This window comes from Anaerotruncus colihominis (assembly GCF_010206195.1).
Taxonomy (GTDB): Bacteria; Bacillota; Clostridia; order Oscillospirales; family Ruminococcaceae; genus Anaerotruncus; species Anaerotruncus colihominis_A.
The window spans coordinates 57,672-235,770 of sequence record NZ_VIQT01000003.1; the positions used below are offsets into that span (position 1 = coordinate 57,672).

The following is a 178,099-nucleotide window of genomic DNA, read 5'->3' on the forward strand; positions in this document are numbered from 1 at the left end:
AAACCTCCTCCAGCGTGGTCAGCTCGGGATGCTCGTAATACACCCACATGGCCTTGGCCGCGTCCATGGGGCTGCCGCCGCCCAGGGCAACGATCAGATCGGGGCCAAACTGCTCCATCGCCCGCGCCCCGCGCATCACTGTGTCAAAGGAAGGGTCCGGTTCCACGCCCTCGAAAAAGGCGACCCTGGCGCCGCTCTCCCGCAGGTAATCCGCCGCCTGATCAAGAATTCCACAGCGTTTCATGCTGTCCCCACCGGTGACAATCATCGCGCGCTTGGCGCCCACATCTCTGAGAAAGGCAAGACAGCCGTCGCCAAACAGCAATTGGCTGCCCGCCAGCTTCATCGGTCTCATCATCATTTTCCGCTCCTTATCGTTTGCATTGAATGTTCGCGCCGGCAGACGGGTTACGCATCGCGCCCACCGGCAAAAAATATGAACGCTTTAGCGGTTCAGCCCCGCCAGCACCTCTTTGACCAGCCGGCCGGAGATGGGATTGGACACAACGCCGCCCTCCTTCAGGCTGGAGCCGATGATTGCCCCGTCGGCGATCTTTAGCTGTTCGCCGATATTCGCGGCATTCACGCCGCTGCCGGCGATCACGGGGACCGGCGCCACTTTTTTCACCTTTTCGATTATTTCAATAGGCGTCTCCATACCGATCGCAGACCCGGTAACAATGATCCCGTCCGCGCCGCAGGCGGCGGCATTCTTGGCCGACTGCTCGACCGGCACATGCGGCAGCAGCATATTCGTATGCTTGACCTGGATATCGGCCAGCACCATAATATGATCCATGCCCATCAGATGGCGGTAGCGCATACACTCCTTTGCGCAGGGCGTGATCAGCCCGCCGTAAAATTCCACAGTGTCGACAAACACCGGGATACGCACAAACTGACAGCCTGTGCTGTAGGCGATGGAGAGCGACGCCTCCCAGTCACAGAAAGCCGCGTCCACACCCGCCGGGATCTGTACGGCGTCGCGCACCTTTTGGGCGGCGACGGCCAGCGTCGTGCGCTGTATGAGGTCCAGTGTGACGCCAAACGGATCGTCCCCCATATTCTCGACGATTACCGCGTCGACGCCGCTCTCCTCAAGGGTGCGCGCATCCTGCACAGCCTGTCTGTAAATTTCCTCCACGCTGCCGCGGTAGCCCGTGGTCCCAGGCAGCGGCAGACAGTGTACCATACCGATTACAAATTGCCGGTCAACCGCCAGCAGCTCTCTGATTTCCATTGTATCCGTCCTTTCTCGGTTTGCCGTTTTCGTTCCGGCAGATATCCCGTTTACGCCCGGTGCGCCTGCGCATACCGCCAGACGCCCTCCAGCGCGACACGGCATAAGAGCGCCTCCGCATCGGCGCGCTCCTGTCCTTTCAGCGACTCCTTCAGGTTCTCCAGAACCGTGACCATGGTGACGACGGCGGTCTTCACCCCCATCAGGCGGCCTACAGTCAGCATACAGGCCGATTCCATATCGATTCCGCAGACATGCAGGGCGCGCAGCTCGTCAAACACATGCGACAGGTCCCTGCCGCACTCCTTGCTGAACCGGCTGTCGTGCATCTGGGTATAAAACCCGTCCATCGTGCAGGAAACGCCGTTGAGACTTCGTTTTCCAAAGTCGGCCGCCGTCTCGTTGAGAAGATTGACCAGCTCCAGATCAGCCACCGCCGGATAGCTTTCCTCCACATACGTTTTACTTGTGGATTCCCGGCGCATCGAAGCGATCGGGATGATGAAGTGTCCGAGCATATCGTCCTGCATGGACATCACAGTACCCATGCGCACAGCCACCTCCATGCCGCAGGCGTACATCTCCTCCATAGCGATGGCGGCGCTCGGCGCGCCGATGCCGGTGGAGGTGACGGTGATCCGTTCCCCCTTATAGGTCCCGGTGCAGGTGTTAAACTCCCGCAGAAAAGCGACCTCCTGCGGATCGTCCAAAAACTGCTTGATTATATTGACACGCCACGGGTCCCCCGAAAACAGCACATATTTTCCAACGGTTTCGGGCGTCCCGCCCATATACAGCGTGGCCATATCATCTGCCTCCTTTCAGCATCCGTTCAAATTGTCCCAAGCGTTCCAAAAGCTGTTCCTCCGTGGGCGCGCCGGCACAGCAGCCCTCCTGCTCAATCACAAAGGAGGAAAGCACCGTGCCCAGCATGGCGCATGTCCGCGGGTCCTTCCCGCGCAGGAAGCCGTACAAAAACCCAGCCACGAACGCGTCGCCTGAGCCGGTGGCGTCGACCACCGGGCCGCCGCAGGTGCAGATGGGCACATGCGTTTTTTCCCCTGCGCCGTCCGCCTTATACCAGCAGTCGCTCCCCTGCCGGCCGAGCGTGGTAATCAGCAGGGAGCAGCGTCCCCGATCCAGCATGGCGCGCAGATCGACGCCTAAAATCTGTTCGATGGCCTGCCGCTCCACCTCGTTTGTAAAAATAATGCTGCTGTAAGAGAGCAGCTCCTCCAGAAAGTCCCGCGGGAAAGCGTCCATATCCCCTTTCATGGAGAATACAAGCGGCAGGCTATGCTTTTTGCACATCGCAAAGAACGCCTCATTGTCCGGCCGCGAACCTACCGTCATCACCCCGAGCCGCGCCCCTGTAAAAATGCTGTCGGGCAGCGGCCGCGCGAACCGGGCGTCCATCGCGCCGGGGTAAAACAGGGTGATGTGCTGGCCCTCGTTGTCCTGGAGCAGATAGCACACGGAGGTACGCTCCCCTGGCACCACCTCGGTGGCGGTAAGTGAAATTTTGCCCTGCTCCAAAAACCCTTTAAAGCCAATCTGTTCGTAGTCGTCCCCCACCCGCATGACCGGCAGGCTGCGCACGCCGAGCCGGCACAGGTCATAGGAAATATTGACCGAGCAGCCGCCATAACGGATATCTGCGCTTGTCCGGTTTTCCACCAAAGAGGTAAAGCCCACGCGCGCGGGCGTTTTCAGCTTGATAATGCGGTCCATGCTTACATAGCCGCTGGTGATCACATCATACTGCGGATTGTTTTGCATCAGCCATCCTCCTTTAACCGGTCGGAAAACTGCCCGGCAGTCATCACCGTGCCGAAATATTTGTCCATATCCTCCAGATGTACCCGGTTGACCTCCTCGGAATTGGTGCCCACGCAATCGCTGATCACAATGGGCAGATAGTCGTTGAAATAGGCGTCGTGTACGGTGGCCCGGATGCAGCAGTTGGTTTTCGTCCCGACGACGGCCACATTTTTGATACCGTGCTCCCGCAGCACAAGGTCCAAATCTGTGCCGTAAAAGGCGCTGTAACGGCGCTTTGGGATGATATAATCGCGATGCTTATCCACGGGGAGCGCGGGGTCGAGCGCCTCGCCGCCGCTGCCTTCGATACAACTGGGCCGCATCGTCTCAAGATTGCGGTCAAATTTACCGCTGCGGTAGCGGTGCTGCATAAAGATGACCAGGGTGCCGGTCTGATGGCACAGCTCGACCAGCCGGACAATCGCGGGCAGAATTTGCCGGTTCATCGGGTAGAACACAAGCCCGTCCGGTTCGGTAAAGTCCCGGACCATATCGACAACCACCAAAGCTGTCTGCGACGGCCTGATTATCGCAGGATCAATTCTCATATGAAACGCTCTCTCCTTTTCAATTCTCCGCGAACGCGCCGCGCACGCGCACCCCGCGCCGGTTGACGATGGACGCGGCCGTGAGTACGGCAACCATGACCACATAGGGCACCACCTTTAAAAGCAGCGACGCGGATACGCGCAGGGAAAAGTATTCCGCCAAGGCGTTGGCCAGGCTGAACAGCACCGCATACAGCGTGCAGGCAAGCGGACGGCCGCGTCCGCAGTAGATGGCGGCGATGGCAATAAAGCCGCGGCCCGCGGTCATATTGTTGGTGTACAAAGACAGCCGCTCCAGCGCCAGATCGACCCCTGCCAGGGCGCAGCAGCCGGCGCCGATCAGAATGGCCGCAATCTTGTACAGGTCGGTTTTCAGCCCCAGGCTGACAGCGGTATCCTCACTTTCGCCTACCATGCGCACATGAATGCCGAAGCGGGTGCGGTACATCAGCACGGACATGACGGCGATCATGAGATACGCCACGTATGTAATCGGCGGGTGGCCGCTGAGGATCGGTCCAAGAACCGGGATATGCTCCACAACCGGAATGTTCAGCACGATGCTGTTGGTGGAAAAGCCCTGCAAGGTGATACTCGGCACGGACATGATCTTCATAATAAAGCCGGCTGCGGCAGGCACCAGCATATTGATGGCCAGTCCGATGACAATAACGTTGCCTTTCAATGTCACCCCCATCAGGGAGAACACCAGGCCCAACAGCAGGCAGGCTACAAACGCGGACAGATAACCGGCGGGAACGCTCCCGGTGAGGTTTGCGATCAGCATCGATACGAACGCCCCGGCCATCATCATGCCCTCCAGCGCGATATTGAGCACATTGGCCTTGTAGGCGAAGATGCCGCCCAATACGCACAGCAGAACAGGGGCCAGATAGACGACGGACTGATAAATGATATTGTTGACGGCGCTCATGCCTTCCCCTCCTCTCCAAGCGCCCTGCGGGCGGCCAGCTTTTCGCGCAGGCGTTCCGCCAGGCCGTACTTTTCATTCAAGAACTGGACCGCTAAAAACAGGATGATCAGGCTCTGGATGACCGCCACAATTTCATTCGGCACATTGGCGTACAGGCCGATGGCCTCCGAACCTGTTTTCAGGGCGCTGTAAAACAGGGCCGCCGCCAGGATACCGCCCGGCGAATGGCGCCCGAGCAGGGCGATCAGCATACCGTCCCACCCAAGGCCCGGCGAACCGGAAAAATCCAACGTGTAAAAGGTCTTTTCCGACAGCATATGCCCCGCTCCGGCAATACCTGCCAGCGCGCCCGAAATCAGCATCAAAAGGATGACAGCGCGGCGGGAACGCAGGCCCGTCGCCTCCGCGAACGAGGGGTTTTTCCCCAGGGCAGTGATGGTATAGCCGAGCTTTGTCTTGGTCATGACAAACGCCATCGCCAGGAAAACGCCGATGGCGATAAACAGAAACGGCGTCACCCTGCTGCCGCCGATCAAAAAAAACCGGGCGCTGTCCTGTATTGGGGGCGTCGCCACATATCCGGCCCCCGCGTCGCGAAACACGACCGAGGCCAGATATTCCAGCACACGGGCCATCGCGTAGTTGAGCACCAGCGTCACCACCATCTCGTCCACGTGGAAGTAACCGCGCAGAAGGGCGGGGAGCAGAGCAAATGCAACGCCGCACAAAATACCCACGCCAAAGCAGATCAACTTGTGCGCCGCAGGGTTCATATTCGTCAGATAATGCCCCGCAATTCCGGCCATGAAACCGCCAAAGACAAGCTGGCCCTCAATACCCATGTTAAAGATATTAGCCTTAAAGCAGATAGAGATCGCCATGCCGGATAAAAGCAGCGGCGCGGCAAGCTGCAAAGTGCGCGTGACTCCCCGCAGGCTGAACAGGGAACGCTCCACCATAACCCTGTAGGTGGTCAGGGGATTTTCTCCAATAGCCAAAATGATGATTCCGCCGATCACAAAAGCGAGCAGCACAGGCAGAACCGAGTTGAGCGCCTTGACTCCAAAATGACAGGACTGTTTTGTTTTCACGCCTTCACCTTCAATCCTTCAGGTATGGTACCCGCCATCAATAAACCGATATCGGCTGTGGCCGTTGTTTTCGGGTCGACCTCTCCAATGATGCCGCCCTTGTACATCACGCCCACACGGTCGGACAGGCTCATGATTTCGGACAGCTCGCTGGAAATAAGCAGCACGGAATACCCCGCGTTGCGGAAATTGAGCAGGCTTTGATGGATATACTCGATAGAGCCTACATCGACGCCCCGCGTCGGCTGACAGGCGATCATCAGGCGCGGATGGCTTTCAAATTCCCTGGCCACGATAATTTTCTGCGCGTTGCCGCCGGAAAGCTGCGAGACGTTGCCATACTCGTCCGCAATGCGTATATCGTACTTTTCAATGTACTTTCTGCACCGCTTTTGCATCTCCTTCTTTTTGAGCACGCCGCAGGCGCACAGCTCCCGGTCTCCCAGATAGCCCGCCGCGCAGTTGTCCGCCAGGCTCATATCCCGGCAGAGGCCATGCTTATAGCGGTCCTCCGGGATGATGCCGATCTTTTTCCCGCGCAGCTTGTCCGGCCACACGTTGGTGATATCCTCGCCGCCAATCGTAACGCTGCCGCCGGTAGCCAGCATCATCCCGGTCAGGATTTTGACCAGCTCGCTCTGGCCGTTGCCCTCCACGCCGGCAATCCCATAGATCTCATTTTCACACACATCGAAGCTGACCCCGTGAAGCGCCTGCTGCCCCGCCTCGTTTACAGTGGTCAGGTCGCGCACACTGTAGACCGGAGTGGAACCGCAGGGGCAGCCGCCCTCATTGCTGACAGTGAGCACCACATCGCGCCCCACCATCATCTGTGCCAATTCCTTTTCACTGGTATCGCTTGTTTTTGCCTCTCCCACGACCCGGCCGTGGCGAATGACCGTGACGGAATCGCTCAAAGCCATGATTTCCCGCAGCTTGTGTGTGATGACGATGACCGTCTTTCCGCTTTTGCTCAAATTTTTCAGGTTTTCAATCAGCCAGTCCACCTCTTGGGGCGTGAGCACGGAGGTTGGCTCATCCAGAATCAGGATATCCACATTGCGGTACAGCATCTTCAATATCTCAAGCTGCTGGCACTGGCCAACCGACAGATTGGACACCCGCTCCGACGGATCAAGCTGAAAATGATACTGGTCAATCAGCTCGCGTACCCGCCTGCGTTCCGTTTCATTATCAATAAACGGGGTTTGCAGCGCACCCCACTTTTTCCGGATCTCCACACCCAACATGATGTTTTCATACACTGTCAGGCTCGGCGCCAGCTTGAAGTGCTGGTGCACCATACCGATACCGTGGGCGATCGCGTCCAGCGGGCTGCGAAAGCGGACCTCCTCTCCGTTGATAAGGATCTTGCCAAAGGTAGGCTGAAGCACGCCATAGAGCATGTTCATCAGCGTCGTTTTGCCCGCGCCGTTTTCACCCACAATGCATTTGATCTCGTTCTTTTCCACCGCCAGATTGATGCGGTCATTGGCGACAAATTTGTCAAACTTTTTGGTCAGGTCAATGGTTTGTATTGCATTCATTCGCTTCATCCCCTGTCTTGTGGAATCGCCCGCCGTCGTATGACGCCCCAAAAATAACAGCGCCCGCCGGTTTCCCGGCGGGCGCTGTCGGCAGCGATCCGAAACGCGGGCTGTACGGCTTTTTTGCAGCACAGCCCTTCTATCATTATAAAATGATGTCAGGCTGTCTGAATTATAACACGAGGACACATGGACGGATCAAGCTCCTCGCCGACCTGCGCATTGACCACATCGATCTCACCTGATTTGATCTTCTCCGCCTGGTCATTGACCTTGGTCTTGATCTGTTCAAACAGTCCCTTGTCCGCTACAGCCTCCGTCATCACTGACAGATCGGTGACGCCGGTCGCTCCGGAGGCCAGATCAAAGTTGAGCAGGTTGTCCATCCCCTCCAGTTCACCGCTGATCTTTGCGTCGATCAGCGCGCGTGTGGGGACGCCGGTGATCTTCAGAACGCTGGTGATAACATGCCCCGGATGAGTGCTGTCCAGATCAGCGTCTGTCTGGATAGCCAGACGGCCGTCGGAGTCGGCGCGTTCCGTAATGCCGTCGCCCACATTGCCGCAGTCCGCAAAGACGACGTTTACACCGTTTTGGTACATGTTCCCGGTGGTCGTGTTGCCGGCTGCGGAATCTGTAAAGCCGGCGTCATACACAGGATAATAATCATATTGCACATCATATTCCTCGGCGGCGGCCTGGATGCCCATCATATAGCCGTAGGAATACACCCGAATTCCAGCGGAGTCGGTGCCGCCGATAAAGCCGATGCCCCGGCTCTCGGACAAGGGAGCCAGATTGTAGCCCTCTGGAAACAGCGCCTCCTGGTTTTCATTCATCTGCACCGCCAGATATCCGGCCAGGTACGACGCCTCGTTGACGTTAAACATACAGGCATAAACATTATTATACTTGACAGAGCCATCCTCGTTGACATTGGGATTGTCGTTGTAAATTACAAAGGTGGTATCTGGGTACTGCTGCGCGATTGGAACATTTCCGGCTGCGCCAGTACCATCGATCAGCGCCGCAAAGTCATATTCCAAATTGAAAATGAGTCCATACCCTTCCTCAGCCAGCGCCTCAATAGCCTGCCCCACGGTCAGAGAGCTTGACGGTTCCACCACGCGATACTCGAAGCCATATTCACCGGCCGCTGTTTTGATCGCCTCCACCGCCGAACGGTTATACCCATTGTCGTTCTGGCCGGAGGCGCTTGTCACAAACCCAACCTTCAAATCCGTTTTCCCTCCGGCGGACGCGCTGCCGGTTCCACCCGCAGCGGACGCGGCGTTTTCTCCGGCGCCGCCTGAGCAGGCGGACGCCATAATGAGCACCGCGGCGCTCAGGCACAGGCTCAAGGCTTTTACGAACAATCTTTTCATTCTTTGTCGCTCCTTTTCCAAAGGCATAATTTAGTAACGTATGCGCAAAACGTCTACTTTTCAAATTGGTCCTTCCGTACCTGATCGATATAAAACTTGAACCGGTCGCTTCGATAGTAACATTTAAAATTTTCAATCGGATATTCCCGGCCCTTGATTTCTCCATATGTCACACAATTAAACAGGATCAGCGGAACACCAGCGTTGACGTTTAAATACCGGCAGATATCCTCATAGGCAAGCACCGCCTCCAACGTCCGTTCCGCCCGTGTGATCTTTACGCCGTAATCCTCCTCGAGCACACCATAGAGGGAGCACTGTGAAAAATCATACGCTTCGATGCCGGCAAAGAGTTTATACGGCAAATAGACCGTCGTGTGGTTGATCGGCTCTCCATCGGCATAATAGATACGCGCCATATGAAAGACCTTGTCCCCTTCGATCAGCTGCAAACGGCTCTGACGCTTTCTATCTGCATCGATAACATGGTTAAACAGCACCTTTCGAGTCGCCGTCATTCCCTGCCGTTTGACATCCTCAGTGCAGCTTGTGATTGAAATCAGATTCTGCCGCTTCTGATCGCCTTTGACGAAAGTCCCTTTACCTTGTATTTTATAAACATATCCCTCCTGTTCAAGCTCCTCGATCGCCTTGCGGATCGTAATCCGGCTGACAGCATGCTCAAGCATCAGCTCCCGTTCACTTGGCAGAGGGGCGTTCGTCTCCAGCTCGCCTGAATCGAGTAGCTTTAAAATGGAGTTCTTAACTGCGAAATATTTAGGCGGATTGTATCCTGTCGCCATTCTTCATCACTCTCCATCAAACCATACATATTATGATGTCATGTTGTCATAACCAGTTTATAAATTTATTATATGCTTGTCGATATACAGAGTCAATTATGGGAAATACAGAAACTTGAAGGCCCTTTATCGTTAATATGCATAATTTTTACCCATGTTGTATTGTAAAAATAGTTCATTCTGTCCTTAAAATGTAATACCACTTCACTTGCACCGTCTGCTTAACTTATGACGACTTAACAGTTGCCACAGTTTGGATGGAGAGAAGCATAAAGGAAAATAAGCCGTGCGCCAGACTGATACAATTCAGCCGCCAGTATATGAAAAAGCCTGTCGATTACTGCACCATGATGGCCCGTATGCGCTGCAATTCGGCGGCGAACGAGGCTTCGCAATTAGACCCAGGCCAGATGCTTTTGTGCTGGGTGAAAAGATCTACAACATCGATGACAACATGGTCGCAACCGAAACCGCCTATGTTCATCCGACCAATATGGATTTGCCTGTTATGATCCGCTTTGCAATCTGAGTCTGATTGATTATAGGAAACAGCATAATAAGAAAGGCCGAATCAGCAGCTTAAAAACCATGCTGATTCGGCCTTTCGCCTTTCTTATTTTTTATAGATTGCGGAGCGCAATCTATAAAAAATTGGCCATCCGCGCCGTCCCCGGCGCGGGGCCATTTGATTAAAATGCGCCTGCCCGCAGAGCGGGCAGATGCTCAAAAAATAGTTGCTTCGCAACTATTTTTTATTGCCTGATACCGGAATAACCTAGCAAAAGGTGCCGGGACTTCTCATAAAAAAGCCCCGCAAACCCGTATGAAATGGGCGTTTTCTCAAAATCCCACAATATCGTGTCAAGGCTCCTGATAACGTGTTTTTGTAAGGTTGGGCACCATTTGGGTACCACAACGCATTCTTCTCCAGTTGGTAAATCCGGTACACTGTCACACATTAGAAGCGTGTTTTTGAGAGTATGGGTAGAAGCATCGTCTGCCTACATTTAGGTATCGCACGAGGGATATACACTCCATACCAGGTGGTCTAAATGCCGGTGGAAAGACTAGGGCTAGACTGCTATTTGTTGTAACTCCGTAAGGAGTATAGCCGCCCCCAAAAAGGGCGTTCAAAGGGGCTTGGGATTGGTTATCCCAACAAGCAAAATGAGCAGTACGCCTTTTTCCAATAAGGCGTACTTAAATCAGACCGATAAACTGAAAAGTATCAGGCTTAACGTTTCTGTCGCTATGAAGCCGACTTACGCACCGCAACCTCTGCACAGACCAGCCGGGCTATATGCTCTGCTGTGTCATTTGTCAACAGAAAGAACATTCCGTCATTACGGCATTTTTTATGTGTATCGCCATTCAAGGCATAAACAAAACCTTTCACACAGGTATCGCTACAAGCATTAGGGTCAATCAGTCTCTTGCAGTCACGAGAAGCTGTCATTTTTTCTTGCATATCAACAGGCAGAGAAGCGATTATATCCTCATACTTGCCAGCATTGTCACCGTAAATACGTGCCAAAATACCTGACTTGCGAAATACCCAATTCATTATTGTTTTCTTCTCTAGCTGGTATGAAGCCGCATAACCGCTTTTTGCTTCCTTGATTACAAGGTCGCAGCCCTGTTCAATAAGTTTGTTATTTAGTTCCTCGACAAACGCTTGGTGTTCTGGCGCAACTGCCGATAGAAACTCTTTAAATGAACCCTTTTCTTTTGCCATTAGCTTTTCCTCTCTCAAATTTCGATTTGTCGTACTGCGCTTTATCCGCTTAAGGCGCACAGACACTCTACTAGCTTTCTTCATTCTAATATTAGCGCATAAAAATGTCAAACACCTCATTTTGTTTCATTACTTTATGCTGCTGTTCATAACCCTGTTTGTTTGCGTGAGCACCATTCTGGCACCATTTTACCCTTTGCAGGACTGTGTTGCACACGGTAGGAATGCTGAATTTATGGGCTTTCCCGGCTGGAAAAAGTATTTTATGGCCACTGAATATTTACTATTTTTTATAGATTGCGCTCCGCAATCTATAAAAAATTGGCCATCTGCGCCGTCCCTGGCGCGGATGGCCGTTTGATTAAAATGCGCCTTAATCCGCCCCAGCGCCGGACAGGCGGCTGTTGTAAGGATTTGTACTGCCCAATGATCTTCTTCTGTAAGCGCCATTCAATGCCTAACGCATTCCCCCTTACAACAGGTTGGAGCCACTGTCCGGATCAAACAGATGGATCAGATCATCACGGAAGGTAAACAAAATCTCTGTTCCATAGCTTATACCGCCGCGATACTCCTCTGCTAAATCCGTAGTTGGGATACGCAGTACAACATCTTTGCCGTTGGCGTCCACATGAAGATGGATCTCGCTGCCCATCATTTCAGATACGTCAACCTTGGAGGAAATTGCGTGCGCACCGGCCGTTTCCTCCAAGCGGATATGCTCGGGACGAATCCCAAGCTTGACAGGTTGGGATGATACATTTTTAGCCGCCAAGGCGCCCTGTATTTTCTTGGACAAGGGCATGACTGCCCCCTGAACTTCGACCTGATAGCCGCTTTCAGTCTTAATAAGCTTTGCGTCAAAGAGGTTCATCTGAGGAGACCCAATGAAGCCGGCCACAAAAATGTTGATAGGATGTTCAAAGACCTCCTGCGGCGTGCCAATCTGTTGGATAAATCCATCCTTCATAATGACAATACGGTCGCCCAGGGTCATGGCTTCGGTTTGATCGTGAGTAACATAAATGAAGGTGGTATCGATACGCTGGCGCAGCTTGATAATCTCAGCGCGCATCTGATTGCGCAGCTTGGCGTCTAGGTTTGACAGCGGTTCATCCATTAAAAACACCTGCGGATTTCGCACAATGGCGCGGCCGATGGCAACGCGCTGGCGCTGTCCGCCGGAAAGAGCTTTGGGTTTGCGCTCCAAATAGCTGGTGATATCAAGGATTTCGGCGGCCTCCCGCACCTTGCTGTCAATCTCATCCTTGGGAGTCTTACGAAGCTGGAGGGAAAAAGCCATATTTTCGTATACAGTCATATGCGGATAAAGGGCATAATTCTGGAAAACCATGGCGATATCGCGATCTTTTGGTTCAACATCATTCATTCGCTTGTCGCCAATCATGAGGTCCCCCTCGCTGATCTCCTCCAATCCGGCAATCATGCGCAAGGTGGTGGATTTTCCACAACCGGACGGCCCGACCAGTACAATAAACTCCTTATCCGCGATTTCCAGATTAAAATCGTGGACGGCGGTCACCTTGCTGTCATAAATTTTCTTTACATTTTTAAGAGTCACAGTTGCCATGTATACAAGCCGTGAGACCGCCTGCCTCCGCAAGCGTCCCTTGTCCGCACAGAGCGAACCTGCGTGGACATTACGACAGGTCTCCACACTGCCGCACCGCCGGCCCGGCGGGATTTGCTTCCTCCTTTTTTATGGCTTTCACATCCCTATAAAGTAGGAGTAGAGACGTGCAGCCTGTTTTGAGATGTACAGGGACTTATGCAGATGGCCAACTACAAAAACGTTTAGCAATACTTGGAAATTGCGGCTTCAATCATAGCGTTCGCAGCCTCAACGATAGCGGTATCCTCTTGGTTCATGGAAGGCAGTGGTTTGCGGACATCCCCACATTCTACGCCGTGCTTTCTCAGGATAGCCTTCATCACGGCATACAGGTTGCCGTGGGCCGCGCACATTTTATAGATAATACGGCAGATATCGTTTTGTATCGCGAAAGCCCCGACAGGATCCCCAGCACAGAAAAGCTCCCGCGCCTTGATGAACAGCTCCGGCATAACGGCATAGGTACCGCCAATACCGCCGGCAGCACCCATGGCCAGGCCGGAAATAAACTGTTCATCCGGACCATTCATGACTACGAAATCTTCTCCGCCCTGATCCTTCCACATCTGGATGTCCTGGGTGGACACCGAGGAATTTTTCACACCGATTACGCGGGGATTTTTCTGCATTTCAGCCAACAGCGAAGATGTCAGGGCCACGCCTGCCAACTGCGGGATATTATAAATGATGAAATCGGTGTTTGGGGCTGCATTGGAAATATCGTTCCAATACTGCGCGATGCCATAAGGGGGCAGGTGGAAGTAGATCGGCGGAATGGCCGCGATCGCGTCCACGCCCAGGCTTTCGGCATGTTTGGCCAGCTCCTGGGAATCAGCGGTGTTGTTGCAGGCCACATGGGCAATGATTGTAAGCTTGCCGCCCACCTCGGCCATAACGTTCTCCAGCACAGCCTTTCGCTCGCAAACGCTTTGATAAATGCATTCCCCGGAGGAACCGCCTACGTAAAGGCCCTTGACGTTCTTTTCAAGCAGATGACGGGCCAGCGCCCGGACCCGCTCGGGAGAGATATTTCCCGCATCGTCGTAACAGGCGTAAAAGGCAGGGATAACCCCTTGGAATTTTTCAATTTTTGACATTGCATTTCGCTCCTTATGGCGGCAAAGCGGCTGCGCCAAGCAGCCGCGCCGCGTTAGATTCAACCTTTGACGGCGCCCATGGTGATCCCTTGGGTAAAATATTTTTGAAACACCAGAAAGACAACGATAATCGGAATTGCGGCCAAGGCTGCGCCAGCCATAAGCATTCCCATATCTATCGTGGTTTCAGCCTGGAGCGTGGCAATGCCTAATGAAATAGTAAAATTGCTGCCGCTGCTCAACATGATGAGCTGCATAAAATAATCATTCCAGGAATTGATAAAAGTAAAAATAGCCAATGCGCCGATACCTGGTTTTATCATGGGAACGACAATCGTGGCAAAGGTGCGCAGCTCGCTGGAACCGTCCACACGGGCCGCCTCCAGAATCTCGCCGGGGATACTCTCAGAAAACTGCTTCATCAAAAACACGCCGAAGGGCCAGCCCACTGTAGGAAAGATAACGGCCCACAGAGTATCATACAGGTGCAAATCTGACATCTCACGCAGCAGCGGAATCAGAATGACCTGCTTTGGCAAAGCCATGGCGCAGACAATCAGACCAAAGAGGATGGCTCTGCCGCGAAACCGTTTTTTAGCCAAAGCATAACCGGCCATAGCTGCGGTAATACATGTAAGGATCATGGCCACCACCGCCATAAACACGGTGTTGATGAGCCATCTGAAAGCCGCCGGCACGGTGGGACCCTGTAGCCCAAATATCTCAAAGAGAGGCGCAGAACGCCTGTTGAACAGGTTTTCAAAGTTGGTGCTCACCCATTCCGAAGGCGTCCAAACGGGCTTGGTTGCGTAAATATCGGTGGCCGGCTTGAACGCGCCGGTGACGATCCAGTAGAGAGGAAAAAGGAACAAGATCGCCAGAACCACTAAAATGACAATAGAAAGGACCTTATAAGCCTTATTTTGTCCGCTGATAGTCTTCATTCTCTCCACCTCCTACTTTTCTTTCGCCAGTCGGAACTGTACAGCAGACAGTATGGCGATAAATACGGCCAGCATGACCCCCATGGCGTTGGCATATCCAAAGTGACCGGACTGTTCAGTCAGCTTAAACGCGGTATAATAAATGTAATACATGACCGTGTTCGTGCCGGAGCCGCCCTGTGTCAGCAATTGGATAAGCGCAAAGCACTGGAAGGAGTTAATTGTGGTGATAACGAGTATATACAGGGTGGTTGGCATCATCTGCGGCCACTTGATCCGCCAGAACACCTGCAAGCCGGTGGCTCCGTCCACCCGGGACGCTTCCACCAGGGATTGATCCACATTGCCCAGGGCGGAAACATAGAGGACGATCGGCTGACCTACAGAGGTGGTGAACAGGATGAGGATGATACACCACAACGCAAAGCGGGAATCACCCAAAAAGTTGATATTTTTATCAATCAGCCCTGCGCCCTTGAGGACAGCGTTGAATATACCGGTGTAGTTGTCGTACATCCATTTCCAGACCACCGTAACAGCTACCGAACCAGTGACAACAGGCAGATAGAAGATACACCGGAAAGTGGAGAGCACAGGACCCTTAAGCTTATAAATGGCCGAAGCCACCCACAGGGAGAAAGCGCATACAGTCGGGACGCTGACTACAACAATGATGAAGGTATTTTTCAGCGCCTCAAGGAAGGTTTTATCCTGCCAAAGGTTTACAAAGTTGTTCAGACCGATGAAGTGGACTGCGCTGTCACGCATATTGGCGTCGGTGAGACTATTAAAGATGCAGATAAACATGGGGATGATAACAAAGCCCACAAAGAAAACGAGGCTGGGCAGCATAAACAGGTAGCCATTGATATTCTCCCGCCGCTGCAACGCCCGTCCCATAGCGGGCTGGTTTTGTTTTGCCAAACCTGAGCACCCCTCTCTTATCATTGAATTCTCTGAATATGGAGGCGCCCCTTCCCCGCTGTGCACGGGAAAGGGGCACACAAATTCCCCCTCACACGTCAGTGTTTTACGGGGTGATCATTTTGCGGCTGCATTCGCCTCTGCTGCATAGCTGGCGACTGTGGAGGCAATGTCAGCGCCCTCTCCAACCTTTTGGAGCATGTTCCACCAGGAGGTGCGCGCCTGCGCCCATCCGCTGGTGACCTGATAATAGTCTCCCAGGTAAGGCATCAGAACCTGATACTCATCCATGATCTCGTTGTCGGCCCAGATCGTGGACAGATCGGCGCCGCCGGCAGCGGAACGGACAGGGAAGTAGTTTGCAGTCTTCACAGCATCCACAGTATGCTCGGAATTGGCCATGTAGTTGATGAAGGTCTTGGCGGCCTCGACGCGGGCGGGATCGCCGTTATCGAAAATGCCAAAGCCCCAGATACCGCCCTGAAGGGCAGGTTCGCCGCTCTCGGAGGGGAAGCCCATAAAGGCGATCTGCTCACCGGTGATCGTCTTCTCAGCGCCGGTGCCGGCTGTGTTGGGATCGAGCTGCTGCGCGATATTCCAGCAGAAAGCCATCTTCAGCACGCCCTGATAGAACTTGGTGATCTCGTCGCCGCCCGCCAAGGAAGCGTCGAAAGCGATGCCTTCCATGCCCTTAAGCTGTTCAAGGGCCTTGATATTCAAAGGATCGTCCCAGGTGTACTGGGTGTGCTCGGCATTGGTGAACGTACCGCCGTAAAGGTTGTTGACAAGTGCGCGCGTACCCTGGTCGCCGCCCTGACCGGCACAGTAGACGGCCCCTACCGTCTCACCGTAGTGGGCATATAAAGCCTGGACCGCGTTGATAAAGTCCTCAGTGGTCCAGGTGTGCGTCTCCAGATCCAGATACTGGTCGGCTCCGGCCGCTTTGAACGCGTCCAGGTTGACAGCCATGCAGTGGGCGGTCATAACCAGCGGATATTCATACACAGCGCCATCGGGAGCGGTGCAGGCGGTCAGAACGGACTGCTGAATTTCCGCGCGATCCTGATCGGTCAGCATATCGGACAGGTCCACCATGTACCCGCTGGCTCCCCAGTTGGCAACAAGGCGTTCGGGGCCTTCCATGATGAGGTCGGGCGCATCGTTTGCGGTGATGGCGGAATTGACCTTGTCATCGCCGTCGGCATACGCCAGATACTCCACCTGGACCGAGATCCCGGTGTCGGCCTTGAACGCATCGGTAAGCGCCTTGACGGCGTCCTCCTTGCCCCAGTTACCAATAGGATAGGTCCAAAGAGTGATTTCCTGAGCTGCGCCCGCGGTATCGCCTTGAGCCGGCGGCTGGGCTTGAGAGGATTGTGTTCCCGCAGGCTGGGACGCAGTGGCCTGCGGTTCTCCATTCCCGCCGCCGGAACAAGCAGCCAACGAAAACACCATAGCGGCACTTAACCCAAATGCCAGGACTTTTTTCATCTTCATATGACGGTTCCTCCTCAATTTTTATAAATCTAAGAGTATGCTTTCTGGATTAACTGGTTAAATTGTATAATCGTTTCCCAATTTTGTCAATACATGTTTGGAAAATTTTTTTTATTTTGTGAGAACTGAAAAAATTTCTTCCTAAAATTTGTTGCAAGCGTCTCTTTTCCACATGGAGACGGCCAGATTTCAGTAAAGCTTATCGAGTACGGAAGCGGCTGTTTTCTCGTTGTTCGGCCCGCAGCGGCTCATATTGCGTCGATAATATTCGGTATACAGCAGATCCACCAAGAAAGCCTGGCTGATATCGGCGCTGGTTGAACCGCTTTGTAACGGGCCCTCATTTGCACCGCACAACAGGATTACATCGGTGAACTCTGTCAAGGGCGATTTTTGGAAACGGGTGATAGCTATAACTTTCGCTCCACTTCTTTTGGCCAGCTCGGCCACCGCATTGGTATCTTTGGTGGAACCGGAGTATGAAAACACCACCGCTACATCCTCCGCAGACATGGTGGCGGCCAGCATTGCCTGGGTATGAGCGTCGTTTACACAGTTCACCTTCGGTTCAATGCGCAAAAATTTATGGGAGGTCTTTAAAGCGGCGGTAAAGGAGGCGCCCACGCCAAAAAAGATAATACGCCGCGCCTGGCTGAGATAATCGACAGCCCGGTCCAGCTCTCTTACATCCAGAAGGGCCGCCGTTTCACTGAGAGCGCGCTGTTCGGTCTGAAGCACCTTTTGCACCAATGCATTCAGATCATCCCGCGGAGTAATGGCGCCTGTAAGAACGTCCTCTTTCCCCACATCGGTCTGCATGCTCAGGCTGAACCGCATCTTAAACTCCTGGTAGCCGCCCATCCCCATCGTGCGGCAGAAGCGGAACACGCTGGTTTCTCCCACGCCGCAGGCGTCGGAAAGTTCGGTGATGGACATAAAGACGACCTCACATGGATGCTCTATGATGTAATCGGCCACCTTTTTTTCCACACGGGTAAATTGGTTGTAGATGGAGCGTATTCTTGCCAGAAAATCTCCCGACTCGCTGCTGGCAATCACGGCGCCACCCCCCTTTCCTCCTGTTTTGTTAAAGACGTTCAGCCAAGCTGTAGGCCCCGTAAAGCCCTGCCATATTGCCGAGCTTCGCTCCAACGACCTTTACCCCCCGGAATCCCGGAATGAGACGCTCATAAACCCGCCGGGCCGTCCCTTCGATGGCGTAAGGCTGTTCCATGACGCCGCCGCCCAGCACCACGCACGGCACATTGTAGGCATGGATCAGCGCGCAAAGCCCCGCGGCCACCTGGTCCAGCCAAGCATCCACCGCCGCCTTTACGACAGGTTCCTCCAATCTTTGAAAGATACCCCGGCCTGTGAGGCCAGGGACCACCTGCTCCATAGCAGCGCGCAGGGCGGTGGTGGAAGCGCACCGCTCATAGGTCCCGGCAAATGGATCGGCCGGATCGAACAGCTCCGGATGAAGGACGATACCGCCCAGCATAACCCCGGCGGATGCGCCCGCGCCGTAATAAAGTTTTCCGTTCAGAACCACCCCGCCGCCAATACCGGTACCATAGGTAAGGCAGAGATAATCCCGTTCTCCCTGGGCCGCTCCATTGCGTCCCTCCCCCAAAGCGGCGGCATACACATCATTGATCACCGCCGCGGGTACATCGAAACGGCCCTCAAAAAATCCCTTCACATCCGTTCCTGTATATCCGGGGACGTTGTCGTTTGCGTAGCGGATGGTTCCATTGTTGGGATCCACCTGCCCCGCAGTGCTGATACCGACAGCGTCGAAAGGCAGAAAGCTTTCCAGAAGTGCAGACGCCTGTTCCAGCAGATGTAAAGCTCCCTGCTTTGCCTCAGAATCGGTTTCCCCCTTCTGTCCGGGCTTTCCATCTACAAAAACGCATCCTTTTATTTTTGTGCCGCCAATATCCAGGACGGCTATGCGCCGCCCGCTCATGGCTCCAGGGCGGCCACGAACCGCTTGGTAATTTCCATGGGCCGGGTGATTGCGGAGCCGACCACCACTGTAAGTACACCGATATCCATGGCATGGCGCAGGTGCTCAGGCGTGATGATATTACCTTCGGCAACAACGGGCTTGCCGCACTCATGAACCAGCGTTTTGATCATATCGAAAGGCGGCAGACGGCGGCCAGCGGTATAGGGAGTGTAACCAGCCATTGTCGTCCCGATCAGATCAAAGCCCATGCCGGCCGCAGCCATCCCCTCCTCTACGCTTGAACAGTCGGCCATGAAAAGCTGGTCGGGATACCTCTCCCGCACCTCACGGAAAAAGTCCGCCAAAGCACGGCTGCCCGGACGGGTCCGTTTGGTGGCGTCCAGGGCGATCACTTCCACCCCGCACGCTGCCAAGGCGTCCACCTCCGTCATGGTGGGAGTAATATATACGTCGGGGTGATCATCGTAAACCTTTTTGATAATGCCGATAATAGGCAGATCCACATTCCTCCGGATCTCTTTGATATCCTCCACCGTATTGGCACGGATACCGGCCGCGCCACCCCAGGCAGCCGCCAGCGCCATGCGTCCCATGATGAAGGAGCTGTGGAGTGGTTCCTCGGGCAGCGCCTGACAGGATACGATCAATTTCCCTCTTACCTGCTCAAAAAATGTCTTGTTATCCATTACTCCCATTACAGACACCTCGCGACAATCATTTTTTGTAACTTTTTACCTATCATAAGCATACCACTGAAAAAAATATTTTTCAAGGTTTATTTTGATAAAAATCTCTTTTTTATCTTGTTCCCACCCCTTTACTGTGCTATATTGGATACACATTATGAAAAGGATGTGGAGCCAATGAAGCCTCATATCATCTGCCTGGGTGACTCAAATACCCATGGCTACTGTGCAGATCCCACTGACTGTGCGGACAGCGATCTCCTGCGCTTCAATGAGGATGAGCGTTGGACCCAACTGCTCCAGAAGGCGCTTGGAGCTGACGTCCTGGTGGTTGAGGAGGGCCTCTCCGGGCGCACCACTGTCTTTTCAGATCCCCTCTATGAGGGATTGTCCGCCTTGGATTATCTCTATCCCTGCCTCAAAAGCCACGAACCAGTGGCATTGCTCATCATTATGCTGGGAACCAACGACACCAAGGAGCGTTTCGGCGCGAGTGCAGCCTGCATCGATCTGGGGATGCAGCGGCTGGTTCGCAAAGCTATGACAGTGGATTGCTGGGAATCCTGCAAAAAACCCAACATCCTGGTGGTGGCGCCTCCCCCCATCAACGACCGAATGGAAGATTCCAGCGTAGGATTCACCATGGGCCGCGGCTGCGTCCAAAAGTCCCGGCAGCTCTCCTCCCTCTATGCCGCCTCAGCTAAATTGCTGGGGGTTCACTTTCTGGATGCGGCAGGCTGCGAATTCAATCAGATAGACTATATGCATCTCACCCGCCAGGGTCATGCCCAATTGGCCCATCGCCTGGCGAAATTGATTCCACATCTTTTATAGCCTCAGATATCCATTGCAGGGTGGGACCATTGGAAAAAAGCCGCAAACAAAAGAATTTCTGTTTGCGGCTTCAGCCACGCTTTCAAACTATTTGAGATGCCGGGGCTTATCCTCGTCTTCTCTGAAAGTATGCGCGCTGGTGTATTTTTTCAAAATCCACAAAAAAAATCACATTTCAACCCTATGAACAAGGCTGAAATGTAATTTCCAACTTAGCAAGCCTGCCCAGTTTAGAACCACTCCGGACGCAGGCATTTGCTTTGGATATAAGAAAAAGCCCGGAGCGCGAAATGGCTCCAGGCCCTTGCCTGGTGGTCGAGGTGACAGGACTTGAACCTGCGGCCTCTGCGTCCCGAACGCAGCGCTCTACCAAACTGAGCCACACCTCGAAGTGGCTGCCCGACTAGGATTCGAACCCAGACAAACAGAGTCAGAGTCTGTCGTGCTACCATTACACAATCGGGCAATCTTTTTTGGGGTTCTGTTTTGTCACGAATTATATTATACCGCTAAAACAGTAAAAGTCAATAGCTTTCCCGCATATTTTCGCCAAATATTCCATATTTTTTTCTGATGCCTCCTGTACTTTTTCGATTCGCCTGGTTTGTCCGGCGGCGCTGCCGTTTCAATATATCGTGCTTTTATGATTTTATTTTTTGCTGCAACGGCACGGATACACCCTTTGCATCCCGGCCAAACTAATGACATATTTCATAATGTATCGGCTTTACGGCTTTGAGGGTAAAAATTTGCAGAAAGGACTTGATCGTACACTTTTTTAGTGTATAATAAAGATAATCATCAGATATATAACATAAGGAGGCAATGATATGTCTGTCAAACATTTTTCAAACGATACATTTCAATCAGAGGTTCTTTCGGGCAGCGGTCCAATCCTTGTTGATTTCTGGGCGCCATGGTGCGGCCCATGCAAAATGCTCGGCCCTGTGATTGACGGTTTGGCCGATGAACTGTCCGGCAAAGCGGTTGTCGGCAAAGTCAATATCGACGACGAACCGGATCTCGCCGCCAAATATGGCGTCGTCAGCATCCCCACCATCATTTTGTTCAAGGATGGCGAGGAGGTCAACCGCCTTGTTGGGCTTCAGTCCAAGCTGACGCTGACGCAGATGGTTGAGCAGGCCTGAGCATTCCAGTTTTTAAAACAGCGGGCTTTCCTTGCAAGGAAAGCCCGCTGTTTTCATAAGCTGTGTAAAATCAAAGATCGTTGCGGTTTAATCCCTCTTTATGGGAAAGAATAAAGAAGCAGGTTTGTTCGCCCTTTTGCAAAAACATACAAACCAGAATCATTCATCGCGTGAATCAGCCGCAATGATAACGCTTCATTGGGCCGATTCAAAAAATTGTTTCATTTTCAATAACAGCCTGTGTATGCAAAACATTCCCTATTAAAAATGTTTGAGGCGGGTGTCAAAATGATTGTTATTGCCGCGGGCGGTGAAAACCGGCGCCTGCGCGAATTGCTGCGCAGCGCAGGCGCGCTTTCAATGCTGTGCACGGACGCCGCGCAGGCGTCTTTTTGTGGAGACGGGCCAGACTTGATTTTTCTTTCAGCGCGCACGCCGCTGCGTATCTCCTGTGAAAACGCGGCGCTCATCGCACGGCGCGGCGCCGGCTTGCCCACAGGAATCGATTGTGAAAAACAGGTAGCCGTCGTCGACAGCGCCGACGCCGCTGTACGGGAGCATTTGGCGCGCAGGCGTCTGCCTGCAATCACCTGTGGGCTGTCTGGAGTTGATACGCTCACATTATCCTCTCTGACAGCGGACAGCGCAATGATTGCTTTGCAGCGGCAAATTACGGCTTTTGACGGCACAGAAACAGACCCATTCGAATTACCTGTTTTATTTTCGCAACATATAGAACCGTTCGACCTGCTTGCCGCCGCGGCCATCTTTTGCCTGATGGGGCGGCGCAGCCCACTTTCCGGATTGTCCGTTTGGCGGATCGCTTCGGGCAACGGTTGATTTTGGTTATGCGCGCAGGAATTAACAATCATAATCCTGTAGAGCAAAACCATACTATTACTGCAAACGCAAACAACAAATTTCGATTTGAAAAGAAAATTAAGGAGTGTATCTAACATGACCAGTTCCAATAATCCTGTTGTCCCGCAGGCCCGCGAGGCTCTTGATAAGTTCAAAATGGAAGCCGCCCGTGAAGTCGGCGTTAACCTCAAGCAGGGCTACAACGGCGATCTGACCTCTCGTGAAGCCGGTTCTGTCGGCGGCCAGATGGTCAAGAAGATGATCGAGGCGTACGAGAACTCCATGAAGTAAATTCCCCTTTATGAAAGGGAATGATAAAGAACGCGCGGGCAATCGCCCGCGCGTTCTTTTTTTAGCCTTCCCGCAGTACCAGCACATCCTCCGGTAAAACCGCCAGATGATCCGGCACGCCTGCGTATGCGTGTTTCCCGATCTTCCACCAGATTTTTTCAGACGCCGCACCAGCTGCGCGAAAGAGCACGTTCCATTCAAACGGTCCCTCCGACGCGCCGCAATTTTCAATTGCAATCAGGTTTGGCGCATACGCGTCAGAAGGAGGGAAAAACGAATGCGCGCGCACGCCGACATGGCTTACATCATCCGGAACCGGATCGGCCGTATCGAGCGAAATTCTCCAGTCAAGCGCCTCCACGCGGTGCGCGCCTTCTTTTTTTGCACGCGAAATATTTTTGCATCCGGTCAGGCGCGCCACCTGCACAAGCCCTGGCGCACGGAACAGCTCCTTTGTGCCGCCATGCGCGATTGGGCGGCCGGCGTCCATCACAATCAGCTCGCCGCACAGGCGGTACGCCTCGTCGCGGCTGTGTGTGACCAGCACGGCGTCCTTTCCATAGCTTTCCAAAAGCTCGAGAACCTGCATCTGCATTTGTTCCCTCAGGTGCGCATCCAGCGCGGAAAACGGTTCGTCAAACAAGAGCACGTCCGGTTCGCTTGCCAGCATACGCGCAAGCGCCGCACGCTGTTGCTGCCCGCCGGAAAGTTGGCCCGGATACCGCCCGCCAAGTCCTTTCAGGTGAAAGCGTGCGAGAAGCTCCTCAACCGCCTGCTCCCGGCCCTTCTTTTCGCCATGCATACCGCAGACAATATTTTCGGTCACGGTCATGTGTGGAAACAGCGCATAATTTTGGAACAGGTAGCCCACGCGCCGTTTCTGCGGGGGAAGGTTCAACCGCACGGACGAATCGTACAGCACACGGCCGTTGACCACAACGCGTCCCGCGTCCGGGCGCTCAATTCCCGCAATACACCGCAGCGTCATGCTCTTGCCGCATCCCGACGCCCCCAAAATTCCAAGGCAGCCGCCATGTGTTGTGAACCCGGTTTCCAGCGAAAAGCCGCGGAACCGTTTTTGTATGGCGGCTTCAATCATGGCTTCTCCTTCCTTCCGTGACGATTTTCCCGCATGGTAAAATAGTTCATCGCCACGACGACAGCGAACGATATCGCCACGATAATCGCCACATAACCATATGCCGATTCCATGTCCCCCGCGGCCACCGCTGAATAGACGGCCAGCGGCAATGTGCGTGTTTTTCCGGCGATGTTTCCAGCGATCATGGCAGTGGCGCCAAATTCCCCCAGCCCGCGTGCAAACGACAGCACGCCGCCCGACGCGACGCCCGGCAGCGCCATCGGCATGACAACACGCCAGAAAATGCGGCCCTCCGGCATTCCAAGCGTGCGCGCCGCGTCGACCATATTGCGGTCCACCTGTTCAAACGCGCCGCGCGCCGACCGGTACATCAGAGGAAAAGAGATTACAACAGCCGCGATCACGGTCGCGCTCCATGAAAAAGCGATTTTCACCCCGAAATAATCAAGAAAGAACTGGCCGACCGGCCGTTTGACGCCGAAGATATACAACAGAAAAAAGCCGGCCACCGTCGGGGGCAACACAAGCGGCAGCGTCAAAACGCCGTCGAGCACCATGCGGAGCCGGGCGCTGCGCAACCCGACAACGAGCCGCGCGCAGAATACCCCAAGAAAAAACGTCGCCAGGATTGACACGGCGGCAGTTTTCATCGAAATGAGAATCGGTGATACGTCCATATGGCCGCCCCCTTTTGTTTCATATCCTTATACGTTCGGCGAGAAGCCGTATTCCTCAAAGACAGCGAGCGCCTCGTCGGACGCAAGAAAATCGGCAAACAGCTTCGCCTCCTCGGGATGCGCCGAATTGGCGGCGACGCCGACCGGATAGATGACCTTTTCGGCCAGGCTGCCGTCGGGCGCTTGGGCCACAACACGCACCTTGTCGGTGGTTGCAGCGTCCGTCGCATAGACGACGCCGGCGTCCGCGCTGCCCTCGGCAATCCAGTTAAGCACCTCGGTCACGTTTGTGCCAAGGCTCATTTTCGCCGAAACAGCATCCCACAGCTCCAGGTTTGTCAGCGCCTCTTTTGCATACTGGCCGGCGGGGACGCTCTCAGGATCGCCGATCGCGACCATGTCAGCGCTTGCGATGTCCTCAAACGCGGAGAACTTCTCAGAGCCGGCCGGTTCGATCAGGACAATCTTGTTTTCCAAAAGCTCGACGATCGAATCGGAAGCCATCAGCCCCTCGTCGTTGAGCGCGTTCATCTGCTTCATAGCCGCGGACATAAACACATCGGCCTCAAGCCCCTCCTCAATCTGGGTCTGGAGCTTGCCGGAGCTGTCATATGTTCCCTCAACCGTGATCCATGGGTACTGATCCTGGAACATCGGGATCAGCTGTTCCGTATAGGAATATTCCAGGCTGGCCGCCGCTGCGACAAGGATCGTCACAGGCTCCTTGTCCGTTTGGGCCTGTGAGGAGGACGCTGTCGATGAGGCCGCCGCGGGCGCCTGCGAAGAAGTGCCGGACGCCTGCTTCATCCCGCACCCGCCGAGCGCAGCCGCTGTGACCAGCGCCATAAAGCCTGCCAATACTGCTTTTTTCATCATCCGTTCCCTCCTGTTTGCTTTTTATGATTCCTGTGCCGCAAACAATTCCTCGAATACCTCTTGGACCAATGCCCGGCTGCGGCTCTCCAGCAGCCTGAATTTTTCCAGCAGCGCGCGGCCATCCGGCGTCAGCTGCGCTGCGCCGCCATTTTTGCCGCCCTGCTGCCGCGCGACCATCACCCGCGCCGTCTCCTCCTCCAGCACGGACAGCATCTTCCAGCCCTTGCTGTAGGAAACGCCCATCCGGCCGCACGCCAGCCTTACGGAACCTGTTTCATCGATCAGTGTCAAAAGCTGCGCCACACCCGGCCCGAAAAATGCCTGCTCGCGCATCAGACGCACCTTGATATCTGGATACAGCCGCGCGCGGTTATGACGTTCAAGCTGCTGCGCAACGTCTGCTTCACGCGCTAAATTAAACAGTACGCCGCTGTCGTCCACTGGCAAAAAAACGCGTCTGTCCGCTAACCGCCGCAGCGCCCCGCGCAGCCCACCGCCGCCCTCATAGGCCAGAATGCGCGGCGCCAGCCTGGATGCAAGCAGCAGCGGATGGCCCGGACGCCCTTCATAAAGCGGGTTGACGACCTGTCCATCCGACGCCATCAACGCGCGCACCGTCTTTACGGTGAACAGCGGCACATCGACCGGCGCGATGAAGATACGCTCACATTTATCTGCAAGATATGAAAGCCCCGTCCGCACAAGCGAGAACATCTGCTCTGGTCCGCCGTCGGGCGGGCTTAGACAGATCGCGCCCATGCGCGCGGTATTTTTTTCAAGCGCCTGTCTGTTTTCCTGCTGTGAAACAAGCACAATACGGTCGACGCCCGCATGGCGGAAGGTGTCAACCATACGCTGCGCCACGGAAACCGAACCCAGCTTTTCAAGCGGCCTGGTCAGTTCCCCCTGAGAGGTTGTCCCATCCGCGACGATCATCGCGCCCGTTCCCATCTGCGCTCCTCCTTTCCGCAATGGACTTGTTTTTAAAAATAATTCCATTGAAAGCAGTATATCACACTTTTTCAAGCCCGGCAAGCACTATTTTTTTGTGACCGGTATACAAAAAACAGGAGGCCCCAAAGCCTCCTGTTTTCCTAGCGCCGCTCCAGCATCGCGAGCGCGCGGTCGCGTATCTCCATATCAAAAAAGCCCATCGCCTGCTCCGGCAGCTTGGCTTTAGGCGTTTGGAAAAAGCCGATGGTATACAGCGTATAGTAATGGATCCTGCGCGTATTTCCCGAGCGCGTCGTCGCGGTGCGCTTTTCCTCATCCGGACGGATTTCCCACACATCCGCCAGCCGGACCACGATATACGCCGGGCTTCCGCCCCGCATACAGGCGTAATGCTGCGTACGCGCAAACCAGGCCGGCGTATGATTGGACCCAGGCCCGACCATTTCAAAGCCAAACGACCGGGATGGGTCGCCAGCGGCGGCGATCATCTCCCGCGCAAAGACCTCGCGCTCCGCGTCGTCGGAAATCAGCGTGCCGACGGCTTTTTGAGCCTTACGCACAAAGCGCGCCGGGCTTAATCCCGGCAGCAGGATCGCAAAATAGATCAGCAGCACCACAGCCGCTGCAAACACGCCCCCAAGCGCGCCGTAAAGCGCATCTTCGGCGCCGCCTCCACCGATGGCCGCCAGCCCCGCGAGCAATCCGGCCGAGCCGATCACCGTAAGCGGCACAATCATGCGCAGGCTGCGTGCAAGCACCTTTGCCTTGTAGCTTCGCATCCATTCATATTCACCAGCCAACCATGTCTCAAATGCACTCTGCACAAATGTTCCTCCCCCACTGTGTCTATTGATCCTCAAAGAGTGAAAGCTGGTCCATGCGCTGTGGCTGCAAGGACCGTTTTCGTATTTCGTCCGACTGCAACGGACGGCCGATGAGCAGCGGCGAAAGCGGATCGTGCAGGGCGGCGTTTTTCACAGCCGCACCGGGCATTGTCGCATAACAATATACACATCCGTTTTGACAGGAATCATATGCCCCGACATCAACGCTCTCAAGGCACCGGCAGGCTGGCCGCTGGTTTTGGTCGGCGCGCGCGCCGATCGGACAGCCCGTCGCCCGTTCAATAAGCGCGCGATCGATGCACGCGCCCGGCAAAATACCATATGCGCTGAAATCGCCCTGCTCGGCGCAGGTATACAGCGCGATGCCGCGCGCCTGCGCAAGTTCGGCAAATCCATGTGCAAGCGCCTGCTGATCAGATTTTAATACAGGTTTGACAATGCCGCCGCGCCGTTTATAGATGTCGACAAAGCTGAACACACACCGCTCTGTAAAACCCGCTATCCGCTCGCACATGCGCCCGAACGCCTCGATATGCCATGAAACGGGATGCGCCGGGTCCACGACAACGGGATCGTACCGCCAGACAACACGCGCCGCGCCAAGCGTATCGGACAACCGTAAAAACGCCTCCACAAGCGCCTGCTTCGGCGGGAGGTTTTGTTCCAGCTCCGGGCCGTATGGCGTCAGTGTATACTGTACATAAAACGGGAAGCCCATCGCGCCGATCTGCGGGAACGACGCCTCCATCGGGATCGGATTTTTCGTCCAGAATACGATACAATCGACCACATCAGGCGTAAGCGGCACATGGAAAACACGATGCGCGCTGTAAGTGCTGCGCACAAGGGCATATCCTGCATACAGCCGCTGCATCATCCAAGCGCTGTAGAAAGCCGGAATATCCGTGCGCCGGCTCGCACTGACAATCACAGACACGCCTCCAGGCCGCGCGCTGCATAGCGCGCGGCCTGTTGTTTTCGATTATTCAGATAATTGCAAAACGTCTGTCCCGCATACGACAGGATCATTTCGTCAGGATCTGTTTTTGTCCATATACGGCTGCACGCCAGGTTCTGGCCATCCGCCCGATCAGGCTTCTTTATAGGCGCCGTCGTACAGGCAGCAATCGTCCCAGATGGACACATCGGAACGGTCAAAGTTCTGCATGGAAAGCGACATGTATTTCGGGGAAGCCGGCCCGTTGAGCGTACATGAACCGATCTGCTGCCCGTTGATATAATAAGTGATCGTGCTGCCCCGGCAGGTGATGTTGAGCGTTTTCCAGTTCTCATCCGCGGAGATATTCGCCTGTTACAGCTAAAGCGGCCGAAACACCCGCGGATACGGCCATTGCAGCGGCCATCGCCAAACACACCGCACCGTAGCCCTTTTGCATCCTGATCGTCCTTTCCAATTTTGCATAAACGCACAGTACACTACGTTTCAGTATACCGCTGCCAGACAGAAAAATCAACCATTTTGCACATTGTGGTACGGTTGACTTGTTACCATTCATCCATTAGAATATAATTAGGTATTTTTTCCTGAATCGCCGCATCAATTTCCCCAAAATGCGGCACTGTATCAACAGCGGACAATGTCCGCGCACACAAAAAAAGATCATCCCCATACAGAACAGAGAGAATTAAGGAGAGGGCGTCACAATGAAAGCTTTGATCAAAAAGTGCGTCGCGCTGGCCCTGGCGGCCATCACGGCGCTGTCGTTGGCTGCTGGAATTCAGGCCGCGACCACAATCTATTCCGTCAAAATCCAGAAAAACAGCATCCTTATCCAAAACAAAGGTAAGACCGTTGAGACCTACGACACCAAAAGCACCGACTTAACCCTTTCACAGGAATACGGCAAACTGCTTCTCAGCTACAAAAACGCGCAGAACCTGTCACGCGATATCGCGCTTGGCACGCAGAGCAGCTTGACCATTCAGGGAGCCGCTTCATCGCTGACGCTTGACAGCAGCCTGCCCACAAGCATGCGCCTTGTGCTCGACACCGGTTCCAGTGTTTCCAGTCTGAAAATCGCTTCGCCCGGAAAAATCACCATCCGCGGCAAGGTGGATACGCTGACCGTTTCATCCGCGGCACGCGTCACCGTATCCAAGGGCGGCGTTGTTACAGACGCCACGCTTACTTCCAGCAGCGCCGTATTGATTGCAGGCACGGGTGCGCAGGTGAAAAACGCCACTGTAGTCAAAAAATCGTCCGTCTCCGGCAGCGGTATTGGTACGGTCAAGGTCAAAGGCAGCGACAGCGACGGCAGGGACGACAACACCACGACCGACGGCGGGCTGACCATCAAGACTTCGACCATCTCCGCGCGCAGCGGCGACACGCTGCGCGACCTTGAAAGCGACCTCAACCACTATGTCAAGGTCTACGACAGGGACGGCGACCGCGTCGACGGAAAAGCCGAATGGGTTTCGTCCCCCAGCACCAAGGTCAAAAAAACCGGCTCCTATCAATTCGATTTTTATCCGGACGACGACGATTACGACAATGTACGCGGCACAATCAAAATTTCTGTCAGCGGACGCGGCGATGACGATGACGGCGATACCACAACCGGCGGGCTGACCATCAAGACCTCGACCATCTCCGCGCGCAGCGGCGACACGCTGCGTGACCTTGAAAGCGACCTCAACCACTATGTCAAGGTCTACGACAGGGACGGCGACCGCGTCGACGGAAAAGCCGAATGGGTCTCCTCCTACAGCACCAAGGTGACAAAGTCAGGCTCCTTTAAGTTTGATTTCTATCCGGACGACGACGATTACGACAATGTGCGCGGCACAATCAAAATTTCTGTCAGCGGACGCGGTGATGACGATGACGGCGATACCACAGCCGGCGGTCTGACCATCAAGACCTCGACCATCTCCGCGCGCAGCGGCGACACGCTGCGCGACCTTGAAAGCGACCTCAACCACTATGTCAAGGTCTACGACAGGGACGGCGACCGCGTCGACGGAAAAGCCGAATGGGTCTCCTCCTACAGCACCAAGGTGACAAAGTCAGGCTCCTTTAAATTTGATTTCTATCCGGACGACGACGATTACGACGATGTGCGCGGCACAATCAAAATTTCTGTCAGCGGACGCGGTGATGACGATGACGGCGATACCACAACCGGCGGGCTGACCATCAAAACCTCGACCATCTCCGCGCGCAGCGGCGACACGCTGCGCGACCTTGAAAGCGATCTCAACCACTATGTCAAGGTCTACGACAGGGACGGCGACCGCGTCGACGGAAAAGCCGAATGGGTCTCCTCCTACAGCACCAAGGTGACAAAGTCAGGCTCCTTTAAATTTGATTTCTATCCGGACGACGACGATTACGACGATGTGCGCGGGAGCATCCGGATCGAGGTCAGCGGCAGCAGTTCATCGAGCGGAAAAAAGGTGCGGCTGTATGTCTCCCCCATCACGGTTTCGTCCACTTCAAAGCGCCTGCGCGATCTGGAGGATGCGCTTGAGGACAGCGTCAAGGCCTACTATGACGGCAGTTCGGTGCGGGGCGACGTTTCGTGGGAGGATTCGGCAAGCACGCAAGTCAAAAAAACCGGCACCTATCAATTCGTTTTTAAGCCGGACAGCAGCAGCTATAAGACTGTGACCGGCGAAATCAAAATCATTGTTGACACAGATTCGGATGATGGTAATAACAGCGCATACGGCAACGACGATTACACGCTTGAGATCGAGGATATCCACATTTCATCCTCAACCAAGCGGCTTGGTTCCCTCCTCAGCGACCTTGAGGACGCCGTTGTCGCGCGCAACGACGACGGCGACAAGATTGACGGAGAACCATACTGGGTCGATTCTTCAAATACGCGTGTGCGTGAGACAGGAACCTACCGCTTCACCTTTACGCCCAAGAGCAGCCGCTATGATCCTGTCACGGCGAAAATCAAAATTTATGTCGACTGAACTGAACATAAGAGACAGCCCCGGCCACAGGCCGGGGCTGTCTCTTTATGCGTATGATGATGTATCAACTGTTCTTTTCACCGTCTTTGTTTACAAAGAACGCGCCGGCCACGTCCTCTCCCGCGCAGGGATCATTTTTGAACCGATAGATTGTGGTCTGATCGTAACGGCTGCCTGCGCGCAGGATCGGACTTGTCCAGGTCCATTCCGGATGGTTGACAGCGTCCGGCGCGTACTGTGTCTCCAGGCAGAAACCCGCGTGATTGCCATAATGCGCGCCGCCCTTTCCGCCGGACGCATCAAGCCCATTGGCCGTATAAAGCTGCACACACGGGCAGGTTGTCAGGCACTCCATAAAACGCCCGCTCACCTCGTCATACGCCTGCGCGCAGATAAAAAGTCCGTTGTGTGCGTCGATCACATAGTTGTTATCATAGCCCCCATGGGCCGTTTTTGCTATACGCTCCCCAATTGTATGGAATGTGCGAAAGTCAAGCGGCGTTCCCTCCACCGGCAGAATGCGCCCGGTCGGGATGAGCGCATCGTCCGTTTCCGTGTAGCGGCCGGCGAACAGCCTCAGCTTTTGCCCAAGCATGTCGCCGGTATCGTGGCCGGCAAGGTTGAAAAACGAATGGTTTGTCAGGTTGCAGATCGTATCCGTATCGCAGACTGCCTCATAATGCAGCGACAGGCCGTTGTCCTCTGTCAGCGAAACCGTCAGCATCACATCCAGGCGGCCGGGATACGATTCCTCGCCGTCGGCCATAAAGGTGGTCAGGCGCAGTTCATCGCCGGTTTTTCCCGATACAACCTCTGCGCTCCATAGCTTCTGATCCAATCCGCTGTTGCCGCCGTGCAGGTGGTTGACGCCATGGTCGTTGCAGGCAAGCTGATACTGTTTTCCGTTCAGGGTAAAACGCCCCTTGCCGATACGGTTACAGCAGCGCCCAACCGCCGCTCCAAAGAATGTCACACGCTCCCGGTATCCTTCGTACCCGTCATAGCCGAGCACCACATCCGCCAGTCTTCCGGCGCGGTCCGGTACAAGCAACGTCAGAATCAGCGCGCCGAAATCGCAGATGTCCGTGCGGATGGTTCCGTTATCAAGCGTATAGCGCGTCGCCTGGCCAAAATCGGTCATAAACGCGGGGGCCTTTGTAATTTTTGTCACGGGCTGTACCTCCATTAGAACCTGTATTCACGGCCGGAGGATGCTGAACAAAAGACCCGCCTGGGCGGCGTTTGGCGGCTGTGAATACAGGTTCTTAATTGCTTTGTTCCATTATAACGCCGCCGCGGAGGTTTGTCCATTACACCCGGCGGGATTTTCCGGGTGTTCCCTTGACGCGACGATCAAAAGCGTGCCGCGTTTGACCGATATACGCGCGGCCTCGCCGCAGAACTCATTGCTGACGCCGATCGGAAAGGAGGGCGTTAGGACTGCGTTGCGCAGCGGATACGCAACATGCTCAAGCGTGACGCCTTCGCAGGGACCATCCGCGGCGAATACGGACAGATGCCAGCCGTCCATGCGCTCAATTTCGATGGAACCGTTTCGAACAGCCCACGCCTGGTTGTCGTTTGAAAGGATCGTCCCGCGCGCGCCGTTTTCACACAGAAAGACAAGCGCCTGCAAATTCGCAACCGTGTGATCAAGCCGTCCTCCAAACGCCCCGAGAATCACAAAGTCCCGGTATCCGCGCGCGAGTCCAAGCTTTAACCCGGCCAGCGTGTCGGTGTCGTCCTTTTCAGCCGGCATCCGGCTGACCGGCAGGGAAGGGGCGATCGGCCCGCTGTAGGAATCGAAATCGCCGACAACCAGATCCGGGCGCAGGCCGAGCTGCTCACAGGCCGTATAACCGGCGTCGCATGCGATTACAAAATCGCCGGACGCACGCACCTGATCGCACAGGGAAAGCGGACCGCCCGCCACGACAACGCATCGCTTCTGCGCGCGCGCTCCCTTTCGGCGGCAATACGCTGGATAGACGCTGCGCGCATGGCGTTCCATACAGGCATTACAGTCGCCGTGACGCGGACAGTCGCGCGGACAGGGACAATCATTTCTCTCGTTATGCATGATTCTTTAATTCCCATTCCTTTATCTTCTTCGCGTCCTCATACATCGCGCAGTAGCTCGCATGGCGCGACGGATGAACAGCGCCGGCGCGCACCGCCTCCAGCACGGCGCAGCCCTTTTCGACCGTGTGCGAGCAGCCAGTAAATTTGCAGGCTTTGCTGTACGGCGCGAATTCCGGAAAGCAGCCGGCCAATTCTTCCTTGCGAATCACCTCGTACCGCTCCAGCTCGACAGCGGAAAAACCCGGCGTGTCGGCTATGTAGCCATCTCCAAACGCATACAGCTCGACATGCCGCGTCGTATGCCGCCCGCGCCCCAGTTTGCGGCTGGTTTCACCCGTGGCGATAGAAAGCCGCCCGTCGAGCCGGTTAAGCAGACTCGATTTTCCAACGCCGGAGTTGCCGGAAAACGCGGTGATGCCGCCGGCGGACAGCTTCTTCCGCAGCGCGTCCAACCCGCTGTCGTCCGCTTTGGATACTGTAAACACCGGCACGCCGGCCGTCCGATAGATACCGGCCAGCTCGTCCGGCCTGCCCAGATCGCTCTTTGTAACGACAAGGATTGGAGAAATATTCTTGTGGCACGCGATCGCCATCAGCTTATCGATGACCAGCGTGTTCGGCGAAGGATCAGCCACCGAGGCGACGACCGCGAATGTATCCACATTCGCAAGCGGCGGGCGCACAAGGGCGTTCTTGCGCGGCATAATCGCCGCGACAACGCCCTTGCCTTCGCCCGCCGGTTCCACTGCGGCACGGTCGCCGACAAGCGGGCTGACGCCCTGCTTGCGGAATACGCCGCGTGCGCGGCATTCATACAGGGCGCCGGCGGCGTTTACATAGTAAAAGCCGCCGGTCGCCTTAACAATCAATCCCTCTGTATCATTCATCGCGTTCATTCCGTAAATTCATCCGAATAGTCGTTGAGCAGATAGTAACCCTTTTCGTCAAAATCGAGGTCATAAACCTGGTATAGTTCGCCGTCAAAATAGATTTTCACATCCGCATAGCCTTCCCCATTGAAAAACACAGGCCAGGTTTTCAGCTCTGACGGATTGACCGTTTCGTTGGCGACCTCGACGCCGTCCTGCGTGGCCGTCATTGTGACCATGCGGTTGACCGTCGTGGGCAGCTTGATCAGCAGGCGCAGACGCACGGTCGCGCCCGCCTCGCCGGCAATCACAATGTCAACCTGCGTGTTCGGGGATACCTGCGAATCCTTTGCCGGGCTTTGGCTGACGACAAGCCCCTGCCGCTCCTCGTCGTCGTTGTTTTCATCATAGGTGATCTTGCCGATCTGAAGCTTTGCGTTGCGCAGCAGGCTCTTGGCGTCCTCAATACCGACGCCCTCCAGATCGGGCACCGTGGCCAGCTTCTCCTCACGGCCAAGGCTCTTATAGACCGTGACCGTATCGCCGACCGACACCTCGTCCCCCTCGGCCGGAACCGTGCGCACAACGCTGCCAAGCGGCACGGAATCGCTGAATACGCTCTTTTCCTCCGGAACCAGCCCCCATTCGGTCAGGCGCGCCTTGACCTGGTCAAGGTCCTGTCCCGAAAAATCGGGCAGCGTGATCATCTGCCGGCCCTTGCTGATCTTGACGCGGACAACCGAACCGACCTTGACAGCCGTGCCCGCCTTAGGGCTTTGCTCAAAGATCACACCCTGATCATAATCGGGGTTGTAAACCGGGTCGCCGTCAAGCTCGATCTTAAAGGCGTCATACTTGGACGAAACCTTGACGGCGTCGAATTTTTCACCTACCAGGTTAGGGATTTCCTCCTCCGCCACGGTCGCAAACGGGTTGTTGAGCCAGATCATCCATCCGATAAACGCGCATGTGACGATGACAAACGCCGCCGTCACACCGGCAAGCACCGGGATGATCGGCGCGCGGCGCGGTTTTTGCTTTCGCACCTTCTTCTCCTTCTTTCCACGGCGAGCGTTCCTGATCGCGTCGGAATACTTGCTCTCATCGTGCGCGCGCGGCGCGCTCAGATATTTGTATTCAAACGAGATGGACGGGTCGCGCTTAAATTCATCGATATCGCGCAGCATCTGCGCCGCGCTCTGATAACGCTTTTTCACATCCTTTTCCATGGCGTGCATGGTGATCTCCTGGAGGCCCTCGGGAATCGAGGGGTTCAGCTCGCGCGGGAGCACCGCCTTCGACTGGATCTGCTTGAGCGCCACGGAAACAGGCGTGTCCGCTTCAAACGGGACGCGTCCCGTCAGCATTTCATAGAGCATCACACCGGCCGAATAAAGGTCTGTACGCGCGTCGATTGTGTCGCCGGCCGCTTGTTCGGGGGAGATATAATGCACCGAGCCGATCGCCTTATCGGTGATCGTGTGCGTCTCGCTGCGTGCAAAACGCGCGATCCCAAAATCCGTGATCTTGATTGTCCCATCCGACAGCAGCATGATATTCTGCGGCTTGATATCCCGGTGCACAATCCCCTTATCATGCGCGTGCTGGAGCGCCCGCAGGATCTGCACAGTAAAATGCAGAGCGTCCTTCCATTTCAACACGCCTTCCTGCTCGATGTATTCCTTGAGCGTGATGCCGTCGATATATTCCATCACGATCGACTGCATCCTGTCGGAAAAGCTCACGTCATAAACGCGCATGACATTCGGATGGTCAAGCACCGCCATAGCTTTGCTTTCATTTTTAAAGCGGCGGCGCATATCGTCGTTGACCATATATTCCTCGCGCAGAATTTTGACCGCCACAACACGGTCCTCTATCACATCGTAGGCCTTATAGACATTGGCCATACCGCCGATGCCGATCAGCTCGGTGATCTCATAGCGACCGTCGAGCTTTTTGCCCATATATTTATCCATTTAAATATCCTCCTGCTTACATCGCGGCAATGACGGCGGTGATGTTGTCAGGCCCGCCGGCCTTGTTCGCTTCATCGATCAACAGGAAAATATCCTGCTCGTTTTCACAAGTCATAATCAAATCGACATGTTCCTCTGGAGGCGCGTAATTATAAAGCCCGTCGGTGCACAGCAGCAGCCTGCCAGATGCGTATGCGTACTCCGCATACTCCATCTCAACAGCGGCTTCCACGCCGAGCGCACGCGTGATATAGTTGCGTTTCGGATGCTGGCGCGCCTCCTCTTCACTGATCTCCCCGCTTTCGACAAGCATCTGCACAACGCTGTGGTCGCGCGTCAGCCGTCGCGGCGGCACGCCGTTTTCGCAAAGATAGGCGCGGCTGTCGCCCACATGCGCGATGCAGAGCACCCCATCCATCAGGACAGCCGCTACAACCGTTGTTCCCATGCCGCGCAGCTCCTCGTCGGCCGCGCCCATGTCATGAATCACAGCGTTGGCTGCCGAAACGGCCGAAACGAGCATCGGCTTGACCGACACGGGCGGCATACGCGCCTCAAGCCCGCGCGCAATAGCGCGCCCAATGATCTCGACAGCCTTGGCGCTGGCAATATGCCCGCCGTTCTCGCTGCCCATCCCGTCGCACAGCACAATATACGCCGTATCCTCGGAAACCACCTCATAAACAAAGGCGTCCTGGTTTGTCGCGCGCACGCGTCCCTGATCGGTCCCGCCAAAAATTCGAATCAAAGCTGCCTTCCCCCTTTGGTCACGGGCATCCGCCCGCTGGTTGACGCGCCCGCGTCTTGCCGCCGAAGCTGCCCGCACGCGGCGCTGATATCAGCGCCCAGCTCACGCCGGATTGTCGCATTGACGCCGCGCAGGCGCAGTTCGTTCTGAAAACGTTCGATCGCCGCCCGGTCGCCGCGCCGGTACCCTGTTTCCGCAACCGGGTTGACCGGGATCAAATTGACGTGCGCGCCCATTCCGCGCAGACGCGCGGCCAATTCAGCGGCATGTTCCGGCGCGTCGTTTTCCCCGGCGATCAGCGCGTATTCAAACGAAATGCGCCGCCCGGTCGCAGCGAAATAATCGCGGCACGCACGCAGCAGCGTATCAACATCGTAGCGCGCATTCACCGGCATGGAGCGCGAACGGATGGCGTCGTTTGGCGCGTGCAGCGAAACGGAAAGCGTGAGCTGGAGCCTGCGCTCGGCCAGCGCATAAATCCTGTCGGCCAGCCCGCAGGTTGAGAGCGACACATGGCGCAGGCCAAGGTTCAGCCCGCGCGGGTCCGAAAGGATTTGAAGAAACGCCATCACGTTGTCGAAATTGTCGAGCGGTTCGCCGATGCCCATCATCACAACGCCGTCGACGCGTTCACCGCTGTCAGCCTGCGCCGTATAAACCTCGTCGAGCATCTCTGATGCGGTCAGATCGCGCACGCGTCCCCCGATGGTCGACGCACAGAAGCGGCAGCCCATACGACACCCCACCTGTGAGGAGATGCACAGCGTGTTTCCATGATGGTAACGCATCAACACCGATTCGACACAATTGCCGTCGCGCAGCTCATACAGGTATTTTACCGTACCGTCAATGCTGGAAACAAGCCTTTTTTTGACGCGTATGGCATTTATGTAGAACTTTTCGGCAAGCTGACTGCGCAGCGCCGCCGGAAGGTTCGTCATTTCATCAAAATCAGATACCCGTTTTTCGTGCAGCCATCCAAAAATCTGCCCCGCGCGAAAGCGCGGCAGCTCCATTTGGGCAGCCAATTCCTCCATCTGCTGATAAGTGTATGATTTCAGATCAATTTGTTCCATCTTTTTCACCGCTTTTTCAGTACGGATACGAAAAATCCGTCGGTATCCTCGCCCGTATAGGTGCGCTGCTCCACAATGTCAAACGCGCCGTCCATCTCGTCCAAAAGCCGCCGCACAACCTGCTCGTTTTCCGCCGGCAGCAGCGTGCAGGTTGAATAGACGAGCGTCCCGCCGCTCTTTAAATAGTGTGTGGAAGTTTTTAGAATTTTATACTGGATTTCCGGCAGGCCCTCCACCGACTTTTTCGATTTATATTTAATTTCAGGCTTGCGGCGGATGACTCCAAAGCCGGAGCACGGCACGTCGCACAGCACGCGGTCAAAGCTGCCAAGCGACGCGTCGTAAACGGCCGCGTCGCCCGCGGACGCCTGTATGATCGACAGTCCCAGCTGTTTCGCGCCATTTTGTACCATGCGCGCGCGCTTTTCATGCAGATCCCGCGCGACCAGCACGCCGCGGTTTTGCATATGCTGGGCGATCGTGAATGATTTTCCGCCCGGTGCGGCGCAGACATCCAGCACATGCTCGCCGGGCAGCGCGCCGAGCGCCGCCGCGCATAGCTGCGATGCACGGTCCTGCACATGAAACAGCCCCTCGCCGAACGAAGCGAGCGCCTCCGGCTCAACACGCCCCTTTGCCAGCAGGCAGCCAGCGGGCGGCTCGGCGGGCAATGCGTCAACCCCTTCCGCAGCCAAGCGTTCGGAAAGCTGCCGCGCGGACACGCGCAGCGTGTTCGCGCGCAGGTAGAGCGGCGGCCGCCCAAGCGAAGCGCGCAAAACGCGCAGCGCGGCCGCCTCACCATAGGCGGATAGCCACGCTTCTACCAACCAAACCGGACAGGAATATTCCACACTGAGCCGCTCGGCCGCGCCGCCTTTCACTGGCGGGACGGCCTTATCCGCGCGTAAAAATGCGCGCAAAACACCGTTTACAAATCCCGACGCCTTGGCGCAGCCGAGCGCACGCGTCAGGTTGACGCTTTCAGATACGGCCGCATAATCGTCCACACCGTCCATCCAGACAAGCTGACATACGCCGAGCCGCAGAGCCTGGAGCACCGGCTTCGACAGCGAAGCAAGTCCGCGCGCGCAGTATGCGGCGAGCACATGGTCGATTGTCAGGCGGCGTTCCAGCACTGTATAGAACAATGCGGCTGCAAACGCGCCCTCACGCGCGTCAAGGCCGTTTTTGGGGATCAGTGAATCGATTGTCAGATTTGAATAGGCGCCGGCAGCTTCCATACGCAGCAATGCCTGCGCCGCCGTATAGCGAGCGTCTTTTTTCATGCAGTCATCCTTTTATACAGTCTTCCATCGATGTTTTTTCTCGCGGGCGGGCCATCTGACTTCTCCTTCACGCAGCGCCCGCCCCGCTGTTCGCGGTGCAGCCTGTTTTTGCTCGGTATCTGCCCCGCTGTTCGCGGCGCAGCCTGTTTTTACGCAACGCCCGCCCCACTATTCGCGGCGCAGCCGGCTAAAGTTTTTTGCCAAGCTTTTTTTCAAAAAAGCGGGAACTAATCGCGGCGGCGGTTGCCAAACAGGAGCACAAGCCTTAAAAGCTGCGCGAGCGCCACAATCAGCGCCGCCACATACGTCAGGGCGGCGGCCCGCAGCACGGCCCGCGCGCCGCCAAGCTCATTGGGCGCAAGATATCCCGTATTTTCCAGCGTCGCAAGCGCGCGCGATGAAGCGTTGAATTCGACCGGCAGCGTAATCAGTTGAAACACGGCCGCCAGTGAAAACAGCAAAAGCCCCAGATTGATCAGTACCCCGGATGTAAACAAGCCAATGAGAATCAGAGGAATGGACAGCTTGGAACCGATATTTGTAATCGGGATGATCGCATTCCGCAGCATCAGCGGCGAATAATGGCGCGCATGCTGGACCGCATGGCCGCATTCATGGGCGGCTACCCCAAGCGACGCGATTGAATCGCCCGCATAAACGCTGTCGGACAGGCGCACCACCTGCGCGCCCGGGTCGTAATGGTCTGTCAGTTTGCCGCCGATATGCTCTACCCGGACATTTTGCAGCCCGTTATCATCCAAAATACGGCGCGCGGCCTGCGCGCCGGTCATCCCGCGCATATTCCGCACGCGCGAATAGCGGCTGAACGCCGACGAGACGGACATCTGCGCCCACCCCGCAAACAGCAACGCCGGGATCACCAGTATCAAATAATAGCGGTCGAACGGTATAAACATCTTTCAAGCCTCCCTTGATCGCCGTCAGCCAAGCGTCTTGCCGGCGGCATCCGGATGACCGCGCAGATAATCGGCGGCGGCCATCCGTTTTTTCCCCGCCTCCTGGATTTCCAAAAGCTCGACGGCCCCCTGCCCGCAGGCAACCACAAAACCGCCGCTTTTGGTCAGCGTGCCGGGCGCGCCCGCGCCGTTGGGCACAAGCCGCGAGCGGTAGATTTTGAGCGAACGCCCGTCAAGCGACGTATGCGCGACAGGCCACGGATTCATGCCGCGGATCAGGTTGTGGACTTCGGCCGCCGGCTTCGTCCAATCGATGCGCGCCAGTTCCTTAGTCAGCATCGGCGCATGAGTTGCCAGCGCGTCGTCCTGCGGGACGCGCGGCGCGCACCCCTCGCCGATCAAACGCACCGTCTCCGACAATGCCTGCGCTCCAAGCTCCGCCAGCCGCTCATACAGCGCGCCTGTGGTTTCATCCGGTCCGAGCGGCGTCTCGCGCGTCAGAATCATATCGCCCGTGTCAAGCCCCTCGGCCATATACATCGTTGTGACGCCTGCCGTCCGGTCGCCGTTTAAAACGCTCCATTGAATCGGCGCGGCGCCCCTGTATTTTGGCAGCAGCGACCCATGCACGTTGACGCAGCCAAGCGGCGGCAGGTTTAAAATATCGGGCGGCAGAATTTTTCCATACGCGACCACAACGATCAGCTCGGGCGAAAGCTCCTTTAAAATTGCAAGCGCCTGGCCATCGCGCATCTTTGCCGGCTGGTAAACCGGCAGCCCGTTTTCAAGCGCGCAAACCTTGACCGGCGGCGGCATGAGCTTGTAACCGCGCCCCTGCGGTTTATCCGGCTGTGTAAAAACGCCCGCGACCGCGTGCCCGTCGCTAATGAGGCGCGAAAGGCACGGCACGGCAAATTCGGGCGTCCCCATAAATACAATGCGCATCCACGTTTCCTCCCTGAGCTATTCCTCGCCGATCTCCTCCGGATCGAGCATGCGTTCAACCTTATCAATGAACAAAATACCGTCGAGATGATCGACCTCATGACAGACAGCTACGGCAAAATAACCCTCGGCCTCCAGTTCAAAGGGTTTGCCATAACGATCCTGCGCCTTGATCCGAAGCTGCGCGGGACGGTGCACAAGCCCATATTGGCCGGGAATGGAAAGACAGCCCTCGCCGCCGCACTGATCGCCCGACTGTTCAACAATCACGGGATTGACAAACTCGTGCTTGCCCTCGCCCACGTCGATGACGACGGCGCGGCGCAGAACGCCCACCTGCGGCGCGGCGATGCCCACGCCTCCGTCTTTCATCGTCTCATACATATCGTCCAATAGCGTCCAAAGGCGCTCGTTAAAATCGGTGACAGGCCGGCTTTTTTTGCGCAGGCGCTCGTCGCCCTCCTTGAGAATGTTGCGTAACGCCATGAAAAATCCTCCTTCATATTATTTGCCCTGGGGCCTATCCAAATTCTCAAAGTATATGGATAGGTTCTTACAGCGCGCTTTCAAACCGCGGATCGATCGAAAGCGCGACAGAATGATGTTCCCGCACAGCAAGATACTTCTGTACAGCCCGCCAGAGCAGCTCGCGCGTACGTGCATTCCAGCGGCATTTGACCGCCATACGCCAGCGGTACCTCCCGGCGATCTTTAAAATCTGGCTTTCGCACGGGCCGAGCACGCGCAGCGGCAAATCGGTATATTCATTCTGCGCGAGCGTTGTCAATTCCTGCAAAAAGCAACGCGCAGCAGCGCGCGTCTCGTCGCCCCGCAGTCCCGAAAAGCCGATGCCCGCCATATCGCAGAACGGCGGATACAGATGCAGGCGGCGGCTTTCGATCTCCTCCTCATAAAACGAATCGTAATCCTGCGCAGCGGCAAGCGCAATCACAGGATTTTCCGGCGTGAAGGTCTGGATAAACGCGCGGCCCGCCTTTTGCGCACGGCCGCTGCGGCCGACCACCTGTGTAAACAACGAAAATGCCCGCTCAAAGCTGCGGTAATCCTGCGCGTACAGAGCCGAATCAGCCGACAGCACGCCGACCAGCGTCACATTTGGAAAGTCAAGCCCTTTTGCGACCATCTGCGTCCCGATTATTATATCATATTTTCCGGCTGAAAAGTCGGCAAAATGCTTTTCATGCGAAAATCTTGCCATAGTCGTATCCATATCCATGCGCAACACGCGCGCGTCCGGGAACAGCTCGCTCAATTCCTGCTCCACCTTCTGCGTGCCCGCGCCCGAAAAGCGCCGGAACCGGCTGCCACACGATGGGCAGACCGCATCGGCGCGCGCTGTATAGCCGCAGTAATGGCACATCAAATGGCCATTGGCGCTGTGATACGTCAGCGCGACAGAGCAGTTCGGGCATTCCGCCACGGTCTGGCAGACGGCGCACTTGACAAGCGTGTTATAACCACGCCGGTTGAGCAGCAGGATGCTCTGCTCGCCGCGCGCAAGATTTTCCCCAAGCTCGCCGATGAGCTGCGGGGAAATCGACGCGCTGTGCGCGTCCGGCTCCTGAAGGTTCATATCCACGACCGTCACGTCCGGCAGGCGCGCCGCGCCGTAGCGCGCGCGCAGCGTCAACAGCGTATAGTCGCCGCGCCTGGCGCGCCAGAAGCTTTCCGTACACGGCGTGGCCGATGCGAGCAGCAGCAGGCACTTATGCCACGCGGCGCGCCGGCGCGCCACATCGCGCGCATGATAGCGCGGCGACTGCTCCGATTTATATGTCGATTCCTGTTCCTCGTCCATCACAATCAACCCGAGATCGCGCACCGGCGCGAACACGGCGCTGCGCGTGCCGACAACAATCTGCGCGCCGCCGTCCCGGATGCGTTTCCATTCGTCGAGGCGTTCCGTCATGGAAAGGCCGCTGTGCAGCACCGCAACACGGCTGCCGAAATGCCGCCGGAAACGCTCAACCGTCTGCGGCGTCAGCGAAATTTCCGGCACCATCACGATCACGCCGCGCCCGCGCGCAAGCACGTGGCGGATGGCGCGCAAAAAAACCTCCGTCTTTCCGGAACCGGTCACACCGTAGAGCAGCGCCGTCTGCGGTTTTCCGCTGTCAGCCAGGCCGCAGAGCGTATCGCAGGCCGCCCGCTGCTCCTCCGACAGCTCGATTTCAGCGGCCGTATCGCGCGCCGGCCCGGCGGCGTATGGGCTGCGGTAAACCTCGCGCGTGTAATACTGCACGACGCCCGCCGCCTCCAACCGGTCGACGACCGATTTCCCGGCCGCGGCGAAGTAACAGACCTCTTTCAGCGACGCCTGCCCGGCCAAAAGCAGCAGCTCGACGACCGCTTTCTGTTTGGCGGTGATCTTTACCTCCACATCGGAAAGCGTTTCGATCCCGTCGGCCAGGCGCACCATCACCAGCTTGCCGTCCAGCACGCGCTGGCGCACAAGCTGCGACTTGATCAAAAGCCCCTCCCCACACAGATCGCGCAGCACAGGCGCGTCTGGCGCAAGCGCCAGCGCCGCGCAGAGCGTCTCCTCACGCACCGGCCGGCCGCGCCCTTTCAGATATTCAAACACGCGCCGCCAGTCGCCATGCGCGCCACCTGGCAGCGCCGCGCCGTGCGGCAGCAGGTATTGATATTGCAGCCGAACGCCCGCGCCCGGCGGCAGCAGCGCACGCACCGCGTCAAAATAGGTGCAGAACGTCGTTTCATGCAGCCAGCGCGCCAGCGCGAGCATCTCCGCGTCGAGCAGCGGCTTTTCGTCGACAAGCGATGCGAGCGTTTTTGCCCGCTGCGGCGCCGGCTCGTCGGCCATCTCCATCACAATGCCGAAGCGCGTGCGGTTTCCGGCGCCGAACGGAGCCGTCACGCGGCAGCCGGGGCGCGCGTCCATACCGTCCGGAATCAGATATGTATAAATTTTATCAAACGACAGCGCAGCGTTTTCAACCGCTACACGCGCTACACGCGCCATCCAAAACGCCCTCCTTGCAACGCAAACCGCCTGTTAAAAAGCATCCAGCTTTTTTTGCAGCGCGTCAATAAACTGCCCGAGATGCACGCCGTCGACAAGCGCGTGATGCGCCTGCACGGAAAACGGCAGTAGCAGGCGTTCCCCAAGCCAAAACCAGCGCCCCCACGAGATCCTGGGGATTGCGTCGTCCCGATCCAGGTTTTCGGCGTGCGTCAGCCCGGTAAAGCAGAGCCATGGAATCGCCGAGAGGTACAGGCAGTCGTCACGCGCCTCCTCGTCGGGCAGGAAAAACCGCCCCCCCTGCCGCGCGATCGCCTCGCCGGTACGCTGTAAAAACACATCGAGCACGCCGCACAGCGGCACGCTGACATATTTATGCAGCGCACCGCCGGCGCGCGGCTCGGTAAACGAGGGGTGCAGCTCATCGTACAGAACAACCTGATCGCCCTTGATACGCATACGCAGCTCCGGAACCTCGTTGGCCGCGTGCGTCACAAAAAAGCCGAACGTATGGCTGAATGAAATCCCCCGTTTTTTGACGCGCGTGTGAAAATGCGTTACGTCAAGCTGGACGCATACGCTGTACTGCGGGCGGTCGAGCGAGCGGTAAAATTCGAACTGCTCCTTGCGCGGCCAGCAGGCCGGATCGATGTACGCCGTCATGTCCGTTCCCTCCGCATTGCCAGCAGCCGGTCTAGGAGTTTGTCGGCAAGCGCGTCCTTGCCCATCAGCGGCAATTTCTCGGCGCCCTCCTTTGTCAGCAGCGTGACGGCGTTTGTCGGCACCGCAAAGCCCGCGCCCGGTTCATTCAGATTGTTTGCTACGATCATATCGACATGTTTCTTTTCCAGCTTCTCCTGCGAATGCGCGACAAGGTCGCGCGTCTCCATCGAAAACCCGCAGAGCACCTGCTCTGGCGCGCGCGTCTGTCCAAGATACGCCAGGATATCGCGCGTGCGTTCCAATTCCAGCGTCATCCCCTCGGACGCGCCCTTTTTGATCTTGTCGGCCGCGGCGGTTTTGGGCCTGAAATCAGCGACAGCCGCGCATTTGACGATGATATCCTGCGCAGAGGCGCGCGACGCGACCGCCTCGAACATCTCCTGCGCCGATTCGACCGGTACAGCTTCGACGCCCTGCGGAACAGCGAGCGCCACCGGCCCGGTCACGAGCGTGACGGCCGCCCCGCGGCGGCTGGCGGCGGCGGCCACCTCGTAGCCCATGCGCCCAGTGGAACGATTGCTCAAAAAACGCACCGGATCGACTGCCTCGCGCGTCGGACCTGCTGTAACCAGCACGCGCAGCCCGGCCAAATCCTGCGGCGCCAGCGCACGGCGTACCGCCTCGAACAGCACCGCTGGCGCGGGCAGGCGCCCGCGCCCTGTGTCGCCGCAGGCGAGCGGGCCGCTGTCTGGTTCGAGCACCGTCACGCCGAAGCGGCGCAGCGTCTCCAGATTGCGCTGCGTGGCGGGGTTGTCGTACATCCCGGTGTTCATCGCCGGCGCAACCAGCTTGGGACAGCGCGCCGCAAGCAGTGTCGTTGTGAGCATATCGTCGGCAATCCCGGCCGCCATTTTCGCAATCACATTCGCCGTGGCGGGCGCGACGATAAATACATCCGCTTTTTTCGCCAGCGACACGTGTTCGACATTGTACTCAAAATTGCGGTCAAACGTATCGATCGCAACGCGGTTGTTGACGAGCGTCTCAAAGGTCAGCGGCGTCACAAACTGCGCAGCATTCCTTGTCATAATGACGTGCACATCGGCCGCCGTCTTGCCAAGATCGCTGGCAAGCTGCGCGGCTTTATAGGCGGCGATGCCTCCGCTTACGCCCAAAACGATCGTTTTGCCTTCAAACATGGTTATCCTCCCACCGCCCGGCTGTGCCGCCGGGCCTGTTAAAACAAAAAAGCCCTGTACACGACAGGGCCTCTGTATCCGTTATTCCGAAATTTGAGAAACATGGCCCACCCTGATCTTGCCGCCGGCAAATTCCTCGACAGCCTTCTGGACCGGCTTTTCCTCATTCAGAGAGTGTTCCTCCTCCTGCTCCTGCGCGATCTCACGCGCACGCTTTGCAACCGCGACGACAAACGAATAATAATTGTCGCCCGGCTTGATAATTGAATTGATGGAGGGTCTAAGCATACTCATGAAATTCACACACCTTATCAATCATAGTTCGCATATAGTTCGTCCGGCATTTCGAAGCGCGGATAATCGCATCCAGCTTGGCGCGCGCCTTTTCCGCGTCGTCGTTGACAATTACATAATCATACTGAGCCGCATGGGAAAGCTCCAGCCGGGCGGCGGCCAGCCGCCGCTCGACCACCTCTGCCGTCTCCGTATTGCGCCCAGTCAGGCGCTCCCGCAACGTTTCATACGACGGCGGCAGGACAAAAATGAATACAGCCTCCGGAAATGTCCGGCGGACCTTCATCGCCCCCTGCACCTCGATCTCCAAGAGGACATTGCGGCCCGCGGCGATCTGTGTCTCGACAGCAGCTCTCGGCGTGCCGTAGCAATTTCCGCTATATTCGGCATACTCGAGCAGTCCGCCGCCGGCAGCCAGCTCGTCAAACCGCTCGCGCGTTATAAACGAATAGTCAATCCCGTCGCGTTCACCGGGGCGCGGCGCGCGCGTCGTCACGGAGACGGAGAGCACGGTCTCCGGATGCGCCGCCAGATACGGCGCAAGAATCGTTCCCTTGCCAACGCCCGACGGGCCGGAATAAACAATCAAGAGCCCCGGCTGTATGGTTTCACTCATCGTCATCAACCTCGTCGTCCTCGTCGACCAAACGGTTCGCAACCGTCTCCGGCTGTACCGCGGACAGGATCACATGATCCGAATCCGTGATGATAACCGCACGGGTCCTACGTCCATAGGTCGCGTCAACCAGCGTCCCACGGTCGCGCGCGTCCTGAATAATCCGCTTGATCGGCGCCGATTCCGGGCTGACGATCGCCACCAAACGGTTTGCACACACCATATTGCCAAATCCGATGTTGATCAGTTTCATACAAATGCTCCCCTCCGCCGTTCCGCACCGGGATACTCAAAATGTCTGGCGCAGCGGTCCGGTTTTTTGTCTGCTAATAGATCGCGGCTGCGTTATTCAATATTCTGAATCTGTTCACGGATTTTCTCGATATCGCTCTTGATTTCCACTACGACCTGTGCGGTTGCCGCATCCTGCGCCTTAGAACCGATTGTATTGGCCTCGCGGTTCATTTCCTGCACCAGAAAATCGAGTTTGCGCCCGATAGGCCCGTTGAACATCCTCAGAATATCACGAAACGACGCAATGTGACTGCGCAGGCGCACCGTTTCCTCATCGACGGCAATCCTGTCTGCAAAGATGGCCGCTTCGGTGACGATACGCGTTTCATCAATCTGGCGGTCCTCCAAAACCTCCCGGATTTTTGCCGTCAGGCGTTCGCGGTAAGCGGCTTCGGTACGCGGAGACTGCTCCTCCACGGCCGCGACCCGTGATTCGATACTTTCAAGCCGTTCCAAAATATCTGCTTTCAGACGTTCGCCTTCCGCTGCACGCATGGCAATAAACCGTTCGATCGCCCCGTCAGCAACCAGCCGGACCTCTGCCCAGATCGTCTCCTCATCCTCCTGCACACGGTGCACAGAAAACAAATCGGAAAACCGCATCAGCGAAGAAACCGTCAAGTCATCCTGGAGATCCAGCTTCTCCCCTGCCGCGCGCATCGCATTGATATAGGAAGCGGCCAGATCATGGTTGATATCAACAGCCGTATGGGCGGCGTCTGTATCAACGACTGTCACACCAGCCTCAACTTTTCCTCTTGAGATTTTACCCTGCAAATATCCTTTAAGTTTTTCTTCCAGATATCCAAACGCACGCGGCACGCGTGCGGAAAATTCAAAGTATCGGTGATTGACCGACTTGATCTCAACTGTGATATCACGACCATCTACAGACTGCTGCGACCGACCATAGCCTGTCATGCTTGTAACCATGGTCCCAACCTCTCCTTTGCGAGCGGGCCCCGTTTGGCCTCACATCTTAATATTCCTATTTTACTTGTATTTTATTAATTTGTCAACGCAAGGCTGTGTGAAGCGCAAAAGCTCCTCAAATCGGACAGATTCCCACATTTTATGCCTTGCACCTGCACATTCTTTTTCCTAGCAAACCCCGAGGGGCGCATCCCGAAGGACGCGCCCCTCTTATACCTTAATCAAACGGGATGCACTTTGCTTGCCTTGTCGCCGTGCTTACCGTCCACACCATACTTTTTGTTCTTGCGCGACTCAAAGAACTTGGGAGCTACCTGCGGGAACATTGCCATCGTGAGGATATCCTCCTCCTGCTCGAGATATTCGGGCGGGAACTCGGCGCGCAGCTTCTCCATCTCCGGTTCGATCAGATCAGCCGGACGGCATTCGATCGGCTGCTCGTCACCAAGGATTTTCTTACGGAATGCAGCGTCAATCGGCGCCGGCGTCCTGCCGTATTCGCCCTTGACCAGTCCTTTGAATTCCTTTGTAACCATCTTGTAACGCTCGCCCATGATCACGTTGAACACAGCCTGTGTACCCACGATCTGGGAAGTCGGTGTGACAAGCGGCGGATAACCGGCGTCCTTGCGCACATTTGGAACCTCGCGCAGAACGTCCTCGAATTTGTCCTCCTTACCGGCCTGCTTGAGCTGCGAAACCAGGTTCGACAACATGCCGCCCGGCACCTGGTAAATAAGCGTATTCGCGTCAACGCCCATAACCTTCGGATTGAGCAGCCCGTCCGCCAGATATTTTTCACGCAGCTTGGCAAAATGCGCCCGCACCACATCAAGCTTTTTCAAATCCAGCCCTGTGTCATACGGCGTTCCCTCAAGCGCCGCAACCATCGATTCGGTCGCCGCGTGCGACGTGCCCATCGCGAGCGGCGACATGGCCGTGTCGATGATGTCGCAGCCAGCCTCGATGCTCTTGAGCAGCGACATTGAGGCGAGCCCGGATGTATAATGCGTATGCAGGTTGACCGGGATCTTAACCGCCTTTTTCAGTGCCGCCGTCAGCTCATAGGCCACCGACGGCGTAATCAGCGCCGCCATATCCTTGATGCAGATCGAATCCGCGCCCGCGTCCTCAAGCTGTTTTGCATACTGGACAAAATATTCCACATTGTGCACCGGCGACAGCGTATAAGAGATCGCCGCCTGCATATGCGCGCTTGTCTTTTTTGTCGCCTTGATCGAAGCCTCCAGATTGCGGATGTCGTTGAGCGCATCGAAAATGCGGATGATATCGATGCCGTTGTCGACCGATTTCTTTACAAAATATTCAACCGCATCATCGGCATAGTGGCGGTAACCGAGCATATTCTGTCCGCGGAACAGCATTTGCAGCTTTGTGTTCGGCATATTTTTGCGGATCACACGCAGCCGCTCCCACGGATCTTCGTCAAGAAAACGGATGCATGCGTCAAACGTGGCGCCGCCCCAGCATTCGCACGAATAAAAGCCGACCTCATCCATCGCGGGCAGGATCGGAAGCATCTCGTCGAGACGCATACGCGTCGCAATCAGGGATTGATGCGCGTCACGTAGGATGGTTTCACAGATTTTTACCTTCTGAGCCATTGATGTTTCGCCCCCTTAACCGATGGAGATCAGCAGATCATCGGAGTTGACGGCATCGCCTTTCTTGACATGAACGCCGACGACCGTACCGGAGACCGGGCTGAAGATTTCGTTTTCCATCTTCATCGCTTCCAGCATGAGCAGCAGATCGTTCGCCCCGACATGGTCGCCCTCCTTGACCTTGATATCAAGAATATTGCCGGGCATTGGGGCCGTGACCTTTGTTGCGCCGGCCGCAGCGGCGGCCGGCGCCGGGGCGGGGGCCGCAGGAGCGGCCGCGGGCGCGGCGGCAGGAGCCGGCGCGGGGGCAGCCGGAGCCGGCGCGACAGGGGCCGGGGCCGGAGCAGCATATCCAACCGGCGACGGAACCGGCGACGGGATCGCGGACGGCATCGCGGCAGGGGCGGGCGCCGGCATCGGCGCGCCGGGAGCCATTTCATCGACCTGAACATCATACGCCCTGCCGTTGACAACTATATTAAACCGTTTCATAACAATTTGCCTCCTTATAATAATCGGGGTCCGCCGCATCGGCCGGCAGCCCATATGTTGGGCGGGCAAACCCGCCGCTGCTGATACAGGATCGCGCGCCGCGCGGGCGCTGTTACATCGGGATATTGGCGTGCTTTTTCGGCAGCCTGCTCACACGTTTGCCGATCAGCATATCAATGGCGGAAACAACAGCCGCACGGGTATCGGCCGGATCGACCACATCATCAATATGACCCTTCGCGGCAGCCGCCACAGCGCCTGCCTCATTGGCTGCATACTCGGCCTCCACCTGGGCGCGTGTCTTATCCTTTGTGATCTTGTCGCCTTCCATAAAGGCAACGGCCGTCGCCGGGGAAAGCGCGCTGATCACAGCATCCGGCCACGCGACCGCATAATCGGCGTTGGCGCCGCGGCCTGCCAGGGCGACATAGGCGGAACCGTACGCCGCGCCGCAGATCACAGCAATTTTTGGCGTGGTCGCCTCAGCGTAAACATGCGCCAGCTTTGCGACCTCGCGCACACCGCCGCGGAATGCATGGCCGTTTGTCGCGGCAAACCCTGCGCAGTTGACAAATGTAACAACCGGGATCTGGAACGAATCACAGATCGCAACAAAACGCGCAATCTTGCTGCTGCCGTTCGAGCAGACTTTGCCTGAATCGGAAGCCGCCACAAATCCAACCGTCGAGCCGGCCACTGTACCCAGCGCGACATGCACGCCGCACTTTGTGAAATCCTTCTGAAGCTCGATCACGCTGCCCGCATCGGCAACGCTGTCGATGATCTTCATCATATCCGCCTTGTCCATCGCCTTGGCAGCGGCTTCCAAAGCGGCGGCCGCTTTGTCCGCTTCCCTAAATTCGCACAGCGGCAGAGCGGAAAGATTGTTGGAGGGCAAAAGCGCGATCAGTCTGCGCGCCGCCGCAACAGCGGCAGCCTCATCCTTCTCGACAAGGTGCGCCACACCCGACAGCGCGGCGTTCTTCGCGTCGCACGCCTCGTCGCCAGGCGCTAAAAACAGTTCCGCCTGCTCGCTGGCCACTACGAAATCCGCCGAAGCCGCAATCATCGCCGCACAACCGGCGCAGGGTCCGAGCACCACGGAAACCTGCGGAACAACGCCGGAAAGGTTGTTGGTCCAGCAGAGCATATCGCCGTAAGCGGCCATCGCGTCAAGCCCTTCATCGATCGCCGCGCCGTTGGAATCGTAGATTCCGACCACCGGCGCGCCGCTCTTGAGCGCCAGCTCATAAATCTTTTTAATTTTGGAACCGTGTGCAGCGCCGACCGCGCCGTTGCGTACAGAAGTATCCTGCGCGAACGTGTAAACCGGACTGCCGTCCACAAGTCCGTAGCCTGTGATGACGCCCGCGCCGTCACAGCCGTTTTTGACCAGAGCGCCAACCTCGACAAAGGTGTCGGGGTCAAAGAGGGCCGCTATCCGCCTGCGGGCCGCCGTGTCCTTGAGCGCGTCCTTGCGGGCGTCGGCCAGTGGCATCGCCTTGTCACTCATGTTTTTATCCTCCTATCTGATTCGTCATCCGCACAAATGGGATTTTGCACGGACGCCCGCCCAGCCGGGCGGGGAAAAATACAACGAACTTTGGAATTATTTTGTGGACTTTCCACATTCCCAGTCTTGAAAACATCAAAACCTAACCATTTTAAAGTATACACGCTTCAAACTCAAATAACAAGCATTATTTGCGTTTTTTTGATGATTTTTTAACGAAGATATTCCACCTCTAACCTTCCGGCCCGCGGCCGCCGGACATGCAGTTTTTACGCGCGAAAAACGCGTCGAGTGAAAATGGCGCGTCCGCCTCATATCCAAGCTTCGTCAACGCCAACCGCAGCTTTGGCGCAAGATCCGCGCCAAGCCTGGCTGTCTTTGCTCCTGTCCGCAATGCAGCCGCGAAGGCAGCCCGTGCCATCCCGTCGACAAGCCCCGCATCCATGCGCCGCCCTGTGTCGGCGCCGCAGAGCGTCACACAGCCGCCGGCCGTTGAAAAAGCCGCTGTTGCGAGCACATCGCCATTCTGAAACGCCCCGTAAGCGAACGCTCCCTGCCCCGCCGCTCCAAGGCTGTCGCAGACGCGCGCGGCCAGGCGCGCGTCTGCGATCCGTTTGATTGTCAGCACGAAAAAAACCTCCTCTGCGCAGCGTACGCCGTATACGGCAAACGCACGCCCTATAAGAACGACCGGAAAACGGGCGCGCGGCCCGCCTTCCGGCCGGTACGTTACTCGGACAGCCTGTCCGCCTGTTTTTTCGACGCCGCATTGCGCAGCGCGGCCACCTCCGCCGGACGCAGCTCGCGCCACTGTCCGGGCTGCAACATACCGAGCTTGAGCGGGCCGACCGACGTGCGCTTGAGACGCGCGACCTCAAGCCCAACCGCCTCGCACATGCGGCGTACCTGCCGGTTGCGCCCCTCCTGAATTGTGATCTGCAAAACAACGCGCCCATCCCGCTTCTCCAACACAAGCACCGTCGCCGGCAGCGTCATGCGCCCGTCGAGCATCACACCGGCAGACATCTTCGCAGCCTGCTCGTCCGAAACATCCGGGCGCGCCGTCACACGGTACGTCTTGGAGATATGGTTCGACGGATGCATCACAAGATTGGCAAACGTGCCGTCGTTCGTAAGTAAAAGCAGCCCCTCGCTGTTGCGGTCGAGACGCCCCACAGGGTAGACGCGCGCCGGCGCGTCCTTTACAAGATCAGTCACACACCTGCGCCCAAGCTCATCCGACGTGGTCGTGACAAAGCCGCGCGGCTTATGAAGCATGATATACACATTCTGTTTCTTTTTGCGAAGCTGCACACGCACGCCGTCAATCGCGATCACGTCGCGCGACGGATCAACCGGATTGCCCGGCTGCGCCGGATGGCCGTTGACCGTGACGCGCCCCTGTGCGATCGCCTCCTCGGCCTTGCGGCGTGACATGACGCCGTTTTCAGAAAGCACCTTTTGGATGCGGATACCGTTTGCCTTTGCCATTGCCGTCCTCCGTTTTCATTCATTCCAGTCCGCCGCCCGTCACCCGCCAATCAGGCGTGTGAAAAACGACGGTTTTCCTTTTACCGCTGCGACATCATTTGCCGCCGTCAGTGTTACATCCGCCACAGGCTGACCGTCAACATAAAACAGCGCGTGACCAACCACGTCGCCCGTTTTCACCGGCGCGTATAAAAACGGCTTGGCTGTAACCGTCACATCCAGCCGCTCGCCGGGCATCAGCGCGACAGGCTCCGGCTCGTCAAACGTTACGGCGGCATATGCCTGCACGCCGCCCGTTACAGGCAGATCGGCCGCCGGGATCAGCTCGCCGGGCGCGGCCTGCGTCAGCGCCCCGAAGTAGTGTTCATAAAGCTTCATATGCTCGTTCCAGTCATCAGGACAATTAAGCGTCACAACGATCAGGCGCACGCCGTCACGCTGGGCATACGACACCAGGCAGCGGCCGGCCGCATCCGTAAACCCAGTCTTGACGCCCGCCGCATCAGGATAAAGCTTTAAAAGCCTGTTGTGGTTGGAAAGCCAGCGGTCGGCCGGCGGATTGCCAAAGCACACCTTCGCGCTTTTCTGGGAGCAGATTTCGGCAAACCGCGGATTTGAAAGCGCCTCGCGCGTCAATAGCGCCATATCATAGGCGCTTGAGTAATGCGCGTCGTCGTCCAGCCCGCTCGGCGTGACAAAATGAGAATCCTCCATCCCCAGCTCGGCGGCGCGCTCGTTCATCATCTGCGCAAACGCCTCCTTGCTGCCCGCGATTCGCACGGCAGCCGCGTTGGCAGCGTCGTTACCTGACGGCAGCATCATCCCATAGGCGAGCGCCGAGAGCGTCACGCGGTCGCCGGCGCGCAATCCCATCGACGAACCTTCGACGCGGATTGCATCCGGGTCCACAATAAACCATTCGTCCTGGCTGTCCTGCTCCAGCGCGAGCAGCGTGCTCATGATCTTTGTCGTGGAGGCCATCGGCAATCGCGCGTTGGCGTTTTTGGCAAACAACACGCGCCCGGTCGCGGCATCGAGCACGACGGCCGCTTTGGCCTTTGTATCAAGGCCAATCGTGTCGGGAATCGATTGTGCGGCCGCCGGCGCGGCCTCAAGGGCGTGCGCATCCGTCAAGCGCACGCATATAAACAGCGCCGCAAAGGCCGCCAACAAAAGGATCGCCCGTTTCAGCATCACATCACCCGCACCTGGAAACTGCCGCACCATCCACAGCGGATGTTTCAAACAGTTTCCGAATTTCGATACAGGTCATTTTATGCCGCGCGCGCGCCCGAAATTACCCTTTGCTTTCCCCGCCAGCCTCTTCGCTGTGTGAACGGCGCTCCTTTTTATCCCGCTTGGCGAACAGATCCGCGAACTTATCTACCATCTCAGGCGCCATAGTGACAATGCGGTCGGCGGTCGTTTTGCTGTCGTTCATCTGTAAAAGCTCCACATGGCCGTCCTTGATGACAAGGAACGCGATCGGCTGCACCGAAACGCCGCCGCCGGCGCCGCCGCCGAACTGGCCGGCCTGCTTGATGGTCGGGATGTCCGACCCGCCGGAAGCAAAACCAAAGCTCACCTTGGAAACCGGAATGATTACGGTCCCATCGGGCGTTGTGATCGCCTCACCGACAACGGTGTCCGCGTCGACAAGCGTGCGCAGGTTTTGAAGCGAGCTGTCCATCAGTTCGCTGATTGGATGCTTTTCATTGCTCATGGAAAAGAACCTCCTTTTACAGTTCACCGGCCGCGCGCGCCTGTCCCGGCCTTTGGCTGGAACACCTGTTCGCGCCGTGCTTTCACTTTTTCACGGACGGCCTGCCTTTTTACAGTCTTGACAAGAAACGCCGCGCCAATCCGCACGGCGGCGGCGACAGCGGCAATCGGCAGCAGCCGGCCGCGCGCCTCAAACTGCCAGGAACCCTCCTGCGCCATAAAATCCGGCGTGATGAGAATATCCGGCTTTTTCAGATTAAACAGCCCGCGTGCCGCTGTATACGCCGTATAGACAAGCGCGTTCATACGGCCGAAGGCAATCGCGGTCTGAGCCGCGTCGTCCTCCGCTACGACGACGCGCAGATGCACATGGTAGATACACACACGCCGTAAAAGCATCTTCGCGCCACTGCCCAGCGACGCAATGAAATCCATCGCTGTGCCGATGGCGGCCGAAAGGTCCTTCTTTTCCTTCCCCGCGGGTGCGACCGGCGCCTGTTTTGGCGGCTGTTCCTGTTTTTTCTTTGGACGCGGGGGCTTTTTCCGCCCCAATAGCCACCGCCGGTAAAACAGCCATTGCACATACGCCTCGCCCGGCGCGTCCGAGTCAAACCGCGCCGATCCAACGATCGGGATGCACAACAAGAGCAGCAAAAGCGCCAGAATCGCCAGCAGTACAAAGCCGACCGCCGCCATTGCGATCCCTCCCATCCGTTATTCCGGCCTGGCCTCCTCCAACTCGCCGAAAGCGACCTGCCCTTCCAGCACATCGTCCGGCGGCGCGTCCTCATCGGCGGATGGAAGCGCCGGCAGCTTGTCAAGGCTTTCCAGACCGAAGCAGCGCAGAAAATCCGGCGTCGTGCGGTAAGCGATCGGCCGCCCGGGCAGGTCGAGCCGTCCCGCTTCCTCGATCAGCGACTTTTCGATCAGGGAATTGACGACACCGGAGCTGTCGACGCCGCGTACCTGTTCAATAAACGCGCGCGTCACAGGCTGGTTGTAGGCGATGACGGCCAACACCTCCAGCGCCGCCTGCGAAAGCGGCGCGCTGCGGCGCAATTCCAGCGCCGCGCGGATGACCGCCGCATAGTCGGACGACGTGCACAGCTGGAGCCGGTCGCCCAGGCGCAGCACCTCGAACGGCATCCCCGCGTCGGCGAGTGCGTCGCGCAGATGCGGCACATAGCGCAGGACGGTTTCCTCATCCGCGCCGATGGCCTGCGCCACACGCGACGCCTCGACCGCCTCGCCGCCCGCGAACAGGATAGCGAGAATCTGTTTCTGCGGTAAATCGATCATGTCAGCGCCTCCTGTTTTGGCCTTGCCCGCCCGCCGCGTTCAAACGAAACCTGACCGCCGTCAACCGTGATGCGGCGCGCCTTGACAAGCTCAAGCACCGCCAGAAACGTCGCGACAAGCTCGCTGCGGTCCGTACTTGTCAAAAACAGGCTCTCATACGACGCGCTGCCTGTCCGGTAAAGCCCGCGCAGGATATGCAGAATCCGGCTGCCGACCGATACGACGCGGCGCGCCACAATCCCCGAAAAGGCGCGCGCCGGCGGCGGCAGACGCCGCGCGCCGCGCCCGGCCGCGTCACGGTACGCATTATAAAGGACCTGCGGGGAATGCGTCAGCTTGTAGGAGTGGTCAGCGGGCAGCTTCATCGGCTGCCGCGCAAAATTCAGATACAACCGGCTGAGCGCGCCAAGCTGCGCGGCCACCCGTTGGCAGACCTGATACTCCAAAAGCTGCCCCTGCAATTCGGCCTTGAGCTTGACGCCCTCCTCCTCGTGGCGAGGCAGCAGCATTGCTGTTTTAATATATACAAGCCGCGCGGCCATCTCCAGAAATTCGCTGGCGATTTCCAGATCGTCCTGTCCCATCGCGTCGATATAGGCCAGATACTGCTCGAGCAGCGCTGAAATCTCTATATCGCAGATATCAAGCTTATGCTTTTGGATCAGATACAAAAGAAGGTCGAGCGGACCTTCAAACCCGCCCGTCTTGAACTGAGGCTTTTCCATGCTCACAGGATCATCTCCGCGATCACATTGACAAAGCCGGTCAAAAAATTCAGCCCTTTGAACAGCAGATTGCTCAGGAACACCAGCGGTATATTGAGCGCACCGCTCACGACGAGCACAAGCAGAACGATGTAAATGACCTGCTGGTACTGGCGCACCTTGTACTCCCACTTTGCCGGCACAAAAAAGCTGAGGATGGAAAAACCGTCGAGCGGCGGCACCGGCAGAAGATTGAACACCGCAAGAGACACATTAATAGACGCCATTGTGATGAAAACCCATTCCAAAATCGCCAGCGCCCCGCCTATATTCGTCATCAGGATAATAACCATTAAAATTTTGGCAATCAGCAGCGAAAGCAGCGCCAGGAGCAAATTAGCAGCCGGGCCAGCCAGCGATGTGAGCGCCATGCCCGCGCGCATGGAAATACGCCGGTCAAAACGCCGCGGGTCCACCGGCACAGGCTTTGCCCACCCAAACCTCTGGGTTAAAATCAGCATCAGAGCGCCAATCGGGTCAAGATGACGCAAAGGATTCAGATCAAGCCTTCCCTGGCGCGCGGCCGTATCGTCCCCAAGCTTATACGCCATCCAGGCATGGGCGAATTCATGTACCGGCAGCGATGTAACCAGTACGATCAATGTCACAAAAAATGTCTGCATGTTAAAAATCCCCATATCCGTGCCTTTCCGGGCAGGGCTATGCCCCTCTCCCCATTGTTCATAATGGTAATGATCATGGATTATTATACCGATTCCCAACGTAAAATACAAGCGGATTCGCCCGAAATCAGCTCGCTGCGCCGTCAAAATGAAAATTTTGCAAAAAAGCCCTTGCATTTGTCCGGTAAATCTGATAGAATACCAATGTTGACTTTAAAAACAGAATGGATAAAACAGAGGAGGTGCAGAACATGGCAAAATGCGATATCTGCGGTAAAGGCGTAACGTTCGGAATCAGGGTTTCTCACTCGCACAGGCGCTCCAACAGGGCATGGAAACCCAACGTACAGCGCGTCAAGGCGCTTGTAGACGGGACCCCCCGCCACATCTATGCCTGCACCCGCTGCCTGCGTTCCGATAAGGTTCAGCGCGCGCTGTAAGCCAACTGCAATTTGAGAGGACGCCGCTTCACGGCGTCCTTTTTGTATCTGTGGCTACTGTGCCTTTTCTCCCCATTGCGACAGCGCGATATGCTATCATATGTCTGGATATCCGGTCGCTCCTGCTTTCAAGACAAGCCCCGGGCGGCCGGTAAAAAAGAGAGGTAATTGGCATGCGAAAAGCATTGATCACCGGAGCCAGCTCCGGTCTTGGGCGTGATCTGGCGCGTGTCCTCAGCGGACGCGGCTATGATCTGATTCTTGTCGCGCGCCGCCGCGACCGGCTCGAGGCGCTCGCGCGCACCTTGCCGACCAGGACGCGCATCATCTGTGCGGACCTGTCCGACGCCGGCCGCTGCAAATCTCTGTACGACGAAACGCGCAGCGAGCAGATCGACCTGCTTATCAACAACGCCGGGTTTGGCCAGTTCGGCGCTTTCTGCGAAACACAGCTCGACACGGAGCTGCGGATGATCGATACAAACATCCGCGCCGTGCATATCCTGACCAAGCTGTTCCTGCGTGATTTGGTCGCGCGGGACAGCGGCTATATTCTCAACGTGGCATCGATGGCCGGTTTTATGCCGGGGCCCGGCATGGCCTGCTACTACGCGACAAAGGCGTATGTGCTGCGTCTGACGCAGTCGATCGGCGAGGAGCTGCGCCGCCGCAAAAGCGCCGTTTATATCGGCATGCTCTGCCCCGGTCCAGTCGACACGGAGTTTGGCGCGACGGCCGATGTGCGTTTTTGTATGCCGTCGCTGCCAAGTGTCGAGGTCGCTTCCTATGCGGTCGACCAGATGTTCCGCCGTAAGCGCCTGATCATCCCCGGCAAAACAATGAAGGTTATGAAGTTCGCCGCCCGCCTCGCTCCGGAATCGCTGCTTGCGCGCGTCTGCGGATTCGTAAACCGCCCCCCGCTTTTCCCGCTTTTTTGAAAAAAAGCTCGGCAAAAAACTTCATACCTTTTTTGAAAAAAAGGTATGCCAAAAAACTTTAGTCGGCTGCGCTCCAGCCTTTTTGAAAAAAGGCTTCGGCGAAAAACTTTAATCGGCTACGCCGCGAATAGTGGGGCAGGTTCCAGTATTTTTACAGGCTGCGCCGCGAACAGCGGGGGCGGGTGTGGATTTTGCAAGCTCCGCCTTTCTGGCAACAGTGCAGCCACCGCATTCCTCTTTCTAAGATAAAGCATCCGCCGCGGTTTTGGCCGCGGCGGATGCTTTATCTTTTAAAACGGCTCTTTCTTTGCCTTAGCGGCTGAGAAGCCAGATAACCTCGGATTCATGCCGCTTGGGCCGGCCCATCAGATCACGGATCGCAGCGTCGGGACGCTTACCCTCATACAGCACGGCGTAGACTTCACGGATAATGGGCATCTCCACACCAGCGCGCCGCGCCAGTTCCCAGGCGCATTTTGCCGCCGTGTAGCCCTCGACGGTCATACCCACCTCGTCAATGGCTTCCTGCGCCGTTTTGCCCTGCCCGATCAGGATGCCTGTGCGCCGGTTGCGCGAATGCATCGACGTGCACGTCACGATCAAATCGCCGATGCCTGAAAGCCCCGCGAACGTCTCCATCGATGCGCCCATCGCCACGCCAAGCCGCGCAATCTCGGTGATGCCGCGCGTCATCAGCGCCGCTTTCGAATTGTCACCCAACCCAAGCCCGTCAGCCGTGCCGGCCGCAAGCGCAATAACATTTTTAAGCGCGCCGCCAAGCTCAACGCCCGTCACATCGTCGTTGACATAGATGCGCAACGTCGGGTTCATCAGCGTGTCCTGTACAAATTCCGCAGCCGCGCGGCTGCGCGACGCGGCGACGACCGTCGTCGGGACGCCGCGCGCAACCTCCTCGGCGTGGGAAGGTCCAGACAGGATAACGACGCTGTTTTCCAGCAGCTCCTCTGAGATCACCTGCGAGAGCGTTTTAAGCGTCCCTGTTTCGAAGCCCTTTGCCACGCATGTCACAACCGCATCCCGGCCGACGCGCCCCTTGATGGACGCGCAGACGCCGCGCACGGCAAACGACGGCGCCGCCACAATCACCAGCGGCGCGCTGACCGCCTGTGGAAGCTCCCAAACCATTTTGACCGTCTCCGGAATTTTCACGCCCGGCAAAAGCTTCTTATGCTCCCGCGCGGCGGACAGCGTCTCGATCTCCTCCTGAAACGGTGAATACAACGTTGTTTCGTGTCCATTCTGCGCGCACATGACGGCCAGAGCCGTGCCGAAGCCGCCCGCGCCGAGAATCAAAATTTCTGCCATGCAGATTCCTCCTGTCGTCAGCCTTCCTTTTTCTGCCCGAACCGGTATTCTGTCCCGGCAAGCAGGCGTTTGATATTTTCGCGGTGCATAAAAGCGCCCAGGCAGCTTAACAGCAACGCGAAAGCAAAATTAAACAGAAGCGGCCGCCCCTCGATATAATTGACCAGCAGTGTAAAAAATGGGAACAGGATATACCCGATGATCACAGTGAGCGAAACAATTTTTACAATAAATACCACTGGCAGGAGCAGCACGACCAGCAGCGCAAACACAACCCAATTGAGCATCAGCACGACGCCCAGGCTTGTGAGCACGCCCTTGCCGCCTTTGAAGCCGAAATACAATGGAAACAGGTGGCCAAGCACCACAAAAAAGCCCGCGATATAGCCGCCGTCAAGCACTGTAATCCCCGCCAGTGTAAAGATCATACGCCCGACCGCCACAGCGACAATTCCCTTGCCGAAATCACCAAGCGCCGTAAAGGCCGCCATTTTTTTACCGTAATTGCGCAGGATATTTGTCATGCCGGCGTTGCCGCTGCCGTGGCGGCGTACATCGTCCTGCGCGCCAACGCGCGAGACGATCACCGCAAAGCTCACGCTTCCGATCAGATAGGCCGCCAGCGCGACAACTGCCGCAAAAGACCAGAACTTCACGCTCAATGATATCACACCCCTTGTCATCATTCCGTCGGTTTATGGGCGTTACCGTTTTTTATCGCCGCGTTCGCGCACCACAATGCGGATCGGCGTCCCGGACAGGCCGAATGTTTCACGGATCTGATTTTCCAGGTAACGCTGATAGGAAAAGTGGAACAGCTCGCTGTTGTTGCAGAAAAACACAAACGTTGGCGGGCGCGTTGCCGCCTGCGTACAGAAATAGATACGCAGACGTTTTCCCTTATCTGTTGGCGGCTGTACGCGCGCCGTGGCCACGGACAGCATATCGTTGAGCCGTCCTGTGGAGATACGCATCGCGTTCTGGCTGTTAACATATTGTATCTGCTCAAACAGCTTGTCGATGCGTTGTCCCGTCATCGCCGAGATAAACAGGATCGGCGCGTAGGACATGAAGGAAAAATCCATCTCCAGCTTTTTACGGAACGTCTGCATCGTTTTGCCGTCCTTTTCAATCGCGTCCCACTTGTTGACAGCGACAATGCAGCCCTTGCCGCGTTCATGCGCATAACCGGCAATCTTGCTGTCCTGCTCCGTGAAGCCGACCGTCGCGTCGATCATGATAACGCACACGTCGCTGCGGTCGACCGCCATATATGCGCGCAGCACGCTGTACCGCTCGATCTGCTCCTCAACGCGCGACTTGCGCCGGATACCGGCTGTATCAATGAACACAAAATGGCCATATCCGTTTTCGACAACCGTGTCGACCGCGTCGCGCGTCGTACCCGCTATGTCGGAGACAATCGACCGTTCCTCGCCCGCCACACGGTTGACAAGCGACGATTTCCCGACGTTCGGCTTACCGATAACGGCGACCTTTACATAATCCTCGCCATACTCGTCGGCGCGGTCGAAATCAATATGTTCATAACATGCGTCGAGCAGGTCGCCGGTGCCGTGCCCATGCACAGACGACACGGCGATCGGGTCGCCGAGGCCGAGGTTGTAAAACTCATAAAAATCAGGCGGTACATCGCCGAGGCGGTCGCATTTGTTGACCGCCAACACCACCGGCTTTCCGCTTTTTTGCAGCATGACGGCGACATCCTGGTCGGTCGCCGTCACGCCCGATTGGATATCCGTCACCAGGATAATCACATCGGCGCTGTCAATGGCAAGCTGTGCCTGGCGGCGCATCTGCGAAAGGATTTTGTCGGTTGAATACGGCTCGATGCCGCCTGTATCGACAAGCATGACCGTCTTGGCACGCCACTCGCATTCGTAATAGACGCGGTCGCGCGTCACGCCGGGCGTATCCTCCACAATGGATATGCGCGCGCCTGCCAGCTTATTAAAAAGGGTCGATTTTCCCACATTGGGCCGCCCTACAATTGCAATCAATGGTTTACTCATCCGTCTGTTCCTTTCCGACGCCCGCCCCGCGGGCCGTCAAAGGGCCTGTTGACCGGCAAAACGCCTCAGCTTCGCCCGGTCATCGCGTCATAGAGCGCATAGCCGTCGTTGTCGACAGCGCAAAGCTTGACGCCAAGCGTTCTTTCCACCTCATCGGCCGTCACATCGTCCAGAAAGCAGTCGCGTTCATGGCGCAGCATGACCGATGGGATCAGCAGCCGCCCGCCAAGCGGCGCGCCGCCGAGCTGCTCGATCAGATCGCGCCCGGTGACAAGCCCCGCCACAGTGATCGTCTCGCCGAAAAAGCGGTTGGCAATCGGACGTACATCGACCGTCACGCCCGGATGACGCTGCATCACACGCGCAGCCAGCCTTTTTAACATCGGCGCGGCAGCGGCGCCGGTCGCCAGCGTGGCACTGGCGGCCGCGCCGTCCTCGCCGTCGAGCGCGAGCGCCGCGGAAAATTCACTTTCCAAAAGCGTCAGCAACCCGACGCCGTTGTCAAGCTGGTCGAAGTCGCCGTAATATTCGACATCCGGAAGCGGCCGGCTGGCCGCGAGGAAAAATTCATCCGACGGATACACCGTGCGCGCCGCGCCGCGCGCGGTCTGACGCGCGGCGAACCGCTCGATGATATCGATCGTGCGCGCCGCACCCTCGCTTGTAAAGGGCTTGAGCGGCGTCAGCCCGTCGCGGTACTTTGTCAGCCCGACCGGCACGCACGCGATGCTCTGAAGGTTCGGCCCCAGCGCGTCGAGATCCAGAAGCGTCCGCTCGAGCGCCGCGCCGTCGTTCAGCCCCGGGCACAGCACAAGCTGCGCGTTGACGCGGATGCCTGCCCCGGTCAGGCGGCCGATATAGCGCAGGCTGTCGGCCGCCTGAGGATTTTTCATAAGCTGTACGCGCAGCGCCGGGTCGGTTGTATGGACGGAAATATTCACTGGGGATATACGCATCTTTATAATACGGTCTATATCCGCGTCCGTCAAGTTGGTCAGGGTGATATAATTGCCGAACAAAAACGACATGCGGCTGTCGTCATCCTTAAAATAAAGCGAATCGCGCATACCGGGCGGCATCTGATCTACAAAGCAAAACACGCATTTGTTTTTGCAGGTATGCTGCTTGTCCATCAGATACGTTTCAAACTCCAGCCCGATATCGTCGTATTCGCCCTTTGAAATATGCGCAGTAAACGGCTTGCCTGCGCGCAGCAGCTCAAGCGTGACGCGGCGGCTCGTCACATAAAAGCGGTAATCGAGCACATCGGCAATCGGGTGCCCGTCGACGGCCAACAGCGTATCGCCCGGGCGGATATCCGCGCGGGCGGCGTATGAAGCAGACTCGACACTTTGAATCAGGACTGGCATATTTTTACACTCCTATAATACGGCCCGCATCCAGATTACATGACAGCGGTCCGGCTACAGCGCGCTGCTAATCCGCGAAGCGTCTGTATAACAAAAAGAGGCGGAATTCCTTCCGCCTCCATCGTCACCGGCGCGTTTACGCCTCGACCTTGATCACTTCACGATCCTTGTAGTAACCGCAGCTCGGGCAAACCCTGTGGGGCGTTTTCAGTTCGCCGCAGTGAGTGCACTTCGAGAACGCGGGGGCCTCCAGCTTCCAGACGTTGGAGCGTCTTTTGTTTTTACGTGCTTTCGAGCTTTTCCTCTTTGGTACTGCCATCTTTGGGCACCTCCTTTTTGTGGTCGTATGTCAGGACATACCGCGCCCGCAGGGCGCGGGCATTCTTTTTTTCACTTATTCGCCAAGCAGCTCCCGCAGCTTATCAAGCCGTGGGTCGCGCTGGGAGCGGTCGCAGCCGCAATCCCCTTCATTGAGGTTCGCGCCGCAGACAGGACAAAGCCCCTTGCAGCCTTCGACGCACAAAACCGAGGTGGGGAGTTCGAGGAGAATATCGGCAGTGGCCAGCTCTGCCAAATCAAGCTGCCCGTCCGATACTACTATATACTCATCGTTGTCCTCACGGTTCAGGGATAAAACCGCCGTGTGCGTGAATTCCAGATGCTGCGGGCGCGACAGCGGCGTAAGACACCGATCGCATACCGCGCCGAGCACGAAATCCGCCTGATAGCCAATGCCGACGATCCCCGCACGGTTCTGCGCACGTCCGGCGATCCTGACAGGGCCTTCAAACAGCCTGTCCCCGTGCCGCTTCACGTCCGAAAGGTCCACTTCGCCGGAAAAATCCTGCGCGCGGCCTGGATTGTCAAACAGCTCGGAAAGATCAACCTTCATACTGCATACTCCGTTCAGGGTTCAATACCCAGGGGCTGCATTTGCGGATTTGGACCCACTTCCCCCGCAAATGTCACGAAATTTATTATACCCATTTTTGCATTGCCTGTCAAGATCTTCCCTGCAAAACTTCATGCGATGAACAGTTTGTCAGCGCTGCATATAAAATACCTGCGCATGAAGTTTTCTGGCTCATGGCCGCCCGCCCCGGCGACCGGACGGTGCGCCGTTTCTGCTGTGCTTTTGCACAGCAGAAAAAAAGCCGCCGCACCGCATTTTCATGCGGCGCGGCGGCGGAGCGTCCCGCTGTATTCCGCGGCTCAGATAAGATACTGATGCACGCGCTCAGGCAGATCGGATTTATCACAGGAGACGGTAAATGTCATCGTCGCGCCGTTTTCGCCGAGCAGCTTGGCCAGACGGTCGATCATGACGGCGAACGCCTCAAAATCCTTACCGCCGATCTTGAACGTGGCGTCGACAAACACCTCGGTAATATCATAGTTGCCTGCAAACAGGCCGCTGAAAAAGCCATAGAACATTTCAAAGCCGGAGACGGCATAATCCTCAATATCAATCAGGCGCGCCTGATGACTCACGTCAAATTTGAGCGTGTTGCCCTTTTCAACGCAGACCACGTTTCCTTTCGAGGTTTTAACGGCGTCGTTGACCATGTCGATCAGCCTTTTGGTTTTGCCGGAACCCTTGTTGCCGACGATCAGCTTAATCATATGAAATTCCTCCCAATATATAAATTTTGGAATCCTGCTGCTTTTCTGCGTCAGCCAAGCTGCGCCTCCAGCGCTGCCCGCTCGCTCTCATAGCCCGGCTTGCCGAGCAGTGCGAACATATTTTTCTTATAGCTCTCAACGCCCGGCTGGTTAAACGGATTGACGCCGAGCAGATAGCCGCTGATTGCGCACGCCTTTTCAAAGAAATAGACCATGTAGCCAAATTCGCGCTCATTGATTTCAGGCACCTCAAGGATCATATTCGGAACGCCGCCCTGCGTGTGCGCCAGCACCGTGCCCTGCATCGCCTTGCGGTTGACAACCGACATATCCTGGTTGGACAGGAAATTCAGGCCGTCCAGATTTTCCGGATCGTCCTTCACAAAGAACTCCTTCGACGGCTTCTGGATATCGACAACCGTCTCAAAAAGCATCCGGCTGCCCTCCTGGATATACTGGCCCATCGAATGCAGATCTGTCGAAAAAACCACGGACGCCGGGAAAATCCCCTTCTGGTCTTTGCCCTCGCTCTCGCCAAAGAGCTGCTTGTACCATTCGTTCATCATCGTAAACGCAGGCTCATAGCTGACAAGCAGCTCGACCGCCTTGCCCTTGCGGTAAAGGATGTTGCGGTAGGCGGCGTATTTGTAACAGTCGTTTGTGCACAAATCGTCGTTGTCGAGCGCTTTCATCGCGTCAGCCGCGCCGGCCATGACCGCGTCGATATCGATGCCCGCAACGGCCATCGGCAGAAGGCCCACGGCCGTGAGCACGGAGTACCGGCCGCCGACATCGTCGGCGATCACAAACGTCTCGTACCCTTCGCGGTCGGACAGCTCTTTAAGCGTACCGCGCGCCTTGTCGGTCGTCGCGTAGATGCGGCTTTTCGCGCCGTCGCGGCCGTACTGCCGCTCCAGCAGCTCGCGGAACACGCGGAACGCGAGCGCCGGCTCGGTTGTGGTGCCGGACTTGGAGATGATGTTCACCGAAACGCGCTTGCCTTCGCACAGCGCGAGGATTGTGTTCAGATAGTCGGGGCTGATGCTGTTGCCGACAAAATAGATGTCGGGCGTGTCCTTTTTCAGATTGTTATAGTAGGGGCTGCGCAACAATTCAAGCGCCGCGCGCGCGCCCAGATAAGAGCCTCCGATCCCGATGACGAGCAGGACATCGCTGTCCTCCCGGATGCGCGCCGCCGCCGCCTTGATCCGCGCGAATTCGTCACGGTCATAATCGGCGGGCAGCGTGGTCCAGCCGAGAAAATCGTTTCCAATGCCCGTTTTCTCGGACAGGACCCGATGCGCCGCTTTTACCTGCGGCTCGATTGCCCGCAGCTCGTGTTCATTTACAAAGCCCTTGAGATATTTGCTGTTCAGCTTGATTGCCATGTCTAGGACTTCCTTCCCATTTTAACGTTGTACAAATCGCACAATTCGACACGCGATGTACCCGGTCTTTCTTACACATATTGTACCTGATTTGCACTTCTTTTTCAAGCCTTTTCCTGTCATTCGGCGCAAAAAGCTTTCAGAGCTGCACAAGCGCACGCAGAAGCATGCACAGCGCGCGCGGCGCCGTCATCCGTTCGACTGCATCGGCCGCGACCAGATCGTATTCGCACAGCTTGCTTCCCCCGATATGGACAACGACCCGCCCAAGCAATTGCCCTGTCTCAACAGGCGCCTGTACATCCGGCAGAAGCGTAACGTCCTGTTCGACCGCGTCCTTGTCGGCGGTGCGCACAATCACAGCGCCCGGCGTCTCGGACAAAACCCCGACCTGGGGCGCGACGCCGCCGCGCACCGGCACAGGCGCAAGTTCCTCAAGCGGCGGCAGCTCGACACGCGTATAGTTTGCAAAACCGTAGTCGAGCAGCCCGCGCGCCGCGGAAAAGCGCTCCGCCGATGTGGGGCTGCCGAGCGTTACGGCGATGAGCGACAACCCGCCACGCTCCGCACTCGCGCTCAGGCAGCTGCCAGCGCCGTCTGTCGTCCCGGTTTTAAGCCCCGTACAGCCGTCGTAAAAACGCACCAGCTTATTTGTATTGACAAGCTGCGTGGCTCCGCCGCGCAGCTCAGACATCCATGTGCCCGAATACTCTGTGATCTTCGGATAAGCAAGCAGCGCGCGGCTCATCGCCGCGATGTCGCGTGCCGTCGTCAGATGCCCGTCGGCGTCAAGCCCCGTCGCATTGACAAAGCGCGTGTTCGTCATACCCAGTTGCGCCGCTTTTTCGTTCATCAGGGCAACGAACGCCTCCTCGCTGCCTGCCACATGCTCGGCCAGCGCAACGGACGCATCGTTCGCGCTCGAAATCGCAGCCGCCTTGAGCAGATCGTCGACCGAAAGCTGTTCGCCTGTTTTAAACCAGATCTGCGAGCCGCCCATCGACTGCGCGTGCTCGGAACACGTCACCATATCGCCAAGCGTGATCTGGCCGCTGTCGAGCGCCTCCATCACAAGCAGAAGCGTCATCACCTTCGTGATCGAAGCGGGCGGCAGCTGCTCGTCGGCATTTTTTTCAAAAAGCACCCGGCCCGTGTTCTGTTCAATAAGGATCGCCGAACGTGCCGGCAGCGAATCGTCGGCCGCCGCGGCCGTCTCCAGCGCCGTCAAATCAGCTTCATCCTCCGCAAAGACCGGCGCCGCCGCCGCAAACATCATGACTGCCGCCAGGAAAACAGCGGCGAGCTTTTTGGCCATAGTCGCACACCTCTCGCATTCGTCGTTCGAAGCCTGTTCGCAGGCCCCGCATGGTATCATATGTATGCGCGGCGCGGGCTGAACATGTTTACAGGCGAAGCCGTGGGACTCAAAAAACGCATTCAGTCGTGTTCCAGCCTGGCGAATACCGGCCTTGAATACAGCGCGATGGCCAGAGCGGCGGCAGCCGCGCCGAGCAGTACGGCCCAGGCCGACCCCGCCGCCAGATCGAACAGCAGGCCGTATAGCGCCTGCCCCACCGGAGAGGCGCAGTTGGAAACAGCCAGGATAAACGCCATGATCTTGCCGACAAGCTGTGGCGGCGTCTGCCGCTGGATGACGGCACAGATCTGTACAACGAACAGCGTGGAAGCAACCATGGCGGCAAAACTTATGGAGGCTGTGGTCAGATAGCCCACAATCCGCGGAACGCCCGGCAGCAGGGCCGCTCCCATCAGCGCCGCCGCGGCCGCGCAGACAGCCAGCAGCAGATAGCCGTGCCGCAGCCGCAGCCGTCCGCCCAAAGCGCCTGCCAGCATGCCGCCGGCCAGGCCGCCCAGACCGAGCGCGCCCTGCGCGGCTCCGAGCGCCTCGTCGCCCATGCCGAGCACATTCACCACCACAACGGGGATGCCCACGATCACCACAGACGACAGCACCAGGTTAAACAGCGCCAGGACGGCGGCTGTCTGGAGAAAAACCGGCCTCTCCAGGGTGATATACCGCCAGCTCTCCCCCAGATCGTTTCGGAGCGTGGACAGGACGCCCGCGCCTGCCGGCTGTTTTTGAAAGGGGATTCTGATAAAAATCTCCATTACGGCTGAACACGCAAAGCATATGGCGCTGATGATCAGGATCGGAACGACGCCCCATGCGCCGAACCAAACGCCGCCGATCACCGGACCAAGCAGTCCAGCCAGCGTATTTACCATATTGATAACTGCGTTCGCCTGCGTAATGCGTTCCGGCTCCACCAGAGCCGGAATGCTTGCCTGTACCGCCGGCTGATAAGCGCCCGAAACGGCGTACAGCAGCATCAGCGCGGCGATGATGAGCGGGACGGTGGGAAGCTGTCCCTGCAAGCTGTAAAATGCGGTGATCAGGCCGGCGGTCAAAAAATCAAGCCCCACCATGATGTTGCGCTTGTTGACCCGGTCGGCCAGCACGCCGCCCATCAATGAAAGCGCGATCATCGGTATAAAGGATACGGCAGTGACCATGCCGAACAGCGCGGGGGAACCTGTTTCGCGCAGCAGCCAGAGCGGCAGCGCAAAACGCAGCACCGCATTGCCGAACAACGAAACGACCTGCCCGATCACCACAAGCGTAAAATCGCGTCTCCACATCGTTTTCTCAGCTTTTTTCATCTGGATTCCTCCCAAATTTTAATACCGGCCGTCTATTATTAATAAATGAAAGAAAACCGCCCTCCAAAGGACGGCGTCATTCAGCAAAAGCCCTATCGTCCTCTTATCTGGCGCGCGACAGTCCGTCAACTGTCCGCGCACAACGGCCGCAGACTTATTTTTGTCCCTCTGTTTTCTCTTTTTGCAGGCATTTGCTATAATGGACAAACGCCTCGATCAGATCATCGTCCAGCAGATGCAGTCCAAAGGCGCCTGTCATTTCATTATAGAGCCTGCACCGCGCGCGCACCGCCTCGGGCGCAGCCGGCTGGAACGCCGGATGCATCCAGATATTGCACAGCAGCATCAGCGCCTCCGCAAGCTGCGCGGGGTGCTCCGTCCTGATGGAACCGTCGGCGATTCCCTGCTCCAGGATGGGCTTTATATAGCAGGGGACGATATCATCATAAATGTCGCGGATGAGCATAACAAGAAAACGCGGGCTGTCCACCAGGTACGGCATCATGCCGAGCATTCGCTCCTGACCGCCGGCAAGGACCGCTATGCGGAAAATTTCCCGCAGTTTTTCATGGCCATTGAGCGATTTGTTGTCGCGCACCGCTTTGAACAGCCGTTCGTTTTTGCGGCTGATCCGTTCACAGATCTGTACGAAAATATCCTCTTTGGAGGCAAAATGATGGTAAATCGCCCCCTTCGACAATTTCGTTTCATTGATGATGTCCTGAACCGAGGTCGCCTCATAGCCCTTTTCCCAAAAGAGCCTCTCGGCGGCGTCCAAAATCAGGACGACGGTCCTTTCCGGGTATTTATTTCGCGCCATGTTATCCTCCATACAGACCAACGGTTTGTATGGAGGATAACATGAATTCCCTGTATTGTCAATCCCAACGGTACATCATACAAAAGGGCGCGGCATTGCCGCGCCCTTTCCGCTGCTTTTTCGCACCGGACCCATGCAGATTGTGCCGCGGACCCCTCGTGCAGTCTGTGTGGGAAACAAGAAGCTGACATCTCTTACAAGGCCCACGACATTCACTATTTTATCCCTGTTTTGTACTAAAATCAAGATGCAAACTTATGATTTTCATATGATAGGGGATAACATCATGAGCGTCCGGTTACGGGCGCACCAGCGACACCGGGGGTGAACTATGTATCGCTATCGCAGGCTGCGCGACCTGCGCGACGATCACGATATGGTGCAAAAGCAGGTCGCAGCCGTCCTTGGCACGTCCCAAAAGCAGTACAGCCGGTGGGAAACCGGCACCAGCGAAATTCCTGCGCACCATCTGATCGCGCTGGCGCGTTTTTACGGCGTAACAACCGATTATCTGCTTGGGCTTTCCGACAAGACGGAGCCTTAAAAGGCCCTGAAGCTCAAAAAAGCGGCCGCCCGCGGGCGGCCGCTTTTTTCCATGCGGGGAGCGCCCCGCGGTCTGCGCTTTGCGTGCAGCGCTCATTCAGTGATGAACGGCTTTACCTCGCCCAGAAACTCGGGGCAGTTATCGGCGTAGATTTCCATCTTGATCGGTTTGGACAGGTCGAGCGAGAAAATGCCCATGATCGACTTTGCGTCGACGGCATAGCGTCCGGAAATAAGGTCAACGTCGAAGTCGTACTTCGAGACAGTGTTGACAAAGCTTTTCACATCGTTGATGGTATCGAGTCTGATAATCACTGATTGCATTCGTTATGTCCTCCTTCTTCTGAACATATGACTTATTTCTGTTTTTCCTACAATTCCACTATATCAGCGCCTATTCTTTAAGTCAACTGCTTATTGTATTTGTTTTGGAAATTCATTATAATATGTGTATCCTGCCGCATCGCGCGGCTTGTTTGTTGTGCAACATGCACATGCAAATTCAGTCGAATTTGGACGGAGTGTATAAATGAAAGCTGCTTTTTACACCCTGGGCTGCAAGGTGAACCAGTACGAGGCGCAGATCCTTGCGCAGCAGTTCGCCGACGCCGGCTACGAAATTGTGCCGCCGGAAATGCCCGCCGACGTCTATGTCGTCAATTCCTGCACTGTCACTGCCTCCGGCGACCAGAAAACACGCCGCGTGCTGCGCCGTTTCCGTGCGCTCTGCCCGGACGCCACCGTCGTGCTGACAGGCTGTTACCCGCAGGCGTTCCCGGACGACGCCGCGCGCCTGGCCGAAGCCGATGTGATCGCCGGCGCGCGCGACCGCGCCGCCCTCGTCGAGCTTGTGCGCCGCGCGCGCGAAACGCGTGCGCGCGTCGTCGCCGTCGCGCCGCACGAGCGCGGCGAGGCGTTTGAGCCGATGCGTGCGGCCGCCTTCCGCGAGCGCACGCGCGCTTTCGTCAAGATCGAGGACGGCTGCGACCGCTACTGCGCCTACTGCATCATCCCGCAGGCACGCGGCCCCGTGCGCTCCAAGCCGCCCGGTGAGCTGCGCGCCGAGCTGGAAGGGTTGGCGCGCGCCGGTTACCGCGAGGCGGTGCTCGTCGGGATCAACCTGCCGTCCTATGGACGCGAGCTTGGGCTGCGCCTGATTGACGCGGTGGAGCTTGCCTGTGCGGTCGACGGCATTGAGCGCGTGAGGCTCGGCTCGCTCGAGCCGGAGCTGCTCACCGGCGACGATATCGCGCGCATGGCGCGGCAGCCAAAGCTCTGCCCGCAGTTTCATCTATCGCTGCAAAGCGGCTGCGACGCGACGCTTACACGTATGCGCCGCCACTACGATACTGCCGAATACATGCGGATTGTACAGGCGCTGCGCGCGTATTTTGAAAACTGTGCGATCACTACCGACGTGATGGTCGGCTTTCCCGGCGAAACCGACGCGGAATTTAAGCGGTCGCTCTCTTTTGTCGAATCGCTCGGGCTTGCAAAGGCCCATGTGTTCGCCTATTCGCGCCGCCCGGGCACGCGCGCGGCGGACATGCCCGGCCAGCTTCCGGAGGCTGTCAAAGAGGCTCGCAGCGCGCGCATGATCGAAGCGACGAACCGCACGCGCGCCGCATTTCTGGCCGGGCAGGCCGGACGCACGGCCAATGTGCTCTTTGAAACACGCGACGGCGGCGCGCTCGACGGCTATGCTGAAAACTATACGCCTGTACGCGTCTTTACCGACGAGGACCTGCGCGGACAAATCCGCCGCGTTCTGATCACATCCGCCGGCGGCGCCCGGTGTGTGGGCACGCTTGCGCCAGACGCGCGGCATGACTGTATGATGGAGGGGAACACATGAGCGTCTATCGCATCTACGTGGAAAAAAAGCCGCCCTTTGCCGTTGAGGCGGCCGGCGTGCTCGCCGATATCCGCACCGTTTTAGGGCTTGGCTGTGTTGAGCATGTGCGCATTCTCAACCGCTATGATGTCGAGCATATCGACGAAGCCGACTTTCAAAGCGCGCGCAGCACCATTTTTTCCGAGCCGCAGGTCGACGTCACCTGCGACGAGCTGCCCGAGCCGGCCGCAAACGAGCGCGTATTCGCTGTCGAATATCTGCCCGGCCAGTTCGACCAGCGTGCCGATTCATGCGCGCAGTGCATCGCGCTCGCCTTTGCGAAACCGCGGCCGGCCGTGCGCACGGCGCGCGTATACATCCTGTCGGGCCAAATCGGCGGCGAGGCGCTGGAGCAGATCGAACGGTACCTTATCAACCCGGTCGAAAGCCGCCTTGCTTCGCTTGAAAAGCCAAAGACGCTCGATACGCGTTATGATATCCCAACGACGGTCGAAACGCTCGAGGGCTTTACAAAGCTCGACGCGGCGGGTCTGCGCGGGTTTGTTGAACAGTACGGCCTGGCGATGGATGAAAGCGACATCGCTTTCTGTCAGGACTACTTTAAAACCATGGAGCGCCGCGACCCGACGATCACGGAAATCCGCATGATCGACACCTACTGGTCGGACCACTGCCGCCACACGACATTTTTGACGCACATTGAAAACGTGCGCATCGAAACGCCTTACATCCGCGAAAGCTTTGAAAAATACCGAAAGCTGCGCGCAAAGCTCTATGCCGGCAAGGACAAGCCGATGACGCTGATGGACCTGGCCGTGATCGGCGCGAAAGCGCTGCGGGCGCAGGGCCTGCTCGGCGATCTCGACGAAAGTGAGGAAATCAACGCCTGTTCCGTCAAAATCAAGGTCGACGTCGATGGCAAGGAACAGGACTGGCTGCTCATGTTCAAAAATGAAACGCACAACCATCCGACGGAGATTGAGCCGTTCGGCGGCGCGGCGACCTGCCTGGGCGGCGCGATCCGCGACCCGCTTTCCGGGCGCAGCTATGTCTATCAGGCGATGCGCGTGACCGGCGCGGCCGACCCGACCGCACCGTTGTTCGAAACGCTTCCCGGCAAGCTGCCGCAGCGCAAAATCGTCACGACGGCCGCCGCGGGATACAGCTCCTACGGCAACCAGATCGGGCTGGCGACCGGCCATGTCGCGGAGGTCTATCACCCCGGCTACGCCGCCAAGCGCCTTGAAATCGGCGCGGTCATCGGCGCAGCGCCTGCCGCGCATGTTGTGCGCGAGCGCCCCGCGCCGGGCGACATTGTGATTCTGCTCGGCGGGCGCACAGGGCGCGACGGCTGCGGCGGCGCCACCGGCTCGTCGAAATCGCACACGCTTCAATCGCTCGAAAGCTGCGGGGCCGAGGTGCAGAAGGGTAACCCGCCAATTGAACGCAAGCTTCAGCGCCTGTTTCGAAACGGCGAGGCCACGCGCATGATCCGCCGCTGCAATGATTTCGGTGCGGGCGGCGTATCCGTGGCCGTCGGCGAGCTGGCCGACGGGCTGCGCATCAACCTGGACGCCGTACCGAAAAAATACGACGGCCTCGACGGCACGGAGCTCGCCATCTCTGAATCTCAGGAGCGCATGGCCGTCGTCGTCGCGCCGGAGCATGTCGAACCGTTCATCGCGCTTGCGCGCGCGGAAAACCTCGAGGCGACCGTCGTCGCCGAGGTGACGGCCGAGCCGCGTCTCGTGATGGACTGGAACGGCCGGAAAATCGTCGACCTGTCGCGCGATTTCCTCAATTCAAACGGAGCGCCCAAACGCACCGACGTAGAGATTGAGCAGCCGCTCGCCTACGCGCGCCCCCGATCGGAAGCGCCGCTGCGCGAAAAATGGCTTTCCATGATGGGCGATCTCAACGTCTGCTCTCAGAAAGGGCTTGTCGAGCGGTTTGACTCCACAATCGGCGCGGGTACCGTATTGATGCCGTTCGGCGGTGAAGCGCAGCTGACGCCCGCGCAGGCGATGGCCGCGAAAATCCCGGTACTTGGCGGCGAAACGACAGCTGTCTCGCTGATGGGGTGGGGCTTTAATCCCGGCGTCTGCGCGGCCAGCCCCTATCACGGAGCGATGGCCGCCGTGGTGGAATCCGTTGCGAAGATCGTTGCGGCCGGCGGCAGCCGCCGGCGCTGCTGGCTGACGTTTCAGGAATACTTTGAGCGCACAAAAAACGACCCGAAGCGTTGGGGCAAGCCGATGGCCGCGCTGCTCGGCGCGCTTGAGGCCCAGCTTCAGCTTGGGATCGGTTCGATCGGCGGAAAGGACTCCATGTCCGGTACGTTCGAATCGCTCGACGTGCCGCCGACGCTCGTCTCCTTCGCCGTATCCCTCGCCAATCAGGCGAATATCATCTCCCCTGAATTTAAACGCGCAGGCAGCCGCGTCTATCTGCTCGCGCCCGCGTATGACGAGCACCGCCTGCCTGTCTTTGAATCGGTCAAGGCAGTCTTTGACACCGTCGAGCGCCTGATCGCCGAAAAGCGCGTTGTTTCCGCCTGGACGCTCGGCTACGGCGGCGTGTGCGAGGGCATCACAAAGATGTGCTTCGGCAACCGCCTCGGCTTCGACTTTGCGGCGACCTTCGACGACGCCGCCCTGTTCGAGCCGATGTACGGCGCGTTCCTGCTTGAAGCGCCCGAGCCGGTCGAAGGGCTTGCATGCATTGGGACTGTTTCGCCCGCCTACACGATCCGCTACGGGTTCGACCTTCTGTCGCTTGACGATATCCAGGAGGAATGGGAGGAACGTTTGCAGCCGGTGTTCCCATATCTCAAGCCGACCGGCGGCAGCGCGCCCGTATACAGCGCCGCGCCGGCCGAGCTGCGGCGCGCGGCCGTATCCGTGGCGCGCCCGCGCGTGCTGATCCCAGTGTTCCCCGGCACAAATTGCGAATACGATACGGCGCGCGCGTTCGAGCGCGCGGGCGCGCGGGCGGATATCTTTGTGGTGCGCAACCTGACGGCGTCCGATATTGTCGAAAGCGCGGCCGCCTTTGCTGAGGCGGTCGGGCGCGCGCAGATCGTCGCGCTGCCGGGCGGCTTCTCCGGCGGCGACGAGCCGGACGGATCGGCCAAATTCATCACGGCGTTCCTGCGCGGTCCGGCTGTGCGCGACGCGGTCATGGAGCTGCTCAAAAACCGCGACGGCCTGATGTGCGGCATCTGCAACGGGTTTCAGGCGCTTATCAAGCTCGGACTTGTTCCCTATGGCGAGATCCGCGACATGGATGAAAACTGCGCGACGCTCACCTACAATTCGATCGGCCGTCATCAAAGTATGCTGGTGCGCACACGTATCGCATCCAACCGTTCGCCGTGGCTGGCGGAGATGTCCGTCGGCGATATCCACACAGTCGCCATTTCGCACGGCGAAGGCCGCTTCGTCGCGCCGCCGGAGCTGATTGAAACGCTTGCGCAAAACGGCCAGATCGCCACGCAGTATGTCGATCCCGACGGCCATCCCACGCTTGATATCCGCTACAACCCGAATGGTTCAACCGGCGCGGTCGAAGGCATCATCTCGCCCGACGGGCGCGTGTTCGGCAAAATGGGACATTCGGAGCGCAGCGGCAGCGGTCTTTACAAGAATGTGCCGGGCGACAAGTTCCAGAATTTGTTCTCAGGCGCCGTCCGTTATTTCCGTTAAAAATACGGCGCGGCGGTTATGCTAGTGCTGAGAGCCTGTTTAAAGATGCGCCTTTAAACAGGCTCTGTCTAGGGGCTGTTTGAAAAATCAAAATTGGGCAATTCCTCTATTTTCAAACAAGCCCTACAGACGCAGGAAGGGCTATGAATGATGAAGGATAAGAAAAAACGCCTGCTGTGGACGCTCGCCGTCTGCGCGGCGGCAACCCTGCTGGCGGCTGCCGTGTGGCTGATCATCCGATACTATCCGCAGATCAAGGGTCTGATGCAGCCGGAAAATATGGAACGTTTCCGGGCGCTGCTTGATTCGTTCGGCGTCGCCGGCGCGCTCGTTTTGATCGCTATCCAGACCGCGCAGGTGCTTTCCGGCGTCATCCCGGCGTTGCCGATCCAGCTTGCGGCCGGGCTGACATACGGACCATTTGGCGGCCTGGCGATCTGCATGACAGGCATCTTTATCGGAAGCACAATTGTATTTCTGCTCGTCAAGCGGTTTGGGCGGCCGCTGATCGACCGCATCTTTTCCAGGGAGCGCCAGGCCAAGCTCGCCTTTCTTGACAACACGGACCGCTTGGAGCTGATCGTATTTATCCTGTACCTGATCCCCGCGCTGCCGAAGGATGTTTTCACATATCTGGCCGCGCTTACGCCGCTTTCCTTCCGGCGTTTCATCTGCATCTCAATGGCTGCGCGCATTCCGATGATCTTTTGCGACACCTTCGCAAGCGGCGCATTGATCGAAGGCAATTACAAAAGTGCCGTTATGCTGTTTATTGCTGCGGCTGTCCTGGGCGTCTTTGGTATGCTGCTGGCGCCCCGGCTCGCCAAAATTTTTGCAAAGCGTCTGCGCCGCAAACAGTAGGCTGCTGATCATAATGCCCCGGTTTTACAAATATAAATGTTTTTGTACTCTTTTTCCCAGTTATATAATCCGTTCTCTCTCTAAATTTTTTAATATTTTTCTTGCATATCTGTACAAAATTACATGAAACTTTCATTCACGCCTTGCTTTAGTGATCGAAATACTCTATAATAAAGGTAAATCGATATTGGGTGTTTCCACAAATCGATTGCAGATCTGTCATGTTATAAAAATGAGATCTGCAAAATAGGTATTATTGGCAGATACCTTATTAAAAAGTGAGGCGGTATCATGAGCGGCGCAGATAGGCTGGATGAACATGCGCTTGAGGAACTGATCCACCGGACTGTTGTCGACATCACACGGCAGATCGCTAAAATTGATCTGCGGCTGTGCAGTCAGGATCCCAATCCCGCCAATGAATGGTGTACGTTGCACACAACCATTGACGGCGATTACCACACGGAGTTGGTATTGCATGCGGATCGTTCCCTTTTACATAGGCTGACTGAAAATATGATGCAGGCTGAAACAACAGACCCGGAGGATATGGAGGAATATTCCAAGGAATTTTTCAATGTCCTCTGCGGCCACATTGTTTCAGAAATATTCCGGCGGACAAAGCTGCCCGCCAGATTCCATATTCCTTGTTTTGCTTATGGGGATACGGATGAGGAAAAAGACAAGGATAAAATACGCATTCGTTATGCCAGCGACCAGGCGGAACACGCCGAATTGCTGCATGATAAAATCGTTTTTGAATAGCAGTGTTTTATGCTTATGGATATAGCTTTTAAATCAGGAAAGGAGTTTCTTCAACCTTGGGAAAGAGCATTATGGTTGTGGATGATTCCCGTGTCGTCCACACTGAAGTGAAAAAGCTGCTCGCTGACACCGATTTTGAAATCGTCGGATGCTGCCGCAGCGGCGAGGAAGCAATTGCTTTTTACGGCGAGCACAAGCCCGATCTTGTAACTATGGACATCATTATGCCTGGTATGGATGGCTTGGCCGCTGCGCGCGCCATCATCAGCAACTGGCCGGACGCGCGGATCATTATGGTTTCATCGCTCGCCTACGACGATACAATCGATGAATCTGTTAAAATTGGCGCGAAAGGATTCATCTTTAAACCGTTTGACCGTGCACAGCTTCTCCATGCATTGGAGCATGCGCTGACGCTTTAACAAAATCATGGATAAAAAGGAGGGGGCTTGCGCCCCCTCCTTTTTATCCATGATTGCACATTTCACCTTCAGCACATTTCCTTAAGCGGCACGATCTGTTGATAGACGGCGCGGTGTTTTGGCGGGATCGCCTTATCGAAATGGCAGCCGCCAAAAAACCACTGCTTATAGCGCACGATCTTGGACAGCTCATCAAAAAAGGCCAGCATCTGGTTGGTGTGCAGACTGTCCATATTTAGAAAGCCGTTGACAATCGACGACGCCTCATGTGTAATGATGTAATCAACAACATAGCTGCACCGCTCCAGCGTCTCGCGCGCGTGCGCAAGCTCCTGCTGTGTGGGCAGCTCGCCAGGCCACCAGGTTTCCCCCTCTATGCGCGTATCGGCGTCAAAGCTTTCCCCGCCGCCGAACGCAAACACCCGATCGCTTTCAATGGTATAGACTTCGCCGCGCAGCAAATGGTAACAGCGGCCGCTGATCTGCCGGGCGCGCCCGCCGCAGAAATCGACGAGCGGATATGTACCGAGCAGGGAGAGATTGTCGTGCGTGCCTTCAATAAACAATACCTGATAGGGGCGCTTGCCAATCCATTTAAGCACCTGCTGTTCCTTTTTCGAACCGTTCCACACGAATCCAAAATCACCGCAGACAATCAACGTGTCGCCCTTTTTCAGCTTTTTGGCTTCCTTCCCCTTGAAGCGGTCAAGATCAGCGTGTATATCGCCGGTCACATAGATCATACGTTTGCGCTCCCCTTTTGGACAGTTATTTGGCTGCGGCGATCGCCTGCTCCAGGTCCGCGATCAAATCAACCGGATCCTCCAGCCCGACCGACAAGCGCACGGTTTCCGGCCGGATGCCGCTTTCGGCGAGCTGTTCGTCGGAAAGCTGGCTGTGCGTTGTGCTGGCAGGATGGCTGATCAGCGTGCGCGCATCGCCGACATTGGTGACATGCATGATCAGCCCAAGCGAATCAATCAGCTTGGCGCCGCGCTCCCGTCCGCCGTGCAAGCCAAAGGTAAAGACGCCGCCCGCGCCCTTTGGCAGATACTTCTGCACACGGTCGTAATATTGGCTTGACTCCAGCCCTGGATAATTGACAAACGCCACATCAGGATGCGCCTTTAGATGGCGGGCAATTTCCAGCGCGCTGTCGCTGATACGGCGCATACGCAGCGACAGCGTCTCGATACCCTGCATGATCAAAAATGCGTTGAGCGGGGTGCAGCACGCGCCAAGGTCGCGCAGCATCATCGTGCGCAGGCGCGTGATAAAACCTGCGTTGCCGCAGTCCTTCGCAAATACAACGCCGTGATAGCTGACATCCGGCTCATTATAAAGCGGGAACCGTGGATTGCCGCTGAAATCAAAGGTACCCGCGTCGGTCACAATTCCGCACATCGCCGTACCGTGCCCGCCGAGAAACTTAGTCGCAGAATGAATCACAAAATCTGCTCCATACTCGATCGGCCTCTGAAGATACGGCGTTGTGAATGTGGAATCAACAATCATGGGGATACCGTGGCGGTGCGCAATCGCAGCGATCGCACCGATATCCGCGACATTAGCGTTCGGATTTCCAATCCCCTCTACAAAAAATGCCTTTGTGCGCTCGTTAACCGCCGTCTCCCAGGCATCGAGATCGTCCGGATCGACAAAACGCACCTTGATGCCGATGCGGTCAAGCGTAACGCCCATCATATTGATCGCGCCGCCATAGATGCAGATCGACGAAACGATCTCATCGCCTGCGCCCGCCAGATTTAAAAATGTGTTGAATATCACCGCATGTCCCGACGACATTGCCAGCGCGCCGATTCCACCATCGAGCGCTGCGACGCGGCGCTCGAGCGCATCGACTGTCGGATTGCTTATGCGCGAATAGATATTGCCCGCCTCTTTCAGTTCAAACAGGCGCGCCGCATGGTCCACACTGTCAAACGTATAGGCTGTTGTCTGGTAAACCGGCGGAGCAACCGCGTGCGTGTCCGGGTCCGGCTGCGTACCGGCGTGAACCATAAGCGTGTCAAAACCATAATTCTTTCCTTCAAATTCGAGCATCTGCCTACCTCCTTGAAAACACGCAAAATTCATCGAAAATTGTCTTTTCTTTTTGGGCGCGGTTTGGTATACTATGGGTAGTATTTGCCAATCCTATCATGCAATCGTAGTTCAACCGCCGCTGACATAGTGCATGCGGCTTCTTTATATCAGGTAAAATTGGCCATTGGGGCGGCAGCGGGCTGCGCCCGCGTATCGCCCTGGCCATGAAAAGGGTAAAATAAACGCCTTGCGTTTATTTTACCTTGAGCAAAGCGAAAGGTAAAATTGGCCATTGGGGCGGCAGCGGGCTGCGCCCGCGTATCGCCCTGGCCATGAAAGAGGTAAAATAAACGCCTTGCGTTTATTTTACCTTGAGCAAAGCGAAAGGTAAAATTGGCCATTGGGGCGGCAGCGGGCTGCGCCCGCGTATCGCCCTGGCCATGAAAAGGGGTAAAATAAACGCCTTGCGTTTATTTTACCTTGAGCAAAGCGAAAGGTAAAATTGGCCATTGGGGCGGCAGCGGGCTGCGCCCGCGTATCGCCCTGGCCATGAAAGAGGTAAAATAAACGCCTTGCGTTTATTTTACCATATTTTAAGCCTGCCTGCAATGCAGGATTTTCCGATTGACCTCGCGCGCTTGAATCCGGCCGAGAAGCAGCGCGATTCGATACAAAGCCGCTCTTCGGCTTTTTAATCCCGTTTCCGGCGGCGGGAGAATGGAATTTCAACGATGAAAAAAATATTCGCGTTTTTGGCCGCGCTGACGGTCGGCTGCTCTGCTTTAACCGCGCCCGTTTTTGCCGATGGATCAAGCTCCGCCGCGTCGCAGACTTCGTCGGACAGCTCCTCTGCTTCTTCAAGCGGGTCCTCCTCGTCCGCACCGGAGGAGGGGGAAGGCGGCTCCGCCGGCGATAAAAGTACCAATTCAGCGTCGCTTTATACGCCTCCCGATGAGGACCTTTTACAGTCGCGGGGCATTTTCATGCTTAACATCGACTCCGGAGAGCGCGTATATGAACGCAACTCACAGGACAAAATCCATCCCGCGTCCCTGACAAAGATTATGACGGCTGTCGTAGCACTCGAGAGCGGCCACGACCTCAAAGTGGAAACGACCGGCCTGAAGGTGTATATTCAAAATTATATCTACAATCAGCAGGCCGGCGGAGGCGGCATCTATCAGGGCGACCAGTATGTATTGTACGATCTGCTCAACGCCATGCTGATTCAATCGGTCAACGAGGCTTCCATGATGATCGCCGATTACATCGGCAACGGCAGCATTGAGGATTTTGTCGCAATGATGAACCAAAAGGCTAAGGAAATCGGTGCGATGAACACGCATTTCGGCAACCCCTCGGGCCTGTATCTTGAGAGCGAGGAGAGCTATACAACAGCTTATGATATGGCGCTCATCGCACAGTACGCCATGCAGAACAACGATTTCGCTGAAATTGTGTCGCGCACAGCCTATACATCGCAGCCAACGTCCCGTTACCCCGAAGGCATCACCTGGACCACCACCAATAAAATGATGATCCCGAACCAATGGGAGGGCTATTATTACGAGGGCATCAAAGGCATCAAAACTGGTAGCCTGCCCGATCAGGATGTCATCAATTTTGTTTCCACCGCAACGCGTGACGGATATACCTATCTGCTTGTCTGTCTCGGAGCGCCCTACCGCAGTCCCGATACGCAGGAGATCTATCAGTACAACCTTGCTTTTAAAGATACGGAACGCCTGTATAATTGGGCGTTCGATACCTTCTCTGTCAAAACGCTGATGAAGCGCGGCACAAAGGTGGCGGGCGTCAATGTCCGTATGTCATGGGATGAGAATTATGTCGACCTGCTTGCCGATGAAAGCTTTGCGCGCCTTGTCCCCAAAAACGCCACGGAGGACGATATTGAACCGCGTGTTGAAATCTACAACGCGGTCGAAAAGCCGATCCGCGGCCAGAAGGGAAAGACGGAGCAATTTATCGGCGCCCCGATTGAAAAAGGACAGGAGGTCGGCGTCGTCCATCTGTACTTCCAAGGTGAGGAGATCGGCAAGGTGCCGCTGGTTGCCTCCAAAACGATCGAACGCAGCCAGGCGCTCTATTATCTGGAACAGGTCAAAGGCTTTTTCGACACTTTTATCTTTAAATTTGTCCTTACGCTTGTTATTATTCTGATCGTGCTGTATACAGCCCTGATGATTGTGCGCAACCATAACCGCCGCCGTTATCAGAATCGGCGCAGGCGGCCTCCGCAGCAGCGACCAAGGCCGCGCAGGTAATTATGCACAAAAAAGCCCGCTCCCTTTTTGGAGCGGGCTTTTTTGTGCAGGGATTCGCCCTCTTTCGCGCACTGATAAGGCAGAACAGAGATGCCATCCATCACAAATAAAGGAGGATCTGATATGAAAAGGAATTTTCTCCCGCTTTTTGCGGCGGGGCTTTCCCTGGCCGTATTGTTGTCCGGATGCGGCGCAAGCTCCGGGAATTCGTCGCAAGCTATCGCCAGTGTATACCAGGAGATGCCCGCGGCAACGGAGACCGCTGCGGATTACAGCGCCGGCTTTTACGACGCCGCCGCTCCCGCGGAGATAAATTACGATATGGGCGGGGAAAACGACGATGCGGCCAATGAAGTCGCCACGCCAGCCGGTGGACCTTCCGAGGAACAGAGCGCCGGCGCGCAGCGCAAAATCATCCGGCACGCCAATATGACGCTGGAGACAAAGGCCTTCGATGAGGCGCTGCGGGAAATTGAATCACTCGTGACTGGCAGCGGCGGTTATATCGAAAGCCAGAGTATCGATGGGCAAAGCCTGAGCTACCGGGGCGACTATTTTGAACGCAGCGCCTCTATCATGGCGCGTATCCCAGCGGAAAAGCTTGACGAAGTTGCTTCCCAGGTCGGAACGCTTTGCAACGTCGTCTCCCGCAGCGAATCAATGGACGACATTTCCGATACCTATTTCGACGCGCAGGCGCGTTTGGAAACGCTTAATATCCAGGAGGAACGCCTGCTTTCCATTCTGGAAAAAGCGGAAAGCCTGGAGGATGTTATTACGCTCGAAAGCGCCCTGAGCGATGTGCGCTATGAGATTGAATCGATCACCGCCTCCCTGCGGCGTATGGATTCCCAGGTGACGTATTCGTATCTCAATATGGATTTACGCGAAGTTGTTGAATATCAAAAGATCAGCGACCAGCCGCCGACCTTCTCCAAACGGCTTTCCAATGCCTTCACAGAAGGGATCGACTCGATCGTCGTCTCGCTTCAAAACGCGATGCTTATCTGCGCGGCCGCCGGTCCAGTGCTGGTCGTATGGCTGGTCATTCTCGGCCTGCTTGCCTGTGCGATCATCCTGATCGTCCGCCGCATTCAGCGGCGTGCGGATCAAAAGCGTGCCGCCAGGAAAGCCGCCGCACAAAACGCCCGCGCCGACCAGCCGCCTGCCGTCAATATTCCTCCCAAGGAGCCTGGGGACAAGGTGAAATAACCGCTTTGCGGTTATTTCACCGTTTATGGCCAGGGCGATACGCGGGTGCGGCCCGCTGCCGCCCCAATGGCCAATTTTATCATGCCGCCTCGCGGACATGATAAAATAACCGCTTTGCGGTTATTTCACCGTTTATGGCCAGGGCGATACGCGGGTGCGGCCCGCTGCCGCCCCAATGGCCAATTTTATCATGCCGCCTCGCGGACATGATAAAATAACCGCTTTGCGGTTATTTCACCGTTTATGGCCAGGGCGATACGCGGGTGCGGCCCGCTGCCGCCCCAATGGCCAATTTTATCATGCCGCCTCGCGGACATGATAAAATAACCGCTTTGCGGTTATTTCACCGTTTATGGCCAGGGCGATACGCGGGCGCGGACCTTGCCAGCACAGCGCCTTCACACGGGGAAACCTGCGTGAAGGCGCTCTTTTTGCTTTTGCGCAAAATAAAAAGGCGCGCGTCCCAAAGGACACGCGCCTTTTTATTTCAGATAAGCTTACTTCAGCTCGACAGTCGCGCCGGCTTCCTCCAGCTTCGCCTTGATATCCTCGGCGTCAGCCTTGGAGATGCCCTCCTTGACCGGCTTAGGAGCCTCGTCAACGAGCGCCTTAGCCTCTTTCAGACCCAGGCCGGTGATCTCCTTAACCAGCTTGATGACGCCCATCTTGGAAGCGCCAGCGCTGGCCAGGATAACGTCGAACTCGGTCTTTTCAGCCTCGCCGCCGCCAGCAGCCGCAGCCGGGCCAGCAACCATAACCGGAGCTGCAGCGGAAACGCCGAACTCCTCCTCGATGGCCTTGACAAGCTCGTTCAGCTCAAGGACCGTGAGGGTTTTGATATCTTCTACAAACTTCAGAATTTTCTCAGAAGCCATGATCAGTTACCTCCTATAATCGTTTTTACACAGGCGCGCCTTATTCGGCGGCAGCTTCTTCGGCGGGTGCGCCCTCGCCGTTCTTTTCGGCGATCGCGTTGATCGCAACGGCCAGACCCCTGATGTTGCCCTGCAACGCGCTGCACAGCATGGAGAGCAGCGTCTCCCTGTTCGGCAGCTTGCCCAGCTCGGCAACCTTCGCGGCGTCAATCACGCCGCCGTCGACAAAACCGGCTTTCACCGTGAATTTGTCCTTATGGTCCTCGGCATACTTAGTCAGGATTTTGGCGGCGGCCACCGGATCGTCCTTGCTGACGGCAAGGGCGGTCGGCCCTTCCAATACGGAATCAAGCGCCTCATAACCGACTTCCTTGGCCGCGAAACGGAGCATGGTGTTCTTGACGATCGAGTATTCGACGCCAGCCTCTCTCAGTTCCTTGCGCAGCTTCGTGTCATCGGCGACAGTGATGCCTTTGTAGTCGACCAGAACGCCGGCGGTCGCAGCCTTCAGCTTTTCAGTCAGCGCGACAACCTCGTCCTTTTTTTTCTGGAGAATCTTCTCGCTTGGCAAATTCGTTCACCTCCAAGTCGTTCATCAATCGGGCACGCAGGCCCGGCGGCGGATGCCATCCGCCTAAAACCGTCCCGGCGCAAACAAAAATGGCTCTTTCCACAAACGGAAAGAGCCTGTTAACCGCGTGAACACACACGGATATCCGCACCTTTCCTCGGCAGGTAAGACAATCTGTCTTTTCTGTCCTTCCGGACACCTGCTGTCTTAGGACAGCTTTTATAGTATATCATCCCATGGGCGGGATGTCAAGACGCTTTTGCGGGGCATATGCCCCGCAAAAGCGAATCGATCAACAATTAAACGAACCGGCCAGGATTGATCTTGATGCCAGGCCCCATCGTCGTAGCGACGACGCAACTCTTGACATACTGGCCCTTGGCGGCGGCCGGTTTGGCCTTTACGATCGCGCTAAGCAGCGTGTCAAAGTTCTGCTGGAGCTTTTCGACGCCGAAGGAAACCTTACCAATCGGGCAGTGGATGATGTTGGTCTTGTCGAGCCTGTACTCGATTTTACCGGCCTTGGCCTCTGTGACGGCGCGCGCAACATCCGGGGTGACGGTGCCGGCCTTCGGGTTAGGCATCAGGCCGCGCGGTCCGAGAATCTTACCGAGACGGCCGACGACGCCCATCATATCGGGAGAGGCGATGACAACGTCGAATTCCATGAAGTTTTCCTTCTGGATACGCTCCATCAGATCCTCGCCGCCAACAATTTCAGCGCCCGCGTCGACGGCGGCCTGAACCTTGTCGCCCTTGGCGAAAACAGCGACGCGCACCTTTTTGCCGGTGCCGTTGGGCAGCACGACGGCGCCGCGGACCTGCTGATCGGCATGACGGGAGTCAACGCCCAGGCGGACGTGCACCTCGACGGTTTCGTCGAACTTGGCCTTGCCGGTCTTTGTGCAGAGATCAAGCGCCTCCGCCGTATCATACAGCTTGAGGCTGTCAACCAGCTTCGCGCTGTCGGAATATTTCTTACCGTGTTTCATTCTGATATTTCCTCCTTAGAGTGGTCATTAGCGGATTTTTCCTCCCACCCGGGCGTTTCAGTCTGCGACTTCGATGCCCATGCTGCGGCATGTGCCGGCGATCATGCTGATCGCCGCGTCAATGCTCGCGGCATTGAGGTCCGGCATTTTTGTTTCCGCGATCTTCTGGAGCTGGTCCCTGGTGATCTTGCCGACCTTTGTCTTGTTCGGCACGCCGGAACCGCTCTCAAGGTTCAGAGCCTTCTTGATCAGGACGGCCGCGGGCGGCGTCTTGGTGATGAAGCTGAACGAACGGTCGGCATAAACGGTAATGACGACCGGGATAATCATGCCCGCATCGTTCTTGGTGCGCTCGTTGAATTCCTTTGTGAACGCCATGATGTTGACGCCGTGCTGACCGAGCGCCGGGCCGACCGGCGGCGCGGGCGTCGCCTTGCCTGCCGGGATTTGCAGCTTGATAAAGCCGACTACCTTCTGAGCCATAAAAAAGCACCTCCAAAATTAGTGGTTCCTGTCGGAACGGGCGGTCCCGTTCCTCCCACAAGCCGGCTTGCGCCGGCTCATACGCCGGAATTGCACCGGCATCCTCAAAAAGATTAATTCAGGGTTTCGACCTGGTCGAGTTCAAGCTCGACAGGCACATCCTTGCCCATCATCGAAACGGTCACACGTACAAGCGCGTCCTGAAGGTCGATTTCATCGACCGTGCCGATGAAGCCTTCCAGATAGCCGCCGCTCACGCGGACCGAATCGCCAACCGCGAAGTTGACCTCGATATTGCGCTGCTCGACGCCCAGGCGCTGGACTTCCTCCTCGGTCAGTGGGACAGGCTTGCTGCCCGGGCCGACGAATCCGGTCACACCGCGAATGTTGCGCACAACATACCAGCTGTCGTCGGTCATAATCATTTTCACAAGCACATAACCCGGAAAAATCTTGCGCTCGACCTCGCGTTTTTTGTTGTCCTTGATTTCCGTAACCGTTTGGGTGGGCACCTTCACCTCGCCGAACAGGTCGTGGAGTTTGCGGTTTTCAACCGCCTTTTCAATATTCGTGGCGACCTTGTTCTCATAACCGGAATAGGTGTGCACCACGTACCACCGCATTGCGGAATCAGACATGCGAATACCTCCCGCTCAAAGCCGTTATCTTTGTCACAGCAGTTTGACGAACAGGTCGAGCAGTCCTTTTGCAATCAGGTCCAAACAGCCCACGAACACAGCGGCGATTATCACCATGACGATGACGATGCCAGTATTGTTGACAATCTGCTTTTTGTCGGGCCAGACGACCTTTTTGGTTTCGCCCTTGATATCCTTGAAAAACTTCTTGGCGCGTGCGATGAAACCGGGTTTTTTCTGTGCTGCGCTATCTGCCATGGTAAAGCCCGCCTTTCATCATCACTTTGTTTCCCTGTGAAGGGTGTGCTTGCGGCAGAACTTGCAGTATTTGTTCATCTCAAGTCTGTCGGGATCGTTTTTCTTGTTTTTCATCTTGTTGTAGTTGCGCTGTTTGCACTCCGTGCAGGCCAGAGTAATCTTCACTCTCATGTTATCGGCACCTCCTGATTATACCGGATTTTTTTGCCTCCCTCGTAAAGGAAACACATGGTTTTTGGACATAAAAAAATAACCCTTTTAGAGGTGTCCTTATCATAGCACAGCCAGCCTGTCCCGTCAAGGGGCGAAGCGGCATTTTTTACCGATTTTCACACGTTTTTTCATGCGGCCGGCAATTTTACAGGCGCGGGGCATACGTGCCCCGCGCCGCATTTTATTTATGTAGCCGGACAGGCGCCGCTCCAGCAGGGCACCGGCTTACCGTTTATCTTCCCGAGCAGCGCCGCGGGATTCACCAGGCGTCCATAAGAATATTGCCGGCCTTCATGCAGGAGCGAAAGCGGCTGCGCCGTCTCGATAGCCGCGCCTGTGAACTGCTCAAACGTCACATCGGGGTCGACCTGGCAGGCAAGCGCGTACAGTCCTGCTATATACGGGATCGCCCAGCTCATGCCGCCGTTCACATAGTACGCGTATTCGTCCGTTCCGGACGGAGAAGCCGCCGTTCGCCGGTCCATCGGCACGAGCAAGGCCCTTGACGTGGTATACTCCCCGCCAAACAGGGCCGGCTGCCAGAAACGCCCCGGCAGCCGCTGTGCCGGATCGTTCGGATCGCCATAGGGCGCGCGGCCCGCGCCCATATAATTTTTCATCATCCGGTCGCTGTCGCTTACATAGACGACTGCGATCCCCGCGGCGCGCGCCCGTGCGATCGCCGCGTCCATCTCCTGCGCGCCTGGCGTATCCGGCATATATCCAAGCGATATTGAAATTACACGGATCTTTTCATCGGCCGCAAGCGTCTCGTTAAGCGCCACAAACCGGTCTATATCCCGCGCGTAAAAGCGCATATCCTGCGTGTATGTCTCGTCCTTATATGTGCCGGTGTCGTCCGCGATATAATAAAGCAGCGCGTCCGGCGCAACGCCGGCTGTTTCTCCAAGCGCGATCGACGCCACGGCTGCGCCGTGCATCTGCGCCGCCTGCTGCGCAGCCGTGTTGTACTCCTCATAGAAACGAAGCCTGTCTTTATATTCCTGATGGTCCGTCAGCAGCGTCTGGTCAATGATTGCGATACCGACACCCTTCCCCGTGATCCCCTGCTCATGCAGGATGCGCACGCCAAGGCCCGGATCTCGCCCAAGCTCCATCAGCTTTGACAGATCCAGCCCCTCCGGCAGAGTATCCGGCCACTTTGTACGGCCGTCGAACGACGCGTTTTCCAAAAGCGCGCCCGCCTGTGAAAGATCCGCGCCCGACAGGTCGGCCCCCCGCACATCAACGCACCCTGTTCTGTCCGGCTCCAAAAGCTCCTCCGCGCTCATCCCTTCCGTCCACATGGCCGTGTTCGCCTCGGGCCGCCGCGCGATCGTCCCGGCCCGCGGCGCATCGCCCGCGGCAGGCCCCGCACTGTTGGAGGCAATCTGTGAAGCCGCTGTCCCGGATTCCGCCCGCGTCTTTTGCGCGGGCGCGCCGCAGCCGGCCAGAACGGCCAGCGCGCACAGCGCAGCGGCTGTTTTACAAATCTGTTCTTTATTCACCGTCAAAATCCCTTCTTAACTGTTAAGGCTCGTTTAAAATATGTATCCCGCCGCGCCAAGCCCGAAAATCCACAGGAACATTGTCAGCACGGAAAACAAGGAGGTAAACACCACCAGATGCCCCGCCAAATCCGCGTCGGAGTCCATGGACTGCGCCATGTTAAACGACGAAGCGGCCGTCGGCGCGATGAGCATGCTGACAAGGCCGACCAGCTCGACACCGCGAAAGCCCGCCCAGATGCAGACCGGCAGCGCCAGCGCGGGAACGACCACAAGCCGGCACACGACAGCGGCGGCGATCTGGCGCAGGTTGCCGCGCACGGCGCCGAAATTGAACAGGCCGCCCAGCACGATCAGCGTCAGCGGCGTAGCGCAGCGCGTCAAGTCGCGCACCGCCGATTCGACAAATCCGGGCAGGCGCACGCCGAGCAGCAGCGTAACAAGCGCCGCCGCCGCTGCGACGATATAGGGGTTGGCCGCAACGCTGCGCGCCAATGTTAAAGGGCGCACGCGGCCGCCGCGGAATATTTCAAGCGCAATCACCGCCAGAACATTGTAAAACGGCACGACGGCAGCCACCAGAAGCGAGATCGGCCCGATGTTCCCCTCGCCGCACAGCGCCGTACCGATCGCCGTGCCGAAGATGACAAAGTTTGTGCGGCCAATCCCTTGGATCATTGCGCCGCGCCGTTTATTTGACTTTTCAAAGCGCGGGACCGTTAAAAACAGTAGTCCCCAGACCGCTGCCTGAAGCAGAAGCGCAAACCCAAGCAGGCGCGGATTAAAGATATCCGCCACATCCGCCGTATAGATATTATAATAAAGGAGCAGCGACAAAAATACTTTAAAACAGACGTTGTTGAGCCGCTCGAGCGTCTCACGGTCCAGAAGGCCCCCCATGCGCAGCAGGCAGCCGAGCGCCAGCATCAGAAACATTGGCGCCACCACATTGACCGCTGTTTGCAGGCTTTGCACAATCCCCACTCCCCACACATTGTTATCTCCATAGTACCGGGGCGCGCGGACAAAGTCAAGCTGTGCGTTTGTGATTTTCGATCATTTTCACACACCGGGCCGGCGAAATCCATACAGGTTTCCTCATTGCGGACTATCGGCGATTGTGCTAGAATATAATTTGATTACCTATGGAATAAAAAACGCGTCCGCACTGGCGGGCGGCCCGGAAAGCACGCCGGGAAACGAATGCGGAGGGATTTTCTTGGGCAAAAAAACTGTGGCGGTTTTGTTCGGTTCCATTTCAAGCGAATATGAGGTTTCGCTGCGTTCGGCCGCGTCCGTGCTGCGCAATATCCCGCGCGACCGCTACGATGTGGTGATGCTCGGCATTACAAAGGACGGGCGCTGGTTCGAATACGCCGGCTCCATCGACGATATCGAATCGGACCGCTGGCTACAAAACGGCCCAATCACGCCGGCTTTCATCAGCCCGGACCGATCGGCTGGCGGAATTCTGCGCCTTTCGCCCGACGGACCGCAGACCGTCGCCGTCGACGCTGTGTTCCCCGTGCTGCACGGCGAGCACAGCGAGGACGGAACCATCCAGGGGCTGTTTGAGATGGCGGGGCTTGCCTATGTCGGCTGCGGCGTGCTCGCCTCGGCAGCCTGTATGGACAAGGCGGTCACACACACCGTCCTGGAAGCCGCCGGCATTGAAATGACGCCCTATACGGTTTTGACGCGCCGCGCGCTCGCACATTTTGACGAGACGGAGCGTATGCTCGCCGCAAAGCACGGCTATCCGATGTTTATCAAACCGGCCAATACAGGTTCCTCCGTCGGCGTGGGCAAGGCGAAGGACGCTGGCGGGCTGCGCGCGGCGCTTTCGGAGGCGTTTCGCTTTGACCGCAAGGTCATCGCCGAGACGGCTGTCGTTGGCGACGAGCTTGAATGCGCCGTGCTTGGCAACTTCGACCGCGCCGAAGCGTCCTGCGTCGGCGAGATCGTACCGCGCCATGAGTTTTATGACTATAGCGGCAAGTACCTTGATGATTCGACCGACCTGTATATCCCGGCGCGCATCGCCGGCGAAGCGTCCGAGCGCATCCGTCAAGCGGCTGTGCGCGCCTTTGCGGCGATGGGCTGCACGGGCCTTTCGCGCGTCGATTTCTTTTTGACGCGTGATGGGCGCGTTGTGCTCAATGAGATCAACACGCTGCCGGGATTCACATCGATCTCCATGTATCCAAAGCTGTTCGAAGCCGTGGGCGTCCCTTATCCGGAGCTGATCTCCCGGCTGATCGAGCTGGCGTTTGACAAACATGCAGACATCTGATCAGTCAAACCGGCATTGACGCAACGCCGCGCGGCCTGTTTAGAGCCCGTATTCACAACCGGAGGATGCAGGGCAGGCGAGGGGGTGTACCCGGTCAAGGCAAATTTTTGCAGGTTGGCTGTCACGTGGAGCGGGGGCAAAAGGCCCGCCTGGACAGCGCTTGGCGGCTGCGAATACAGTTTTTTAAAAGGAAAGGGGTGCCATCATGGATCAACGCGCCATCGGCGTCTTTGACTCGGGGCTTGGCGGGCTGACAACTGTCCGCGAGCTGCGCCGGCTTTTGCCGGAGGAACGCATCGTCTATTTTGGCGACACCGGCCGCGTGCCGTATGGCAGCCGCGGACGCGAGATCATACGCAAATACGCCGTGCAGGACATCCGCTTCCTGCGCCGGTTCGATGTAAAAATCATCATCGCGGCGTGCGGCACGGTCAGTTCCGTTATCACGCCTGAAATCGTGGAGTCGGCCGGGGTCCCCTTTTCCGGCGTCGTGCTGCCGGCCGCGCAGGCGGCGTGCGCCGCCTCCACCAACGGCCGCATCGGCGTCATCGGCACGGCCGCGACGCTGCGCTCCGGCGCTTACGGACGTGCCATCCGCGGCATCCGTCCGGACGCGCATACCTTCGGCAACGCCTGTCCGCTGTTTGTGCCGCTTGTGGAAAGCGGTTTTATCCAGCCGGACAATGAGATCACCATGAAGGTCGCGCAGACCTATCTTCAGCCGATGATTGAAAACGAAGTCGACACGCTGATCCTCGGCTGTACGCACTATCCGCTGATCCGCCCCGTCATCGACCGCCTGCTCCAGTCGCGCGTCACGCTCATCGATTCCGGCGCGCAGGTGGCGCGGTGGGCGCAAACGCTGCTCACACGCGAGGACATGCTTGGCGCGGGAAACGGCGGCGCGGAATATTATGTCAGCGATTCGCCGGAGATGTTTATCGAAACGGCGGGGATTTTTCTTGGGGAGGATGTTCACGGCAATGTCACGCAGATCGACCTTGACACGCTCTGACCGCTCTTTGGAGCCTGTCCGGACCGTGCGCAGGCGCAGCAGCGCGGCGCGCACGCAGAACGCGCCGACGCGCGGGAAAAGGATGTTATTTATGAAAAAGGACGTTATTATTGAAATCCGGGGCGTCTACCGGCAGGAGGGCGACGAGGACGAAATCGAGCTGTTTACAACCGGCTCCTATTATAAGCGAAACGGCAACTATTTTATCGCTTATGATGAATCGGAGGCGACCGGCTTTGAAGGTACGCGCACGCTTTTAAAGGTGGAAAACAACGACCGCGTGACGCTTTCGCGCAGCGGCGCCTCCAGAAGCCAGCTCATCATTGAGCGCGGCGTGCGCCATCAGTGCCATTACGACACCGGTTACGGCGCCATGACCATCGGCGTTTCAGGCGACCGCATCGTTTCGCACCTTGGCGACAGCGGCGGAAGGCTTGAATTCGCCTATTCCCTTGATGTCAACACGCTGCTCGCGAGCGAAAACGCCGTCTATATCAATGTGCGCGAGCAGCCGCAGTAAGAACCTGTATTCACAGCCGTTGAATACCGCCCAGGCGGGTCTTTTGGCCCCGTCCAGTGTTAAATTTTCTTGCCGGGCGACAGCCCGCCTGCAAAAATTTGCCTTGACCGGGTACAAACCCCCTCGTCTGTCCGGCATCCTTCGGCTGTAAATACAGGTTCCAAGCGTATCCTTGCAGAAAACAGAAATTTCCAGAACAGGATGTGTAATGCATGACCAATCCGGTTTCCCAAGCAAAACAGGACATCGCGATCCTGCTTGACGGCGCGCTTGAGCGCGCCGTCGAATCAGGCGCCCTGCCGGCCGCGTCCGAACTGCCCGATTTTGTCGTCGAGATCCCGGCGGACACGTCGCACGGCGACTTTGCCTCCAACATTGCCATGGCGTGCGCGCGCCCGTTTAAATGCGCGCCGCGCAAAATCGCCGAAGCCATCTGCGCCGCTCTCAATCTGACCGGCACCGTTTTTGAACGCGTTGAGATCGCCGGACCGGGCTTCATCAATTTCTTTTTAAGCCCCCGCTGGTTCGCGGACGTTGTGAAAAGCGTGCTCTCGGCCGGCGCGGATTACGGCCGCACGGATTATGGGCGCGGCGAAAAGGTGCAGGTTGAGTTCGTATCGGCCAACCCGACCGGTCCGATGCATATGGGCAACGCGCGCGGCGGCGCGCTCGGCGATTGCCTGGCCGCCGCGCTTGACTGGTCGGGGCACAATGTAACGCGTGAATTCTACGTCAACGACGCGGGCAATCAGATCGAAAAGTTCGGCTGCTCGCTGGAGGCCCGCTACCTGCAAATTTTTAAGGGCGAGGACGCCGTCGCCTTCCCGGAGGACGGTTATCACGGAGACGATATCCGCGAACGCGCGCAGCAGTTCGCCGATCAGTACGGCGACCGCTTCGTCGGGTCTGAGCCGGACGCGCGCAGGCAAGCGCTTGTCGATTTCGCGCTGCCGCGCAACATTGAAAAGCTCAGGGCGGACCTGGAACGCTACCGCATCCATTACGATGTATGGTTTCGCGAAAGCGAGCTGCACCACGGCGCGATTGACGAGGCGATCCGTGTGCTCACCGCGCGTGGCATGACCTACGAGCAGGACGGCGCGCTTTGGTACCGTGCCACTGAAAACGGCGGCGAAAAGGACGAGGTGCTTGTGCGCGCCAACGGTTTTCCGACGTATTTCGCGGCCGATATCGCCTATCATTATAATAAGTTTGCCGTGCGCGGCTTTGAGCGCGTCATCAACGTCTGGGGCGCCGACCACCACGGCCATGTGGCGCGGCTCAAGGGCGCGATGGACGCCATCGGCCTGAACGGGGACAAGCTCGACATTGTGCTCATGCAGTTTGTGCGCCTGATGCAGGACGGCAAGCCCGTCAAGATGTCCAAACGCACAGGCAAGGCAATTTCCCTCACCGATCTGATCGAGGAAGTGCCCGTCGACGCGGCGCGTTTCCTCTTTAACATGCGCGAACCCAATTCGATGGTCGACTTTGATCTGGACCTTGCGGTTGAGCAGTCGATGCAGAATCCTGTTTACTATGTCCAGTATGCGCATGCGCGCATCTGCTCGCTGCTTAAAAAGCTGGAGGATGAGGGCGTCGCGCCGCGCGCCTGCACCTATGACGAACTGTGCGCCCTGCGCGCGCCCGAGGAGATCGAGCTGATCCGCACGCTGGCTCGTTTCCCGCAGGAGATTATCGATTCCGTGCGCGGCTACGACCCGGCGCGCCTGACAAAATACGCCGCTGATCTGGCGGCCATATTCCATAAATACTATACCGTTCACCGCGTGCGCGGCGAAGCGGAACCGCTGATGCAGGCGCGGCTGAACCTCTATCTGGCAACGCGCACTGTGATCGCAAATGTTCTTGGGATGCTCAGGATCACCGTTCCTGAGAGCATGTAACAACAATGGTCCCCGACTCCCAGGGGCTGTTTTGGAGGATAACTGACTATGACGACGGAGCAAAACGGACGATTACGCCTGCCGCTGCTGCTTGACGGGGCGACGGGCACGGAGTATATGAAAGCGGGGATGCCGTCGGGCGTATGCGTTGAGCAGTGGGCCGCCGAACATCCCGATGTCGTGGCACGTGTGGCGCGCGGCTATGCGGATGCGGGCAGCGGCATTGTTTATGCGCCGACCTTCCTGGCCAATGCAGGGAATCTGAAAGGATATGGACTCAGTGAACAGGTGATCCCGCTCAACACAAAGATTGTGTCCACAGTCAAGCAGGCGCTCGCCGGCCGGGATGTGCTGGTGGCCGGCGACATGTCCACAACCGGTCTGATGTGCGAGCCGTTCGGCGAAACAGAGTTTGTCCATCTGATCGGCATTTACGCCGAACAGGCGTCGGCGCTGGCCGACGCAGGCGCCGACCTGCTTGTGATCGAGACGATGAGCGCGCTCTCCGAGTGCCGCGCGGCGGTCATTGCGGCGCGTCAGACAGGCCTTCCGATCTTTTTGACCATGACTGTCGACGCCGAGGGGCGTACCATGTGGGGCGACGATGTGCTTGCTTCGATGATCGTTTTGCAGGATATGGGCATCAGCGCGTTTGGGTTGAACTGCTCGCAGGGCCCGGACGATATGGTCCCGCTGTTTGAGCGCATCGCGCCATATGCAAAGCTGCCTCTGATCGCAAAGCCAAACGCGGGCGAACCGCCGCTTTCACCGGTGCAGTTCTGTGACAAATGCGCGCGCCTGATGCGGCGTGGGGTCAAAATCATCGGCGGCTGCTGTGGGACAACCTCTGAATATGTCTCTGCGCTGCGCCATATGATTGACAGCTTTGATATTGCCCGTGTAAACATCGCGCCCGCCGACTATGATATCCTGGCCGCGGGACGCAACGTTTACTACCTCGACAACGATCTGGAATATTCCAAGCCGATCACCTGTGAGATCGATATGGCCGACGCGCTGCTCGAGGCTTCACATGAGAGCTGCGACGCGGTGCTGATCCATCTTGACACGCCGGACGACGGCTACCGCTTCTCGCTCAACGCGCATATGGTCGATATGCCGGTCGCGTTTGAATCCGAATCGCTCGAGGCGCTTGACGCCGCGCTGTTGCATTACAACGGCAAGGCGCTTGTTGTCTCCACCTCGTGCGAACTTGAGCGCGAGGAGCTTGAGGAGGTCGCGGCGCGCTACGGCGCGGTCGTGCTGTAAATTTTACCGGCACTGATTAATGAATATAAGGAGGACGACAATATGGATTTGCAAGCGTTTTTTAAGATGTCTTATGGTCTTTATGTTTTAAGCGCCGCGTTTGACGGCAAGCAGAACGGCTGCATTGTCAACACGGTCACACAGGTGACAGCTGAGCCGCCAAAGGCCACCGTCGCCGTTTCAAAGCAGAATTTGACGACCGAACTGATTGAACAATCGGGATTTTTCAACGCCGTGCCGCTGACTGAGAAAGCGACAATGGATTTGATCGGGCGCTTTGGATTTCGCAGCGGCCGCGAGGAGGATAAATACTCCGGCCTGGATCACGGCGTGGACGCGCACGGCGTCTGGTATCCGACCCAGAACGCCGCGGCGATGTTCTCATTTAAGGTGATCGACAAGCTCGATCTCGACACGCACATGCTGTTCGTTGGAAAGGCCGTCGAGGCTGTCAAGCTGTCCGACGACCCGGTCATGACTTACGACTATTACCACCGCGTCAAAAAGGGCGAAACGCCTCCGAACGCGCCGTCCTACAAGAAGCCCGAGCAAAAAACCGGCTGGCGCTGCAAGGTCTGCGGATACGTCTATGAGGGCGAGGAGCTGCCCTCCGATTACATCTGCCCGATCTGCAAAAAGCCCGCTTCCTTCTTCGAAAAGCTTTAGCCGGCTACGCTCCGGCCTTTTTGAAAAAAGGCCTCGGCGAAAAACTTCATACCTTTTTTGAAAAAAAGGTATGCCAAAAAACTTTAGCCGGCTGCGCCGCGAACAGAAAGCTTGGCGCATCGCAATCAAAAGTTTTCGCCCGCCTTTTGGGGGAGGCGGCGGGTGAGAAAAAAGGCAAGGCCCCTCGCGGGTCTTGCCTTTTTTCGAGGGCGGAGCCCTTTACCCCGGGCCGCAGCCCTCATAAAAAGCGCGGCCCGCAGGCCGCAAGATACCTGTTCAGAGGCAGAAATTTTCGCCAGCAGGATGTGTGACAGACGCCGCGCGGCTGGCGCGCATCCTGCCCCCTGCGCCCCCGAAAGAAACACCACACAAAAACCGGCCGGCCATCCGGATGGATGTGCCGGCCTTGTTATCCCCTGCGCGTCCGAAATTTAAAGCGCGGCGCTCTTTTTCGGGACAAACAGGCGCGACAGATCCACGCCTTCAAGCTCGAGGAGCTTTATTTTATTCTTGATTCCCCCGGCGTACCCGGTCAGACTGCCATCCGCCCCGACGACGCGGTGGCACGGGATGATGATGGAAATGGGATTATGCCCAACAGCGCCGCCCACGGCCTGGCCGGACATGCTTTCCCTGCCCAACCGGACGGCCGTGCGTTTAGCCAGCTCGCCATAGGTCGTGTATGTGCCATAGGGGATTTCACACAGCAGCGTCCAGACAATCCGGCGGAATTCGCTGCCTTTTGGCGTAAGCGCGAGGCTTGAGACAGACGGGCCGCAGCCCGCAAAATAGGCGTCCAGCCATTCACACGCGGCGCGCAGCTCCGGGCGGTCAGGTTCCTGCGCCGGTTCTTCTGAAAGACCGGCCGCAAAATACTTCTGCCCCTCCAGCCAAAGCCCTGTCAGCCCGCCGTCCTCACAGGTCAGCAGCAGGCGTCCCACAGGGGACGGATACCACGTCGAATACACCATGACAAAACCCCTCCTTATAAAAGTCTAAAGCGGCCCATCCTGCGACGGGCCGCTTTTTTTTAAATTTTGATCTTTTCTGGCGTGTACCGCTTGAGCGCGGCGTCGTTGTAGGCAACGTCCGTCAGATCGCCAGCCCACTGTGCGACCTGGCTGCTGAACGCTTCGCTGCGCAGCGCACTGACCAAGGAGGAGCGGTATGCGGTAAAATCAGCCACATTCTCGCTGATGTCATAACGGACAAACAGGTACATGGTCGTGTCGGTTTCCATTTTTGTCGGCACACCGTAAGACGCGCTGAATACAGCCTTGGTCATCTCGTCGGTATACGGCGAGCTGTCGCGGCTGAAAATCGTAAACGATTCGCCGGACGCGGGCTTTTCAAGGGATTCATTCCCCGTGATTTCCTTCTTGGCCTCGTAGACGACGCTTTCCATCTCCTCAAGCGTCGTCGCGGCTTTCGCCTGCTCGAGGTACTTGTCGATCAAATCGGACGCTTTCTTCTTGGATTCATCGGCTTTTGCCTGCGCGTCCTCGCCGGATTCGGAGTTTGCCGCCAACGCGCCGCTGTTATAGGTTGCCGGGATCACAAGGATTTTTGCATAGTCGTTATAAAACTTATCCTTCAATTCCTGTTCGGGCACGGCGTCCGTGCCGCCCTCGCCATAGATTGCCTGGAAAATCTGCGAACGTTTCGCGCCGTTGAGGTAACTAAGCACATACGATTCGCGCGATACGCCGTTTGCCTGGTATGTTTCCCCGACATACGCCCAGAACTGATCGACATTCTGTTCGATCGCCGCCGTGTCCGCATCGGAGAGGGTCAGCCCCATTTCCGCAAATTTCCGCTCGAGCGCGATGTATTCGTGAAGCTGCTGCTGCGCATCCTCGGTAATTTTCTGCGACACATTGACGCCGTCGATCTGCTCCTTGAGCGGGTCCTTAACCTCCGCGTCAAGCTGCGACACAATGGTCGTATAGGAACTGATCAGCTTGTCGATATAAACGCCCGCCGGGACAGTCGTTTCGCCATATTTGGCCACCCATTTTGTATCCTCGCCGGTCGAACACGCCGCGAGGCCGCTTACCATAAGCGCAGCCGCGCCAAGCGCCGCCAGTCTTTTCACAACATTCATTTTGATCGTCCTCCTGTTTGGGATTATGCCCCATTACATACCATGATATTATACAACGCCCGGTTTCAAAAGTCCACAATAAAAATGCACGAACCGGCACTCGGCGCGCTTTTTGCGCCTTTTTGCCGCGCTGCGCGCCGCAGCTTATCCGCAAACAGCCGGCAGCCAGGCAGGATGGCCGCTCTATGCCGGCTCCCCGTCCTTCATGGCGGCGAGCGCCTCGCGGATCGTGTCAAGCGGCTGCACGCCCTTTTGCATTTTAACAGTGATGTACGGTTTGCTGCCTGCGCTCACAAGCACGCGCCCGCGTAGCTTGACGGCCAGGCTTCCGGCGCGCGCCATATCCATGACCTCCGGATAAAGCAGCACTGCGTCGCCGCGCTGCGATATCTCCCGGATTCCCATCAGAGACGCTGTGTTGCGCACCAGCGCGACGTCGACAAGCCCTTTGACCGCCTCCGGTGGGTCGCCGAAGCGGTCGATCAGCTCGTCGATCAAATCCATTGCGTCTTCCTCATTTTGAATCGATGCAATCTTTTTATAAATATCAATGCGCTGCGCAAGATTGTCGATATAATCTTCAGGAATATGCGCGCCGACACGCACGTCAACCATGCATTCCGCCGCCGTCTGCGCGGGCGTTTCGCCGCGCTGCTGTGCGACCGCCTCGGAAAGCATCTTCAAATACATATCGTAACCGACGGCCTCCATATGGCCGTGCTGCTGCGCGCCGAGGATATTGCCTGCGCCGCGGATTTCAAGGTCGCGCATGGCGATGCGGAAACCAGAGCCGAACGTTGTAAACTCGCGGATCGCCGCCAGCCGCTTGGAGGCAACGTCGCTTAACTGCTTGTCACGCCGGAAGGTCAGATAGGCGAACGCGCGCCGGTTGGAGCGGCCGACACGACCGCGCAGCTGATAGAGCTGTGAAAGGCCCATGCGGTCGGCGTCCTCGATGATCAGCGTGTTGCAGTTGGGCACATCGACGCCCGTCTCAATGATCGTCGTGCAGACAAGAATATCAACCTCATAGTCGAGAAGCTGCTGCCAGACGCGCGAAAGCTGCTCCTCCGTCATTTTGCCATGCGCCGAAACAATGCGCGCCTGCGGTACAAGCTGCTTGATGCGGTATGCGCACGAATCGATCGACTCGACGCGGTTGTGCAGATAGAATACCTGCCCGCCGCGCCGCAGCTCGCGCTCAATTGCCTGTGCGATCACGCCCCAGTCATGTTCCACCACATATGTCTGCACCGGATGGCGGTCCTGCGGCGCCTCCTCGATAACCGACATATCGCGGATGCCGGACATCGCCATATTGAGCGTGCGCGGAATCGGCGTGGCCGACAGCGTCAACACATCGACCGCCGCGCGGATTTCCTTAAACTTTTCCTTGTGGCGCACGCCGAACCGCTGTTCCTCGTCGATAATGGCCAGCCCAAGATCCTTAAACTTCACATCGTTCTGTACCAGACGGTGCGTACCGATCACGATATCGATTTCCCCGCGCCGCAATTCGTCAAGCGTCTGCTTTTGCTCGCGCGGCGACCGAAAGCGCGACAGCAGATCCACCTTGACCGGAAAGCCCTCCATACGGCGCGTGACCGTCTGGTAATGCTGCCATGCCAGAATGGTCGTCGGCACCAGCAGCGCGCACTGCTTGCCGTCCATCACGCATTTGAAAGCGGCGCGCAGCGCGACCTCCGTCTTTCCGAAGCCGACGTCGCCGCACAGCAGCCGGTCCATCGGTACGGACGACTCCATATCGGCTTTGATCTCGTCGATGCAGCGCAATTGATCGTCTGTCTCATCGTAGGCAAAGCGCCGTTCAAAGTCGTTCTGCCAGTCGGTATCCGGTGAAAACGCATAGCCCTTGACCGCCATACGCTTTGCATACAGCTCCGTCAACTCCTTGGCCATATCCTCAACGGCCTTTTTCACACGCTGACGCGTCTTTTGCCACTCAATCGAATTGAGCTTGCTCAAACGCACGTTTGCATCATCGCGCATACCGATATATTTGCTTACCAGATCAAGCTGCGTCACCGGCACAAACAGCGTATCCGTACCTGCGTAACGAATTTTGATATAATCCTTGACAATGCCCTGTATATCGCGCTTGACAATTCCTTCGAATACACCGATGCCATGCGCTGTGTGCACAACATAATCTCCCGGCGTCAAATCGCTGATGTCGCGCAGCTTTTTGCCCTCTTTTGGCCGCGGCTTGCGCCGGCCCGACTGCGCGACAGTCTTTGCCTGCGAAATGATGGCAAGCCTGACATCGGGGTACTCCATACCAGCGCTCATACTGGCCGGCGCTACGCGCACAGCGCCGGGCTTTAAATCCGTTAGATCGCCGCTCTGCACAGCGGCCAGGCCCGCGCGCGTCAGATCCTCCGCCAGCGAAGCGGCCGCGCGCTCGGTTCCGGCAAATACCGCCACACGATAACCGCGCCCGATATATTCCCGCACATCCTCGCGCAGCAGGGAAAATTCGCCGCTCCACGAGGAAAGCTGGACCGCACGGATGTCGACCATATCCCGCAGCGGGATATCTCCGACCGACCGGGCGAACGTGTCGAGCAGCACTGTATTCGACTGCGCGGCGCGCCGCTGCAAATCGACAAAATCCTCTGCGAAGCGGTCGCAGCCTTTAAAGAGGACGCCCTCCTCCAAAAGGATTTTGACATCCTCATTTTGCTGCCACTGTACGGTTTTAAGCGACTCGCGGCAATTGGCCGTATCGCATAAAAACAGCGCCGCATCCGGCATGTAATCGAACAGCGTGGCAGGCTCCGGGTAGAGCAGCGGCATCCACCGGTCAAGGCTTTGCGGCAGCACGCCGTTTTCGATCTGCTCAATCTCCTGCGCCAGCTTTTCCTTTGCACGCTTGCCCTGCGTGCCGCGCAGCCCTTTCGCCGCGGATTCCAAAAGCCTTACAAGGCGCGCCGGGCTGTCCGCGACCACCTCGGCCGCGGGCGTAATATCGACGCGCCTGACTGTATCCACACGCCGCTGCGTATCAGTTTTAAAAGTGGAAATCGTATCGATTTCATCGCCCCAAAATTCGATGCGGAACGGGTCCGGCATATGCGGCGGTGAAAAGTCCAGGATTCCGCCGCGCTGTGAAAACTGACACACGCCGTCAACCTGGTCGCAACGCGTATAGCCGGCCGCGACGAGAAACGCGATCAGCTCTTTGATATCGTATTGACTGCCGGATTCGATTGCGCGCGTGCGCGCGGCGAGCACAGACGGCGGCATGGTATATTGAAGCGCAGCCTGTGCCGACGCGGCGACAATGTGCGCATCGCCCGCGCGCAGCCGCCCAAGCACCGACAGCCGCGCGTGCTCATATTCGCGCGAAACGCCCTGTACATCGTAAAACGTCGGCTCGCGTGACGGATACTGTACCGCCGTACCGGGCCCCGCCATGATATTGATATCCTCGCAGATGCGCACGGCGGCGGCTTCATCGGGAACAATCACAAGCCCGCCCATTTTGAGCAGGCCCGTGATCGAAACGACCATCTGCGCCTTGTGTACGGCCGAAAGCCCGGTTGCGAGCACCGGCGTCGCGCGGCCGGCGACTGCGCCCTTAATGCGTTCAAACGCGTCCATCCCGCTCAGAAGGCTTTCAAAGCCCTTCATCCGCGCCTTCCCCCCTTAGAGCCTGTTTTAAAGCCACGCTTTATGAATTGTAGCGGTTCATCGCCTCATCAATTTTTCCCTCTATGATCAACTGTGCCGCTTCTGCGGCGCATTCATACGCCTTGTCCATCGTATCGGACAGCTCCTTCGGGAACTTCCCGAGCACCCAGGCCGCCAGATCGTATTCGGGATGCGGCTTTTTTCCCACACCGATTTTTATACGCGGGAAGGTATCCTTCCCAGTTAAATATATCATGTTTTTAATCCCGTTATGACCGCCGTCGCTGCCCCGCCGCCGGACGCGCAGCCGGCCGGGATCCAGGCTCACATCGTCGAAGAGAACCAACACGCGTTCAGCCGGGATTTTATAAAACTGCATCGCTTCACGCACCGCCTCGCCGGAGCAGTTCATAAAGGTCGACGGCTTCATCAAAAGCACGCGCCGCCCGCCAAAGGTTGTATCGGCGCACAGCGATTTGAATTTCAGGCGGTCGATTTTAACACCGCATTTGCCGGCGACGCTCTCCACCGCGCAAAACCCCGCGTTGTGACGCGTATTTTCATAGTCCCGGCCGGGATTTCCCAGCCCAACGACAATCCACTCCACCGGGCCTGCCGGTACGGCGGCCGGTTTTGAAAACCAGTTAAACAATCAAACCCTCCTTTCTCTGGACGCGCCTCACAAGGGGAGGGTCGGTGACCCTCCCCTTGTGTTATCCCCTCCTGTGCCTGACATAAGGGGATCTGGCGCACGCCGGTGCGTTCTGTGGTGAATCGTCAGGCCGCGCCTGCCCCGCTGTCCGCGGCACAGCCTGTAAAAAACCTGGAGCCTGCCCCGCTGTTCGCGGCGCAGCCTGTAAAAAAACCTGGAGCCTGCCCCGCTGTTTGCGGCGCAGCCGACTAAAGTTTTTTGGCATACCTTTTTTTCAAATTTTTCAAAAAAGGTATGAAGTTTTTTGCCGAGGCTTTTTTCAAAAAAGCCGGGAAAAGCGGGATCAACCGAACAGGGGCGAAACGGGCCTATCCTGATAGATGCGTTCGATGGCCTCCGCAAAGACGGGGGCGACGGACAGCATCGTGATTTTATCGAGCATCTTGTCCGGCCCGACCGGAATTGTATCGAGCAGGACAAGCTCTTTGATGCAGCTATCGCGGATACGTTCAATGGCCGGGCCTGACAGCACTCCATGCGTCGCACAGGCGTAAACCTCCGCCGCCCCGCCCTTTTCCAAAATCGCCTGGGCGCCGTTCACAAGCGTACCGGCCGTATCGATCATATCATCGACCAGGATAACGCGTTTGTCCTTTACGTCGCCGATGATGTTCATCACCTCGGATACATTGGCCCTCTGGCGGCGTTTGTCGACAATGGCAAGCGGCGCGTCAAGCCGTTCGGCAAATTTACGCGCGCGTGTGACAGAGCCGAGATCCGGGGAAACAACGACAAGTTCCCGGCGCTCCTGGCTGCCAAAGCGCGAGCCGAAATACGGCGCCAGCAGCGGCACGCCGAGCAGGTGGTCGACCGGGATATCGAAAAAGCCCTGGATCTGCGAGGCGTGCAGATCCATCGTCAAAACGCGGTCGGCGCCGGCTGTAGAGATCAGGTTCGCGCACAGCTTTGCGGAGATCGGCTCGCGCGCCTTGACCTTGCGGTCCTGGCGCGCATAGCCAAAATAGGGAATGACCGCTGTGATGCGCCCGGCGGACGCGCGCCGGAACGCGTCGATCATGATGAGCAGCTCCATCAGATTGTCGTTGACCGGACAGCAGGTCGACTGCACGACGAACACATCCGAGCCGCGCACCGATTCGCCGATATTGACAGAAATTTCTCCGTCGGAAAAATGGCGCACCTCGCTCTTGCCGAGCGGGAGGCCGAGATGCCGCGCCATCTGGGCGGCGACGTTTGGGTTCGCATTTGCCGTAAAAATCTTGATATCTTTACCGTGAATATTCATTAGGCTCTACCTCCCAAGCGCTTTTGGCACAATTATTTTTTTCCGCCCTTGAAATTGATATTCCGGTCCGACCAGCCCTCCTTGATTTCCTGGCGTACACGTCCAATCGCAAGCGCCCCGTCGGGCACGTCGGCGTCGACGGTTGTACCGGCGGCTGTATAAGCGCCGGTGCCCACGCGCACCGGCGGCACCAGATTGGTGTTGCAGCCGATAAAGGCGCGGTCGCCCACAACCGTGCGGAATTTATGATTGCCATCGTAGTTGGCCGTCACGACGCCGCAGCCGAAATTGCAGTCGCTTCCCACGTCGCTGTCGCCGATGTACGTCAGATGCGCCAGGGAGGTGCGGTCGCCGATGGTGGAATTTTTAATCTCCACAAAATCGCCGATCTTTACCCCGTCGCCGATATGGCTGTCTGGCCTTAGCTGTGTAAACGGGCCGATCCGCGTGCCGGCGCCGACTGTGGAATCGGTGATGTAGGAAGCAAGCACCTGCGTGCCGGCGCCGATTGCGGCGTTTTCAATATATGAATTCGGCCCAATCACACAGTGCGCGCCGATTTGCGTATTTCCGCGCAACACCGTGCCCGGTAAAATTCGGGCGTCGTGATCGATCTTCACATCGGGCGCGATCATCACGCCGTCAAGGCACGGGATATCGACGCCGTTATCCATGTGACGCTCCAATACGCGCATCCGCGCGATCTCATTGAGTGTCCGCAGCTGCCTGCGGTCGTTGGCGCCGAGCGTCATGTCCGCATCCGGGCAGACAAACGCGCCAGCGCGCAGGCCCGCCGCATTTGCGGCGGCCACCGCGTCAGTGAGATAATATTCGCCCTGCGCGTTTTTAGGCGTCAGCCCCTCCAGAGCTTTGGTGAGAAACGCGGCGTCAAACCAATAGGCCCCGGAGTTGATCTCGCAAACGGCGCGCTGCGCTTCATCGGCGTCCTTTTCCTCTACAACCGCCGCGGCGCCTCCATCCCCGGCGCGGATGACGCGTCCATAACCGAACGGGTCGTCCAAGCGCGCTGACAAAAGCGTGACGGCGTTTTTCCGCGCGCGGTGCATGGCGAGCGCATCGCATAGCGCCTGCGGCTGTACAAACGGCGCGTCGCCGTTTAACACAAGCACGTCGCCGCCCGCGCGGTACGCCCCGGCGGCCATCATAGCCGCATGGCCCGTCCCGCGCCGCTCTGTCTGGTAGACAAACCGGCAGGACGGCGCGGCCGCCTCGAGCAGTTCGGCGTTCGCGCCGGCGACCACCCAGATTTCATCGATGCCGGCAGCGCGGCAGGCATCCTCCACCCATTTGAGCATCGGCTTGAAAAGCACCTCGCACAACGCTTTGGGGCGGTCGGACTTCATGCGTTTTCCATCGCCCGCCGCCAGGATCACGGCGCAGACGCGCCTGGATTGTTCGTTCAAATTCTCTCCGCCTTTCCGCCGGGCAGCGCCCGGGATTGATGAACTGATTCTATTATGTCAACTTTTCAGACGCTTTTCAAGAGAGACCGCGGGGATTTTGGCGGCTGTCCTAAAATTATTTTGTATAAAAAAGGATGAAGGGGGTGGTAAATCCGGGCAAAGCTTGTTATAATAATAATCGGCCTGCCAGGGCCTGTTTTGAAAAGCGAAAAATTGCGGCTGAAAAAAGGCGGCTTCGATTTTTCAGGCAGGCTCCTTATGTACGTGGACGCCGTCCGCGGATCAGGCATACCCGACGCGCCGCACGTTTTTACGCGGGCCATGGCCGCCGGGTATGGGTCATCTGCGGATGGGTTCAAAAATACGCGGCGTTTTGAGGGGTTCCGCTCCCGTCCACCGGCGGTGCGGCGCGAAAACGGGCCGCCTTTCAAACGCTCAAAAACAATGGAGGTAGATCAATCGTGGGTAAAAAATACGTCTACATGTTCTCCGAGGGCAACAGGGACATGCGCGAGCTGCTCGGAGGCAAGGGCGCGAACCTGGCCGAAATGACAAAGGCCGGTATGCCGGTGCCGCAGGGCTTCACCGTCTCGACCGAGGCGTGCACGCAGTACTATAACGACGGCCGCCAGATCAACGACGATATTCAGCAGCAGATTTATGATGGCCTTGCCAAGATGGAAGAAATCTGCGGCAAAAAGTTCGCCGATCCGTCCAACCCGCTGCTCGTCTCCGTCCGTTCGGGCGCGCGCGCTTCCATGCCCGGCATGATGGACACCATCCTCAATCTGGGTCTTAACGACACCGTTGTCGAGGGCTTTGCCAAATTTACCAACAACCCGCGTTTCGCTTACGACTCCTACCGTCGCTTCATTCAGATGTTCTCCGATGTCGTCATGGAGCTGCCGAAGCCTGAATTTGAAAAGATCATCGACCAGGTCAAGGAGGAGAAGGGCGTCAAGCAGGATACTGAGCTGACTGCTGAGGACATGCAGGAGCTTGTTCGCCGCTTTAAGACGTTTTACCGTGAGAAAAAAGGCGAGGACTTCCCGAGCGACCCAAAGGTTCAGCTCATGGAAGCCGTCAAGGCTGTTTTCCGTTCCTGGGACAACCCGCGCGCCAATGTTTACCGCCGCATGAACGAAATCCCGTATGACTGGGGCACCGCTGTCAATGTCCAGCAGATGGTGTTCGGCAACTCCGGCGAAAGCTCCGGCACGGGCGTTGCGTTCACCCGCAATCCGGCCACCGGCGAAAAGGCTCTGTTCGGCGAATACCTGATCAACGCGCAGGGTGAGGATGTTGTCGCCGGCGTGCGCACCCCCTCCCCGATCAGCCACCTCAAAGAGGACATGCCCGAGGTTTACAACCAGTTCGCTGAGATCGCCGACCGTCTTGAGAAGCATTATAAGGACATGCAGGACATGGAGTTCACCATCGAGTCCGGCAAGCTCTACATGCTCCAGACCCGTAACGGCAAGCGCACCGCCGCCGCCGCTTTGAAGGTCGCCGTCGACCTCGTCGACGAAGGCATGATCGACGAGCGCGAGGCTGTCCTGCGCGTGGAGCCGAAGCAGCTCGACGCCCTGCTGCATCCGCAGTTTGACGCCGCCGCTCTCAAGGCCGCCAAGCTGATCGGCAAGGGCTTGGCCGCTTCCCCGGGCGCCGCCTGCGGCAAGGTTGTGTTCTCCGCCGAGGACGCCAAGGAGTGGGCCGAGCGCGGTGAAAAAGTTGTGCTTGTCCGCCGTGAAACCTCCCCTGAGGACATCGAGGGCATGGCTGTCGCGCAGGGTATCCTGACCGTCCGCGGCGGTATGACCTCCCACGCGGCCGTTGTCGCGCGCGGCATGGGTACCTGCTGTGTCTCCGGCTGCGGCGAAATCGAAGTCGATTACGACGCCAAATTCTTCACCCTCGGCGGCATGACGATCAAAGAGGGCGATTATATCTCCATCGACGGCTCCACCGGCAATATCTACGGCCAGGCCATCCCGACCGTCGAGGCCTCCATTTCCGGCGATTTCGGCCGCTTTATGGAGTGGGCCGACAAGGCGCGCAAGCTGGAGGTTTACACCAACGCCGACACGCCGCGCGACGCCAAGCAGGGCCGTTCCTTCGGCGCGCAGGGCATCGGTCTGTGCCGTACCGAGCACATGTTCTTTGAAGGCGAGCGCATCAAGGCGATGCGTGAAATGATCGTCGCCGACAACACCGAGGACCGCAAGAAGGGCCTTGCGAAGATCCTGCCGTATCAGCAGAGCGACTTTGAGGGCATCTATGAGGCGATGGAGGGCTGCCCGGTCATCATCCGTTTCCTCGATCCGCCGCTGCATGAGTTCCTGCCGACCAAGGAGGAGGACATCAAGGAGATCGCCGGTGAAATGGGCATTTCCGTTGAGAAGCTGCACGCTGTCATTGAAAGCCTGCATGAGTTCAACCCAATGATGGGCCATCGCGGCTGCCGCCTGTGCGTCTCCTATCCGGAGATCGCCGAGATGCAGACGACCGCTGTTATCAACGCAGCCATCAACGTCACCAAGAAGGGTCAGTACAAGATCAGCCCGAACATCATGATCCCGCTGGTTGGCGAGGAGAAGGAACTCAAGTTCGTCAAGGACGTTGTCGTTGCGACGGCCGATAAGATCATCAAGGAGTCCGGCATCGATATGAAGTACGAGGTCGGTACAATGATCGAGATCCCGCGCGCCGCGCTGACTGCCGATGAGATCGCCAAGGAGGCCGAATTCTTCAGCTTCGGCACGAACGACCTGACGCAGATGACCTTCGGCTTCAGCCGTGACGACGCCGGCAAGTTCCTTAACTACTATTACGAGAACAAGATCTATGAATCCGATCCGTTTGCACACCTCGATCAGAAGGGCGTCGGCAAACTGGTTGAAACGGCTGTCAAGCTTGGCCGTCAGACACGCCCCGACATTCATCTGGGCATCTGCGGCGAGCACGGCGGCGACCCGACCTCTGTCGAGTTCTGCCATCGTGTTGGCCTCAACTATGTCTCCTGCTCGCCGTTCCGTGTGCCGATCGCCCGTCTTGCCGCTGCGCAGGCTGCGATCAAATATCCCCGCTGATTTTTAAAGGGCCTCCGTCCTCCGACGGAGGCTCAGCTTTTTCCCGCTTTTTTGAAAAAAAGCTTGGCAAAAAACTTTCCAGCCTTTTTGAAAAAAGGCCTCGGCGAAAAACTTTCCAGCCTTTTTGAAAAAAGGCTTCGGCGAAAAACTTAGTTCGGCTGCGCCGCGAACAGTGGGGCGGGCGCAGTAAATCTGATTTACGCCGCGTCGATCAAAAGTTTTCGCCCGCCTTTTTCAAAAGGCGGCGGGTGAGACGGCGGCCAAGGCCCCTTGCGGGTTTTGGCCGCCATCGAGGGCAGAGCCCTTATCCCCGGGCCGCAGCCCTCATAAAAAGCGCGGCCCGCAGGCCGCAAGACACCCGTTCAGACGCGCCCCACTTCCCCCAGCAAAATCCGTGACAGACGCCGCGCGGCTGGCATGGATTTTGCCAGCGCCCGCTTTCCAGCCTTTTTGAAAAAAGGCTTCGGCGAAAAACTTAGTTCGGCTGCGCCGCGAACAGTGGGGTGGGCGCAGTTTAACAATTCCCCGCCGGACGTACTGGCGTGCGCCTGGTACGATCGCGCCAGGCAGAGGTGGGGATAACATAAGGGGAGGGGTCGCTCGACCCTCCCCTTGTGAGGCGCGCTGAGGGGCGCTGCCGCGGCTTGTCCGCGCCCGGCGGCTATAGCCGCCGGAGAGCCCCGAATAGCCGGCCGGGCAAGCGAAGCACCCGGCGGTGAGCGACCCGCGCACGGGTCGCGCGCGCCCTAGCGCCCGGCGGTGAGCGACCCGCGCACGGGTCGCGCGCGCCAGGCTGCCCCCAGCAAAATCCATGACAGGCGTCGCGCGGCTGGCGTGGATTTTGCTCCGGCCTTTTTGAAAAAAGGCCGGAATCGCGCAAAGGCGAACGGGACAAGTCTTGCAATGACGGGCGCTTTTTAATATAATATAAAGGATAGCCGCGCCCGCAGCGCAGACAACCCAACGCTTTGCATATTCGTCCGCTGAGCGCCCGAAACGACGGGTTGCGGAAATTTAAGACAGGCTCTCGCAGGCTTTGCGCGGAAAGCCGGAAAGATATCCTATGAAAAGCTTATTCCGAGTGATCTCTCATTATATACGTCATACCGACCGTTGGCTCTGGCTGCTCTGCTTGGGGTTGTCCACGTTCAGCGTTGTGTTGCTCTGCGGCATCCATTTTTATGGCTCGCCAATCAACGCCGCTTCCGTAGGGCTGCGTACCATCGCCGTACAGGCGGGCGCCGCTGTTGGCGGTGCGGCATGTGCCGTCTTTTTATCCACCTTTGATTACAAAACCCTCGGCAAGCTATGGAAACTGCATGTGCCGGCCGCATATGGACTGGTGCTGCTCACCTTTGTCATCGGCGTTGGTACGCGGGAGCGCCCTGAGGACCGTTCCTGGCTGCAGATGCCCGGCGGTATGACGCTCCAGCCGACAGAACTGCTCAAAATTTCATTTATTCTTGCGTTCGCCTATCACCTGTATATTTTGCGGGAACAGATCAACCGCCCTCAGAATGTTCTGGCGCTTTGCCTGCATGGCGCTGCCCCTGTCCTGCTGGTGCATTTCCAAGGCGACGATGGCACGGCGCTCGCCATTGCGATGATCTTTGTATTCATGATCTTCGCGGCGGGACTCAACTGGCGCTATATCCTTGCGGCCTTTGCGGCCGCGGCTGCGGCCGCGCCGTTCATATGGATGCGCATCATGAACGACGATCAGCGCGGACGTATTCTTTCGCTGTTTACACCGGACGCCGCCTTGGGCTATCAACAGGATCAGGCTCGTTTGGCCATCGGTTCGGGACTTGTGTGGGGTAAGGGAATCTTTACGGACGGGCATGTATACGTGCCTATCCTTTCAAGTGATTTTATGTTTTCATTCATCGCCGAGTCGCTCGGCTTTGTCGGTAGCCTTGCAACGATCGTGGCAATCATCGCGCTCTGCTGCAAGCTATTACACGACGCGCGGCTGGCCGAGGATACCCTCGGCCGGCAAATCTGTGTAGGCGTATTTGCTATGATCGCTGGGCAGTCCATCGTCAACATCGGCATGAACCTGACCGTTCTTCCAGTCATCGGCATTACCCTGCCTTTTTTGTCCTATGGCGGATCATCGGTGCTCGCAAGCTATCTTGGCATCGGTATCGCGCTTTCGGTCTATATGCACAGCACCAAGAATTTGTTCAGCGGCAATTGAAGGCTGCCAGACAATTATGCTTGCGGCCGCTCCGGGCTTGTTTGATAATAAAGGAATTGCCGGATTTTTCGCAGACAGAAGGAGAATGCAAGGTAAAAGATGTAGGCATTCTTTCGGATTCCCAGGCTTTTTAAGACAGCATTCGCCGCTGTTTGTAGAAAAAGGCGGGGATTTCGATTTTTCAAGCAGTCCCAACGCCTTGAAAGGAAGGATCGCATGAAATCTGATATTGAAATCGCACAGGCAGCTTCCATGCTGCCGATCACAGAGATCGCCGGCCGTCTTGGAATTCTGCCGGAGGAGCTTGAGCCGTATGGGCGTTTTAAAGCTAAGCTGTCGGAATCGATTTTCACACGTCTTGCCGGACGGCCGGACGGAAAACTGGTGCTTGTCACGGCTATCAATCCCACCCCTGCCGGCGAAGGAAAAACGACAACGACCGTCGGGCTTGGGCAGGCGATGAAAAAAATCGGCAAAAACGCCGTCATTGCACTGCGTGAGCCCTCGCTCGGTCCGGTGTTCGGCATCAAGGGCGGAGCCGCCGGCGGCGGATATGCGCAGGTGGTTCCAATGGAGGATATCAACCTACATTTCACCGGCGATATGCATGCGATCACCGCGGCCAACAACCTGCTCTGCGCCCTTCTGGACAATCACCTTCAGCAGGGTAACGCGCTTGGGATCGACCAGCGCCGGATTCTGATCAAACGCTGTATGGATATGAACGACCGTGCGCTGCGCAATGTTGTCGTGGGGCTTGGCGGCCGTGTTAACGGCGTGCCGCGCGAGGACGGCTTTATGATTACGGTCGCGTCCGAGGTGATGGCAATCCTCTGCCTTGCGGCAGACCTGGCCGATCTGAAAAAACGCCTGGGCGATATCCTTGTGGCCTATACCTTCGATCAGAAACCCGTCTATGCCCGCGATTTGCAGGCTCACGGCGCGATGGCTGCGCTCTTAAAGGACGCGCTCAAGCCGAACCTTGTTCAAACGCTTGAAAATACCCCGGCGCTTATGCATGGCGGTCCGTTTGCAAACATCGCGCACGGCTGTAATTCCGTGCGCGCGACAAAACTGGCTCTCAAGCTGGCTGACTATGTGATTACAGAGGCCGGATTCGGTTCGGACCTCGGGGCTGAAAAGTTTATGGATATCAAATGCCGCTGCGCGGGGCTTGCGCCTTCGGCGGTGGTATTGGTCGCGACGGTGCGTGCGCTCAAATATAACGGCGGCGTCCCCAAAGCCGAAACAGCGAGCCCGGACGAGGCGGCTCTGCGGCGCGGGCTTGTCAATCTGGCGGCACATGTTGAAAACATGCAGAAATACGGCGTGCCTGTTGTCGTGGCGATCAACCGCTTTGAAACGGACAGCGACGGCGAGCTGCAAATCCTGTCCGATTTCTGCGCGCATACAGGCTGCCGCTTCGCGCTGTCCGAGGTGTTCGCGCATGGCGGCGACGGAGGCAAGACGCTGGCTGAGGCTGTTGTTGAGGCGTGCGCAGAGCCGTCCGACTTTCGTGTGCTCTACGACGCAGCCCTGCCAGTCAAGGAAAAAATTCTCGCGATCGCAACGCAGATCTACGGCGCGGGTGCTGTTGCCTATACACCGGCCGCTGAAAAGATGGTCGTCGAGATCGAGACTCTCGGTAAATCCGATCTCCCGGTCTGTATCGCAAAGACACAGTATTCCCTTTCGGACGACCCATCCAAGCTTGGGCGTCCCTCGGGCTTCACCCTGAACGTCAAGGAAATCCGCCTATCCGCCGGCGCCGGTTTCATCGTCGCTTTAACAGGCGATATCATGACGATGCCTGGCCTGCCCAAGGCGCCGGCCGCCTGTCAGATCGACGTCGGCGCCGATGGGCGTATCTCCGGGTTGTTCTGATGTATTTTTAGAAGCTGTACCAATTGGGGGAAGTATATGGATTGGCGTAAGAATCTTTTGTCCGGCAAGGACGGAAAGCGCAGGAATCCTAGCGGATTTCAAGCCTTTCTGACGCAGTTCAGGCGGGGAATGTTCCGCCAAGGCGTGTGCGTCTCCTATTGGTACAGCTTCTTAGACCAACAAGGATAGGGAGCGTTTTTGATTGACCGAATTCACCAGTCACAGCGTCCTTGAAACAGAGCAGCTTGCCGCGCAATGCGCGGCGAAGCTGCGCGCGGGCGATACGCTCGCCTGCCGCGGCGGCATGGGGATGGGCAAAACAGCATTTGCACGCGGTCTGGCGCGCGGTCTGGGGCTTGACGATGAAGTCTCCAGCCCGACTTTCGCACTCGTACAGGAGTATACGCGCGGCCCGCTGGCGCTGTTCCACTTTGACCTGTACCGTATCCGGGATGTCTATGATCTTGAATCGACCGGCTTTTACGATTATCTGGACCGCGGCGGCGTCCTGTTTATTGAATGGAGCGAAAATGCTGCCGAGGCGTTGCCCCCAAATACAATACATGTACGCTTTGAGCGGATTGACGACGACACGCGCGTGATCACACTGGAAGGAGGACCCTTTTGATGCGTATCCTCGCTGTTGACACTTCGTCCCAATCGGCCTCGTGCGCGCTCGTCGAAGACGGCTGTCTGCTTGGCGAATGCTTTGCAAATGTCCGTCTGACGCACTCACAAACGCTGATGCCGATGATCGAGGGGCTGTTTGCCCAAACACAAACCTCCATTGAATCCGTCGGCCTCTTCGCTGTCACAGAAGGCCCCGGTTCCTTTACCGGCCTTCGTATTGGATTGTCCGCCGTCAAGGGTATGGCGCATGCGCTCGGCCGCGCCTGCATCGGCATATCTACGCTCGAGGCGCTCGCCTGGAACCTGTGCGGTATCCCCAGCACTGTCGCGCCTGTGCTGGATGCACGCTGCAATCAGGTCTATACAGCGCTGTTTCGCTGGACGGACAGCGGCCTTGAGCGCCTTTTTCCCGATGAGGCCGTTGCGCTTGATACGCTCGCCGAACGGCTTGAAAATTTGGAAACGCCTGTATTTCTTGTTGGAGACGGAGCACAAATGTGCTATAATAAATTGAATGGGCGTTTGCAAAGCCTACGGCTGCCCACGCCTGCGCTGCTTTTCGCACGCGCGTCCTCAGCCGCGCTCGCTGCCGCGGCGTGCGCGGCTGGTGCTGTGCCGCCCGATGCGCTCGCCCCCGTATATCTGCGTCTGCCGCAGGCCGAACGGGAACGTCTGGCCAGGGCCGGCGGCGCTCCATCATCAGGAAGGGAAGGATGTTAACGATGCTCGCACTTGCAGCCGACCACGGTGGTTTTGCCCTCAAAGAGGAGGTCAAAGCCTGGCTTAATGAACGACAGATCTCCTATAAGGATTTCGGTACACACGACGGTGCGTCCTGTGACTACGCCGATATGGCCGCGCCCGCCTGCGACGCGGTTATTTCCGGTGAATGTGACAAGGCGCTTTTATTCTGTGGAACCGGCATTGGTATTTCGATGGCCGCCAATAAGATCAAGGGCATCCGGGCTGCCTGCTGTTCCGATTACTTCAGCGCCAAATATACGCGCCTGCACAACGATGCGAACGTGCTGTGCATGGGCGGTCGTGTGATCGGTCCCGGCGCGGCGATTGAGCTGATCGATGTGTTTTTACACACGGAGTTTGAGGGCGGCCGTCATCAGCGCCGTATTGATAAGATCGCCGCTTTGGAAAACCGCTGAACACGCGTTTCTGACTGTTAAAAATAATGACGCGGGGCGCCGCATGGCCGCCCCGCTTACAGGAGGATAAGCAATATGGCTAAACCGTTTATTATGGATCATCCGCTGATTCAGCACAAAATCACGCTGCTGCGCGACAAGAACACCGGTTCCAAGGAGTTCCGCGAGCTGATTAATGAAATTGCCATGCTCATGTGCTATGAGGCGACACGTGATATGCCGATGAAAACCGTCGAGGTTGAAACGCCGATCTGTGTGGCGAAATCAAAAGTGATTTCCGGACGCAAGGTCGCGTTTGTCCCGATCCTGCGCGCGGGCCTCGGCATGGTCGACGGCCTGCTTTCACTCGTTCCAGCCGCGAAGGTCGGGCATATTGGCATGTATCGCGATCCTGACACGCACCAACCCGTTGAATATTACTGCAAGCTGCCCTCCGACGTACAGGAGCGCGACATTATTGTGCTCGATCCGATGCTTGCAACGGGCGGTTCAGCCATTGATGCAATCAATCAGCTCAAAGAGCACGGCTGTACAAGTATCAAGTTCATGTGCATTATCGCCGCGCCCGAGGGGCTTGCCGCAATGGAAAAGGCGCATCCGGACGTTCAGGTCTATGTCGGCGCGCTTGACGAGCGTCTGAACGACCATATGTATATTGTCCCTGGTCTGGGTGACGCCGGCGACCGCATTTTTGGTACAAAATAAATCTACATATGCAATTTTATTGGGGACGCCGGCTGCTTGAAAAAGGCAGCCGGCGTCCCTGAATCCTGTATCTGCTGTTGAATAAAAAAAGCGCCGCTTGGAAAGCTATTCCCAAGCGGCGCTTTTTGTCAGATCCTTTGCCTGCCGCACAAAACGCCGCCTGCCCAAGCCATATAAATCTGCGCGCGGATCGCCAAATCTCGAACTGCGTTTGAAAAATGGAAAGTCTCTATATTTTCTGCAAACGACAATTTCTTTTATTCAAGCACGTTAAAAACCGCGCCGGAAAGGGGAACCGCATGAAAAAGCTGAAATTCATTGTAACCGGCGCGGCTGCCGGGCTGCTGAACGGGCTGTTTGGCGCCGGCGGCGGTATGGTCGTTGTGCCGATGCTTCAACGCGACGGCCTGCCGGCGCAGCGCGCTCATGCAACGTCGATCGCGATCATCTTGCCGCTGTCCATCGCAAGCAGCCTGCTCTATCTGAAGCGCGGCTATATCGATTTAGCAGCCGCGGCGCGCTTCATACCGTTCGGACTGCTTGGCGCCTGGCTTGGTACGCTGCTTTTGCCGCGTGTCAAGACTGCATGGCTGCATCGCATCTTCGGCGCGGTTGTGCTTTATTCGGCTGTGCGCCTGCTTTTGCAATGAGCTGGCCTGTTATCATTGCCGTATCGCTCGCAAGCGGCCTGCTCGGCTCGCTTGGTATGGGCGCGGGCGCGGTACTGCTGCTTTATCTGCGCGTGTTCGGCGGCGTCGGCCAATTTGAAGCGCAGGGGATCAATTTAATTTTCTTTCTGCCGATCGCCGTGCTTTCCATTGTATTTCATGCGCGCAACGGGTTGATCAGTTGGAAAGCCGCGGGCGTCTGTATACTTGCGGGATTACCCGCCGTACTGCTTGGCGTTTGGCTTGGCGGGCTTGCGGGCGGCGGCCTTTTAGGCAAATTATTTGCTGGGCTGCTGCTGATCATCGGCGTGCGTGAATTATTTCAAAAATAAATCGGCAAAGTATCGAAAGAAAATTTGGCAAAGGTATAAACAGATTCGCAGGGGTTCAAAATAATACCGGAGGTGTTAACCACAAAATGAATGATTCGTATAATCCTAAGAGCAAATTCAGTAAATTCATGGCAGGCAAAGGTTTTTACATCGCGCTTGCAATTTGTGTTGTCGGCGCGGGAACTGCGGCATGGGTCGCTGTTGACAAAACGATCGACCGGATCGATCAAAACAACAATGAAATTATTGAACAACAGCAAACCCCTTCTACAGCCAGCACGCCGGAGCCAACCTATGGTTTCCCCGATTTGGAGGAAGCCGGAAAAGCTCAGAGCGGCGTTGGCGTAGACAACAACAAGCCGTCCGCTTCCTCCTCCTCATCTACTGCTTCCTCGTCACCTTCCGCAGCGGCGCCCGCTGCCTCCGAGCCATCCGCCGAGGTCAAGGCGCAGCCCGAGCCGCAGCCGTCTTCCTTCATCTTGCCGCTCTCCGGAGAAATTTTCGCTCCCTATAGCAACAACGAGCTTGTGAAGAATGCCACGCTCAAGGAATGGCGCACGCACGACGGCATCGATATCAAAGCTGAAAAAGGCGCCTCTGTTAAGGCTGCCTGTGACGGCAAGGTAAGCGCCGTGCGCGATGATCCTCTTATGGGTATGACCGTGGAGATCACACATCATGACGACATCGTTTCCATCTATTGCGGCCTTGATAAGAATGTGCTTATCAAGGAAGGCGATACCGTCCAGGTGGGGCAGGCAATCGGCGCCATCGGCGAAATCCCTTCTGAAATCGCGCTTGATCCGCATCTGCACTTCGCCATGAAGGTCGCCGGCAAATGGGCCGACCCGCTCAAAACCATGGACAAGGTCACAGAATAACATTCCCGCTTTCTCCCGGCCTTTTTGAAAAAAGGCCTCAGCGAAAAACTTTCCGGCCTTTTTGAAAAAAGGCCTCAGCGAAAAGCTTCCCGGCCTTTTTGAAAAAAGGCCTCAGCGAAAAACTTCCCGGCCTTTTTGAAAAAAGGCCTCAGCGAAAAACTTTCCGGCCTTTTTGAAAAAAGGCCTCAGCAAAAAACTTTCCGGCCTTTTTGAAAAAAGGCCTCAGCGAAAAACTTTCCGGCCTTTTTGAAAAAAGGCCTCGGCGAAAAACTTAGTTCGGCTGTGCCGCGAACAGTGGGGTAAACACTGCGTTTATACAGGTTGCGCTGCAAATAGTGTGACAGGCGCATCGCGATCAAAAGTTTTCGCCCGCCTTTTAGGGAAGGCGGTGGGTGAAAGAAAGGCCAGGGCCCCTCGCGGGGTCCTGGCCTTTCTCGAGGGTAAAGTCCTGTTCCCGGGCCGCAGCCCTCATAAAAGCGCGGTCCGCAGGCCGCAAGATGCCTTTTCAAATGCAGAGCTTTCCGCCGGCAGGAAGCGTAGCAGACGCCACGCGGTTGGCGCGCATCCTGCAAGCGGCAGTCTTTTTCAAAAGGAGTTACCCGCCATAATCAAAAGCCAAGCCCATAAGGACTTGGCTTTTCTTGTAAAATAAAAGCCTGATGCTTATGAAACAAGACCAAGATTACACCCGAGTCAGCTTCCCCTCCCGGAACTGGTATGTCTGTCCATCAAGCACCGTCGTATAGGTGTTGTCAAGCGACTGCTTTTGAATGATACGTGTCGGCGCACAGACAGCGACAGAATGCGGCGGCATATCCGTATAGACCACAGCATTAGCGCCAATGCGGCAGTGATCGCCGATCGTCACGCCGCCAATAATTTTCGCACCCGCGCCAATATAAACATAATCGCCGATAACCGGCGCTCCCTCGCTCTTGCTGCCTGGCAGGTTGTTCGAACCAATTGTCACCTGCTGAAAAATAGTGACATCACGGCCAATTTTCGCTTCATTTGAAATAAAAATTCCCTGCCATCCATGAGGTAGGCATGGCTTGCCTGCAAAGGTGCTCGGCAAGCCAACAAAACAGCCGCGCCGCAAAAAGTAATGGCCATATACAAGCCGGAGCAAACGGTTTGGGTGCGTCTGCAAATGCGCCTTCAATCCCCATATCGAATGAAAACGCAGCATAGCGTATGCCGTCAAAAAGGGACGCAGTATGGAAAATATAAATTCTTTAAACACAAATTTCCTCCCAAGGGCCGCAGGACGTCAAACGCGCCTGTAAAGATATCATACGAATTTTGCATCCTGAAGGGATGCAAAATCCCCTCCGGCCGGAGGGGATTTTTTCATTTGGCGGATCAGCTAACCTTTTTTGCCATAACAACGAAACGCTGATTATCTCCAGGTCCAAGGACGCGCGTGCAGGTCGAAAGCGTTACAATCTGATCGGTCGCTCCAACCGACACGCCAAAATCGTGGATGCTCTTGGCTTTCGCAGTACTGATAATCTGATTGACAACAGCGCCATCCGCATAGTTGTAACCAAAGCTCAGATCTGTATAGAATACTGTAAACACCTGATAGAGGTGATCGCCGCCTGTGGTTGCGATTCTTATGTATTGGTTCTCTTTTGCAAAGGTCGCATCGTCATACGCGGCGAGCTGCGCAAACATCACATCAGCGGGATTACCGATGCGCACAGGCCTCCAGCAGTTCGTCCAGTTGTGTCCATACAAAACCAGATTGCGCGAAGTCACTTCACCGCTGGAATCGAAACGTGTATCTGCATCAGCCCAGATAACGCCGTTGCGGCTCGGCTCCTTATAATAGCCAAGGCTTGTATAATAGTTGGTATTTGTATGATAAACAAGCGGATAACTGATATTTGTATTTGGAACGGTGATCCAACCAAATACATCGGAGTTTACCGCTTTCCAGGCATTGATATCACCTGCCGAGGGCGGCGTATTAACCGGATTCTCCTGGTAATCCTTCGCGCGCGATTTGATCAGCCGGGAAAGCTGGTCAGCCGTTACCGGCGTAAAGCGCGTCGCACCGGCAAGCGCATCAACGCTTGTATCGGATTCCGACGTTGAAGCCGCCGCCACCTGTGTCGTCTGAACAGTCGAAACCACCGCCATGTCCTGTGAAGGCGCTGAAATAATATCCCCATTATCCGGCACAGAAGCGTCTATCCCCGAAATGGAGCTGTCTTCCGCAGAAGCCGATTCCGACTCCTCCGGCACATCCGGCGTGGACACATCCCCCTGGGAAACAGCCGCGGCGGGCTCCCGCCGCTCAATGCTGTCTGCGTTTGAAAGCGCCGCGAACAACCCCCATCCACCGGCTACAACAGCCAGTGCGATCACCGCGAGTGAGGCGCGGTTACGCAGCGCGCGCGGAACGGCACGGTTGGTCGTATACCATTCCACAAAATCTTTGAAAGCTGTCTTGATGCCGACGCAAAAATAAAAGATTCCGCGCAGCACTTTCTTCAACAAATTCATACGATACCCTCTTTATCTTTTTTTCACATGGCTGTATTGCCGCCAGACACAATATGAAACATAGTATATCGCCCTGGCCATAACCCGGTATAATAACCGCTTTGTGGTTATTATACCATGTCCGCGAAGCGGCATGGTATAATTGCCCATCAAAAGGCGGTTGCCGCGTAAGCGGCGAGCCGTTGGGCATAACCCGGTATAATAACCGCTTTGTGGTTATTATACCATAACCTCACAAAATTGTGGAGAGGAAATTAAATAGAAATTTCGGGAAAATTTTTATTATTCCCTGTCGAATTCCGCCATATGACAAAATCAGCGCACGCGGCATCCGGGATAATAATGCTCGAGGATTTCGATATAATCCCACCCTTCCTCATTTGCATAAAGGTTCGCCCCAGTCTGACTCATGCCAACACCATGGCCGTAGCCGTAGGTGGTAAAGGTGAATTCATCGCTGCCGGCGTCGTAATCGATGTCAAACGCAGCTGAACGCAATCCAAGCGCCTGCTCGCGTACAGCGCGGCCGGTCGTCTTTTTATTACCGACATATATAACGTCTATGTAGCGGTCGCCCTCCGTATAGCTTCGGATATCGAACCAATTGTTCGGATCGTCGCTGTAATCATACAGGTCCACACCAAACACGCTGCCAATGCGGTCTGCGACCTTGCTGGCGCTCATCGTGGTGGCGACCTCATAATTACGCGCCTGTTCGTCGATCTCACTGTCGACTGAAACAAGGTATGGATAGCTGCCGCCCCAAACATCGGCCGAGGCTGCGGTAACGCCCGCGCTTGTCGCATAAAACGGTGTAAACGCAATGCTGCCTTTATAATAGACCGCCTCGCCAATCACCTTGTCAACCGCCTCCTCCACATTGGAGGAAGGGCTGCGCAATCCAAGATACGGCGTGGCGCCGCTCGCATTCTGCTGTTTGATATATGTATAGGCGGCGACGGCCTGCGCCTTGAGCGCCTCCTCGTTGAAGCTTGCCCCCATTTCAGTCATAACGACCTGCGCTACAATATCGCGCGCCTTGCCAGTCGTCTTTTTGCCGCCCGAGACAACCGTCAGCTTCTCCTTGGAGGAATATGCCGGAAGCACGTCCGTCCCGCCGGTTGTGGATTCATCCTCAGATTTGTCCGTATCATCCGCCGCATTATTGTTGTTTTCCGGCGCGGTACTCGACGGTTCGAGCAGATCCTCCTCCTCACTCGAGGACGGCTTGGGCTCACTTGAGGATGGTTTCGGCTCACTCGAGGACGGCCTCGGCTCACTTGAGGACGGCTTCGGCTCGCTTGAGGATGGCTTCGGCTCGCTTGAGGATGGCTTCGGCTCGCTTGAGGATGGCGCCTGGCTCGAGGAGGTTGGCTGCGAACTGGATTCCGGCGCCTTTTTATCGGCCGCATAACGCGCGTCAGCCGCATATTCCTCCGCCTCATCGCGGTAATTGCGCGCCGACTTCGCGGCCGCGACGGCTGTTTCGTAAGCTTCGCGCGTCACAGCCGATTCATATTCGTTATAAATCCGCTCGGCCTCATAGGCCGTGTCGTCCGCCGTTTCCCAGTACCGCGCCGCGCTGGAGGCCGCTTCCTCCGCACGGCCTGCCTCTCTGCGCGCTTGTGAAGCGGAGGTGCTGTTGCGCTCAGCCTCGCGCGCGGACTGCCTGGCTGTATCCCGTGCGTCACGCGCACGCTGCTCGGCAGCCTGTGCGTCCGCCGCGAGCTGACGGGCCTCATATTCGTAATCGTTCAGCTCCGCATCCGGCGCCGAGGACACGGACGATGCGGAGGATGCCTGCGGCTGGGAAGCCGAAACCGACGAGGTCCCCGCGGCCGCAGAAGCGGCCGGGGCTGCCGGAGCGCCGCCGGCCGGCGTCGTCGGGCCAGGAACAAGGCCTGTCCCCTGCTCCGCGTTGGCCTGCGCGACCACATCGGCCGGCGGCTTTCCACCAGCAAAGCCCTGGGGCATACGCGGAGACGGATTGACGGTGTACTCGATATCGGAGCCGTCATTTTTTTCGCCGTCTCGCACGCGGCGGCCGACAACGACGGTGCGTACATGCGCGTCATCAGAAACAGGACCATATTCATAGGAACATGTGGAGAGCATCAAGAACTGATCGCCCTGCCTGATATCAACGTTGGAATTATAATAAGAACGCGCTGTGATCTCATCTACAAAAGCGTTAAAGCGTTCAGGGTCCGACAGATCGAGATAATCGTTATAATAGAACATCGGGCCATACGCTTCCTTGGCATTGGTGATAAACACCGAAACGATTTTATAATCGTTGTCGCGGTAAACATCATCGAACGAGATGATCGGATGCTCGCGCAGGTACGCAATGCCGGCGTCGGGATTTGCAAAGTCCTTTGTTCCGGTCGCGCCCTTGTACTGCATCAGCTCGCCGAACATCTGCCCATCGGTCATATTGTGCGCATAGATGATATAATTGTCGCTCTGCGGATCAAGCGAATCGTTCGCCTCAAGCCACGGCGTGCCATATTTGCTGTCGTTGCCGTTGAAGTCGCGCCGCAGATAGTATTCGTTGTCCTGATAGTGGACCACCGGATAATTGACCTGCGTATCAGCGATCAACAGCCAGCCTGCTATATCCTCATTGATTTTATACAGGTTCGCAAACTTGAGCTGATACCCCTGCGGATAGCCGTCGGGTACTTCAACATCCGTATCGTCCAGACCCAGCGCCGTATTGTACGCGTCGGCCCATCCGGCAGCTTCCTTTCGGTTGCGCGCCGATTCGCCGTAAAACAGGAGCAGATAACCGGCCGATGCGACGAACACACAGACGGCAACGATCAAAATCATCTTGCGCACGACATCGGCGGTGCTGTCTCCTTTGCACGGAAAAATTCGCGCGAGAATTCCCTTTTTCTTCTTTGCCATGGCGGCCTCCCCTTCCGCGGAGGCGGATTGCCCCGCCTCTGTTCCGAGCAGCTCGAGGGCCTTCCCAGACAACGCAGCCTGCAGCGGGTTTGCGCCGCGATACTGCTGCGGCAAAGCGGTTATGTACAGCCGCACCAGGTCGAGCGCTGAAAGGCAGGCGCGCAGGCGCGCCGCGTCTGCGGATTCATTGTCCCGCGCTGGCACACGGCGTATCCAGACATGCTGTCCATCCGTCAAGGCGGCAAATGCGTCGCGCTGTTTTTTCTGATCCGGCGCGCCCACCGCGACAGCCACGCCGATCGCCGAGCGGCCCTGCTTTAGCGCGCCCGCCGCCATCGCGGCGGCAGCCTGGGCGCTGGCCGATCCATATTTTTTAAGCAGCTTGTCGGAAACGCCGAGCGTCTCGATCTTGATACGGTCCGAACCGGCCGACACACAGTAGGCCAACACCTCCGGGGCCGCTTTAAGCATTTCGCCAAGCAGGCTGCCTGTGCCGGATTCGGCGATCGAAACGGCAAGTCCCGCGCCGCGCAGCTCACCGGCGGCCTGCGCCGCCAGGCTTTGGGCGTCGACGCCGTAGGCCGCCTCCCCAAGCCGCCGTGTGATCTCACGGATGACCGGCTCGCACAATGCGGCTGCCGCGCCTTTGTCCTTGGCGCGCGCCGTCACACGCACCTGATATTCGCCTCGCTTCGGATAAACGGCCACCGTTGGATTCTGCGAGCTTAAAATAGAGCCGAGCAGCTCGCGCATTTGCGCTTCGTCAGGTCCGAACGCATTGACGGTGCGCGTCACGACCGCCGCCTCGGAAAACTTGGCCAGATACGGCATCACGCTGTGCTGAAGCATCGGCACAAATTCACGCGGTTCGTCCGGCATCAGGATGATAAACTGATTGCCCGCTGACAGCGCGCAGCCCGGCGTAACGCCGCGCACCCCCGGAAAGACAACCGACTGCTCCGGCATCATAGCCAGCCGCGACACCTGCTGCGGCATCTGCCGCCCCGCGCGCTCATATGCCGCGCGGATACGGCGCAGACTCGCGTCGTGCATGACAAGCTTGCGCCCCAGTCCGTCGCAGACCACCTGTTTTGCGATCCCGTCCGGTCCTGGACCAAGCCCTCCTATAATGATCACAATGTCGCCGCGTCCAAGCGCCTTGGCAATCGCGCCGCGAAGCTGCTGCGCCCCGCCGGCCCAGGTGCACGGGCCGGCTGAAATCCCGCAGGCTTCAAGCTCGCGCACGATCAGCGCGGCGTTTGACGAAAGGGTTTCCTCGCTTTCAGGGGCCGTCCCCACGCCTATGATTTCAGCGATCACGCAAAATCCCTCCTGCATCCGCCCAGCGGGCGGATCGTTTCTGCGCGCCGTCCGGCGCTCCCTGCCGTGGGAGCAGCCGCCCGGCCGCGCGCGGCAGCCGCCGCGCCTTCTATTCGATCCATTCGGATGTCGTCCCTTCAAAGGCGCTCTCCAAAAGTGCGCCGCCGTCAAGCTTCTCCTCCGCCTCGAGCACATAGTCAAGACGCGGTTTTGTCTTTGGATGCTTCGGCGTGAATACCGTGCAGCAATCCTCATATGGCAGGATAGACGTTTCAAAGGTGTCGATTTTATAAGCGGTCTTTACAATCTCATCCTTATCCATTCCGATGACCGGGCGCAGCACAGGCATTGTGCAGGCCGCGTCGGTACAGGCGATCGCGTCAAGCGTCTGGCTGGCCACCTGCGCGACGCTTTCGCCGGTGATCAACGCGCCGCACCCGTTTTCGCGCGCAAGACGCTCCGCAATTTTCATCATGCAGCGGCGCATAATAATCGTGAACACATCCTCCGGACAGCGGTCCCGAATAGCAAGCTGCGTTTCGGTAAACGGCACAACAAACAGACGCACGCGTCCGCACCATGCCGCCATTTTTTTGCAGAGCGTGCGCACCTTTTCCAGCGCATGCGCGCTTGTATATGGTGGGCTGACAAAATGAACCGCCGCGATCTCCAGCCCGCGCTTTCCCATCATATAGCCGGCGACCGGGCTGTCAATGCCGCCCGAAATGAGCAGCATCGCGCGGCCGCTTGTGCCCACCGGCAGCCCGCCGGCGCCCCGGATCTGATCTGTGTGCAGGTAGGCCCCGCGTTCGCGGATCTCCACATAGACCGTTATATCCGGCTGATGAACGTCGACCGTCAGATGCGGGAACGCCTCCAGCAGCACGGCCCCAAGCTCCGTGCAAAGCTCCGGCGATTTCATTGGAAAGCTCTTATCGGACCGCTTGGCCTCAACTTTAAATGTATTGGCCGTCTCAAGCGCACCGGCCAGATAACCCGGCGCCTGCGCGCGGATCGCGTCAAAATTCTTTTCCACGACAGCCGAACGCGTCAGCGCCGCGACGCCGAATACGCGCGTCAGCCGCTCGACGGCCCCGTCGAGGTCGGCGTCCGCACCGCGCGGCTCGATGTAAATGGTCGACTGCGCCTTATAAAATTCAAACGTACCGAGCGATTCGATGCGCCTGCGGCAGTTTTTGACAAGCACATCCTCAAAGGTATGGCGGTTCAGCCCCTTGAGCGCAAGCTCCCCGCATTTTAATAAAATCAGTTCTTTCATCAGTCAACCAGCCTATCCTTTTGATCATTTTATCTATCGGTGCGCAACTGTGCGGATCCCTTCCGCCAGCGCGTCCGCAAGCTGTTTGAGTTCTTCCTCCCGTGAAGTGTAAATCAGGCTGACGCGCAGCGCGCCGTCGATCACGGGCGGGGGCAACCCCATTGCGGCCAGCACCGGGCTGGACGCCCCCTTTGAGCAGGCCGACCCGCTTGAGACAAAAACATCCCGGCTTTCGAGAAAATGCAGCATTGTCTCGGACCGATAACCTGGTACGGATATGCATGTGATATATGGCGAGCCGTCCGGCGGAGAAAGCACGCGTACGCCCTCAACCGGCGCGAGCAGATCAAGCAGATGGGCGCGCAGCGCGCCAGCGCGTTCAAAATGCTCCTTCACACGGCCGTCCAGCGCGGCGCACGCCGCGCCCAGCGCCGCGATAGCCGGCAGGTTTTCCGTACCGGCGCGCATCCCGCGCTCCTGCCCGCCGCCGAAAATCAGCGGCGGCACGCGCACGCCGCGCCGGATATAGAGCGCGCCGGAGCCTTTCGGCGCGCAGATCTTATGGCCGCTCACGCTCATCAAATCGATCTCCGTGCGCCCGACATGAACTGGCAGTTTACCGAATGCCTGCACGCCGTCGCAGTGGATCAGCGTCCTGGGATTTTTTGCCCGCACCAGGCGCGCAGCCCGTTCCACCGGAAAAACCGCACCCGTTTCATTGTTGACATACATCATACTGACAAGCGCCGTCTGTCCATCCACCGCATCCGCGACCGCGCGTGCGTCGATCTGCCCATGCGCATCCGGGCGGACGCGTACAACGTCCCAGCCCTCGCCCTCCAGGCGCCCCACCGCGCCAGAAACCGACGAATGCTCGGCGGCTGTCGTGACAATCCTTTTTCCCAGCCGCGCACGCGCGCCGGCGGCTCCGAATACGGCCAGATTGTTCGCCTCGCTTCCGCCTGAGGTGAAATACACGCATTCCGGCTGGCAGCCAAGCAGCGATGCAACGGACTCGCGCGCCTGGGCCATCCGCCTGGCGGAGTCCGCGCCCAGCGCATGCAAAGACGAAGGGTTCCCGTAGCAGTCGCGCATCATCGCGACCGCCGCCTCCAGCGCGCTGTCGCAGACGCGCGTCGTCGCCGCGTTGTCAAGATATGCCGCCGTCTCCAGCACAAAAACCCTCCTCCCGCTGCGCAAGACCTGAACGCCTACCCTTTCAAAATCGGGGCGGCAGCTGCGCTTCTGTTTTTGGGTATACAAACCTATTATCCGACTCATTATACAACAAAATGACACTCTTTTCAACGGATATCCATCACAGCTACAAAAAATAGTTGCGAAGCAACTATTTTTTGCGCATCTGCCCGCTCTGCGGGCAGGCGCATTTTTAATCAAATGGCCCCGCGCCGGGGACGGCGCGGATGGCCGATTATTTATAGATTGCGTTGCAATCTATAAAAATAGTTGCGAAGCAACTATTTTTTGCGCATCTGCCCGCTCTGCGGGCAGGCGCATTTTTAATCAAATGGCCCCGCGCCGGGGACGGCGCGGATGGCCGATNTTTTTTGCGCATCTGCCCGCTCTGCGGGCAGGCGCATTTTTAATCAAATGGCCCCGCGCCGGGGACGGCGCGGATGGCCGATTATTTATAGATTGCGTTGCAATCTATAAAAATAGTTGCGAAGCAACTATTTTTTGCGCATCTGCCCGCTCTGCGGGCAGGCGCATTTTTAATCAAATGGCCCCGCGCCGGGGACGGCGCGGATGGCCGATTATTTATAGATTGCGTTGCAATCTATAAATAATTTCAATTCCTGTTCACAAAATAATGGTGCCTATCCAGCAATCCATCCGAACCGGAGGTCCCTGTTATGAAAATTACATTGTCCCGGCGCACGATTGTGCGCGCGATCAGCTATCTTACGGCGGCGTTCGGCGTGACCGCCGGCATCGCCATCCAGCAGCACGCGGTGGCGCGCGACTATCGCAGCCAACTTGAAAATACGTATACGCGCGCGCTCGGCGACCTGTCGAGCTATCTTGTCAACATCTCAAACGATCTGGAAAAGGGCCGCTATGTCGGTACAAGCGAGCAGTTCGCGCTGATGGCCGCGCGCATCTGGCGTGAAAGCGGTGGCGCCAAATCGGCGCTTTCCACCTTACCGGTCAGCGACCTGCACATGGACAACACCTATAAATTTCTTTCACAGGTCGGCGATTATGCGATGGCTCTTTCCAAAAAGGCTGCGGCCGGCGGCGAGCCGAGCGCCGAAGAAGCGGAAAACGCCGAGGCCCTGCGTAATTACGCCTTCAAGCTGCGCGACTATGTAGACGATATGCAGCGCGACATTCGCGAGGGACGCATCACTGTGGACGCTCTGCCGTCGGGCGGCGGCGACACCAAAGGCACGCGCGCCGCGCACGGTCTGGCGGGCGGATTTGAAGATGTCGAGCAGACGATGACCGGCTATCCGACACTGATCTATGACGGGCCGTTTTCCGACCATCTGCTCAACCAAAGACCACGCATGACAGCCGCGCTTGATGCGGTGACACCCGACCAGGCGCTTGAAAAAGCCGCGCTTGCGGCGCGCGTGGAACCGTCCGCTCTGACGCGTGGCGACGATGAAAACTCAAATATGCCGCTTTATATGTTCCGCGCCGGCGACATCAGCGTCGGTGTCACAAAGGCGGGCGGCGTCCCGGCATATCTGATCAACGCGCGGTCCATCGGCGCGCAGCGTATGAGCAACCAAGCTGTTTTCCGTTTTGCCGAAACATATTTAAAAAGCCTTGGCTTTGAAAATATGCGCGCAACCTATTTTGAAACGGCCGACGGCATCTGCACTATCAACTACGCGGCTGTGCAGGACGATGTTATTCTCTATACCGATCTGATCAAGGTCGGCGTCGCGCTTGACGACGGCGGCATCGTATTTTACGACGCGCGCGGCTATATCAGTAATCACCACGCGCGTGCGCTGCCTGCGCCGGAATTGACCGCCGAGCAGGCGCAGCAATCCGTCAACCAGTCGCTGCGCATCCTGTCAAGCCGTTTGGCGCTGATTCCAACAAGCGGTCAAAACGAAGTGCTCACCTGGGAATTCCAGGCGCAGACGACTGACAACGACGACGAGCAGCCGCGCCGCCTGCTCGTCTATATCAACGCGGTCAACGGTGCGGAAGAGCAAATCCTGATACTGATTGAAACGCCGGATGGCACGCTGACCTCGTGAACCATTTCCCACAGCAAAAACGTCCGCCGCCTTATGCGAGCATAAGGCGGCGGACATTATTTATAGATTGCGGAACGCAATCTATAAATAATTGGCCATCCGCGCCGTCCCCGGCGCGGGGCCGTTTGATTAAAATGCGCCTGCCCGCAGAGCAGGCAGATGCGCAAAAAAATAGTTGCAAAGCAACTATTTTTTATTCCTTCGGATTTGTTCAAATTCTTTGGATCGCTCCAAGCACAAACAGAGACGCCAATGTCAGAAATGCCAGCCACATTGGGACGGAACGTAGCATCCAGCTCCACCGTAGCGGGCGGGTTTCCTCGCTGTCGCGCGGCAGCATGAATTTCCCGCGGACCGTCTGCACCGCCGCGAACACAAACCCACCCGCCATGACCGGCAGATGAATCAGCGCCGCAAGCGCAAGCAGGCCCATACTGTCCGACAGCATGATCTCCGACAGCAGCGTCGCATACGTGTTATAGATCATGTGCGCCAGGATCGCCGGCAGGATACACCCGGCGCGCAACGTGATCCACGCCAGATAAAGGCCGATCACAAATGTGGGAACACCCTGCATAAAATTGCCGTGCATCATCGCAAACAAAAGCGCGCTGACCAGCGCGGCAAACCGTCCGCCATAGGGCGCGAGCGCATGCAGCAGGGCGCCGCGGAACAAAAGCTCCTCAAACAGCGGACCGATCACACACAGCGAAAGCGTCATGATTACACTGCCAAAAAACGACTCCTCAGGCAGGGAAAAATCTGGCTGTGAAAGCACAAGCCCCGCTCCCCGCAGCGCGCTGTCGAGCTGCGCCATCAAAAAGCTGCCCGCAAGCCCAACCCCAATCAGGACAACAGCCGCCGTCCAGCCCCAGGTTTCCAGCGCCTGCAGGCTATGCGGCTTCGGCCTGAAGGAATACCCGGTCATATGCGCCAGCAAAAGCGCGCCGGCAGCCGACGCGACGGTGTTCAGGCAGAGCGCCGTCGGATAGACCAGGCTCTCCGGCATCCAGATGGACAGCATCCCGACCAGAAGGCCGAACAGCAGCTGAAGCGAGAACGTCAGGAGCAGCGAAAGGCCGGTCCAACGGTAAACGCGGCGCGCGGCGTCCTGTACCTCCCACTCGTTCATTCTTCCGTATATGTAACCTTCGCCATGCGCTGCACCACGCGCGGACGGTCGGAATAATCGGTTGGCACCGAAGCGATTTCGTCGACGGCCTCCATACCCTCTATCACCTTGCCGAAGGCCGCGTATTGACCATCAAGATGCGGCGCGTCCGCGTGCATAATAAAAAACTGTGACCCGGCCGAATCCGGGTTATTCGCACGCGCCATCGACAAAACGCCGCGTGTGTGCTTTAGGGTGTTCTTGACGCCGTTGGATGAAAACTCGCCTTTGATGGTGTGCCCTGGTCCGCCCATGCCGGTGCCGTCGGGGCAGCCGCCCTGGAGCATGAAGCCTGGAATCACGCGGTGAAAGGTCAGGCCGTCATAAAAGCCGTCCTTCACAAGACCGATAAAGTTTTCCACCGTGATCGGCGCGATCTGAGGATAAAGCTCAATTTTTATTTCCTTACCGTTTTCCATCTGAATCGTAACCATATGATTCCTCCTTTTTCAGTTGGGGACCCTAAACATACGCTTTGCACCCGCCAAAGGCTGCTCGCCGCCCATGTGCCCATCCCCCATATTCTGGTCTTAGTTTACTACATCCACGCAGCCGGTGCAAGCCTTTCCGGAGCAAGCAGCTCGATCCCCCTGAATTTGACAAAACGCTGCATGTTTTGATATAATAGCCAGAGCTTAGGGCTTGTCTGAAAAAGGAGGAATTGCTGGATTCTTCGCAGGCAGCAGGAGAATGCAAGGCAAAAAACGCAGGAATCCTTTCGGATTCCGAGGCTTTTTAACGCGGTATCCGCCCCTGTTTGCAGAAAAAGACGGGTATTTTGATTTTTCAAACAGCCCCTAGTCATGACGTTGGAGGAGATACGACGGCACGCCGCATTTGCGGCCGCCGCTTTCCAACAGACCATTTTGCCGTTTTGTGGGGTGGCGGAATGGAGCAGAGCTTTATTGAAGATGGGCGGGAACAGAATGAAAAATACCAAACCGGCTTACATGCGTCCCATTGTTTGCCTCCTGCTGGCGGTGACTCTGGCGGCTGTGTTGCCGTGCGGCGCGGCCGCGCAGGATATGGACGGCGCTCAAAAGATTCTTTCCGTGGATACAGCGGCAGCCGGCCCGGACGAAGCGCAGGCGCAAACGGATGCTGACGAACAGAATCAAACAGCCGCAGGGCCTGCGTCTATTCTGAACGCAGCGGAACTTGAACCGGCCGTCACCGGAATAGACGCGCTTGACGCGCTCGTGGCCGAGACGCTCGCCGAAATTACCAGCGAGGACATGACGACGTATGAAAAAGTCGTCGCCTGCTACGACTACCTGACCGACAATATGCGTTACGGCTCGTCGATGTATCATCTCAATGTGCCGTTGGGCGACACGACATGCGCCAATATTTTTTATACATACGGTGAGGTCGACGGTTTTGGAGCGGTCGCGCTCACCTCAAATTACGGGCTTTGCAACGGATACGCAGCCGGTTTTATCCTGTTGGTGCGCGCCATCGGACTTGACGCAGACCTTGTCACCGGCCAGACGCGCAGCGCCGGCGGCGGTTATGCATACCACAAATGGGCGGAAATCACCATCGACGGCACCGCCTACGCCTTTGACCCCCAGCTCGATCAAAGCTATGCGCGGCAGGGGCTTGGGGAGTACAACAACTTTTGCAAGACCTATGGGGAGATCAACGGCCGCTATCTCAAGGCCTGATTGGCAAACGAAAACGGGACGACTGGCCAAATGGGCCGGTCGTCCCGTTTTTTTGCCGTCTTTAGGGCCGTGCGCCGGTTGGAGAAAAATTTTATTTTGCATGAAAGATTTTCGCGTGTTGATCGTATATAAAAAACGCAACTATGCAGCGGGAGGAATATGCATGTTTATGGCAAAGCAGCGCCGGGCCGGAGGCCGCCGCTCCGCCCTGGCTGCGCAGACGGGACGGAGCGGGACGCCTGCTCCGCTGATACGGCGGACCGTCGCGCCCGCAGTGGTCGCCCTGCCGCAGGTCGAAATTGCCGGCGAGCCGCCCGGGCCTGTCCACGCGTTGAACAGCGCGCCCATCCAGGCCAAGCCTGAGGAAAGCAAGCCGGAGCGCAAGGCGCGGGAAGCACAGGAAGCGCGGGCGGCGCAAAAGGCGCAGAAATTGCGGGAGCTCCAGCAGGCACGGGCAGCCGACATCCAGGCGGCTCAAAGCGCCACGCCCAGCAAGGGCGCCGCTTTCGACGCGATGCACCAAGCGCATATGCAGAAACTGGCCGGCAATCAGCGGGAGCTGCGGCCCTATCAGGTGGAGCTTCAGGATCGTATCGACCGCGGGGAAATCGGACTTGAAAGAGATGTTTCCAAATTGCCGGGACTGTTCGGCGCGGGCGGGTACGATCTGGCTCGCGACCGCGCTGGCATCCAGCGGAGGTTCGACGCCAGCCCGCTTGCCAACCAAGCGCTTTTCTCCCGGGCCTTTACAAGCGGCGCTTTCCGGGGATTTCAAGCGCCCAAAGAACCCGGAGGCGCCTATTACCAGCCCGGAACGCACAAAATTGCGATCGAACCGGAAAAGGACGCCCAGGATCAGCGCGGCGCCTACAGCGTGCTGTTCCACGAGGCCAACCATTTTGTGGACAACCAAGCCGGCGCCGACGCCATTCTCCCGGCGGACGTTGCGGAGAGTGAGAAAATACTGAATCTTTCAAGGCAGATGGGTTCGAATAGCGCAATGCTGAGTCAGCTTGAAGTGGAGCTGGACAAAAAACGAAAAGGGTTCCAGCCGGGCGGGGTGTGGGAGCAAGATTCAAGCAGCCACATCAGCACCTATAGCGAGGAAAGCGCGGGATGGTATGAAGGCGCCTACAGGGACTTTGAAAATTATCGCGACAACTTCTTCAAGGCCGCCCACGGAAAAGGGAAAAGCGAAGCGGACCGCGCCGCCGTAGAGGAAGCGATCAAAAAGCGCCTGTATTTCGATATCGTTCGCCGCGCCCAGGCGACGGCCGACCGGGGCGGCGATCTGGAAAGATATGGAGGAAGCGTGGAGGCAGCCCAGCAGATCGCTGGGATGAAGCTTGAACAGCTCAAATCGCTTTCGCTCAAGGAGCAGCGCCAATTTCTGATTGATTCCAACCCGCTTGGCCGGGGGAAATTCAGCAACGGCAAAACAAATCTGTCAGCCGGCGTGCAGGACGCTTTCCGAGGCTTTGCTCACCGGGAGATGCGCGACAGCACCGGCACAAGCCCAGCGGAAAAGCAACGGAAAGCACTCAATGAAGATCTCAGTAAAAGCCTTCCCTGGGGGCACGACTACGACTATAATACGAAGACGCCTGACCAAACCTTAGGCGTGCATCGCGACGCCCGCAAAGGTAATCACAGCACACTGCACGAGATGATGGCCAACATGTCTGAGGCTTTCATGGACGACGACATGGAAAAGCAGCTCTATTTTGAGGAATTCATGCCAAACGCCATGCAGGCTTATCAGAGGACCATCCACAAGGCGGCTCTCGGGGAGCTTGGGGTGGCTTATAACAGAAAATACGTGAAAAGGAGCCACTGATTATGACGGATCTTTTGCAGGAATTGTACAGCGAGCATCCAAAATCGCCGGAACAGCTCGCCCTCCAGGCCGCCGAACAGGCGTTTTTGGAGGCGTTCGGCTATATGCCCCTGTACAGCCCGGATATGTCCTTTATAACAGAGGACGTCACCCGGCAGCTTTGGGAGGCTGTCACAAAAAAAGAGCCGGGCAGGTTTTCGCAATAAGCGACGTAAAAGCGGGGGGCGCGAAGCACCCCTGCTTTTAGCGTATCGCTGCGCCTGCCGAACCTTTTTGGCAGTCTGAACAGCGCCCCGCTTTTATAACGGGCCGCCCGCGAGATTTTCGGCGGCGCGGCGCAGGCTGTCCGCGAGCGCGGCGGACTCGGCGGCGGTAAAGCCGTGCAGCATCCGCGCGTCGGCCTCCTCAAAGGCGGCGCGCACCTGCGCGGCTTTTTCACGGCCGGCTTCTGTCAAAACAATCCTGTATGAGCGCCGGCTCTCCTCATCCGGCATACGCCGCAGAAGCCCCGCCGCCTGCATACGGTCGAGCGTGCGGGAAAGCGTCGCCGTATCAAGCCAGCAGGCGTCCGCCAGCTCGCGCTGCGTCATGGGCGCGCTGCGGCTGAGCAAACTGTTGAGAATGCGCGGCTGTCCCTCGCCGAGCGTCAGCCCCAGCGCAAGCAAACGCGGCTTGAGCGCCCTGCGCCGTACAAAATCAAGCGTGCGCAAAGCCTCCCAGACATCACAGTCCTGATGCATTGCGGCTCCCTCCTTATTCCAATGTGTATTGGCCGGTATACAATTTATAATAACGGCCCTTTTGCGCCAGCAGGCCGTCATGGTCTCCGCGCTCAACGATCACGCCTTTTTCCAAAACAAAAATTGCCTGCGCGTTGCGTACAGTCGACAGGCGGTGCGCGATGACGAGCACCGTGCGCCCCTCCATCAGCGCGTCCATGCCGCGCTCAATCAAACGTTCCGTGCGCGTATCGACCGAGCTGGTCGCTTCGTCGAGGATAAGCACCGGCGGCCGCGCGATGGCCGCGCGCGCGATGGCGATGAGCTGCCTCTGCCCCTGTGACAGGTTCGCGCCATCGCTTTCAAGCATCGTATCATAGCCGTCGGGCAGGCGGCGGATAAAGGAATCCGCGTTGGCCAGCCTGGCGGCCGCACGCACATCGCCGTCGCCTGCATCCAGGCGGCCATAGCGGATATTGTCCGCGATCGTACCTGTAAACAGATGCGTATCCTGGATGACCATCGAGATTGAACGGCGCAGGTCGTCCTTGCGGATATCGCGCACGTCGATGCCGTCATAGGTGATCGAGCCGGCGTCGATCTCATAATAGCGCGTGATCAAATTGATGACTGTCGTCTTGCCCGCGCCGGTCGAGCCGACAAACGCCAGCTTCTGCCCCGGCTTGGCGTACAGGCTGATCCCGTCGAGCACCGGCTTTTGGGGCGCGTATCCAAAGCGCACGCCGTGAAAGCGAACATCCCCGCGCAGCGGCACAAGCTCATACATGCCGTCCGCAGCCGGGCGCTTCCATGCAAACATGCCGGTATATTCGCCGCATTCAGTCAACGCGCCGTCCGCACCCTGCGTGGCGTTGCACAGCGTCACTGTACCGCCGTCCTCCTCGGGCTTTTCATCCATCAGGTCAAAAATACGCTCCGCGCCGGACAGCGCCGCCAGGATAAAATTGATCTGCTGCGTAAACTGATTGAGCGGCATGGCGCTCTGGCGCACATAGACAAGATAAGCGGCCAGCGCGCCGAGCGTCATGCCGCCCGTCAGCGCAAACAGCCCGCCCAGGCACGCCGAAACGGCGTAATTAAAATAGGACAGCGCGACGATCGTCGGCACCATGCGCCCGGAGAAGGTGAGCGCCTTTGTAGAGGCCAGGCGCAGCGCCTCGTTGCGGCGGCAGAACTCCTCAAAATCCGCGTCCTCATGGTTAAAGACCTGTTCGACCTTCTGGCCGGAAACCATCTCCTCCACAAAGCCGTTGATACTGCCAAGACACGCCTGCTGCTCGGCATAATACCGTTTGCTGTGCTTTCCATCGCGCTTGATGAACAAAAACATGACCGCCAAAAAGGCGATAACGATGAGCGAAAGCCGCACGTTGAGCGCCAGCAGCATCGCCACTGTCCCGGTCACAACGATCGCGCTCTGAATCAGCAGTGCGAAGCTGTTGTTGAGCGCCTCGGTCAATGTGTCGACATCGTTTGTAAAGCGGCTCATCAGCTCGCCGTGCGTATGCGCGTCAAAATAACGCAGCGGGAGCGTCTGCACATGGCAAAACAGATCGCCGCGGATTCGGCCGACCACTTTCTGCGAGACGCGCACCATCAGTTGATTATAACCCCAGGTCGCCAGCACGCCGGTCAGATACATCAGCGCCATCAGCCCGATCATCCGTACCAGCCCTGGTATGTCGCCCGGCAGGATATAGCCGTCGATCACCGGGCTGAGCAGGTATGTCCCCAGGATATTCGCTCCGCTGCTGACACAAACCAGCACGGCCACCACCGCCAGCAAAAATTTATGGTAGCCCATGTAGTGCAGCAGGCGTTTGACCGCTTGACGCGTATTTTTCGGCCGCTTGGACCCGTTGACAGCCGCCATCAAAGACCCGCCCCTTCCTGCTGCGACTGATAAATCTCCTGATAAACTGCATTATCCGCCAAAAGTGACGCGTGCGTTCCCTCGGCCAGGATGCGGCCGTCCTCCATGATAATAATTTTGTCAGCGTGTACGACCGACGAAACGCGCTGCGCGATGATGATCTTTGTCATCCCCGGCAGGCTTTCAGCCAGACGCTGACGGATGCGCGCTTCCGTCCCCGTATCGACCGCGCTTGTCGAGTCGTCGAGAATCAGCACCTTTGGCCGCTTGAGGATCGCGCGTGCGATGCACAGCCGCTGTTTCTGCCCGCCCGAGACATTGACGCCCCCCTGTCCAAGCTCGGTATCGTAGCCGTTCGCAAGCCGCTCGATGAATTCGTCCGCGCAGGCGATGCGGCACGCCTCGGCGATCTCCTCATCCGCGGCGTCCTGCCTGCCCCACCGCAGATTGTCGCGCACCGTGCCGCTGAACAGCGTGTTTTTCTGGAGCACGACGGCGACCGCGTCGCGCAGGTGGCGCAGCGGGTAGCTTTTGACAGGGCGGCCGTCGATGCGCACCTCGCCCTGTGAAGCGTCGTAAAGCCGCGGGATCAACTGGACAAGCGTTGTCTTTGCAGAGCCGGTCCGGCCGATGATGCCCACTGTCTGGCCCGCCCCAACGGTAAAAGAAATATCCGACAGGACAAATTCAGCCGCCTGCTGCCTGTACTTGAACCAGACATGGTCGAATGCTATTTCGCCGCGCGAAACCGTGCAGTCCGGCGAGGCGCTGCGGTCGGTGATTTCAGGCGTCTCGTCGATGATTTCCAGAATGCGCCGGCCCGACGCGAGCGAGCGCGTCAGCATCATAAATACGTTTGATATCATCATCAGGGAATTAAGCACCTGGAGCACGTAGCTTAAAAAGCCTGTCAGCTCGCCGACCTGCATACCGCCGACGCGCACCATGCCGCCGCCGAACCAGAGGATGGCGAGGATGGTGGCGTAGATCACAAGCTGCATGGCCGGCATATTGAGCGCAGACAGTCCGAACGCCTTTTCCGAAGCCGTTTGCAGCACACGGTTGCCGGCGCTGAATTTTTCGATCTCATAATCGCCGCGCACATACGCCTTGACAACGCGGATCGCCGTCAGGTTTTCCTGGATGATGCAGTTGACCTGGTCGATCGACGACTGCATCAACGTATAAAGCGGGCGCACGCGCCGGATGATTTCAAACAGCAGCACGCCGAGCAGCGGCATGGCCACCAGGAACACAAGCGCCAGTCTGGCATTGATTGAAAAGGATACGATCGTCGCCGTCAACATCATGGTAGGCGCGCGAAACGCCGGCCGTATCCCGTTTGAGACGGAATTCTGTATCGTCGTCACATCGCTGGTCAGGCGCGTCACAAGCGACGGCGTACTGAACCGGTCGATGTTCCCGAATGAAAACCCCTGCATACGCCGGTATTCAGCCTTGCGCAGCTCGGCGCCAAGCCCCTGGCCGCACAGCGCCGAAAAGCGCGCGCTTCCGACGCCCAAAATGAGTGCCGCTCCGGCGCAGACGGTCATCAGCGCGCCGCGCCGGAAGATATACGCCCGATCGCCCATCGCAACGCCGACATCCACAATATCCGCCATAATCAGCGGAATGACCAGCTCGAACATCGCCTCCGTCACAACGCAGAGGATCGCGCCGAACGCATACTTTTTATACGGCCCCATATAGGATAAAATCCGGCGGATCATAAAAACGCCTCCCTCCTGGCAGCCCCCGCAGATCGTTGCCGAATCAATCATTGTGTACGCCATTATTGTATCAGCAACAGTTGAATTGTCAAGTATTTTCACAGCGCACCGTAAGCGTCCCATCTTTCCATGCCGTCTCCAGCGCGCCATAGGCAAAGGTGGTGTAGCTCAACCCGTATCCGAAGGGATAGAGCGGCTCTTTGTCCATCGCGTCAAACCAGCGGTAGCCGTTGAGCAGCCTCTCTGTAAAATGGGCGGTATTGGGATGCTTCGCGTCCTTTTCGCTGATGCGCCCGCAGGGAGCGTACCGCTCCGGATGCTCTGGATCGCGCGCCGCCAGATCCTCCAGCTTTTTTGGGAATGTGACCGGCAGACGCCCCACGGGATTGACCGCACCCTCCAAAACGGCGAGCGCAGCGCGCGTACCCTCCTGGCCGGAGAACCACATCTCCAGAATGGCCGTCACCTGATCCCGCCAGGGCATTTCTGCCGCGTCGCCGTTGTTGAGCACGACAACCGTATGCGGATTTGCCGCCGCCACGCGGCACCTGCTGGAGCTTGGACACAGGCAGATCGGCTGCGCCTCCGGCTCCATCCGGCTGAACGTCAACGCCTGCCGGTACCTGGGGTACCGCATGGCCCTTGAGGAATACGGCCTGACAGTCAACCCCGACCTGCTTTTTTGCGATTCCCTGTCCATCGCATGCGGACAGAAAGCCCTGCCCTGCCTGCTGGGGCTGACTGTGTCCGCCCTTTTCGCCTTCAACGATATGATCGCATACGGCATCTATAAAGAATGCCGCAACTACAACCTGTTGATTCCTGGAGATCTGTCCGTCATCGGCGTGGACGATATTTTTCTGTCCGATATCATCTATCCACCCCTCACAACCGTGGCGCAGCCGGTTTCGGAAATCGCCGCCCGCGCTGTGAATGGAATGCTTCACCTGTTGCAGGGCCCTCAAAACAGGACCGATACCGCCAAGCTCAATCCCCATTCTGAAGGTGCGCGGCAGCACTGCGCGCTTTTGCCAGGGTTCTGTTTGAAAGCAAACGTTTGGCAGCGCAAAAATAGCATATCGTTTTTGCCAAATCATTTTCATGCCGCCTGAAACTAAAAAAGGGAATGTGCAATTGCCAGGCGGCAATTGCACATTCCCTTTTTAGACGCGCGCTCAATATGACAGTGTGACTGGCCCACCCTGCACGTCCACCCATACGGCCGGCTGTTTTCCGGCTGTGGCCAGGTAATAATACCCGGTCCGCCGGCCAAGCCCGCGGCAGGCGTCGTGCCAGACATTGCGGTCCATGACGAGGACGTCGCCGGGATTCAGGATCACCGCGCGCAGATCGCACGCCTGCGGCGGCGCGTCGCCGTCGCAGGCGGCCACGCACAGGATCACCGGTTCCGCCATGCAGAGAATCGCTTCCTGCGTGTGGCTGTGCTTTTCCATCGATGTGACTGCGCACGGCGCCGCCGCGCCGAAGGTCAGCCCCAGATGGGCGGGCGTATCGATCAGCGGCGACCGTGTCATGTGATCCTCATAGGCCGCAGCGAGCGTATGCGACACGCCCTCGCGCGCGTCCAGCATCCTGTAATACGTTCCATAGGGGGTAAAATCAAAGTCCCTGATTGGGACAGCCTTGAGCTGCACAAAATCCAACCTTTCCGCACGCCGCGTTCAGACAGCGTTTTTCTTGAGCTGATCCAGATTTGTCAGGCACATGACGGCGACTGTCGCAATATACGGCGTCATCAGCACGAGCTGCGATGGGATATTGAAGCTTTGCAGGCCGACCGAAACCGCGTCCGCAAAGGCGAAGATCAGGCATGCGAAAAACGCCTTGAGCGGGTCGCCTTTGCCGATCCGCGCAGCCGATACCGCCAGAAACCCCTTGCCGGCCGACATGTTCTCCGTAAACATCGAGATGCCGCTGAGCGGCAGGCACGCGCCGGCCGCGCCGGCCAGAATTCCGGTGATCAGCAGCGACGCCCACTTATATTTGAGCACAGAGACGCCGGCGCTCTGGATGGCCTTTTCGTTGAGTCCAACACCGCGCAAACGCAGGCCAAACGGCGTTTTATACATCGAAATTTGTGAAAGAATTACCACAACAAGCGCCACATACACAAGGATATTGTGATTATTAAACATCTCTCCGATGATCGGGATGTTTCCGAGCATCGGAATATCAATCGAGCCAAAGCTCTTGATGCGCGGATCCATGATAGAGCCGCGGATATGGAAAATATTATACAGCAAAAGCGAAGTCAGACCCCATGCGCTTAGATTCATCGCGATGCCGACGACGATTGGATCCGCCTTGAAGTGCAGGACAAAGACGCCGAAAATTGCGGACATGGCAATCCCGCTGACAATGCCGAACAATAATCCCATAAACGCGTTTTCAAACAGATAGCTGCCCCATGTGGCGAAAAACGCGCTTGTGAGCACATAGCTTTCAAGGCCGATGTTAAAGATTTTCGCCTTGTGGCCGAATACGCTTCCCATGGTGGCCAGCGCCAGCGGCGCGGACAGCCGAATGGTCGCAGCAAGCGTCGACGTGCTGAGAATCATTCCGAGCATCTTACTGCACCTCCTTTTCCTGGCGGCGGAGCATCCTTAGCTGGCGCTGCTCGCCAAACCACTTGCCGAGCGCCTCGTAATCGATTGCAACCAGCAGCACGAACAAAGCCTGCAAAACCGAGATCACAAGCCGGTTCGTTGAAGTAACGCGCTCCATGTGGAACGACCCGCTCTTGAGCGCGCCCCAGATAAACGAAATAAAGATGACGGCAATGGGATTGTTTCGGGCGATAGAGGCAATCATAACGCCGTCCCAGCCGAGGTTCGTCGCAAATCCCGGGCGGAATTTGCCAAAGGCGCCCATCATTTCCGTCCCGCCGCAGACGCCCGCTATAAAGCCGCTTAAGAGGAAAATCATTAAGAAGGTGCTTTTATAATTGACGCCGCCGAACTTTGAAAACTTTAAGTTTTCGCCGACCATCTTCAGCTCATATCCCTTGACGGTGTACTTATAGAGCAGGTGCACCAGGATTGCCAGACCGATTGCGATGAAGATGGCGGTAGACGCGCTTGTGCGCGGCAGCAGCACGGACAGGCGCGCGGTCGGCTGCATATCTGGCGTGGCGATCGCATCGGCAAGCTCCGAGGCGTCGAACCCCATGTACTTAAACGTCAGATATTCCGTGAACAGCAGCGCGGCATAGTTGAGCATCAGCGTGCTGATCAGCTCGTTGACGTCGAGCAGCAGCTTGAGGATTGCAGGGACGAACGAAAACAGCATACCGCTCAGGCCCGCTACAAGCAAACACACCACAATATGTACGCCGCGTGGCATCAAAAGCTGATAGCCGATTACGGCCGACACAAACGCGCCGAAATACATCTGCCCTTCGATACCGACATTCCAGATGCCGGATTTAAAGGCGATTACCGCCGAAATGCCGGTGATGATGCTCGGCGTGGCCCACCGGATGGTGGTTCCAACGGCGCTGGTGCTGCCAAACGCGCCGACAAGCAGGGCGGAAAATGCTTCGGCCGGGCTGTTGCCCTGGGAGAGGATGATAACGGAGCCGATCAGCACAACCAGCAATGCGGCGACGGCGTACTTGAGCAGCTCGAGCCTCCACCCGGCGTGCATTTTTGCTTTAAGCTTCATCCTTCTTTCCTCCCAGCATATACATACCGACCGTCTGCTCGTCAAGCTTGGCCGTGTTCGGCAGATCGCCTGTGATTTCGCCGTTATACATCACAAGGATGCGGTCGCTTAATTCCATGATCTCGCCAAGCTCATGGCTTACAAGCAGCACGGACACGCCCGCCTCGGCGATCTGTATAATCTTCTGCCAGATAAATTCGATTGCGCCCACGTCAATGCCGCGCGTGGGGTCCTCGATCACCAGCAGGTCGTTTTCCTGTAAAAATTCGCGCCCGACCACCACCTTCTGGATATTGCCGCCTGACAGCGAACCGATTGGTGTATAAACGTCCGGCGTTTTGACCGAAAAATCACGGACCACATGGCCGGCAAAGCTTTCGGCCTCCTTTTTGTTGACAAGCAGGGGGTTTTTAAATTTGTGCGCGACATGGTACCCCATGATGCAGTTTTCCAAAATACTCGATTCCCGGCTGCATCCCGTTCCCAGGCGGTCCTGCGGAACATAGCCGATGCGGCGGACGCGGTGCCCGCGCGGCGACAGGCGCGTGATATCCTCGCCCTCGTAGGTGATCGTACCCGACTCCGGCCGGCGCAGGCCGAAAATGCTCTCAATCAGCTCGCCCTGGCCGGAACCGGCCACGCCCGCGATTCCGACAATCTCACCCTTTTTGACGGAAAAGCTCACATTGCGGACCTTTTCAACGCCGTCGTCGCTCTTGACGTTCAAACCCCGGACGGACAGCAGATCTTCACCGATCTTCTTTTCATGCTTGGTTGTGTTAAACAGGACGTCGCGTCCCACCATCAGGCTTGCAAGAAGCTGTTCGTTCGCTTCGGCAGGCGTCAGATTTCCGGTGACGCGTCCGTTTTTAAGCACAGTGATATAATCAGAAATCTCCATGACTTCGCCAAGCTTGTGGGTAATCAGAATCACCGTCTTGCCATGCGCGGTCAGATAGCGGATCGCGTCGAACAGGCCCTCGATGCCCTGCGGCGTCAGCACCGCCGTCGGTTCGTCGAGGATGATAATGTCCGCCCCCTTATAGAGCACCTTGACAATCTCCACCTGCTGGAGCAGCGATACGGGTAGGTCGCGGGCCAGGTCGCCCAGCGGGATGGAAAAATGGTACCGCTCGCAGATCGCCTCGATATCCGCCTTTGCCTTCTTCTTGTCAAGAAACACGCCCATATGCGTGCTCTCAAAGCCGAGCATCAGATTTTCAAGCACCGTCAGGTCCTGATAGAGCATGAACTCCTGATGCACCATGCCGATGCCGCATTTGGCGGCGTCGTTCGGGCTGCGGAACACGACCTTTTCGCCGTTGACGAACACTTCGCCGCGGCTCGGCTTATAGATGCCCGCGATCATATTCATCAGCGTCGATTTGCCCGCGCCGTTTTCCCCGATGATCGAATGCACCGACGCGCGCCGCACGCTCATGTTGATATCCTCATTGGCCACAAGCTGGCCGAAATATTTGCAGATCCCCCGGACCTCCAAAATCACATCTTCCATAAACTGCCTGCCTCCCTCGGGAAAAGCCCGGTCGGTTTCAAGCGGGCGGCGCGATGCCACGCGCCGCCCGCGGTTTTCACTGGACGACGTTTTCGTCCTCCGTAATCTGGATTTCGCCGCTCTTGATACCTTCCACGACCTTCAGCACACCCTGCTGAAGCTCCTCGGGGAGCTTGTCGAAATCGCGCTGATCATACATGGGCAGTCCCTGCTCAAGACCATACGCCTTGTCGCCGCTTTCATATGTGCCGTCAAACACGCTCTTGCCTTCGACATAAAGCGCCTCGTCAAACGGCTTGAGCGCCGACCAGAATACGCACGGATCGACATCGCCCTGCCAATCGTCGCTGCCGATGCACTTGATGCCCTGATCCGCGCAGCCCGCGATGACGCCGAGCCCGCTGCGGGACGCCGACTGGAAGATCAGATCAACGCCGTTATTTTGGATCATCAGCTTGGCGACCTCCTGGCCCTTGACCGGGTCCTGATCATTGCCGACATACGCGACCTCGACCGGGATGCTCTCGTCGACATAATGCACGCCGGCGATGAAGCCGTCGCGGTACCGGCGGCTGACCGGGCGGTCGGCGTGTGCGATGAAGCCAACCTTCTTAACCTGTGTGTTGTTCGCCGCGATATACCCTGTGATAAACGACGACGCGTACGGGTCGACCGAAATGGAGCTGACGTTCGGCTGGTTCGTCTTCATATAGACGTCAGCCAGGATGAATTTTGTATTGGGATATTCCGGAGCGACCTTGACGGCTAGCTCGGACAAATCGCCCCACATGCAGTAGACCGGGTTCGCGCCAAGCTCCGCCATCGCGCGGACCTGATCCTCATATTCCGCCTTGTCAAGCGTCTCGATGATCTTTAATTCCGCGCCCGTCTCCGCGGAGAGCTTCTCCAGGCCCTTGACACACAGCGCGATGAATGGGTCGCCGACCGGCGACGGGATCAGCAGGGCGATCGGCTTGTCGCCCGTCGGCACGGCGTCCGCTGCTGACGCGGCTGGAGCGGCTGGAGCGGCCTGCTCCGCCGGTTCCGGGGCCGGCTGCGCCGCAGAAGCCGCGGCGGAAGCCGGCGCGTTCGACGGGGCCGGAGCGACGCCGCAGCCCGCCAACAGGCTTACGCACATCATCAGGCTTAAAAGCATTGCGATGGTCCTTTTCATTTCCAACATCCTTTCATTCTTGCTTATTCATATCCCAGGGGTACGCCCCTTAAAAAACAGTCATATCCAGTGGCGGCAAATTGCGCCGATCGTCTTTTCTGACAGGGAAGTGATGCTCTGTGTCTCCATCGTGCGCACATATGTATCTAAACGGTCCTCAAGCGGCTCGGTGAACTTTTTATCAAGCCGCTTCGCGCCAAGCATCGCGCCGTATGCATGGCCGACCGGCCCGCCGGTGCAGTCATTGTCCTGGCCGGACATCATCAGAATGCTCATCGCCTTGTTGTAGTCGTTGCCGGCGAAGTAGATCGCCACAACCTCGGAGGCGAGATTGGGATATGTATGCACCCAGTTGTAACGCTTGTAATGCTCCTCGCACAGCTCCCAGGCGGCGCGGTAATCAGGCGACTTTTCACACGCGTCAAACGCAAATTCAAGCACCGTGTACAGCTCGCTGTCCTGCGGGACAGCCCGCATGGCCTTCTGCAAAACGGTCTGCATGTCCGTTTCAACATACGCCATCGAAACGAGCACCGCATTGAACACCTCCGCCAGGATACCGTTATTGTGGTGCGAAACACGCCCGTCCTTCCATGCAAGCCCGGCCGCCAGGCGCGGCCTGCCAGGCGCGAGCGCGCCGCAGACGGCGGCGCGCATCGCCGCGCCGATCATCTCGCGGTATGGATTGACAAGATAACCGCTCTGCGGCGGATAGATGCCGGAGCGCATATGGCGCAGCGCAACCTCCTCGGCCGTATAGGCGAATGGGATCAACCCGACCCATTTATCCGCGATGTCGTCCGACGAAATCGCAAAACCCTTCTCCAAAAACGCGTCGAGCAGCGCAAGCTCAAAGGTGATATCGTCGTTGAGCGTCTCGGGAGGCTTGACATATCCGTCTATTTCGCCGAACACCTCCCAGAGCTGCGACGACTTAAAGCCTTCAACCGCCGTCCCAAGCGCGGAGCCGATGATCTCCCCGAGCCAGCCGCCGTGCACGCGGTCGAACAGTTCCTCACGCTGCGGCAGCGCGTAATCGGGGTATTCCTCCAAATGCACATTTTCAAGATACTGTTCAAACGTCTCGTAGATCGTATAGGACCAATATGGATGGCCAGGGATTTTCGGCGCTTCAGCGAGATGTTTAAACACGCGCGCGTTGATGATTTGTAAATCGATCAGCCGGTCATCCCGAATCGCGTCAAACGCCTGCGGGATCAGGGCTTCCGCCTTTGACACGTCATAGCCCATATTCGCCATGCTGCTGATCGCGCCGAGCATCTTGGAATACGGCGCTTTTGATTCAGGAAGCGGCTTTGACCAGGCACCCTTACCGTTTTCAAGCATCTGGCGCGCTTCCTCGAGAAATTTCCCCTCCAAAAGGCTGTCCCATTCGATCAGATCGGTGCGGTTTTTGACCGGCGCTGCGCTGCAAAACAGCTCATAGTCCCATTCCCAAGCTTTTTTCATGCAATCAACTCCTACTTTTTACCTGTAAAGGAATCCAAATCCATTGGAAAACGGATTTCTTTTATTGTATACTATTCCTATATTTTCTGTCGAAAAGGGAGGCTATCTGTCGATGTCGTTCTGTTGCGCCGATCTTTTAAAACTAAAGCACTTCAAACAGGTCCGTTTGGCGGCCGGGGAAAAAGGGCTTTACCGCCAGATATCCTGGCCGTTTATCTGTACAACGCCGACCATCTCGCAATGGCTGCATGGCGGCGAATTGCTGTTTATCTCAAACGCCGGACCCGATACGGATGAAGCGGACCTGCTCGCGCTCGCGCGCGAATCGGTTGAAAAGGCGCTTTCCGGTATGGTCCTGCTGACAGGCGGCGATTCCATCCCCACTGTTCCACACGCCCTGTCCCACCTTTGCGACGAAGCGGCCTTTCCATTGTTTGATATGCCCTGGGACATCAAACTGGTCGATATTACGCAGGAGATCTCCGAGGCGATTCTCTACCGCAGGGCGCAGAGCAAAAAGGGGCAGCGGTTCATTGAACAGCTTCTGTTTTCTGATGACGACCGGCGCAGCTTCGAGGAGCTAGCTGGCTTTTACGAGGTGCCCTGCCGTCCGATCCGGTTTGTCACGGTGGTCGATTTTCCGCCGGATTCCCTATCTCCGACAGCTCAGGAGCGTATAAAATCCGATATTTCCCATACGTTTAAATCCACTGGCGGCGACGGATACACTGCGCTCACAATGGGACATCTCAACACCGTCGTCTGCCTTGCGCTCGCCAACGACGCGCGCGCCGCCGGGCTGCTGAACAGAAGCATCGCCGACGCGTTTGAAACGCTTTGCTCCCGATACCCGCATGCTGGGCTTCGGCTTGGGATCGGCCGTGTATGCGGACCGGAAAGCAATGTCCGCGTCAGCTATACCGATGCTGGAAAGGCCTTGGCGCTCTTGAGCGGCAGCTCATTCTGTGGGAATACACTTCATTATTCTGATCTCGGAATATACAAATTGTTTTTCGAAATACAGGATCGTGAGGAGATCCGGCGTTACTATATGGAAAATCTGGAATGCCTTATTGAAGCCGACCGCAAAAACGGGTCTGATCTGGTCGGCACGCTGCGTTCCTATCTCTACAACAACTGCAACCTTTTGCGCACGTCGCAGGCGCTTTATATCCATCGCAATACATTGATCTACCGGTTAAATACCATCCGTGGGCTGCTCGACCGCGATTTAGACGACGCACTTGTCCGCCACGAGCTGTTCAACAGTCTGCTGGCCGCCGATTTTCTGAATCATTGATAACTCTCCGCCTGTCAAAAACAGCTCCTGTGTATAGATTTGTTCATTTCGTATAAATAAAATCCGTCCGCCGCGCACCGAACATGCGACTGGTGCGCGCTCACACACGGCGTCGAATGGATTGTCCGCGTTGAGCGCAATAAAACTGGCCGGCCGGCCAGGGGCGATTCCATACCCCTCCCCCAGGCGCAGCGCCTGCGCGCCGTTGTCGGTAATCAGGCTGAGCGCATGTTCAATCTGTTCGGATTCTGTCAGCTGGCATACATGCAGTCCCGCATCAAGCACATTCATGAGGTTGCCTGAACCGAGCGGATACCATGGATCGGAGATCGAATCCTGCGCAAAGCACACGTTGAGCCCCGCAGCCAGCAGCTCCGGTACGCGCGTCACGCCGCGACGGCGTGGATATGCGTCCCCGCGGCCCTGCAAATGCAGGTTCTCCGTCGGGCATACCGCGAAATGTATGCCCGCGCGCTGCAGCAGGCCGAACAGGCGCGCGGTATATGCATTGTTGTAGGAGCCCATCGCACATGTATGGCTGGCCGTCGTCAGCTCCCCTATGCCATGCAGGTACGCCTGTGAAGCAAGCTCCTCCAAAAAGCGCGACTGCTCGTCATCCGTTTCATCGCAATGCACATCAACCATGCGGCCATATTTCATCGCCAGGCGAACTGCCCGGCGTACGGAGCGGATACCAAAGTCACGGGTAAATTCATAGTGTGGGATCGCGCCGACAACGTCAGCGCCCATCTCGAGCGCCTCCTCCACAAGACGGTCTCCGCCCGGATAGGCATACATCCCCTCCTGCGGAAAGGCAACAATCTGAATGGAGACGAAGTCCCGCAGCTCCTCCCGCAGCTCCAGCATAGCCCTTAGGCCCGTCAGCGCCGGATCTGTCACATCGACATGCGTGCGGATGTGCTGCACGCCGCTTAAAACCTGCTTTTTGACTGCTATGCGCGCGCGGCGCTTCATATCCTGTGCGCTCATGCCAGCCTTTGTCCGCGACCAGCGGGAAATTCCTTCAAACAGCGTGTCGCCCGCGCCCAGAGCGCCAGGTTCGCGCGCGGTATAGACATAATCGAGGTGTATATGAGGCTCGACATATGGCGGCAGCACCAGCCGCCCGCCAAGGTCGATGCGCGGTACCTGGGGATACGCCTGCGCCAGCGACGGCGCGATCTCTGCAAAAACGCCGCCGTCTATCAAAAGATCGACCGGACATATATCCGTGCGGCGCCGTATATTTGTAAATAAAAGCCTGTCCATGACTTGGGTTCCTCCTGTATGCGGCCGTGCCGCTCATTTCTGTTAAAAGCATAGCACAGGCAAAGAGGCCCGTCATTGTACGCATCGTACAAGCATTTATCAAGCTTTCAGACTTTTTGTACATTGTGAATATTTAGCATTCAATATATCCTTTATTTGTAGGATAAAAGTACAATTCATCTTTCGAACAAGGAGGATTCTTATGTACCCTTCGGTTGATATGGAAACGATGACCTGGCTGGAATACCGCGAAAAAACCGATTCTATCCTGATTCTGCCCGTCGGCGCGACCGAGCAGCATGGTCCGCATCTCCCCTTATGTGTTGACGTGCTGCTCGCGCGCGCGTTTGCCCGCTGTCTCGCGCAGAAAATAAATGGTATTGTTGCGCCAGCACTATCCTATGGGTATAAATCGAAGCCGCAAAGCGGCGGCGGACCACTTTTTCCCGGTACCATCGACTTGTCCGGAGCGACTCTCCAGCAGCTTGCGGCCGATTTAATCGGTGAATTCGTGCGCGACGGATTTACGAAAATTTTCATCATGAACGCCCACTTTGAAAACGATCCGTTTCTGATCGAAGCCATGGATCTCTGCGCCGCCGAATATGCGGGGCGCGTCACGCTTGTTTTGTCCAACTGGTGGGACCCAATGCCCGACGAGCTGATCGGCCGCCTGTTCGACGAGACGCCGTTTCCCGGATGGGCCGCCGAACACGCCGCCATTACGGAAACCTCCCTGATGCTTTATTTCGCGCCGGAGCTTGTCCATATGGACCGTATCGACGACAGCGCGGCGGCCGCGCCGTGCGCCTACCATCGCTATCCTGTAAAGCCCGGCTGTGTCCCCGCGTCGGGCGTTCTTGCGTCGGCGCGCTCGTCCAGCGCCGAAAAGGGGCGGCTGATCGTCGAATCGGTCCTGCCGCGCCTGTGTGATATTGTCCGGGATGCCTTCGCATAGCGTATGCGCCGGCCCAGGGACAAAAAAGGCCCGCGGCGGAACATTCCGCCGCGGGCCTCAGCGTGTCGAAAATTCGACACGCTGCTGGCGGGCAACCAGAAATTACTGCGGCTCGCCGGCTCGCCTTGTGCATCCGTTTTCCCGCCAGTACCACCCTTCCTCTTACAAAACCGCTCACAGAGCGGTTTTGCGCTTTGAGGTATTTTTGTCCGGCGCATGTCCGGACAAAAATAGATTCCTATGGAGACAGCGCATCGCTATGTCTGCCGGATTTTTTTGATAGCCTGAGGCCCGCGGCGGAACATTCCGCCGCGGGCCTTTTAGTGGTCTGCGATCTTTGTATACTGTTTTTACGCCAGAGCAGCCGTATTCAGAACGGTAACGCCCGTATCGACCGTGGAGCCGTCGCCCGCATCGGTGCCGTCGAGCGCCGCGACAGCGGCTTTGATGCCCTCATAACCCATGACATCCGGGTTCTGAGCCATCGTGCACAACAGGGAGCCGTCCTTGATGAGGCTCTGGATCATATCGGATTTATCGAAGCCAACGCCGATCACATCGCCGCCGTCCTCTTTGATGGCGTTGCCCGTACCAACGGTGCAGCCTTCATTCGTTCCGAAGATACCCACGCAGCCCTGCGCGATATAGTTGGTCGCGATATCCTTCGACTTAGCGGCGTCGCCTTCGCTGTACTGCGTCTCGGCAATTTCAAAGTTGGTGCCTTCAAATGCGGAACGGAAACCATTCTCACGGTCAACTGTGGAAGTGGTGGCCGCATTCGTGTTGATAATACCAATCTTGCCTTCAGTGACGCCCTTATCATTCAGAGCCTTGAGCATCTCCTCACCAGCGGTCCTGCCCGCGGCGGTGTTGTCAGTCGCAAAGGTCTTGACAGCCGGGTGATTCGCCGGCGAATCGACATAGACGATCTTGACGCCGGCGGCCTCGGCCTCCTTCAGGGCAGCCACGTCCGCGTCCGGACCGTTCGCAGCCAGCAGAATGGCCTGCGCGCCGTCAGCAACGGCATTGTTAATGCATTCAATCTGCTTTGCGTCATCTTTGACATCCGGCGCCGTCCACTTGTAGTCGACGTTGCCAAGCTCGGCAACCGCCTCCTGGCAGCCCTTGTCCATGTTGACCCAGTGCTGATCCATCTGGTCCATGGAGATCATATAGATCTTGTAGGCGTCGCCGGAAGCAGCCGGAGTGGACGCGGCCGGAGCTGTGTCAGAGGCTGCGGGGGCCGACTCAGCCGGAGCGGATGGCGAAGCGGGCGAGCTGCCGCCGCTACATGCGGTGAACGCTGTGGCGAACATGGCTGATGCCAGCAATGCTGCAAAAATTCTTTTCATTTCTGTTTTCCTCCTAAAGATATTTGTAAAAGCCTGTTTTGGCTTTTCAAACGCCAAATTTTAATCAACCAGCCGCCGTCCCGGCGTTCTCGCCCTTTTTGGCCTTGCGGCGGCGCGGTTTACCGCCGCGCAGGAACACATCAAGCAAAACGGAGAGGACGACGATCACGCCGATGAGGATATTGCGGATGGCCACCGGCGCGCCGATGAACTGAAGACCGTTCTGGAGCACGCCCCAGATCGCGGCGCCGATAACAGTGCCCAGCAGGATGCCTTGGCCGCCAAGCGGAGAAACGCCGCCGATAACCGACGCGGCAACCGCATACATTTCGTAAGTATTGCCCGCATCCATTGTACCCATACCGCTGGTGGCGCAGATAATCAGACCGACCACGCACGCGCAGAACGCGCTGACGAGATACGCCTTGTTTGTGGTGCTGATCACATTGACGCCGGAAAGCTTGGACGCCTCGACGTTGCTTCCGATTGCGTAGATATGGCGGCCGGTGCGGGTGCGGCTGAGAATGAAGTTAAACACAAGCCAGATCACAATGGCGATCCAGATGGTATTGTATAGCCCAAGCAGCTTGCCGTAATAGAAGAAATCGCGGAAACCGGCGGCAGCGTCGCCAATGGAGTCGGTGTTGTAGTTATTGTTGGCGATCTGCGCGATGCCGCGCGCGATCTGCATGGTGCCGAGCGTGGCGATGAAGGGCGGCAGCTTATAGCGCGCGACCAGCTCGCCGTTGACAAAACCGATCAGCAGGCAGCAGGCCAATGTAATCAGCGCCGCGACCCAGGGGTTGACGCCTTTGGTCATCATAGTGGCGGAAATCATACAGCTCATGCCGACGACGGAGCCAATTGACAGGTCGATGTTGCCCGTAATCAGGATGTACGACTGACCGATGCCGATAATCAGCGTCGGAGCGATCTGCCGCAGCAGGTTGCCCATGTTTTTGCCGGAGAAGAACGATGGGTTCATCGCGCCAAACACCAGGCACAGGATGATTAAACCGATTGTAACCGTGACCACCTGGCCCATGCCGCGGATGGCCATGATTCTGCGTATTGGGGATCTCTTTTCCATATCCAATGCTCCTTCGCTTCAAATTCAGGCCGGCCGCGAGCCGTCGATTTTGCTCTCGAACCGGGTGGCGTATTCCAGCACCTCGTTCTGTGTCGTCTCGCGCGGGTCAAGCTCGCCGGTGACGCGCCCGTCGCACATGACGATGATCCGGTCGGAGATACCCAGCACCTCCGGCATTTCCGAGGATACAAACAAAACGCCGATCCCCTGCTTTTTCAGCTCGTTCATCAGGTTGTAAATTTCCACCTTGGCTGCGACGTCGATGCCGCGCGTCGGCTCGTCGAAGATGACGACACGCGAATCGCGCGCCAGCCATTTGGCTACGACCACCTTCTGCTGGTTGCCGCCCGACAGGCCGCCCGCGTCCGTTTCGGCGCTTGCCATCTTGATGGACAGGTTGCCGCGTGCTTTCTCAACCATCTCGTGTTCTTTTTTGCGGTTGACAACCCCCAGAGAATTGCACAGGATATCCAGGTTTGGCAGCGCAATATTGTCGCTGATTGAAAGCTTGGTGCACAGCCCGTCCTTTTTGCGATCCTCCGGCGCAAGCACAATGCCCGCGCGGATGGCGTCCATGGGGCAATGAATTTTAACCTGTCTGCCGTCGAGGACAACCTCGCCGGAATCCTTTGGATCGACGCCGAACAGCGCGCGTGTCGTCTCCGTGCGTCCCGCTCCCATCAGGCCGGCGATGCCGACAATCTCGCCCTCATAGAGATCGAAGCTGACATCGCGGACCATGCGCCCCGCGTTCAGATGTTTGACCTCCAGAATCTTGCGTCCGCGCTCGCACTGCACACGCGGGAATTTTTCCTTGATCTCGCGGCCGACCATGTTGGCGATGATCTCATCCATCGAAAAATCAGCAAAATTGCCGCTGGTGATGAATTTGCCGTCGCGCATGATGGTGACGCGGTCGACGATATGCTGCAATTCCTCCAGGCGGTGGGAGATGTAAACGATTCCGCACCCCTCGTCGCGCAGCTTGTGGATGATGACGAACAAGTCGTCGATCTCCTTGGATGTCAGCGCCGAGGTCGGCTCGTCCATAATCAGGATGCGCGCATTTGTCGAAAGTGCCTTGGCGATCTCAACCATCTGCTGTTTGGAAACAGCCAGGTCGCCGACGACCGTTTCCGGGTCAATCTGAATGTTCATACGGCCAAGCACAGCCGCGGCCTCCTCATTCATCTGCCTGGAGGAGAGCACGCCTGCGTGCGTCTTTTCGCGCCCGAGGAAGATATTCTCCGCCACGGTCAGATGCTGGCACATGTTCAGCTCCTGGTGAATGATAGCGACGCCAAGCTCCTGCGCCTTTTTCGGCGTGAGATCTCCGATCTGCTGGCCAAAGATCGTGACCGTACCCTCGTCGCGTGTATAAACGCCGCTGAGGATTTTCATCAGTGTCGATTTACCCGCGCCGTTTTCGCCGAGCAGCGCCATAACCTCGCCGGAGCGCAGGTTGAAGGACACGTCGTCCAGGGCCTTGACGCCTGGAAAAAGCTTGCTGATGTGGGCGAGCTCAACAATTGTCTCCTGCATAAAATACACCCGCCTTTCTCTTTGCTACTGCTGAAAGTATAGCATCGAACAGGGCGGGCGGGCTAGGGGGCGATCTTTTGTTTTAGGGGGACATCCTTACGAACTTTCCGTCATTTTTCTACGATATGCAAAATTTCAACTCATTATTTTATATATTTCGCACAATTTCATCGTGTCCTATGCGGATCATAGCCTTCCTCCTTGCTCAAAGCGCAAAAGCCATCCCGATCGTATTCGCGCAGCAGCGCGCCGTTTTCCGCCACAAGCAGCCGGTCGGCGACCGACAGGCTGTCGGAAATATTGACCATCAAAAGCACCAGTGCAATTCCCCGCGCGCGCAGCAATTCCAGCAGGTCGATGATGTGGCGGCGCCGATACATATCCGCGCCGAAAAATGGCTGTACACAAAATACGACTGCAGGCCGGTACAGATGCATACGGTAATATACAAGATTGTAAAGCGTCCGGCGCGAAAGGCGCCGCACATCACGTTCATAAATATCCTCTCCGAACACGGACGCGTATTCGCGCGCAATGCTCGCGCGCGCCGCCCGGCCGCTCCAGAAAAACTTTCCCTTTCGGTCGGCCAGAAAGCAGAGATTGTCGAGCGCCGTCAAGCCTTCGAAGATCATTGTACGCGTCGGGTCAGCCTGGATGACGCCGACTGCCTGCGCGCGTGTGCCGTCGCCGCCCGAAAACGGGCGGCCGCCCATCACGAGCCGTCCGCTGCGCGGACGTAAACCGCCGCTCATCAGCCCGACAATGTCCTCCAGAATCGTGTTGCTGCGGTCAAGCAGGGCGACGCATTCGCCCGGCAGGACACGCATGGAAAAGCCATGCAGGTTTTCCGTAACGACACGGTCAAATTCCAATGCCGGAAGCCGGCGGGGACCGATCGGCTCCGGCTGCACGACAGAACGCGAAAAATCGAGTGAACGGCTCCAGATCGCCTCGTCGCTCGCATATGGATGACGCAGCGTCAACACAATGCGCCCATCCTCCATGCCCGCCACACGGTCACAGATGGTAAACGCCTCCTCGTGGTGCGCGCAGAGATAGAGAAACGACAGCCCGCGCGCAGCGCACAGGCGCATCAGCGCCTGAAAGCGCGCCAGGTCGGCCGTGCTGATAATGTTGCTGATATCGCGGATCACCACAAGCCGCGCGCCGCCAAGAACCGCTTTCAGAAGCTCGATCGCGCACCGTTCATAGCCGGAGAGCGCTGCGGCGGGCGTATCCGGCGCGACATCGATCCCAAGTTCTCTGGCATGGCGCCAATATTGCTCCCGCAGCGTCCTGCGGCTGATCAGATACTTTTTAAAGCCGCGGCGCAGCACAAAGAGGTTTTCCATCACTGAAAGATCACCCACCAACCGGCCGCGCCGCTCGATCACCGCGACCCGGTTGCGCGTCATCGGGCTTTTGCGGTAGCTGTTTACAAGCTGCTCATCGAAATAAACAGAGCCGTAATGCAGCGGCAGATTCTTCTGCACCAGCTCCACCAGCTCGTCCTCGCCGTGATCGCTCATACACAAAAGCCCAAGAATCTCCCCACAAAACAGGTGCAGGCTCAGATCGGTCAGGCATGCGCTGCCGTCAACAACGCGCGTCACATGGTCCATGCGCAGAACTTCTTCCCTCATGACAGCGCCCCCGCATCCCGGCTGTCGCGCGGCAGCGTGATTTCCACATCGGTCCCGACGCCCGGCGTGCTCTGAACGCACAGGCCGTATTCCTCGCCGAACAGCAGACGGATACGGTTTTGGACATTGACAAGCGCGATGCCTCCGCGCGCGGATCCGCTGTGCACATATTCGATGCCGTTTGCGGAAAGGCGCCCGCTGAGCGCGTCGAGCGTGCCGGCAGGCATTCCGACACCATCATCCGACACGGTGATCAACAGACGTTTTTTCGTCCCCTCAATTCGGATACACAGGTTTCCCCGCCCCACTTTGCGCTCGATGCCGTGGACGATGGAATTTTCAACGATCGGCTGGAGCGTCAGCTTCGGCAGTTTACAGGCGTAAAGCGCCGTGCGGTCCTGCTCGTCGCACTCGATCGACAGGTTCAGCCGTTCGCCGAATCGGTAACGCTGAATGATACAGTAATTTTCAATGTTCTGAAGCTCCTCCTCCAGCGTGACAAGGTTCTCAACATTCGAAATTGTATACCGGAAAAAGGTCGCAAGCGCCTCCGTCATCTCCGCCACATTGTCCATACCGGCCGCGAGCGCCTCGCCGCGTATCCCCTCAAGCGTGTTATAGAGAAAGTGCGGGTTGATCTGATTTTGCAGCGCCAAATACTGCGCCTGCCGCTTTGTCGCTCCGATCAGATCGTTCGTCGCAAGAAACTCACGCAGCTTTGCAAACGCCGCCGCGTGCGCGGGGCTGGCCGCGTACCGCTGCTCTGAAACGCCCTGAAGCGTGTAGCCGTCGGCAAACAGCTCCATCATGCGCTCTGTCTCAAGAAACGGCCGGTACACAAGCCAGTCGAGCGCATAGCCAATCAGCGCGAGCAGCCCCGCGCCCGCCAGCGCGATCCACAGCCCGCCGCGTCCGGCGCAGGCCGCTGCCAGCGCCGCGAGCAGCAGAATGCAGACGCCAAAAAACGCCGCAAAGGCACACCGGACCCGCAGCGACAGAAAACGCGTCTTATTTTTCATTTCGCACGCACCGCCGTTTCACGGTCCATGCCCCTTTCCAGGCTGGAAAGAGGCGCGGCCGTTCAAGAATACAGCTTGCGGAATTCGCCGGGCTTGAGCCCCGTCGCCTTCTTAAAGCTTTTTGTAAAATATTTTAAATCCGAATACCCTACGCGCACACAGACCTCCGCGACAGACAGGTTTGTTTCACGCAGCAGATCCTTAGCGCGGTTCATGCGCACCTCCGACAGGTATTCCAAAAAGTTCTGCCCCGTCTCCTTTTTAAACAGCGAGCTGAAATATGATCCGCTGAACCCCACGATATTGCTCACCCATTCGAGCGTAAGCGGGTCGGCGTAGTGCTCCTGGATATACTGTTTGGCTGTGCGGATTGGCCGCGTATCCGCCTGGCGCTTCTGCTCGCTTAAAGCCTGCATCGCTTCTGAAAGCATCCCACGCAGGCAGCACCAGACATCGTCCGCGCTGGCGCACAGGTCCGCGCGGCGCGCAAAACGTTCGCGCAGCGTATCGCCTCCTGGTACATCGTACTGCAAATTGCGCGCGAGCAGATACCAGGTCCCGCACGCTTCGGCCGTCAGACGCAAAAGCTCACCGCCCGTATAGCCTCCGGCGTTTTCCAGCCCAGCGCGCATCGCTTCGATCGCTTCGAGCGCCATCATGGGGTTTAACAGCTCCAGCGCCGTCTGCATTGAACGGCCAAACTCGGCAGCCAGAGCCGCGGCGGCCGGGCAACCGCTGTTTTCAGGCGCCGTAAGCAGACGGCCCGTCCCTTCCACAAGGCGCTGGTCGAGCGCCGCGCGCGCCTCATCCAGCGACGCGGCCAATCCGGCGGGCGACGGCTGCGCCCCGCCAATACCAAGCGTAAATTCGCCCGCTACAAAGCTGCGCTGCACCAGCAGCTCGTCAAGAGCCGCGCGCAAGCTGCGGCGCACAGCCGGAGCGTCGTCCGGACGGTAGTTGAGCACGCCCCACGCCCGGCTGCTCTGAAAACACAATTCAAACTCCGTGCAGCAGCCCTCAAGCGCCGCACGGAAAATCTGCGCCACCTTCTCCTCCACAACATCAAAACCTCCGGCGGAAAAAATCGCTTCGTCACAATCGACCTTGACGCCGAATATCTGAAAATTGCCCGGCTCCATATGATATCGGTACGCGCGGTTAAACGCCCCCAGCTCATCCGGCACGCGCGCGCCAGCCAGCAGGTCGCCGAACAGGCCGGAACGCAGCCGGTCCAGATCGCTTTGCAGGCGTAGGCGCATCTGCTCCTCGCGCGAAAGCTGCTCGGTCCGGCGCAGCCAGCGCCCGTGCATTTTTTCCAGCGTGGCGACCAGTTCGTCCTTTTTGATGGGCTTGAGCAGATAGTCGCCCGCGCCGTATTTGAGCGCGCTCTGCGCGTATTCAAAGTGGCGGTAGCCGCTGACGATGATAAATTCCAACACCGGGTCGAGCTGGCGGGCGCGGCGGATCAGTTCGATCCCATCGCAGCCGGGCATACGGATGTCGGTGATCATCAGGTCGGGACGGCGCGTTTCAATCAGCTCGAGCGCCTCCAGGCCGTTGTGCGCAACACCGACAATCTCCATATCCATGGCGGCCCAATCCACCAGCTTTTGAATCAGCAGGCAGACCTTCTCCTCATCGTCCGCGATGACAACTCTCATCATAGTCGCTCCCTCCGTCGGCGGCGCGTCAGTGCTCGAACAGCTCCGATTCCACCGCCGCACAAAGCAGGTGGTAAACGGCGATGTGATATTCCTGGATACGGTAGGTCTCGTGCTCCGGCATCACAAGGCATACGTCGCACAGCCGCGCCAATTCGCCGCCGTCACGCCCGGAAAGCCCAAGCGCCGCCACGCCCGCAGCGCGCGCCGCGATCACAGCAGCCGCCACATTCTTCGCGTTGCCCGACGTGCTGATGCCGATCAGCAGATCGCCGGGCCGGCCGTATCCAATCACCTGCTGCGCGTAGATCAAATCCGGGTCGACATCGTTCATAAATGCCGTCACAAGCGCGGGATGCGCCAGCAGTGCGATCGCCGGCAGCCCCTGTTGAAGCTTCTCTGCAATCTGCGCGCCGCGTTCGCCGCCTGCTTTCACAAATGCATCTTTCTGTTCGTCCGTCAGCGGGCGCCGGAGCAAAAAGCCCTTCATCAGTTCGCCGGCGATGTGATCACAGTCGGCGCAGCTTCCGCCGTTGCCGCACAGCAGCAGCTTGCCACCCGCCCGGTAGGTTGTTAAAATCATCTCATACGCCTTTAAAATCGTGTCCCTATCCGGCGCGAGCGCGGGCCAGCGGTCAAAAAAACTGTCAAACATCTCCTGTGTGCGCTGCTTCATTCCATAATACCCCCTTCGGTTGTCTCCAAATGGTATGATGCGACCGTCAGCGCGGCCAGATCACCCACGGATTCGGTCAGCCCGGCCGGTACAACCTCGCAGGCCGCGCGCGCGGCGGGCAGCGTTTCGCGCTCGATCACGGCGCGCGCGGCCGGCCACAGCTCGTTTTGCGACCGCGCAAAGATACTGCCGATCACAATCCGCTCCGGATTGAGCAGGTCGATGAGAATTGAAAGCCCCTGCCCGAGCCGCCGCCCACAGGCTGCCATAATCGCAAGCGCCAGCTCGTCACCCGCCTCGGCGGCGCGCCCCACCTTCGCGGCGGTCAGCGTGGGAAGCTCGGACAGCGTGGGACACAGCGGCGGCTTTTCGCCGCGCTGGAGGCGTTCGCGCGCCATGGTTTCGGCAAGCTGCGCGATACCGCCGCCGCTGCAAAAGCCCTCAAACGAACCGGATTTGCCATAGCCGGCCGGACCGCAGTCCGCCAGCCGGATATGTCCGGCCTCGCCGGCCATGTCGCTCGCGCCCTCATAAAGCCGGCCGTCCAAAATCAGCCCCGCGCCAAGCCCTGTGCCGAACGTCAGAAAGATCATGCTGCGGCAGCCGCGTCCCGCTCCGAGCTTCCACTCAGCCAGCGCGCAGGCGTTCGCGTCGTTGCAAAGGCGCGCCGGGACGCCGAGCGCCTTTGATACATAGGCCGCCGCTGGGATTTCATCCCATCCCACAAGGTTTGGAGGGGAAAGGATCTCTCCGCGCCGGCTGTCAAGCGGCCCGCCGCAGCTGATACCCGCGGCGGACGGCCGCTGCGGCGCGCGGACCATGCACTCCTGCGCGTCCGCACAAAGCTCCGCCAACAGCTCCAAAGGCGCGCGGCCGGCCGTTGGGCGGCTTTCGCAGCGGTGCAAAAGCCGTACCCCACCGTCCGCCGCGCGCTCACCAAGCGAGACGGCGCATTTTGTCCCGCCGATATCGATGCCGATCAAATACATGACGATCCCTCCCATACTCCTACACACGTAACCCAAGCCACTGTTTGAGCGCGTCAAGACAGGTAAAATCGCCGATCAGCGCATCCGCGCCCGCTTTGACAAGGCGCTCGCGCTTGACGGGATTGACCCCGCGCAGCGCCGTCTCATCCGTGGCCGCGCCGAGCGCATACGCGCCGCACGCCGCGCCGAGCGCAATTTCTACCTTGCCGTCGCCGACCACAAGCAGCCGGTCGCCCGCCAGCTTCTTTTCCTCAAGCAGCAGCCTGAGCACCGCCTCTTTCGAGCAGGCGGCGGCGCGCTCCGGCGCGCCGCGAATTTCGGAAAAACAGTCCGCGACGCCGAGGATGCCCGCCTCGCGCAGCACGTCGCGATGATCGGTGCCGCTGGCGAGATAAACGTCGACGCCCGCCTCCCGCAGCGTATGCAGAAAATCGACTGCGCCCGCGATCAGATATTGCTCCGGGCGGTCCTCGCCGCTCTCAAGCCGCTGTATGCGTTCGCCCACGCGCTGCATCAGGCGGCGGTTGTATTCATCCTTATACCACCATTCGTCGCGTCCGGGCGCGCCGCCATTGGCCGCGACGGCCTGTTCGGCGAGCCAGCGCATCTGATAGACCGTCTGGATGCCGGTCGACTGGTCGATATATTCGTCAACCCTGCGCCGCAGCGCGTCGTCAACTTGTCCGCCGCCGATGTATTCCAACATCATCGGCCGCATGACCTCCTCCCATCCGCAGCGCAGCGTGGAAAAGGTCCCGTCGAAATCAAAAATTGCGGCGCGTATACGGCCGCCCGGCAGACGATCCGGATGCAGGATTTCAAGTCCGTTTTTGCTGTTGTTCACCGGCTGTTCTCCTCAAATTTCTGTATAATTTCCGCAGGCGACGCGGTTCCGGTCGTCCCGATCTTTTTAACCGTCACGCCGGATGCAAGATTGGCAAACGCGAGCGCCTCCCCGCCGGCAGCTCCGACAGCGCGCGCCGCACAGAACGCCGACAAAAACGTATCCCCCGCCCCGACGATATCGACCGGCGGCTTCTGCGGGCGCGTCGGCGCGAAGGCAAGCCCTTCGCCGCTGCTGTACCACAGCGCGCCCACCTCGCCGAGCGTGACGATCACCGGACGGCCCGTGCGCTCGGAAAGCGCCTTTGCGATTTCGCCGTATTCCTCCGGCGCCGGCGTATCAGACGGCGCGCGCCCAACGGCCAGCGCCGCTTCGACCTCGTTCGGCTTGAGAATCACGCCGGTGTAAAGCGCGGCGTTCTCGCGGCTGTCGACGATCACAGGCATACGCCCTCCGATCTCGGCCAGGCGCGCGCGCACGCGTCCGGTCAGCACGCCGTGGCGGTACTGGTCGCACACCGCGATAATGTCGCAGCGTTCGGCCGCTTCGTCGAGCGCCGCGAGCACCCGTTCCTCATCGTCGGCGGAGACCGGCTCAAAGTTCTCAAAGTCGATGCGCGGATCCTCATACACCGTCTTGGAGATGCCCGCGCGCAGAGGCTTGCAGTAACATGGCGTCACGCGGCCCTGGCTGACGATGAGACGGCCTGTGTCGACGCCCCGTTTTGCAAAGCAGTCGCGCAGCAGAAAACCGCGCCAGTCGTCCCCGATGACCGAAACCACCGTCAGCTCCCCGACGCCGAGCGCCCGCAGGTTGCAGGCCACGTTGCCGCCGCCGCCCGGCGAAGCCGTCTCGCCGACGACCGGCAGCGGGAAATGCGGCGTCTCGCGCGACAGGCGCGACAGGCGCATATCCGCCCGCCAGTACAGGTCGAGGCAGACGTCGCCGATCATACAGACGCGCGCGTTTTGTATATCCCCGGCGAGCGCGCGCACGCGCGCCCCGTCAAGCTCCACCCGCTTCATGACGCGCGCCCCTCAATCAAGACGGGCCAGACGCCGGTACAGGGACGGGATCGTCTCAAGATGGTTGCCGTAGATGTAAAGACCCGTGCCGCCGCCGGAGGTCGGACGGTTGATAACATTCTTGCGCGGACGGTAATAATAATCGTACTTATCTTTTCCTATATCGGTACGATAATCGCCCATCGGCAGAATATCAAAATTGGCCGTTGTAATCTGAAAGGTCGGATAACCCTGGTTGCGCGCAATGGACAGCGCCTTCAAAAACACCTCCGCGCCGGTGACGGCCGAACCGATGTTCATATGCACGCCGCCGTCAAGTGTCGATATCGAATGGCAGAAGTACGCGAAATCGACGCCGCTCGTGCGCCCGATCGCGCCGAAATCGGCATATGGATGCTGATGGATGATGTCGGTGCCGATCGTGACATGATATGTCACCGGCACGCCCATCTGAAAGGCGCGGTAGAGCACACAGTCCTGCTTATTCGGAAAACGCTCCGGATGCCCGTCGATATAAGCGGCTAAACTCTGTCCATAACCATAGCCGCACGCGTCGCCCTCACGAATCGCCTCGTTCATCCAGCGCCCGGTTTCCTCCCACATGCCGAAGCTGCCGTCCTCAATCGCAGTAGGCACATGCTCCGACGTGCCGCCCAGGTACGCCAGCTCAAAATCGTGGATGCTGCCGGCGCCGTTGCTGGCCAGGTGGGTGATATAGCCGTTTTCCATCAGCCGGATCAGATACCGCGATAGGCCGCACTTGATCACATGCGCGCCGATAAAGCAGGTGATTGTGCGTTTTTCATCGCGCGCCTTTTTAAGCTTTTCGACCAGCACGTCAAACTCCGGGCTTGTGAACAGCGGACCCTGCTCCTGCCCCGGCACAGCCATGTTGTCGATGCGCACCAGATTGTGGCGGTCGTGCGCGGAAAAGGTTTTTGTCTTTGTGAAATCAATTTTGTCAGGCTGGAACATCTGCGAAACGCCTCCCTGGGACTGTGGTCCCGCCAATTTTTAAAACGACTTTACAAATTGCTTTTTTCATATTATAATAAAGCCACCCAAAAAAGTCAAGGAGGCGCATTAAAAATGCCCCAGACCGTCAAAGGCGGAAACGCCCAGGACATGAAAACGCGCAACCGTCTGCTTGTGCTGCAAATGCTCTGTACATGCGGTCCGCTTTCGCGGGGGGAAATCGCCGGGCGGGCAGGGCTTTCAAAGATGACAGCTACCAACATCATCTCCGACCTGGAGGCAGCCGGCCTGATCGCCGAGGAGAAGGGCGAATCGGCGGGCGCGGGCCGCAGGCCCGGGCTGATACGGCTTTCGCCCGCGTCGCCGCTCGTCTGTGGGATCACGATCGGCCGGCGGCGGTGCGAAGCAGTCCTCGCCGATCTGTCCGCGCAAATCGTCGCGCGGGAATCAGCCTGCTATGACAACGCGCTTGACGGGCCCCGGCTTTCAGAGCTGCTCGCGCGCCTGTGCAGCCGCCTGCTGGGGCGGGCCGGCCGGCCTGTCACCGGCATTGGAGCCGCAGCGCTCGGCCCGCTCAACGCGCGCGCCGGTACGCTGCTTTGCCCGCCCAATTTCTACGGTATCGAACATCTGCCCGTGCGCGCCATCCTTTCGGAGGCGTCCGGCCTGCCCTGCGTGCTGCTGCACGACGTTTCAGCCGCCGCGCTCGCGGAACAGCTCTATGGGGCGGGGCGGGCGTTTGAGAGCTTTTTTTACCTGCAAATCCGCGACGGCATCGGTGCGGGCATGGTCCTCGACGGCGAGCTGTTCGACGGCGTGGCCGGACTGAGCGGCGAACTTGGACATGTTTCCATCAATTTTGAGGGACCGAAGTGCGCCTGCGGCGGCCGCGGCTGCCTGGAGTGTTATGCCAGCGAGCGGGCGCTGCTCGCTTACGCGCATGAATATGCCGCCCAAACCGGCGGCGCTGCGCCCGAAAACTGGTCCGACGCCATCCGTGCCGCAGGCGCGGGCGACGCAGCCTGTGCCGCCGCGTTGGAACGATACTGCGGCTACGTGGCCGCCGCGCTTTCCAACGCGTTATGTCTCGTCGATGTGCACCGCGTCTTTGTCGGCTATGACGGGGACGAAAACGGCCTGCTGGAGCGCCTGCTCGAACAGCGTGTCAATGAGCGCCTGCAAATCGCCGGCTGCCGGCGGATCACCGTACAGCGCAGCTCATTTGGGAGCGAGGCCTCCATTTACGGAGCGGCGGCGCTTGCCGCGCGGCACGTGTTCGACGGAACGTTCCCGCTGCCACAGCGTGTCTAAGCCCCCTGTAATACGTGGCGCGCCCCGCAAAAAAGCGGGGCGCGCCACGTTGTTTATCTGCCCGCCTGCGCCGCCAGCATGGCGGCGCCGATCAAGCCGGCCTTATAGCCGAGCGTACACGCCTCAATACGGGCGGACGGCGCGCCTTCGCCGCCGAACACCTGTGGATAAACGCGCGCGCGCAGCGGCCTGAACAATCCCTCACCCTCCTTGGCGATACCGCCGCCAAGGCTGACAACCTCGGGCTGAAAGATATTGATGATATTGGCCACACCGCAGGCAAGCGCGTCGATATAGTCGTCTACAACCGCCTGTCCGGCAGCGTCGCCGGCCTTGGCCGCGTCGAACGCGGTGCGCCCCGTAACGCCCTCTCGCGCCAATTTTGCAAGCAGGCTTTCCGGATGGGTCTGCGCAGCCTCTCGCGTGCTTGTGATCAGCCCCGTCGCTGAGGCATACGCCTCCAGACAGCCGCGCCGTCCGCAGGTGCACAGCCGTCCGTTGCGTTCAATCACCATATGTCCCACTTCACTGGCAGCGAAGTTAGAGCCGGTTAAGATTTCTCCGTCGAGCACAACGCCCGAGCCGACGCCCGTGCCGAGCGTCACAACGACGGCGCTCTTTGTTCCCCGCGCGCTGCCCGCGCAGTATTCGCCGAGCGCGGCGACATTCGCGTCGTTCCCCATAGCTGCGCGCAGCCCCAGGTGATCCATCAGCCGTGTGCGCACCGGATAGTCACGCCAGTCGAGATTGTTGGAATACTCCACCACGCCCGTCTGTGGATTGACTGTCCCAGGGCACCCAACGCCAAGCCCGTCCATCTGCTCCAGCGTCAGGCCCGCTTCATCGAGCGCGGTGCGCACAGCCGCCGCAATATCCGCGCAGACCTCATCCGCACTGCGCGGCAAAGCTGTCGGCAGGCTGCCTTCGCCCAAAATCGCACAGCCGCCGTCCACAACGGCCGCCTTGATATTTGTTCCGCCTAAATCAACCCCGATATAATACATATCGTCCCCTCCGTGCCAACTTTTCAAACAGTCATATGGTTGTCAAAAGGAGCGTGCCCGCTCCGTCAAGCGCAAATTCCGGCGCATCAGCCGGGATGAAAGCGCTGCTTCCCTTTTTAAGCGCAAGCGTCTCGTTCCCACAGCAAAGCGACGCCACGCCGTCCAGGCACAGGACAGACACAAACGACGCGCCGCCCGGCGTGTACGAATAGCGTCCCGCAAGCTTGAGCGTATCCGCGGTAAAGTAGGCGCAGCCAGCCAGCCGGCGCAGCGTACCGCCGGCGACCGGACGCGGCGGCACGGCGCCCGGCGCGTCCTGACTGGCGGGCGCAAGGCACGCGACCTGCATCGCCTTATCGATGTGCAGCGGGCGGGGCTTTCCGTCCGCGCCGACGCGGCCGAAATCATAAACACGATAGGTCGTATTTGAGTTTTCCTGAATCTCCGCCAGCAGAATGCCCGCCCCAATGGCATGGACCGTCCCGGCGGCGATAAAGAAGACATCCCCCGGGTGAACTGGGGCCTTGTGCAGCACTTCGGTGATGGTATTGCTGGCTATGCGCCGGCGCGCCTCATCGGCTGAAATCTCCCGCTCAAAGCCAAAATACAGGAACGCGCCCGGCTCGCAGTCGAGGATATACCACATTTCCGTCTTGCCGCGTTCCCCCTCCACGCGCATACCGTACACATCATCGGGATGCACCTGCACTGAAAGGTTCTGCGCGGCGTCGATGAGTTTCACCATCACTGGGAAATCACCGGCCGGGCAGCGGCTTCCAAGAGCGGCGGGGTTGTCCTTTATAAATGCGGAAAACCGCGTCCCGGCCAACGGACCGGAGGCGATCACCGCATCGCCGTCCGGATGCGCCGACAGCTCCCAGCTCTCGGCCAGCGGCGCGGGGCCGTCCTTCCCGAATTGGTCGCGCAGCTTCACGCCGCCCCAAATATAATCCTTAAACGCCGGATTGAGCAAAAACGGCAGCATCAACAAAACCTCCTTATTGCCTGCTGTCGCTTTCAGCCGCAGGCTCCCCTTTAAAATCCTGTTCTCATCCTATCCGATTTGTGAGATAAAGTCAACAAAATTCCATCCAATTACTTCCTATTGTAAGATTTGTACAAAAAATGAGCCTCCTTGCAGGAGGCCCATTTTTAGAACCTGTATTCACAGCCAGAGGATGCTGGGCAGGCGAGGCGTTTTGTACCTGATCAAGGCGAATTTTTGCAGGCGGGCTGTCGTCCGGCAAGAAAATTTAACGTGGAGCGGGGGCAAAAGGCCCGCCTGGACAGCGTGTGGCGACTGTGAATACAGGTTCTTAGCTTGCCTGTTCGAGCCGGTCCGTAATATACCGTTCGACATCCTCGCGCGCAATTCCCAAAACGACCGCAAATTCGCCGTAAAGCAGATCCTCGGCGCGCTTCCTATACCGCTGGTCAAGCTGCGCCGGCTTTTTTCCGTTTTTCTGGCAGACCGCATTTTTGCTGTGGACCATCTTGATAAGCTGTACAAGCGTCTCACACTGATGCGTGTCAAAGCACGCGCGGTAACTGTCGGATAAAACGCGCTGATTGCGCCCATCGTATATCTCCCCCCTGATGGAGGGAATTTTCGCAATCAGCTCCTCGGCGGCCTGTCTTGTCAGAATGGGACGCGTAAACACCGGCGTGTCAATCGGTGCATAAATCACGCCCGCCTGATAAACGGGCGCAAGCGTATAATACAGCTTGTTGCCGTCAGCGCCTTTGATATGGTCCGGGTGGCCGACCTGTTCCACACGGCATACGCCTGTGTTCCCATAAATAATCATATCCCCTTCTTGAAACATCACATCACCGTTCCTTTACCCATCAGATTCCTATATCTTCTATTTATATTTTATCACTTTTTAACAAGCTTTAGCAAACTTTTTTCTGTAAACCCAATAATATTGTTTATTTTGCGCATGAATATCGCAGAAGGTTTTTGCATATTTTGTCCATATCTATCACCAACAAAGCCGCCCGCGCCGCAAAAGCGGCGCGGGCGGCTCACAGTGTCCGGGCAAAGCCTCAGTGATAGACGCCCTGCGCGATCTGCATCACATACCGTTCCCCGATGGAATCGGTGATATCAAGAAAAACCGGCTCCCCGGTTGCCAGGAATCCGACATGCTCCATCCGCAGAATCGGTGTAGAAACGCTGATATGCAGCCGCCGCGCGGTATCTTCATCCGTCAGCGTTGCAGTAACGAAGCTCTCGCCGTGATGAAGCGGTACGCCGAGCTTTTCGGTGAGCATGGCGATCAGCGACATCTCCAGCATCCCGGCTTGAAGGGTCGGTACATAAGCGTGGTTGATATATGCCGTACAGTGGGAAATCGGCTCCTGATCCGCCAGACGCACGCGGGAAAGACTCCATACGGGCGCGCCAAGCTCAAGCCGCAGATGTTTTGCGACCTTTTCATCAGCCGGAACGAGCGCGAGCCGGATATCCCGTATGCCCGGCACCAGCCCGGAAACAAGCAGCTGATCTGTAAAGCTTTTGATCACCGCGGAGGAATGATCGAGCGCGACGCCGCTTTTAAACGTTCCGCGTCCCTGTATTTTAGTCAGCAGCCCCTCGTTGACCAAGGCTGTAATCGCCTGACGGACAGTGCCGCGGCTCACATCGTACTTGACGGCGAGCTGCTGCTCCGTCTCGATCTGCTCCCCATAGGCCATATCCTTGATCTCTTGGCGCAGATCCTCCATTATTTGATGATATAAGGAGATACCTGCAACTTTTTTCAGAGCACTCATTTTTTCACCCGGATCGTGGCAATTTGAAAGCGCAGGTCCCCGCCGCAGCGGGCAAGGACCTGCTGATTCCTGTTTTCATAATACACATTCATCCGAAATCTGTCAACAGATGAACCCATGATTTTCCATATTTTTACTTATGAAGCGGTTCCGCGGAAATTTCAATTTTACCAGCTATGATATCGTCATACGCCGCTTTGATCTTAGCCTTGGCGTCGCTGCTCAGTGGGGAATTGTCAAGATACTCAAAATTGCAGACGCCTTCAGAAATACCGTAATCGACGCGCTGCCCGCCCTGGAAATTGCCGGCGATCGCATCCTCGATAAACTGGATTACCATCAAATCAAAGAAATTGACCGCGCTTCCCAGCTCCAGGTCGCCAAGCACATCCTGATAATGTATATCCCACGCGACAAACGGGACGCCCTTTTCGGCCGCCGCCTGCGCGCCGCCCACGCCTGTGCCGCCTGCCGCCGCCGCGATCACGTCGCAGCCCTCGTTTACCAGCATCAGACCAAGCTCCTTGCCCTTGGTGGGATCGGTCCATGTGTTCGCATAGGCGACCATATCCTCTATATCCGGATTGACGCTGCGCATGCCCTGCTGCCAGCCGGCAACGATTCCATTGATGACCGGTTCATCGGCGCCCGCGACAATTCCAACCTTGCCGGCCTTTGTCGTGCAGGCCGCCGCCACACCCGCCAGATATCCTGTCTCGGTGCGGTTAAGGCCGAACTCCTGGATATTCGGATAGCTTCCGATGTCCGCGATCACGCCGTCCAGGCTGCCGAACAGGATATCAGGGAACTCGCCCGCCACAGTGGTCGTCGCGTCCGCCATGCTCGAATAGGTTGTAATGATGATGTCATATCCGGCCTGCGCCAGCGCGCGCGTCTTTGGCTCATATTCGCTTGACTGCGTCGCCTCGACGACCTTGACCTCGACATTCGGATGCTCCTTCTGGTAATCGCCCAGCCCCGCCACGAGATTCTGAAGCCATTCGGCTTCATCAATCGCCATGTCGGAAACGAGCGCGACCTGCCATGTCTTTTCCGCCGTATCCGCGCCCGGGGCGGCGGGCGCATCCGTCGCCTGTGAAGCAGAAGCGGGCGTATCCTCCGTTTGCTTGCCGCCGCATCCCGTCAGCGGAGCTGCGGCGAGGGTCAGCGCCAGTGCGAGGGCCGTCCATTTGAAATACGTTTTCATTGCTCTTTCTCCTTTATCATTTATTCATGCGTTCCGGAGCCTTTTCCGGAATCCATAACAATCAGCTTTTTTTCTGCGGAACGCCTGCGCGTTTTGCGCACAACGCTTCGCAGAATGAGCGGCACAATCACTACGGCCAGCGCCAGCACATACGGCAGCATTGATAAAATCTGCACCGGATAGCCGCGGCCCGAAAGGGTCAGAACCATCGCATCGGAAAAGCCGAACATCAAGCAGGCCAGCAGCGACAGCACCGGTTCCGAGCCTGTGAGCACAAGCACCGCAATCGCGGTAAAGCCGCGCCCATCCGTCATGCCGACGTTGAACATGTTCAGCGACAGGGCCAGCTGCGCACCGGCCAGCCCGCAGAATACGCCGTTGAGCGCCACGGCGAAATAGCGGATGCGCCGCACACCAATGCCGGCTGAAGCGGCTGCGTCGGCGTTGCGGCCGATCGCGCGGATCGAAAGTCCCAGGCTGGTCCGGTACAAAAACACATGGACGGCAAACGGCAGAACCAGCGCCAGATAAACAAGGATGGAATGGTCGTTTAAAATCGGGCCGACAACCGGAACCTGTTCAAGCAATCCAAAATGCAGCGTGGGCAGCGCCAGCTCGGACGGCAGGATAAACCGTCCGCTCATCCCGAAAATCGGCACAAGCAGATACCGCGTCATTCCGGTAGCTATGGTGGTACATGCCAGCGCGCAGATGATCGGGTCTACATCGAGCTCAAAAACGAACAGCGCATAAATCAGCGCGATCAGCAGCGTCACAAGCACGGCAAAGAGGATGCCGCCAGCCACGCTCTGCGTCATATAAGTACCGACAACTGCCGCAAAGCAACCAAACAGCGTAAAGCCCTCCAGCGCGAGATTAAAGATGTCGACCTTGATGGAAAACAGGCCGCCCAGGCAGATCAGGATGACAGGCGCCGCCAGACGCACAGACAGGTTTAAAAGCTGTTCGATGTTCATCATACGGCTTTTACCCCCTTTTTGCGCGATTGCAGCAGGTAGCGCAGGATATTGATGGTAGCAAACAGCATGACAAAGCCCTTGACCACCTGCACCATCTCGGCCTGTACGCTCGTTTCAACCGAAAGCGTCACCGCGCCGCTTTGCAGCGCGCCGAGAATCAGCGAGCCGAAGATGATGCCGGCTGTCGAATCCTTGCCGATCAACGCGGCGGTCATGCCGTTAAAGCCCATATCGGCCGCGAAATTGTTATAGACCTTGTGATAGACGCCCATGACCTCGCCGGCCGCTGTCAAGCCGGAAAATATACCGCCGATCAATGCAACCACGAGCACGATTTTAATCGTGCGCACGCCGCACGCCTGCGCAAAGCGCGCGTTGTGACCAATCATACGCAGCTCATAGCCCGGCACGGTGCCGCGGATGCTCAGGGCGTAAACGGCGATGAGCACGGCCACGGCGATCAGGATGAATGTTGTGTTGAGCGACGGCTCCAGATTGACCGACATCGGCACGGTTGTATCGGCCTTTGCAATCGGGCCGTTGTTCAGCAGATAATCGGTCAGCAGCAGGATAATGTAGTTCATCAAAATCGCGATCACAACCTCGTTGACGCCGAACATGAATTTGAATACGGCCGGCAGCAGGGAAACCAGACCGCCGAACAGCGCGCCCGCCGCGAGCATGACAACCGCCTGCACCCAGATGGGCGCGGTTGGGATCGCCTGTGGGACGAACGCAACGCCGAGCGCAGCGAAATACATCTGTCCCTCCTGGCCGATATTGAAGTAGCCGCACCGGTTGCAGATGGAAAAGGACAACGCCAGCAGGATAATCGGCAGCGTATAACGCACCGTATTTTTAAAGCCGGACCAGCTTCCGAACGCACCCTTGGCAAGCGCCTGATACGCTTCAATCGGATTGCCCCCCGAGGCGAGTACCACAAGCCCCGCCACTACGAACGCGACCAGCACCGCCAGTATGGGCGAAAAACTTCCGGCCATCTTTTTGAGCGGCTGCATCGTATCTTTTCTGAGCGCCTGTATACCATCCATTTAATCTTCCCCCTTTCGTGCGCCGGCGGCGCCGCCCATCATCAGACCGATCTCCGCCTCGGTAGCGGCGGGGATGTCTGTGACAATGCCGGAGCAGGCGCCTTCATAAAGAATGAGCATCCGGTCGCTCAAACTCATCAACTCCTCCAGATCGGCCGATACCAGCAAAATGGCTGTCCCGCGCCGCTTCTGTTCCAACAGATGTTCGCGTACAAAGTTGATCGCTCCGATATCAAGCCCGCGCGTTGGCTGCGCCGCGATCAGCAGACGCGGGCTGCGGCTGATCTCGCGGGCCAGCACGATTTTTTGCATATTGCCGCCCGAAAGCGCCCGCACCGGTTTGCCCGGCGCAAGGCCGCGGATATCGAACGCCTCGGCCATCCGTTCGGTATATTCAGCGACAGCCTTGCCGTGCAGAATACCGTGCTTTGAAAACGGCGGCTGCCCTGCGGCGCCGCAGATCAGGTTTTCGCCCGCGCCGGCCAGCAGAGCCAGGCCTGTCGTCATGCGGTCCTCTGATATGTAGCCGACGCCCTTGGCGCGGCGCTGCCGGATCGGCAGGCGCGTGATATCCTCGCCGCCGAGCGTGATCGAACCGCCCGACAGGCGGTACATGCCGATGAGCAGATTGATCAGTTCTGTCTGCCCATTGCCCTCCACGCCGCCGATTCCGAGGATTTCACCAGCGCGCGCCTCAAATGAAAGGCCACGCACCCGCGCAATCCCGCTGCCGTCGATATACCACAAATTCTTACAGACGCAGACAGGCTCCCCCGCGCCGCCGCGCTCACCGTTTTGAATGAGTCCGACATCCTGACGGCCGATCATCGCCCGCGCCACGTCCGTTTCGTCCGCCTCCCCGCGGTCGAAGCGCGCCACCACACGCCCGCGGCGCATCACGGTGATGCGATCGGCCACGCGGATGACCTCGCGCAGCTTGTGAGAGATAAACACGATGGATGCGCCGTCTTTTTTCAGTTCGTCAATGATCGCAAACAGCTCGTCCGATTCCTGCGGCGTCAATACGGCGGTCGGTTCGTCGAGGATGAGTACGCGCGCGCCAAGGTAAAGCGCCTTTATAATCTCGATCTTCTGCCGCTCGCCGACACAAAGGCTGTCGATCGGCGCGTCTGGGGAAACCTTCTGCATTCCGAACCGCGTGAGAAGTGCGCGGATCTTTGCGCGCGCCGCCCTGTAGTCGACAAATCCGGCGGCTGCCGGCGCATGCCCGAGGATGATATTTTCTGTAATGCTCATGCGGTCGATCTGCATAAAGTTCTGGTGCACCATGCCGATGCCGCGTTTAAGTGCGCCCGCCACGCCGTAGGCGCACGGTTGCGCGTCGATCAGTATGCGGCCCTCGTCCGGCGCGTACTGACCGTAAAGAATGCGCATCAGCGTTGTTTTGCCCGCGCCGTTTTCCCCCACAAGCGCATGCGTTTCCCCTTGGTTGAGTGTGAAATCGATCCCTTCGTTGGCGGTGAGCGCCCCGAATCGCTTTGTGATTGATTCCATCTGGACAATTGGATCCATGTCGCAGCCTCCTTTGCTGGGCGTCAGGGCGTCGCCCTAAAAAGATTTAAAGATTTAGTTGTCTATATCTTTTTGCATAGAATAGCATGTTGATTACACCACTGTCAACAGTTTTTTTCGCAAAACAAATTTGATTTTTATTTAAAAATGCATCCAAATGTATGAAACCATGCGCTTACATCCGGTTAAACCGACAAAATTGTTGTGCGGATTGCACGGATAGTTAGATAAAACTTTGGTGAAAGTGGGGAAAATAGTTTAAATTCGCATTTATGTATATACAACTATACAAATCTGTGTTATCATAACGCCAGCAACAGGCGGTGTAACCGCCAAAAATTGAATGCAAAGAAGGGATTCCCATGACAATGCCAAACCAGGAATCGCTTTGGATGGATTATCAGGAACTTTTGGAGATGATACAGCGGCGCGCTTTTTCATTGCGTATCCGCAAATACCGCGATCTCTCCATTCTGCGCCTGCTTGGCGATATCAGCCTCGTTGTCGCCTGTGATTCCAACGCTTCCAACGGCGAAAAGCCCAACGACACCCATCAGAATTCTTATGAGGAGACGGCGGTCAGCGCGCTGAAGGTCCCGCTCATGGAGGTGCTCGCCACAGGCGCGGCGCCCATTGTCATCGCGGACAATCTGTGTGTGGAAATGGATCCGAGCGGGCGGCGGATCATTGCGGCCATGCAGGAGGAGCTGCGCGGCTGCGGCCTGTATGACACCGTCTCCTTCACCGGAAGTACAGAGGACAACATGCGCACGCTTCAGACCGGCATCGGCGTGACGGTCATCGGTCTTGTCAGCAGCGCGGCGCTGCGCCTGGGCCGCACACAGCGCGGCGACGCCGTCTATTGTGTCGGCGTGCCGCAGAGCGGCGTTGTGGAACGGTACAGCGAACACGACCCCACGGTCGCCAAGATCTCCACGGTCACACGCCTGTGCACCCTCGATTATATCCATGAAATCCTGCCGGTCGGCTCGAAGGGCGCGGCCTATGAAGCCGGCCAGCTTGCCGAATGTGTCGGCTGCGCTTTTCTCCCGGATACACAGCCTGCAATTGACCTGGCCACATCGGCCGGTTCCTGTACGGCTGTGCTTGTCAGCCTGCCTGCGCAGGCGGGTGGCCATCTGGCCGCCGATATAGGCCTCCCCTGTTTTCCCATCGGCCGGATTCAATAATCGTTATTTTATATAAGGAGCGTTTGCAATGCTACAGGATATTCAATTCAAATCGGCGCAGCATGTGATTGACGAGGTGCGCAACATGAACGTCAAGGGAGGCAGCCCCTTCGGCCGCGCAGCGGCCTGGGCATACAGCCTCGCCTGCACACAGGAGCAGTTCGCCAGCCGCGCGGAGCTGACCGCGCGCTTCGACGATATTTCCAACCAGCTGCTTGCCCTAAAGCCGACCATGGCCACCATCTACAATACAAAGTCGCTCGTCTATAAAAAACTGGATTCTTTCCCGAATGAAACGCCGCTCGACATCATTACATGTAAAATCGACGCGCTCTGTCAACGCATCATTCATTATTCTCTGGACTCCGTCAACCGTCTGGGTGAAAACGGCGCCAATTTGATCCGCGACGGCGCTTCCGTGCTGATGCACAGCTATTCAAGCGCGCTCATGAGCGTCTTTACCGCAGCCGCAAAGCAGGGGCGCAAATTCAGCCTGACCTGCACCGAATCGCGGCCATTGCGGGAATCGCGCCTCGCCGCAAAGATTCTCCAGGAGCTGCATGTGCCGGTCACTTATATTACGGATGCGTCCGTGTGGGAATTCATGCCCGCCTGCGACCTGATCATCATGGGCGCCGATACGATCGCATGGGACGGCTCTGTCGCCAACAAAATGGGAACCGCGCTCATCAGCCAGCTCGCCCAATGCTGTTGCAAGCCCGTCTATATCGCAAGCGAGCTGTATAAGCTCGACCGCCGCACCGCCCAGGGCCATCCCATTGTGCTGGAGCGGCGCGTCCCCGACGAGATCGTTTCTCCCGGCGATTTTGACAGCATGGACGGCATCGACGTGATCAACCAGTTCTTTGATCTGACCCCAGCCAATCAGATCACCGGGCTGATCACAGAACGCGGTGTCATCGCACCGGCCACTGTTTCGCTCAATTGGGATCAGCTCGAGGCGCAGCTTTTAAACGGCTGATCGGATCATTTTGCAGCGGGAACAGACCGAAAAGGCCCCGGCCGGAGATATTCTCCGGCCGGCTCCCTTATCTTATTATAATTCTTACAAATATTGATGTTCATATCAAAAACCGGACTCCCCCAGGGACAGGCGCCTGTCCCTGGGGGAGTCTGGTTTTCCACAGGTCTGAACCGCCTTTATTTTTCAGGCATGCAGATCTGTCAACGGGCCTTATTCGAACTGGAAAATTGTCGCCGCTCTATGGATACCATTGAAAAGGGGTGTTAGAAATTTATTAAAAGAAAAAAGTGAAGCGGCTTTGTGAGAACATCTCACAAAGCCGCTTCACAAGCCATCTTCTGGCAAGCCTGCCCAGTTTAGAACCACCCCGGACGCGGGTATTTACTTTGGACATAAGAAAAAGCCTGGAGCGCGAAATGGCTCCAGGCCCTTGCCTGGTGGCGCGCGTGAAGGGACTCGAACCCCTGACCTACTGGTTCGTAGCCAGTCACTCTATCCAACTGAGCTACACGCGCATTTTATAGAAGTCAGCTTTAATATAATACTACGTTTGGATAATTTAGTCAAGCCCTTATCGGCATAATCTGAAAAATTTTTTCTAATTATGCCCGCTTCACCCTTAAAACGCAAGGCGGCGGGGAACGGATTACAAAACGTCCGTTCCCCGCGCAAAAAGGAGGGGGTTAATCCTGCGATTTAAGACAGTCCGATCAGGAGCAGCTTTGATTTTTCAAACAGACCCAAACAGCCCTAATCAAGGACATAAATATCAACGATTTTACGCCCATTCATGGCGCTTTCCTCGTACGTATCATAGAACAAATCCACATCGACCACACCGGCGAGCAGGCCCGTCCCTGTGTCGGCGGCAATTGCGCACCCGTAAACAAACCGGCCGTCGGCCGAGACAATATACAGGCGCGAGCCATATGGAATGACGCGCGGATTGACCGCGACATGTCCCGTGATCGCATACCTGCCGCTGGCCGTTTTTGCACCGGGACGCGCGCTGTAGCCGGTTGCCACCTGATTGCGCAGCAAACGCGAATAATGCAGGGGCTTTCCGTTCTCATCGACCTCGAGATCGAAATCAAACGGCGAAACAGGCGCCGGCGAGCCGATCAGAATCGTTTCAGGAACCGGCTGCTGCGCCACGCGCTCGCCAAGAAGCTGTACATCTTCTTTGATTCCGTCAACTGTGCGCTGCACATAGGTCTGCATGAGCACGCCGTTGGTTCCCTCCTGGATACGCCGTGTGGAACCAATACTGACAAGCGGCGAATTTTTGCGTACAGTCTCATACGGGATTGATTTTTCCACTGTATACTCCTCGTAATCCACACGCTGCAAAACGACCTTGTCGCCGCGTTCCAACGGCTTTTCCGACGCCGGCGTCAGCAAATCATTGCCGTCATATGTGATATCATGCTCATACAGCAGCTCTCCCACGGTTGTGCCAATCTCCACATTGCAGGCGGTCGTCTTTCCATCCACAGTCATCATGACCGGGAAAATGGAAAATGCATTGACCTGCTGAAACCGCCCTTCCGGTTCCTCGAAGCGGCTTATTCCATGTCCGGGCAACAACCGGGACAAATCGTCCTGCGTCGTATAGCGCAGCGACCGCCCGGTTTCTCCCACAAGATACACGGCATTTGTCATCGTCGAAATTCTGTATACCACAAATGCCAACACTACAAACAGCAGGCTGACCGCAAACAAGCGGCTTTGCAGAAACAGCTTGACTGCCAGCATCCTGCTCCACACTTTTGTCATGAAGAATACTCCTTTTTTGTGCGCCTGCCGTATAAGCCGGCGCGACAATTACATTGGGTGTACTCCGTTGTCATACACTTTTTGAGTTTATGGCAATTTCACCCGTTGCTTAGTATACCGGAGTATTTGAAATTATATTCAGATTACACAGAATTGTCAAACCAGGCTTGAGCAAGCCAACCGCCAGGATGCCTGTCCAAGGGAAACGCTGCGATACAAACCGACTATTTCAGACAAGAATCAGGCCGCAGCTAAACCTTGCTTTTATAAAACTTAATAAAAATTTAATAATAATTTTGGACATGCATTTCCCTTTGATTTCCATCATAAGGAAAAACCCGCGGCTGTATGCCGCGGGCTCTTGAAGCTCTGTAATAAAGCAATCAGCGTTTGGAGAACTGGGGTGCGCGGCGGGCTGCCTTGAGGCCGTATTTTTTGCGCTCCTTCATACGGGGGTCGCGCGTCAAAAATCCTGCCTTCTTGAGCACTGGACGCATATCCTCGCCGTTCTGAAGCAATGCACGCGAAATACCGTGACGGATCGCACCTGCCTGGCCGGAGACGCCGCCGCCGGTGACGGTGCACACAACATCAAACTTGCCGAGCGTATCGGTCAGGGTCAGCGGCTGACGAACAATGAGCTTGAGCGTCTCAAGACCGAAATAGTCGTTGATATCGCGGCCATTGATCGTGATCGAGCCGGAACCCGGATAAAGCCTTACACGGGAAACAGACTGTTTGCGGCGGCCTGTGCCATAGAAATACGGTTTCGATTCATACATAGCTGATTAATCCCCTTCCTTACAGTGTCCAGGCCTGCGGCTTCTGCGCGGCATGGGTGTGCTCGGCGCCTCTGAAAATGCGGCACCGGGTAAGCGCGGCGCGGCCGATCACCGTGTCGGGAATCATGCCCTTGACGGCAAGCATCATCGCCTGCTCCGGACGCTCCTTCATCAGCTTGTCATAACCGACTTCCTTGAGTCCGCCGATCCAACCGCTGTGACGGTAATACTTTTTCTGCTCCAGCTTGCGGCCGGTGAGAATCGCCTTTTCAGCATTGATGATGATGACATGATCGCCGCAGTCAACGTTCGGCGCAAAGTCAGTCTTCATCTTTCCGCGCAGGATCGACGCAGCGGTCGCCGCTGTACGTCCAAGCGGCTTGTCAGCGGCATCGAGGATGTACCACTTGCGGGTCATTTCAGATGCCTTCGGCATTGTAGTAGACATACCTGTTCCTCCAAATTCCTGTAAACTGTTTTGCACGATCCGCCCTACAGCGAACCGCCGGAAAGCGCGCGCCGCCGTTTTGCGGCGAATCCCTCTGCCCTCCAAAATGCAGGCAACCTTCCGATTTTCTCTGAAATTGCCATAGCGACAATTTGTATTATACCCTGCCGGACACGCCGTGTCAACATGTTTTTACTAAAAAATCAATTTAGAAAACACGCGCTTCTGTTTTCACACTGTAACGCTTTGATTCTCTCTCATACGCAATATGTAAATCACATTTTCTGCTTTTCAATATTTGCTATTTGTATTATTAATTATCAATATTACTTATTTTCCATATCTGGCGTTTCAAAGTAAATCCATAAAAAAGCGATGGAGGCAAAGAACCACCATCCAGTCACAATCATCAAAAATAATATCTCCATATTCATAGTTTTAAAGATGGCCGTTGCTTTCCATCGTCACCATCCCCTTAATCACCCAACTATCCGCATACCTTTTCCGGCCTTTTTGAAAAAAGGCCTCAGCGAAAAACTTAGTTCG

At 57.4% G+C, this 178,099-nt stretch carries 166 protein-coding genes, 3 tRNA genes, 1 pseudogene and 1 other annotated feature (1 of these 171 running past the window's edge); of the genes and pseudogenes, 43 read left to right on the forward strand and 127 right to left on the reverse strand.

Annotated elements, in window-relative coordinates; translation table 11 throughout:
• The 10 genes from FMM72_RS01280 to FMM72_RS01325 all read right to left on the reverse strand — a co-directional run.
• A protein-coding gene (locus FMM72_RS01280; protein ID WP_162220437.1) for an iron-containing alcohol dehydrogenase crosses the window boundary here: on the reverse strand, positions 1-358 show its 5' end (the start). 794 nt of this gene lie to the left of the window's left edge; 358 of the gene's 1,152 nt are visible here — the first part of the coding sequence; its start codon is at positions 356-358; its stop codon lies beyond the left edge, outside the window.
• Between the two features lie 87 nt (positions 359-445).
• Positions 446-1,240 carry a BtpA/SgcQ family protein gene (locus FMM72_RS01285; RefSeq protein ID WP_162220349.1) on the reverse strand — a complete coding sequence of 265 codons (795 nt, stop codon included), beginning with the start codon at positions 1,238-1,240 and terminating at the stop codon, positions 446-448.
• A 50-nt stretch (positions 1,241-1,290) separates the two neighbouring features.
• Positions 1,291-2,046 carry a nucleoside phosphorylase gene (locus tag FMM72_RS01290; RefSeq protein ID WP_162220350.1) on the reverse strand — a complete coding sequence of 252 codons (756 nt, stop codon included), beginning with the start codon at positions 2,044-2,046 and terminating at the stop codon, positions 1,291-1,293.
• A 1-nt stretch (position 2,047) separates the two neighbouring features.
• Positions 2,048-3,019 (reverse strand): carbohydrate kinase family protein, encoded by a 972-nt coding sequence (locus tag FMM72_RS01295; protein WP_162220351.1) that lies wholly within the window; start codon positions 3,017-3,019, stop codon positions 2,048-2,050.
• Positions 3,019-3,609 (reverse strand): cysteine hydrolase family protein, encoded by a 591-nt coding sequence (locus FMM72_RS01300; protein ID WP_160209159.1) that lies wholly within the window; start codon positions 3,607-3,609, stop codon positions 3,019-3,021. The genes FMM72_RS01295 and FMM72_RS01300 overlap by 1 nt, the downstream gene beginning before the upstream one ends.
• A 19-nt stretch (positions 3,610-3,628) precedes the next feature.
• Positions 3,629-4,543, reverse strand: coding sequence for an ABC transporter permease (locus FMM72_RS01305; RefSeq protein WP_162220352.1), 915 nt, complete (start codon positions 4,541-4,543; stop codon positions 3,629-3,631).
• The gene (locus FMM72_RS01310; RefSeq protein ID WP_162220353.1) at positions 4,540-5,634 is read right to left on the reverse strand and encodes an ABC transporter permease subunit; all 1,095 of its coding nucleotides are present in this window, start codon (positions 5,632-5,634) and stop codon (positions 4,540-4,542) included. Before FMM72_RS01310 ends, FMM72_RS01305 begins: the two co-directional genes overlap by 4 nt.
• Positions 5,631-7,181 (reverse strand): ABC transporter ATP-binding protein, encoded by a 1,551-nt coding sequence (locus tag FMM72_RS01315; protein WP_162220354.1) that lies wholly within the window; start codon positions 7,179-7,181, stop codon positions 5,631-5,633. Before FMM72_RS01315 ends, FMM72_RS01310 begins: the two co-directional genes overlap by 4 nt.
• 158 nt (positions 7,182-7,339) lie before the next feature.
• Positions 7,340-8,566 (reverse strand): BMP family lipoprotein, encoded by a 1,227-nt coding sequence (locus FMM72_RS01320; protein ID WP_160209163.1) that lies wholly within the window; start codon positions 8,564-8,566, stop codon positions 7,340-7,342.
• A gap of 53 nt (positions 8,567-8,619) precedes the next feature.
• Positions 8,620-9,369, reverse strand: a complete 750-nt coding sequence (locus FMM72_RS01325) for a GntR family transcriptional regulator (protein WP_160209164.1) — start codon at positions 9,367-9,369, stop codon at positions 8,620-8,622.
• 286 nt (positions 9,370-9,655) lie between these two features.
• Here FMM72_RS01325 and FMM72_RS01330 point away from each other — a divergent pair, with 286 nt between their 5' ends.
• A complete protein-coding gene (locus tag FMM72_RS01330; protein WP_162220355.1) occupies positions 9,656-9,898 on the forward strand; it encodes a hypothetical protein in 243 nt (80 codons plus the stop codon).
• Between the two features lie 720 nt (positions 9,899-10,618).
• Here FMM72_RS01330 and FMM72_RS01335 read toward each other — a convergent pair.
• The 9 genes from FMM72_RS01335 to FMM72_RS01375 form a co-directional block, all read right to left on the reverse strand.
• Complete coding sequence (locus FMM72_RS01335; RefSeq protein ID WP_162220356.1) at positions 10,619-11,104, reverse strand: hypothetical protein; 486 nt, start codon at positions 11,102-11,104, stop codon at positions 10,619-10,621.
• Between the two features lie 472 nt (positions 11,105-11,576).
• Positions 11,577-12,695: an ABC transporter ATP-binding protein gene (locus tag FMM72_RS01340; protein ID WP_162220357.1), complete on the reverse strand. Its 1,119-nt coding sequence runs from the start codon at positions 12,693-12,695 to the stop codon at positions 11,577-11,579.
• Between the two features lie 224 nt (positions 12,696-12,919).
• On the reverse strand, positions 12,920-13,834 hold the full coding sequence (locus FMM72_RS01345) for a dihydrodipicolinate synthase family protein (protein ID WP_160209167.1): 915 nt from the start codon (positions 13,832-13,834) through the stop codon (positions 12,920-12,922).
• A gap of 59 nt (positions 13,835-13,893) precedes the next feature.
• On the reverse strand, positions 13,894-14,778 hold the full coding sequence (locus FMM72_RS01350) for a carbohydrate ABC transporter permease (protein ID WP_162220358.1): 885 nt from the start codon (positions 14,776-14,778) through the stop codon (positions 13,894-13,896).
• 12 nt (positions 14,779-14,790) lie between these two features.
• Positions 14,791-15,678: a carbohydrate ABC transporter permease gene (locus FMM72_RS01355; protein WP_160209186.1), complete on the reverse strand. Its 888-nt coding sequence runs from the start codon at positions 15,676-15,678 to the stop codon at positions 14,791-14,793.
• A 141-nt stretch (positions 15,679-15,819) separates the two neighbouring features.
• Entirely contained in the window at positions 15,820-17,199 is a 1,380-nt protein-coding gene (locus tag FMM72_RS01360; RefSeq protein WP_162220359.1) for an ABC transporter substrate-binding protein, read from the reverse strand.
• A 189-nt stretch (positions 17,200-17,388) separates the two neighbouring features.
• Positions 17,389-18,258, reverse strand: a complete 870-nt coding sequence (locus tag FMM72_RS01365; RefSeq protein ID WP_160209170.1) for a MurR/RpiR family transcriptional regulator — start codon at positions 18,256-18,258, stop codon at positions 17,389-17,391.
• 28 nt (positions 18,259-18,286) lie between these two features.
• Positions 18,287-19,168 (reverse strand): ROK family protein, encoded by an 882-nt coding sequence (locus FMM72_RS01370; RefSeq protein ID WP_162220360.1) that lies wholly within the window; start codon positions 19,166-19,168, stop codon positions 18,287-18,289.
• Positions 19,165-19,866 carry an N-acetylmannosamine-6-phosphate 2-epimerase gene (locus FMM72_RS01375; protein WP_367117004.1) on the reverse strand — a complete coding sequence of 234 codons (702 nt, stop codon included), beginning with the start codon at positions 19,864-19,866 and terminating at the stop codon, positions 19,165-19,167. Before FMM72_RS01375 ends, FMM72_RS01370 begins: the two co-directional genes overlap by 4 nt.
• A gap of 168 nt (positions 19,867-20,034) precedes the next feature.
• Here FMM72_RS01375 and FMM72_RS01380 point away from each other — a divergent pair, with 168 nt between their 5' ends.
• A complete protein-coding gene (locus tag FMM72_RS01380) occupies positions 20,035-20,691 on the forward strand; it encodes a GDSL-type esterase/lipase family protein (protein WP_162220361.1) in 657 nt (218 codons plus the stop codon).
• 312 nt (positions 20,692-21,003) lie between these two features.
• On the opposite strand, the gene FMM72_RS01385 is transcribed toward FMM72_RS01380, so the two are convergent.
• Both FMM72_RS01385 and FMM72_RS01390 read right to left on the reverse strand, forming a co-directional pair.
• A tRNA-Pro gene (locus tag FMM72_RS01385) sits at positions 21,004-21,080 on the reverse strand.
• A 3-nt stretch (positions 21,081-21,083) separates the two neighbouring features.
• Positions 21,084-21,157 (reverse strand) — tRNA-Gln (locus tag FMM72_RS01390).
• 364 nt (positions 21,158-21,521) lie between these two features.
• Between FMM72_RS01390 and trxA the strand changes: the two genes are divergently transcribed.
• The 3 genes from trxA (at position 21,522) to FMM72_RS01405 (ending at position 22,991) form a co-directional block, all read left to right on the forward strand.
• Entirely contained in the window at positions 21,522-21,839 is a 318-nt protein-coding gene (trxA, locus tag FMM72_RS01395) for a thioredoxin (protein WP_160209173.1), read from the forward strand.
• A 288-nt stretch (positions 21,840-22,127) separates the two neighbouring features.
• The gene (locus tag FMM72_RS01400; protein ID WP_160209174.1) at positions 22,128-22,679 is read left to right on the forward strand and encodes a hypothetical protein; all 552 of its coding nucleotides are present in this window, start codon (positions 22,128-22,130) and stop codon (positions 22,677-22,679) included.
• Between the two features lie 117 nt (positions 22,680-22,796).
• A complete protein-coding gene (locus FMM72_RS01405; protein ID WP_006876508.1) occupies positions 22,797-22,991 on the forward strand; it encodes an alpha/beta-type small acid-soluble spore protein in 195 nt (64 codons plus the stop codon).
• Positions 22,992-23,052: 61 nt separating this feature from the next.
• On the opposite strand, the gene FMM72_RS01410 is transcribed toward FMM72_RS01405, so the two are convergent.
• From FMM72_RS01410 to FMM72_RS01435, 6 genes are all read right to left on the reverse strand, one after another.
• Complete coding sequence (locus FMM72_RS01410; RefSeq protein WP_162220362.1) at positions 23,053-24,090, reverse strand: sulfate/molybdate ABC transporter ATP-binding protein; 1,038 nt, start codon at positions 24,088-24,090, stop codon at positions 23,053-23,055.
• Positions 24,087-24,770, reverse strand: coding sequence for a molybdate ABC transporter permease subunit (modB, locus tag FMM72_RS01415; protein ID WP_162220363.1), 684 nt, complete (start codon positions 24,768-24,770; stop codon positions 24,087-24,089). The genes FMM72_RS01410 and modB overlap by 4 nt, the downstream gene beginning before the upstream one ends.
• A 27-nt stretch (positions 24,771-24,797) precedes the next feature.
• Positions 24,798-25,646 (reverse strand): molybdate ABC transporter substrate-binding protein, encoded by an 849-nt coding sequence (gene modA / locus FMM72_RS01420; RefSeq protein WP_347561214.1) that lies wholly within the window; start codon positions 25,644-25,646, stop codon positions 24,798-24,800.
• 21 nt (positions 25,647-25,667) lie between these two features.
• Positions 25,668-26,597: an NTP transferase domain-containing protein gene (locus tag FMM72_RS01425; protein ID WP_162220364.1), complete on the reverse strand. Its 930-nt coding sequence runs from the start codon at positions 26,595-26,597 to the stop codon at positions 25,668-25,670.
• Positions 26,598-26,740: 143 nt separating this feature from the next.
• The gene (locus tag FMM72_RS01430) at positions 26,741-27,424 is read right to left on the reverse strand and encodes a hypothetical protein (RefSeq protein WP_162220365.1); all 684 of its coding nucleotides are present in this window, start codon (positions 27,422-27,424) and stop codon (positions 26,741-26,743) included.
• A 22-nt stretch (positions 27,425-27,446) separates the two neighbouring features.
• Positions 27,447-28,376 (reverse strand): DUF1848 family protein, encoded by a 930-nt coding sequence (locus tag FMM72_RS01435; RefSeq protein WP_162220366.1) that lies wholly within the window; start codon positions 28,374-28,376, stop codon positions 27,447-27,449.
• Positions 28,377-29,110: 734 nt separating this feature from the next.
• Here FMM72_RS01435 and FMM72_RS01440 point away from each other — a divergent pair.
• Positions 29,111-31,396, forward strand: coding sequence for a hypothetical protein (locus tag FMM72_RS01440; RefSeq protein ID WP_162220367.1), 2,286 nt, complete (start codon positions 29,111-29,113; stop codon positions 31,394-31,396).
• 64 nt (positions 31,397-31,460) lie between these two features.
• On the opposite strand, the gene FMM72_RS01445 is transcribed toward FMM72_RS01440, so the two are convergent.
• From FMM72_RS01445 to FMM72_RS01580, 28 genes are all read right to left on the reverse strand, one after another.
• A complete protein-coding gene (locus FMM72_RS01445) occupies positions 31,461-32,567 on the reverse strand; it encodes an aldose epimerase family protein (protein ID WP_160210199.1) in 1,107 nt (368 codons plus the stop codon).
• Positions 32,568-32,678: 111 nt separating this feature from the next.
• Entirely contained in the window at positions 32,679-33,476 is a 798-nt protein-coding gene (locus tag FMM72_RS01450; protein WP_162220368.1) for a thiamine diphosphokinase, read from the reverse strand.
• Positions 33,469-34,374: a ribosome small subunit-dependent GTPase A gene (rsgA, locus tag FMM72_RS01455; protein ID WP_160210201.1), complete on the reverse strand. Its 906-nt coding sequence runs from the start codon at positions 34,372-34,374 to the stop codon at positions 33,469-33,471. The genes FMM72_RS01450 and rsgA overlap by 8 nt, the downstream gene beginning before the upstream one ends.
• Entirely contained in the window at positions 34,371-36,326 is a 1,956-nt protein-coding gene (pknB, locus tag FMM72_RS01460; protein WP_160210202.1) for a Stk1 family PASTA domain-containing Ser/Thr kinase, read from the reverse strand. The genes rsgA and pknB overlap by 4 nt, the downstream gene beginning before the upstream one ends.
• Before the next feature lie 16 nt (positions 36,327-36,342).
• Positions 36,343-37,074, reverse strand: a complete 732-nt coding sequence (locus FMM72_RS01465) for a Stp1/IreP family PP2C-type Ser/Thr phosphatase (protein WP_160210203.1) — start codon at positions 37,072-37,074, stop codon at positions 36,343-36,345.
• Positions 37,071-38,150, reverse strand: coding sequence for a 23S rRNA (adenine(2503)-C(2))-methyltransferase RlmN (gene rlmN, locus FMM72_RS01470; protein ID WP_160210204.1), 1,080 nt, complete (start codon positions 38,148-38,150; stop codon positions 37,071-37,073). Before rlmN ends, FMM72_RS01465 begins: the two co-directional genes overlap by 4 nt.
• 5 nt (positions 38,151-38,155) lie before the next feature.
• On the reverse strand, positions 38,156-39,436 hold the full coding sequence (gene rsmB, locus FMM72_RS01475; RefSeq protein WP_160210205.1) for a 16S rRNA (cytosine(967)-C(5))-methyltransferase RsmB: 1,281 nt from the start codon (positions 39,434-39,436) through the stop codon (positions 38,156-38,158).
• A 227-nt stretch (positions 39,437-39,663) separates the two neighbouring features.
• The gene (locus FMM72_RS01480; RefSeq protein WP_160210206.1) at positions 39,664-40,353 is read right to left on the reverse strand and encodes a zinc metallopeptidase; all 690 of its coding nucleotides are present in this window, start codon (positions 40,351-40,353) and stop codon (positions 39,664-39,666) included.
• A gap of 24 nt (positions 40,354-40,377) precedes the next feature.
• Positions 40,378-41,298: a methionyl-tRNA formyltransferase gene (gene fmt / locus FMM72_RS01485; protein WP_160210207.1), complete on the reverse strand. Its 921-nt coding sequence runs from the start codon at positions 41,296-41,298 to the stop codon at positions 40,378-40,380.
• Positions 41,299-41,316: 18 nt separating this feature from the next.
• Positions 41,317-41,784, reverse strand: coding sequence for a peptide deformylase (gene def, locus FMM72_RS01490; RefSeq protein WP_160210208.1), 468 nt, complete (start codon positions 41,782-41,784; stop codon positions 41,317-41,319).
• 67 nt (positions 41,785-41,851) lie between these two features.
• The gene (priA, locus tag FMM72_RS01495) at positions 41,852-44,302 is read right to left on the reverse strand and encodes a replication restart helicase PriA (protein ID WP_162220369.1); all 2,451 of its coding nucleotides are present in this window, start codon (positions 44,300-44,302) and stop codon (positions 41,852-41,854) included.
• A 33-nt stretch (positions 44,303-44,335) separates the two neighbouring features.
• Positions 44,336-44,965 (reverse strand): chloramphenicol acetyltransferase, encoded by a 630-nt coding sequence (locus FMM72_RS01500; protein WP_162220370.1) that lies wholly within the window; start codon positions 44,963-44,965, stop codon positions 44,336-44,338.
• Positions 44,962-46,164: a bifunctional phosphopantothenoylcysteine decarboxylase/phosphopantothenate--cysteine ligase CoaBC gene (gene coaBC / locus FMM72_RS01505; RefSeq protein WP_162220371.1), complete on the reverse strand. Its 1,203-nt coding sequence runs from the start codon at positions 46,162-46,164 to the stop codon at positions 44,962-44,964. The genes FMM72_RS01500 and coaBC overlap by 4 nt, the downstream gene beginning before the upstream one ends.
• Positions 46,165-46,245: 81 nt before the next feature.
• On the reverse strand, positions 46,246-46,458 hold the full coding sequence (rpoZ, locus tag FMM72_RS01510) for a DNA-directed RNA polymerase subunit omega (protein WP_243151678.1): 213 nt from the start codon (positions 46,456-46,458) through the stop codon (positions 46,246-46,248).
• Positions 46,445-47,074, reverse strand: a complete 630-nt coding sequence (gmk, locus tag FMM72_RS01515; protein WP_162220372.1) for a guanylate kinase — start codon at positions 47,072-47,074, stop codon at positions 46,445-46,447. The genes rpoZ and gmk overlap by 14 nt, the downstream gene beginning before the upstream one ends.
• Positions 47,067-47,327 (reverse strand): extracellular matrix/biofilm regulator RemA, encoded by a 261-nt coding sequence (gene remA / locus FMM72_RS01520; RefSeq protein WP_201758557.1) that lies wholly within the window; start codon positions 47,325-47,327, stop codon positions 47,067-47,069. Before remA ends, gmk begins: the two co-directional genes overlap by 8 nt.
• Positions 47,328-47,419: 92 nt before the next feature.
• Complete coding sequence (locus tag FMM72_RS01525) at positions 47,420-48,301, reverse strand: YicC/YloC family endoribonuclease (RefSeq protein WP_160210213.1); 882 nt, start codon at positions 48,299-48,301, stop codon at positions 47,420-47,422.
• 221 nt (positions 48,302-48,522) lie between these two features.
• Positions 48,523-49,926, reverse strand: a complete 1,404-nt coding sequence (locus tag FMM72_RS01530) for an oxaloacetate decarboxylase subunit alpha (RefSeq protein WP_160210214.1) — start codon at positions 49,924-49,926, stop codon at positions 48,523-48,525.
• Between the two features lie 15 nt (positions 49,927-49,941).
• On the reverse strand, positions 49,942-50,418 hold the full coding sequence (locus FMM72_RS01535; RefSeq protein ID WP_162220373.1) for a biotin/lipoyl-containing protein: 477 nt from the start codon (positions 50,416-50,418) through the stop codon (positions 49,942-49,944).
• Between the two features lie 112 nt (positions 50,419-50,530).
• Positions 50,531-51,931 carry a carboxyl transferase domain-containing protein gene (locus FMM72_RS01540; RefSeq protein WP_162220374.1) on the reverse strand — a complete coding sequence of 467 codons (1,401 nt, stop codon included), beginning with the start codon at positions 51,929-51,931 and terminating at the stop codon, positions 50,531-50,533.
• A 232-nt stretch (positions 51,932-52,163) separates the two neighbouring features.
• The gene (locus FMM72_RS01545) at positions 52,164-52,559 is read right to left on the reverse strand and encodes a hypothetical protein (protein ID WP_162220375.1); all 396 of its coding nucleotides are present in this window, start codon (positions 52,557-52,559) and stop codon (positions 52,164-52,166) included.
• 101 nt (positions 52,560-52,660) lie between these two features.
• On the reverse strand, positions 52,661-53,422 hold the full coding sequence (locus tag FMM72_RS01550; protein ID WP_162220376.1) for a pseudouridine synthase: 762 nt from the start codon (positions 53,420-53,422) through the stop codon (positions 52,661-52,663).
• Positions 53,423-53,461: 39 nt separating this feature from the next.
• Entirely contained in the window at positions 53,462-54,616 is a 1,155-nt protein-coding gene (locus FMM72_RS01555; protein WP_162220439.1) for a D-alanyl-D-alanine carboxypeptidase family protein, read from the reverse strand.
• Positions 54,617-54,719: 103 nt separating this feature from the next.
• Positions 54,720-55,145, reverse strand: coding sequence for a GerW family sporulation protein (ytfJ, locus tag FMM72_RS01560; RefSeq protein WP_162220377.1), 426 nt, complete (start codon positions 55,143-55,145; stop codon positions 54,720-54,722).
• A gap of 23 nt (positions 55,146-55,168) precedes the next feature.
• A complete protein-coding gene (locus tag FMM72_RS01565; RefSeq protein ID WP_162220378.1) occupies positions 55,169-55,840 on the reverse strand; it encodes a DUF2953 domain-containing protein in 672 nt (223 codons plus the stop codon).
• Between the two features lie 18 nt (positions 55,841-55,858).
• Complete coding sequence (scpB, locus tag FMM72_RS01570; RefSeq protein WP_162220379.1) at positions 55,859-56,443, reverse strand: SMC-Scp complex subunit ScpB; 585 nt, start codon at positions 56,441-56,443, stop codon at positions 55,859-55,861.
• Positions 56,440-57,168 carry a segregation and condensation protein A gene (locus tag FMM72_RS01575; protein WP_162220440.1) on the reverse strand — a complete coding sequence of 243 codons (729 nt, stop codon included), beginning with the start codon at positions 57,166-57,168 and terminating at the stop codon, positions 56,440-56,442. The genes scpB and FMM72_RS01575 overlap by 4 nt, the downstream gene beginning before the upstream one ends.
• A gap of 2 nt (positions 57,169-57,170) precedes the next feature.
• Complete coding sequence (locus tag FMM72_RS01580; RefSeq protein WP_162220380.1) at positions 57,171-57,830, reverse strand: site-2 protease family protein; 660 nt, start codon at positions 57,828-57,830, stop codon at positions 57,171-57,173.
• A 251-nt stretch (positions 57,831-58,081) separates the two neighbouring features.
• Between FMM72_RS01580 and rpmB the strand changes: the two genes are divergently transcribed.
• Positions 58,082-58,270 (forward strand): 50S ribosomal protein L28, encoded by a 189-nt coding sequence (gene rpmB, locus FMM72_RS01585; RefSeq protein WP_024729663.1) that lies wholly within the window; start codon positions 58,082-58,084, stop codon positions 58,268-58,270.
• 173 nt (positions 58,271-58,443) lie between these two features.
• Positions 58,444-59,208 carry an SDR family NAD(P)-dependent oxidoreductase gene (locus FMM72_RS01590; RefSeq protein WP_162220381.1) on the forward strand — a complete coding sequence of 255 codons (765 nt, stop codon included), beginning with the start codon at positions 58,444-58,446 and terminating at the stop codon, positions 59,206-59,208.
• A gap of 312 nt (positions 59,209-59,520) precedes the next feature.
• Here FMM72_RS01590 and FMM72_RS01595 read toward each other — a convergent pair whose 3' ends face one another.
• The 11 genes from FMM72_RS01595 to FMM72_RS01645 form a co-directional block, all read right to left on the reverse strand.
• Complete coding sequence (locus FMM72_RS01595; RefSeq protein ID WP_162220382.1) at positions 59,521-60,534, reverse strand: NAD(P)H-dependent glycerol-3-phosphate dehydrogenase; 1,014 nt, start codon at positions 60,532-60,534, stop codon at positions 59,521-59,523.
• 17 nt (positions 60,535-60,551) lie between these two features.
• Entirely contained in the window at positions 60,552-61,190 is a 639-nt protein-coding gene (plsY, locus tag FMM72_RS01600) for a glycerol-3-phosphate 1-O-acyltransferase PlsY (RefSeq protein ID WP_257431763.1), read from the reverse strand.
• A 48-nt stretch (positions 61,191-61,238) separates the two neighbouring features.
• Positions 61,239-62,567, reverse strand: coding sequence for a ribosome biogenesis GTPase Der (der, locus tag FMM72_RS01605; RefSeq protein ID WP_160210226.1), 1,329 nt, complete (start codon positions 62,565-62,567; stop codon positions 61,239-61,241).
• A 65-nt stretch (positions 62,568-62,632) separates the two neighbouring features.
• Complete coding sequence (locus FMM72_RS01610; RefSeq protein WP_162220383.1) at positions 62,633-63,937, reverse strand: DUF512 domain-containing protein; 1,305 nt, start codon at positions 63,935-63,937, stop codon at positions 62,633-62,635.
• 136 nt (positions 63,938-64,073) lie between these two features.
• Complete coding sequence (gene rpmF / locus FMM72_RS01615) at positions 64,074-64,256, reverse strand: 50S ribosomal protein L32 (RefSeq protein WP_006876559.1); 183 nt, start codon at positions 64,254-64,256, stop codon at positions 64,074-64,076.
• Positions 64,257-64,331: 75 nt separating this feature from the next.
• A complete protein-coding gene (locus tag FMM72_RS01620) occupies positions 64,332-64,829 on the reverse strand; it encodes a YceD family protein (RefSeq protein ID WP_160210228.1) in 498 nt (165 codons plus the stop codon).
• A gap of 320 nt (positions 64,830-65,149) precedes the next feature.
• Positions 65,150-65,560, reverse strand: a complete 411-nt coding sequence (locus FMM72_RS01625) for a hypothetical protein (RefSeq protein ID WP_160210229.1) — start codon at positions 65,558-65,560, stop codon at positions 65,150-65,152.
• Positions 65,561-65,610: 50 nt separating this feature from the next.
• The gene (locus tag FMM72_RS01630; protein ID WP_162220384.1) at positions 65,611-66,948 is read right to left on the reverse strand and encodes a glucose-6-phosphate isomerase; all 1,338 of its coding nucleotides are present in this window, start codon (positions 66,946-66,948) and stop codon (positions 65,611-65,613) included.
• A gap of 139 nt (positions 66,949-67,087) precedes the next feature.
• Positions 67,088-68,263, reverse strand: a complete 1,176-nt coding sequence (locus FMM72_RS01635; protein ID WP_162220385.1) for a D-alanyl-D-alanine carboxypeptidase family protein — start codon at positions 68,261-68,263, stop codon at positions 67,088-67,090.
• A gap of 122 nt (positions 68,264-68,385) precedes the next feature.
• A complete protein-coding gene (locus FMM72_RS01640) occupies positions 68,386-69,630 on the reverse strand; it encodes an MFS transporter (RefSeq protein ID WP_162220386.1) in 1,245 nt (414 codons plus the stop codon).
• A 154-nt stretch (positions 69,631-69,784) separates the two neighbouring features.
• Complete coding sequence (locus tag FMM72_RS01645; protein ID WP_162220387.1) at positions 69,785-70,450, reverse strand: TetR/AcrR family transcriptional regulator; 666 nt, start codon at positions 70,448-70,450, stop codon at positions 69,785-69,787.
• A gap of 331 nt (positions 70,451-70,781) precedes the next feature.
• On the opposite strand from FMM72_RS01645, the gene FMM72_RS01650 reads away from it, so the two are divergent.
• Positions 70,782-70,994: a helix-turn-helix domain-containing protein gene (locus FMM72_RS01650; protein WP_160210234.1), complete on the forward strand. Its 213-nt coding sequence runs from the start codon at positions 70,782-70,784 to the stop codon at positions 70,992-70,994.
• A gap of 92 nt (positions 70,995-71,086) precedes the next feature.
• On the opposite strand, the gene FMM72_RS01655 is transcribed toward FMM72_RS01650, so the two are convergent.
• The gene (locus FMM72_RS01655) at positions 71,087-71,317 is read right to left on the reverse strand and encodes an HPr family phosphocarrier protein (protein ID WP_160210235.1); all 231 of its coding nucleotides are present in this window, start codon (positions 71,315-71,317) and stop codon (positions 71,087-71,089) included.
• 205 nt (positions 71,318-71,522) lie between these two features.
• Here FMM72_RS01655 and mtaB point away from each other — a divergent pair, with 205 nt between their 5' ends.
• The 5 genes from mtaB to FMM72_RS01680 all read left to right on the forward strand — a co-directional run bounded on the left by mtaB (position 71,523) and on the right by FMM72_RS01680 (position 78,600).
• Positions 71,523-72,848 (forward strand): tRNA (N(6)-L-threonylcarbamoyladenosine(37)-C(2))-methylthiotransferase MtaB, encoded by a 1,326-nt coding sequence (gene mtaB / locus FMM72_RS01660; RefSeq protein WP_162220388.1) that lies wholly within the window; start codon positions 71,523-71,525, stop codon positions 72,846-72,848.
• Positions 72,845-76,552 carry a phosphoribosylformylglycinamidine synthase gene (locus FMM72_RS01665; protein ID WP_162220389.1) on the forward strand — a complete coding sequence of 1,236 codons (3,708 nt, stop codon included), beginning with the start codon at positions 72,845-72,847 and terminating at the stop codon, positions 76,550-76,552. Before mtaB ends, FMM72_RS01665 begins: the two co-directional genes overlap by 4 nt.
• A 147-nt stretch (positions 76,553-76,699) precedes the next feature.
• Positions 76,700-77,413, forward strand: a complete 714-nt coding sequence (locus FMM72_RS01670) for a TVP38/TMEM64 family protein (RefSeq protein WP_160210238.1) — start codon at positions 76,700-76,702, stop codon at positions 77,411-77,413.
• Between the two features lie 291 nt (positions 77,414-77,704).
• A complete protein-coding gene (locus FMM72_RS01675; RefSeq protein WP_162220390.1) occupies positions 77,705-78,178 on the forward strand; it encodes a chemotaxis protein CheX in 474 nt (157 codons plus the stop codon).
• 56 nt (positions 78,179-78,234) lie between these two features.
• Positions 78,235-78,600, forward strand: a complete 366-nt coding sequence (locus FMM72_RS01680) for a response regulator (protein WP_243151679.1) — start codon at positions 78,235-78,237, stop codon at positions 78,598-78,600.
• Positions 78,601-78,668: 68 nt separating this feature from the next.
• Here the strand turns inward: FMM72_RS01680 and FMM72_RS01685 are convergent, their stop codons facing one another.
• The 3 genes from FMM72_RS01685 to FMM72_RS01695 form a co-directional block, all read right to left on the reverse strand.
• The gene (locus FMM72_RS01685) at positions 78,669-79,343 is read right to left on the reverse strand and encodes a metallophosphoesterase (RefSeq protein ID WP_160210240.1); all 675 of its coding nucleotides are present in this window, start codon (positions 79,341-79,343) and stop codon (positions 78,669-78,671) included.
• Positions 79,344-79,368: 25 nt separating this feature from the next.
• On the reverse strand, positions 79,369-80,664 hold the full coding sequence (locus tag FMM72_RS01690) for an O-acetylhomoserine aminocarboxypropyltransferase/cysteine synthase family protein (protein WP_162220391.1): 1,296 nt from the start codon (positions 80,662-80,664) through the stop codon (positions 79,369-79,371).
• 673 nt (positions 80,665-81,337) lie between these two features.
• Complete coding sequence (locus tag FMM72_RS01695) at positions 81,338-81,571, reverse strand: hypothetical protein (RefSeq protein WP_160210242.1); 234 nt, start codon at positions 81,569-81,571, stop codon at positions 81,338-81,340.
• A gap of 49 nt (positions 81,572-81,620) precedes the next feature.
• Here FMM72_RS01695 and FMM72_RS17305 point away from each other — a divergent pair.
• The 3 genes and pseudogenes from FMM72_RS17305 to FMM72_RS01705 form a co-directional block, all read left to right on the forward strand.
• Positions 81,621-82,316 (forward strand): annotated as a pseudogene (locus tag FMM72_RS17305) (D-alanyl-D-alanine carboxypeptidase family protein); the annotation flags it as partial.
• Positions 82,317-82,391: 75 nt separating this feature from the next.
• On the forward strand, positions 82,392-82,931 hold the full coding sequence (locus FMM72_RS17310; RefSeq protein WP_279285965.1) for a hypothetical protein: 540 nt from the start codon (positions 82,392-82,394) through the stop codon (positions 82,929-82,931).
• 123 nt (positions 82,932-83,054) lie between these two features.
• Positions 83,055-84,143, forward strand: coding sequence for a DUF4349 domain-containing protein (locus FMM72_RS01705; RefSeq protein ID WP_160210244.1), 1,089 nt, complete (start codon positions 83,055-83,057; stop codon positions 84,141-84,143).
• A gap of 497 nt (positions 84,144-84,640) precedes the next feature.
• Here FMM72_RS01705 and rplL read toward each other — a convergent pair whose 3' ends face one another.
• From rplL to FMM72_RS01750, 9 genes are all read right to left on the reverse strand, one after another.
• On the reverse strand, positions 84,641-85,018 hold the full coding sequence (gene rplL, locus FMM72_RS01710) for a 50S ribosomal protein L7/L12 (RefSeq protein ID WP_160210245.1): 378 nt from the start codon (positions 85,016-85,018) through the stop codon (positions 84,641-84,643).
• A gap of 40 nt (positions 85,019-85,058) precedes the next feature.
• The gene (rplJ, locus tag FMM72_RS01715; RefSeq protein ID WP_160210246.1) at positions 85,059-85,589 is read right to left on the reverse strand and encodes a 50S ribosomal protein L10; all 531 of its coding nucleotides are present in this window, start codon (positions 85,587-85,589) and stop codon (positions 85,059-85,061) included.
• Between the two features lie 76 nt (positions 85,590-85,665).
• Positions 85,666-85,819, reverse strand: a sequence feature (ribosomal protein L10 leader region).
• A 69-nt stretch (positions 85,820-85,888) separates the two neighbouring features.
• Positions 85,889-86,581 (reverse strand): 50S ribosomal protein L1, encoded by a 693-nt coding sequence (gene rplA, locus FMM72_RS01720; protein ID WP_162220392.1) that lies wholly within the window; start codon positions 86,579-86,581, stop codon positions 85,889-85,891.
• A gap of 57 nt (positions 86,582-86,638) precedes the next feature.
• Positions 86,639-87,064: a 50S ribosomal protein L11 gene (gene rplK / locus FMM72_RS01725; protein ID WP_160210248.1), complete on the reverse strand. Its 426-nt coding sequence runs from the start codon at positions 87,062-87,064 to the stop codon at positions 86,639-86,641.
• Between the two features lie 113 nt (positions 87,065-87,177).
• Positions 87,178-87,702 carry a transcription termination/antitermination protein NusG gene (gene nusG, locus FMM72_RS01730; protein WP_006876588.1) on the reverse strand — a complete coding sequence of 175 codons (525 nt, stop codon included), beginning with the start codon at positions 87,700-87,702 and terminating at the stop codon, positions 87,178-87,180.
• A 33-nt stretch (positions 87,703-87,735) separates the two neighbouring features.
• Positions 87,736-87,960: a preprotein translocase subunit SecE gene (gene secE / locus FMM72_RS01735; RefSeq protein WP_160210249.1), complete on the reverse strand. Its 225-nt coding sequence runs from the start codon at positions 87,958-87,960 to the stop codon at positions 87,736-87,738.
• A gap of 21 nt (positions 87,961-87,981) precedes the next feature.
• Positions 87,982-88,131, reverse strand: coding sequence for a 50S ribosomal protein L33 (rpmG, locus tag FMM72_RS01740; RefSeq protein WP_006876590.1), 150 nt, complete (start codon positions 88,129-88,131; stop codon positions 87,982-87,984).
• Positions 88,132-88,358: 227 nt separating this feature from the next.
• The gene (locus tag FMM72_RS01745; protein ID WP_162220393.1) at positions 88,359-89,681 is read right to left on the reverse strand and encodes a S8 family serine peptidase; all 1,323 of its coding nucleotides are present in this window, start codon (positions 89,679-89,681) and stop codon (positions 88,359-88,361) included.
• Between the two features lie 33 nt (positions 89,682-89,714).
• Positions 89,715-90,656: an AEC family transporter gene (locus tag FMM72_RS01750; protein ID WP_162220394.1), complete on the reverse strand. Its 942-nt coding sequence runs from the start codon at positions 90,654-90,656 to the stop codon at positions 89,715-89,717.
• A gap of 244 nt (positions 90,657-90,900) precedes the next feature.
• Between FMM72_RS01750 and FMM72_RS01755 the strand changes: the two genes are divergently transcribed.
• The 6 genes from FMM72_RS01755 to FMM72_RS01780 all read left to right on the forward strand — a co-directional run bounded on the left by FMM72_RS01755 (position 90,901) and on the right by FMM72_RS01780 (position 97,351).
• Positions 90,901-91,974, forward strand: a complete 1,074-nt coding sequence (locus FMM72_RS01755; protein ID WP_162220395.1) for a D-alanine--D-alanine ligase family protein — start codon at positions 90,901-90,903, stop codon at positions 91,972-91,974.
• Between the two features lie 205 nt (positions 91,975-92,179).
• Positions 92,180-92,989, forward strand: a complete 810-nt coding sequence (murI, locus tag FMM72_RS01760) for a glutamate racemase (protein ID WP_162220396.1) — start codon at positions 92,180-92,182, stop codon at positions 92,987-92,989.
• Between the two features lie 91 nt (positions 92,990-93,080).
• A complete protein-coding gene (locus FMM72_RS01765; protein ID WP_243151680.1) occupies positions 93,081-93,509 on the forward strand; it encodes a DUF1934 domain-containing protein in 429 nt (142 codons plus the stop codon).
• 212 nt (positions 93,510-93,721) lie between these two features.
• Positions 93,722-95,416 (forward strand): arginine--tRNA ligase, encoded by a 1,695-nt coding sequence (gene argS / locus FMM72_RS01770; RefSeq protein ID WP_162220397.1) that lies wholly within the window; start codon positions 93,722-93,724, stop codon positions 95,414-95,416.
• A 48-nt stretch (positions 95,417-95,464) separates the two neighbouring features.
• The gene (locus FMM72_RS01775) at positions 95,465-96,685 is read left to right on the forward strand and encodes a homocysteine S-methyltransferase family protein (protein ID WP_160210255.1); all 1,221 of its coding nucleotides are present in this window, start codon (positions 95,465-95,467) and stop codon (positions 96,683-96,685) included.
• A 42-nt stretch (positions 96,686-96,727) separates the two neighbouring features.
• On the forward strand, positions 96,728-97,351 hold the full coding sequence (locus tag FMM72_RS01780; RefSeq protein WP_160210256.1) for a flavin reductase: 624 nt from the start codon (positions 96,728-96,730) through the stop codon (positions 97,349-97,351).
• Between the two features lie 431 nt (positions 97,352-97,782).
• On the opposite strand, the gene FMM72_RS01785 is transcribed toward FMM72_RS01780, so the two are convergent.
• The 6 genes from FMM72_RS01785 to glmU all read right to left on the reverse strand — a co-directional run bounded on the left by FMM72_RS01785 (position 97,783) and on the right by glmU (position 106,491).
• Positions 97,783-98,322, reverse strand: a complete 540-nt coding sequence (locus FMM72_RS01785; RefSeq protein ID WP_162220398.1) for a methylated-DNA--[protein]-cysteine S-methyltransferase — start codon at positions 98,320-98,322, stop codon at positions 97,783-97,785.
• Positions 98,323-98,381: 59 nt separating this feature from the next.
• Complete coding sequence (locus FMM72_RS01790; RefSeq protein ID WP_160210258.1) at positions 98,382-99,455, reverse strand: hypothetical protein; 1,074 nt, start codon at positions 99,453-99,455, stop codon at positions 98,382-98,384.
• Positions 99,456-99,638: 183 nt separating this feature from the next.
• Complete coding sequence (gene mfd / locus FMM72_RS01795) at positions 99,639-103,109, reverse strand: transcription-repair coupling factor (RefSeq protein ID WP_162220399.1); 3,471 nt, start codon at positions 103,107-103,109, stop codon at positions 99,639-99,641.
• 40 nt (positions 103,110-103,149) lie between these two features.
• Positions 103,150-103,761 (reverse strand): aminoacyl-tRNA hydrolase, encoded by a 612-nt coding sequence (gene pth, locus FMM72_RS01800; RefSeq protein ID WP_160210260.1) that lies wholly within the window; start codon positions 103,759-103,761, stop codon positions 103,150-103,152.
• Between the two features lie 343 nt (positions 103,762-104,104).
• Positions 104,105-105,067 carry a ribose-phosphate diphosphokinase gene (locus FMM72_RS01805; RefSeq protein ID WP_160210261.1) on the reverse strand — a complete coding sequence of 321 codons (963 nt, stop codon included), beginning with the start codon at positions 105,065-105,067 and terminating at the stop codon, positions 104,105-104,107.
• Between the two features lie 32 nt (positions 105,068-105,099).
• Positions 105,100-106,491 carry a bifunctional UDP-N-acetylglucosamine diphosphorylase/glucosamine-1-phosphate N-acetyltransferase GlmU gene (gene glmU / locus FMM72_RS01810; protein ID WP_257432241.1) on the reverse strand — a complete coding sequence of 464 codons (1,392 nt, stop codon included), beginning with the start codon at positions 106,489-106,491 and terminating at the stop codon, positions 105,100-105,102.
• Positions 106,492-106,952: 461 nt separating this feature from the next.
• Here glmU and ppdK point away from each other — a divergent pair, with 461 nt between their 5' ends.
• From ppdK to FMM72_RS01860, 10 genes are all read left to right on the forward strand, one after another.
• Positions 106,953-109,580: a pyruvate, phosphate dikinase gene (gene ppdK, locus FMM72_RS01815; RefSeq protein ID WP_162220400.1), complete on the forward strand. Its 2,628-nt coding sequence runs from the start codon at positions 106,953-106,955 to the stop codon at positions 109,578-109,580.
• 1,063 nt (positions 109,581-110,643) lie between these two features.
• Positions 110,644-111,780 (forward strand): FtsW/RodA/SpoVE family cell cycle protein, encoded by a 1,137-nt coding sequence (locus FMM72_RS01820; RefSeq protein WP_162220401.1) that lies wholly within the window; start codon positions 110,644-110,646, stop codon positions 111,778-111,780.
• Positions 111,781-111,996: 216 nt separating this feature from the next.
• The gene (locus FMM72_RS01825) at positions 111,997-113,664 is read left to right on the forward strand and encodes a formate--tetrahydrofolate ligase (protein ID WP_162220402.1); all 1,668 of its coding nucleotides are present in this window, start codon (positions 111,997-111,999) and stop codon (positions 113,662-113,664) included.
• A 202-nt stretch (positions 113,665-113,866) separates the two neighbouring features.
• Positions 113,867-114,292 (forward strand): tRNA (adenosine(37)-N6)-threonylcarbamoyltransferase complex ATPase subunit type 1 TsaE, encoded by a 426-nt coding sequence (tsaE, locus tag FMM72_RS01830; protein ID WP_162220403.1) that lies wholly within the window; start codon positions 113,867-113,869, stop codon positions 114,290-114,292.
• On the forward strand, positions 114,292-115,014 hold the full coding sequence (tsaB, locus tag FMM72_RS01835; protein WP_162220404.1) for a tRNA (adenosine(37)-N6)-threonylcarbamoyltransferase complex dimerization subunit type 1 TsaB: 723 nt from the start codon (positions 114,292-114,294) through the stop codon (positions 115,012-115,014). The genes tsaE and tsaB overlap by 1 nt, the downstream gene beginning before the upstream one ends.
• Positions 115,008-115,454 carry a ribose 5-phosphate isomerase B gene (rpiB, locus tag FMM72_RS01840; protein ID WP_160210956.1) on the forward strand — a complete coding sequence of 149 codons (447 nt, stop codon included), beginning with the start codon at positions 115,008-115,010 and terminating at the stop codon, positions 115,452-115,454. The genes tsaB and rpiB overlap by 7 nt, the downstream gene beginning before the upstream one ends.
• Before the next feature lie 75 nt (positions 115,455-115,529).
• Complete coding sequence (gene upp / locus FMM72_RS01845) at positions 115,530-116,159, forward strand: uracil phosphoribosyltransferase (RefSeq protein WP_160210957.1); 630 nt, start codon at positions 115,530-115,532, stop codon at positions 116,157-116,159.
• Positions 116,160-116,377: 218 nt separating this feature from the next.
• Entirely contained in the window at positions 116,378-116,809 is a 432-nt protein-coding gene (locus tag FMM72_RS01850) for a sulfite exporter TauE/SafE family protein (protein ID WP_257432237.1), read from the forward strand.
• Entirely contained in the window at positions 116,806-117,159 is a 354-nt protein-coding gene (locus FMM72_RS01855) for a TSUP family transporter (protein ID WP_162220405.1), read from the forward strand. Before FMM72_RS01850 ends, FMM72_RS01855 begins: the two co-directional genes overlap by 4 nt.
• Before the next feature lie 86 nt (positions 117,160-117,245).
• Positions 117,246-118,040, forward strand: coding sequence for a M23 family metallopeptidase (locus FMM72_RS01860; RefSeq protein WP_162220406.1), 795 nt, complete (start codon positions 117,246-117,248; stop codon positions 118,038-118,040).
• Positions 118,041-118,722: 682 nt separating this feature from the next.
• Here FMM72_RS01860 and FMM72_RS01865 read toward each other — a convergent pair.
• From FMM72_RS01865 to FMM72_RS01885, 6 genes are all read right to left on the reverse strand, one after another.
• The gene (locus tag FMM72_RS01865; protein ID WP_201758603.1) at positions 118,723-119,283 is read right to left on the reverse strand and encodes a serine acetyltransferase; all 561 of its coding nucleotides are present in this window, start codon (positions 119,281-119,283) and stop codon (positions 118,723-118,725) included.
• Positions 119,284-119,402: 119 nt separating this feature from the next.
• A complete protein-coding gene (locus FMM72_RS01870) occupies positions 119,403-120,551 on the reverse strand; it encodes a class B sortase (RefSeq protein ID WP_160210962.1) in 1,149 nt (382 codons plus the stop codon).
• Between the two features lie 315 nt (positions 120,552-120,866).
• On the reverse strand, positions 120,867-124,784 hold the full coding sequence (locus FMM72_RS01875) for a SpoIID/LytB domain-containing protein (RefSeq protein ID WP_162220407.1): 3,918 nt from the start codon (positions 124,782-124,784) through the stop codon (positions 120,867-120,869).
• Positions 124,781-124,906 (reverse strand): hypothetical protein, encoded by a 126-nt coding sequence (locus FMM72_RS17315; protein WP_257432233.1) that lies wholly within the window; start codon positions 124,904-124,906, stop codon positions 124,781-124,783. The genes FMM72_RS01875 and FMM72_RS17315 overlap by 4 nt, the downstream gene beginning before the upstream one ends.
• The gene (gene thiI / locus FMM72_RS01880; protein WP_162220408.1) at positions 124,894-126,063 is read right to left on the reverse strand and encodes a tRNA uracil 4-sulfurtransferase ThiI; all 1,170 of its coding nucleotides are present in this window, start codon (positions 126,061-126,063) and stop codon (positions 124,894-124,896) included. The genes FMM72_RS17315 and thiI overlap by 13 nt, the downstream gene beginning before the upstream one ends.
• A 33-nt stretch (positions 126,064-126,096) precedes the next feature.
• Positions 126,097-127,239 (reverse strand): cysteine desulfurase family protein, encoded by a 1,143-nt coding sequence (locus FMM72_RS01885; RefSeq protein ID WP_257432231.1) that lies wholly within the window; start codon positions 127,237-127,239, stop codon positions 126,097-126,099.
• Positions 127,240-127,937: 698 nt separating this feature from the next.
• Here FMM72_RS01885 and ypeB point away from each other — a divergent pair.
• Positions 127,938-129,302, forward strand: a complete 1,365-nt coding sequence (gene ypeB / locus FMM72_RS01890; RefSeq protein WP_162220409.1) for a germination protein YpeB — start codon at positions 127,938-127,940, stop codon at positions 129,300-129,302.
• A gap of 211 nt (positions 129,303-129,513) precedes the next feature.
• Here the strand turns inward: ypeB and FMM72_RS01895 are convergent, their stop codons facing one another.
• Positions 129,514-130,434 (reverse strand): CPBP family intramembrane glutamic endopeptidase, encoded by a 921-nt coding sequence (locus FMM72_RS01895; protein WP_162220410.1) that lies wholly within the window; start codon positions 130,432-130,434, stop codon positions 129,514-129,516.
• Complete coding sequence (locus tag FMM72_RS01900) at positions 130,431-130,907, reverse strand: peptidylprolyl isomerase (protein WP_160209534.1); 477 nt, start codon at positions 130,905-130,907, stop codon at positions 130,431-130,433. The genes FMM72_RS01895 and FMM72_RS01900 overlap by 4 nt, the downstream gene beginning before the upstream one ends.
• Positions 130,908-131,399: 492 nt before the next feature.
• Between FMM72_RS01900 and FMM72_RS01905 the strand changes: the two genes are divergently transcribed.
• The 3 genes from FMM72_RS01905 to FMM72_RS01915 all read left to right on the forward strand — a co-directional run bounded on the left by FMM72_RS01905 (position 131,400) and on the right by FMM72_RS01915 (position 134,183).
• Positions 131,400-132,140, forward strand: a complete 741-nt coding sequence (locus FMM72_RS01905; protein WP_160209535.1) for a transglutaminase-like domain-containing protein — start codon at positions 131,400-131,402, stop codon at positions 132,138-132,140.
• Positions 132,141-132,303: 163 nt separating this feature from the next.
• Positions 132,304-133,977, forward strand: a complete 1,674-nt coding sequence (locus FMM72_RS01910; RefSeq protein WP_162220411.1) for a hypothetical protein — start codon at positions 132,304-132,306, stop codon at positions 133,975-133,977.
• Positions 133,978-133,979: 2 nt separating this feature from the next.
• Positions 133,980-134,183, forward strand: a complete 204-nt coding sequence (locus FMM72_RS01915; RefSeq protein WP_162220412.1) for a hypothetical protein — start codon at positions 133,980-133,982, stop codon at positions 134,181-134,183.
• A 93-nt stretch (positions 134,184-134,276) separates the two neighbouring features.
• Here the strand turns inward: FMM72_RS01915 and FMM72_RS01920 are convergent, their stop codons facing one another.
• The 4 genes from FMM72_RS01920 to FMM72_RS01935 form a co-directional block, all read right to left on the reverse strand.
• Positions 134,277-134,717, reverse strand: coding sequence for a MarR family winged helix-turn-helix transcriptional regulator (locus tag FMM72_RS01920; RefSeq protein WP_162220413.1), 441 nt, complete (start codon positions 134,715-134,717; stop codon positions 134,277-134,279).
• A gap of 13 nt (positions 134,718-134,730) precedes the next feature.
• Positions 134,731-136,590 (reverse strand): ABC transporter ATP-binding protein, encoded by a 1,860-nt coding sequence (locus FMM72_RS01925; protein ID WP_162220414.1) that lies wholly within the window; start codon positions 136,588-136,590, stop codon positions 134,731-134,733.
• The gene (locus FMM72_RS01930; RefSeq protein WP_207710294.1) at positions 136,590-138,320 is read right to left on the reverse strand and encodes an ABC transporter ATP-binding protein; all 1,731 of its coding nucleotides are present in this window, start codon (positions 138,318-138,320) and stop codon (positions 136,590-136,592) included. Before FMM72_RS01930 ends, FMM72_RS01925 begins: the two co-directional genes overlap by 1 nt.
• Positions 138,321-138,408: 88 nt before the next feature.
• Positions 138,409-138,861 carry a glycoside hydrolase family 3 C-terminal domain-containing protein gene (locus FMM72_RS01935; RefSeq protein ID WP_162220415.1) on the reverse strand — a complete coding sequence of 151 codons (453 nt, stop codon included), beginning with the start codon at positions 138,859-138,861 and terminating at the stop codon, positions 138,409-138,411.
• On the opposite strand from FMM72_RS01935, the gene FMM72_RS01940 reads away from it, so the two are divergent.
• Positions 138,824-139,432 carry a substrate-binding domain-containing protein gene (locus FMM72_RS01940; RefSeq protein ID WP_162220416.1) on the forward strand — a complete coding sequence of 203 codons (609 nt, stop codon included), beginning with the start codon at positions 138,824-138,826 and terminating at the stop codon, positions 139,430-139,432. The two genes, FMM72_RS01935 and FMM72_RS01940, sit on opposite strands and share 38 nt — an antisense overlap.
• Before the next feature lie 63 nt (positions 139,433-139,495).
• Here FMM72_RS01940 and FMM72_RS01945 read toward each other — a convergent pair whose 3' ends face one another.
• From FMM72_RS01945 to FMM72_RS01970, 6 genes are all read right to left on the reverse strand, one after another.
• On the reverse strand, positions 139,496-139,975 hold the full coding sequence (locus tag FMM72_RS01945; protein ID WP_257431622.1) for an ureidoglycolate lyase: 480 nt from the start codon (positions 139,973-139,975) through the stop codon (positions 139,496-139,498).
• 27 nt (positions 139,976-140,002) lie between these two features.
• Complete coding sequence (locus FMM72_RS01950; RefSeq protein WP_162220418.1) at positions 140,003-140,908, reverse strand: ABC transporter permease; 906 nt, start codon at positions 140,906-140,908, stop codon at positions 140,003-140,005.
• Between the two features lies 1 nt (position 140,909).
• Positions 140,910-142,004 (reverse strand): ABC transporter permease, encoded by a 1,095-nt coding sequence (locus FMM72_RS01955; RefSeq protein WP_243157691.1) that lies wholly within the window; start codon positions 142,002-142,004, stop codon positions 140,910-140,912.
• Positions 141,994-143,520, reverse strand: coding sequence for an ABC transporter ATP-binding protein (locus tag FMM72_RS01960; protein WP_162220419.1), 1,527 nt, complete (start codon positions 143,518-143,520; stop codon positions 141,994-141,996). The genes FMM72_RS01955 and FMM72_RS01960 overlap by 11 nt, the downstream gene beginning before the upstream one ends.
• 76 nt (positions 143,521-143,596) lie before the next feature.
• Positions 143,597-144,694: a BMP family ABC transporter substrate-binding protein gene (locus FMM72_RS01965; RefSeq protein WP_162220420.1), complete on the reverse strand. Its 1,098-nt coding sequence runs from the start codon at positions 144,692-144,694 to the stop codon at positions 143,597-143,599.
• 60 nt (positions 144,695-144,754) lie between these two features.
• On the reverse strand, positions 144,755-146,164 hold the full coding sequence (locus FMM72_RS01970) for an ADP-ribosylglycohydrolase family protein (protein ID WP_160209546.1): 1,410 nt from the start codon (positions 146,162-146,164) through the stop codon (positions 144,755-144,757).
• A gap of 112 nt (positions 146,165-146,276) precedes the next feature.
• On the opposite strand from FMM72_RS01970, the gene FMM72_RS01975 reads away from it, so the two are divergent.
• A complete protein-coding gene (locus tag FMM72_RS01975; protein WP_162220421.1) occupies positions 146,277-147,464 on the forward strand; it encodes a PucR family transcriptional regulator in 1,188 nt (395 codons plus the stop codon).
• Here the strand turns inward: FMM72_RS01975 and codA are convergent.
• Entirely contained in the window at positions 147,396-148,733 is a 1,338-nt protein-coding gene (gene codA, locus FMM72_RS01980) for a cytosine deaminase (RefSeq protein ID WP_162220422.1), read from the reverse strand. The genes FMM72_RS01975 and codA overlap by 69 nt on opposite strands.
• A gap of 202 nt (positions 148,734-148,935) precedes the next feature.
• On the opposite strand from codA, the gene FMM72_RS01985 reads away from it, so the two are divergent.
• Positions 148,936-149,691 carry a creatininase gene (locus FMM72_RS01985; RefSeq protein ID WP_160209549.1) on the forward strand — a complete coding sequence of 252 codons (756 nt, stop codon included), beginning with the start codon at positions 148,936-148,938 and terminating at the stop codon, positions 149,689-149,691.
• A 350-nt stretch (positions 149,692-150,041) separates the two neighbouring features.
• Here FMM72_RS01985 and FMM72_RS01990 read toward each other — a convergent pair whose 3' ends face one another.
• The 11 genes from FMM72_RS01990 to FMM72_RS02040 all read right to left on the reverse strand — a co-directional run bounded on the left by FMM72_RS01990 (position 150,042) and on the right by FMM72_RS02040 (position 162,507).
• Positions 150,042-151,043 carry a substrate-binding domain-containing protein gene (locus FMM72_RS01990; protein WP_162220423.1) on the reverse strand — a complete coding sequence of 334 codons (1,002 nt, stop codon included), beginning with the start codon at positions 151,041-151,043 and terminating at the stop codon, positions 150,042-150,044.
• A 64-nt stretch (positions 151,044-151,107) separates the two neighbouring features.
• Complete coding sequence (locus FMM72_RS01995; protein ID WP_369882953.1) at positions 151,108-152,133, reverse strand: ABC transporter permease; 1,026 nt, start codon at positions 152,131-152,133, stop codon at positions 151,108-151,110.
• 24 nt (positions 152,134-152,157) lie between these two features.
• Positions 152,158-153,675 (reverse strand): sugar ABC transporter ATP-binding protein, encoded by a 1,518-nt coding sequence (locus FMM72_RS02000; RefSeq protein ID WP_162220424.1) that lies wholly within the window; start codon positions 153,673-153,675, stop codon positions 152,158-152,160.
• Between the two features lie 167 nt (positions 153,676-153,842).
• Entirely contained in the window at positions 153,843-155,318 is a 1,476-nt protein-coding gene (locus tag FMM72_RS02005) for a sugar ABC transporter ATP-binding protein (RefSeq protein ID WP_162220425.1), read from the reverse strand.
• Positions 155,315-156,337, reverse strand: a complete 1,023-nt coding sequence (locus FMM72_RS02010; RefSeq protein WP_162220426.1) for a sensor histidine kinase — start codon at positions 156,335-156,337, stop codon at positions 155,315-155,317. The genes FMM72_RS02005 and FMM72_RS02010 overlap by 4 nt, the downstream gene beginning before the upstream one ends.
• Positions 156,338-156,399: 62 nt before the next feature.
• Entirely contained in the window at positions 156,400-158,001 is a 1,602-nt protein-coding gene (locus FMM72_RS02015; protein ID WP_160209554.1) for a response regulator, read from the reverse strand.
• A 25-nt stretch (positions 158,002-158,026) separates the two neighbouring features.
• The gene (locus tag FMM72_RS02020) at positions 158,027-158,674 is read right to left on the reverse strand and encodes a D-sedoheptulose-7-phosphate isomerase (protein ID WP_162220427.1); all 648 of its coding nucleotides are present in this window, start codon (positions 158,672-158,674) and stop codon (positions 158,027-158,029) included.
• Positions 158,671-159,663 (reverse strand): ROK family protein, encoded by a 993-nt coding sequence (locus tag FMM72_RS02025; RefSeq protein WP_160209556.1) that lies wholly within the window; start codon positions 159,661-159,663, stop codon positions 158,671-158,673. The genes FMM72_RS02020 and FMM72_RS02025 overlap by 4 nt, the downstream gene beginning before the upstream one ends.
• A gap of 19 nt (positions 159,664-159,682) precedes the next feature.
• Positions 159,683-160,507, reverse strand: coding sequence for an HAD family hydrolase (locus FMM72_RS02030; protein ID WP_162220428.1), 825 nt, complete (start codon positions 160,505-160,507; stop codon positions 159,683-159,685).
• Positions 160,504-161,532, reverse strand: coding sequence for a bifunctional heptose 7-phosphate kinase/heptose 1-phosphate adenyltransferase (locus FMM72_RS02035; RefSeq protein ID WP_162220429.1), 1,029 nt, complete (start codon positions 161,530-161,532; stop codon positions 160,504-160,506). The genes FMM72_RS02030 and FMM72_RS02035 overlap by 4 nt, the downstream gene beginning before the upstream one ends.
• A gap of 12 nt (positions 161,533-161,544) precedes the next feature.
• Positions 161,545-162,507 (reverse strand): hypothetical protein, encoded by a 963-nt coding sequence (locus FMM72_RS02040; RefSeq protein WP_162220430.1) that lies wholly within the window; start codon positions 162,505-162,507, stop codon positions 161,545-161,547.
• Between the two features lie 114 nt (positions 162,508-162,621).
• On the opposite strand from FMM72_RS02040, the gene FMM72_RS02045 reads away from it, so the two are divergent.
• The gene (locus FMM72_RS02045) at positions 162,622-163,818 is read left to right on the forward strand and encodes an ROK family transcriptional regulator (RefSeq protein ID WP_162220431.1); all 1,197 of its coding nucleotides are present in this window, start codon (positions 162,622-162,624) and stop codon (positions 163,816-163,818) included.
• 53 nt (positions 163,819-163,871) lie between these two features.
• Here FMM72_RS02045 and FMM72_RS02050 read toward each other — a convergent pair whose 3' ends face one another.
• From FMM72_RS02050 to FMM72_RS02085, 8 genes are all read right to left on the reverse strand, one after another.
• Positions 163,872-164,822, reverse strand: coding sequence for an ROK family protein (locus tag FMM72_RS02050; RefSeq protein WP_162220432.1), 951 nt, complete (start codon positions 164,820-164,822; stop codon positions 163,872-163,874).
• A gap of 31 nt (positions 164,823-164,853) precedes the next feature.
• A complete protein-coding gene (locus FMM72_RS02055; RefSeq protein WP_162220433.1) occupies positions 164,854-165,807 on the reverse strand; it encodes a type I phosphomannose isomerase catalytic subunit in 954 nt (317 codons plus the stop codon).
• 331 nt (positions 165,808-166,138) lie between these two features.
• Positions 166,139-166,648, reverse strand: coding sequence for a CarD family transcriptional regulator (locus FMM72_RS02060; protein ID WP_160209605.1), 510 nt, complete (start codon positions 166,646-166,648; stop codon positions 166,139-166,141).
• Positions 166,649-166,871: 223 nt separating this feature from the next.
• Positions 166,872-167,600 carry a GntR family transcriptional regulator gene (locus FMM72_RS02065; protein WP_160209563.1) on the reverse strand — a complete coding sequence of 243 codons (729 nt, stop codon included), beginning with the start codon at positions 167,598-167,600 and terminating at the stop codon, positions 166,872-166,874.
• Positions 167,601-167,733: 133 nt separating this feature from the next.
• On the reverse strand, positions 167,734-168,807 hold the full coding sequence (locus FMM72_RS02070) for a BMP family ABC transporter substrate-binding protein (RefSeq protein WP_162220434.1): 1,074 nt from the start codon (positions 168,805-168,807) through the stop codon (positions 167,734-167,736).
• 20 nt (positions 168,808-168,827) lie between these two features.
• A complete protein-coding gene (locus tag FMM72_RS02075) occupies positions 168,828-169,787 on the reverse strand; it encodes an ABC transporter permease (RefSeq protein WP_162220435.1) in 960 nt (319 codons plus the stop codon).
• Positions 169,784-170,839, reverse strand: a complete 1,056-nt coding sequence (locus FMM72_RS02080; RefSeq protein WP_162220436.1) for an ABC transporter permease — start codon at positions 170,837-170,839, stop codon at positions 169,784-169,786. Before FMM72_RS02080 ends, FMM72_RS02075 begins: the two co-directional genes overlap by 4 nt.
• Positions 170,840-172,372 (reverse strand): ABC transporter ATP-binding protein, encoded by a 1,533-nt coding sequence (locus tag FMM72_RS02085; protein ID WP_160209567.1) that lies wholly within the window; start codon positions 172,370-172,372, stop codon positions 170,840-170,842.
• Between the two features lie 362 nt (positions 172,373-172,734).
• Here FMM72_RS02085 and FMM72_RS02090 point away from each other — a divergent pair, with 362 nt between their 5' ends.
• A complete protein-coding gene (locus tag FMM72_RS02090) occupies positions 172,735-173,562 on the forward strand; it encodes an AIR synthase related protein (RefSeq protein WP_160209568.1) in 828 nt (275 codons plus the stop codon).
• A gap of 28 nt (positions 173,563-173,590) precedes the next feature.
• Complete coding sequence (locus FMM72_RS02095) at positions 173,591-174,544, forward strand: translation initiation factor eIF-2B (RefSeq protein ID WP_160209569.1); 954 nt, start codon at positions 173,591-173,593, stop codon at positions 174,542-174,544.
• A 441-nt stretch (positions 174,545-174,985) separates the two neighbouring features.
• Here the strand turns inward: FMM72_RS02095 and FMM72_RS02100 are convergent.
• From FMM72_RS02100 to rplM, 4 genes are all read right to left on the reverse strand, one after another.
• Positions 174,986-175,062, reverse strand: a tRNA-Arg gene (locus FMM72_RS02100).
• A 235-nt stretch (positions 175,063-175,297) separates the two neighbouring features.
• A complete protein-coding gene (locus tag FMM72_RS02105) occupies positions 175,298-176,323 on the reverse strand; it encodes a G5 domain-containing protein (protein WP_160209570.1) in 1,026 nt (341 codons plus the stop codon).
• Between the two features lie 383 nt (positions 176,324-176,706).
• Positions 176,707-177,105, reverse strand: a complete 399-nt coding sequence (rpsI, locus tag FMM72_RS02110) for a 30S ribosomal protein S9 (RefSeq protein WP_006876695.1) — start codon at positions 177,103-177,105, stop codon at positions 176,707-176,709.
• A gap of 19 nt (positions 177,106-177,124) precedes the next feature.
• Entirely contained in the window at positions 177,125-177,553 is a 429-nt protein-coding gene (gene rplM, locus FMM72_RS02115; RefSeq protein WP_160209571.1) for a 50S ribosomal protein L13, read from the reverse strand.
• Between the last annotated feature and the right edge of the window lie 546 nt (positions 177,554-178,099).

What these genes read in the sequence shown, in the direction of transcription:
- FMM72_RS01285 (WP_162220349.1), bottom strand. Translation starts at nt 1,240, where the DNA reads ATGGAAATCAGAGAGCTGCTGGCGGTTGACCGGCAATTTGTAATCGGT.
- FMM72_RS01290 (WP_162220350.1), bottom strand. Translation starts at nt 2,046, where the DNA reads ATGGCCACGCTGTATATGGGCGGGACGCCCGAAACCGTTGGAAAATAT.
- FMM72_RS01295 (WP_162220351.1), bottom strand. Translation starts at nt 3,019, where the DNA reads ATGCAAAACAATCCGCAGTATGATGTGATCACCAGCGGCTATGTAAGC.
- FMM72_RS01300 (WP_160209159.1), bottom strand. Translation starts at nt 3,609, where the DNA reads ATGAGAATTGATCCTGCGATAATCAGGCCGTCGCAGACAGCTTTGGTG.
- FMM72_RS01305 (WP_162220352.1), bottom strand. Translation starts at nt 4,543, where the DNA reads ATGAGCGCCGTCAACAATATCATTTATCAGTCCGTCGTCTATCTGGCC.
- FMM72_RS01315 (WP_162220354.1), bottom strand. Translation starts at nt 7,181, where the DNA reads ATGAATGCAATACAAACCATTGACCTGACCAAAAAGTTTGACAAATTT.
- FMM72_RS01320 (WP_160209163.1), bottom strand. Translation starts at nt 8,566, where the DNA reads ATGAAAAGATTGTTCGTAAAAGCCTTGAGCCTGTGCCTGAGCGCCGCG.
- FMM72_RS01325 (WP_160209164.1), bottom strand. Translation starts at nt 9,369, where the DNA reads ATGGCGACAGGATACAATCCGCCTAAATATTTCGCAGTTAAGAACTCC.
- FMM72_RS01335 (WP_162220356.1), bottom strand. Translation starts at nt 11,104, where the DNA reads ATGGCAAAAGAAAAGGGTTCATTTAAAGAGTTTCTATCGGCAGTTGCG.
- FMM72_RS01340 (WP_162220357.1), bottom strand. Translation starts at nt 12,695, where the DNA reads ATGGCAACTGTGACTCTTAAAAATGTAAAGAAAATTTATGACAGCAAG.
- FMM72_RS01345 (WP_160209167.1), bottom strand. Translation starts at nt 13,834, where the DNA reads ATGTCAAAAATTGAAAAATTCCAAGGGGTTATCCCTGCCTTTTACGCC.
- FMM72_RS01350 (WP_162220358.1), bottom strand. Translation starts at nt 14,778, where the DNA reads ATGAAGACTATCAGCGGACAAAATAAGGCTTATAAGGTCCTTTCTATT.
- FMM72_RS01355 (WP_160209186.1), bottom strand. Translation starts at nt 15,678, where the DNA reads ATGGGACGGGCGTTGCAGCGGCGGGAGAATATCAATGGCTACCTGTTT.
- FMM72_RS01360 (WP_162220359.1), bottom strand. Translation starts at nt 17,199, where the DNA reads ATGAAGATGAAAAAAGTCCTGGCATTTGGGTTAAGTGCCGCTATGGTG.
- FMM72_RS01370 (WP_162220360.1), bottom strand. Translation starts at nt 19,168, where the DNA reads ATGAGCGGGCGGCGCATAGCCGTCCTGGATATTGGCGGCACAAAAATA.
- FMM72_RS01375 (WP_367117004.1), bottom strand. Translation starts at nt 19,866, where the DNA reads ATGGGAGTAATGGATAACAAGACATTTTTTGAGCAGGTAAGAGGGAAA.
- FMM72_RS01380 (WP_162220361.1), top strand. Translation starts at nt 20,035, where the DNA reads ATGAAGCCTCATATCATCTGCCTGGGTGACTCAAATACCCATGGCTAC.
- trxA (WP_160209173.1), top strand. Translation starts at nt 21,522, where the DNA reads ATGTCTGTCAAACATTTTTCAAACGATACATTTCAATCAGAGGTTCTT.
- FMM72_RS01400 (WP_160209174.1), top strand. Translation starts at nt 22,128, where the DNA reads ATGATTGTTATTGCCGCGGGCGGTGAAAACCGGCGCCTGCGCGAATTG.
- FMM72_RS01405 (WP_006876508.1), top strand. Translation starts at nt 22,797, where the DNA reads ATGACCAGTTCCAATAATCCTGTTGTCCCGCAGGCCCGCGAGGCTCTT.
- FMM72_RS01410 (WP_162220362.1), bottom strand. Translation starts at nt 24,090, where the DNA reads ATGATTGAAGCCGCCATACAAAAACGGTTCCGCGGCTTTTCGCTGGAA.
- modB (WP_162220363.1), bottom strand. Translation starts at nt 24,770, where the DNA reads ATGGACGTATCACCGATTCTCATTTCGATGAAAACTGCCGCCGTGTCA.
- modA (WP_347561214.1), bottom strand. Translation starts at nt 25,646, where the DNA reads ATGATGAAAAAAGCAGTATTGGCAGGCTTTATGGCGCTGGTCACAGCG.
- FMM72_RS01425 (WP_162220364.1), bottom strand. Translation starts at nt 26,597, where the DNA reads ATGGGAACGGGCGCGATGATCGTCGCGGATGGGACAACCTCTCAGGGG.
- FMM72_RS01440 (WP_162220367.1), top strand. Translation starts at nt 29,111, where the DNA reads ATGAAAGCTTTGATCAAAAAGTGCGTCGCGCTGGCCCTGGCGGCCATC.
- FMM72_RS01450 (WP_162220368.1), bottom strand. Translation starts at nt 33,476, where the DNA reads ATGCATAACGAGAGAAATGATTGTCCCTGTCCGCGCGACTGTCCGCGT.
- rsgA (WP_160210201.1), bottom strand. Translation starts at nt 34,374, where the DNA reads ATGAACGCGATGAATGATACAGAGGGATTGATTGTTAAGGCGACCGGC.
- pknB (WP_160210202.1), bottom strand. Translation starts at nt 36,326, where the DNA reads ATGGATAAATATATGGGCAAAAAGCTCGACGGTCGCTATGAGATCACC.
- rlmN (WP_160210204.1), bottom strand. Translation starts at nt 38,150, where the DNA reads ATGGAACAAATTGATCTGAAATCATACACTTATCAGCAGATGGAGGAA.
- rsmB (WP_160210205.1), bottom strand. Translation starts at nt 39,436, where the DNA reads ATGAAAAAAGACGCTCGCTATACGGCGGCGCAGGCATTGCTGCGTATG.
- FMM72_RS01480 (WP_160210206.1), bottom strand. Translation starts at nt 40,353, where the DNA reads ATGTTTATACCGTTCGACCGCTATTATTTGATACTGGTGATCCCGGCG.
- fmt (WP_160210207.1), bottom strand. Translation starts at nt 41,298, where the DNA reads ATGCGCATTGTATTTATGGGGACGCCCGAATTTGCCGTGCCGTGCCTT.
- def (WP_160210208.1), bottom strand. Translation starts at nt 41,784, where the DNA reads ATGGCGTTACGCAACATTCTCAAGGAGGGCGACGAGCGCCTGCGCAAA.
- priA (WP_162220369.1), bottom strand. Translation starts at nt 44,302, where the DNA reads ATGGCGCGTGTAGCGCGTGTAGCGGTTGAAAACGCTGCGCTGTCGTTT.
- FMM72_RS01500 (WP_162220370.1), bottom strand. Translation starts at nt 44,965, where the DNA reads ATGACGGCGTACATCGATCCGGCCTGCTGGCCGCGCAAGGAGCAGTTC.
- coaBC (WP_162220371.1), bottom strand. Translation starts at nt 46,164, where the DNA reads ATGTTTGAAGGCAAAACGATCGTTTTGGGCGTAAGCGGAGGCATCGCC.
- rpoZ (WP_243151678.1), bottom strand. Translation starts at nt 46,458, where the DNA reads ATGAGTATGCTTAGACCCTCCATCAATTCAATTATCAAGCCGGGCGAC.
- gmk (WP_162220372.1), bottom strand. Translation starts at nt 47,074, where the DNA reads ATGAGTGAAACCATACAGCCGGGGCTCTTGATTGTTTATTCCGGCCCG.
- remA (WP_201758557.1), bottom strand. Translation starts at nt 47,327, where the DNA reads ATGAAACTGATCAACATCGGATTTGGCAATATGGTGTGTGCAAACCGT.
- FMM72_RS01525 (WP_160210213.1), bottom strand. Translation starts at nt 48,301, where the DNA reads ATGGTTACAAGCATGACAGGCTATGGTCGGTCGCAGCAGTCTGTAGAT.
- FMM72_RS01530 (WP_160210214.1), bottom strand. Translation starts at nt 49,926, where the DNA reads ATGGCTCAGAAGGTAAAAATCTGTGAAACCATCCTACGTGACGCGCAT.
- FMM72_RS01535 (WP_162220373.1), bottom strand. Translation starts at nt 50,418, where the DNA reads ATGAAACGGTTTAATATAGTTGTCAACGGCAGGGCGTATGATGTTCAG.
- FMM72_RS01540 (WP_162220374.1), bottom strand. Translation starts at nt 51,931, where the DNA reads ATGAGTGACAAGGCGATGCCACTGGCCGACGCCCGCAAGGACGCGCTC.
- FMM72_RS01550 (WP_162220376.1), bottom strand. Translation starts at nt 53,422, where the DNA reads ATGGCAAAGGCAAACGGTATCCGCATCCAAAAGGTGCTTTCTGAAAAC.
- FMM72_RS01555 (WP_162220439.1), bottom strand. Translation starts at nt 54,616, where the DNA reads ATGCTGAAACGGGCGATCCTTTTGTTGGCGGCCTTTGCGGCGCTGTTT.
- ytfJ (WP_162220377.1), bottom strand. Translation starts at nt 55,145, where the DNA reads ATGAGCAATGAAAAGCATCCAATCAGCGAACTGATGGACAGCTCGCTT.
- FMM72_RS01565 (WP_162220378.1), bottom strand. Translation starts at nt 55,840, where the DNA reads ATGGCGGCGGTCGGCTTTGTACTGCTGGCGATTCTGGCGCTTTTGCTG.
- scpB (WP_162220379.1), bottom strand. Translation starts at nt 56,443, where the DNA reads ATGATCGATTTACCGCAGAAACAGATTCTCGCTATCCTGTTCGCGGGC.
- FMM72_RS01575 (WP_162220440.1), bottom strand. Translation starts at nt 57,168, where the DNA reads ATGGAAAAGCCTCAGTTCAAGACGGGCGGGTTTGAAGGTCCGCTCGAC.
- FMM72_RS01580 (WP_162220380.1), bottom strand. Translation starts at nt 57,830, where the DNA reads ATGCAGACATTTTTTGTGACATTGATCGTACTGGTTACATCGCTGCCG.
- rpmB (WP_024729663.1), top strand. Translation starts at nt 58,082, where the DNA reads ATGGCAAAATGCGATATCTGCGGTAAAGGCGTAACGTTCGGAATCAGG.
- FMM72_RS01590 (WP_162220381.1), top strand. Translation starts at nt 58,444, where the DNA reads ATGCGAAAAGCATTGATCACCGGAGCCAGCTCCGGTCTTGGGCGTGAT.
- FMM72_RS01595 (WP_162220382.1), bottom strand. Translation starts at nt 60,534, where the DNA reads ATGGCAGAAATTTTGATTCTCGGCGCGGGCGGCTTCGGCACGGCTCTG.
- der (WP_160210226.1), bottom strand. Translation starts at nt 62,567, where the DNA reads ATGAGTAAACCATTGATTGCAATTGTAGGGCGGCCCAATGTGGGAAAA.
- FMM72_RS01610 (WP_162220383.1), bottom strand. Translation starts at nt 63,937, where the DNA reads ATGCCAGTCCTGATTCAAAGTGTCGAGTCTGCTTCATACGCCGCCCGC.
- rpmF (WP_006876559.1), bottom strand. Translation starts at nt 64,256, where the DNA reads ATGGCAGTACCAAAGAGGAAAAGCTCGAAAGCACGTAAAAACAAAAGA.
- FMM72_RS01620 (WP_160210228.1), bottom strand. Translation starts at nt 64,829, where the DNA reads ATGAAGGTTGATCTTTCCGAGCTGTTTGACAATCCAGGCCGCGCGCAG.
- FMM72_RS01625 (WP_160210229.1), bottom strand. Translation starts at nt 65,560, where the DNA reads ATGATTAAGCTGATCGTCGGCAACAAGGGTTCCGGCAAAACCAAAAGG.
- FMM72_RS01630 (WP_162220384.1), bottom strand. Translation starts at nt 66,948, where the DNA reads ATGGCAATCAAGCTGAACAGCAAATATCTCAAGGGCTTTGTAAATGAA.
- FMM72_RS01635 (WP_162220385.1), bottom strand. Translation starts at nt 68,263, where the DNA reads ATGGCCAAAAAGCTCGCCGCTGTTTTCCTGGCGGCAGTCATGATGTTT.
- FMM72_RS01640 (WP_162220386.1), bottom strand. Translation starts at nt 69,630, where the DNA reads ATGAAAAAAGCTGAGAAAACGATGTGGAGACGCGATTTTACGCTTGTG.
- FMM72_RS01645 (WP_162220387.1), bottom strand. Translation starts at nt 70,450, where the DNA reads ATGGCGCGAAATAAATACCCGGAAAGGACCGTCGTCCTGATTTTGGAC.
- FMM72_RS01650 (WP_160210234.1), top strand. Translation starts at nt 70,782, where the DNA reads ATGTATCGCTATCGCAGGCTGCGCGACCTGCGCGACGATCACGATATG.
- FMM72_RS01655 (WP_160210235.1), bottom strand. Translation starts at nt 71,317, where the DNA reads ATGCAATCAGTGATTATCAGACTCGATACCATCAACGATGTGAAAAGC.
- mtaB (WP_162220388.1), top strand. Translation starts at nt 71,523, where the DNA reads ATGAAAGCTGCTTTTTACACCCTGGGCTGCAAGGTGAACCAGTACGAG.
- FMM72_RS01665 (WP_162220389.1), top strand. Translation starts at nt 72,845, where the DNA reads ATGAGCGTCTATCGCATCTACGTGGAAAAAAAGCCGCCCTTTGCCGTT.
- FMM72_RS01670 (WP_160210238.1), top strand. Translation starts at nt 76,700, where the DNA reads ATGATGAAGGATAAGAAAAAACGCCTGCTGTGGACGCTCGCCGTCTGC.
- FMM72_RS01675 (WP_162220390.1), top strand. Translation starts at nt 77,705, where the DNA reads ATGAGCGGCGCAGATAGGCTGGATGAACATGCGCTTGAGGAACTGATC.
- FMM72_RS01685 (WP_160210240.1), bottom strand. Translation starts at nt 79,343, where the DNA reads ATGATCTATGTGACCGGCGATATACACGCTGATCTTGACCGCTTCAAG.
- FMM72_RS01690 (WP_162220391.1), bottom strand. Translation starts at nt 80,664, where the DNA reads ATGCTCGAATTTGAAGGAAAGAATTATGGTTTTGACACGCTTATGGTT.
- FMM72_RS01705 (WP_160210244.1), top strand. Translation starts at nt 83,055, where the DNA reads ATGAAAAGGAATTTTCTCCCGCTTTTTGCGGCGGGGCTTTCCCTGGCC.
- rplL (WP_160210245.1), bottom strand. Translation starts at nt 85,018, where the DNA reads ATGGCTTCTGAGAAAATTCTGAAGTTTGTAGAAGATATCAAAACCCTC.
- rplA (WP_162220392.1), bottom strand. Translation starts at nt 86,581, where the DNA reads ATGAAACACGGTAAGAAATATTCCGACAGCGCGAAGCTGGTTGACAGC.
- rplK (WP_160210248.1), bottom strand. Translation starts at nt 87,064, where the DNA reads ATGGCTCAGAAGGTAGTCGGCTTTATCAAGCTGCAAATCCCGGCAGGC.
- nusG (WP_006876588.1), bottom strand. Translation starts at nt 87,702, where the DNA reads ATGTCTGATTCCGCAATGCGGTGGTACGTGGTGCACACCTATTCCGGT.
- secE (WP_160210249.1), bottom strand. Translation starts at nt 87,960, where the DNA reads ATGGCAGATAGCGCAGCACAGAAAAAACCCGGTTTCATCGCACGCGCC.
- rpmG (WP_006876590.1), bottom strand. Translation starts at nt 88,131, where the DNA reads ATGAGAGTGAAGATTACTCTGGCCTGCACGGAGTGCAAACAGCGCAAC.
- murI (WP_162220396.1), top strand. Translation starts at nt 92,180, where the DNA reads ATGGATCAACGCGCCATCGGCGTCTTTGACTCGGGGCTTGGCGGGCTG.
- FMM72_RS01765 (WP_243151680.1), top strand. Translation starts at nt 93,081, where the DNA reads ATGAAAAAGGACGTTATTATTGAAATCCGGGGCGTCTACCGGCAGGAG.
- argS (WP_162220397.1), top strand. Translation starts at nt 93,722, where the DNA reads ATGACCAATCCGGTTTCCCAAGCAAAACAGGACATCGCGATCCTGCTT.
- FMM72_RS01775 (WP_160210255.1), top strand. Translation starts at nt 95,465, where the DNA reads ATGACGACGGAGCAAAACGGACGATTACGCCTGCCGCTGCTGCTTGAC.
- FMM72_RS01780 (WP_160210256.1), top strand. Translation starts at nt 96,728, where the DNA reads ATGGATTTGCAAGCGTTTTTTAAGATGTCTTATGGTCTTTATGTTTTA.
- FMM72_RS01785 (WP_162220398.1), bottom strand. Translation starts at nt 98,322, where the DNA reads ATGGTGTATTCGACGTGGTATCCGTCCCCTGTGGGACGCCTGCTGCTG.
- FMM72_RS01790 (WP_160210258.1), bottom strand. Translation starts at nt 99,455, where the DNA reads ATGAATGTTGTGAAAAGACTGGCGGCGCTTGGCGCGGCTGCGCTTATG.
- mfd (WP_162220399.1), bottom strand. Translation starts at nt 103,109, where the DNA reads ATGAAGGGCTTTGAAAGCCTTCTGAGCGGGATGGACGCGTTTGAACGC.
- FMM72_RS01805 (WP_160210261.1), bottom strand. Translation starts at nt 105,067, where the DNA reads ATGAATATTCACGGTAAAGATATCAAGATTTTTACGGCAAATGCGAAC.
- FMM72_RS01820 (WP_162220401.1), top strand. Translation starts at nt 110,644, where the DNA reads ATGAAAAGCTTATTCCGAGTGATCTCTCATTATATACGTCATACCGAC.
- FMM72_RS01825 (WP_162220402.1), top strand. Translation starts at nt 111,997, where the DNA reads ATGAAATCTGATATTGAAATCGCACAGGCAGCTTCCATGCTGCCGATC.
- tsaB (WP_162220404.1), top strand. Translation starts at nt 114,292, where the DNA reads ATGCGTATCCTCGCTGTTGACACTTCGTCCCAATCGGCCTCGTGCGCG.
- rpiB (WP_160210956.1), top strand. Translation starts at nt 115,008, where the DNA reads ATGTTAACGATGCTCGCACTTGCAGCCGACCACGGTGGTTTTGCCCTC.
- upp (WP_160210957.1), top strand. Translation starts at nt 115,530, where the DNA reads ATGGCTAAACCGTTTATTATGGATCATCCGCTGATTCAGCACAAAATC.
- FMM72_RS01850 (WP_257432237.1), top strand. Translation starts at nt 116,378, where the DNA reads ATGGAAAGTCTCTATATTTTCTGCAAACGACAATTTCTTTTATTCAAG.
- FMM72_RS01855 (WP_162220405.1), top strand. Translation starts at nt 116,806, where the DNA reads ATGAGCTGGCCTGTTATCATTGCCGTATCGCTCGCAAGCGGCCTGCTC.
- FMM72_RS01860 (WP_162220406.1), top strand. Translation starts at nt 117,246, where the DNA reads ATGAATGATTCGTATAATCCTAAGAGCAAATTCAGTAAATTCATGGCA.
- FMM72_RS01870 (WP_160210962.1), bottom strand. Translation starts at nt 120,551, where the DNA reads ATGAATTTGTTGAAGAAAGTGCTGCGCGGAATCTTTTATTTTTGCGTC.
- FMM72_RS17315 (WP_257432233.1), bottom strand. Translation starts at nt 124,906, where the DNA reads ATGGATCGAATAGAAGGCGCGGCGGCTGCCGCGCGCGGCCGGGCGGCT.
- thiI (WP_162220408.1), bottom strand. Translation starts at nt 126,063, where the DNA reads ATGAAAGAACTGATTTTATTAAAATGCGGGGAGCTTGCGCTCAAGGGG.
- ypeB (WP_162220409.1), top strand. Translation starts at nt 127,938, where the DNA reads ATGAAAATTACATTGTCCCGGCGCACGATTGTGCGCGCGATCAGCTAT.
- FMM72_RS01895 (WP_162220410.1), bottom strand. Translation starts at nt 130,434, where the DNA reads ATGAACGAGTGGGAGGTACAGGACGCCGCGCGCCGCGTTTACCGTTGG.
- FMM72_RS01900 (WP_160209534.1), bottom strand. Translation starts at nt 130,907, where the DNA reads ATGGTTACGATTCAGATGGAAAACGGTAAGGAAATAAAAATTGAGCTT.
- FMM72_RS01905 (WP_160209535.1), top strand. Translation starts at nt 131,400, where the DNA reads ATGAAAAATACCAAACCGGCTTACATGCGTCCCATTGTTTGCCTCCTG.
- FMM72_RS01910 (WP_162220411.1), top strand. Translation starts at nt 132,304, where the DNA reads ATGTTTATGGCAAAGCAGCGCCGGGCCGGAGGCCGCCGCTCCGCCCTG.
- FMM72_RS01915 (WP_162220412.1), top strand. Translation starts at nt 133,980, where the DNA reads ATGACGGATCTTTTGCAGGAATTGTACAGCGAGCATCCAAAATCGCCG.
- FMM72_RS01920 (WP_162220413.1), bottom strand. Translation starts at nt 134,717, where the DNA reads ATGCATCAGGACTGTGATGTCTGGGAGGCTTTGCGCACGCTTGATTTT.
- FMM72_RS01925 (WP_162220414.1), bottom strand. Translation starts at nt 136,590, where the DNA reads ATGGCGGCTGTCAACGGGTCCAAGCGGCCGAAAAATACGCGTCAAGCG.
- FMM72_RS01930 (WP_207710294.1), bottom strand. Translation starts at nt 138,320, where the DNA reads ATGATCCGCCGGATTTTATCCTATATGGGGCCGTATAAAAAGTATGCG.
- FMM72_RS01950 (WP_162220418.1), bottom strand. Translation starts at nt 140,908, where the DNA reads ATGCTCGGAATGATTCTCAGCACGTCGACGCTTGCTGCGACCATTCGG.
- FMM72_RS01955 (WP_243157691.1), bottom strand. Translation starts at nt 142,004, where the DNA reads ATGAAGCTTAAAGCAAAAATGCACGCCGGGTGGAGGCTCGAGCTGCTC.
- FMM72_RS01960 (WP_162220419.1), bottom strand. Translation starts at nt 143,520, where the DNA reads ATGGAAGATGTGATTTTGGAGGTCCGGGGGATCTGCAAATATTTCGGC.
- FMM72_RS01965 (WP_162220420.1), bottom strand. Translation starts at nt 144,694, where the DNA reads ATGAAAAGGACCATCGCAATGCTTTTAAGCCTGATGATGTGCGTAAGC.
- FMM72_RS01970 (WP_160209546.1), bottom strand. Translation starts at nt 146,164, where the DNA reads ATGAAAAAAGCTTGGGAATGGGACTATGAGCTGTTTTGCAGCGCAGCG.
- FMM72_RS01975 (WP_162220421.1), top strand. Translation starts at nt 146,277, where the DNA reads ATGTCGTTCTGTTGCGCCGATCTTTTAAAACTAAAGCACTTCAAACAG.
- codA (WP_162220422.1), bottom strand. Translation starts at nt 148,733, where the DNA reads ATGGACAGGCTTTTATTTACAAATATACGGCGCCGCACGGATATATGT.
- FMM72_RS01985 (WP_160209549.1), top strand. Translation starts at nt 148,936, where the DNA reads ATGTACCCTTCGGTTGATATGGAAACGATGACCTGGCTGGAATACCGC.
- FMM72_RS01990 (WP_162220423.1), bottom strand. Translation starts at nt 151,043, where the DNA reads ATGAAAAGAATTTTTGCAGCATTGCTGGCATCAGCCATGTTCGCCACA.
- FMM72_RS01995 (WP_369882953.1), bottom strand. Translation starts at nt 152,133, where the DNA reads ATGGAAAAGAGATCCCCAATACGCAGAATCATGGCCATCCGCGGCATG.
- FMM72_RS02000 (WP_162220424.1), bottom strand. Translation starts at nt 153,675, where the DNA reads ATGCAGGAGACAATTGTTGAGCTCGCCCACATCAGCAAGCTTTTTCCA.
- FMM72_RS02005 (WP_162220425.1), bottom strand. Translation starts at nt 155,318, where the DNA reads ATGAGGGAAGAAGTTCTGCGCATGGACCATGTGACGCGCGTTGTTGAC.
- FMM72_RS02010 (WP_162220426.1), bottom strand. Translation starts at nt 156,337, where the DNA reads ATGAAAAATAAGACGCGTTTTCTGTCGCTGCGGGTCCGGTGTGCCTTT.
- FMM72_RS02015 (WP_160209554.1), bottom strand. Translation starts at nt 158,001, where the DNA reads ATGATGAGAGTTGTCATCGCGGACGATGAGGAGAAGGTCTGCCTGCTG.
- FMM72_RS02020 (WP_162220427.1), bottom strand. Translation starts at nt 158,674, where the DNA reads ATGAAGCAGCGCACACAGGAGATGTTTGACAGTTTTTTTGACCGCTGG.
- FMM72_RS02025 (WP_160209556.1), bottom strand. Translation starts at nt 159,663, where the DNA reads ATGTATTTGATCGGCATCGATATCGGCGGGACAAAATGCGCCGTCTCG.
- FMM72_RS02035 (WP_162220429.1), bottom strand. Translation starts at nt 161,532, where the DNA reads ATGAAGCGGGTGGAGCTTGACGGGGCGCGCGTGCGCGCGCTCGCCGGG.
- FMM72_RS02040 (WP_162220430.1), bottom strand. Translation starts at nt 162,507, where the DNA reads ATGTTCCAGCCTGACAAAATTGATTTCACAAAGACAAAAACCTTTTCC.
- FMM72_RS02045 (WP_162220431.1), top strand. Translation starts at nt 162,622, where the DNA reads ATGCCCCAGACCGTCAAAGGCGGAAACGCCCAGGACATGAAAACGCGC.
- FMM72_RS02050 (WP_162220432.1), bottom strand. Translation starts at nt 164,822, where the DNA reads ATGTATTATATCGGGGTTGATTTAGGCGGAACAAATATCAAGGCGGCC.
- FMM72_RS02055 (WP_162220433.1), bottom strand. Translation starts at nt 165,807, where the DNA reads ATGCTGCCGTTTTTGCTCAATCCGGCGTTTAAGGATTATATTTGGGGC.
- FMM72_RS02060 (WP_160209605.1), bottom strand. Translation starts at nt 166,648, where the DNA reads ATGTTTCAAGAAGGGGATATGATTATTTATGGGAACACAGGCGTATGC.
- FMM72_RS02065 (WP_160209563.1), bottom strand. Translation starts at nt 167,600, where the DNA reads ATGAGTGCTCTGAAAAAAGTTGCAGGTATCTCCTTATATCATCAAATA.
- FMM72_RS02070 (WP_162220434.1), bottom strand. Translation starts at nt 168,807, where the DNA reads ATGAAAACGTATTTCAAATGGACGGCCCTCGCACTGGCGCTGACCCTC.
- FMM72_RS02075 (WP_162220435.1), bottom strand. Translation starts at nt 169,787, where the DNA reads ATGATGAACATCGAACAGCTTTTAAACCTGTCTGTGCGTCTGGCGGCG.
- FMM72_RS02080 (WP_162220436.1), bottom strand. Translation starts at nt 170,839, where the DNA reads ATGGATGGTATACAGGCGCTCAGAAAAGATACGATGCAGCCGCTCAAA.
- FMM72_RS02085 (WP_160209567.1), bottom strand. Translation starts at nt 172,372, where the DNA reads ATGGATCCAATTGTCCAGATGGAATCAATCACAAAGCGATTCGGGGCG.
- FMM72_RS02090 (WP_160209568.1), top strand. Translation starts at nt 172,735, where the DNA reads ATGACAATGCCAAACCAGGAATCGCTTTGGATGGATTATCAGGAACTT.
- FMM72_RS02095 (WP_160209569.1), top strand. Translation starts at nt 173,591, where the DNA reads ATGCTACAGGATATTCAATTCAAATCGGCGCAGCATGTGATTGACGAG.
- FMM72_RS02105 (WP_160209570.1), bottom strand. Translation starts at nt 176,323, where the DNA reads ATGACAAAAGTGTGGAGCAGGATGCTGGCAGTCAAGCTGTTTCTGCAA.
- rpsI (WP_006876695.1), bottom strand. Translation starts at nt 177,105, where the DNA reads ATGTATGAATCGAAACCGTATTTCTATGGCACAGGCCGCCGCAAACAG.
- rplM (WP_160209571.1), bottom strand. Translation starts at nt 177,553, where the DNA reads ATGTCTACTACAATGCCGAAGGCATCTGAAATGACCCGCAAGTGGTAC.